We start from the raw sequence: 226,816 nt of genomic DNA, 5'->3' as shown, positions 1-226,816 counted from the left end.
GCGCGGCATCGCCACCGCGGATCTTCAGCGGGCCGCCAATGAAAGCGAACTCGTAGACCTTGTCGCGGGCCAGTTCGTCCAGCGCCACCAGCTCGATGATCGGCGCACCCTGCTGCGCCAGCAGGTAGGTGTGCAGCGGCACGTAGTCGTCGGACACTTCCGAGGGGAAGGTCTCGAAGCTCAGGTTGTCGGCGCCGACGATCATCGCGCCGCTGTCCTCAACCAGGAAGCGCGCCGCGTCCAGGCCCATGCCTGGCGGATTGGCCATGTAGGCCCTGGGCTGCTCGAACAGGCGCATGCGGCCGGTGCGGATCAGCACGATGTCACCCTGCTGCAGCTTCACCTGCTGGCGTGCCAGCGCATCCTTCAGGTCCTGGCGGGTGACGCGGTAGCTGTCCGGCAGCATGTCCACGCCCTTGGCGCCGGCCACGTCGATCAGTACGCCACGCGCGATCAGCGGTGGGAATTTCTCGATGCCGGTGACGTTCCAGCCACGGTCGCCGAGGTGCTTGTCGGCCTCGAAGCCGTTCCAGATCTTTCCGTGGATGCCGAAGTGGTTCAGCGCATCGATGTGGGTGCCGGTGTGGCTGTACATCGAGAACGCGGTGCCGGTGTAGCTGCGGGTGAGGTTCATGGTTTCACCCACGCCCATCGGGTCGTCCATCACCGTGCCGCGCGGGGTGTGGGTCATCCAGAACTGGTAGTGCGGGTCGCCGGCATCCTGCCAGCTGGGCATGCCGACGTAGTACTCGGTGGCCAGGTCATAGGCCTTGCCGCCGCTGACCCGCGACAGGATCGCCGCGCGCGAGGCCTCGGTGATCAGGTTGAGGCGGCCGATCTCGTCCTTCGGCCCCCAGGGGCTGGTGCCGACCTGCTGGCCGGAAGGAACGCGTTCATGCGCCGACACGGTGGTGGAAGCGGCGGTGCCGGCCAGCAGCAGGGCCAGCGCGGTGGCCAGGGTACGTGGGGTCATGGGGAATCTCCTTGCAGGGTGGGGGACGGTGCGGCTCAGGCCGCGACCAGGGGCGCCAGGGCCTGGCGCAGTTGCGGCAGCGGCAGGGTCTGCAGGCGCAGGCCGTTGCCGCCGATCACGGTGGGAATGGAGCGGATGCCGAGGGCAGCGGCTTCGGCACGATCGGCCTGCACGCGCTGGCGGACTGAGTCGCTGCGCATGTGGTCAGCGAAGGCGCCACGTGGATGGCCCAGCGATTCGGCGATATCCAGCAGGACTTCGGCATCGCCGATGTTGCGGTGCTGGTGCAGGTGCGCCCATTGCACCGCGTCGAACATCGCGCCATGGGCGTCATTGCCGCCGATCAGCCCTGCGGTCTGGCAGGCCAGTGCGCCGAGCCAGCCGGACGGATACTCGAAGTCCTGTGCGCGCATGCCTTCGATATCGATGCGCGCGGTGTCTTCATGCGTGGCGCAGTCGGTCCAGTGGCGCAGGATGATCGCCTTGGCGCGCTCCATCGAGCCGAACACCTCGACCATCTGCGCGCGCGAGTCCTGCAGCACGAAGCTGCGGTGGCGCACCTGGATGCCGAGTTCGGCGGAGACCTGCTGCAGGCGCGGGGCCAGTACGAAGCACCAGCCACAGACCACGTCGTGGAAGAAATCGACCACCGGCGCAGCGGTGGCGGGGGAAGGAACGGAAGACATCTGCCTGCCATCGGTGAGAGGGGAGGCGGCAGGTTAGGCAGCGCGACGTGGCCGAAACAGCACGCTGCGGGCAGCTCAGTTTTCGCTGGCGGTTACGAATCCAGGCCGGCGCAGCCGGGCAGCTCGGCGAGCAGGAAATCGATGAAGGCACGCACCTTGGGTTGCAGGTGGCGCGAGGTGGGGTAGACCGCATGCACGAAGCGCGGCGGATAGCGGTGGTCGGGCAGCACCTGCTGCAGTTCGCCACGGGCCAGTGCCGGCGCCGCCAGGAACGAGGGCAGGGCGCCGATGCCCATGCCGGCCATCAGCAGGTCGCGCAGCAGCAGGCTGTTGTTGACGGTGACACGCGCCGGCAGGGTGATCGTCACCTGCCCATCGGGGCCGAGCAGCGGCCAGCTGCCGGGCGAGTCGGACAGGCTGTAGGCCAGCACGCTGTGCGCCTGCAGATCGTCCACCGCCTGCGGTGCCGGATGCTGCCGCAGGTAGGACGGGGCCGCGCACAGCACCTGCTGCAGCGACGCCAGCCGGCGCGCCACCAGCCGCGAGTCATCCAGCTCGGCACGCAGCCGCAACGACACGTCGAAACCCTCACCGACCGCATCAAGCAGGCGGTCTTCCATCACCAGGTCCAGCGACAGCTGCGGATGCTGCTGCAGGAAGCGCGGCAGCAGTGGCGACAGCGTGCTCAGTGCGAACGATTGCGGTGCATTGACACGCAGGCGCCCGGCCACCTCGCCACGCTGTTCGGCGATGCCACGTTCCAATGCGTCCAGCTCGTCGAGCAGGCGGCAGCATTCGCGGTAATAGGCGTGGCCGGTCTCGGTCAGGCTCATGCGCCGCGTGGTCCGCTGCAGCAGCACCACGCCCAGATGCGCTTCCAGCGTACGCAGCTGCTTGCTGAGCCCGGCCGGCGACATGCCCAGGTCTTCGGCGGCGCGGGCCAGCCCGCCGCGTTCGACGATGCGGCGGAAGGCGCGCATCAGGTTGAAGGAATCCATGCCGGCCTCGGGCGCGATGAGGGCGCCATTGTAGATCCACGCCATGCGCGGATGCGGGAAACGCGGTGCCGACCACGATGGACATCCACCAGAGGCGGGCCGTGTTGCGCCGTTTGTTCAAGCCCGCAACCATCGCGCCACGCCAGCATGCAGGCCCCTCACGTTTCGGGTTGCCCATGAAGCACTGGATCCTCCGCCTGTATGCCCCGTTGTTCCTGCTGGGTTTCGTTGTCGCTGCCGTCGTCTGGATCGGCCACTGCCACGGTGACCCGCTATGGTTGCTGGCCTTGCTGGCGATCGCCATCGCGGTCTCGTTCGCCGCCGAGCGCGCGTGGCCCTACGACCCTGTGTTCAACCACGACCACGGCGACAGCCTGCGTGACGCCCTGCATGCACTGGTGAACGAAAGCCTGAACCTGCTGTCGATCGCGGCGGTGCCGCTGCTGGCGGCAATCATTCCATGGCAGGCCTGGCCGCTGCAGTGGCCATTCGCGCTGCAGGTGCTGCTGGCCATCGTCTGCGCCGACCTGGGTATCACTCTGGTGCACTACGCCAGCCATCGCATCGGCTGGCTGTGGCGGCTGCATGCGGTGCATCACAGCGTCACCCGCATGTATGGTTTCAACGGTCTGATGAAACACCCGCTGCACCAGGCGGCCGAAGCCGTCGGTGGCGTGCTGCCGCTGCTGGTGCTGGGCCTGCCGATGCCGGTGGCCGCGGTGCTGGCGTTCGCCATTGCCATCCAGCTGCTGCTGCAGCATTCCAACGTGGACATGCGCCCGGGTGTGCTGGGCCGGGTGATGGCCTGGGCGCCGCTGCACCGCTTCCACCACATGCGTTACGGCACCGCCGGCGACGTCAACTTCGGCCTGTTCCTGACTGTCTGGGATCACCTGCTGGGGACCGCCTTCGATGCGCCCGGCTATCGGCTGCAGCAACGCGACCTCGGCATCGGCAGCCAACCGGACTATCCGCGTGATTATCCCGGGCAGCTGCTGGCGCCGTTCCGCGAACTGCCGCATGGCGAGGTGCCGGCGCTGCCGGAAGGGTTGCGCAGGCGCGGATGATCGGCGGTGTCAGGCCGCATGCAGCTGCAGGCCGTGCAGCTGTGCGGCACCGATGCCGAACATGCGGCGCAGGCTGCGTGACAGATGGGCGAGGTCGGCGAATCCGGCCGCGTGTGCGCTGTCGGTCAGGCTGTGCCCGCGCAGATGATGCATCAGTGCGCTGCGCAGCCGTTGCCACAGCACCCAGCCGCGCAGGGTCACCGCCAGATCGGACTGGAAGCGCCGATGCAGTTGGCTGGTCGATAGATGCGCCGCCTCGGCGATATCGGCGGCCGGCACCGGGCCGGGCAGGTGCTGGGCGATACGGGACAGCGCCGCCTGTACGCGGCGGTCCAGCGGTTGCGGCCGGCTCAGCCGTGGCAACCAGTCGTGCAGCGCCAGCGCGTTGCCCGGCAGCGCGTGCAGGTGCTGTTGGATCTGGGTGGGATCGGCATGGGCCGGTTCAAGGAACACCGTGCAACCTGTGTGCGGCGCCGACAGGATTGCGTGCGGCTGGAATGACGGCAGCCACAGCCGCTGGCCCTGCTGCTGCACGCCATCGATCTCGACCTGCCAGGGCGCGCCGTCGCTCAGCAGCAGTTGATGGGCGTAGTGCGCGTGCGTATCGCTGTCACCGGCGTGGCCCTGCAGCACGGCTACGTGGGCATCCAGCAGCAGCGTGCCATTCCAGGGCAGGGCGGGGGAGGACATGGAGGGATTGTAGATCCACGCCATGCGTGGATGAATCTAGATCGAAATCGATTAATTCGACGATTGATCGAAGAGCATCCGCGCATGGCGTGGATCCACTGCAGATTGCGGCGAATTGTCGAAGGCGGGGTGGGTCCGGTTGCGGGGGCGTGAGCCGCATGGATGCGGCGACCGAGGCTACATGGACGTACTTGCGCCGTCCCCCGCAACCGGACCCACCCCGCCTACCTGCAGGAACCCAGCTTTTGCTGTTGCTCTGGCTGTTGACGTTGATGTTGCCTCGGCGGGTGCCGGGCGCAGCCCGGCCGTGCGTACCCTCACCGCCCGTGCGGGTCGGGCCGGTGATGTACGTACTCGACCACGGTGCCATCGGGATGCACCGCATTGAACGCCGCCCCGGTCGGGACCACCTGCAGCGGGAAGATGATCTCGGCGCCCGCGGCGACCAGCTTGTCGTGATAAGGCCGAACGTCATCGACCAGCAGCGTCCCCGTGGTCGAGGTGAACGGCGCCAGTGCTTCATCGCACCCTTCGATCAGCAGGAATGCACCGACCATCGCCAGGCGCAGGCCGGCATCGGGAAACGGAAAACCCGCATCGGCCACCACGCCCTGCAGCTGCTCGTAGAAGGCCACGCTGCGCTCCAGTTCGCCAGGCGCAACAAATACCCGGATCAGCACGCGTGGGCTGCGTTGGCTCGAGGTATCACAGCGGTCGCGCCAGAGATGATCGAAGTCGCGGTGAATGTTCATGGGCGGGGTTCAGGGCCGGTGACGCCCCATTATCGGCAGCCCCGCGCGGCCCGCTGATGACCGCCGGTGATGGCCTGATAACCGCTGGCCGGGTTGCCTCTGTGACTTAGGTCCTGTTGACAGGTATGAACGCCCTCGCACAATCTTCACATGATTGGGTCGCCCTGCGCGGCCCGGGCAGGCAGGTTGTCACGCCGGGAGGAGGGTCCCGCGCGCAGACCGGCCCGTCCTTCGGCCTGCGGGACGTTGCCTGGCAACCCCTGCGCGGCATGAACGCTGCACCCTTCGGCGGCACTTTCCCTGGACCGATTGCCTTGGCAACGGAATTACGCCTGCCGATGAAAACGTTTACAAAGCCGCTCGCCCTGTCCCTGGCCCTGTCTGCTGCACTGGCCGCCCCGGCCTGGGCCGACCCCGCCGCGTTCACCGTGCTGACCCTGGAACAGGCACCGGATGCTGCAGCGATGCCGGCCCTCGCTGCCCAGTTGAAGACCCTGCAGGTGGACGCGGTCAGCGTGCGCCAGGTGCAGCGCGGCATCGGTCAGATCGACCCGCTGCAGGTGCTGGCCGACGGCCTGGGCTACGAGTACCGCTTCATTGCTGCCGGCAAGGATGATGGCCAGACCCAGCGCGGCCAGGCCGTGCTGACCCGGCTGCCGATCGCCGCCGAATCCGGTCCGGACCAGCCCGGCCTGAATTACCTGCGCCTGGACGACGGCCGCCACACCGTGGCGGTCTACACCGATGCCGGCGCAGGTGCCGCGCAGCTGCCGGCGCTGGTCACCCGCTCGCGGTTGGGCGCACCGGCGGTGCTGCTTGGCGCGGTGGCCAGTGAATCGGCCAAGGCTGCAGGCTTCGATCCGGCGCGTGTGGCGCTGGAAGCGGATGCCAGCTATTTCAGCGACGGCTTCCAGGCCGCCAGCAGTGCACCGTTCAAGGTGGAAGGCAGCACCCTGCGTGCCACGCTGCTGACCCTGGCCTACGCCGCCGACAAGCACGGCGACACGCCGTGGATGGACACCACCCTCAACGCCGATGCGCGCGCTGCGCTGCTGCTGAAGGCGATGACCGAGGATGAGAAGTTCCAGATGCTGCACAGCTACTTCGGGCTGGGCAAGGATGGTGGCCCGCTGCCGGAAGGCGCGGTCGGCTCGGCCGGTTTCGTGCCGGGCGTGGCGCGCCTGGGCATTCCGTCGCAGCAGTCGGCCGATGCCGGCGTCGGCGTGACCAATCCGGGTGGCATCCGTCCGGGCGACTTCGCCACGGCGATGCCGTCGGGCCCGTCCACCGCATCGAGCTGGAACCCGCAGGTTGCCTTTGCCGGTGGCGCGACCATGGGCCGCGAGGCCTGGCAGCAGCGCTTCAACATCCTGCTGTCGGGCAGCGTCAACCTGCAGCGCGACCCGCGCAACGGACGCAATTTCGAATACGCCGGCGAAGACCCGCTGCTGGCCGGTTCGATGGTCGGCGCGCTGATCCAGGGCGTGCAGAGCCAGCACGTGATCTCCTCGATGAAGCACTTCGCGCTGAACGACATGGAGACCCGCCGCAACTTCCACGACGTGCGCATCGGCGAACAGGCCATGCACGAGTCCGACCTGCTGGCCTTCGAGATCGCGCTGGATGCCGGCCGCCCGGGCGTGGCGATGTGCTCCTACAACAAGATCAACGGTACCTACGGCTGCGAGAACGGCTACCTGATGAACCAGGTGCTGAAGCAGGAATGGAAGTTCCCCGGTTTCGTGATGTCCGATTGGGGCGGCGTGCACAGCGGTTCCAAGGCGGCGCTGGCCGGCCTGGACCAGCAGTCGGCCGGTGAAGTGTTCGATGCGGCGGTGTTCTTCGATGAACCGCTGCGCCTGGCCGTGCATGGCGGCGTGGTGCCGCAGGCGCGCCTGAACGACATGGTGGCGCGCATCCTGCGCACGATGTTCCTGCACGGCAACTTCGACAACCCGCCGCAGCACCAGAAGGTCGACGCCGAGGCCGGTTTCGCCGTCGCCCAGCGCACGGTGGAAGAAGGCAGCGTGCTGCTGCGCAATGAAGGCAACCTGCTGCCGTTGGCCGACAGCGTGAAGCGCATCGTCATCATCGGTGGCCATGCCGACAAGGGCGTGATCGGCGGTGGTGGTTCATCGATGGTGGGCGTGACCGCCAAGGGCACCAACGCAGTGCCGGGCGTGCTGCCGACCACTTGGCCGGGCCCGGTGATCTTCCACCCGTCCTCGCCGCTGGAATCGCTGCGTACGGCGCGTCCGGATGCAACCTTCGAGTATGTGGACGGCAGCAATGCCGCCGCTGCGGCCAAGGCAGCCGCGCAGGCCGACGTGGCCATCGTGTTCGCCACCCAGTGGGCGGCCGAATCGGTGGACCTGCCGGACATGCAGCTGCCGGACAACCAGGACGCCCTGATCTCGGCGGTGGCCAAGGCCAACCCGAAGACCGTGCTGGTACTGGAAACCAACGGCCCGGTGCGTACGCCGTGGCTGGCGCAGGTGCCGGCGATGCTGCAGGCCTGGTACCCGGGCATCCGCGGTGGCGAAGGCATTGCCGCGCTGCTGACCGGCCAGGTCAATCCGTCCGGCCGCCTGCCGGTGACCTGGGTGGTGGACGAATCGCAGCTGCCGCGCCCGCACATCGACGGCCTCGGCTTCAAGCCGGCCAAGCCGTTCGGTGATGTGTTCGATTTCGATATCGAAGGCGCCAACGTCGGCTACAAGTGGATGGCGGCCAAGGGCCTGACCCCGACCTTCGCGTTCGGCCATGGCCTGTCCTATACCTCCTTCGCCTATGAAAACCTGAAGGTGAGCGTGGAAGGCTCGCGCCTGGTCGCCAGCGTCGACATCCGCAACACCGGCAAGCGCGCCGGTGCCGACGTCGCCCAGCTGTACCTGAAGTTGCCGGCCGGCAGCACCACGCCGATCCGCCTGATCGGCTATGACAAGGTGAACCTGCAGCCGGGCGAACAGCGCCGCATCCGCATCGAAGCCGAGCCGAAGACCCTGGCCCACTACGATGCGCAGGCCCGCCAGTGGAAGATCGACGGCGGCACCTACCAGGTGCAACTGTCGCGCAACGCCGCCGAACCGCTGCAGACGGTGGATGTGCCGCTGGTGGAGCAGGTGCTGCGCTGATGCCTGAAGACACGGCCCGCACAGGGCCGTGTCTGAAAAAGGGGACGGAGGGGATCAAGTCGTTTATGCATAAACGACTTGATCCCCTCCGTCCCCTTTTTCATGTGGCGAACCGGTCGCGCAGGAAATCAATCAGCTGCCGCACCTTCGGTGAGGGCTGCGTGCTATGCGGGTAGACCGCGTACACGCTCTGCTGCGGGAAGCGGTGCTGGCGCAGCACCGGGCGCAGCCGGTCCTGGGCCAGGTCGTCCTCGATCAGCCAGCGTGGCAGCACGGTGACCCCGGCGCCGGCCAAGGCGAACGCGCGCAGGCTGCTGGCACCATCCACGCGCACCACCGCGTTGCCCGGGTTGGTGGCAAACAGGGCGTCGCTGCCATCCGGTGCCACCACCGGAACATCGGCCAGGCGCGGGTAGCCCAGGCGGGGCAGGGTTCCCAGCAGTACAGGATCATCGGCTGCCTCGGCAGAGGGCAGGCGCGCCAGCAGGGACGGAGCCGCCACCGCGCACAGTGGGTGGCGCTCCAGTTCATTGGCGTGCAGGCCCGAGTCCGGCAGGCGGCCGAGGCGGATCGCCAGGTCGAAGCGTTCGGGAATCAGGTCGGCCGGTGCCGGTGAGGTCGACAGGTGCAGCTGCAAGGCCGGATGCCGGGCACGGAACGCCTCCAGCGCCGTGATCAGGCGCAGCTGTGCGTACTCCGGTGTGGTCGTCAGGCGCAGCACGCCCTGCAGCTGGTGCTGGTCGCGGCGCGCGGCATCGATCGCTGCCTGTGCGGCATCCAGCGCCTGCACGCAGTGCTGCAGGAACTGCTCGCCGGCCTCGGTCAGGGCCAGGTGGCGGGTGCTGCGCAGCAGCAGGGTCACGCCCAGCTCCTGCTCCAGCCGCTTCAGGTTGAAGCTGACCACCGCACGACTCAGGCCGAGCCGATCGGCCGCTGCGGTCAGGCTGCCGGCCTCGACCACGGCACGGAAGATATCGAAGCGATCGAGGCTGACCATGGCGATTCATTGTCAAAGCAGGTTTGACAGTGTTGCAGCTGTCGTCGTGTTTTTCCAGCAAGGCCAGGGCGGCATGCTGGCGGTCTCTCTGCTGGAGCACCGCCGATGCCGTCCCCCCGCCTGCGCCATGAGGTGATCTTCCTGCTGGTGTTCGCCCTGGATCTGGTCAACATGTTCATCGCCACGGTGGCCTATCCGGCATTGGCAGCGGAACTGCACGCCGATATCAGCACCCTGGCCTGGGTCGGCACGGCCTACATGCTGGGCCTGAGCGTGGTGATTCCGTTGGCGCCCTGGCTGGCTGCGCGCTGCGGCGAGCGTCGCTTGCTGCTGGTGGCGTTGCTGTTGTTCGCGGTTGCCGCTGCGCTGGCAGGCGCCGCACCGGGGATCGGCTGGCTGCTCGGCTGGCGCCTGCTACAGGGGTTGGCTGGCGGCCTGCTGATTCCCGTGGCACAGGCTGCGGCGTACCGGCAATGCACGCCCGACCAGCGTGGCGCGCTGACCCGCCGCATCCTGCTGGTGGCCCTGCTGGTGCCGGCACTGGCGCCGGCGCTGGGCGGGCTGTTGGTGCAGTGGTTGTCCTGGCGCGGCGTGCTCTGGGCCAGCCTGCCGTTGGCGGTGATGGCAATCGGCCTGGTGCTGGCCTGGATGCCGGCCGATGGCGCGCGCAGTACGCCGCGCCTGCAGGCCTATGCGCTGTCTACCGCGATGCTGGCGCTGGGCGCGTTGCTGTTGGCGCTGACCTGGCTGGGCGAGTCTGGACATCGCGGTGCCGGTGCCGTGTTGCTGCTGGTCGCGCTGCTGCTGGCGGCGGCCCACCTGCGGCATGCACGTCGGCAGGTGCAGCCACTGCTGCGCTGGTCGCTCCTGTCCCACCGTGGGCTGAGGCTGGCAATGCTGGTGTATCTGGCCGTGCCGGGCGTATTCATCGGCAGTCAGTTGGTCAGTACCCTGCAGCTGCACCAGGCCGGTTACAGCGCTGCACGCATCGGCGCGTTGATGCTGCCGTGGGCGCTGGCCTCGGCCATTGCGATCACGGCCAGCAAGCGCCTGCTGGCCCGCTTCGGCCCGGCCACGGTACTGCGTACGGGCATGCTTCTGCAGGCCAGCGGCCTGCTGCTGATGGCGCTGCTGCCGCAGCCGCACGTCGCGTTGGCCGGACTGCTGTTCGCGCTGATGGGCGCCGGCGGCAGCCTGTGCAGCAGCACCGCGCAGACGCTGGCCTTCCATGGGGTCGAGGGCGAAGCATTGGGCGATGCCAGCGCACTCTGGAACCTCAACCGCCAGCTCAGCTTCTGCCTGGGCACCGCGGCCATCGCGCTGCTGTTGGCATTGGCCATGCAATGGCTGCCGGCCCACGCCACCCGCGTAGCGCTGGGGCTGGCCGCCGTACTGACCCTGCTGCCTCTGGCGCTGCTGCGTCGGCCGCAACAGCTTTCCTTTCCGCAACCCGAGAATGCCTGATGGATACCACCGCAGAACATGAAATCCACCACCTGCACGACAAACTGCAGGCCTGGTTCCGTGCCGACGTCAGCACCGACGCGCTGCAGGACCTGATGGCGCATTTCTGCGCGGACTTCAGCATGGTCGGCATCGCCGGGCGCCGGTTGGATCGGCAGGCTGTGCAGGTGCTGTTCGAGGGCGGCCATGGCGCGCGTCCGGGCCTGATGATTTCCATCGAGGCCGTGCAGGCGGTGGCGGCGCCGTTGCCGCTGGCGGTGCTGCGCTATCGCGAAGGGCATTCGGTGGGCGAAGGGACGGTTGCCTGGCGGGAATCGTTGGCCGTGCTGCGGCAGGAAGAGGGCCGTTGGCGCTGGCTGGCGCTGCATGAAGTAGCGGCAGCCTGATCGGTCGTGCCGGTCGCCGGCGAGCGCAGCGGCACCGCAGGCACATGTGCCATCAGTCCTGCCTGCACCCACCGCAGAATGCAAAGCCTGCACACACTTCACGGCTCGGGGCAGGAGTAGGCTTGAGGCTTTCCTGCCGGGAGGGGTTGTCCATGCGTGTGCGTGCCGTTGCTGTTGCCATCGCCCTTTGCCTGTCCAGCACCGTGCTGGCCGCCGATACCCCGCCGATGACCCCGGACATCAGCGGCAAACCCTTCGTTGCCCCCGATGTCGGTCGTGACTACGACAAGCGCGTGGTGATGGTGCCGATGCGTGATGGCACCAAGCTGTATACGGTGATCGTGGTGCCCAAGGGCGCCCGCAACGCCCCGATCCTGCTGACCCGCACCCCTTACGATGCCGCCGGCCGCGCCAGCCGCAGTGATTCACCGCGCATGCGCGACCTGCTGCCGCAGGGCGATGAGGTGTTCGTCGACGGCGGTTACATCCGCGTGTTCCAGGATATCCGTGGCAAGTACGGCTCCGAAGGCGATTACGTGATGACCCGGCCGCTGCGCGGGCCATTGAACAATACCAAGGTGGATCACTCTACCGACGCCTGGGACACCATCGACTGGCTGGTGAAGAACGTTCCGGAGAGCAATGGCAAGGTCGGCATGCTCGGTTCGTCGTACGAGGGCTTCACCGTGGTGATGGCGCTGACCGACCCGCACCCGGCGCTGAAGGTGGCTGCGCCGCAGAGCCCGATGGTTGATGGCTGGATGGGTGATGACTGGCTCAACTACGGTGCGTTCCGCCAGGTCAATTTCAACTATTTCGCGATGCAGACCGAGAAGCGCGGCAAGGGCACGCCGCTGCCCAGCCTCGGCTACGACGACTACAGCACCTTCCTGCGCATCGGTTCGGCCGGCGACTACGCGCGTTTCACCGGCGTGGACCAACTGACCTGGTGGAAGAAGCTGGTCGAGCACCCGGCCTATGATGGCTTCTGGCAGGGCCAGGCGCTGGATGCGGTGATGGCAAAGACACCGCTGAAGGTGCCGACCATGTGGCTGCAGGGCCTGTGGGACCAGGAAGACATGTGGGGGGCCAACCACGCCTACCAGGCGATGGAAGGGCGCGACAGCGGCAACAACCGCAACTACCTGGTGATGGGCCCGTGGCGGCACAGCCAGGTGAACTACAGCGGCAGCGAGCTGGGTGCGCTGAAGTTCGATGGCGATACCGCGCTGCAGTTCCGTCGCGATGTGCTCAAGCCGTTCTTCGACCAGTACCTGGTGGACGGTGCGCCGAAGGCGGACACGCCGCCGGTGCTGATCTACAACACCGGTGAAAACCACTGGGATCGCCTCAAGGGCTGGCCGCGCAGCTGCGACAAGGGCTGTGCCGCCAGCAGCAAGCCGCTGTACCTGCGTGCCGGCGGCAAGCTGGCGTTCCAGGCGCCGGCGGCGGGCGAGGGTGACTTCGAGGAATACGTGTCCGACCCGGCCAAGCCGGTGCCGTTCGTGCCGCGCCCGGTCCGCTTCGGCGACCGCGATATGTGGACCACCTGGCTGGTCAAGGACCAGCGTTTCGTTGATGGCCGCCCGGACGTGCTGACCTTCATCACCGAACCGCTGGCCGCGCCGCTGCGCATCGGCGGCGCACCGGTGGTGCATCTGCAGGCGTCGACCAGTGGCACCGACAGCGACTGGGTGGTGAAGCTGATCGACGTGTATCCGGACCAGGAAGCGTCGACGCCGGAGATGGGCGGTTACGAGCTGCCGGTGTCGCTGGCGATCTTCCGCGGCCGCTATCGCGAGAGCTTCAGCGATCCGAAGCCGCTGGCCGCCAACGAAGTGCTGCCGTACCGCTTCGACCTGCCCAATGCCAACCACACCTTCCAGAAGGGGCACCGGGTGATGGTGCAGGTGCAGTCCAGCCTGTTCCCGTTGTACGACCGCAACCCGCAGACCTACGTGCCGAATATCTACCTGGCCAAGCCGGGCGATTACCAGAAGGCCACGCAGCGGGTCTGGCACAGTGCGGCGCAGGCCAGCTACATCGATCTGCCGGTGTATTGAGTTTGATGAGGTACGCCGGGTGCGCGATACCCGGCGGCTGCGGTAGTGCCGGCCGCTGGCCGGCATCCGCGATGGTGCCAGAGCGTGTCGACCAAGGTCGACACCTACCAGAGCGGGAGCTGCTACCCCACCTTCGACGGGCCGGTGCGCCAGCGGCTGGGCACCAGGCCGAAGCGTTTGCGGAACGCCGCGGCGAAATTGCTGGGGTGGCGGTAGCCACTGGCGGCCGCGGCCTGCTCAACCGTCCATCCGTCTTCGCGCAGGCCCTGTTCGGCATGGCGCATGCGCTGCTCGTGCAGGTAGTCGAATACCGAGCTTCCATACTGCTGGGCAAAGTGGCGGCGCAATGAGCTGGGGCTCATGCAGGCCAGCCGGGCCAGCTCGACCAGGCTGTGTGCATGGCTGGGGTCGTCATGCAGGTAGCTGCGCACCCGTTCCAGGCGCTCACGCTGGCCGGCGCGCAGCGTGCGTACCTGGTCGGTCTGCAGATCCTCGGCCTGCAGGCCGAGGGCCAGCAGCTGCAGTGCCACGCCTTCGCGCCACAAGGCGTCGATGCCGTCCTGCCACGGGCTGTCGAACAACTGGCCCAGCACCGGCAGCATGGTGTGGGGAATGGCCCAGTGGCGGCATTCCAGGTGCGTGCCAAGCGCGTTTTCCAGCTGTGGCATCTGGAAGACATCCGCGTCGATGCCACCCGGCACGATCACGCTGACCCCACGCAGGCGCGTTTCGCCGGGGTGCGCACCGGTCATCTCGATCTGGTCGCGATGGTGGGCGGTCATCGCGGTGCCGGCACGCAAGGTGAAACTTCCGCGTCGCGGGATACGCACGTCGACCTGGCCCTGCAGCATCACGCGGATGGCGAGCCCGGGGCGCTGCTGCGCGGTAGCCACATAGGGAAACCGGTTATGCACGTCGGAGGCGATCAGGCTCATGCCACCGCGCATGAACTGTTCGTTGACTTCGCCGTGGCCGGCCCACTGGTCCTCGCGCAGGTGTTCCGGATCAGCGCGGTAATCGAAGCCATGGCGTTGGCCGAAGCGGCGGTAATCGGAAAAGGTGAAGTATCGGGACATCGCTCGGCACGTACAGGAGGGGGAGGCGCTGGCGGCCATGGGCCCCTGTGCTGCCGCGTAGCGGGCAGCCTGGAAGGCCGGAAAACGCCAGGTTGGAGGGAATGTGTCGAAGAAACTGGAAACGTTTCCCATTGTCGCTGCGAATCATTCGCAGGGGATTTGAATACGGTCAAACCGATTGGTCATTACGGCCAAGTTGAACGGGGCGTCGAACATACGCCAGCGTTTTGGCGCTATATCCGTACTTGATTCCCTACATGAACTTCGGTTGAGGTTTCATTGCTGGAACGATCCGCGGACAGGCTGTTGGTCTGCTCGTCACAGCGGCCGGCGTAGGGTGATGGATTGGCGGCCGCGCGCCGCATCGCTACCCCCACTGATGGAGAATGCAGATGATTGATTATCAGTTGACCGGCAAGACCGCGATCGTGACCGGCGGCGTGTCGGGCATCGGCCTGGCCGTGGCGCAGACGCTGGCCGCATCCGGTGCCCGTATTTCAGTCTGGGACCTGAAGCAGGATGCGGTGGATGCCACCGTGGCGCAGTTGCGCAGCACCGGTGCACAGGCCATTGGCATCGCGCTGGACGTCACCGACGACGTTGCGGTGGAGGCAGCCGTGCAGCGCACGATCAAGGAACTCGACGGCCTGCATGTGGCGGTCAACAACGCCGGTATCGGCGGGCCGGCGGCCAGCAGCGGTGACTATCCGATCGATGGCTGGCAGCGCGTGATCGACGTCAACCTCACCAGTGTGTTCCTGTGCCAGCGTGCGCAGATCCAGGCGATGCGGACGGCCGGCACCGGCGGCAGCATCATCAACATGGCCTCGATCCTGGGCCAGGTCGGCTATGCCGGTTCCACTGCGTACGTCGCGGCCAAGCACGGCGTGGTCGGGCTGACCCAGACCGCCGCCTGGGAGCATGCGGGCGATGGTATCCGTGTCAATGCAGTCGGCCCGGGTTTCATCAGCACGCCGCTGCTGGAGAAGATGGACCCGAAGGTGCGTGCCACGCTGGAAGGGCGGCACGCGCTGAAGCGGCTGGGTACGGCGGAGGAAGTGGCGGCACTGGTGGCCTGGCTGGCCAGTGACGATGCCTCGTTCGCGACCGGCGCGTACTACGCCATCGATGGTGGCTACCTCGCGCAGTGATGCGTTGAACGCAGGGTGCGGTGACGCCGGGCATGGCCCGGCGCTACCAGGTGAACGGACTGTGGCGTGGCCTTCACCTCTGTGCCACGGGTGCCACGCGACGCTCCGGGAAACTCCCGGAGCCTGCCCATGGAACTCACCCAGGATGTCTCGATCCTGCTGCGCGTGGCCGCAGCAATGCTGTTCGGCGGCGTGCTCGGCGTCGAGCGCGAGATGGGCAAGCACGCTGCCGGCCTGCGCACGCACATGCTGATTGCCGGCGCTGCTGCGCTGATTGTTGGACTCGGCGATTCAGTGGCGGAGCATTTCCAGCAGGAGCGTTACCGTGACCTGCTGCAGGTTGACCCGGTACGTCTTATCGAAGCGGTGGTGGCCTGCGTGGGATTCGTGGCCGCCGGCACCATCCTGCGTGGCTCACGCGAGGACCAGGTCAGCGGATTGACCACCGCAAGCTCGCTGATTATGGCGGCGGCCATCGGCATCGCCGTGGGCATCGGCAAATACGTGATTGCAATCGGGGTGAGCGTGCTGTGCGTGCTGGTGCTGGCGGTGATGCGGCGGTTGGAGAAGCGGATTTCGTAAGGAATCTCGAGTTGCCGGCCAGCGGCCGGCACTACCATAGGGATCTATTTGGTCGGACCAATATGGCGCCTAGCCCTATGGTCTAATAGGCGCTTCGCCGGAGTGGCGGTTAAATCCGCTCCACGTGGTTCGATGATTCCGCTTATTGGTAGGACCAATAAATATCGATCACGGCGACCCACCGCCCGCGGTGGAGCACATCCCGCCCCAGTCGAGAGCCTTCATGCAGCCCTGGCAACATCTGTACGACCCCGCCGGCAACCTGTGGTTGTCCAGCCTGATCGCGCTGCTGCCGATCGCGTTCTTCTTCGTCGCCCTGGCCGTGCTGCGCATGAAGGGCTGGCTGGCCGGCACGATCACCGTGGCCATCGCACTCGGCGTGGCCCTGCTGTTCTACCGCATGCCGTTGACCCAGGCGCTGGGCGCGGCCGGGTTCGGCTTCGTCTACGGGCTGTGGCCGATCGCCTGGATCATCATCGGCGCGGTGTTCCTCTACAAAGTCTCGGTCAAGACCGGGCAGTTCGACATCATCCGCGCCTCGATCCTGTCGGTGACCGAAGACCAGCGCCTGCAGATGCTGATGGTCGGCTTCGCCTTCGGTGCCTTCCTCGAAGGTGCGGCCGGCTTCGGCGCGCCGGTGGCGATTACCGCGGCGCTGCTGGTCGGGCTGGGCTTCAAGCCGCTGTATGCCGCCGGCCTGTGCCTGATCGTCAACACCGCGCCGGTGGCGTTCGGGGCGATGGGCATTCCGATCATCGTGGCCGGGCAGGTCACCGGCCTGGACGCGTTCGAGATCGGCCAGATGGCCGGCCGCCAGCTGCCGTTCCTGACCCTCATCGTGCTGTTCTGGATCATGGCGATCATGGATGGCTGGCGCGGCATCAAGGAAACCTGGCCGGCGGTGCTGGTGGCCGGTGGTTCGTTCGCCATCGCCCAGTACCTGACCTCCAATTTCATCGGCCCGGAACTGCCGGACATCACCGCGTCGCTGGCGTCGCTGGTCTGCCTGACTTTGTTCCTGCGCCGCTGGAAGCCGGTACGGATCTTCCGCTTCGACACCGAAACCAGCGCCGAGGCGGCTGCACAGGCACTGGAAGCGCCGCGCTACAGCGTCGGCCAGATCGCCAAGGCGTGGTCGCCGTTCCTGATCCTCACCGCGATGGTCACGCTGTGGAGCATCAAGCCGTTCAAGTCGCTGTTCGCGGCGGGCGGCCCGCTGGAAAGCTGGGTGCTGAAGCTCCCGGTGCCGGGCCTGGACCAGATGGTGCAGAAGATGCCACCGATCGTGGACGCGCCACTCAGCTACGAGGCGGTCTACAAGTTCGACTGGTTCTCGGCCACCGGTACGTCGATCATCCTCGCCGCAGTGATCGCCATCATCGCGCTGCGCATGCCGGCCCGGTCGGCGTTGCAGACCTTCGGTGAGACGGTGCGTGAGCTGCGCATGCCGATCTATTCGATCGGCATGGTGCTGGCCTTCGCCTTCATCGCCAACTACTCGGGCCTGTCGGCAACGCTGGCGCTGGCACTGGCGCACACCGGTGACGCGTTCCCGTTCTTCTCGCCGTTCCTGGGCTGGCTGGGCGTGTTCCTGACCGGCTCGGACACCTCGTCCAACGCGCTGTTCTCGGCGCTGCAGGCCACCACCGCGCAGCAGATCGGCGTAGCCGACGTGCTGCTGGTGGCGGCCAACACCACCGGTGGCGTTACCGGCAAGATGATCTCGCCGCAGTCGATTGCCATTGCCTGCGCCGCGGTCGGCCTGGCCGGCAAGGAATCGGACCTGTTCCGTTTCACGGTCAAGCACAGCCTGATCTTCACCACGATGGTCGGCCTGATCACCCTGGCGCAGGCCTACTGGCTGACCTGGATGATTCCCTGAGCCATGCACGGTCAGCCGACCACCCGCTGCGCGCTTCGGGCCACAATGGCGCCATGAGCACGCAACGCATTTCGGACAAGGTGGCCGCGCAGCTGCGCGGCCTGGTGCAGGAACAGCGGCTTCAGCCGGGTGACCGGTTGCCGGCCGAGCGCACCCTGGCGGTACAGCTGGGGGTCTCGCGCACCGCGCTGCGCGAGGCCATCGCGCAGCTGGCCAGCCAGGGCCTGCTGACCGCACGGGTGGGTGGCGGCACCTACGTGGCCGAACCCGCGGCGCGCGCGCGGCAGGCGCTGGATGAACCGCTGGCGCCGTACCTGCCGCTGTTCCAGGGCGACCCGGAGTACCGCTTCGACGTGCTGGAGATCCGCCACGCGCTGGAAGGTGCCACCGCCTGGCATGCGGCGCTGCGTGCCACCGACGAGGACCGCACGCGCATCGCCCAGGCCTTCCAGACCATGATGGACGCGCACGGCAAGGACGACCCCACCGGCGAAGCCGAGGCCGACGCCGCCTTCCACCTGTCCATCGCCGAGGCCTCGCACAACCTGGTGCTGCTGCAGGTGATGCGCGGCCTGTTCGAACTGCTGCAGACCAACATCTCGCAGAGCCGCGAGAAGCTCTATACCTCGGCGAGGACCTTCTCGCCGCTGTCCGACCAGCACCGCGAGATGATGGACGCGGTGCTGGCCGGCGACCCCGAACGCGCGCGCGCCGCCGCGCATGCCCACCTCGAGTTCGTGCACACCACGCTGCGCACCCTCGATGACAACGAAGCCCGGCGTGCGCGGGCCTCGCGTCTACCTTCCCCACACGGTTGACCCCATGATCATCTCCGCCTCCACCGATTACCGTGCCGCAGCGCAACGCCGGCTGCCGCCGTTCCTGTTCCACTACATCGATGGCGGCGCGTATGCCGAGCACACGCTGAAGCGCAACGTTTCCGACCTGTCCGACATCGCGCTGCGCCAGCGCATCCTGCGCAACATGTCCGACCTGAGCCTGGAAACCGAGCTGTTCGGCGAAAAACTGGCGATGCCGGTGGCGCTGGCACCGGTCGGCCTGACCGGCATGTATGCCCGGCGCGGTGAAGTACAGGCGGCGCGCGCGGCCGACAGCCGCGGCATCCCGTTCACCCTGTCCACCGTATCGGTGTGCCCGATCGAGGAAGTGGCCCCGGCGATCCAGCGGCCGATGTGGTTCCAGCTGTACGTGCTGCGCGATCGTGGCTTCATGCGCAATGCGCTGGAGCGGGCGCAGGCCGCGGGCGTGACCACCCTGGTGTTCACCGTGGACATGCCGGTGCCGGGCGCGCGCTACCGTGACGCGCACTCGGGCATGAGCGGCCCGAACGCCTCGCTGCGCCGCATCGGCCAGGCCATCACCCATCCGCACTGGGCGTGGGACGTGGGCCTGTTCGGCCGCCCGCATGACCTCGGCAACATCTCCACCTACCGTGGCAACCCGACCGGGCTGGAGGATTACATCGGCTGGCTGGGCAGCAACTTCGATCCGTCCATTTCGTGGAAGGACCTGGAGTGGATCCGCGAATTCTGGAAGGGCCCGATGGTGATCAAGGGCATCCTCGACCCGGATGACGCGCGCGATGCGGTCAAGTTCGGCGCCGATGGCATTGTGGTCTCCAACCACGGTGGCCGCCAGCTGGATGGCGTGCTGTCCACCGCGCGTGCATTGCCGGCGATTGCCGATGCGGTGCAGGGCGACCTGAAGATCCTCGCCGATTCCGGCATCCGCACCGGCCTGGACGTGGTGCGCATGCTGGCGCTGGGGGCCGATACCGTGCTGCTGGGCCGTGCCTTCGTCTATGCGCTGGCCGCACAGGGCGAGGCCGGCGTGGCCAACCTGCTGGACCTGATCGCCAAGGAGATGCGCGTGGCGATGACACTGACCGGCGCGCGCCGCATCGCCGACATCGGTCGCGATTCGCTGGTCAGCCTGCCATGAATGGCCACGATGCCGTGCTGGCGCAGTTGCGCGACGCAGTCGGCAGTCGCCACGTACTGACCGGCGACAAGGCCACCCGCCGTTTCCGCCGTGGCTACCGCTTCGGTGAGGGCCCGGTGCTGGCGGTGGTGCGCCCGGGCACGCTGCTGGAGCTGTGGCGTGTGCTGCAGGCGGCGGTGCAGGGCGGCGCGGCTATCATCCTGCAGGCAGCCAACACCGGCCTGACCGGTGGCTCGACCCCGGATGGGAACGACTATGGGCGTCCGATCGTGCTGGCCAGCACGCTGCGCCTGACCGGCATCCAGCTGTTGAACGAAGGTCGGCAGGTGCTGTGCCTGCCCGGCGCGACACTGGACCGGCTGGAACAGACGCTGGCGCCACTGGGCCGTGAACCGCATTCGGTGATCGGCTCGTCCTGCATCGGCGCCTCGGTGCTGGGCGGCATCTGCAACAACTCCGGCGGCGCGCTGGTGCGTCGCGGCCCGGCCTACACCGAGCTGGCACTGTATGCGCAGGTCGATGCGCAGGGCCAGCTGCAGCTGGTCAACCATCTGGGCATCGCGCTGGGCGATACGCCCGAGCAGATCCTGCAGCGCCTGCAGGCGGGTGATTACCGTGCTGCCGACGTGGGTGACGGTGACGGCCGTGCCGCCTCCGATCCGCGCTACGCCGAGGAAGTGCGCCGGGTCGATGCCGATACGCCGGCACGCTTCAACGCCGACCCCAGCCGCCACTTCGAGGCAGCGGGATCTGCCGGCAAGCTGGCAGTGTTCGCGGTGCGCCTGGACACCTTCGAGAAGGAGGCGGCCGAGGTCTTCTATATCGGCAGCAACCGTACCGACAGCCTCACCGCGATCCGGCGCCAGCTGCTGACCGGCTTCGAACGCCTGCCGATTGCCGGCGAATACATCCACCGCGATGCCTATGACATCGGCGAGCGCTACGGCAAGGACAGTTTCCTGCTGATCGATCGCCTCGGCACCGCGCGTGTGCCGGCCGCGTTCGCATTGAAGAGCCGGGTTGACGGCTGGTTCGAGCGGCTGGGCCTGCGCGGGGTGACCGACCGGGTGATGCAGGTGCTGACCGGCCTGCTGCCCTCGCACCTGCCCAAGCGCATGGGCGAGTTCCGCCAGCGCTACGAGCATCATCTGCTGCTGAAGGTCTCCGCGCAGGACGCAGCGGAAACCGAGGCCTGGCTGCGCGGCTTCTTCGCCGACCACGAGGGCGGTTACTTCCACTGCACGGCCGATGAGGGGCGCAAGGCCTTCCTGCATCGCTTCGCCGTGGCGGGTGCGGCGGTGCGCTACCGCGAGGTGCACCGCGACCAGGTGCAGGACATCGTGGCGCTGGACATCGCCCTGCGCCGTGATGACGCCGACTGGTTCGAGCAGTTGCCGGCCGATATCGACGGCCGCCTGCTGCACAAGCTGTACTACGGCCACTTCCTGTGCCACGTGTTCCACCAGGACTACATCGCACGCAAGGGCGAAGACCCGATGGCGATCGAGCATGCGATGTGGGCGCTGCTGGACCAGCGTGGCGCCGAGTATCCGGCCGAGCACAACGTCGGCCACCTGTACCCGGCCAAGCCTGCGTTGGCCGGGTTCTACAAGCAGCTGGACCCGAGCAACACGTTCAACCCCGGTATCGGCCAGACGTCGAAGGCGAAGGGGTGGGGCAGCTGCGATTGCAGTGGGCATTGACGGATACAACGCGGCTTTGCTGTAGAGCCGAGCCTATGCTCGGCTGCTCTTCCCGACAGACAGCAGTCGAGCATGGCTCGACTCTACAAAGGTGAAGTCGAGCGAGCTCGACTCTACCGGGGCAGCGGTTACCATCGAAAGCCCAACCGCAGGAGCCGCCCATGCCCACCCTCGTTGCCCGCACGACCCTGTGCGCTGCATTGCTGGCGACCCCTTTGCTGGTGCTGGCGGAGCCCTCGATCCTGCCGCAGCAGCGTGACGCCGCCGGCAACGTGATGGAGCCATTGGGGCAGGTGCTGGAACCGAGCGGGCAGGGCGAGGCACGCATGCAGTACTGCACCCTCGATCGTGCCTGGTGCGTGCGGGTGCAGCCGGTGGCCGAGGACGGTGACCGTCCAACCTCGCTTGAGGTCTCTGAGAAGGTGGCCGGCGAAAGCAAACCGCATGTCTACCACGTCAGCATCGACGTGCCGCAGGAAAGCGAGCTGTCGCTGTGGCCGTGGATCGTGCGGTTGGCGCCGGGCGTGGGCAGCGATGAAGCAGTCACCGATCCGCAGCAGCGCGCCCGCCAGAACGTGCTGGTGGGCGGTGTCGTCAAATTCAGCGCGATGTACTCGGGCGGTGGTGCCGACGCATCCACGCTGCAGCTGGCGCGCGTGCGACATCTGCAGGAAGACATTCAGGTGGACGACGACGTGCTGACCCTGCCATGGCTGGGCAACGCGATGATCCGCGCCTGTTTCAGCGAGCAGGACATGAAGCAGCGCGCAGGCGCCTGCCACGACGAGTACGGGTTCTCGGCAAGGCTGGCGCTGGATACGGCCGCAGAGGGCATGCCGGTGCTGCGCTACCAGACGGTTGCGACCCGGTTCCCGGCGGGTGTTTCGCGCTTCGAGGATTCGCTGGCCAAGGGCCCGCTGAAGAAGAAGGACCTGCGCACCGAACAGGACCCGGCGTGCAGCTATACGCGACTGTTCCGCTTCAGCGATGGGGTATTCCACCCCGACCAGGCGTTGCCGGACTGCGCCGGCTATACCGAGCCCTGAACTGTAGCGTCGAGCCATGCTCGACCCTACAGAACCTCTGCCGCGCTTATTCGCAGCGGGTGGCGGTGATGATGTTGTCCTTGTCCACGTACACGCGCAGGCGGTCGTGGCGGATGTCCTTGGTTGTGATGGTGTTGGGGCCGATCGGGTTGACCAGGCCGGCACCGCTCTCGCTGGACAGGCGGCGGATGTTGGGTTCATTGGCCGGCTGGCCGATCGCCCAGCCGAGCTGGCTGGCGTCGCAGTGGCCGGTGCCCTTGACCTGCGGGCCCGGGGTGCTGACACAGGCCGACAGCAGCAGGGCAGAGGCCGGCAGCAACAGGGACAGACGGAATGCAGACATGCGAGCGCTCCTGCGCAGGGGAAGATGGCGGGAACGATAGCACCCGGCGCGCGAAAGGCGTCAGCGTCCCGGTCATTGCCGGCACAGCATGGTCATTGCATAGTGGGAGGGATGACTGGCAGCACGCCAGCGGGCAGGCCGGGCCATTCCGGTGCAGGTGCTGGATACGGTATGACGGCAGGCAGTTTCCGCGACAAGCGCAGGGCGATGATGGTACTTGCAGTGTCGGTGCTGGGCGTGGCATTTGCCGCCACCGCGGCCGAGCCAGTGCCGGCCGCAGCCGCGGAAGCGCCGGTGTTCGGTGCCTGGCGCAACCTGCAGACCGAGGCCGGCTACGCGCCGGCCCAGCGCAATCTGGCCTTCGCGATGCTGCCGCAGGCCGCGACCCGTGGCGATCGATTCGCTGTTGTGGACCGTGAGGGCAAGCGCGCGGTGTGCTGCCTGCAGGTGGCCAGCCCGTCGCTGGGCGTGGCCGCGCTGCGCGAGCAGTACCACCTGCCGCAGGCCTGGGTGACCGACCTGAGCAATGGCCGCAGTCCGGCGCGTCCTTACCTGCCGCATGTCTATGCGATGCAGCGGGTAGACGAACTGGCCGACTATGGCTTCGCCGATGTTCCGGGGGCCTACAGCGACCTGGGAGGGCTGCTGATTCCCGAAGGTGCCGCCCTGGAGGCTGATGGCAGCGCCGTGCGCCTGGGCGATGACCGTTACCCCCTGCATTTCCAGCGCCAGCCGCATGCCGATGACGATGGCGCGCTGGACCGCTACACCCTGCAGGTGGGCGAGGGCGTGGCGCCGATCGTGGTTGAAGTGCCGTTCGGCACCTACTGATTGCAGCACTGTACTGGCTAGAATGCAGCGCGGCGCCGTCTGCCGTGCCTGTTCCGTGAGTCGCCGCCGTGTCCCTGCGCCCCCTGCTGCTGTCGCCCCTGCTGCTGTTGTCCGCCTGTGCGAGCGCGCCGCCTCCGCCGCCGGCCCATTCCGATGCGCTGTGGCGCCTGATCGAGCGTGACTGCCAGTCGGCGGAAGGCCCGCGTGGCAGCTGCCTGCGGGTGGAGACCGCGGCCGACCGCCGCGACGTGCTGGTCAAGGATGCGCACGGTGACTACCAGTTCCTGCTGATGCCGCTGGACAAGGTCAGTGGCATCGAGAGCCACGGCCTGTACCAGCGTGGGGCACCCAACTATTTTGCGGCCGCCTGGCAGGCGCGCGGTCGTACCGAACAGGCCCTGGGCCAGCCGTTGCCGCGCAGCGTGGCCAGCCTGGCGCTGAATTCCCCGCACGGCCGCTCGCAGCACCAGTTGCATATCCATGTCGACTGCCTGCGCGCGGATGTGCTGCAGGCCCTGGATGCACAGGCCGGTGCGCTCGGTCCGCGCTGGTCACCGTTGCCGGTGCCGCTGCGCGGGCATCAGTACCAGGCCTATCTGCTGCCCGGTGCGGAACTGACCGCCAATCCGCTCAACCTGCTGGCCTATGGCCTGAGCGGCGTGGGCGATGTGGGCCAGTGGAGCCTGGTGGTGGCCGGACGCGATGACGTGCAGGGCGGCCCCGGCTTCATCCTGCTGGCCACCCGCGTGGACGCCGCCAGCGGCAACGATGCCAGCGGCGAGGAGCTGCAGGACCATGCCTGCACGGTCTTGACCGGTGCCGGTACGGCACTGGAGCGGGTGCGCTAGCCGACCCGCTGCTGGCAGCTGCGCCAGGCCGGCGCGGTCAGCGCCAGCAGCTGGCGGTCATGCCATCCCTCCGCATCCAGATGGTGGTCGCGCAGGATGCCTTCGCGGGTGAAACCGTGCGCCTGCAGTGCTTTGGCGAACGGAGTGGTGCAGCCCGGCGGCAGCAGCACGTAGATGCGGTGCAGGCCGACATCGTCGAACAGGAAGGGACACAACGCCTGCAGGGCAGCCTGCGGGTGAACATGCTGGTGCTGCAGTGACCGCAGCTCGGCACAGCGCGAATGCAGGGACTGCAGGCGGATGTGCAACTGGTCCAGCAGGGCGCCTTGGGTATCGTCGAATACACCGAGCACCAGCTGGTCGTTGTCCTCCTGCAGGCGCGAGCGATGAATACTGGCGAGGAACCGCGCCTCCTCATCGACGCCGGGGGGATGCCGCTGGCCGCGTTGGCGGCGATCGTCGAAGGCGCGCCAGCGCGGCAGGTCGGTGCGCTGGAACGAGCGGAGGGTGACCGGCGCGGCCTGCAGTTGCAGCAGGTGGCGGCGCAGGACTGGTCGCAACGGGGTGAGGTGGGTGTCGTGGGTACGGATGATCATCCCGGCACGATGGAAGCGCCGGCCGCGCCAGGCCATGCAATTCATTGCAAAAGTGCGGCCATGCTCTGGACCCGTCTGATTCGGTTCAGGCATAAGCCCATCAGGGCTGGTCATTTCCGTTGAAACCACCCATTCAGGACACTTTCGTTACGGGATCGTTATGTGTCGCACAGGCCACGGCTCCCCGTACCACCCGCCCACTCCTCCAGGAAGCCCATGTCCGCCTCCCACAAGGCGTTGCGCCCGCGTCCGCTGGTGCTCGCGCTGTCGTCCCTGATGCTGGTCTCGCTGCCGGCCTTCGCGCAGGAAAGCGCACCCACCACACTGCAGGAAGTGAAGGTCACCGGCTCGCGCATTCCACGTGCCAGTGTCGAGGGACCCTCGCCGGTGACGGTGATCAGCCGTGAGCAGATCGACGCGCAGGGTTACCGCAACGCCTTCGACGCGCTGAGTGCACTGACCGAGAACACCGGCAACGTGCAGGGCGAGGACTTCGGCAATACGTTCACGCCGGCCGCCAACACCATCAACCTGCGTGGCCTGGGCCCGAACCGCACGCTGGTGCTGGTCAACGGCCGCCGCCAGGCCGACTACCCGCTGGCCTACGAAGGCTCGGTGAACGTGGTCAACCTGGCCAATATTCCCAGCGCCCTGATCGAGCGCATCGAAGTGCTGGCTGCCGGTGCGTCAGCGGTGTACGGCTCCGACGCCATTGCCGGTGTGGTCAACATCATCCTCAAGGACCGCTTCGAGGGCGTGGACGTGAACGTGCGCGCCGGTGGCACCCAGCAGGGCGGCGGTGACAACCAGCGCGTGCAGGTGGTCGGCGGCACGTCCGGCGAGCGCTGGGACGGCCTGTTTGGTTTCGAGTTCGATGTGCGCAAGGCGATCCACGCGCGCCAGCGCGACTTCATGGATTCGCTGGACGATGACCCGGCCGGCAAGGCACCGCAGGCAACGGCGATCGCCTATCGGCGCAACGCGGCCACCGGTCGCAACATCGATCCGGGCGTCACTGGCTGCGACGCAGCGTCGGGCATCTATGGCGGCAGCGTGTTCCGCGCCAACAACCCGCGCCTGGGCGCGTACTGCGGCAGCAACGAGGCGGCCGCCAGCTACTGGACCGTGCAGACCGAGAAGCGCAACCTCAATGGCTACGGCCTGCTGACCTTCCATCTGGACGAGCACACCGACCTGTTCGCCGACCTGGCGGTGGGCAGCGCACGCATCAGCAACAACACCCGCGCCCCGACCTGGACGTCGTCGCGCAACTACTTCTACAACCAGAACACCGGCAACCTGGAGAGCTGGTACCGCCGGTTCGCGCCGGAAGAGATCGGGGGCCTGCCGCGCAACGCCAACCGGTTCCTGGAGAACTCGTGGTCGTTCAACGTGGGCGCGCGCGGCCAGATCGGCGACAGCGGCTGGGACTATGAAGCGGTCTACAGCCGGTCGCGCTACGAGAACCGCACCCGCCGCCCGGTGCTGCTGGCCGGCATCAACGAGTACCTGCTCGGCCCGCAACGGGGCGTGCGCAACGGCGTGGAGGTCTATGCGCCGGATCCGTCGCGCCTGTTCCAGCCGCTGACGCCGAACGAATACGAGGGCCTGTCCGGCTACCAGGAAAGCCGCAACGCGGCGTGGCTGCAGACCTTCAGCGCCAGCGTCAACGGTCGCCTGTTCGCGCTGCCGGGCGGCGATGCTGCGCTGGCAGCGGTGGTCGAGGCCGGCAGCCAGGGCTACCGCAACCGCCCGGACCCGCGCCTGGGCACCGGCGAGTTCTGGAACACAAGCGCCGGTATCGGTGCCGGCGGTGATCGTGACCGCTATGCGTCCGGCGTGGAGCTGCAGTTGCCGTTGTTGAAATCGCTGACCACCACGCTGGCCGGCCGCTACGACCAGTACCGCGCAGGCGGCGAGCACATCGGCAAGGCGACGTGGAGCTTCGGCGTCGAGTTCCGCCCGATCGAGAGCCTGTTGATCCGTGGCTCGGCTGCGACCAGCTTCCGGGCGCCGGACATGAACTACGTGTTCGCCACCGAGACCCGCGGCTACAACCCGGGCATGACCGACTACTGGCGCTGCCGCACCGCAGGCCAGTCGTATGACAACTGCGACTACAACGGCCTGTCGATCGACTACAGCAACCGTGCCAACGCGCAGCTGCAGCCGGAAACCGCCAAGTCCTATGGTTTCGGCGTGGTCTGGTCGCCGCTGTCCGGACTGGATTTCACTGCCGACTACTACGACATCCGCATCGACAACGAGGTGACCAGCCTCGATACCAGCCGCATCCTGCGCGACGAGGCCGATTGCCGCCTGGGCCGCACGCTGGGCGGCGAGACGCGTGATATCGGCTCGCCGTTGTGCCAGGACGCGCTGTCGCGGGTGATCCGCAATCCGTCCAACGCCACGGTGCAGCCGGACCAGGTAACCCGCGTGCTGATCAACCCGATCAACGCGGCCTCCGAGTCGGTGCGCGGCCTGGACCTGAAGGGCAACTGGCGCTTCGATGCCGGCCGCTACGGGCGCTTCACCACGCGCCTGGCCTACACTGTGGTGCTGGAGCACACGTACCGGCAGTTCTCCGATGACCCGGAGCGTGACATCCGCAACTCGCTGGATGACTACCAGTGGCGCAGCAAGGCCAACGGCAGCATCACCTGGAACCAGGGTGACTGGACCACCACGCTGTATGGCAACCGCTTCGGTTCGCTGCCGAAGACCGATGGCAGTGGCCGCATCGCACCGTACATGACTTACAACGCCAGCGTGTTCCGCCAGTTCGGCGAGAACCTGTCGGTCGGCGTGATCGTCAACAACCTGCGTGACAGCCGCCCGCCGGCGGACAGGAACGGAGGCGGCTGGCCGTTCTATCCGGTCGGCAACTACGATCCCTATGGCCGCCAGTACTGGCTGCAGCTGGACTACCGGTTCCGCTGATCCGGTTGGCAAACAGAAGGCCCGGCAATGCCGGGCCTTCTGCTGTGTCGATATCCGCTGCGATGGCGCGCGCTGGTCGCCTAGGGCAGCGCCTGCTGCAGGTACGACTCGATGACGTAGCTGAAGGGCTGCTGCTGGCGGTCGCGCAGCAGGGCGCGCACTTCCAGGATCACGCCGTGGTCGCCTTCACCGCGCGGGGGCCAGAACGTCTGGTCGGCCAGGGTCTGGCGCTGGAAGCCGAGCGGGCCGACCACGCGGCCGAAGGGTTCGTCACTGCTGTCCAGCACCTGGTTCATGGCTGGGCTGAGATGGCCGGGCAGGTACCAGTTGTCGGCCTCGGAGAGCACGCGGCTGCCACACACCAGCTGCACGCGGCGATAGCGCAGGTCGGTACCGGGTTTCGCGCCCAGTGCCTGCAGCACGTCGGCCGGTGCCGTCTTGTCCTGGCCGTGCACGCGCACCGCGCGCACCCGTGCCTGTTCGGCCAGGCCATGCTCGGCGCACCAGTGTTCCAGGGTGGCGGTCGCGCTCTGTCCGGACAGCACGCGCTGGTGCAGGCGCTCGACCAGCGCCGCCGGGGCGATGCGCTGTTGGCCAGGCGGCGCCTGCAGCGGCGCGGTGGCGGCCGCATCAGTGGCGGACAGGCTGGCGATCGGGGCAGCAGCCAGCAGGGACGCGGCCTGCCAGCGGCGGAGGCGATCGTGGCGGTCGGACGGGCCCATGCGGCATCACAACGGAAACAGGCGCCCATGTTACCCGTTCAGGCGTGTGCACGGCATGGCTGCGACCGGTTGTCGCAGGGGGAATCATCGTTCTGATGAATGTGTGGCATCCAGATATTTCGTTGGCCGATGGCGGTGCCGACGCGCAGGATGGCGGCCATGACTTGGCTTTCCGGGAGTTTCCGATGACGCTTCAGTTCGTCCACGGTGCGGTGGACCGCGCCGGCGCACCGCTGCATTTCCATATCCGTGAGGGGCGCATCCACGGACTCAATGGCGCTGCCGTGCCGGCCGAAGGGGCGGAAAGCGTCGACTTGCAGGGCTATGCCGTCCTCCCGGGCCTGGTTGATGGCCACATTCATCTGGACAAGAGCTTTGTCGGCGACCGCTGGCATCCGCACCAGCCGGTGAACAGCCTGCGCGAGCGGCTGGCGGTGGAAAAGGCCGCCGTGGCGGCCGCCGCGCCGATGGCGGACCGCGCCGAGGCCTTGATCCGCCAATGCAGTGGCTTCGGCACCGTGGCGATGCGCTGTCACGTCGATATCGACGGCAGCACTGGCCTGCGCCACCTCGAGGCCGTACGCGAGGCGGTGCTGCGCTGCGCCGACATCATGCGCATCCAGCTGGTGGCGTTCCCGCAGGCCGGGGTGATGTCCTGCCCGGGCACCGCCGCCGTACTGGAGCAGGCGCTTTCCGCGGGCGTGGAAGTGCTCGGTGGCATCGACCCGACCACGCTCGATGGTGATGCCGAAGGCCAACTGGCGCTGCTGTTCGGTCTGGCAGAACGTTATGGCGTGCAGCTGGACATCCATCTGCACGAGCCCGGTGAGACCGGCCTGGCCCAGCTGCTGCGCATCGCCGCGCGGACGCGGGCCGCCGGGCTGCAGGGGCGCGTTGCGGTCAGCCATGCCTATGCGCTGGGTGAAGTGCCGCTGGCACGCGCGCTGCAGGTGGCCGAGGCGCTGGCGACGGCGGGCGTGGCGATCATGAGCAATGCCCCGGGCGACCATCCGTTCCCGCCGCTGCGCGCACTGCATGATGCCGGCGTGCGCGTGTTCGCCGGCAACGACAACATCCGCGACTGCTGGTGGCCGTACGGCAACGGCGACCTGCTGCAGCGGGCGATGCTGCTGGGCTACCGCTCGGGCTTCTACACCGATGCCGATCTGATGCTGGCGCTGGACATGGTCACCACCCATGCCGCGCAGGTGATCGGGCTGCCGCAATACGGTATTGCCGAAGGCCAGCCGGCGACGTTCGTCGCGGTGCGTGCCGACCACGGTCCGGCGGCCGTGGCTGCAGTGCCGGTGGAACGACGCGTGGTGATGGACGGCCGCTGGCTGTAGATCCACGCCGTGCGTGGATGACTGTGGCCGCGCGGTGGTTCCATCCACGCATGGCGTGGATCTACTCACGACGCCACGCCACGCCACGCCAGTTCCGATTGCGCCGAGCCATGCTCGGCGGCTTCTCAGGCGTAATCGTCGGCGCGGGTAGCGACGAACTCTTCCAGCCACGCCAGCAGATGGGCGATGTCGATGACCTCACCCTGTTCGACGCGCTTGAGCAGCAGTGTGCTGGCGCCGATCTGCAGGCTGCTGTCGGCGTAGCGCAGCACCGCGTCGATGCCCCAGGCATCGGTGACCTGCATCCAGGCCAGGCCGGGCACGCGTTGGGCCAGGGTATCGCCGAACGCCACGCCCAGTGCTTCCCAGCCGTCGCAGTCGTCACGATCAATCAGCTCAGCATCGACCACCCGCTGCAGCGTGGTGGCCGCCAGTGGCCATTGCACCGGCAGCGTCGGGAAGCCGGCGGCCACGCGCGCGGCGATCAGCGAGCGCTGGTGCTGCAGGTGCGTCTGCAGGGCGGCGGGCAGGGGGTCGAAGCGGGCGGGGGTTTCGTCGGACATCACAAAGCGCCGTGGAGCACGGAAACAGCGCGCACTATAGGGGGCGACACGTGATTTCCGTGCGACAGGCGTGATCAGATGTCGATGATCAATGCGCGGATTTCATCCGTATGTGGCGTGGATCTGCAGTGCAGTGCTCAATCCGGTTCGCGCTGTACCTGCCGCCACAGCTCGCTGGCCAGCGCACGCACCGCATCATCGGCATCGGCGCGATGCAGCAGGCCGATCTCGTAGTTGTCGATCACCGGCAGGTCGCGCTCACCATCGATGATGCGGTGATCGCGGGCAACCGCACGGCGCGGCAGCCGGCTGATGCCGATGCCGTCGGCGACCGCACCCTGGATGCCGCTGAGCGAGGAACTGGTGAAGGCAATGCGCCAACGCAGGCCCAGCGCCTCCACGGCGTGGATCATCTCGTCGCGGTACAGCCCGCGGGGTGGGAACGTGACCAGTGGCAACGGGTCCTGCAACAGGCAAGTGCTGCGCAGGCTGTCGATCCAGTGCATCGGCTCGCGGCGGCAGTGCACCGCCTGGCGGCTGTTGCGCCGCTGCTTGACCAGCACAAGATCCAGTTCGCCGTGGTCGAAGCCGTGCGCCAGGTCGCGGCTGAGGCCGCTGCTGATTTCCAGTTTCACCTGTGGGTGGCGGCGGCTGAAAGCGGCCAGCATGCGTGTGGTCTGCGCGTTGACGAAGTCCTCGGGGACACCGATGCGCACCGCGGTTTCCACGGTGGCGCCCGCCAGCGCCTGTGCCATTTCCTCGTTCAGGTCGAGCATGCGCCGCGCGTAACCGAGCAGGGTGTGGCCGGCGTCGGTGGGGTGCACATCGCGGTGCCCGCGCTCGAGCAGGCGATGCCCGGCCAGTTCTTCCAGCCGGCGCACCTTCTGGCTGACCGTGGACTGGGTCGAATGCAGGCGCGTGGCCGCCGTGGTGAAGCTGCCGCAGTCGGCCACCATCACCAGCGCCCGCAGCAGGTCCAGTTCGAACAGGGTTCTATTCGATTTGGCACTGTCTTGCATTTGAACATTTCACTTCTGGATACCGAGGCCGACTTCTACCATGCAGGACAGGGGCCGGCAATGCCCGGCTGTTGCTACCGTCGCCCGGCGTTCCGAGGCGACGGACAGGAGGAAACACCGTCATGCGCTTCCATTGTTCCCCCGCCTGGCCTGCGCAGTTCACGCGCGTGCTGTTGCTGTGCCTGCTGGCCATGGTGACCCCTGCCTGCACGGCCACGTCCAGGGCTGACGCGGATGCGCGCCTGCGGGACGCCGCCAGCCGGGGCGACGCCGATGCGGTGCGGCAGGCGATCGAAGATGGCGCCACGCTGGAGGCGCGCGATGGTCAGGGCCGCACCGCGTTGCTGCTGGCCACGCATGGCAACAAGGTGGATGCCGCGCGCGAGCTGATCGAAGCCGGTGCCGACGTCAATGCCAAGGACGCGCTGCAGGACAGCGCTTATCTGTACGCCGGCGCGCGTGGCCTGGACGAGATCCTGGCGCTGACCCTGGCGCACGGCGCCGATCTGCGCAGCACCAACCGCTATGGCGGCACCGCGCTGATTCCGGCCGCCGAACGCGGCCATGTCGCCACCGTACGTACGCTGCTGCGCGCGGGCGTGGCGGTCGATCATGTCAACCGCCTGCACTGGACCGCGCTGCTGGAAGCGATCCTGCTCGGCGATGGCGGCGCGCGCCACGTGCAGATCGTGCAGCTGCTGCTGGATGCCGGTGCCGACCCGGAGCTGGCCGATGGCGATGGCGTAACGCCGTTGGCCCATGCGCGCCAGCGCGGCTATACCGGAATTGAAACCCTGCTGCGCCAGCACGGCGCGGTGCGCTGAACCCCAACCCCTTCCACCCGCACGCGGGTCGTGCCTACCAGGATGCCGTCCATGTTCCGTTCCCGTCCGCTGTCCCTTGCCATCCTTCTTGCGGTGGCGCCGTTGTCGGCCTCCGCCGCCGAGCGCGCCGACCTGCTGATCCGCAATGCCACCGTGGTCGATGTCGAGCACGCCAGCACGCTGGCCGGGCAGAGCGTGGTGATCCGTGGCGAGGACATCGTCGCCGTCGGTCCGGATGCACAGCTGCGCAGCCAGTGGAGCGCGGCCCGCCAGATCGATGCCAAGGGCAAATACCTGATCCCGGGCCTGTGGGACATGCATGTGCACTTCGGTGGCGGCCCGGCGCTGATCGAAGAGAACAAGGCGCTGTTGCCGCTGTACATCGCGCACGGCATCACCACGGTGCGCGATTGCTCCGGTGATCTTCCCGAACAGGTGCTGCAGTGGCGTGGCGAGATCGCCAAGGGCACGCTGTTTGGCCCGCGCCTGCTCAGCTCGGGCGCGAAGATTGAAGGCATCAAGCCGGTCTGGAAGGGCACGATCGAAGTGGGCAGCGAGGCCGACGTCGACAAGGCGATCACCCGCCTGCAGCACGACAAGGTCGATTTCGTGAAGATCACCGACAGCACGTTGAAGCCGGAACTGTTCCTGTACTCGGCCAGTGCCGCACGCAAGGCCGGATTCAAGGCCTCGGGCCACATCCCGATGGCGCTGACCGTGGAGCAGGCGGTCGATGCCGGCCTGGCCTCGATCGAGCATCTGGACTACGCATTCAAGGCCGGCAGCAAGGACGAAGCGCAGATCGCCGCCGACTTCGGTGCCGGCCGCATCGACCGCGCCGAAGCCAACCGGCGCCTCGACGCCAGCTTCGACCGCGACACTGCGATGCACGCGTACCGCGATTTCGCAAAGCGCGGCGTATTCGTGACCCCGACCCTCAACGGCGGCCGCATCCTCGACTACCTCGACCAGGATGACCACGCCAACGATCCGTACCTGGCCTACATCGGCCCGGGCCTGCGCGCGACCTACCAGTGGCGCGTCGACCGTGCCGCCAAGGCAACGCCGGCGCAGATCGAAGCGCGCCACGCGCAGTACCACCAGGTGGCGGCGGTGCTGCCGATGCTGCAGGAAGCCGGCGTGACGATCATCGCCGGCACCGATGCGGGCTTCCTCAACTCGTTCAATTTCCCGGGCATTGCCCTGCACCAGGAGCTGCAGCTGTTCGTGAAGGAAGGCCTGAGCGCTCCGCAGGCGCTGTCCGCCGCGACCCGTTCCGGCCCGGCCTGGTTCGGCCAGATGAACCGTTATGGTGGTGTCGCGCAGGGCAAGGCCGCCGATCTGGTGCTGCTGACCGCCAACCCGCTGCAGGACATTGCCGCCACCGAAAAGATCGACAGCGTGATCCTGCGTGGCAACGTGTATGACCGCGCCGCGCTGGACAGGATGCTTGCAGATACCAAGGCCAAGGTCGCGGCGTGGAATGCAGAGGCTGCGAAGGCGCAATGATGGACAGGGTCAGAGCCCTTCCCGGTGGGAAGGGATCCGACCCTGGGGCCTCGAACGGAATCCACGCATGGCGTGGATCTACCGGAAACCTTCAAGGCATCGCTGTCAGCAGTAGATCCGCGCCATGCGTGGATGATGCGGCCGTCGGCCTAGCGCGGTGCCGGCCGCATTCCGTGCAGCTGCGGCAATGCGGCCTTCATCGCATCGATGAAGGCGCGCAGCCGCGGCGGCTGCTGGCGCGCGGCCGGAAACACCACGTGTACCGGCAGTGCCGGGGCCTGCCAGTCCGGCAACAGCTGTACCAGCCGGCCTTGTGCGAGGTCTTCGGCTACCAGCCAGGCCGAGACCACGGCGGCTCCCAACCCGGCGCGCGCAGCCTGCTGCACCACGAACAGGTTGTCGCTGAGCAGGCGCGGGCTGATCGAAAGGGTATGCGCGCGGCCCTGTGCGTCATGCAGCAGCAGGCGTTCGCGGTAGTAGGTGACCAGTGAGATCCATGGCAGTGCCTGCGCCTGTTCCGGTGTGCTGATCGCGGTGGCCTGCACCAGCGAGGGCGCCGCCACGACGATGCGCGGTACTTCGGCAAGCGGCAGCGCGACCATGCGCGGTTCGTCGACCGGGCCCACGCGCACCGCGCAGTCGATGCCTTCTGCGATGAAGTCCGGGCGCCGATCTTCCAGGATCCACTCCAGGCTCAGCTGCGGGTGCTGAGCGAGGAACGCGAGCATGGTCGGCAGCAGCTGCGCCTGGCCGAAGGCGTGCGGCACCATCACCCGCAGGCGTCCGCGCAGCGTTTCCGGTTCGCCGTGCAGTTCGGCCTGCAGTGACTCCCATTCGTCGACCACGCGTTGCGCATGGCGCTGGCAGCGGAGGCCATCCTCGGTCAGCTGCAGTCCATGGGTGGAGCGCTGCAGCAGACGCAGGCCGAGCTGTCGCTCCAGGGCCTGAAGGCGACGGCTGACTGTCGGCTGGGTAGTGCCCAGCTGCACGGCCGCGGCAGACAGGCTGCCGGCGTCGACGATGCGCAGGAAGGTGCGCAGCAGATCCAGGCGATCTGCGCCGTTGGCGAGGTCATTCATGCGTGCAACGTATGAAGGGTATGTGCGCGAGCCTACTACAGACGCCTGGCGAATACGGGCAGGATACGCCCACTTCCTGCACCGGACTCCCCCATGTCTACCCCCTCGTTGTCTGTCGCCGCCGCACCTGCGACCGCGCCCTCCACCCCGCTGGTGATGGCGATGGCAGCCGGCGCCGGCTTCTCGGTTGCCTCGCTGTACTACAGCCAGCCGATGCTGGGCCTGATCGCCCAGGACCTCGGCGCCGGCGAGCGCGCCGCCGGCCTCGTGCCGACCTTCACCCAGCTGGGGTATGCGGTTGGCATTCTGCTGCTGGCGCCGTTGGGCGACCGGTTCGACCGCCGCAACCTGATCCTGTTGAAGTCCGCGCTGCTGGCGTTGGCGTTGGGTGCTGCAGCGATGGCTGGGCACCTGCCGGGCCTGCTGATGGCCAGCCTGCTGGTCGGGCTGATGGCCACGCTGGCGCAGGACATCGTGCCGGCTGCAGCGGTGCTGGCGCCGGATGCGCAGCGCGGCCAGATCGTCGGCCGGGTGATGACCGGCCTGCTGCTCGGCATCCTGTTGTCACGGGTGGTCAGTGGCGTAGTGGCCGAGGCGTGGGGTTGGCGCACGCAGTTCGTGCTGGCCGCGGTATCAGTGGCGGCGATGGGAGCGGTGATGGCGCGTGCGCTGCCGCGCTTCGCACCGACAAGCACGCTGCGCTATCCGGCGTTGTTGGGTTCGTTGCTGGCGTTGTGGCGCGAGCAGCCGCAGCTGCGCCGTGCGGTGGCCAGCCAGTCGTTGCTGGCGGTGGGCTTCAGCGCGTTCTGGTCGACCCTGGCGCTGATGCTGCATGCACGGTTGGGGCTGGGTAGTGCCGCAGCGGGTGCATTCGGCATCGCCGGTGCCGCCGGCGCATTGGCCGCGCCGTTTGCGGGACGTTTCGCTGATCGCTTGGGCTGCCATGCAGTGGCACGGCTGGCGATCGCGGTGGCGTTGCTGGGCTTCGGCCTGCTGCTGGCCGAAACCTGGTTGCCGGCCGCCGCGCTGCTATCGCTGCTGGTGGTGAGTGCGCTGCTGTTCGACTTCGGCTTCCAGTCGGCGCTGGTGGCGCACCAGACGCTGGTCTACGGACTGGTGCCGCCGGCACGCAGCCGGCTCAATGCGTTGCTGTTCACGGGCATGTTCATCGGCATGGCCGCCGGTGGTGCGCTGGGCAGCCTGGCGCTGGCGCAGTGGGGGTGGCACGGTGTGGCCTGGCTGGCGGTGGTGTGTGCGGGCGGCAGCCTGCTGCTGCGTTTGAAGTAAGGGGGGGCGGCAGGGCTTGCAGCCCTGCACCTGCGGTAGTGCCGCCCGCTGGCCGGCGACAGCACAAACAGCGGGTTTCCTGTAGGTAGGCGGGGGGGGGGCCGGTTGCGGGGGACGCCGTGAATCCGTCCATGGAGGCTCGGTCGCGCCTTGCTCGTGTGCACTGTCCTGCGCACACGGCAAGACCGGGGTTGGGCGTCCTGCCCAACCCGCCCGAGGCATGCCTCGGGCCCATGGCGCTCACGCCCCCGCAACCGGACCCACCCCGCTTTCGACAGTTTGCTGCGGTGTGTTGGAACGGCACTGACCCCAGATGTATTTCGATACCTGACAGCTTTCATCCACGCATGGCGCGGATCTACCGTGTCGACCAAGGTCGACACCTACCAACAGGCATCGGAATCTGTCAGAGGTGGGGCGGTGTCGGAGTGCGGGGTGTCCGCGGCATGGATGCCGCGGCCAAGCCCCCAAGGATGGGTTTACGGCGTCCCCGCAGTCCGACACCGCCCCGCCATCCCACGGAATGCACGCTTCTGCTGTTGCTGTTGAGGTTGCCGGCCAGCGGCCGGCACTACCGCGGGTGCAGGGCTGCAAGCCCTGCCGAACAAGCCCCTAATCGTGACCGCTGTCGTCCAGGCTGATGATCCCGCGCCGTAGCGCCTGGGTGACTGCATGCGTGCGGTCACCCACCCCGAGCTTGTCCATCAGGCTCTTCATGTGCGCCTTCACCGTCTGCTCGGAAATCTGCATGCGCTCGCCGATGCGCTTGTTCGACAGCCCGCTGGCTACATGCCGCAGCACTTCGGTCTCGCGGGGCGACAACCGGTCCTCCACCACGTGTGCAGCGATGCTCGCAGCGACTGCCGGGGGTATCGGTGCGCGCCGGCCACCGGCCACCATGCGGATGGTATCGACCAGCTCATGGCGCAGCATGTCCTTCAGCAGGTAGGCGCTGGCGCCGGCCTGCAGCGCCCGCACCGCGCGTACGTCACCGCGGTAGGTGGTCAGCACGATGATGCGTGCACGCGGATCCATCGCGCGGATCCGCACGATGGCCTCGACGCCATCCAGGCGTGGCATCTGCAGGTCCATCAGCACGACGTCCGGTTGCAGCTGCTGGTAGCGCGCGATGGCTTCCTCGCCATCGGCGGCCTCGCCGAGCAGGCGGAGGTCGGAATGGGCGCCCAGCAGCGCCGCCAGGCCGTCGCGCAGCAGCGGATGGTCGTCGACCACCAGCACGCCGATCGGGGCAGGGGACTCAGTCATGGTGGGTTCTACTCCAGGGCCAGCGCCAACGTGATGGACGGCGGTGATACAGGCGCCGGGCAGGAACCGCCAGCGCGACTTCGGTGCCCAGGCCGGGCCGGGTCCACAGCTGCAGTTCGGCGCCGAGGCGCTGCGCACGCTCACGCATGCCCTGCAGGCCCCAATGGCCATGGCCGGCATTTTCGTCGTCGATGCCGACGCCATCGTCGCGCACGTGCAGCAGGAAACACCGCGTGCCGTAGGACAGCTCCACTTCGATGGCGTTGGCATGGGCATGACGCAACGCGTTGCGGATGGCTTCGCGTCCGATCAGGAACACTTCCTCGGCGGCATCGGCCTGCAGCGCTGGTGTTGCGCCTTCCACGGTCAGGCGCAGCGGATTGGTGCCGTGCCCGGCGTATTCGGCGTGAACATCGGCCAGCGCCGAAGCGAGGTCGCGGCCCGCGAAAGGACCGTCGCGCAGTGCGTTGACCCGCTCGCGACCCTCGGCCAGGTTGCGTTCGGCCAGCTGCATCGCCGATTCCAGCTGGCTGCGCACCATGTCCGGGGTCTGCGGCGACTGGCTGATCGCGTGCAGGCGCAGGATCAGGCCCTGGCTGCCCTGCAGCAGGGTGTCATGCAGGTCGCGGGCAATGCGTTCGCGTTCGCCATGGCGTTCCTGCAGGCGCGCGCGGAACAACGCCGCCAGCTGCCCGCTGCGGATGCGCACCGCCATCGCCAGCAGCGCGAGGATCGCGGCCGCGCACAGCAGCTTGAACCACACGGTCTGCATGAAGGTGGGCGCGATGCGGAAGCTGCGGCTGGCCGGCGCGGTGCTCCAGATGCCGTCCTCATTGGCGGCTTCCACCTCGAACCGGTAATTGCCCGGTGCGAGGTTGGTGTAATACGCGCGGGTGCTGCTGCCGGCATCCTGCCAGCCGTCGTCGACGCTGGACAGGCGATAGCGGTAGCGGTTGCGCTCCGGGCGCGCCAGCGACAGCGCCACGTAATCGATCTGCAATTGGCTGGTGCCGGCCGGAAGGCGCAGGCCATCGCGCAGTGGCTCGTGCTCACTGCCATACAGCACTTCGCCGATGCGCACGCTGGGCGCCATGGTGTTGACGTGCGAGCGGGTGGTGTCCAGCCAGGCCAGGCCCTGGTTGGTGGCCAGCCACAACAGGCCATCGTTGGCCAGTGCGGTGGTGGCGATCGGTCCGCTCTGCAGGGCGATGCCCGGCATGCCATCCACTGCATCGAACAGGCGCGGCGTCACCGGCTGCCCGCTGCGCAGGGCGCGCCGCAGCTGATCGCTCCCCAGCCGGACCAGGCCACGACTGCCATTGAGCCAGAGGTAGCCCTTTGCATCGGCGACCATGCCGGTGATGCCTTCCATGACGCCGGCCATGTCGGTGCTCACCTGGACGAACCGACCATTGCCCAGGCGCACGGCCAACCCGGCCTCGCCAGCAACCAGCAGCAGGTCCTGATGATCGAGTATCGCCGTGATCGGCCCGACCGACAGGCCGTGGTTGGCGTCGAAGGTTTCGATGCGCGTCGCCCCCATGCGGCGCAGCCGGCCATCTGCATAGCCGAGCAGCAGCTGGCCGTTGGCATCCAGTGCCAGCGACGAGCAGGCTTGTTCGGGCAGCCGGCGTTCGCGTTGCCACTGGTCGTGCTGGTAATGCAGCACCCACCGTTCGCCGGTGCAGACCCAAGCCTGCTCGTCGTCGGGGAACAGCAGGGCATGCAGTGGTTGCCCGGTGAAGGGCGCAGGCAGCGGAATCCGCGTGGTGCGGCCGGCCACGGTGCGTGCAAGGTTGACCCAGTCGAACTGCCAGATCGGGGTGGGTGCCTGGCGCGCGGCGGCCTGCAGCTGCGTGGCACTGCCATCGAGCAGGGTTCGCCTGAGGTCGTAAGGCTTGAGGTCTTCGCCATAGCCGTACACATGCCCATCGCTGGCCCGCACCAGTGAGCGGTAGGGATCACTGGGACCTGCCGCCAGCGTGTGCACGCTGCGCGCGCGGAAGCGGTTGAGGCCGAGATTGGTGCCGACCCAGAGATTGCCTTCGCGATCGACGATGATCGGCACGGCCGAGGTGGCGGTCAGCCCGTGTGGCGAATCGAAGCGCTCCATGCGCACGGCGCGGCCACCATCGAAGGTGACGCGGGCGACACCGCCATGTGGGCTCATCGTTGCCCACAGCGTGCCATCGGCAGTGAACTGCAGGCGCGCAGCCACCAGCTCCGGCAACCGCCGTGCCTCGCGCTCGCTGTCCGGCAGCAGGCCTTGCGCGTTGGCGAGCGGCGACGTACCGCGCACGCGGTCGGCCAGCCACACTTCACCCTGCGGACTTTCGGCCAGCGTCGCCATCTGCGAGACGGCGATGCCGGTGTCCTTGAAGGCTGCCTGGCCGGCCGCGCGCATCCAGACCTTCAGGTCGGCCAGTACCCAGAACCTTCCGCGGCTGTCGTGCAGCAGCCATTGCACGCGGTGTTCCGGCACCCCCATGCCAGTGGGCAGCGGCTGCCAGCGTTGGCCAGTGAACTCGCGTAGTCCACCATTGATCGCGGCCCACAGCCGGCCGTCACGGTCCTGGCTGAAGTGCGGGACCACGCCCACCGGCACGCCCTGGTCGCGGCCGTAGTTGTGCAGCTGGCCGCGCGCGAACTGGCTGATGCCGGCCTGGAAGTAGCCGATCCACAGTGCATCGTCGCGACCCAGCGCAAGGGTGACCATGTTGGTGGACGGGAAATGGCTGCCCGCGGGAGGTGCCTGGCGTTCAAAACGACGACCGTCGAAGCGGTACAGCCCCGAGCCGGTGGCCAGCCACAACAGGCCGTCCCGGTCCTGGGTGATGTCCCAGATATCGCCGGGCGCGCCCTGGCCGACGCGCCAGGCCGTGTGCTCGTAATCGGGCAACCCGCCGCTCACCGGTGGGCGCTGCACGGCAAGGGCGGGCAGGGCGGTCAACAGCAGCAGGCAGGTCAGCAGCGTCCGCAGGCGACGTTGCAACGGGAAGGGGCGGCCACGCATGGCGCGCATTCTGGCAGGTGTGGGGCAGCCCGGGGTGACCCGAACGGGGTAGGCGGCGGGCGCCGCCGTCGGCTATCACGCCGGCATGTCCTCTGGAGCCCGGCCATGCAGCGCCTGTTCGTGATGTTCCCCGACCGCGGTCCGGGCATCGGCCTGCTGTGGCTGCGGCTGTGCCTGGCCGCCGCATTGTGCACGCCGGGTACGCATGCAGGCTGGCTGTCGGCGCTGTGCCTGCTGGCGGTGGCGATGCTCGCGCTGGGCGTATTGACGCCGCTGGCGGTAGTGCCGGCAACACTGGGCCTGTATGCACAGGCACTGCCGTGGCCACTGGTGGTGTTGCCGCTGGCCTTGCTGGCGCTGGGCCCGGGTGCCTATTCACTGGATGCGCGGCTGTTCGGTCGTCGCCGGCTCGGCCATCGACCTCCCCCATTCGGGTAGGTGCCGGCCTCGACCGACGGGGGTAGGGCATCGCCCGGCGCACACGCACCATGGGCCACCCCTTCGCGGCGCCCCACATGGCCACTGTTTCCCCGCCGGCTTCGCCCGCTGCATCGCTGGCCCCGCACCAGGCGGCGGCATTGCAGCGCGCCCTGCGCTACGTCGACGAGCATCTGTCACAACCGTTGCGGGTGACCGAACTGGCGCAGGCCGCCTGTGTCAGCCGCTTCCACCTGGTGCGCCTGTTCCGCACCGGTACCGGCGCCAGCCCATTGCGTTATGTGCGTCGTCGTCGCATCGAGCGCGCGCGGCAACTGCTGCCCGGCGCGCAGCTGCCGATGGCGTGCCTGGCGCAGCAACTGGGCTTCTTCGACCAGAGCCATTTCGTCCGCAGCTTCCGCGCGGAGACCGGCTGCAGCCCCGGCCAGTACCTGGCCGGTGATGCCGCGCTGTTGCTTCCCCCTGATCATGTTTCCAACGGAGTCCAACCATGAGCCTTGCCACCGCCACGCCCGCCCCGGCCCTGCTGTCGCCCACCGACCATGCCCTGGTGCTGATCGACTTCCAGTCGCAGATGGCGTTCGCCACCCACACGATCGACATCTCCGCGCTGCGCAACAACGTGTCGCTGATCAGCAAGGGCGCCAAGGGCTTCAACGTGCCGGTACTGCTGACCACCGTTGCCGAAGCGTCGTTCTCCGGCCCGATGTTCCCGGAACTGCCGGAGATCTTCCCGGGCCAGACGGTGTTCGACCGCACCTCGATGAATACCTGGGAAGATCAGCCGGTGATCGATGAGATCAACCGCATCGGCAAGCGCCGCCTGGTTGTTGCCGGGCTGTGGACCAGCGTCTGCATCGTGGGTCCGGCGCTGTCGGCGCTGGCGCAGGGCTTCGAGGTCTACGTGATCACCGATGCCTGCGGCGATGTCAGCGAAGAAGCCCACGAGCGTGCGATCACCCGCATGGTGCAGGCCGGTGCGGTGCCGATGACCAGCGTGCAGTACCTGCTTGAGCTGCAGCGCGACTGGGCACGGGGTGAGACCTACGAGCTGACCACCGGCATCGCCCGCGACCACGCCGGTGGCTATGGCATCGGCATCCAGTACGCCAAGCGCATGTTCGGCGCGCAGGAAGGCGGGCACTGAGCATGCTGGCTGGCCATGGCCTCGACCTGGCCCTGCTGATGCTGCGCGTGGCGGCAGGAGGCTTCCTGCTGCCGCACGCGCTGGGCAAGCTGTTCGGCTGGTTTGGTGGACCGGGGCTGGGCGGCTTCGCCACCGAGCTGCGTGGCTTCGGCCTGCCAGCGGTGGCTCCGCTGCCGCTGCTGCTGGCCCTGCTGCAGGTGCTGTCCGGGCTGGCCGTGCTGCTGGGCTGGCAGACCCGTGTCGCCGCGCTTGCGGCGGCCGCCTTCATCGGCTTCACCGTACTGTTGGCCCTGCCCAGGGGCTGGTTCTGGATGCGCGGTGGCAGCGAGTACCCGTTGATGTGGACCACGGTACTGCTGGCCCTCGCGCTGACCGGGCCCGGCGCCTGGGCACTGGACGGCCAACGCCTTCCAGGAGACCTCGCATGAGTCACGATCCACTCGATCAGGGCCGCCGCAACGTGGTGCTGGCTGGCAGCGCCGCTGTTGCGCTGGGCCTGGCCGGCCGTGCCGGTGCCGCACTCGATTCCACTTCCAAGGAGCGTCGCATGAGCACGCTGGTCATCCGCAATGCCCGCATCACCACCCTCGACCCTCAGCAGCCGCATGCACAGGCGCTGGCCGTGCAGGACGGGCGCATCGTTGCCGTCGGCAGCGACGAGGAGATCATGCGCGGCTGGGGCAACGAAGCGACCCTGGTCGACGCGCAGGGCCGGCGCCTGCTGCCCGGGCTCAACGACAGCCATACCCATCTGATCCGCGGTGGCCTGAATTACAACCTGGAGCTGCGCTGGGACGGCCTGCGTTCGCTGGCCGACGCGATGGCGATGCTCAAGGCGCAGGTCGACCGTACCCCGGCACCGCAGTGGGTCCGTGTGGTCGGTGGCTTCACTGCCGCGCAGTTCAACGAGAAGCGCCTGCCGACGCTGCAGGAGCTCAACGACATCGCGCCGGACACGCCGGTGTTCCTGCTGCACCTGTATGACCGGGCGCTGCTCAACCGTGCCGCGTTGCGCGCCTGTGGCTACACCAAGGACACGCCGGATCCGCCGGGTGGGCAGATCGTGCGTGACTCGCTCGGCAACCCGACCGGGCTGCTGCTGGCCAAGCCCAATGCGCTGATCCTGTACGCGACGCTGGCCAAGGGGCCACGCCTGCCGATCGAGTACCAGGCCAACTCGACGCGCCATTTCATGCGCGAACTGAACCGGCTCGGCATCACGTCGGTGATCGATGCCGGCGGTGGTTTCCAGAACTATCCCGAGGACTACCAGGTCATCGAGCAGCTGCATCGCGATGACCAGCTGACGGTGCGCATCGCCTACAACCTGTTCACCCAGAACAAGGGCAAGGAAGTGGACGATTTCCGCGGCTGGAGCGAGATGCTGGAGCCGCGACAGGGCGATGACCTGCTGCGCCACAACGGTGCCGGCGAGATGCTGGTGTTCTCCGCGGCCGACTTCGAGCTGTTCAACGAGCCGCGCCCGGAACTGCCGCCGGAGCTGGAACCGGAACTGCACGACGTGGTGAAGCTGCTGGTCGAGAAGCGTTGGCCGTTCCGCATCCATGCAACGTACGACGAGAGCATCACCCGCATCCTCGATGTGTACGAACAGGTCAACCGCGAGGTGCCGTTCGATGGCCTGCACTGGTTCATCGACCACGCCGAGACCATCACCCCGCGCAACATCGAACGCATCCGCGCGCTGGGCGGCGGCATTGCCGTGCAGCATCGCATGGCCTACCAGGGCGAGGCCTTTGTCGAGCGCTACGGCGTGCAGGCGGCGCGGCATACGCCGCCGGTCAAGCGCATGCTGGCCGAAGGCGTGCCGGTCGGTGCCGGAACCGATGCCACCCGTGTGGCCAGCTACAACCCGTGGGTGGCGTTGTCCTGGCTGGTGACCGGACGCACCGTGGGCGGGCTGGCCCTGTATGGCGATGAGAACCTGCTCGAACGTGAGCAGGCGCTGCGCCTGTGGACCCAGGGCAGCGCCTGGTTCTCCGGCGACGAAGCGGTGAAGGGCACGCTGAAGGCCGGCCAGCTCGCCGACTTCATCCTGCTTTCGGCCGACTTCTTCCGCGTGGATGATGCGCAGATCGCCGACATCACCAGCGTGTTGACCGTGGTTGGCGGCCGCATCGTGCATGCCGACGCCGACTATGCAGGGCTTGCGCCACAGCTGCCGCCGGCGATGCCCAACTGGTCGCCGGTCAACAGGTTTGGTGGCTACCATGTCGGCGGTACCGCCACCGGGTTGGCCGCCGCGCATCACCACCATCACGGTGTGGCCTGCAGCACCCACGGCGCGCACGGCCATGCGGCCCGGCATGCTGCACCCGCCGACGACCTGACCGCGTTCTGGGGCGCGATGGGATGCTCGTGTTTCGCGTTCTGAGCCTGGCGCTGCTGGCCGTGCCCTCGCTGGCGCTGGCCTGCGACGGCGGTCACTGCAGTGACGCGGGCGACGGCGAACTGCAATGGGACGCGTCGCTGCGCGTGCGTGGCCTGTACTACGACCCGAGCCGGTTCGGCGTTGGCGGTGGCGAGGATGGCTATGGCCTGCTGCGCGCGCTGGCCTCGGCCACCTATGTGGAAGAGACCTGGCAGGCAAAGCTGCAGCTGGGCGTGCATGCTGAGAATGGCAAAGCCGGCGGCCCGGGCCGCACCGACCGCAGCGCGCTTGATGTGCAGCAGGCGTACTGGCGCTGGCAGCACGGTGGCCTTCATCTGCAGCTGGGCCGGCAGGAAGCCGGCTACGGCAGCTCACGGCTGCTGTCGGTGCGCGATGGACCGAACATCCGCCTGGCGTTCGACGGTGCACGTGCAGGCTGGAAAGGTCGCCTGGGCACGCTTGATCTGATGGCGCTGCGTCCGGTGGAGAACCGGCCGGGCGCCTTCGATGATCGCGGCGAACACGGCGCCCATCTGTGGGGTGCCTATGCCACCACGGCGCGTGGACAGGGCGCGGGACAGTGGGATCTGTACCTGCTGGACTACCGCCGCGACGGCGCGCGCTTCGCCGCAGGCAGCGGTGCCGAACGTCGGCAGACCCTGGGCACGCGCTGGTTCGGCCAGGCCGGTGCACTGGACTGGAACAGCGAGCTGGTGGCGCAGGGCGGTGAACTGCGGACGACCGCCGGCACGCTCGATATCCGCGCCTGGACGCTGGCTACCGATACGGGCTGGCGCTGGACGAACCTGCCGCTGCAGCCGCGGCTGGGGCTGAAGGCCGACATCGCCAGTGGCGATGGCAACCTGCATGACGGCCGCCTGGGAACCTTCAACGCCTTGTTCCCGAAGTCGGCCTATTTCAGCGAGGCCAGCCTGCTGGCCCCGGCCAACCTGATGGACGTCCAGCCGACCCTGACCCTGCGCCTGCACGACGCGGTGACGACGGAACTGGGCGTACAGATGGCCTGGAAGCATCGTCGCGCGGATGCGGTCTACACCACGCCCGCACCGCTGGTGGCGTTGCCGGGCAGCGCCGGCGGCGCGCGCCGCATCGGTACTCAGTACAAATCCGAAACCCGCTGGCAGGCCAGCGAACACTGGCAATGGCAGCTGCAGCTGGCCTGGGTCGATGCCGGGCCTGCACTGAGGCAGGCCGGTGGCCAGGACACGTTGTTCGCCTCGATCGTTGGAGCATGGCAATGGTGAACGCAACCGCGTCGCAACCCCCCGCACAGGCCGCAGGCGCCTGGTCCCCGCTGAAGGTCCAGATGTTCCGCTCGATCTGGCTGGCGATCCTGGCCAGCAACATCGGCACCTGGGTCAATGACGTGGCCGCTGCCTGGGTGATGGCCGAGCGTACCGGCTCACCGTTGATGGTGGCCCTGGTGCAGTCGGCCACCACCGTGCCGATCGTGCTGCTGGCACTGGCCGCCGGAACCCTGGCCGACATCGTCGATCGCCGCAGGTACCTGTTGGCCACCCAGGGCTGGATGCTGCTGGTCGCGGCGGTGATGGCGGCACTGACCGCGATGGACATGCTGACCCCCCAACTGCTGGTGCTGCTGACCTTCTGCATGGGCTGCGGGGCGGCGATGGCGATGCCAGCGCAGGCCGCGATCGTGTCCGAACTGGTGCCGCAGCCGATGCTGGCTTCGGCGGTGGCGCTGAACTCGATCGGCATCAACATCGCACGCTCGATCGGCCCGGCCATCGGCGGCGTGATCGTCGCCCAGCTGGGCGCGGTCTGGGCGTTCGGCTTCAACGCCATCACTTTCGCCGCGATGCTGTTCGTGGTGTGGGGCTGGAAGCGCGACCCGAAGCAGTCCAGCCTGCCGCCGGAAGGGTTCGGTGCTGGCCTGAAGGCGGGCCTGCGTTATGCGAGCCGCGCCGGGCGGTTGCAGGCAGTGTTGATCAAGTCGGTCGGCTTCTTCTTCTTTGCCGCAGCGATGAATGCACTGCTGCCGGTGGTGGTACGCGGGCAGATGCATGGCGGGGCGGGGCAGTACGGCATGCTGCTCGGCTGCATCGGCATCGGTGCGGTGGGTGGTGCGTTGCTGCTGCCGAAGCTGCGCGCACAGATGGATCGTGACCTGCTGGTGCTGCTGGCCACCCTGTCGCTGGCCCTGAGCCTGGTCGGCCTGGCGCTGACCCGCAGCTGGTACGTGCTGCCGCTGGTGATGCTGATCAATGGCTTTGCCTGGATCACCGTGCTGTCGTCGCTGCAGATCGCCGCGCAGACCGCGGTGCCGGCGTGGGTGCGTGCGCGTGCATTGGCGTTGTACATCATGGTGTTCTCTGCCGGCATGGCTGCCGGCGGGCTGAGCTGGGGCGCGCTGGCACAGCGCACCTCGCCGGAACTGGCCTTGCTGGTGGCCGCCGCGGGTGCGGTGATCGGTGGATTGCTGGTGTGGCGCGTGCGCATCGCTGGCACCGAAGACCTCAACCTGCGCCCGGCGGGGCACTGGCCGGCCCCCGAACTGTCGGTGCCGGTTTCCAACGATCGCGGCCCGGTGCTGGTGACCATCGAGTACCGCATCGATGACGCTGATCGCGCCGCCTTCCAGGCGCAGATGCGCGCACTGGGCACGATCCGTCGCCGCGATGGCGCCGTGGTCTGGGGCGTGGTCGAGGATGTGGCCACCCCGGGCATCCACCTGGAGTATTTCGTGACCCCGTCGTGGCTGGAGCACCTGCGCCAGCACGAACGCATCACCGCCGACGACAAGGCGATCCAGGAGATGCTGCGCGCGTTGCATCGGGGCGAGCGTGCACCGGTGGTGCGTCATTTCGTGGGTGGGCACGACCCGCTGCCGAAGACCGGCGTGCCACACCACCACAGCGATATCTGACCCAAAAAAGGGGACGGAGGGGATTAAGTCGTTTGTGCACAAACGACTTAATCCCCTCCGTCCCCTTTTTGTGCGGCGGCGCTGGGTGGCGCCGCCGCAGCACATCACCTGCGTGCGAATGCCAGCAGGTCGGCGTTGAACTGCTCGGCGTGGGTGACGGTCAGGCCGTGCGGGGCACCGGGGTATACCTTCAGTTCGGCATCCTTGATGATCTGCGAGGAGAGCTTGGCCGAGGCATCGAACGGAACGATCTGGTCGTCGTCGCCGTGCACGACCAGTGCCGGCACGTCGATCTTCTGCAGGTCTTCGGTGTAGTCCACTTCCGAGAATTCGTGCACGCAGTCGTACTGGCCCTTGACGCCACCGAGCATGCCCTGCAGCCAGAACGAATCACGCATGCCCTGGGTGACCGTGTTGCCATCGCGGTTGGCGCCGAAGAACGGGGTGGCCAGGTCCTTGAAGAACTGCGAACGGTCGCCACCGGTACCCTTGCGGATGCCGTCGAAGACCTCCAGCGGGGTACCGGCCGGGTTCGCAGCGGTCTTCAGCATCAGCGGCGGCACGGCGCCGACCAGCACCACCTTGGCCACGCGCGTGCTGCCGTGGCGGCCAATGTAGTGGGCCACTTCGCCGCCGCCGGTGGAATGGCCGACCAGGATCGCGTCCTTCAGGTCCAGCGCCTCGATCACCGCAGCCAGGTCGTCGGCGTAGGTGTCCATGTTGTTGCCGTCCCAGGTCTGGCTGGAACGGCCGTGGCTGCGGCGGTCGTGGGCGATCACGCGGAAGCCGTTCTGGCCCATGAACAGCATCTGCGGGTCCCAGGCATCGGAGGACAGCGGCCAGCCGTGGGCGAACACGATCGGCTGGCCGTTGCCCCAGTCCTTGTAGAAGATGCGGGCGCCGTCGGCGACGGTGACGAAGTTGCTCATTGCAGGTTCCTTGGCGGAAGGGAGGGAAGGCATCGGCAGGCTGCCGGTGCCTCCGGCAGTAGAGCGCAGGTGCCGGCGACGGACTTGCACCGCTGTGCTGGATTGCAAAGGATGTGACGCATACCGCTCTGGCGGGACCGGAGTCGCGGGCCGAGGATGTCCGCAGCCTGCCTGTGGAATGCCCGGATGCCCGCCACGCGATGGTCCCTGATGGTGTGCCTGCTGTTGCCGATAGCCGCGCCGGCGCAGACCAACGTCTACAAATGCGTGGATGGACCGCATCCGGTCTACCAGCAGACACCCTGCCAGGGTCGTGCGGCGTGGCGCTGGGAGGTCCCGGCGGAGCAGTCATTGTCCCGCGGTGCGGTGGTTCCCGCAGTCACGCAACCGAAGCCGTCACGTCGCCCGCGGCGTGCCACCCGGGCGCAGGGCGCGTTGATCACGATCAGCACGGATGCGGCGGCCTGCGAGCGTGCGCGCCGGCAGCGCGAGCGGGAGTTGCTCAAGCGCCGACGGCTGGATTTCGTGCAGCGCCGGCAGCTGGATGACGCGGTCTACGGCGCCTGCCAGTGAAGTGAGTTGCTGAAGTGCCGAAAACGACAACGGCGCCGTAGAGCGCCGTTGCGTGAAGTAGCGTAAGTGCAGGTTTCAGCGACCGTCGCTGGCGGCGGCCGGTGCGGGCACGCTGTCCGGCTTGGGCAGGCTCAACTCCGGGTTGCCCTGTTCGGCCTGCAGGATCTGGATGCGGCGCTGCAGGGCGTCCAGCTGGCTGTTGGTGCTCTGCACATCGGTGCTGAGGCTGACGGCCTGCTGCTGGGCCTGCTGCAGGGCGGCGCTGACCTGCGCCGACTGCGCCTGCTGCTGCTCCATTTCCTGCTGCAGGGTGCGCAGGCGTTCTTCGTTGTAGGCCACCAGGCGCTCGGTGTAGCGCTTGCCGGCTTCCAGGCGGGTGGTGTCGATGTAGACCTGGGCCAGCTGCTCGGACTGCTGCGCGAAGGTGCGGTAGACACGTTCGGCGTTGTCCACCGCATCGGTCTTGATCACCCGCCAGAAGTTCTTCTCCTGGAACAGGGCGACGTAGTAGGTCAGGGTGTTGGCATTGAACAGCAGGCTGGCGCCGTAGTTGCCGTTGTAGGTGGTGCGCAGCTCGGTCAGCTGGCGCGAATCCATCAACTGCTTGAGTTCGTCCACGGTATTGCGCACCACCGGCGCGCTGCGCGCCGGTTCGGCTGCAGGCTCACGGTCGCCACGTGCGGCCATCGCCGCCGGTGCCACCAGCATCATGGCCACGGCCAGCACTGCCGCGCTGCGCGCGTGCCGGGCGAAGACCGCGCCCCCTGAAGTTTCTCGCATGTCTAGACCATCCACGGATGAGTGTGGGTTGAGATGAAGGTGGTTCCCCGCCGGGAGTCTAGCATGCGCGCGGGCGCCGCCAAGGGCGCCCGTCACGGCTCGATTTCAATAGACCAGCTGTGCGGCGCTGCACTGGATCGACTGCACGTTGACGTCGGTCCGGCCCAGCTCCAGGCCCAGCACGCTGGCCAGCAGGTTGGTCAGCAGGGTGCCGACACTGTTGAGCACCGGCCGCAGTGCGGCCAGGATCGGCTTCAGCAGGGTGCACAGCAGGCCGCTGCAGCTGACGCTGCCGTCGGGGTTGGTGACGCCGCTGCCACCGGCACCATCGAGGAAACCCGCCGGCGCGGTCTGGATGTACGACGCCAGGTTGTTGCGCACGCAGCCGTTGTAGTCGATCAGGTTGCCGAGCAGGCTGTCGCAGCGGTTGATCAGCAGGCCGCCGACCAGCGAGCCGAGCAGGCCATCGAGCAGGCCCAGGCCCTGGCCGGTGACGGTGGTCTTGTAGCCGGTCCACACCGAGCCGTCTTCCCAGCAGGTGGTCAGGCCCAGCAGGCAAGGCTTGGGGACGCCATTCTTCACCGTCCAGTTGCCCAGCGGCGCGAGATTGCGTGCCGGGTCGCCATCGCGCAGCAGCGGGATGACCTGGTCGACGTTGTAGCGCCCGCCAGTGGGGAAGGCCGCCTGCAGGTAGCGGTCGGCCAGCGCCTTGGCCGTGTCGTTGGCGCTCATGCCCTGCTTGGGTGAGCTGAGCATGCCCGACAGCACCCGCAGCAGTTCGTTGACCAGGCTCGACACCGCGTCACCGATCGCTAGCGGGTTGATCCGGGTCGAGCCGGTCTCGCCTGCGGCCAGGGTCAGGTTCTGCGAGCTGGTCAGCGCGGGGAGGGTGATCTTGTCATTGATCAGCGGCTGGCCCAGCAGCTTCAACAGCTGTTCGTTCTGCAGCGTGGCGTCGCAGACATTGGCCTTGGAGAAGCGCTGTGCGGGGTCGACATTGCCGACGCAGGCACGCAGCACCGATGAATCGACCTGGATGGTGGCCTTGGGGGGACTGGCGCCGCACTGGATGCCGGTCAGCGTGCCCATGCCGTTGGCCACGTCGACGTGCAGCGGCAGGTGCAGGCGCGTGCCGAGCAGGTTCAGCAGCGGCCCCAGCGCGAACAGGTTGTTGCTGTCCACGTCCACCATCAACCGCACCTGCGCATTGTAGGCACGGGTGCCGACGCCGCCGATGGCGATCGACGGCGGTTCGACCACGCCGCCCTGGATGTTGATGCCCAGCAGATCCAGCCCCTTGATCGTCACGCCGTTGCCATCGTTGGCGATGGAGATGGCGGTGTTGATCAGGTTGAGCACGTTGATCTTCGATTCCAGCGCGCTGCCGACGGTGCCGTCGGGTGAGACAACTTCCGCGAACAGGCCACCGCCGCCGGCCTGGCTGCCGAGCACGATGTTGAGCTTGTTGATGTCCAGCTGGGTGGCGACCAGGTCGGACAGGGCGCGCAGCTGCACGCCCACCGTCGAGTCACGGCCGACGACGGTGGCGGTGGCATCGACCAGCTGCGCCAGCGAGATCTTGTTGACCGACAGCAGGCGGTTGAAATCGGCCACGCTGAGGTTGGCGCTCACCGGGATGTTGAGTGCCTTCAGCAGGCCGGATGGCGTGACGTTGGCCTGGGCAAGGCCGTCATAGGACAGCACCGTGGCATTGGTGACGTCCAGGCCGACCAGGCGCAGGGTCGACAGCAGTACGGAATTGCCATTGGTACGCAGCAGCTGCGAGCCCACCGCGAACACCGCCGTGGGCTCCGAGCGGCGGGCTACTGCCTGCACGCTGACGGTCGGCAGGCTGGTGTTCTGGCCGAAGAAGGGCAGCACGCTGCGCTCGGCGATCACCTGCACGGCATTGCGCGGGTTGCTGGCATCAACGCTGGTGACGAAACGGTTGCTGGTGCCGCGGCTGGCACTCCAGTTGCCGCAGCGGATCTGCAGGGTGCCTGCGAACCTGTTCTGGGCCAGCGCGTTTTGCCGGGCTGCGCTGTTGTCGCTGTTGTCCGCGCTGCACAGCTCCAGCCGCTGTGCGCCGGCCAGTGCGGCCAGGTCGGCTACCTTCTGCGCATCACGCTTGGCCCAGAACAGATAGCCGATCTCGATCAGGCCCAGCATGGCCAGCAGCGCCAGCATGACCAGCATCATCGTGACCGACATGCCGCCGCGTGGGCGACTGAAACTGAACTGGCGTGGGCGTTTCATGGCCGACCTCAGCGTCCGGAGGAAGAGGCGTCCTTGGACCGGGCAACATCGGTCTCAAAGAAGTCCGGGATCTCGTGTTCAAAGCTCTTCAGGTAACGCGCATAGCTCAGCGTGGCCTGGTCACCCAGGATCGGCAGGCGCTGGCCGGCCTGCTGCCCCGACGCCTGCATGCGGAACAGGTTGCGGGTGGCCTCGCCGCTCTGCAGGCGCGCACGCGGTGTTGCCGGTGGTGCAACGTCGGTTGCGGGGATTGCCGGCGGTGCCGCAGCCACCGCTGCGGATGCGGCGGGTGAGGACAGCTCCACGGTGGGAAGCGGCTCGGCCTGCATCGGCGCTGCGGCCGGTGCCGACGGCAAGGGGCCACCGAGCATCTGTCCGGTCAATGGCTGTTGCTGTGCCTGCACGGCACCGGCAGCAAGCAGGCAGGACAGCACGGGCAACAGGCGTCGGGTCAGGCGCATCGCGGTCATGGGGTGCTTCCGGTCGGGTGATCGGTGGTGCTGAAGCGTTCCAGCATCGACGGTGGCAGGCGCTGCGGATCGCGCTCGTCACGTGCTTCGCGGCGTGGTTCGGCTGCCAGCCGGGTGCTGCCCGATGCACGGGCGCCGCGTTCGCTGCTGGCCGTGAGCTCAGGCGCCGGGGCGTTGACGGTGGCCGCAGCCTGCCGCTGCTGCAGGCGCGTACGGATCTGCTGGGCCTGTTGCTGGATGCTGCGGCGCGTTTCCTCGTTGAGGTTGGCCTGTTCCGACAGGCGCTCTGCCGTGGCCTGATCGCCGCGCAGTACCGCCCACAGTGCGAGATTGGCCGTGGCCTTGGCGTTGCCTGGCGAAAGCTCCAGGGCCTTGGCCAGCGGCTCGCGCGCCTGGTCGAACTGGCCGGCGCGCAGCCGCGCATAGCCCAGGTCGCCAAGGTAGTCGGTGTTCAAGGGCTGCAACTGCGTGGCGCGCGCCAGCGCCTGTTCGCTGCCTGCATCGTCGTCGCGGCGTGCAGCGATCAGGCCCAGGCCATGCGCGGCAGCGGCGGCCTGCGGCCCGCTGGACAGCTCGCGATACAGCGTGGCCGCTGCGTCGGTCTGGCCGGTCTCGCGCAGTGCGTCGGCCTGCAGCAGGCGCAGGGCAGGGCGATCACCATAGCGTTGGCGGAAGGCCTCCACGTGGGCCAGCGAGGCATACCAGGCGCCCTGCTGCTGCATGCGTTCGATCAGTTCCAGGTAGGCGTTGCGGCTGTCCTGTGGATCGGGTTCCGGCGGCGCAAGGCTGGGCGCCCGCACGTACTTCGGCGTGGTCGAGGCGCAGCCACTGGCCAGGGCGGCGAGGGCGGCGGCAAGCAGCAGGCAGGAAGTGCGCAGGGCAGGCATCAGGGCGATCCCATCTTGGACATGGTGGTGGCCAGCGCGACCAGCGCTGGACCGGCAAGCACCAGCATCAGTGCCGGCAACAGGGTCAGCATCATCACCACGGTCATCTTCACCGAGAGCTTGCCGACCTTTTCCTTCAACGTGTTGCGGCGCTGTTCGCGCAGGCGGATGCTGAACTGGCGCAGCGGTTCCTGCACTGCGCCGCCGTGTGCATGCACCTGCAGGATCAGCTGCATCAGGCTGGTCAGGTCGTCATCCGCGTAGACCTCGCTCAACCGACGCAGTGACTGCGCGCGGGTGCGGCCGTGGGTGTAGGCCACGTTCGCTTCCTGCAGTTCGCCGCCCAGTACCGGCAGCGCATCGCGCAGCTTGTCGCCCAGCGTCTGCAGGCTCTGGTCCATGCTGAAGCCCACGCCCTGCAGCAGGCGCAGCAGGTCGATCAGCAGGGGCAGCTCGTTCTCGACCGCGCGGCGCCGGCGCTTGACCCACGACGACAGCACGAACTTGGGCAGCAGCAGCCCGGCTGCCAGCGCACCGATCACCACCATCACCTTGGCCAGCCCGTGCGCGCTGCTGAACGCCAGCGCCAGGGCCAGCACCAGCAGCGCAAGCAGCAGGCGCAGGCCCAGGTAGATGGCCGTGCCCCGGCGTGTATTCCAGCCGGCCAGGTCCAGCAGCAGCTTGTCCTCGTTGGCCAGCAGCGCGGCCTCCAGGCGGCCACCACTGAGCGAGCGGCCGAAGCGCTCCAGCCAGCCCAGCGAGTCGCGGCGGGTGGCCTCGCTGTCGCGGGTTTCGTCGCGCGGTTGCAGGGCGGTCTTCAGCGTGGCCGAGGTGCGGTGCTCGCGATGGCTGCGCACCCAGCCGGCAATGCCGAGCAGGGCGACACCGGCCGCCAACACCAGCAGTGAGAGAGCGAACCAGGCAGTGGCGCTCATCGGGCACCTCCGTGGCGGCGGCGGGCGGTCATAGCGACTTGGCCAGGCGGTACAGCAGGAACGCTCCGAGCAGTTCCAGGCCCAGTGCGATCAGCAGGATCCTGTGACCGAGCGGGTCATGCAGCACCGGCTGGAAGAACGCCGGGCTGGAGATCGCCATCAGCACCGCACTGGCCGGTGGCAGCAGCCCCAGTACCCAGGCCGACATGCGCGTTTCCGAAGTGGTGGCCGCCAGCTCCTGCTGGGCCTGCTCCAGGTCGCGCATGAAGTCGCCCATGCGCTGCAGGATCTGGTCGGCGCGGCCGCCGATGCGCACGCTCACCCCGATCACCACCGCCAGCACCTTCAGCACGTCCATGCGATATGGCTGCGCGGCCAGGCTCAACGCGCGATCCAGGTCCATGCCGCTGCGCGCATAGCGCACCGTGGTGTCGAGCAGGCCACGCAGTGGTGCGCTGGTCTGCATCGAAGACACCTGGAACGCGGCCTGCAGGCTGTTGCCCAGCGCGGTGAGGCGGACCAGGTTGTCGAGGAAGTCCGGCATCTGGTGCAGCAGCTGCGCACGCAGTTTCGTGATCCGGCGCATCACCCACAGCCAGCAGCCCAGCAGGTACAGCAGCAGGGTCAGCGGAAACATCCAGGCCGTGCCCAGCCGCATCGCCGCCACGACTGCAAGCACGAGGCCGGGCACCAGCAGCATCAGTGGCAGCTTCCAGCCCGGCTGCAGGCCGGCGCGCTGCAGCACGCCGTCCCAGGGCAGTACACGGCTCCCACTGCTGGCGGGGCGGGCGGAATCGTTGGCTGCGGCAACGGCGGGCCCGGCCGGTACCGCACTGGCGGCGCTGCCGCGCGCCAGCTGCTGCTCGGCATGCTGCAACGAGGCCTGGCGCTGCTCGCGGCTGCTGGCGGTGCCCCACAGCCAGACGGCCAGCGCCAGCAGCACCGAGATGATGCTCAACACGCCCAGCAGCAGGCCGGTGCCCATGCTCAGAAGTCCCCGTAGAGTGATTCGCGCAGCTGCTGGCGGAACGGCTCCAGCTTGTGCGAATGCGGATGGAAGCCCAGGCCGATCCAGCGGTCGGTCTCGCGGCCGCTGCCGTCGATCTGTACCTCGTGGCGGAACATCTCCTGGGTGGTGATCAGGTTGTCGCTGACCCCGGTGATTTCGGTGATCGAGACCAGCACCCGGCGCCCGCTGCCCAGCCGCGAGATCTGCACGATGAAATCGATGGCGCTGGCGATCTGCCGGCGCAGGCTGTCCTCGCTGCCCTGGAAGCCAGCAAAGCCGGCCAGCATCTCGATGCGGTACAGGCAGTCGCGCGGCGTGTTGGCGTGGATGGTGGCCATCGATCCGTCGTGGCCGGTGTTCATCGCCTGCAGCATTTCCAGCACTTCTGCGCCACGCACTTCGCCGACCACGATGCGGTCCGGGCGCATGCGCAGGCTGTTGCGCACCAGGTCGCGGATGCTGACCGCGCCCTGGCCCTCGGCGCCGCCGATCCGGCTCTCCAGGCGCACCACGTGCGGATGGTTCAGCGAAAGCTCGGCGGTGTCTTCCACGGTGATGACGCGCTCGTTGGCCGGCACGTAGCTGGCCAGGGCATTGAGCAGCGAGGTCTTGCCCGAGCTGGTGCCGCCGGAGACCAGGATGTTGCAGCGGCCCAGCACCATCGCCTTCAGCAGGGCCTGCATCGGCGCATCGAAGGTGCCCTTGGCGAGCAGCTCGTCGGGGGTGAACGGGTCCTTGCGGAACTTGCGGATGGACACCATCGGTCCGTCCACCGCCAGCGGCGAGATGATCGCGTTGAGGCGGCCGCCGTTGGGCAGGCGCGCGTCGACCATCGGGTTGGAATCATCCAGCCGGCGGCCGAGCGGCGCGAGGATGCGGCGCAGGATGCGCAGCAGGTGGGTGTCATCGGTGAAGCGCTGGGTGGCGCGCCTGAGCTGGCCGCCCTGCGAAACGTGCACGTCCTTGAAGCCGTTGATCAGGATGTCTTCGATGGAGGGGTCGTGGAGCAGGTCGTCGAGCGGGCCGAAACCGGTCAGCTCCTTGACCAGGCCCTCGGCGACCACCTGCATCTCTTCCTCGTTGATCGGGATGCGCCATTCCTGGATGAAGCCCACGGTCTGCACCTGCACCCAGCGGGCGATGGTGTCCGGGGCCCAGGAATCGATGTCGATGCGCTCGTCCTCGATGCTGTTGAGCAGGTGCTCATGCGCGGCCGACAGCACCTTCTGGTACTGCTCGGTCTGCGCGAACGGCAGGTGGCCCGGGGTAGTTTCGGGCAGCACCGGGCGGGCAACGGCATGCGGGAACGGGGTTACCTTGTCTTCCATTGCGATCCACCCAGGGCAAGGGAGAGTCTTTCCCGCAGGCCATGCGGCTGGACCGGGCAGGCGGCCGGATCCAGGCGTGACACGAGCGGGGCGAGGGCACGCAGATAGGGGTCGCGCGGCGCATCCTGCAGCAGCAGGTGGCCCTGGCTGGCGGCCAGGCGCACGCGCGGTCGTTCGGGCAGCGTCGCCAGCAGCGGTACTTCGAAGCGGCGCGCGATCTGTTCCGGGCTCATGCCGCTGCTGTCATCGTGGCGGTTGATCACCAGCTGCAGGCGCTTCTCGCGCTCGCGCTGGCCCGCCAGATGCTTCAGCGCCTGGTCCAGCGAGACCAGCGTGGCGATCGATGCATCGGTGACCAGCCAGATCTCGTCAGCCTGGTCCAGCAGCAGGGGCGGAAGCTGCCGCAGCGGGCAGCCGCCGGCGTCGCACAGCACGCTGGCAAACACGCCGCGCAGGCGTTGCAGCAGCGCGCCAGGATCGGAGGGCGGAACGGCATCGCCGCCACTGGCACGATCCAGCAGCACCAGTCCGGAGTCATGGCGCGCCATGGCCGTGCGGGCGAGGGTGGCATCGATGCGGCTGGCGTTGCGCAGCGCGTCTTCGTAATGGAATCGGCTGTCGAGATTGAGGTACAGCGCGAGGTCACCGGAGGGTTGCGCCAGCTCCATCAGCAGGCCGTCCTGCTGCAGGGCTTCGCCCTGGGCTAGGGCGCGCGCCTGCTGCGCCAGCACCGAAAGATGTGCGGCCAGGGTGCTGGTGCCGACGCCGGCGCGCACGCCCAGCAGCACGATCAGGCGTGCCTTGTGCGCGTGCTGGGCAACCGCTGCCGGGCGCGGAGACAGGGCGCGCCGCAGGGCCGCCTCGATGCCTGCGTCGTCACTGTCCAGGTCCAGTACATCGCGCAGGCCAGCGCGCAGTGCGATCACCACGCCTTCGACCTGGCCGGCGCTGGTGGCCCCCACTGCCACCAGGGGCAGGTCGGGTTGGGTCTGCTGCAGCTGCTGTGCCAGCACGCTTGAGGCAGCCGCATGCTCTGGCCGGAAGTCGAGCAGCACCAGGCTCTGCGGGCCGCGTTGCAGGTCCTGCGCGGAGGTGGGCGCGTTGCTGTCCTGCCAATGCAGGGCGGTGCTCGGCGGCAGCTTGGCGGCCAGCCGGGGCAGCAGTTCGCGATCCATGCCATACAGGACCACGTTCATCGGGGGTCCTTGCGGATGCAGCGGCTGGGCAGTGGCGTAGGGCATGGGCGTGGTATCGCAGGCATCAGGGAGTCAGCGCGAGAAACCGGGCACCGGGTCCTGGCTGACCGGACCCAGCAGCCAGGAACCCCACTCGGGGAGATGCGGCTTGGCTTCGCGCTCGCCGGGCAGCGGCAGTTCGGTGTTGCGCGCCAGGGGTTGCACCAGGCGCGGGGTGACGATGATCACCAGCTCCTTGTCCTGGCGCTTGTAATCGAAGTTGCGGAAGAACGAACCGATGATCGGCAGGTCGCCCAGCAGCGGAATCTTGCTGACGTTGGAGACGATGTTGGAGCTGACCAGGCCGCCGATGACGAAACTCTCGCCATCGCCCAGCTCGACCGTGGTGTCGGCGCGGCGGGTGGTGATCGAGGGGATCTGCACGTTGTTGAGCATGATGGAATTGCTGTAGTCCAGGTCGCTCGCTTCGGGCGCCACCTTCAGCGCGATGCGGTTCGCCGCCAGCACGGTCGGGGTCACGGTCAGGCCGATGCCGAACGGCTTGTAGGTGATGGTGGTGGTGCCAAGCCCCTGCGGTTCCAGGATCGGCAGCTCGCCGCCGGCCAGGAAACTGGCGCTTTGGCCGGACAGCGCCACCAGTGTCGGCTCGGCCAGCACGCGGGCCATGCCATTGCTCTGCAGCAGTTCGACGTCGGCGTTCCACAGGCCCTTGGTCGAGCCGAACACCAGCCGGAACGCAGAGGAGATCGGCGACACAGCCTCGTTGCTGCTGTTGCCTTCCTTCATGCCGGGCAGCAGGCCGGTGTTGCCCGGCAACCCGGTGCCGGGCCGCGCGAAGCCATAGGCGAAGCCGCCGTTGCGGTTCTGGAAGTTGATGCCGATCTGCTTCATCGCGGTCTTGTTGAACTCGACCACCTTGACCTCGACCTGGACCACCCCGCCGCTGCTGATGGTGGACGTATCGGCAAGCACACCGTCCTTGCCCAGTGCCATCGCCGCCGTGCGTTGTTCCTGCATGTGCGAGAGCACACTGTCGGTGCTTCCCTGCAACAGGCCCTGCTGGTCCTGCTGGGTGAACACCAGATCATTGCCGCCGGTGCTGGCAGCACCCTGTACGGCGCTCTGCACCCGTACCGTCACCCGTTGCGGCTCGGCCTGCTTGCGGTGCCACAGCAGCAGGGTGGTGGTGCCGGGCATCTTGCCCACCAGCAGCGCCTGGCGCTGGCCACGCAGCATCACGATGTCGGCCACGCCGGGGTCGGCGATGGCCACCCGCTCCAGGTCGGCCGGCAGGTTCCAGGGACGCTGCTCACGGGCCTGCAGCACCAGGTCATCGGCGGCCACGCTCGTTGCCGGTGCCAGCAGCACCAGCAGCAGGGCCAGCCAGCGCTGGCGGGGAGAGAGGCGTGGACGGCGGCGACGTTCGGTCATGGATGCGCTCGATGCGGGTCAAAGGGAGCCACGGGGGGCGGAACTGTCGCCACGGATGATCTCGATACCCGACGCGCGCGGGGCGCTGCGACGGGGCGCCGGCGCGCGCGTGGGTGCATCCGCGTTGCTGCGTTGCGGGGCGCTGCCGCGGCCGGCCAGCGCTTCGCCGTCGATACCGGCGAAGGCGTGGTTCTCCGGGCGCTGCAGTGCCAACTGCTGCTCGGCGTCGAGCCCGCGCAGCGGGTCGATCACACCGCGCGATTGCGGGAACAGCGCCAGGTCCGGCAGGCCGGTGTCGGCGGGATTGCGCAGCGCCAGGAACAGCTTGCCCTGCTGTGCACCCAGCAGCAGCCGGTTGGCGTCGGCCACGGGTACTGCCAGCACCGCGCTGCGCGCGGGTTGCGGGGCTTCATTGCTGCTGTGGCTGCCGCCACTGCCGGTGATGTCGGCCGCGCGCGGGTCGTTGCGGGTGTCGGCCTCGCTACTTGAGGTGGCCTCTGAGGCGACCGGCGCGATGTCCTGCTGGCCATAGCTCAGCACGCGCAGGCGCGACAGCAGCAGGCGCGTCTGCGCGGCTTCGGCGGGGCTGTTGATGCTGGGCTGGGCATTGCGCAGGTTGAGGAAGACGTCGACGAAGTCACCGGGAAGGATGCGGTTGCCGGCACCGACCAGTTCGTCCACGGGCACGGCCAGTGCGCGCTCGCCCGGCCGCAGCTGCAGCGAGAAGCCCTGTGCCAATGCGCTGCTGCTGATCGGGCTGCCTTCGGCGATGTCCTGCACCGGCACCTTGCCGACAACGGCTGCAATGCTGGTGGCGGCACCGGCGACGGGTGAGGTGCGCTGGGCCAGGCGCAGGCCGTTGGCGCTGATCGGCTCGCCCGCAGGCAGGCGTGCCACGGCTTCCACCACCGTGATGGCCTGCGCCTCGTTGTGCGCGATTGGCGCGACCGTGACCGGTGCGGCCGGTTTGCGCCCGATCATGAAAGCGATCAGCGCCAGCAGCACGGCCAGGCCGATCAGGGCGACGGCAGCGATGCGGGTCAACTTGAGCATGGAACCGTCTCCAATGTACCGATCATCAATTGCCGCTGCCGAGATCGAGCTGAGCGACCGCGACGCTGCGGATGGGAGCCTGCATCACCCATTTGTAGAGCGTGGCGGTGCCGGGCAGGAAGGGATAGCTGGCGTAGTCATAGCTGACCGTCACGGTCATGCACTGGGCCGTGGCCAGGCCGGCGCAGGGCGCCTGTGCCGACACCACGATGGCGTTGCTGCCCCCCGCGCTGCAGTCCACGTTCTGCTTGGAAAACTGCAGCAGCCATTGCATCGACGTGCGTGCGGCGACGCAGGCGGCAGTGCGCCGCTCGCCGGCCGTGCCGTAGCGCAGCGAGGCGCGCGCGCCTTCGGCCGAAGCGGTGGCCAGGGTCTGTTGCGCCGCCATGATCATCACCCCGGAGAAGGTGAACAGCAGCAGCGGCAATAGGCCGAGCATCAGCATCAGGGCGAACTCGATGCTGGCGACGCCGCGTTGCAGGCGTGGGCTGCGGATGTTCACGGTGCACCTCCGTAGATGCTGGCCAGCACCCAGCCGATGGCGGCGAGTGCCAGGTAGGCTGCATAGGGAATGCCACGTCGTCCCTGGCGGGCGGCCTGCATGTCGCGCAGGGCCGGATGCGCTTGCCACTGCGCGTTGGTGCGATTCACCTGCATCTGCAGGTGGCCGGGCAGCAACACGCCCAGGCGGCGGCCAGCCAGCACCAGCACGGCGTGCAGCCCGGCGGCGAGGCTGGCGACCAGCCAGACCGGCAGCAGCGCCTGCCAGCCCAGCATCAGCCCCAGCACGGCAAAGAACTTCACGTCACCGGCGCCCATCCAGCGCAGGGCATAGAACGGCAGCAGCGCCAACAGGCCAAGCGCCGCGCCGGCAACGTGGGGTAGCCACGGCTGGCGCGGCGCGCTGAACTGGCCGGCGACGATCACCACGGTGGCGATCACGCATGCGGCGATCAGCCAGGCGTTGGGCACCCGACGGGCATACAGATCACTGATCGCGATCCGCAGGCACATGCCGATGGCCAACAATCCCAGCAGTGTCATCGCACACTCCATCGTCCGTCACTGGACGGTCTTCGCCTGGTTCCATGCGCCCCGCCGTCGCGGCCCTGCCGGCCGCGCGCGGTCGCCGCTTAGGTCGTCGAGCCCGACGCCTTGGTGGCCAGTGCGGAGAGGTTCTTGAACAGCGTTTCGAAGAAGCCCTTGATCTGGTCGTTGCCGACCGCGATCAGGATGCCGGCGATGACGGCAGCCAGCAGCCCGTACTCGAGCGCGGTGACGCCGTCTTCTTCCTTCAGGAATTTGCGGATCGATGCGTTCATGACCAATGTCTCCCTCTACCTGTCTGCGGATGCAGTACACCTGCGTTGGGCGGTGGCCCGGCTCCGCCGGGATCGTCCGTGGGCCTCCGCGCGTCCTGGCGGAGGAGGCACGGCGGGATGGACCCGCTGTGCTCAAGCAGGGTGATCGTCTCCAGGCGGGACATTGGCCGCACGGTCGCGACCGCACGGCGCGGGGCCGGTGGTCGAGGCATCCAGTGATGCGTGCGTGGTCATGCTGTCCCCCTGGGTGCGGCCAGATCAGATGGCCGGATCACCGTGATATCGACTTTGCCTGAATGGCGGTTGGCTGCAACTGGAACCTATATGCAAATTCGGCAGAAACTCCGAAAACCTGAAAATTTAAGATTGCTTCTGTGACGAAAATCCGTTCGAAGGCAAAACGATTCATGGTCGTGTAGATAATGTGATTCGTTTTCCTGGTGCATGCGAAAACCGTGCCACTCGCTCCGACATTTTCTTCACCTGTGTATCTATTTTTATCATTTAAGTCCGCGGGTTTACCTTTGCGGATTATTGGGCATACTCGCATTCAAGCTATTGCATTTCCCTGGTCGGTCGCATCGAAGCGGTTGCGGGCGGCACGGTATCGGAAGTGGTTAATGGATCGATGCGCGCCCTGTCAGGCAGTGGGGGCCGCATCGCATGGCGGATCAACGGGGGACAACACTGTCATGGTCGATGGTGGGGTAGGAGACAGCGACGACAGCGGCCTGCGGTCGATAGACCTGGCCACGCTGAGCGGCGTGCTTCGTGTCTGTGATGTCGAACTGCTGCTGCTCGATGGCAATGGGCCACGTGCGGCATTCGCTTCGCGCGTGCACGAGGAAGCCCTGTTCTGCAGCATCAGTTGCGGTTTCCATTGCCGTGGCCGTTTCATGCTGCCACCGGACTGGGCGATGCTGGGATACCTGCACGCCACCGATGAGACGCTGAGCTGGTGCCATGGCGTACCGCTCACGCCGGGCATGGCGTTGACGATCATGCCGGAGGGCATCAGTGAGTTCACCCTGAGCCCGGGCACGCACATGACCCTGATGCTGGTGCCGGTGGCACGGGTGCAGCGCAAGCTGACCGAACTGAGCCTGCGCAGCACGCCTCCCGCTGGCCAGGCACTGTCGCTGTTCAACCTGGCCAGCGAAGCCGCGCCGCTGGCACGCCACTACCAGCAGCTGCATCTGCAGCTGGGGCAGGGTGCAGGCCTGCAGCCGGAAGAAACTGAAACCCTGTTGCACGAGCATGTGCAGGCCCTTCTGGGCGCCGGTGTGGCGGATCGCCCGGGCTGCAGCCGTGCACGGCGCACGCATTATCTGATCGCGCAGCGAGCAGAGAACTTCATGCGGCTCAACCTGCGCCGCAATATCTACATGAATGAGATCTGCGATGCCGCCGGCGTCAGCGAGCGCGGCCTGCGCTATGCGTTCGAAGACCTGTTTGGAACCTCGCCGAACCGCTATCTCTCCATGCTGCGCCTGTGCGCGGCCTGCCGCAGCCTGTCGATGGCCGATTCCAGCCGTCGCTCGGTGAAAGCCATCGCCCTCAGCTGCGGCCTGTGGGACCTTTCGCGCTTCGCCGACAATTACCGCAAGGTATTCGGCGAACTGCCGCGCGATACCCTGATGCGCGCGCCCGCGCAGATCGGCCAGCCGGCCTGAGCCAAGCCCCGCAAGGGTTTCCGCAGCGTTCATGCCGGAATTGCGTATCCGCTTGCCGATCATGTTGCCGCTTCTGCATAAACGGCTGCCGATTCCGGCCGTGGATTTGCCGGAATGCGCGATTGCCGTGCCGGATTGAAGTGCGCCGCCGCCGTTGCAACCGCTGAAATGTCAGTCACCTGCCTAACGGCAAGTCCACTGACATTCCAGTTGTTCGCCTACGGGGGAAATGCTCATGAACCGCATCTACCGGCGTGTATGGAACCGCCAGCTCAATGCTCTGGTTGTGGCCTCGGAACTGGCCACCGGCGACAGCGGCGGCAGCGCCGCACGCGATCCGCGCGCCTTCCTGCTGATGCCCACCGCCCTGGCCCTGGCACTGCTGTGCGCGCTGGCCAGCGGCCACGCAGGGGCATCGGAAAGCAATCAATCGTTGCGTGACCTGCAAGCGCTTGCGGCGAAGTATGCGCAACCGATGCCGGTCAAGGTCGACGCCGAAGTGGCCCTGGCTGCCGCTGCACGGCAGGCACAGAGCAGCCCTGCGATCAGTGCGGACGCTCGCCTGGGCCTGCAGTTGAACACCACGTCGCTGCCGGTGGTGCGTGACGTACTGCCGGCCACCGTGCAGGTGAAGCTGGCAGCGAACGCCGCGCCGAAGCAGGTGGCCGTGCCGGCGCTGGCGGCCGATGTCCGCGCCACTGTTGGCCTGGGCAACGCTGCGGGCAAGGCAGCACAGGTGGATGCGTCGCTGGCAGCGAATGTTGCGCCCGGCGGGCAGGCGCCGCTGGGTGTCGGCGCCGATGCACGCGCCAAGGCCAAGGTCGGCATCGCCGGCCGCCAGATCGCTTCGATCGATGCAGGTGCCAAGGCGTTGGCGGGCCTCAGTGGTTCGTCCCTGAAGACCTCTGTCGACGGCAACACCGACGCGCATCTGGCGGTGGCTGGCCATCACATCGAAGGTCAGGGCCAGGCCCGGGCGACAGCTGCGGTCACGTTGCCGGCCAAGGAGGAATTGCCGGGTGACACGCATGATCGCGCCATCAGTGCCGCGTTCGATGCCGGCGCCGCCGGCAAGGTGCGCGTGCAGGCGCCGGACGGCCAGGAAGTGATCGCCGATCGCAACCTGAAGCTGGCCGGACAGGCGACCGTCGCCGCGCAGCACAGCGCGCTGGGCGTTGGCAACCTGGTGGGTGGCGCGGTGGGGGCTGTCGGCGGGACGCTTCACGGTGCTGCGGATGCGGTCGGCAGCACGGTGGGTGGTGCGCTGAAGGGCACCGTCGGAACGGTGGGCGGTGCTGTCGGCGGCGCGCTGAACGGTACTGTCGGAACGGTTGGCGGCGCAGTGAGCGGTGCACTGAACGGCACCGTTGGCACAGTTGGCGGCGCAGTGGGTGGCACGCTCAACAACACGGTCGGCGCAGTCGGCGGTGCACTGAACGGCACCGTCGGAACGGTTGGCGGTGCGGTCGGCGGCACGCTGAACGGTACGGTTGGCCAGGTTGGCAGCGCAGTAGGTGGCGCGCTCAACAACACGGTCGGCGCAGTCGGCGGAGCACTGAACGGCACCGTCGGAACGGTTGGTGGTGCGGTGGGTGGCACGCTCAACAACACGGTCGGCGCAGTCGGCGGAGCACTGAACGGCACCGTTGGCACCGTTGGCGGCGCAGTGGGTGGCACGCTCAACAACACGGTCGGCGCAGTCGGTGGCGCACTGAACGGCACCGTCGGAACGGTTGGCGGTGCGGTCGGCGGCACGCTGAACGGTACGGTTGGCCAGGTTGGCAGCGCAGTAGGTGGCGCACTCAACAACACGGTCGGCGCAGTCGGTGGCGCACTGAACGGCACCGTTGGCACCGCTGGCAGCGCAGTAGGTGGCGCGCTCAACAACACGGTCGGCGCAGTCGGCGGAGCACTGAACGGCACCGTTGGCACCGTTGGCGGCGCAGTGGGTGGCACGCTCAACAACACGGTCGGCGCAGTCGGCGGTGCACTGAACGGCACGGTTGGCCAGGTCGGCAGCGCAGTGGGTGGCACGCTCAACAACACCGTCGGCACGGTCGGTGGTGCAGTGGGCGGCATTCTCAACGGCACCACCGGCAGCCCCACCAGCGGCCTGGGCGGTGTGCTGGGTAGCACGCTGGGCAATGTCGGCAGCGCGGTGGGCAACCTGCTCAACGGCAATCTCAATGGCACCATCGGCAATCTGGGCAGCGCCGTGGGTGGCCTGGTCGGTGGCACGCTCAGTGGTCTCGGCCTGACCAAGCCCTCTGCGATTCCGCCGACCAGCCCGAAGGCGCCGGCGGCGGCCGACCCGAATGCGGGCCTGATCATCGGTACCGGTGGCCTGGTCGGCAATGTCGGCCAGCTCATCGGGCCGACCACCACCAGCCTGTTCGGTGGCAACGGCTACCTGAGCAACGGCAACCTCAAGCTCAGCAACGCCAACGTGATGCAGACCTATTCGACGGTCAATGTGCTGGGCCTTCCGGTGGTCAACCTGTCGCCGGTCGGCAGCACCCTCAATGGACTGGGCGGCGCAGCCACGGGTGGCAGCTCGCACCTGACCCTGATCGGTGGCGTCACCTCCGACAGCTACATCTACAACATCAACAACGGCAATCCGGGTGGCCTGCTGGGCCTGCTGCTGCCGAAGGATTCCCCGGCCTGGGCGGCCAAATGCCTGGACATCGCGCTGGCCGACATTTCCTGCTGGGCCGTCAACGCGGCCCAGGACTACCAGGTGCTGATGGGCGATGGTGCCTTCGCCAACGGCTCCAAGGAAGTGGTGATCGGTGCCAACGCACGCCATGAACTGCCGAAGGTCGATGCCAACGTCGCCTTCCCCGGCGATGGCGTGAACGATCCGAGCAATCCCACCGGCGTGCCGACGGCCGACTATGCCGCGCGCATGGGTCATTCGGTCGTCGTCGGCGACAGCGCCGTCGGTACCGCCAACGGGCAGACCCTGCTGGGTGCCGAATCCACCTCCAACCAGGCCAACTCGGTCGCGCTGGGCTACCGCTCGGCTGCGCTGCGCGGCGCGCAGGCCAGCTACAGTGCCTATGGCCTCACTGCGCCGCAGGTCTCGGCCGGTGAAGTGTCGGTGGGCACCGCCGGCGGCGGCGAGCGCCAGATCACCAATGTGGCTGCGGGCAGCGTCAACACCGACGCGGTCAACGTGGCGCAGCTGAAGGGTGCGATCAGCCTGATCAACGGCGTGGCGGATGCCGCGGTGACCTACGATCTGGATGCCGGCGGCAATCCGAACTATCGCCGGGTCACGCTCGGCGCAGGCACCGGCACCACCACCATCGGCAACCTTGCCGCCGGTGCGGTCACCGCAGGCAGCCTGGAAGCGGTCAACGGCGGCCAGCTGGCGGCGACCAACAGCGCCATCGCCAGCTTCTTCGGTGGCCGCGCGGCCTTCGATCCCGCCAGCGGCATCTTCACCGCACCGCTGTTCGAGATCAGCACGATCTCCACCGGCGGCGCCATCGCCAAGGGCCTGTACACCAACGCCACCGATGCCTTCGCGGCGGTGGATGGCTCGCTGGTCAACCTCAACTCGCAGATCACCGATATCCGCAATGGCGGCACCAAGTACCTGCGGGTGAACTCGACCGGCACCGAGGCGGTGGCCAGTGGCACCGATTCGATCGCGGTCGGCACCAATGCGCGGGCGACGGCGGCCAACAGCATCGCGGTGGGTGCCGGCAGCCTGGCCGATCGTGCCAACTCCGTGTCGATCGGCGCCGCCGGTGCCGAGCGCCAGGTCACCAACATGGCGGCCGGTACCGCGGCGACCGATGCGGTCAACCTGGGCCAGCTGCAGGCCTCGGAGCAGGGCGCGCTGCGCTATGACCTCAACGCCGATGGCAGCGTCAACTACGCCAGCGCCACGCTGGGCCAGGCCGGTACCGCCACCACGCTGCGCAACCTCGGCCCGGGCCAGGTCAGTGCCACCAGCAGCGAGGCCATCAACGGTGCCCAGCTGTTCGCGGCCAACCAGGCCGTGGCCACCCACCTCGGCGGTGGCGCTGCGGTCAACGCCAGCGGCGTGCTGACCGCACCGACGTACTCGATCAACAACGTTGCCGCCAACGGCACCGTGACCAAGGGCAGCTACAACGACGTCGGCACCGCCTTCGACGCGGTCAGCAATTCGCTGGCCAACGTTGCCGACCAGACCGGCGAGATCGACAAGCTGGCCGTGAAGTACGACGTCGATGGCAGCGGCAATGTGATCAACAGTGTGACCCTCAAGGGGACCGGCACGGGCGCAGTGAAGGTGACCAACGTTGCCGCAGGCAGCATCCTGGCCGGCAGCAGCGATGCGATCACCGGCGACCAGCTGTTCAGCACGAACAGCACCATCGCCAACTACTTCGGTGGCACCACCGCCTACAACGGCACCACCAATGTGTGGACCGCGCCGAAGTTCAGTATCTCCAGCATCGCCACCGATGGCACCTTCACCAGCGGCGATTACAACAACGTCACCGCCGCCTTCACTGCCGTCGATGGCTCGCTGAAGGTCCTCAACCAGCGCATCACCAACGGTGGCGGTGGCAGTGCCTACCTGGCGGTGAACTCGACGGCAGCCGCAGCCACCGCGGCCGGTGCGGAAGCGGTGGCGGTCGGTCCGCAGGCCAGTGCAGCCGGTGCCAACAGCGTGGCGGTCGGTAACGGCGCCAGCAGCAGTGCCGGCAACAGCGTGGCGCTGGGTGCCGGTTCGGTGGCCACTGTCGGCGCGCAGAGCGGCTATACCGGCGCCTACGGCCAGACCGGTGCCAGCAACTCCGCTGGCGAGGTGTCGATCGGCAGCAGCGGCAGCGAGCGCAAGATCACCCATGTTGCCGATGGCTCGGACGACCACGATGCGACCAATGTCGGCCAGCTGAAGAATGGCGTGAACTACGCCATCGACCAGTCCAAGTCCTACACGGACCAGAAGATCCAGAACATCACCAACGTGGCCGGCAGCTTCCGTGCCAACAACACCAACAACCTGGCCGACCCGTCCGCCAGCGGCGCCAACTCGGCCGCCGGTGGTGCAGGCTCCACCGCCGCCGGTGCCAACTCGACCGCGCTGGGCAATGGTTCGCAGGCGCAGGCCGACAACTCGGTGGCGCTGGGTGCGGGTTCGGTGGCGAACCGGGCCAACACGGTTTCGGTGGGCGCCAGCGGTGCCGAACGCCAGGTGGTCAACGTGGCCGACGGCTCGCAGGCTACCGATGCGGTCAACGTGCGCCAGCTGCAGGCCTCTCAGCAGGGCACCATCCGCTACGACACCACGGTCAACGGTGCCACCAACTACAACAGTGTCACCCTGGGCAGCACCAGCAGCGGCCCGACCACGGTCCGCAACGTTGCCGCCGGCACCGCCGGTACCGACGCGGTCAATGTGGACCAGCTGAAGTCGGGCATGGCGCAGACCCTGGACTGGTCGAAGGCCTACACCGACGAGCGCATGGGCGGCTTCGAGCGCGACCTGCGCAAGACCGACAACCGTGCCTCGGCCGGTATCGCTTCGGCGATGGCCACCGCGGCGCTGCCGCAGCCCAGCGAGGCGGGCCGCAGCATGGCCTCGATCGCCGCTGGCAGCTACAACGGCGAATCGGGCGTGGCGCTCGGTATCTCCGGTGTCTCCGAAGGCGGCCGCTGGATCTACAAGTTCAGCGGTTCGACCAACAGCCGTGGCGAGGCCGGTGTGGCCGTCGGTGCCGGCATCCAGTGGTGATCGCCGCCGCCGGGCCGCACGCGCGGCCCGGCATCGCGGAAACGTCTACAGGGGGAATGACATGAAACAGCATCGCATCGCCCGCGCCGGCCAATGCGCCGCCACGCTGGGCCTGATCCTGGGGATGGGCCTGCTGGCCGCCTGCCGCAGCCATGCGCCGGCCGCCGACGCTCCTGCCGAAGCCACCGCCGTGCACTTCCCGGAGGCCTCGAAGGCCTCGCTGAAGGAGGGCATCTATCCCGACGTCGCCGACCTGCGCCGCTTCGCGCCGGGCATGACCAAGCGGCAGCTGTACACGCTGCTGGGCACGCCGCATTTCAATGAAGGCATGTGGGGCGTGCGTGAGTGGAATTACCTGTTCAATTTCCGCACCGCGCAAGGTGCGGAGTACTTCACCTGCCAGTTCCAGATCCGCTTTGACAGCAAGGGCATTGCCCAGGCGGGCTACTGGAAGCCGGAATCGTGCGCGGCCGTGCTGGAGCCGCCGCGGCCACCGGCCCCGCCGGCACCGGTACCGGCACCGCTGCCGGAACAGCCGCTGCGGCTGTCGGCCGATGCGTTGTTCGGATTCGACAGCGCGGTGCTCAGCGCCGAAGGCCAGCATGCGGTGCAGGGCATCCTGGCGCAGGTACGCGAAGCCGCGCAGGTGCAGTCGATCAGGGTAACCGGCTACACCGACCGTATCGGCAGCGCCAGTTACAACCAGACGTTGTCGCAGCGTCGCGCCGAGGCCGTGCGCAGCGCGCTGGTGCAGGGTGGCGTGCCTGCAGCCAGCATCAGTGCCGAAGGACGCGGCGCGGCCGAGCCGATCGTGCAGTGCGGGCAGCGCAACCGGCGCGAGCTGATTGCCTGCCTGGCGCCGAACCGGCGCGTGCAGATCGCCGGGATGGCACAGCCACGTTGACCTTCCTGCGCCGGGGCGATGCCCCGGCATCCCGAGTCCCCCCTGACCGCCGGCAGGCGTGGCAACGTCTCCCCCGTCGTCCACGCCTGCCTGCGGCTCAGGTTTTCAAACGGTGCACGCGATGAATGCCCAATTCCTGCCCCTCTCCATGAAGACGGAAGCCACTCTCAGCGTGTACGGCCAGCTCGGCAACCATGCCGTGGTGCGCATTCCCGGGCGACGCCTGCCGGGCCTGATCCTGCAGGCCGATACCGTGGCCGGGTTCCTGGCCCAGCTGCAGGAAGCCCAGGCCTGCCTGCGCAGCGGCCGCGCACAGCGCACCGACGCCGAGCTGGACATGCTGATCGACGTGCTGCAGCAGTGGTACGCACTGATCGAATCGCGCCTGGCCGACGCCGGCGAGGCGCTGTAGAAGAAAAAGGGGACGGAGGGGATTAAGTCGTTTCCGGCACACCCGGGGCGAGAACGACTTAATCCCCTCCGTCCCCTTTTCCTAGGCGCGGGCGCGGACCAACCAACAGGCGGCATCCACGCGTACACGGTCGCCTTCGATGAACGGTGCAAATGCAGCCAATGCCTTTTCGCGAAGCGTCGCGGCGCGATCTTCCGGCATTGCGCGCAGGGCCAGCCCCAACGGGCCCAGCTGGCCGACATAGGTCGGCAGGTCTTCGCGGGCGATCGAGCAGGGCAGGTCTACCGCAACCAGCTCCACATCCTTCCAACCGGCGGCCTGCAGCAGCCGCTGTACCTGCCCGCCATCGGCAAAGGCGAATTGTCCCGGCGCGCCGGGCACCCGGGGCGGCAGATCCAGTGCATCGCCAATGGCGCGCTCGGCCGTGGTCATGAATGGGTTTTCGTCGGCACTGCGCCAGGCGATGAAGCGCAGCCCCGCGCCCGGTGTCGAGGCACGATGCAGGTTGGCGAAGGCAGCCTGGCTGTCCTCGAAGAACATCACGCCCAGCCGCGACTGGATCCAGTCGAAGTGCGCGGACGGCAGCGGATGCCGCTGCGCGTCTGCCACGATGAAGTCCGCGTCCAGTCCCACCGCCTCGGCGCGCTGGCGGGCCAGCGCCAGCATCGGCGCGGAGATGTCGAGACCGGTAGTGTGGGCGGCCGGGCGTGCCGTGGCTGATGCCAGCAGGCTGGCGCCGGTGCCGCAGCCGATGTCGAGCAGTTGCGTGACGGTCTCCGGAAGTTCGGCGACCAGCAGGTCGGCCATCGGCTGGAACAGTCCATCGAGGATGGCCTGCTGGGCGACCCAGATCTGGCCGCCAGGGCCATTCCAGAGCGTATTCTGATCAACGGGGGATGTACTGGCCATGGCCTTGTCCTGCCGGGAAGTTGCCCATAGGTTGGTGCTTGAAGGCGACTTGAGGTCAAGCCCGTGCGTGAACTGGATATCGGCGAGGTGGTGAAGCGCAGTGGCGTGCCGGCCTCGACCCTGCGCTACTACGAGCAGCTGGGGTTGTTGCAGGCCCTGGGTCGTCGCGGCCTGCGCCGGCAGTACGACGAGCAGGTGCTGGAGCGGCTGGCGCTGATCGGCCTCGGCCAGGCGGCCGGGCTGTCGCTGCAGCAGATCGGGGCATCGCTGCCGCCGCAGCGCGGCTGCCTCACGCTGGATCGTGAGGCCCTGCTGGCGCAGGCTGATGTGCTGCAGCAACAGATCAGCCAGCTGCAGCGGATACGCCGTCACCTGCAACGCGCCGCGGCCTGCCCGGAAGCGCAGGATGCACGCCAGTGCGGTTCGTTCCGCAGGTTGTTGAGGGTCCAGCAGCGCATCGCGGGAGGGTGAGAGAAGAGCATCCACGCATGGCGTGGATCTACTGCACCACGCTATGCGTGGGTGAATCAATCGCGGGTGCTGACTTCCCAGGTGGCATGCAGCACGCCCGGCACGTGTTCCATCCGTGCCAGCACCACGTCCAGCTCGTCGGCACTGACCGCCGTACTGACCAGCACCGCGATCACATCGGTGGGCGCGTCGGCATGCTCGACCACCTGCACATCACCCACCGGGTACTGCGCAGCCTCCAGCGCATCGACCAGGCGCTCGCGCACCCGCGGCACGGCTTCGGCATCCACGCTCAGGCGCACCTCGTAGGTGGCTTCGGTCGCCGCCTCGTTGATCGGGATACGGTTGATCGCATTCACCAGCGGCCGCAGCAGGGTGTTGCCGGCGATGATCAAGACCGTCAGCAGCACGCCTTCGGCCAGCATGTCCGCACCGGTGCAGCTGCCGACCGCCGCCGAGCACCACAGGGTGGCGGCAGTATTCAGGCCGCGCACGTTCATGCCTTCCTTCATGATCACGCCGGCGCCGAGGAAGCCGACCCCGGAGACCACGTAGGAGATCACCCGCACCGCCTCGGCGCTGCCGGCGATACGCATGCCCAGGTCGACGAAGGCGGCTGCACCCACCGCCACCAGCACGTTGGTGCGCAGGCCGGCGGTGCGTTGCCGGTACTGGCGCTCGGCGCCGATCAGCGTGCCGAGCACGAAGGCGGCCAGCAGGCTGACCACGGTGTCGGCGAAGGGGCCGGCCTGGAAGGTTTCAATGAAGCGCATGGCGGGAGTCTACCCGGTCGAAGTGACAGTAGATCCACGCCATGCGTGGATTTCCAGCGTGCCAGAAACGACTTAATCCCCTCCGTCCCCTTTTCGCGGGTCAGTCGGTGTCCTCGACGCGCTCGCCCATCAGCTCGCGTTGGCGCTTGTCCAGTTCCTCGGCGTAGCGCTTGCGCACGAAGGCTTCGGAGACCACGCCCAGCACCTGGCCGTCGGCGCTGACCACGGCCAGTTCGTCGGCCTGGGTCTGGTCGAAGCGTTGCATCACGCTGACCACGTCTGCGGCCGGTGACAGTGACACGTCACGGTTCTCGGCCAGTTCGCCGATCGCGGTCTCTGGCTTCACGCCATCGCCATAGACGCGCGGGATCTGCACGATGCCGGTGTAGTGGCCTTCGCCATCGATCAGCACCACCCGGCTGCCCGAGCCCAGCGGGAAGCGCTGGCGGAACGCGGCAGCGTCGAGGTCGGCCGGTGCGGTCGCCACGCCCTTGCGCATCAGCCGGCCGGCGTTGAGGTTCTGCACCCAGCCGACGTCGCGTGCGCTCTTGATGGTCTCGCCACGCAGGTGCATGCGCCAGGTCGAGAACGAGTAGCCGAACCACTGCCGCACCAGCGTACTGGACACCAGCACCGCACTCATCACCACACTGGTCAGCAGGAAGTCGTGGGTGCCTTCCAGCACCAGCATGGCCATGGTCATCGGCGCGCCGACCACCGCCGCGGCCAGCGCCGCCATCCCGGCCAGCGCGGCTGAGGTGGCGTCGATCACCGGCACCCCGGTGGCCATGGCCAGCAGGCCGGCGAACAGGGCGCCGACCAGGGTTCCCATGAACAGCGAGGCGAAGAACAGGCCGCCGCGGAAGCCGAACCCGAGCGAGATGCCCGAGGCCAGGCACTTCAGGGTCAACAGGCCGCCGATCCAGATCAGCGGCAGGTGCGTGGTCAGGTCCAGGTGCAGCGCGCCATGGCCGGACGACAGCACCTGCGGGCTGGCCAGTGCCAGCGGAATCAGCAGCAGGCCGCCCACCACCGGCCGGCCCCACAACGGCAACGGGCTGCGCTTGACCGTGCCTTCGATCGAGGCGATCAGCCGCATCACCGCGATGCCGACCATCGCGCAGCAGCAGCCCAGCAGCCCGTAGATGGCGTAGTCGGCGGCGCGGACATCAATCGTCGAGGCAGCCGGCAGCAGGTAGGCCTCGATGCCGGCCTGGTCGGCCACGAACGCGCCAGCCAGCGCGGCTACTGCCACCGGGGCCAGCGCGGCCGGGGTGTAGGCGCCGATGACGATCTCGAAGGCGTAGAACGCACCAGCCAGCGGTGCACCGAAGGCGGCGGCGATGGCACCGGCGGCACCGGCGCCGACCAGGATGCGCACATCGTTGCGGCGCAGGCGCATCACCCGGCCCAGCTGCGAACCGCTGCCCGCGCCCATCTGCGTATAGGAAGCCTCCAGCCCGACCGAGGCGCCGCAGCCGTTGGACAGCAGGGTCTGGGTCAGCACGATCAGGTTGTCGCGCATCGACATGCGGCCGCCATGCAGGGCATTGGCTTCCACCGCATCGAGCAGGGGCCGCTTGAGCCGGGTCGCGGCCAGGCTGACCAGCCCGACCAGCAGGCCACCGAGCGGCAGCACCAGCAGCGCGGTCCAGGTCAGCGAGGGCAGGGAGCTCAGGCGCATGCCGTCGTCCAGCCCGTACAGGGTGCCCTGCAGCCAGCGTGCGATGCCGGACTGCAGCAGGGTCAGGTAGCCGGCGATCAGGCCGACCAGCAGGGCAAGCGCGATGAACCACAAGTCGCTGCCGCGCAGGCGCAGGCGCAGGCCCTGGAAGGCCAGATGCAGGCGCGATGGCGAAACAGGCAATGACATGGTGGCGGCATGATACGCCGCCACCGTGATCGCCGCCGTCACTGCATCGGGCGGTTACTGCGTCAGAAGCGGTAGCGGCCCTGCACGTAGAAGGTGCGCGGCGCGGCCACCACGCGGCCGGCATTGCCATCGACGTTGCGGGTGTACCAGCGCTTGTCCGCCAGGTTGTTGACGCCCAGCGCGATCTCGCTGTCGGCCAGCCCCGGCACCTGCCAGGCCACCTGCGCATTCCACAGGCGTACGCCCGGCACGCGGCCCACGCGTGCGTCGGCGGTCTCATCCCAGGTGTTGGCCGCATCGGAAAACTGGCCGCTCTGGTGGGTGCTGGAGACATTGAAGGTCCAGCCGGCCAGCGCGTAGCGGGCGCCGACGCTGTCGGTGTCGCGCGAGTAGAACGGCACGTCCAGGCCACGGTTGTCGCCGGACTGCTGGATCGCCTTGGTCCAGGTGTAGTTGGCGTACAGCTCCAACCCGGCCAGTGCGCTGTCTTCGCTGAAGTGGTACTCCAGCGCGCTTTCCACGCCCTTGTGGTCGGTGGCGCCGATGTTCTGGAAGGTCGGTGGGGTGATCCCCGGTACCTGCAGGATCTGGTTGTCGAAGCGCATCTTGAACACGGTCACTTCCGCGCGCAGTGCGCCGTCCTGCCAGCGCGCACCGAGCTCAGTGGTCCTGGCGATTTCCGGGTTCAGCGGGTTGCTGGCGGTCTGCGAATTCAGCTGGATGTTCTGCACCGGCCCGAACGAGGTGGTGTAGTTGCCGAACACGGTCAGCTGCGGGGTCAGCAGGTAGGCGATGTTGAGCGAGGGCAGCGCCTTGTCGTTGCGGCTGCTGAAGGTCGCCGCGCCACCCGCCTGGCGGCGGTCCATGTCGATCCATTCCATGCGCACGCCCGGGGTGATCCGCCACTGGCCGATCGCGATGCGGTCGTCGATGTAGAAGGCGTGCGCGTCGGTGGCGTTGTCGAAGCGGGTGGTGGCGCTGGCCGCGCCGGTGCGGCGGGTGACGGTGTAGCTGCGGTCGTTGCCGCGCTCGCGCAGGAAGCGGTAGCCGGCGGTGATGTCATGCACCGTACTGCCCCACTGCAGGCGCTGGGTGTAGCGCGGCTCGATGCCGAGCACGCGGTAATCGCGCGGCTGCACGGTCAGCTGGGTACCGGCCGTGTTGATCAGCGAGCTGGCACGGCTGCTCTCGTTGTAATAGGCCAGCACCTCGAACTCGCTGTTGTCCGACAGCGTGTTGGTGTAGCCCAGGTCGATGCCGGTGCGGTGGCCCTTCCAGAAATCGGTCGGGCGGGTGTTCTGGAACGGGTCGGCCTCGTACTGCGCGCGGGTCAGGCCGCCCGGGGTCAGCGAGCGCACATCGTAATAGGACAGCTTGGCACGCAGTTCCTGCTGTTCGTCGATGGCGTACGCGAACTTCGAGGCGAGATCGTTGAAGCGGTCATCGCTGCCCTGGCGCCAGCCGCGGCCGTCCTGGCCGGAGTACAGCAGGGCGGCGCCCAGCCCGTTGTCGCCGGTGCCGCCGAGGAAGGCGTTGTACTGGGTGCTGTCACCGCCGCCGTGATCGTAGGCGGTGTAGCGCACACCGGCCCCACCGTGCAGGCCGGTGCCGGTCGGAATGGCGCGAGTGCTGAAGTTGATGATGCCGCCCACGTTCTGCGGCCCGTAGCGCACCGCGCCGCCGCCGCGCACCACGTCGATCGATTCGATGTTGGACAGGCTGGTCGGCGCGAACGACAGCTGCGGCTGTCCATACGGCGCCACCGCCAGCGGTACGCCGTCCAGCAGCACGGTCGAGCGCGGCGAGTAGCGCCCGGTCAGGCCGCGCACGCCGATGTTCAGCGACACCGAGCTGCCGGCGGTACCGGAGTTGTCGGTGACCTGCACGCCGGGAATGCGGCGCATGGCATCGCCGATGCTGGCCGCCCCGCTGGCCTCGATGCGCTGACGGTCCACCACGGTGCGCGCGCCAGCGAAGTTCTTCACGCTGTCGTGGAGGCCGGTGCCCAGCCAGCTGCCGGAGACCTGGATGCTGTCCAGCGTGGTGGCGCCGTTCTGGGCGAAGGCGCTGGCGGCCGGAAGCAGGCACAGGGCGAGGGCGGCGGCCAGGGGCAGGCGGGCCGGTCGGAGGGCGTTGATGGGCATCGGTGCAGGTTGTGGAAGGTCGTAAATGAGAATTATTGCTGATTCCATTCGCCAATGGAATGCGTCTGCGGTTTCTGCCGGCGGGCCGGTGGTAAAGTGCGTGATTGCTTCCTGACTCGCTGAGATCCGCCATGTCCCAAGCCGCTTTCTACCCCGTCGGAACCCCTGGCCAGCCGTGGGGAACGGCGGAACGGGAGGCGTGGCGTGGCCGCCAGCAGCGCCTGCGTCGCTACGACGAGGAGGTGCTGCCGCGTATCGAAGCGCTGGCCCCGCGCTTCGACAAGGTGGCCTATGGCCAGCTCGATTACGCCGGCGAGACCTACACCCTGTTCGCCCTGCGCAGCCGCGACTGGAACCCGGCGCTGCCGGCTGCGCTGGTCACCGGTGGCGTGCACGGCTACGAGACCAGCGGCGTGATGGGCGCGCTGGAGTTCCTCGAAAAGCACGCCGCCGACTATGCCGGCAAGGCCAACCTGCTGGTGGCGCCGTGCGTGAATCCGTGGGGCTTCGAGCGCATCAACCGCTGGAACTTCGATGCGATCGACCCGAACCGCAATTTCCGCGCCGATGGCCCGGCCCGCGAGTCGACCGCCCTGATCGAGCTGATCGCACCGATCAAGGACCAGTTCGTGCTGCACATCGACCTGCACGAAACCACCGACAGCGACGAAAGCGAGTTCCGCCCGGCGCTGGCGGCGCGTGATGGCAAGCCGTTCGAGCCGGGCCTGATTCCCGATGGCTTCTATCTGGTGGACGACAGCGAGAACCCGCAGGCGGCCTTCCAGCAGGCAGTGATCGCCGCGGTGGAGAAGGTCACCCACATCGCCCCGGCCGACGATAAGGGCGAGATCATCGGTTCGCCGGTGGTGGCCCATGGCGTGATCGAGTACCCACTGGTGAAGCTGGGCCTGTGCGCCGGCATTACCGGCGCGAAGTACACCACCACCACCGAGGTCTACCCGGACAGCCCGCGCGCGACCCCGCAGCAGTGCAACGAGGCACAGGTGGCGGCGGTGTGCTCGGCGCTGGATTACGCGCTCGCCCATCGCTGACAGATAAAAAGGGGACGGAGGGGATTAAGTCGTTTGTGACCCAGTACTGCCGGGTCACAAACGACTTAATCCCCTCCGTCCCCTTTTTCAGCCCAGCGCGTCGGCCCACCACAGTGCGGCTGGGCCTGGCGGCGTGTCGCGGCGCCACAGCAGGTCGCTGTGGATGCGCCGTGGCCAGCCGGGCAGCACCAGTTCCAGCAGCCGCCCGCGGTCATAGCGCTGTACCAGCGCCCGCGGCAGTTCGGCCCAGCCGATGCCGTCCTCGGCCATCTCCATCACCATCAGGTAGTCGGTCGCCGTCCAGGCCAGGCCGGTGACCACGCGCGATTGATCGACTTCCGCGCTCAGGCGCACCTGCCGGTGCCGCGCCAGCTGTGCGGCGGCGCGACGGCCGGCGCTGGCCAGCGGATGCTCGCGCGCTACATACACCGACAGTTCGCTATGGTGGGCCAGCGGCCGTGCCACCAGCCCATCCGGATACTGCTCCTGCCGTGGCAGCAGGCCCAGCGCGGCGCGACCGTTGCTCACCAGTTCCAGCACGTCCTCGCCCTCGGCATCCAGCCATTCCAGTTCGATCTCCGGGAACGCCTCGGCGAAGCGCTGCAGGATCCGCTGCTCCGGGTCCAGCTGGTAGACATCGGAGAACGCCACGGTCAGGCGCGGCTCGACCGGCGCGGCCAGGCGCACGCTCAACTGCTGCAGGCGGCCGTCGGCGGCAAGGATCTCCTGCGCGTGGCCCAGCACCTGGCGGCCGGCCTCGGTCAGCTGCGGGTAGCGCCCGCTGCGGTCGAACAGGCTCACGCCCAGGTCAGCTTCCAGGTGGGCAATGGCGGTGCTGACCGTCGACTGGGTCTTGCGCAGGCGTCGCGCCGCCGCCGAGAACGAGCCCAGCGCGGCGGCTTCCACGAAGGCCTGCAGGGATTCAGGGGAGTAGGGCATTGATCCATCGCTCCTGTCGATGGAATCCATTTTGATACCACCGTAAAAGACGATGATACTGGCTTCCGTCGCCCCCGTCTGCGGGGCGTTCCGGACCCTCCACGCACGGCGTGGATCCATTGATGAGGCGGCGCGGTCCCCGCCCTGCAAGGAGTTTCACATGTCCCGTACTGTTTCCGCCCGTGGCGCGCTGGTCGCCTGGGCCTGCCTGACCGTGGCGATCGTCGCCGAAGTGGTCGGCACCTCGTTCATGGCCCATGCCGCCCGCGATGGCGGCTGGACCGGCTACCTGATCATGGCCGGCGCGCTGGCGCTGTCCTACTTCTTCCTGGCGCAGTCGGTGCGCCGTATCGCCGTTGGCGTGGCCTATGCAGTCTGGGAAGGCCTCGGCCTGACCCTGCTGACCGTGGTCGGCCTCACCGTCTTTGGTGAAAGCCTGTCGCTGCAGCAGCTGGCCGGCCTGGTGCTGGCGGTGGTCGGCATCGTCTGCGTCACCCTCGGGGAGGCGCACTGATGAATACCCTCGCTCTGTTTTTCGTGATCTGTTCTGCGCTGATCGACGTCGCCGCCAACATGATGGTGGCCAAGTCGGAAGGCTTCCGCCGCTGGCGCTGGGGCGTCGGCGCGATCGTCATGGTCTGGATCGCCTTCGCCCTGTTGGGCCAGGCGGTGCGCTACATGGACCTGGCCACCGCCTATGCGATGTGGGGTGCGATCGGCGTGATCGGTACCGCTACCTGCGGCCGCCTGTTGTTCGGCAACCGCCTGCGTCCGATTGGTTGGATCGGCATCGTGCTGGTCACTTTCGCAGTGCTGCTGCTGAGTACCGCGAAGTAACGCGTCGCTGTGCCAACCCAGGTTGGTATCTGCCAGAGCGTGAGCCGCCGCAGGCAAGCGCCCCGGGGATGATCTCCCCGGGGCGTTGTTGTTTCTGAAGCACTCAGAAGCGTGCGGTGAAGTTCAGCCGCGTGGTGCGACCCGGGCCCGGCATCAGGCTCATCGCCAGCGTGTCCATGTAGTAGGTGTTGCGCAGGTTGCTGACCACCAGCTCCACTTCGCTGCGCGGGGTGAACTGCCAGCGTGCGTAGAAGTCATAGATCGCGGTCGGCAGGTAGATGTTCTGCAGGCCGGTCGAACCGGTGGTGTTCCAGGGCTTGTCCAGTTCGTGGGTGGGGCCGCTGTTGTAGGTGCGGCGGATGCCGGTATCCAGCCGCTTGTCGAACAGGCGGAAGCCCAGCGTGCTGTGGATCGAGTACTTCGGCGGGTTCTGTGCGTTGACGAACGAGGTGCCGAAGCCGCCATCCACGCAATCCGGCGTGGTGTCCAGCTTGCTCCATTTCGCATACGGGTCTTCGCGCAGGCGCTTGGCGGTGGCCGCATCGCAGGTGCGCGCGCGCTGGTAGTAGCTGGCCGACAGGTCCAGGTAGGCGATGCCGGCGTCATAACCGGACTGCAGCTCGTAGCCGGACACCGTGTAGTTGTCGACGTTGTCGACGTAGAACCCCCAGTTGCTGGAATCGAAGCGGCGGGTGATCGCGTTGTGGATATCGTTCTTGAACCAGGCGACCTTGAACGCCAGGCGATCACCGTCGCGCCACAGGTCCTGCTTGAGCAGGCTGAAGCCGATGTCCCAGGAACGGTTCTTCTCCGGCTTCAGGTCAGCCACCGGCGCCGAGGTGCTGTTGCCCAGCGTCGACTCGAACAGGCTGGGCATCTTCCAGCCCTGCGCGTACTTCACGTAGAAGAACATGTCCGCGTCGAGGTTGAAGCGTGCTTCGGCATAGGGCGCGAAGCCGTGGCCGGAGCGCCGGATCGCCGGCTTGTAGCCCCAGGCGGTGGGAATCTGCTTGGTATAGAAGCCGTTGGCACCGCGCGGATCAGGAATGAAGCCGTCGAAGTCATAGGCCTGGCCCAGCGTGCTGTCGCCATAGGGCGTGGCGCGCAGCGAGTCATAGGTGTAGTTGCCCTGTGCATCGGGGTACCACTCCTTGTACCAGCCCGGTAGCAGCTGGCCGCCCTTGCTCAGGCGCGCGAAGGTGTAGCGCAGATCGCGCGATTCGCTGACGAAGGCCACGCGGTTGCGGTCGCGGGTACGGTAGTCGATGAAGCGGCCGCCGGCGGTCAGCGACAGCCAGTCCCACGGCTGCCACTGCAGCGACGCCACCACGCTGGCCTCGCGGCGCGTGCCCGAGCGCAGGTAGCGGTTGTTGTTGTAGTCCACCGGCAGCACCGGCGAGTTCGGTGCGGTGTCCTCGTGCTGGAAGGAGGCGCCATAGCGCAGCGTCCAGTCACCCAGGCCGTTGCTGAAGCGCGTGGTGTTGCTGCTGTCCACGCCCCAGCGCTGGGTCTTCACGTCCGACTGCAGGCCGGGGCCGTAGGTCTCGCCCAGCGTGTCGGGCATCTGGTCGGAGGCCATTTCCTTGAACAGCGGCGTGTTGGCGATGTTGCTGTTGAACATGCGGCTGGTGGCGGTGGTGAACCACAGGGTGCTGCTCAGATCCAGCCATGGATGTGCCTCGGGCCGGTAGCGGTGGCGCAGCGAGGTGGCATTGACCCGCATTTTCCCCGGCTCGAACTGGAACATGGTGTTGGCCTTGTCCACGTAGGTCACCCATTCGTTGGACTCGCCCACGCGACCGATCGCCGACGGCATGATCTCGCCGAAGCTCGAATTGAAGTAGCGGTGGCTCAGCTCCAGGTGCTGGTCGGGGTTGGGTGTCCAGGTGAATTTCAGCAACGCCGATTCGTTGTCGGTGTGCGTGTTGAGCACTTCATCACCCGGGTGGTACATGTCCGAGACCGCCTGGCTGGACATGCCCGTGCCGCCGCTGGACAGGTGCTGGTCGTCGTAGCGATGTGCACCGTTGCTGCCGGCGAAGTAGTTGCCCTGGCGCCGCCGCGCATAGGCCGCGACCAGCTGCCAGTCTTCGCCGCGCTGGGCGAAGGCCACGCTGCCGTTCCAGTCGCGCGGGTCACGCAGGCTGTTGCGGTTCTCGCTGCCGCGCGCCACCTGCTTGAATACGCGCGTGCGGTCGATGCTGTTGTCGGCCACGCCGCCGCGCACGCGCAGGCCCCAGGCCTGGCCGTCGTCGAGGATGTCATCGACGTTCAGCGTTTCCATGTAGACCACGCCGCCGATCGCGCTGGCGGCATTGGCGGCCAGGCTCGGTCCCTTCTCGATGCTGACCGCGCTGATCAGATCGGGGTCGAGATAGCTGCGCTGCTGCACGCCGGCATAGCCGCGGTACACGTCGATGGCCTGCTGGCCACCGTCGATGATCACCGGCACCCGGTTCTGGCCCTGCAGGCCGCGGATGTTGACGTCGAGTGCGCCGCCATTGCGCACGTCTGCGGTGTGCACGCCGACCGCACCGGCCAGCACATCGCCGATCGACTGGCCGCGGAAGCGTTCCAGCTGCTGGCGGTCCAGGTGCACGCGCGAGCCGCTGTCACGGTAGACCGCATCGGCATCGGCCAGCCCCCACGGCGAAGCGCCTTCGCTGGCCTGGCCGGCCACGCGCAGCGTGCCGATCTGGCGCACGCCGGCGTCGGTGGCCGTGGCGGCCTGCAGCACCACGCCATTGGCATCACGCTGGAAGGTCAGGCCGGTACCGGCCAGCAGCTGCGCCAATGCGGCGTCCGTGCCGAGCGTGGCGTGCACGCCGTTGCTGTGGCGGCCGCGGGTGAGGCGCGCGTCGGCGGCGATGGACAGGCCCGATTGCTGGCCGAACGCGGTCAGGGCCTGGTCGAGCGGGCCAGCTGGAATCTGCCAGCGAACGGCGGCAGCGGTGTCCTGTGCATGGACCGTGGCAGGCAGCAGGCAGGGGGTCGCCAGGGCCATGCACAAGGCGATGGCCAGGGGACGAGGGGAGGGGCAGGGCAGTTTCATGGGGGCGGCAACATCCGCAATGGGTTCCCTTGTAGTGCCCGGTGAGCGCGCAGAAAGGGAACCGCGCTTTCAAAGCGGACGCACGACGGTCCACCACGGCCAGCGCTGCTCGATGCGGATCGGCAGGGCGCGGGCCAGCAGTTGCAGAGCCTGCAGGCTGTCCAGGCGCGGCAGTACAGCGGTGACATTCAATGCGGCGAGCGCCGGATCACAGCCCAGATAGCCCTGGTGGTGGCGGGCCAGTTCGTCGATGACGCGGATCAAGGGTGTGTACTGCACCTGCAGCCGGCCGTCCTGCCAGTCGCCACGCAGTGGATCCGCATCGACCGTCGACAGTCCACCCATCGGGCCGATTCGTGCCGCCGCGCCTGTGGGTACGTCCAGTGCCGCGCCGAACAGCGGTAGGCAGCGCACCATGCCCTCGAACACATCCAGGCGGCTGCCCGGCACCTCGCGACCGACCGCGAAGCGGGTACCGATCGGCTGCAGGCGTGCGCCCGGCACATGCACGGTCAACGGCTGGCCGGCGAACGCAGGGTGGTAGCCGGTCTGCAGCAGCAGTTCGCCGCGCAGCAGATGCAGGGCGCGGCGGCCGTTTCCGATGTCGATGGTGACTTCGCTGTCCGCGTTGAGCCACAGCTGGCTGCCATCCATCAGCGTCCACTGCCCGGTATGCCCGGCAGCGGTGCGCTGTGTCTGCAGGCCGCGTTGTTCGCGCAGCCCGTGCAGGCCGAGCAGGGAGACCGCACCGATGCCGAGGGCGCCGCCGAGACTGCGAAGCGCGCGACGGCGGCGACTGCCGGCAGCATCGAGCGCCGTGGCAGCAGCCGGTGCCGACAGGGGAGCAAAGGACTGCCAGACCGACTCGACCCGGCGCCACGCGTCGGCATGACCAGCATCGGCATGCAGCCATGCGTGCCATCGCTGCTGGTCGCTGTCACTCCAGCCCTGTTGGCGCAGCGCGAACCACTCTGCCGCCTGCTCCAGCGCCGGGCTGGCCAGTGCGGCATTCATGCCGTGGCATCGCCGGACAGGCGCAGGCAATGCAGCATCGCCTGCGCCATGTACTTCTTGACCATGCGCTCGGACACGCCCAGTTGTTGGCCGATCTCCGCATAGCCCAGGCCAGACAGTCGTGCCAGCAGGAACGCACGGCGTGGGCGTTCGGCCAGGCCGGACAGCATGTCGGCGATGGCGTGCAGCAGCTGCAGTGCCTGCGTGCGTTCTTCCGCGGATGGATGCACTGGCTCCGGTTGCGCGGCCAGTGCGGCCAGGTAGGCACGCTCCAGGTCCGCACGCTGCCAGTGGTTGACCAGCAGGGCGTGCGCGATGGTGCTGAGATAGGCGCGTGGCAGGCGCAGTTCGGACGGATCGACGCGACGGCTGAGCAGGCGCAGGAAGGTGTCCTGGGTCAGGTCGGCAGCGCAGTCGGCGTTGTGCGTGCGGCGGCGCAGCCAGCCCAGCAGCCAACCATGGTGTTCGCGGTAGAACCCCGCCAGTGCAGTGCTGGAGGCGGCGGGCACGGCCATCGGCATCGGTCATTAATGAGAATGATTCCCATTATAGAGTGATCGAGCGGCGCACGACAAACCCTGCGCACGCAGCAGCAGGCCGGAGGCGTGCATTTGCGATGCCCGCCGGGCTCGCCGACACTGCGGTTTTCCACAAGGAGTGCCCGCATGTTCAGCCACATCACCGTTGGAACGAACGACATGGACGTCGCGCATCGCTTCTACGATGCCCTGTTCACCGCATTGGGCGCCCGTCCGGGTGTCTTCGATGACAAGGGCCGGCTGGTGTACTTCAAGGATGGCCGCATGTTCATCGTCACCGCACCGATCGATGGGCAGCAGGCGTGCCATGCCAACGGCGGCACCATCGGTTTCACCCTCGACAGCGCGGAGGCCGTGCGTGGCTGGCAGGATGCGGGCGTGGCCCATGGCGGCACCGCCATCGAAGACCCGGCCGGCATCCGCAACATGGCCGGCCGCCAGCTGTTCCTGGCCTACCTGCGCGACCCGGATGGCAACAAGCTGTGCGCGGTGCACGTAATGTCGTGATTGGCCAGTACGCGCGTGGCCGCGATGCACGCGGTCCGCGCGCGGCTGCGCTCGCAGGCAGGCTTCGGCGCGCGCGTGATAACACGGATTGATGGGCCGGGCCTGTGACCACGGGCCGCAACTTCATGCTCTGTCCACTGCGGTTCAGCCAGAATCGGTCGGCTAACCCTTTGATCTACCGGAGAACGCCGCCCCATGGAAGTACTGGAGCCGCAACAATCCCCGGTGCGCACCCTTCGACCTGTGTTCGCCTTCGCGGCGATCGTTGTCGTGGCGTTCGCGCTGTTCGTCAGCCTGTTCCCGCTCGGTGCGGGCCGCCTTCTGGTCAAGGCGCAGGACTGGGCCGCACTCAACGTCGGCTGGTACTACCTGCTGGCGATGACCCTGTACCTGGTGTTCGTGGTCGGCGTGGCGCTGTCCAAGTACGGTGGCATCAAGCTCGGTGCCGACCATGACGAGCCGGAGTTCAGCTATCTCTCCTGGGCCGGCATGCTGTTCGCCGCCGGCATCAGCATCACCCTGTTCTTCTTCTGCGTCTCCGAACCGCTGACCCATTACCTGCAGCCGCCGCAGGGCGACCCTGCTGCGGGCGAGGCCGGTGCGCGCCAGGCCATGCAGCTGCTGTTCCTGCACTGGGGCCTGCATGGCTGGGGCGTGTTCGCACTCGCTGCGATGGCAATGGCCTACTTCGCCTATCGCCACAACCTGCCGCTGGCGCTGCGTTCGGCGCTGTACCCGCTGATCGGCAAGCGCATCAATGGCCCGATCGGCTACACCGTGGACGCGCTGGGCATTGTCGCCACCGTGTTCGGCATCGGCGCCGACATGGGCTTCGGCGTGCTGCACCTCAACGCCGGCCTGTCGCACCTGTTCAACATCCCGCACTCCAACCTGGTGCAGATCATCCTGGTGGTCAGCATGATGGGTGCGGCGGTGGCCGTGGCCGTCTCCGGGGTGGAGAAGGGCGTGCGCTGGATGGCCAACATCAACATGCTGCTGGCGATCGCGCTGGTGCTGTTCATGCTGTGCGCCGGCCCCACCCAGTACCTGCTCAGCACGCTGATGCAGAACCTGGGCGACTACCTCGGCAGCGTGGTTGGCAAGAGTTTCGACGTGTACGCCTATGGCGGCCGACCGGAATGGCTGGGCGGCTGGACGGTGTTCTACTGGGCCTGGTGGATCGGCTGGGCGCCGTTCGTCGGCCTGTTCATCGCGCGCATCTCGCGTGGCCGCACCATCCGCGAGTTCGTGTTCGGCGTGCTGCTGATCCCGCTCGGCTTCACCCTGGCCTGGCTGTCGATCTTCGGCAACAGCGCGCTGGACCAGGTACTGCATCACGGCCAGCAGCAGCTGGCACAGCTGGCGGTGGATGACCCACCGACCGTGTTGTATGCACTGCTCGATGGCTACCCCTGGAGCCGCACGGTGATTGCGGTGACGGTGCTGGTCAGTTTCATCTTCTTCGTGACGTCGGCGGATTCGGGGGCGGTGGTGTTGTCCACGCTGTCCTCGCACGGCGGTGCGCCGGAGGATGATGGTCCGCGCTGGCTGCGCGTGTTCTGGGGCACGGTGATCGCCGTGCTGACCGCCGGGCTGCTGCTGGCCGGCAGCATCGATGCGCTGAAATCGGCGGTGGTGCTGGCGTCGCTGCCGTTCTCGGCGGTGTTGTTGCTGATGATGTGGGGCCTGACCCGCGCCTTCAGTGACGAATCGCACCGCAAGCGCGCGCTGCAGTACCGGCCCTCGCCGCTGATCGGTGACGACCGCCACCACCAGGGCTGGCGCCAGCGCCTGAGCCAGGCCATGCACTTCCCGGTGCGCGACCAGGTCTACCGCTTCATGGACGACACGGTGAAGCCGGCGATGGAAGCGGTGGCCGAGCAGCTGCGCGGGCAGGGTTGGGACGTGGCGACGCGCTTCGAGGCCGGCGACATGGAGCTGACGGTGAACCACGGCGAGCAGCAGGACTTCCTGTACCGGGTGATCCTGAGTGGCTACCTGACGCCGTCGTTCGCCGCGCAGCAGCTGCGCAACCAGCGCTACTACCGCGCTGAAGTGCACCTGTTCGAAGGCAGCCAGGACTACGACCTGGTCGGCTACAGCCGCAAGCAGATCATCAACGACATCATCAGCCAGTACGAACGGCACCTGCAGTTCCTGCACCTGAGCCGCTGATGCACGACCGCCGGGCTTGCCCCGGCGGTCGGTGGTAGTGCCGGCCGCTGGCCGGCAGCACAAATGGGGCGGCGCATCACCGCCGCCCCGGCACCGCGTCAGAACCGGTAGCGCGCCCCCAGCGAGACGAACTGCCCGCGCAGGTTGTACTGGCTGATGTCGAAGCCATTGGAGCCACCGGCCGGGTCGAACGGCGGATCCTTGTCCGTCAGGTTCAGCACCGACAGCGACAACGTGGTGTTCGCGATGCCTTCGTAGGCCACGTACAGGTCCAGCTGGTGATACGGCTTGATGCGGTCGCGCAGGCCCGGGTTGCTGGTCGCTGTCGCCACGCGCTGGTCGTAGCCGCTCACGTACTGCAGGCTCAGCGTGCTGCTCCAGTCGCCCACCGCCCAGTTCAGCGAGGTGGTGCCGCGGGTACGCGGCAGCGCGCCGTGGCGGTTGTTGCCGGCCCCTTCGTACGGTGCCTGGCCGGCCACCAGCGGCTGCTTGAAGCTGAGCAGGTGGGTCCAGCTGCCGGCCACGGTGAAGCTGCCCCAGCCCTCGGTGCGGAAGGTGTGGTTGGCGTCCAGGTCCAGGCCCGAGGTGGTCAGTTCGCCCTGGTTGGCGTACTGGTTGGTGATGAACGTGATGCGCCCCTGTGCATCACGTTGCACACGACCGGGGAACAGCGTCGGGTTGTCGACGATGAACTGCGCACTGTCCGGCTTGACCAGATTGTCCTGCTCGATGCGGTACCAGTCCAGGCCGATGCTGGTGTCGCCATCCGGCGACCACACCGCGCCCACGTTGAAGTTGCGCGAACGCTCGGCCTTCAGGTCCGGGTTGCCGGTGCGGATGTTGGTCACGCCACGGCTGCCACCGGGCTGCAGCGGATCCAGCGGATCGATCACCGAGCCGTAGCTGACGGTCTGGCCCGGCGCGATCTCCGGCAGCGAGGGGGCGCGGAAACCACGCGAGAACGAGCCGCGCAGCAGCAGGCTGTCCAGCGGCTGCCAGCGCAGGGCCACTTTCGGCGAGAACGCTTTGCCGAAATCATCGTAGTGGTCGCCGCGACCGGCCAGCTGCAGCTCCAGCGTGCGGTGCAGCGGCACGCTCAGTTCGGCGTAGGCGGCACTGACCTGGCGCTCGCCGTTCACCACGTTGATGGCCGGGCGCAGTTCGGTGCCCGACAGTACCTGCGCACTGGTACGCGCATCCAGTGATTCCTTGCGGAACTCGGCACCCCAGGCGAAGCCGACCGTGCCGGCCGGCAGTTCCCACAGCGACGTCGATGCTTTGACGTTCAATGAGTGCAGCTTGTACCAGCCCGGTCGCTTGGTCTGCAGGCGCAGGGCATCCAGCGCCCCGGGCGTGCTGGACGGGTTGAGGAAGTTGTAGCTGCCATCGCGCAGGATCTGCTCGAACGCGTAGCGGTTGACGAAGTTGTCCACGTATTCGCGCTGCGCGCTCTGCGAGGTCAGCGCCGCCACTTCCCAATCCCAGCGCTCGCCGCTGCCACGCACGCCGGCCAGGGCGCGGTAGAACACCTGGGTGTTGTCCTTCAGGCGCGGGCCGAGATCGAAGAAGGTGTACTCGAACGGCAGCGGCGTGCTGCCCGGGTTGTTCGGGTGGCCGACCGGCAGCACCGCCGGTACGTCGATCAGGGTGCCGGTGGCCGGGTTGTACGCGCGCAGGCCGGGTCCGACGGTCAGCGGCGCGCTGAAGATCTGGTCGGCCTTGTTGTGGCTGTACAGCACGTCGGCGAAGGCCTCGATGCTGTCGTTGAAGCGGTAGGTCGCACTCAACGACGCCTGCAGGCGCTCGGCGCCGGGCTGCAGGGTCTTGAACGGTTGCGCGTTGAAGGCGCAGGCCTGGCCGGGCAGGGTGCTGCCGAAATCGCTGTAGGGGCGCAGCTGGCTGCCCTCGGGGCAACTGGCGAACGGCTGCGGTGCACGCGGGTTGGACAGCCAGTTGCCGCCGGCGGTGGACCAGCCGGCCAGGCGGCCGCCCGGCTTGTCGCGGAAGTCGCCGCTGCGGGTATAGGCGCGGTCATCGCCATCGAGGCGGTCGCGCTTGAGCAGGTCCAGCCCGAACAGCACGTTCCAGCCCTGCTGTTCCAGGTCGCCGAAGCCGGCCAGCAGGTTGGCCTTGCGCTCATCGAGGCCGCCCTGGGTGGCGGTACCGAAGCCGCCGCCCACTTCCACGCCCTGGAAGTTCTTGCGCAGGATGATGTTGATGACGCCGGCGATGGCATCGGAACCGTACACCGCTGAGGCACCATCCTTCAGCACTTCGATGCGTTCGACTGCGCTGATCGGCAGCGCGTTGAGGTCGACGAAGGTGTCCTGGGTATTGAGTGCGAAGCCGAAGTTGGAGACTCGATAGCCGTTGACCAGTACCAGCGTGTTCTTCGGCGACAGGCCACGCAGGCCGATCGAGGCCGAGCCGGCGGCGAAGCTGCCGGTGTACTGCTCGTCGAAACTGTTGCCGGCATTGGCCGACAGGTTGCGCAGCACGTCGGTGAGGGTGGAGCGGCCGGTCTGTTCGATCTGTTCGCGGCTGACGATCTGCACCGGGTTCGGCCCGGCGGTATCGCTGCGCTTGATGTTGGAGCCGGTCACCAGCACGGTGCCCAGGGTGGTGCTGTCCTTGCCTGTGTCGGCGGTTTCAGCGGCGCCGGCAGCGCCGGCGGTGAGGCCCAGCGCGATGGCGCCGGCAAGCAGGTTCAGGGTGGTGCGGTACATGGAAGCGACAACGCCGAACGGGGGAGGAGCCGTCAGTACCGCACGCAGCCGCGTGCACCTTCCAATGACGAAAGCGCATTCAGTTATACATCACAGGTTCTTAACGAAATGACTGCTTCCCGCTCTCGGTGGGTGCGGACCGTTGGTCCGCACGCTCCTGGCGGGTCAGAGCCCTTTCCATTCTGGAAAGGGATCCGACCCGGGGCCCATCACGGGCGCAGCAGCACCTTGCCGTTGCGGCCCGAACCCGCGCCTGCCTTCACTGCCTGGGCGATGTCGTCCAGTGCGAAGACCTGCTCCACCGGCAGCGTCAGCTCACCACTGGCCGCACGCTTGAGCAGCTCGCCGACCAGCCGGCGCTTGTCCTCCACCGCCATCGCCTGGCTGACCTTGCTGCCCCAGAAGCCCTTCACCGTGGCTTCCTTGTAGATCAGGCCGCCGGCGGGAATGCGCATCGGTTCGCCGCTCATCACCCCGAACGACACCAGGGTGCCGTGGTGGCCGAGCAGGTCGACCAGATCGCCGCTGGCGTCGCCGCCAATGGAATCCACCGCGGCCGCCGCCTGTGCTTCGCCGGTGGCGGCGCGCACGCGATCCTTCCAGCCGTCCACCGATGTATCGAACACGTGATCGATGCCCAGCGCCTGCAACTGCGCGACCGCGTCGGCGTTGCGCACCAGGTTGGCCACGTGCACGCCGCGCGCCCGCGCCAGCATCGCCAGCGACTTGCCCACCGCGCCGTTGGCGGTGTTCTGCACGATCCACTGGCCCGCTTCGACGTCCAGGAATTCCAGCAGCATCAGCGCGCTCAGCGGCATCGCGATCAGCTGTGCGGCCATCTCGTCAGGGATCGCGTCCGGCATCGGAATCACCATGCGTGCCGGTGCAATGAACGCTTCGGCCCAGGTGCCATGCACCGAGGCGGCGGCAACGCGCTGGCCGATCTGCAGGCCGTCGACGCCTTCGCCAAGCGCATCGACCACGCCCAGCGCTTCACTGCCACCGATGGCCGGCAGCGTCGGCTTGTAGCCGTAGAGGCCGCGCACGGTCAGCAGGTCGTGATTGTGGATGGACGCCAGCACGGTGCGGATGCGCACCTCGCCGGGGCCGGGCTGGGGCAGGGCGGCGTCAGCAATCGAAAGGACGTCGGCCGGGTCGCCGAAGGAAGGGTACTGGGCAGCGCGCATGGTCGATGTTCCGGGGAAAGTGGATGTTGTATCGAACTGGGGACGCTGGGGGTGTCGACAAGGCGTCGCCACTGCAACACGGCATCCTGCGACGGATCGTCGCGTCATGTCGTGATTACCGCATCTTGTGTTGACGGCTCGAAACATCCCCACTATGTTGTGGCTGTCACTCCCGGTCAGCCGCCGCCGCCGGACATGCAGCAAACGTCCCGCGGCCCGCCCCTGAAGGCTTGCCGTGTCGACGCGGCCGCCATCGTGCGGACACAGGTCGCCCCCACGGCCCGGATACCGGCCGCAGGCGCAGGCGCATGCCGACGACCTGGTGTTCCCGCGCTTTGGCATCCCACCCCGATCGCCCCGTGCGCCGGTATCGCGTGCAGGGCTGCCACGGCATCGACGCCACCGCGCGTGCGAGCCTGGAGACGCAGGACCATGACCGACAACACCTACCGCGCGGCCGATCTGGCCGGCGCCGGCGACGCTTTGCGCGCTGGTGGCGAGCGCGTGCCGACCTGGATCACCAAGGAGGCCGGCAACCGCCGCCTGCCGTTCGATGCCGAGCGCCTGCAGCGCAGCATCGATGCGGTGCATGCCGAGTTCCCGCAGCTGGATGTGAGCGACTACCGCCGCGTGGTGCAGGCGATGGTCGAGCGCAAGCCGAGCATCAGCGCCGACGACCTGGTCGATCTGCTGATCCGCGAGGCCGAATCGCGCGTGGACCTGGTCGCGCCGGAGTGGGAGCAGTTCGCCGCGCGCATCTACCTGCGCCGTCTGTACAAGCGTGCCAGCCGCAACCGCTTCTACGACGTCAGCCTGAAGTACGGCTCCTACGTGGGCCTGCAGGAAAGCCTCGCCGACCGTGGCATCTACAGCAACGACATCCTGCGCTGCTATTCGAAGGAAGAGCTGCAGCAGGCCGGCGAGATGATCGACCCGGACCGCGACCGCCTGTTCGCCTACAACGGCCTGTACCTGCTGGCCACGCGCTACCTGGCCAGCGACCGCAGCCGCGAGGTCTATGAGCTGCCGCAGGAGCGCTGGCTGACCATCGCGCTGTACCTGATGCAGGAGGAAAAACCGCGCGAGCGGCGCATGCAGCTGGTCGGCGAGGCGTACTGGGCGCTGTCCAACCTGTACATGACCGTGGCCACGCCGACGCTGGCCAATGCCGGCAAGGTCGGCGGCCAGCTGTCCAGCTGCTTCATCGACACGGTGGACGACAGCCTGCAGGGCATCTATGACTCCAATACCGACATCGCGCGCGTGTCCAAGCACGGCGGCGGCGTTGGTGCCTATCTGGGCTACGTGCGCAGCAGCGGCGCGCCGATCCGTGGCGTGCCCAATTCCTCCGGCGGCGTGGTGCCGTGGATCAAGCAGCTCAACAACACGGCGGTGTCGGTCGACCAGCTCGGCCAGCGCAAGGGCGCGGTGGCGGTGTACCTGGACATCTGGCACCGCGACATCGAAGCCTTCATGGACCTGCGCCTCAACAACGGTGACCAGCGCCTGCGCGCGCACGATGTGTTCACCTCGGTCTGCGTGCCGGACCTGTTCATGGAAGCGGTCGAGCGCCGTGCCGACTGGTACCTGTTCGACCCGCACGAGGTGAAGCAGGCCAAGGGCTGGTACCTGCAGGACTTCTACGACGAGAAGCGCGGTGCGGGCAGCTTCCGCGACCGCTATGCCGAGCTGGTGGCCGATGAGCGCATCAGTCGCCGCACGGTGAAGGCCATCGATCTGTTCAAGCGGATCATGCTCAGCCAGCTGGAGACCGGCAACCCATTCCTGTTCTACCGCGACGAGGTCAACCGCCGGAACCCGAACAAGCACGCGGGCATGATCTATTCCAGCAACCTGTGCACCGAGATCCTGCAGAACATGAGCCCGACGCGGATGATCCAGGAGATCGTCAGCGGCGACCAGATCGTCACCACGCGCCGCGCCGGCGACTTCGTGGTCTGCAACCTGTCCTCGATCAACCTCGGCCGGGCGATCAGTGCGCCGGATGACCTGCTGGCCACCGATGTGCTGGAGCGCCTGATCCCGATCCAGGTGCGCATGCTCGACAACGTGATCGACCTCAACGCACTGCCGGTGCCGCAGGCCACGATCACCAACCGCAAGTACCGCGCCATCGGCCTGGGCACCTTCGGCTGGCACCACCTGCTGGCGCAGCAGGCGATCCAGTGGGACTCGCCGGATGCCGAACAGCTGGCCGACCGCCTGTACGAGCGCATCAACTTCCTGACCATCCAGGCCAGCGCGCAGCTGGCGAAGGAGAAGGGCAGCTACCCGATGTTCGCCGGCAGCGATTGGCACAACGGACGCTACTTCCGCGACCGCGACTACACCGGCGCCGCGTGGGACAGCCTGGCCCGCGAGGTCGCCACGCACGGCCTGCGCAACGGCTGGCTGCTGGCGGTGGCGCCGAACATGAGCACCGCGCAGATTGCTGGTTCCACCGCCTCGATCGATCCGATCTACAGCGCGTTCTACTACGAGGAAAAGAAGGACTTCCGGCGGCCGGTGGCCGCACCGGGGCTGTCGCTGGAAACCTGGCCGTACTACGAGAAGGGCGCCTACAAGGTCGACCAGTTCGCCAGCGTGCGCCAGAATGCGCGCCGCCAGCGCCATGTCGATCAGTCGATCAGCTTCAACCTGTACGTGCCCAGCACGATCCGCGCCAGCACGCTGCTGGATCTGCACCTGAGCGCCTGGCGCGAAGGCCTGAAGACCACCTACTACGTGCGTTCCAACGATATCGACATCAGCGAATGCGAGTGGTGCTCCAGCTGATCACCGGCGACCCACGGTAATGCCGGCCGCTGGCCGGCAACCCCGCGATCTACGGTAGTGCCGGCCGCTGGCCGGCAACACGATAGAAAGAGAACGAAGGCAGAAACCCATGGCAACCCCCCTCGACCGCATCAAGATCCTCGAACCGCGCCATCCCAATCGCAGCACCGGCATCATCAACGGCCAGACCAGCGGCATCCTCAACTGGAACGACATTCCTTACCCGTCCTTCTATCGGGCCTACAAGGAGCTGTCGACCAACTTCTGGATTCCCGACGAGGTCGACATGAAGCTGGACGCCCGCCAGTACGGCGAGCTCAACGCGCGCGAGAAGAACGCCTACGACTCGATCATCGGCCTGCTGGCCACGCTGGATTCACCGCAGACGCGCTTCATCTACAACGTGGCCGAGTACATCACCGACCCGGCCGCGCATGCCAATGCCGCGATCATCGGCCAGCAGGAAGTGATCCACAACGAGAGCTACAGCTACGTGCTGGCCTCGATCACCGACCTGCCGAACCAGAACCGCGTGTTTGAACTGGCGCGCACCCATCCGACCATCATCAAGCGCAACGCACCGATCATGGGCGCGTATGACGACTTCATGCGCGAGAAGACCGCTGAGACCCTGCTGAAGTCGCTGATCCAGTCCTCGATCCTGGAGGGCATCAACTTCTATTCCGGTTTTGCGTACTTCTACAACATGGTGCGGCAGAACCGCATGACCGGCACCGGCAAGATCATCAGTTTCATCAACCGCGACGAGCTGGCCCATACCAAGTTCATCAGCGAGCTGATCCGCGCCATCATCGGCGAGAACCCGGAGCTGCAGACCAACGAGCTGACCGCCTATGTGCACCAGGCGTTCGAGCACGCCATCGAACTGGAGACCCAGTGGTCGTCGGAAGTGCTGGACGGCATCGACGGCATCGATGTGGAGGAAATGACGCGCTATGTGAAGTACCGGGCCAACAAGATGGCCGGCATGCTCGGTATCGAGCGCCTGTACAGCGACACCACCGACAACGTGATGCCGTGGATCAAGGCCTACGCCGACAACTTCACCGAGACCAAGACCGACTTCTTCGAGATGCGCAATGCAAGTTACAAGAAGACCAACGTCGACAACGGCTTCGACGACCTCTGAGCCCGGCGCGGCGCTGAGCATCCTGCTGGTGGTGGCCTCGCTGAGCGGCAACACCCGCGAGCTTGGCCGGCAGATTGCCGAGCGTTGCCGTGCTGCGGGTCATGCCGTGCACTGGCAGGAGGCCGACGATCTGCGCCAGGCGCCACCCCTGGCGGCCGACGAGGCCGACCTGGTGCTGCTGGGCTGCTGGACCGACAACGCCGGCCGCACGCCGGCGGAGATGAAGGCGTGGGTGGCTGGCATCGCCGAGCGCGGCGAACGGCCACGGCAGCTGGCGGTGTTCGGCACCGGCGAAACGCAGTGGGGGCAGGAGTACTACTGCGGCGCCGTGCACCGGCTGATCCGCTACTTCCGCAGCGACTACCCGCCGCTGGAGATCGAACAGATGCCGCATGGCGAGCGCCATGCCGCGGCCATCGAGGCCTGGACCGACGCGATCCTGGCCCATTACTGGAGCAACACCGATGCAGATCATCGACGCCACCACGCCTGAGCAGTTCCAGCAGCTGCTGGCCGAACATCCGCGGGTGCTGGTGGACTTCCACAAGGACCAGTGCCCGGGATGCCGGATGCTGGAAATGTCGCTGCACCGCGTGGCCAACAGCGTGGCGGGGCAGGGCACCACCTTGCTGCGCGTGCAGCTGGAAGTACTGGGTGAGGCGTTCTTCAGGGAACTGGGGCTGCGGCAGACGCCGACGCTCTCGCTGTTCCGTGACGGCGACGAACGCACCCGCCTGGCCGGGTTCCAGTCGCCGCAGCAGATCGAGGCCGCGATCGCGTTGCATCTGTAGCGTGGAGATGCCGGGGTCGGATCCCTTGCCAGCGGCAAGGGCTCTGACCCCCACGCCGCGTAAAGTCATCCATGCATGGCGTGGATCTACTGGGGCAGGACCGACCCCGGCAATTGGCATCACCCGCCGCTGAAGGTATCCACCAGCAGCTTTACGTTCAACACCACGATCACCAGCGCGATCACCCAGGCGATCGCGCCCAGCCAGCGCGGTGCCACCAGCGCCCCCATCGTCACCTTGTCGGTGACGATCCGCACCAGCGGGATGATCGCGAACGGCAGCTGCATGGACAGCACCACCTGGCTCAGCACCAGCAGCTTCACCGCGCCCTGGTCGCCGAACAGCATGATCACCACCACCACCGGAATGATCGCCAGTGCACGCGTGATCAGTCGTCGCAGCCACGGTGGCAGGCGCAGGTGCAGGAAGCCTTCCATCACGATCTGGCCGGCCAACGTGGCCGTCACCGTCGAGTTCAGGCCGGAGGCCAGCAGCGCGATCGCAAACAGCGTCGCTGCCGCGCCGACGCCCAGCATCGGTGCCAGCAGCTGGTGCGCCTGCTCGATGTCTTCCACGTCGAATCGGCCATTGGCATGGAACACCGCCGCCGCCAGGATCAGGATGCTGGCGTTGATGAACAATGCGAGGGTCAGCGCAATGGTGCTGTCGGTCACCGCCCAGCGCAGCGCGCTGCGGCGGCCTTCATCGGTACGCGGATAGGCGCGGGTCTGCACGATGGACGAATGCAGGTACAGGTTGTGCGGCATCACCGTGGCGCCGATGATGCCGATCGCGATGTACAGCGCATGCGGATCGGTCACCACCTGTGCGCGCGGTATGAAGCCGCCCAGCACCGCCATCACCGGCGGCGCCGCCATCGCGATCTGCACCACGAAGCACGCGAAGATCACCATCAGCAGCGCGATCACGAAGGCTTCCAGTGCACGGAAACCTCGGTTCATCAGCAGCAGCACCAGCAGCGTGTCCAGCGCAGTGATCACCGCGCCCCACAGCAGCGGCAGGTCGAACAGCAGCTTCAAGGCGATCGCAGTGCCGATCACCTCGGCCAGGTCGCAGGCGATGATCGCGGCCTCGCACAGCGCCCACAGCGCCAGGTTCACCGGCTTCGGGTAACGCGCGCGGCAGGCCTGCGCCAGGTCCATGCCGGTGGCGATGCCGAGCCGCGCCGACAGCGCCTGCAGGATCACCGCCATCAGGTTGGAAATGAGGATGACCGACAGCAGCAGGTAGCCGAAGCGCGAACCGCCGGCGAGGTCGGTGGCCCAGTTGCCCGGGTCCATGTAGCCGACCGAGATCATGTAGCCCGGGCCGAGGAAGGCCAGCAGGCGGAACCACCAGTGTCCCTTGTCGGGCACCGCGACCGAGCCGTTGAGCGCACCGAGGCTGGCCGGAGTGGAGGCCGAAGGGTCGCGGGGCGCCAGGGTGTTCATGGGTCCGAATATAGCTCCTGCTATAGTCATTAGCAATGTGAAACAATCGTCTTTATCGCGTTACTGGTCCAGAATTCAGGTTCAACACCGGAGTACACCGGAAGGACAGGCGCAGGCGTGGGCAAGACCGACGATTCGACATCGCTGAAAAGCACCCCCTTGATCGAGGCCGAGCGCCAGGTCGAGAGCTTCCGGCAGGTACGCGAGGCGCACCGGATGGAGCTGGTGGAGGACTATGTCGAGCTGATCTCGGACCTGCTGGCCGACGGCGGCGAGGCCCGCCAGGTCGACATCGCCACCCGCCTGGGCGTGGCCCAGCCCACCGTGGCGAAGATGCTGCGGCGGCTGGCCCGTGATGGCTGGGTGGTGCAGCGGCCGTACCGAGGCGTGTTCCTGACCTCGGAAGGCGAGGCGCTGGCGCATGCCAGCCGCCAGCGTCATCAGACCGTGGAGCGTTTCCTGCTGGCGCTGGGCGTGGACCCGGATACCGCACGGCGTGATGCCGAGGGTATAGAACACCATGTAAGCGAGCAGACGCTGGCGCTGTTCGAAGCGTTCGTGCGCAAGGCGGAGGGCGGGGCGCCGTAACGGTTGCGTCGGGCCATGCCCGGCGGCATTTCGCGCGATCCTACAATCCAGGCGGGCAGCGTGCGTGCTGCTGCGCGCACGCGCGTTTCGTCCATTCCTTCAACACCGGCTGCAGGCCATCGTAGCGGCGCCCGTGCCAGCCATTGGCAAGTACATTTCCGTCGGCATCAATCAGCACCAGGTTCGGTGGTGCCATCCCGGCCAAGGCCTGCAGTGCCGGCATGCGCGCGGCGCGGCGCGGGTCCAGCACCGGCCACGGCATGTCCTGTGCGTGCATGTAACGGCGCAGTGCGGCCTCGCTTTCATCCAGGCTGACGTACACCACCTCGGTATCGGCGCCGGCCTCGCGCAACGCATCACGCACGCTGCGGAGGGTGGGCACGAAGGCATGGCAGGGCGCGCACCAGTCGGCGCCGAAGTACAGTGCAACCAGTTTCGGTGGCGGCGACCACTGCATCGGCCGCAGCGAGCGCTGTTCCGGCCGCATCAGCGAGGCCGAGACCTGCGCATGCAGGTCCGCAGCCATCGCCGGTGCGGCCAGCAGCACGGCACAGGCCAGCAATAACGCTCGATGCAGCTCAGAACGCATAGCGCAGGTTGACGTACCACGAGCGCGCGAAACGCGGCCCGTAGACATAGTCGCTGTCGCGCAGCGCGCCCACTTCCAGATCCTTCTGTCGCTGGTCGAAGACGTTCTTGACGCCTGCGGCCACCGACACTTCCTGCTGCGCCTGCGCGCCGATGTGACGGTGCCAGCGCGCACCGAGGTCGGTGACCAGGAATGGCCGCGTGCGGTGCAACTCGCCCAGCCGGTTGTTCAGCACCGACATCGGGCCCGTGTGGCGCAGCGCGACGAAGGTCTCCCACGGTTCGGCGGGCATCCAGCTGAGCTGGGCCAGGCCGGTCCAGCGTGGGGTCTTCAGGTAGTCGCGGCTTTCGATCACGGTGTCGCCACCGTCGCCGGTGTCGTCGAAGATGCGCTGCGGTTCGCGGAAGCGCGAGCGATACCACGAGGCACCGGCGGTCAGGCGCCACTGCGGCGAAGGTTGCCAGCCGAGGTTGGTTTCCGCGCCCAGCACATTGGAGCCGGAGGCGTTGTAGCGCAGTTGGCTCAGTTGCCCGTCATCGCCGCGCTGGATCTCGCCCAGTGCGAAGGTGTCGCGGATACGGGCGTAAGAGGCGGTGGCATCCCAGCTCCAGACCGGATTGGCCGGGTCCGAACGCCAGTCGAAGCCGAACAGAGTGGTCAACGCGCGCTCTTCCTTCAGGCCGTCGATGTTGCGCACACGCACCTGTTCGCCACCCAGGGTATCGACATGCACGTCCTCGACGAAGATCTCCGGCGCACGGAAGCCAGTGGCAACGCCTGCCCGCCACTTCAGGTTCGGCGTGGCCTGCCAGGCCAGCGCGATGCGCGGCGAGAACACCGCGTTGTCCAGCTCCGAGCTTTTGTCCACGCGTGCGCCCAGCACCAGGTCGACGTTGTCGCGCAGGCTCCATTCGTCCTGGATGAAGGCGCCCAGATTGTGGAAAGTGGCATCCTCCAGCACCGCCAGGCGCTGCCCGTCACCGGTGCGGTTGTCGTCGCGCAGCGCTTCGTGCTTGTACTGCACGCCGAAGGCCAGCGCGTGCGCGCCAAGCCGCCAGTTCAACTGGCTGTCGATGTAGTGCAGCGGGTTGTGGGTGCGGCCGTACTGGCGCCATGAACGCGAGGCCGCGCTGCCGGCCACGTTGGGGTCCAGCTGCGACGGGTCATAGCCGGGCGCGGACGGATCGGTGACCACATCACCCAGACCGCCATAGAAGCTGTCACGGTCGATGTCGGCGAAGGCGTAGGCCAGGCGGAAGTCGACGTCGGCATTGATCTCCTGGTCCCACGACACGCTGCCGCGCCGGTACTTCGTATCCAGCGATTCGGCGATGTTGGCCAGGTACTCGGGCTGGTCCAGGCGGTTGCCGCCGCGGCGGGTTTCATCGGTCACCTGCAGGTCCAGGCGCAGCCGCGTGCCCGGCGTGGGCGCATACCAGGCCTGCAGCCCGCCGACCTTGAGGTTCTTGCGGGTGATCTCGGTGTAGCCGTCACCGTTGTAGTCGATGCCGCTGTTCCAGTTGCGCTGGGCGATCACTGACAGGCCAGCGTCTGCGTCCTTGGCCACCAGGTCCAGCCGTACGTCGGCGTTCTTCTGCGGTGTGCCCTTCAGGACATCCACGCCGGCCTGCACATGGCCACCGCTGCGCGCCGGCAGCGGCGGGATCAGGTTGATCACACCGGCAACCGCGCCTGGGCCGTACAGCGCCGACCCGCCGCCCTTGACCACTTCGATGCGGTCGACGAACCCGGCCGGGATCTGTTCCAGGCCGTACACGCTGCCCAGCGTGGACAGCAGCGGGATGCCATCGAACAGCAACTGGTTGTAGGCACCGGGCAGGCCCAGCAGCTGCACTTCACTGGTGTTGCAGTTCTGGCAGTTGCTCTCCACGCGCAGGCCGTTGATCAGCTCGGCGGCACGCGAGAAGTCGGTGGCCGCGCGCAGCGCGATGTCTTCCTTGCGCAGCACTTCGGTGCGGATCGGCACGTCCGACAGCAGGCGTTCGCTGCGGGTGGCGGTGCTGACTTTTACCTGCACCCGATCCAGTTCGGTCGGTTTCGGGGTGGCTGCGACTGTGGGCAGTGGCAGGGTGAGGGCAATGGCGGCAGCCAGTGGCAGGCGGCGAAGGAGGGAAACGGGCATGAGGCGTCGTCCTTGGGGAGGGAGGGCGGCGAGGGCGACCTGGCTGGCGCATATGAAAGCAGTGGCTTATCAATATAGCAAGAGCTATATAACGAAGCCGCAGCAATTCGGTGAGGAGCGCCCATCCAGGTGGATCATGCGTTTGTTATAACATTACATAGAAGAGCCGCAACCCTGCCGGTGGTCATGCACGGAGGATGGCGTTGCCGTGTGGTGCAGGGAGGTGGGGTCAGAGCCCTTTCCTTTGGAAAGGGATCCGGGCAATCGTCAGCCGCGGCGGAACGCGGCGGGGGTACGCGCGCCGACGATGATCATGCGGATCATCGTGGAGATCTGCTCGACCAGCTCCGGATCCTTTTCCGGCGGCAGGTCCATGGCGGTGGCGCCCATCGCGAACACCAGCCGGGTGATGGCCTTGGCCACCAGTTCCGGCGCATGCAGGACCGCGCCGTCCAATGCAGCCAGGCGCACCAGGTCGTGCTGCAGCTCTTCCTCGAAGTAGTGCAGCTCGCGTTCGACCGCGTGCTTGAAGTCGTCCGAGCCGACCGCGCCCTCGCGCAGCAGCACGTGCAGCAGCTTGTCGTCGGCGCGCAGCTGCTCCATGAAGGTTTCCACCGAGACCCGCACCACGCTGCTGGCGGTGGAGGTGGCACGCTGGCGGGCCTCGCCGATGATGGTGCGCAGCGAGCGGCCAGCCGCATCGATCAGCGCCACGGCCAGTTCGTCCATGTCGCGGAACTGCCGGTAGAAGCTGTTCGGCGCGATGCCGGCCTCACGTGCCACTTCGCGCAGGCTGAGCGTGGACAGGCTGCGGTGCGGCCCGATCAGTTTCAGGGCGGCGGCCAGCAGATCCTCGCGGCTCACCGTACGGCGGGCCGGGCTGTTGGCATCTTCGGGCGTCGACAGGGCGGTGGCAGCGGCCATGGGGGTTCCGGTGGGGCGAGGCTGAATCATACCCAATCCGGTTCAATATACACATGTATACACAGGTGTATGTGCGCCCGTATAGTTCGCCCATGAGCGCTGTCGTCCGTCCGTCCCTGTTCTCTCCTTACCGCTGGGTCTCGCCGTCGCTGTTCGATTTCTGGGCGGGCCAGCTCAATCCCCTGTGGACCCTGCGCGAGCCTGTGGCCCGCCTGGTCCGCCGCGAGCCGGCCGGCGAGGGCGCGGCAACCCTGGTCCTGCGCACCAACCGGCACTGGGCCGGCATGCGCGCCGGCCAGCACGTCACCCTGGGCGTGGAGATTGAAGGACGCCTGTGGCAGCGCAGCTACAGCCCCACCGCACTTGGCCCGCGCGAGCTGGCGATCACCGTCAAGGCGGTCGACGGCGGCCGGGTCAGCCAGCACCTGGTCAACCATGCGCAGCCGGGCGAGCTGTTCCGCCTCGATGCCGCCTTCGGTGAATTCCATATGCCGGCCGCGGCGCCGGTGCTGCTGCTGGCGGCCGGCAGTGGCATCACGCCGATGCGCAGCCTGTTGCGCGAAGCCTGCCAACGCCCGCTGGCCGCCCCGGTGGATCTGTTCTACTGGGAGCGCAGCGCTGCCCACCTGCAGTTCCGTGATGAGCTGCAGGCATTGGCCGCCAGCCAGCCGAACCTGCGTGTGCACCTGCTGACCACCCGCGAAGGCGATGTACCCGCCGCACGCATCGATGCCCACGACCTGCAGGTGGCCGGCGATGACACCCCGCTGGCGCAGCGCCATGTACTGGCCTGTGGCCCGGATGGATTCGTTGCCGCCGCGCGCGAACGCCTGGCGCACCAGGTCGCCGGTTTCCAGGCAGAAGCGTTCACTCCGCCGGCACCGCTGCGTGACGCCAGCAGTGAAGGGGAGGTGGTGCTGACGCTGGCGCGCAGTGGCCGCCAGCTGAGCGTGCCGCGTGGCAGCTCGTTGCTGGAAAGCCTGGAAGCCCATGGCATCAAGCCCAAGCATGGCTGCCGCATGGGCATCTGCAACACCTGCAGCTGTGACCGCGTCAGTGGCGCCACCCGCCACCTGCGTACCGGCGACCTGCAGTCCGAATCGGCACAGCCGGTGCGGATCTGCGTGAGCGCACCGACCACCGACCTGACCCTGGATCTCTGAGGACGCCTGCCATGACCCGCGCTACCGACCGTGCCCTGAGTACTGCCGAGATGCATGCCTTCGGTGAGGAACTCGACGCGATCCGCGACCGTGTGATCGGCAGCCTCGGCGCCTCCGATACCCGCTACATCCGCCGCGTGGCCGCTGCCGTGCGCTGGTTCGGCGTGGGGGGCCGTGGCCTGCTGTTCCTGGCGGCGTTCTCGCCGCTGTTCTGGATGCCGCTGCTGTGGCCGGCCGCGATCACCGGCACGCTGCTGCTGGCGCTGTCGAAGATCCTGGAGAACATGGAGCTGGGCCACAACGTCATGCATGGCCAGTTCGACTGGACCGGCGACCCCAAGCTCAACGGCAATACCTACGAGTGGGACATCGTTGCCACCGCCGACAACTGGCGCAAGACCCACAATTTCCGCCACCACACCTACACCAACGTGCGTGGCATGGACGATGACATCGGCTACGGCCTGCTGCGGATCTTCCCGGAGCAGCGCTGGAAGCCGTTCTACCTGCTGCAGCCGATCATCGCGCCGATCTTCGCACTGCTGTTCCAGTGGGGCGTGGCCGCGCAGGACCTGCGCCTGGGCCGCTGGCTGAAGGGCCGCATGAGTGCCCGTGCGATGTGGCTGCAGACCCGCCCGGTGGCGCGCAAGATGCTGCGCCAGGTGCTGAAGGACTACGTGTTCTTCCCGCTGCTGGCCGGCCCGTTCTTCCTCACCGTGATGCTGGGGAACCTGGTTGCCAACGGCCTGCGCAACATCTGGACCTACGTGATCATCTTCTGCGGCCACTTCACCGCCGAATCGGAAACCTTCCCGAAGGAATGCCTGCGCAATGAATCGCGCGGCCACTGGTACCTGCGCCAGCTGCGCGGTTCGTCCAACATCAGCGGCGGCTTCCTGATCAACGTGCTGTCGGGCAACCTCAGCCACCAGATCGAGCACCACTTCTATCCAGACCTGCCGGCCAACCGCTATGCGGCCATCGCCAAGGAAGTGAAGGACATCTGCCGCCGCTACGGCCAGCACTACAACAACGGCTCGCTGCCGCGCCAGTTCGGCCAGGTGGTCTGGCGCATCCTGCGCCACGCATTCCCGAGCAAGCCGCGCCGCCTGCCGATGTCGGACATCATGTCCGCACCGGCATCGGCCAACGCGGGCTGATCGACTCAGCCCGCTTTCGCCAGGTCCGCCTGCTCGCGGTCCAGGCGTCGCAGGAACACCTGCATTTCCTTGCGTGCCTGCTGGTCGCCCTTGCTGCCGGCCACGCTCAGCCCGCGCTGCCATGCTTCGCGCGCGGCCTGCGGCTGGCCACTGGCCAGCCAGGCCTTGCCGAGCAGCTTCCACGCCGCTGAATACTGCGGATCAAGCACCACGCAACGGCCAAGATGGGTCGCCGCACGCACCGGGTTGCCGGCATCCAGCCAGCCTTTGCCCAGGCCGAAGCGCAGCAGCGCGCCGTCCTTGCCGGCGGCGAGCATGCATTCCAGAGCCTCGATGTTCATCCGCGCACCTCCACCAGCAGTTCGGCCGGTCCGGGCTGGAAACGGCCGCGATGGAACAGCAGCGGCGCACCGCCGTTCTCGTGTACCTCGATGATGCGACCGGCCAGCAGCAGGTGATCACCCACCGGCCACTGCGCGTGGCGGGTACAGGTGAGATGGGCCACCGCACCGGCGATGCGCGGTGGTGCGTCTTCGTCGTCGTCCAGCAGTGGCAGATCGTCGAAGCGGTTGCGTACCTGCGGATCGGCGAAGCGCCGTGCCAGTGCTTCCTGGTCGGCCGCCAGCACGCTGATCGCAAAGCGGGTGGCGCGCTGGAAGGTGGACAGGCTCTGCGCGTGCAGCGCCAGGTTCCACAACACCAGCGGCGGCTGCAGCGACACCGGCACGAACGAGTTGATGGTCAGGCCGACCGGTTTTCCCTGCGCATCGCGTGCGCAGACGATGGCGACGCCGGTCGGGAAATGGCCGAGCAGCCGCCGCAATGCACGCGGCGGCATCTCGACCGACGGCACCGGGGCCGGAGCGGGGAAGACCCCCGCCCACGGCCCGGCGTACGGCAGTGTCTCGCCGCTCATGAGGCCCGGGCCTGGCGGTAGCGCCGGCCGACCTCGGCCCAGTTGATGATGTTGAAGAAGGCGCCGATGTAGTCCGGGCGACGGTTCTGGTAGTGCAGGTAGTAGGCGTGCTCCCAGACGTCCAGTGCGAGGATCGGGGTATTGCCGGACAGGCCGACGGCTGCACCCATCAGCGGGCTGTCCTGGTTGGCACTGCTTTCCACCTGCAGGCCGCCATCACGATCGCTGGTCAGCCAGGCCCAGCCACTGCCGAAACGGGTCTGCGCAGCCTTGGTGAAGGCGTCCTTGAAGGCATCGAAACCGCCGAGGTCACGATCAATGGCCGCGGCCAGCTCGTCATCGGGCGCGCCGCCGTTGGTGCTGAGCACGGTCCAGAACAGGCTGTGGTTGGCGTGGCCGCCGCCGTTGTTGCGGACCGCGCCGCGCTGCGCCTCGGGCACGGCATCGAGGTTGGCGATCAGCGCCTCGACCGGTTGTTCGGCGATGCCGGCCTGCTCGATGGCGGCATTGAGGTTGTTGACGTAGGTCTGGTGGTGCTTGCTGTGATGGATTTCCATCGTGCGCGCATCGAAATGCGGCTCGAGGGCGTCATAGGCGTAGGGGAGCGGGGGGAGCGAGTACGACATCGAAGCAATCTCCGTGGGGAAGGCCAGGGGGTTGGCCGTGCGGAGATCGTTATCGCACCTCAACATTGGTTTAGGTCAATAGATCAAGAGGTCAAGACGGAGGCATGGTAGTGCCGGCCGCTGGCCGGCATTCAGCGACGGTCGGGTTGCCGGCCAGCGGCCGGCACTACCAGAACCCGCTTTCCGAACCCTCACCGGCGCGCTGATGCGCTGCCCGCGCTCGCAGGAAACTGTCAGGAGGGGGCGGGGGCCGCTGGACAGGACCGTTGGCGCCAAGGATGGCGCCATCGAGCACCATGGAGGGGCTTTTTCGTGTCCTGGCCAGCGGCCCCCGCCCCCTCCCACACGGATCAACAAAAGCGCCGGCCGGCGAACCAGCCGCCAGCGCTTTCATCAACTCAGCTCAACCAGTCCTTACAGGCGCCATCCACCTGGTCACCGCACGCCTGCTGCATCCGCTGCTGCAGCCGTGCCAGCGTCTCCGCACCCTGGTGCTTGCTGCTCCACGCCTTCAACTGCCCGGCCAGGCGCTCGAAGCGCTGGCGGGTGCGCTGGTGATAGCCCGAAGGCTGTGCTTCCAGTTCGGCGATCAGCGAGGCGGTAGCCTGCTCGATGCGCGGCGCATCGTCCGGCGCCAGCCTGAGCAGGCCCTCCACGTACAGCACGCCCCACTGCACGCGCGTCGCGGGGCCCTGCGCACCATCGTAGGCGCGCTTCAGCCACTCCAGCGCCCCGGCGGTGTCGCCACGCTGCTCGGCCAGTTCGGCCAGCTCGGGCATGTAGTAGTACGGCTGCTCGCTGCGCTTCAGTTCGGCCAGTAGCAGGGCCTCGGCACCGGCGTCGTCACCGACCTCGCGCAATGCGTACACCGCGCTGCTGATCGTGGCCTGGCGTGCATGCGCATCGGTGGCGGCGGCATCGGCCGCGGCCACGCGCTGCTTGACCCGCTCCACGAGTGCTGCGGGCAACGCGCCCTTCGGTTGCTGCTGGCGGGCCAGCGAAACGTCGGTCAGCGCGCGCGACAACGCATCGTCGGCGCGGTCGCCGCGTTCGGCATCTGCCCGCTCCAGTGCAACCAGCAGCTGCTGCCCCAGCGTGTTGGACGTGGCCGGGCCCGCGCTGGCCCGCTTTACGAGCTTGGCGCCGGCATAGCCCAGCAGCTCGCGGTTGCGACGCACCTCTGCAGGTTGCGCCAGCACGGCCTGCAGCAGCTCGCGCACTTCGGTGGGCGAGGCATCGGGCTTTTCGGCTGTAGCCAGGGCCAGCAGCGCGAAACGGCGCTGCAGGGCGGCGTCGGGTGCGGCCTTGGACAGCTGGCGCAGCACGTCCTGGCTGTTTCGCTCGCCGGCCAGGCGGTTGGCGTCGACCTCCCAGCCGTAGTCGCCAAGCACCTGCCAGTCTTCGGCGGCCAGTCGGTCCGGCGTTGCCAACGCGGTGGCCAGGGTGGCAGCAACAGCACTGCGGCGGCCTGCGGCCACGGTCAGGGCCCGGGTCAGTTCGGCGGCGTCATTGCCACCGGCGACGCGGGTGATTTCGTTGCGTTGCGGGTCCAGCACGATCAGCGTCGGGTAGCCGCGTACGCCGAAGCGCTCGCCCCAGGCCTGCGCACCTTCCTCGTCGCCATCCAGGTAGACCGGCACGAACTTGCTGGTCAGCGCGATGAACGCCGGGTCCTTGAACAGGCCGGCCTTGAGCTGGTTGCACGGCGGGCACCAGACCGCGCCCCAGTACAGCAGCACCGGCTTGCCGCTGTCGGCGGCCTCGGCGAAGGCATCGTCGACGTCACCCTGGCGCCAGGCGATGGAGCTGGCCGGCGCGGGCGCCTCGGCGGAACTGGCGGTGGAAACCGGGGCCGGAGTGCAGGCGCTCAGCGCCGAAGCCAGCAGCAACACGGAAAGCGCGACGCGCATCGGCAGCATCTCGAAGGGCGGGGTGACAGGCCATTGTAGGAACGGCCGGCGCAGGTGCTGATTCAGTTTGCTTATATCGGACACGTTGCAGGGAATGTGGGCCGGAGGTCAATGCGGACCAGGGGCTGCCCCTGCCGAAGGCGGCGCCGCCCGCACCATCTGCTGGTACACCAACCCGTTGAACTCGCCGACTTCGCCATCCAGCACGAAGCCATAGCGCAGGTAGGTCGGCACCGCATTGAGCGAGGCACGCACGGTCAGCATCGGTTCGCGCACCTGCGGCAGCACCGCCTCGAACAACGCATGGCCGATGCCCTGGCCCTGGCAGGCGGGATCGACGAACAGCATCGCCAGGTGCCGGCCCTCCTTCAGCTCGACCACGCCGACCACGCGCGCATCCTGCTCGGCCACCAGGATGTGGTTGTCACCCTGCAGGCGCGCAGCGAACGCATCGGCTGCAGCGACACTGCCGAAGGTGGCGATGCCGGCCGCGCCGAGCGACGGTGCCACTGCCTCGTTGAACGCGGCCAGGCACACCGCACTGATCGCAGGCAGGTCATCGACATGAGCGGGGCGGATCTTCGGCATGCAGCGTTCTTCCTGTGGTGTGTGGCGTGTCATCGTCGCCGGGTACCTGCACGCTAAGCTGGTGGCATGAGTGAATTCAATCCCGCCTACGCATCGTTGTTTCCGCAACAGGGACTGAGCCTGGGCCTGATGACGCCCGTTGCGGCGCACGGGCTGGCCGATCCGCGCGAGGCGCGGCGCATCGCACGGCTGGCCGACGATCTTGGCTTCGCCGCGTTGTGGACGCGCGACGTGCCGCTGATGGTCCCACAGGGACCAGACGCGACAGCGAGTGCACTGGACGATCCGTTCCTGTGGCTGGGCATGCTGGCGGCCGCGACCGGGCGCATCGTGGTCGGCAGCGCAGCGATCGTGCTGCCGTTGCGCCAGCCGTTGCAGGTGGCGAAGTCGGCACTGAGCCTGGACCGGATCAGTGATGGGCGCTTCGTGCTGGGCCTGGGTTCGGGTGACCGCCCAGAGGAGTTCGCCGCGTTCGGCGAGGACCTGGAGGGCAGGGCGGCGACCTTCCGTGAGCGTTGGTCGTTGCTGCGCGCGGCGCTGTCCCCCGATACGAACGAACGGGCGACCGTGCTGGAGGCGACCGGCGGCTTCGATGTGCTGCCCGCGCCGGCCACGCGCATCCCGATGCTGGTGGTGGGCACGGCACGGCAGAGCCTGCAGTGGATCGCGCGCGAAGCCGAGGGCTGGGCCACCTATCACCGCGAGGAAGCTGCGCAGGAGGGACGGATCGGCCTGTGGCAGCAGGCGCTGGTGCAGCGCGGTGGGCCAGGCAAGCCGTTCGTGCAGTCGATGCTGCTGGACCTGCAGGCCGATCCGCAGGCGCCGGCCGAGCCGCTGCCGCTGGGCCTGAAGGTGGGCCGCGATGGCCTGCGTGACTACCTGCTGCGCGTACATGCGCAGGGCGTGGCACATGTGATGTTCAATCTGGTCGACAACGGGCGGCCGATGGATGAAGTGCTGCGCGAGATCGGCGAGCAGGTTCTGCCGCATATGCTCCGGTAGGTGTCCACCTTGGTGGACACGCTCTTGCCGTTGCGCTCGCTGAACTGCTGATGCTCTCCTTCAGCTGCCGAGGCATAGGCAGTCGAGCATGGCTCGACTCTACAGGGATCGCGCATCTGCGTATCATTCGCATTTGATACCCGATGCCGGAGCCCCGCGTGACCCAACGTTCCCCCATGCACCCGACCGGACGCCTGTTCGCGGCGGTCGCTTTCATCGAGGCCGTGACCTGGGCCGGCCTGCTCATCGGCATGTGGATGAAGTACGGCCCGATGGCCAACGTGGCACTGGTCAAGCTGTTCGGGCCGCTGCACGGCGTGGCCTTCCTGGTCTACGTGGCGGTCACCCTGTTCGCGGCGATGCGCCTGCGCTGGCCGTGGTGGGCCAGTGCCCTGGCGCTGCTGGCGGCGATCCCCCCGCTGGTGACGCTGCCGCTGGAATGGTGGTTCAAGCGTCGTGGCCTGCTGGGCCTGCGCGCCGTGCGCTGAAGTCGCTGTTGCGTGCCCGTTCAAGAGAATGGGTATCAAATGCAAATACGAGCCGTTATCATTTGAGGCTGGCGTCCGGTCCTGAACAGGGCTGGTGCCAGGCAGGGCGCAGGTGCGCCCGGCGATCCCTCCCTGTTACGGCTGGTGTTCCATGCATGCACGTCCCGTCGTTCCCGGCTTGCCGGCGCTGGTGTTGGCCGCCCTGATCGGCACCATGGCGATGATGTCCTTCGTCGCCGTGATCGGCCCGGTGGTCCGCCTGCTCGGTCTGTCCGAGTGGCACGCCGGACTGTCGGTGACCGCTGCCGGCGTGCTGTGGATGCTGGCGGCCCGTCCGTGGGGCCAGCTCAGCGACCGCATCGGCCGCAAGCGCGTGCTGATGCTGGCGATGAGCGCGTACACCGTGGTCTACATCGCGCTGGCGGTGTTCATCGACGTCGCCCTGCAGACGGTGCCGCCGGTACTGGTATCGGTGCTGGTGCTGGTCGGTGCGCGTGGCCTGATCGGCCTGTTCTACGCGGCGGTGCCGCCTACCGCTGCCGCGCTGATTGCCGACAAGGCGCCGACCGGGCAGCGCGCCCGCTTCCTCGCCCGCCTGGGCAGTGCCAACGCGCTGGGCATGGTGCTGGGTCCGGCCGCTGCCGGCTGGCTGGCCTATACCAATCTTTCGCTGGCGCTGTACGTGGCCGCGTTGCTGCCGTTGCTGGCACTGGCATTGCTGGCCTGGCGGCTGCCAGCGACGCCGCCGGTGCTGGGTGCTTCCGCGCAGCGCCGCGCGCCGATGAGCCGTCTCGACCCGCGCCTGCGCCTGCCGCAGCTCGCGGCGTTCATCGCGATGGTCTCGGTGACCATCGCGCAGGTCACGGTCGGCTTCTTCGCAATCGATCGCCTGGGCCTGGATGCCGCTGCGGGTGCACGCATGGCAGGCATCGCGCTGACTGCGGTCGGTGTCGGCCTGATCCTGGCGCAGGCGCTGGTGATGAAGCTGGAGGTACACCCGCGCCGTTGGATCATTCTTGGCGCCCTCATTTCCGGCATCGGCTTTGCTTCGGTGGCGGGCGTGCAGCAGGCCTGGCAACTGCCTGCGGCCTACGCGCTGGCTGCATTCGGCATGGGCTTCGTATTCCCCTCGTTCCAGGCGTTGGCCGCCGACGCGGTGGAGGCACACGAGCAGGGCGCTGCCGCCGGTACTGTCGCTGCCGCGCAGGGACTGGGCATGGTGGCCGGGCCGATGCTCGGCACGCTGTTGTATCGCGGCGGGCCGAGCCTGCCATACCTGCTGGTCGGTGCACTGCTGCTGTTGCTGTGCGTGCTGGCCGCAGCGCATCGGATGAAGGAGACCCCATGAACGATTCCCTGATGCAGGGCGCGTGGCCGGAGGCTGCGCCGGCGCCGCTGGAAAACACTGACGACGCGTCGCTGTTCCTGCTGCAGCATGCCGGCCAGCACGTGCACGCACGTGGTTGCCGGGCCGCGCTGCCGAATGGCGCGCTGGCAACCCTGGCTGAGCGGGTTGCGGCGTTCTTTGCCCAGCAGCGTGGCGGCCCGGGGCTGCTGGTCGGTGCAGTGCCGTTCGAGCCGCGTGCCGACGATGCGCTGTACCAGCCCGAGCGCCTGTTGCCGGCCCTGCCGCTGCAGCCGCAGGCGGCACCGGCGCTGCAGGGCGTGCTGCAGGCGGAGCCCGCAGCGCAGGACTATGCCGCTGCGGTTGCCGCGGCAGTGAAGGCGCTGCGCGCGCCCGACCAGGACCTGCACAAGGTGGTGCTGGCGCGCAGCCTGTTGGCACGCACCCGCGAGGCGTTGTCTCCGGAGGTGCTGCTGGCGCGGTTGGGCGCGGATCCCTCGGTGGCGACCTATGCGGTGCCGCTGCCGGTCGAACTGGGGCAGACACCGGCCTGGCTGGTCGGTGCAACGCCGGAGTTGCTGCTGCGCAAGCGCGGTGCGGAGCTGCTGTCGCATCCGCTGGCCGGGTCCGCGCGGCGCAGCGCCGATGCCGTCGAGGACGAGCGTGCCGCGCAGGCATTGCTGGCTTCAACCAAGGACCATGACGAGCACCGCCATGTGGTCGAGGCCATCGTCGAGGGCCTGGCACCGTATTGCAGCCACATCGATGCGCAGCCGCGCCCGGCACTGCATGCCACCGCCAGCATGTGGCATCTGGGCACCCGCATCCATGCCACCCTGAAGGATCCGCAGACATCGGCGGCCGAGCTGTTGGCGCAGCTGCATCCCACCCCGGCGGTCTGCGGTACGCCGCGGTTGGCGGCGCTGCAGCGCATTCGCGAGCTGGAGCCGGTGCCGCGTGGCTTCTATGCCGGCGCGGTCGGCTGGCTGGATGCGCAAGGGGATGGCGACTGGTACGTGGCGATCCGCTGCGCACGCCTGCAGGGTACGCAGCTGCGCCTGTACGCCGGCGCCGGCATCGTCGCTGAGTCGCAGCCCGAGGCCGAGGTGGCCGAGACCGCAGCGAAGTTCGCTGCCCTGTTGAACGCGCTGGGTGTCCATGAATCCGCGCCCGCCATCGAGCCTGCTGCATGAACACGCCTACCGTTTCTTCCCGCCTGCCACTGCAGCAGGTGTGGCCTGATGACCTGATGGCGCGCTATCGCGAGGCGGGTCATTGGCGTGGCGAGACCTTCCCGGCATTCCTGCGCGAGCGTGCGGAACGCTACGCGGATGACATCGCGGTGGTCGCTGGTGACGTCCGCCTGAGCTACGCGCAGCTGTGGCACGAAGCCGGTCGCATCGGTGCCGGCCTTCTGGCGCTCGGCCTGCAGCCCGGTGAGCGGGTGCTGGTACAGCTGGGCAACACCGCCGGGTTCATCGCCACCGTATGCGGGCTGTTCCGCGCCGGCCTGGTGCCGGTCTACGCGCTGCCTGCGCACCGCATCACCGAGCTGGTGCACTTCGCCAACAAGGCGGAGGCCAGTGCCTACATCACGACCGACCTGCACGATGGCTTTGATCATCGCGGGCTGGCGCGGGCGCTGCAGGCCGAAGTGCCGGTCGTGCGCCATGTGGTGATCGACGGCGATGCGGCGGAGTTCACCGCGCTGGAGGCGCTGCAGAGAGACCGCAGCCAGCTGCCGGCCGACCCGGACCCGCAGTCGGTGGCGTTCCTGCAGATTTCCGGAGGCAGCACCGGGCTGTCCAAGCTGATTCCGCGCACCCACGACGACTACATCTATTCGTTCCGTGCCAGCAATGACCTCTGCGGCATCGACCGCGACAGCGTCTACCTGGTCGCGCTGCCGGCCGCGCACAATTTTCCGATGAGTTCGCCCGGCTTCTTCGGCGCGCTGTATGCCGGTGCGCGCGTGGTGCTCAGCCCTGGCCCGGGTCCGGATGCGGCGTTCCCGCTGATCGCCCGCGAAAAAGTGACCTGCTGTGGCCTGGTGCCGCCGCTGGCGCTGCTGTGGGCGCAGGCGGCCGCCACCAGCAAGCATGACCTGTCCAGCCTGCAGGTACTGCAGGTAGGCGGCGCCAAACTGGTGCCGGAAGCCGCACGGCGCGTGATCGACGGCCTGGGCTGCACCTTGCAGCAGGTGTTCGGCATGGCCGAGGGACTGGTCAACTACACGCGCCTGGATGATCCGGAGGAACTGATCGTGGCCTGCCAGGGCCGGCCGATCAGTCCGGATGACGAAGTGCGGGTGGTCGACGACCATGATCAGCCGGTGGCCGAAGGCGAAGTGGGCCATCTGCTGACCCGTGGCCCTTACACCATTCGTGGCTACCATAACGATGCGGTGGCCAATGCGCGTTCGTTCACCGACGACGGCTTTTACCGCACCGGCGACCGCGTACAGCAGCTGCCCGGTGGCTACCTGGTGGTGCAGGGCCGCGCGGGCGACCACATCAACCGGGCCGGTGAGAAGATTTCCGCCGAGGAGATCGAAGACCATCTGTTGGCCCACCCGGGCGTGTTCGACGCCGCCGTGGTCTCCATTCCCGACGAGTATCTCGGTGAGCGCAGCTGCGCGTTCGTGATCCAGCACGGTGAGCCGATCAAGGCGCCGGCACTGAAAGCCTGGATGCGTACGCGCGGCCTGGCCGCCTTCAAAGTGCCGGACCAGGTCGTGTTCGTCGACAGTTTCGATACCACCGCGGTCGGCAAGATCAGCCGCCGCGAACTGCGCGCGCAGCTGCGCGCGCGTCATCTGCAACAGACAGGAGGAACGCGCTGATGGCGCTGCCCCGTATTACCGATTACCCCTTGCCGACCGCCGCCGAACTGCCGCAGGCCCGTGGCCCGTGGCGCCCGCAGCGCGATCGAATTGCGTTGCTGGTGCACGACATGCAGCGCTACTTCCTGGCCGCATTCGATGCCGGCAGCACGCCGCTGCGGCCGGCCGTGGACAATATCGTGCGCCTGCTGGCGCATTGCCGCGCACACGGCATTCCGGTGTTCTACACCGCCCAGCATGGCGACCAGGATCGCCGTGACCGTGGCCTGCAGGCCGACCTGTGGGGGCCGGGCATGCGCCGCAGCGCCGACCATGAACCGATCATCGAGGCGCTGGCACCGCAGCCGGGTGAGCACGTGCTGGTGAAGCACCGCTACAGCGCGTTCCAGCGCAGCAACCTGGAGACGCTGATGCGGGTACGTGGGCGCGACCAGCTGCTGGTGACCGGCGTGTACGCCCATATCGGCTGCACCGCGACCGTGGTGGAGGCGTTCCAGCGTGATATCGAGGCCTTCATCGCCGCCGATGCGGTGGCGGACTTCTCGCGTGCCGACCACGATCAGGCGCTGCATTGGATTGCGCGCACCAGCGGGGTGCCGATGACCACCGATCAGCTGCTGGAGGTGCTGTGATGGTTGCCACGGCTGATGTGCTGGATCTGGAGCGGATGCGTGCCGATGTGGCGCGGGTGCTGGAGTGCACCCCGGCCGAGATCGGTGACGACGACAACCTGATCGACCTGGATCTGGACTCGATGCGCATGCTCGGCCTGGTCCTGGCCTGGGGCAACACTGGGTTGCCGCTGGAGTTCTCGCAGCTGGCCGAGCACACCACGCTGCGCCAGTGGTGGGGTGTGGTGCAGACGCTGCAGGCCGCGCAGAACGCATGAACGCCGCCGCGCTGGCCACGCCGGTGGCACTGACCGAGGCCCAGGCCGGACTGTGGTTCGCACAGCGGCTGGCACCGGACAATCCGTCGTTCAATACCGCACATGCGGTGTGGATCGACGGTCCGCTGGATGTGGCCGCGTTCGTCGCCGCGGCGGACCAGGCTGCGGATGAGGCCCAGGCCTTGGCACTGCGCTTTGCCGAGGGGGCCGACGGCCAGCCGCTGCAGTGGCATGACCCGGCGCATGTGCCGCGGCTTTCGGTGCGTGATGTTTCTGCCGAGGCGGATCCCGCCGCTGCGGCCCGCAGCCTGATGCAGGCCGACCGCCTCAGCGCGGTCGATCCGACCCGCGACCGGATCAGCCAGCAGGTGTTGTTCGATCTGGGCGGACAGCGCTGGGTCTGGTACCTGCGCGTGCATCATCTGGCGGCCGACGGGTATGGCATGGCGCTCTTCGCTGATCGGGTGTGCGCGTTGCATGCCGGCCGCATGAGTGAGCCATTGCCAGGACTGTCCGGTGTGCTCGCGGATGATGCCGCCTACCGTGCCGATCCGCGCCGTACGCAGGCCGGCCACTGGTGGCGCGAGTACATGCAGGGCGCACCGGCAGGCGTAGGCCTGGCGGGTACCGTGGCGGCCAGCGACGATGCGCTGCGCTGGGTGCAGCCGCTGGATGCGGGGTTCCGGGAGCAGCTGCTGCAGGCCTCGGTGCGCTGGTTGCAGCCGTGGCCGGATGTACTGGCCGCGCTCGCCGCCGAGTATCTGCGACGGATGAGCGCTGCCGATGAAGTGGTGCTGGGCGTGCCTTACATGGGGCGGCTCGGCAATGCGTCGGCGCGGGTGCCGGCGATGGTGATGAATGTGTTGCCGCTGCGCGTGGCGGCTGGCGAGGGCAGCGTCGAGGCCTTTACCCGTGGGCTGGGCCGGCAGCTCAGCCAGGGTCGCAAGCACGGCCGCTACCGCGGAGAGCAGCTGCGTCGTGATCTCGGTCTGGTCGGCACGCAGCAGCGGCTGCATGGTCCGCTGGTGAATGTGCAGCCGTTCTACAAGCCGCTGGCCCTGCCCGGCGTGCAAGCGGCGCTGCAGGTGCTGTGCACCGGGCCGGTGGATGACCTGACGCTGGGTTTCCGTGGCGATGGCCAGGCGCTGCTGGATCTGGAGATCGAGGCCAATCCCGCGCTGTACAGTCGCGAGGATGTCGAGGCGCACGCGGCGCGGCTGTTGCATTTCGTGTCGGCGGCGCTGCAGGCTGACGATATCGCAGCCGTGCCCCTGGCGACGCCCGAGGAGGCGCAGCAGGTGCTGCAGGAATTCAATGCCACCGCGCACGCGCTGCCGGAGACGACCCTGGTCGAGCTGCTGCAACAGGGCATGGACCGCGATCCACACGCACCCGCGCTGGTGTTCGGAGACGCTGCGTTGGATTACGCAACGCTGGAAGCGCGTAGCTTCGCACTCGCCGCGCAGCTGCGCGCGATGGGTGTCGGCCCGGGCAGTGTGGTGGCAGTGGCATTGCCGCGCTCGCTGGAACTGGTGATCGGGCTGGTGGCGGTGCTGCGCGCGGGCGCCGCCTACCTGCCGCTGGATCTGGCGCATCCTGACGAACGCCTTGCCCGCATCCTGGCCTCGGCGCAACCGGCCTGCGTGCTGGCAGCGGCGGACGTGCAGCCGCGACTGGCCGGGGTGCCGGTGCTTGCCCCTGAGCAATGGACCGCGTTGAGTTTCGCAGCGCCGTGGGCCGATCCGGCGCCCAGCGATGCAGCCTACGTGATCTATACCTCCGGCTCGACCGGCGAGCCGAAGGGCGTGGTCATCGAGCACCGTGCCATCGTCAATCGCCTGCTGTGGATGCGCGAGCACTACGGTATGCGCGCAGATGACCGCGTGCTGCAGAAGACCCCGGCGACCTTCGATGTCTCGGTCTGGGAATTCTTCCTGCCCCTGTTGTGCGGGTCTACGCTGGTGGTCGCCGCGCCGGATGCGCATCGCGATCCGACCGAGCTGGCGCGGCTGATCCGCGATCATGGCATCACCACGGCGCACTTCGTGCCCTCGATGCTCGACGCCTTCCTCGCCGCGCCGGCTTCCGAAGGCCTCCAGCTGCGCCGCGTATTCACCAGTGGCGAGGCGCTGGACGCATCGCTGCGCGACCGCTTCCATGCGCGCGTGGACGCCGAACTGCACAACCTGTACGGCCCGACCGAAGCCGCGGTGGACGTCAGCTACTGGCCGGCCTCGGCCCAGGACCATTCGCGGCCAGTGCCGATCGGGTTCCCGGTGTGGAATACCCGCTTGTATGTGCTGGACGCGCGGATGCAGCCGGTGCCGGTCGGTGTGGCCGGCGACCTGTACCTGGGCGGCGTGCAGCTGGCACGTGGCTACCTCGGCCGCGATGATCTGACCGCCGAGCGCTTCCTGGCCGATCCTTTCCTGCCGGGCGAGCGGATCTACCGCACCGGCGACGTGGCGCGCCGGCGCCCCGATGGTGCGGTCGAATACCTCGGCCGCAGCGACCACCAGGTGAAACTGCGCGGCCTGCGCATCGAGCTCGGCGAGATCGAGGCTGCACTGCGCGAGCTGCCGGGAATGGAGCGCGTGGAAGTGCTGCTGCGCCAGGACATGCCGGGCGATGCGCGGCTGGTGGCCTATGTGCCAGCGGCGCTTGCCGATGCCGTGATGCTGCGCAGCCACCTGGCCACCCGCGTGCCGGACTACATGGTGCCCTCGGCGTTCGTCGGTGTGGATCACTGGCCGGTGACCGTCAACGGTAAACTCGACCGCAATGCCTTGCCGAAGCCGCCGCAGAACGAGGTTGCCGGGCTGGCGCCGCGCACGCCGCTGGAGCAGGAACTGGCCGTGCTGTTCGCCCAGGCGCTGGGCCGCGATGCGCCCGTGGCGGTGGATACGGACTTCTTCAGCCTCGGCGGCGACTCGCTGTCCGCGGTGCACCTGCTGCTCGCGATCGAGCAGCGCTGGCGCTGCGACCTTGGCCTGGGCGCTTTGTTCGCGCAGCCGACCGTGGCCGCGTTGGCGACGCGCATTGCCGAGCCGCCGGCGCTGGCCGACCACGCGTTGGGGCCGGTGATCTCGTTGGCTGCGACTGATGCTGACGGGCCCACTCCGTTGTTCGTGCTGCACCCGGCCGGTGGCATCGCCTGGAACTACCGCAGCCTGGCGCGCGCCCTGCAGCCGGTACGCCCGGTGTACGGCCTGCAGTCGCCCGCGCTGGATCCGAAGCAGCCGTTTCCGTCCAGCATCGAAGCCATGGCCAATGACTACGTGCAGCGGGTGGTTGCGCTGCAGCCGAAGGGACCGGTGCATCTGCTGGGCTGGTCGGTGGGCGGCATCCTCGCCCAGGCGATGGCCGTGCGCCTGCATGAAATCGGGCGTGAAGTCGGCGAACTGGTGCTGCTGGACGCCTATCCCAGCGAATGCTGGCGGGCCGAACCTGAGCCCGATGCCATCGCCGCATTGCGCGCACTGCTGGCGATTGCCGGCCATGACCCGGATGCGCATCCGGAGCTGGACAGCCGCGAACACATTCTTGGTTTTCTGCGCCGTGGCGGCAGTGCGCTCGGCAGCCTGCCGGACGTGGTGCTCGATGGCGTGGTGCGCGCGGTGACTGGCACCAACCGGCTGATCCGCGAACACATCCACCGTCCGTTCGACGGCACGCTGGTGCATGTCCGTGCTGGCCGGGACCATCAGGCGCGGGCACAGTTGCAGTCGGCGCTGTGGCGCGAGCACGCACGCAAGGTGCAGGCGCTGGAACTGCCGTTCCTGCATGCCGAGCTGACCGGCCGCGATGCGGTGGCGCAGCTGGCACCGTGGCTGTCGGCGCGCCTGCGCCACTGGGATGAGCAACAGGAGATCGCAACATGCAGTTGACCGGCTTTGAAGGTCGCGTGGCACTGGTGACCGGCGCCGCCGGCGGCATCGGCGAGGCACTGGTACGGCTGTTGGCCGAGGCCGGCTGCACGGTGGTGGCGACCGACCGCGAGGCGCCCGCGGTAGTGGATGCACGTGTGCAGGCGTTTGCGCTCGATGTGACCGACAGCGTAGCGGTGGACGCACTGGTGGATTGTGTAGAAGCCAGCATTGGGCCGATCGGTCTCGCCGCAAGCGTGGCCGGGGTCCTGCACGTGGGCGAGGTGACCGGGACTACCGATGCCGATTGGCGCCGAGTGTTCGCAGTCAATGCCGATGGCGTGTTCCATGTCGGGCGTGCGCTGGCGCGGGTGATGTCACCGCGAGGCCAGGGCGCGATCGTCACCGTCAGTTCGAATGCGGCCGGGGTACCGCGGCACGGCATGGCCGCCTATGCCGCGTCCAAGGCCGCCGCCACGATGTTCACCCGCTGCCTCGGGCTGGAGCTGGCGCCGCTGGGCATCCGCTGCAACATCGTCGCCCCGGGTTCAACGCTGACCCCGATGCAGACCGGCATGTGGCAGGACGAGCATGGCGCAGAGCGGGTGATCGCCGGCAACCTGGAGACGTACAAGGCCGGCATCCCGCTGCGCAAGCTGGCCACCCCGGAAGACATCGCCCATTCGGTGATGTTCCTGCTCTCCGAGCAGGCTGGGCACGTGGCGATGAGTGACCTGTACGTGGACGGCGGCGCCACCCTGCGCGGCTGAGTCCTGTCGATACCGGCCGGCAACCCATGGCCCCGGTAGTGCCGGCCGCTGGCCGGCAATCCAATTTCCCTGGTAGTGCCGGCCGCTGGCCGGCAATCCAATTTCCCTGGTAGTGCCGGCCGCTGGCCGGCAATCCAATTTCCCTGGTAGTGCCGGCCGCTGGCCGGCAACCTCATTCAACTTCAGACAACTCCGAACACCCCTCGAGGCATGGCCTGACGTTCAACGCGCAACGATCGCTCCACCATGGGGCATGAGCAGCCATCGCCTCCGCCTGGGCCGGCGTTCCATTGTCGGTCAGGTCTACGTTCTGACAACGACTACACATCTGCGCCGCCGGCTCTTTGAAAGCGAAGCTGCAGTGGCATGTGTAATCGACCAGTTTCATTACATCGAGCGGCGGGGGCTGGTGCAGTCACTCGCATGGGTCGTCATGCCGGATCATGTTCACTGGATGTTCGAGCTGCGTGCAGCTCATCTTCCAGACATTGCACGTCGAATGAAGTCGTCGAGCGCACTTGCGCTGAATCGCCTGGCTGGCAGTCGAAGTACGGTATGGCAGCCTGGCTACTTCGATCATGCAGTGAGGGCTGAGGAGTCGCTGGCGCGGCAGGCCCTGTACATCCTGGGGAATCCAGTCCGCGCTGGTCTTGCCGGGCAGATTGGCGAGTACCCACATGCGTGGTCGGTCTGGGCGTGATGCCGGCCAGCGGCCGGCACTACCCGTTGCGTTGAGGGCTGAGGAGTCGCTGGCGCGGCAGGCCCTGTACATCCTGGGGAATCCAGTCCGCGCTGGTCTTGCCGGGCAGATTGGCGAGTACCCACATGCGTGGTCAGTCTGGGCGTGATGCCGGCCAGCGGCCGACACTACCCGTTGCGTTGAGGGCTGAGGAGTCGCTGGCGCGGCAAGCCCTGTACATCCTGGGGAATCCGGTGCGCGCTGGTCTTGCCGGGCAGATTGGCGAGTACCCGCATGCGTGGTCGGTCTGGGCGTGATGCCGGCCAGCGGCCGGCACTACCCGTTGCGTTGAGGGTTGAGGAGTCGCTGGCGCGGCAAGCCCTGTACATCCTCGGGAATCCGGTGCGCGCTGGTCTTGCTGGGCAGATTGGTGAGTACCCACATGCGTGGTCGGTCTGGGCGTGATGCCGGCCAGCGGCCGGCACTACCCGTTGCGTTGAGGGCTGAGGAGTCGCTGGCGCGGCAGGCTCTGTACATCCTGGGGAATCCGGTGCGCGCTGGTCTTGCTGGGCAGATTGGCGAGTACCCGCATGCGTGGTCGGTCTGGGCGTGATGCCGGCCAGCGGCCGGCACTACCAGGCTTTCGAGCGAGACGGTTGCGGCAATGCCCGTTGCAGTCAAGGAAGGGTCAGTCGGTAGACCAGCACGCGGTTGTCGTTGTCGTACGGGCTGTCGCAGGGCTGGCCCTGCATGCGGCAGTGGCGGGCGATGAAGTCGTTGTCGTTGCCGATCAGCAACAGCACGTCGTTCGGATGCTGCGGGTCCAGCGCTGGCAGCACGTCCATGGCTTCCCACTTTTCCGAGAGCAGTCCGGCATGCGAGCCGCGCTTGGTGTCCAGATCCAGCCCGGCACGGGCCAACTGCGGGCGGTCCAGCAGGTTCAGCAGTTCGTCGCTGCGTGCGGGCACGATACCGTCCTTCAAGACGGTGTCCGCCGGGTCGGCCAGCACCGAGGCGGTACCGGACTCATAGTTGCTTCCCGCCAGGTTGCTGGCATCGGCCAGATCCACCAGCAGCACCGACTTGTAGACGATCGGGTCTTCGCCATCCTTGCCCAGACCGTTGCCGTCGCGGGCCAGCAGCAGGAAGCGGTGGGCATCCACTGCGCGCAGTTCGCTCTGCGCGGCGGTGCGGTCCAGCTTTCCCTTGCCGTCGTGCGCGTAGGCGGGCAGGGCCATCACGTAATGGCCGATCGGCTGCTGTGGCGTCGGCGAGGCCGTCACGTCGTAGACCAGCACGCGGGTGTTGATGCGTCCGGCCGCATTGCCCTGCGCGCTGTCCTGCAGCGTCGCGCTTTGCAGGGCGACAAACAGGCGGCTGCCGTCGGGCGACAGGCTCATGCCTTCCACGCCCTGGTTGTTGCGGCGGCCGGTCTGCGGTGGCGCCAGTGAACCAAACGCCGGCGTGCCCTCGCGCTGCGGCCGGATCGCGGGCGGCGCCACGATCACACCCTGCAGCTGACCCTGCGCATCGAAGTAGTAGACGTTGGCGGTGTACTCGTCGCCGATATAGAAATGGCCATCAGCGGTGAACTGCAGCGACTCTGCATCCAGCGAGACCTTGCCCGCGCCTGCGCCGCTGGCCGGCGAGGGCAGCACCACCCCGCGCTGGGTGATCGTGTGCTCACCCGGGTCGGCACCGGTGAACGGCTGCCCGTTGAAGTCCTTCAGCACCACACCCTTGTCCGGCACCATCGTCAGCGTACCGAGCGCACCGGGCTTTCCACGGGTAACGTCGATGCGCAGCTGCATGCGCTCCACGCGTCCAGCGTAGTCGTAGAACAGGCCGGCCTCGGGATCGTTGCGGCCGCGGTCGGGCAGGGTCCAGAGCACGCCTTCGTAGCCCTTGGTGGTGCGCTTCCAGGTGCCGGGCTGCACCGCCAGCGACGAGAACGAGCCCAGCGTGTCGCCGAGGAAGTCCACCGTGCACGCCGGCAGCCGCCCGGCGGCGACCAGGCCTTTGTCCATATAGGTGCGACCGCCCAACTGCAGGGTGCGCGGCGGTGCGCCCGTCGCCTCATGCGGAGCGGAGTATCCGCTGGCAGAGAGGGTGGCCAGCAGCAGGGCGGTCGTGAGCATCAGTGGACTCCGGTCGGTCAATCAGAAGCGAAGGTCGATCGTACCGAACACCTGGCGCGGTGCCGAGGCATGGAACACATACAGCTTGCCGGCCGGGTCACTGGGTGCGAACACGCTCGAATCCAGGTTGCTGGCGTAGCGCTTGTTGGTCAGGTTGGTCACGTTGAACGACAGGCGCATGCCCTTGGCGAAGCCGACCTGGCCCAAGTCATAGCCACCGGCCAGGTCGAATACGGTGAAGCCGCCGAAGCCCTGGTCGTTGGTGTAGGTGTAGAAGCGCTCGCCGGTGTACTTGCCACGCAGGCTGGCGAACCAGCCGTTGTCGCGCCAGGTGATCTCGGTGGCCAGCAGCTGCTTGGGCGTATCGGTCTGGATCTTGCCCTTGATCTGCTGCTCGACACCGGCCTGCACGTAGTTGGAGGCGTAGGTCGAACGGTTCAGCGAGGCCGAGGTGTACCAGCTGAAGTGCTCGTTCGGGGTCCACAGTACGGTCAGCTCGGCACCGCGGCTGTCGACGCCGCCGACGTTGTAGAAGCGGTTGCCGCAGGTCGGGCCGACCGGCTGCCGCGAATCGCAGGGGTTGTACTGCAGCAGGCGGTTGTCGAAGCGCACGCTGTAGGCCGCAATCGACGCCTGCAGGGTATCGGCGACGAAGCGGTAGCCGGCCTCCAGCGAGCGCGATTCCTCCGGCTTCAGATCGCCCTGTGCGTTCCAGGTGGCCTGGCTGACCGCCTGTGGGCCCAGCTTGAAGCCGCCCTGGAACATGGCGATGTTCTCGGCATAGCTGGCGAAGAGTTCGTGGTGCTCGGCCAGGCGGAAGTTGGCGCCGATGCTGGGCAGGAAATTCTTGCTGGCCTTCAACGAACCGGTGGCGAACTGGTTGTTGGACGTCGGCGAGATTGGCGTTTTCGCGTCGCCCGGCAGTGCCTGTGCATCGGAGGTGGCGTGCGGGCTCTTGGCGCCGAACTCCAGGGTCAGGCGATCATCAAGCAGGCGCCAGGTGTCCTTCAGGAAGAACTGGTGGGTCTTCCAGCGCGTGCGCTGGGCGAACACGCCGACATCGGAGGGCAGGGTGTTCATGCCGCTCAGGTCACGCGGGCCGTCCACGGCGGTCTGGTAGCGCTCGGCGCTGCTGGTATTGCGCTCGTACCAGACGCCGCCTTCGATGCGGTGCGCGCCCAGCTCCCAGTCGAACGACAGCGTGCCGCCATCGCGGTCGATGGTGTAGATGGTGTTGCGGAAGATGATCGGAATCTCCTGCGCGGTGCCCTTGTTGGACCACGCGCCGCTGTTCCAGTTGTGGCCTTCGCCACGGTCATCGTGGTGGTAGGCCAGCGCCCGCAGGCTGAAGCCATCGGCCAGGAAGAAGTCGCCGGCCAGGTAGTACAGGTTGTCATCGCGCAGGATCTGGCCGGCGGTGAAGGCACCGTCGGCATCCTTGTCCGGGCCGCTGTTGTCGCACTTCTTCGCATTGAAGCTGGCGGTGTTGCAGTAGGCCTTGGCCACCGCCTTGTTCCAGTCCGGTGCGTAGCCGCCCCAGTCCCAACCGAGGCCACGCGACATCTCGTCCTTGGACAGATAGAAGTAGTCCGCCTGGGTGGTGCGCGAGGTATCGACGAAACCGGTGATCTGGCCGCGGCCAAAGTTCCACACGCCCTTGGCGTTGAACTGCTTGGTGGTGGATCTGTTGTAGGCGGTCTGGTCGTTCCACAGATCGGAGACGGCATTCATGCCGGCAACGTAGCCGGAGAAGCCGTTGTACTCGCCGCTGTCCACGCGCACGAAGGTGCGGCGGTTGGCATCGCTGCCGAAGGTCTGCACCACGCGGCCGCCGAGTTCCTGCGCCGGGCGGTCGGAGGTATAGGAAATGGTGCCGCCGAGGTTGCTGGTGGACGGCGTGCCGAGGCTGCCGATGCCCACCGCTAGTTCGGCGCCGGCCATGTTCTCGCTGATCAGCGCACGGTTGATGGTCAGGCCGTTGTAGTTGTTGTACGCGCCATCGCCCAGCGGCACGCCGTCGAGCGTGTAACCGAGGCGGGTGGAGTTGAAGCCGCGCAGGCTGAGGGTCATCGACTGCTCGTTGGTGCCCAGCGCATCGGCCGACTGCGCGTTGACGCCCGGCAGCAGGTTGAGCGTCTTCTGCAGGCTGGTGCCCGGCGGCAGGATGTCGAGGTTCTCGCGGGTGATGCGCTGCACCTGGCGCGCTTCACCGCTGCCGATCACAGAGACCGCATCGAGGTTGGTGGCGGAGGGGGTGCTGGAGGTCGGGGCAGCATCCTGCGCCCAGGCCGCGGGAGCGAGCGCGATCGACAGCGCAGCGGCCAACAAAGTCTTCGTCATGTTACGGACACTCAGGCAGGCACGAGCCACCGCACGGGCGCGGAGCTCATGGCGTTCAAAAGGGGAGACAACCGATGCGACCGGTGGCGCTGCAGGCGCCGTGGGTCAACGTGAAAATGGTGCGCTAGACAGATGACTGTCTGGTGACATGTTCAGTTGTTGTGAGGCGCCTACCAGGACGGGTAGTGCCGGCCGCTGGCCGGCAGCCCGATGAACCTGCGGCTATCAATCAATTGCCGGCCAGCGGCCGGCACTACCAATCGGTGTTCAGCGCGGCTTGCGCGTGCGCTTCGGCTTCGCGGTATCACTGCCGCTGGCGGCGCCATCCTGCAGCGCCTGCAACCAGGACAGGGTGTCCACGTAGTCGATGAAGTGGCGCAGGTAACCGGGGCTGGTGGCCTGCATGGTGTCCAACATGCGCTGCACCAGCACCGCCGAGTTCAACGGGCCGCCGTCGGCCGGGGCTTCGGTGCGCAGCGAACGGCGTACCTGCAGCTCGCTGCGCAGCTCCGACCATTCGCGCTGCACCTGCTGCAGCATCGGTACGTGCGGGTAATGCGGCAGCGAGCGCGACCCCGCATCGAGGTCGCGCACCAGTGCGCGCAGGCCCTCCAGTGCGGGCGGCTTACTTGGCATCCGGGGCCTTGGGCTTGGGAATCGGCGCGATTTCCACGCGCCGGTTGCGCGCGCGGCCGTCTTCGCTGGCATTGGAGCTGACCGGCTGCTCGCTGCCGAACGCGGCGGCGAACACCGCGTCGGCCGGTACGCCATCGGCGATCAGGGTGCGGGTCACGGTCAGCGATCGCTGTGCGGACAGCTCCCAGTTGTCGGCGAAACGCCGGTTGCCTTCGCGCACCGGCGCGTCATCGGTGAAGCCGCTGACCATCAGGATCTCTTCGCGGCTACCCAGGTAGGCGGCCAGCGGTGCGGCCAGGCTGCGCAGCAGCTCCTGGCCTTCCGGCTGCAGCTGGTCGGAGTTCAGCGCGAACAACACGCTGCCACTGATGCCGATGCGGCCATCGACCAGGGTCACGCGACCGGCCGCCAACGGGCCGGCCAGCGCCTGTTCCAGGGTCTGCAGGCGCTTGGCTTCGGCCTGGCGCTGCTTCACTTCCTGGTCCAGCCGCTGCGACAGCTCCAGCTGCACGGCGACCACACCGACCAGTATCAGCACGAACGCACCCAGCAGCACCGACATCAGGTCGCCAAAGGCCGCCCAGATCGGGGCGTGCGAACCGCCATCGACCTCCAGCTCGTCGCTCATGCGCTGCCGGCCTTGCCGCGGCGCGTGGCCAGCTGCTGCAGTTCTTCCATCACCTGCTTCTGCGACAGCAGGCTGAGGTCGACCACCTCGCGCGCCTGCGCCACGTAGTAGGCCAGCTGCTCGTCGCTGCGGGCCAGCGAGGCATCCAGTGCGCCACCGATCTGTTCCAGGCGGCCGGACAGCTCGGTGGAGGCGCTGCCGAACTGCGCGACCGCCTCACCGAAGGCGCCGGCCAGCTGGCCAACGTCGCCCGCGCTGCCGCTGAGCGCTGCGGCAATGCCATCCAGCTTGCCCGTCTCGGCGGCGATATGGTCGGTGAAGCGGTTGCCGACGCGTTCCAGCAGCTCGGCCGAACCGCCGACCAGCGCGTCCACCGCGGTGCGCTGCTCGTGCGAAGCATGGTTGATCGCATCCAGCAGGGTCTGCACGGTGGCCAGCAGGCGGCCGCGCTCTTCCAGCATCGCGTTGTCGCGCACCAGGCTCTCGGAGAGCGTGCTGCGCAGCTCGTTGATGACGTCGGCGGCGGCCTTCGGCGCAGCGGCGGCGGTCTGCAGCAGGGTGGACACTTCCGCCAGCGTGGCGCTGGCCTGGGCGCGACCGTTCTCGCCGATCTGCTGCGCGGTTGCCGCCAGCGTGTCGCAGACCTGCTGCTGCTGGGTGGCCAGGCGTTCGCCGTTGGCCTGCAGGCGCTCGGCCAGATCGGTGGAAACATGCTGCAGGGCATCGCTCCAGCGCTGCAGGCGCTGTTCGTCGCCGGCCTGCAGCTGGGCCTGCAGCGCGGCGTGGGCCTGCTGCAGTTCGGCACTGACCGCATCCCAGCGCGCCTGGCGCTGCTGCTCGCGGCTGTCCAGGCTGGCCTGCAGTTCGGCGTGCGCGGTGGCGGTGGCGGCCTGCGCGGCCTGCCACTGCTGCGAACGCTGCAGTTCGTGGTCCTGCAGCAGCGCCTGGCTGGCGCTGTGGTGCTGTTCCAGTGCCTGCAGCAGCGCCTGCGCACGCGCGTCCAGATGCTCGCTGGCGTCCAGCAACGCCTGCTGCTGGCGTTCGACCAGCGCGGTATTCAATGCCTGCTGCTGTTCGGCGGCGGCGCGCCAGGCCTCGGCATTGCCGCTGGCATCGGCCTGCAGGCGCTCGCCGATGCGCACGACCAGTGCTTCGGCCTGCGTGCCCTGGCCATCGCTGAAGGCCTGCAGGTGCTGACGCAGATCACTCACCAGCGCCTGTTGTGCCTGGGTCTGCTCGTTCACCACCTTGGCCCAGCTGGCTTCGGTGGCGACGCGGCTGCGCTCGAAACCGTCGCTCAGGCCAGTCAGCTGCTGCTGCACCGCCTGCTCGACACGGGCATGCAGCGCCTCACCATGGTGGGCCAGGCCGGCCAGCGTGGTTTCGGCCATCGGCTGCAGCGCGCCACCGATGGCGGCGGCGCTGGCCTCGGCGCCTTCGCGCAGCGACTGCTGCAGCGAGACCGCCAGGCGTTCCTGCAGCGCCTGGCTCTGGGTCAGGAACTCGGCCTGGCCGGCCAGCAGACGCTCATTGGCGGCCGCACTGTGCTGTTCGAAGGTGCTGGTCATCGCCTGCAGGCGGTCGACCAGCGCCGGCAGCGCGGCGGACTGTGCCTGCAACAGTCGCAGCGATTCAGCGCGCTGCCAGGCCTGCGAGTAGGGGTGCAGGTCGCCGGCAATGGCACGGTCCAGCTGCTGCACGGCCTGCAGGCGGTCACGGCGCAGCAGCGCCGCCAGCAGGCCGAGCATGGCCGAACTGGCAACACCGGCGATCGAGGTGCCGAACGCCACCGCCAGGCCCTGTACTGGCGACGCCAGCGAACCGCGGATGGCGGCCATGTCGGTTGCGCTCTGCAGGGCCAGGCCGGTGCCGCGCAGGGTGTCCATCATGCCCAGCAGGGTACCGAGCATGCCCAGCAGTACCAGCAGGCCAACCAGGTACGGGGTCAGCACCGGCGCGGGCAGGGCGGTGCGTTCGCCTTCCACGCGCAGGCGCACGGCGTTGCGCAGGCCCACCGGCACGCGCTCCAGCCAGGGGGCGAGGCTTTCCTTCGCGCTGGACAGGTCACTCAGCGCGCTGCGCAGGCCGTTGCTGGCCTGGCGGTAACGGTACAGCTCCACGCCGCCAGCGATGTAGCAGGCCGCGATGATCGCCGCCACCGCTGCACCCAGCGGATGCACCGAAACGTAGCCAATGCCGATCCAGCACACGGCCAGCAGGCCGACAAGGAAAACAACGACATGGAAAGCAGTTCTGGACATGGTGTTCCGGTCAGTGGGAGCGCAGGGCGTCTTGCAGCCCTTCGATCGGTTGGAAGCGCAGCTGCAGCTCGGCAAGCAGCAGGGTGCGCATGTCATGGCGGAAGGCCGCGCGCCAGCCGGGCTGGCCGTGCACGCGTTCAAAACGGGCGCCGAGCACCGCCGGCGCTGTGGCCAGCAGGCTGTGCTCGCGCGGGGTGAGGGTCTGTTCCATCACCGCATCGACCTCGGCCAGCCGTGCCAGCTCGGGTGAAACCTGCACCAGCTGGTCGCGCAGGCGGCCGCGCAGGCGCCCGGTGGCGGTCTGGATGGCCTGCTGCAGCACCCGGTAGCGCTGGCGCAACGAGGCGAAATTGGGTGCGGCGGCGGCTTCGGCCAGGTCCAGCAGGCGCTCGGCCTCGGCGTCCTCGCGGATCGAGACCAGCAGGCTGGCATGGGCCTGGGCGCAGTCGTCCAGCACATCCCCGGCCGCTTCGGCGGCCTCACCCGGCTCGGGCAGGCGCCCGCCGAGCGCCCCGGACAGGGCCACGGCACGGCTCCAGTCCACCCACTGGCCGAGGCGATCGGTCAGGGCGGGACTGCTGGCCGGCATCGCGCCGTCGCTGAGACGGGCGAGCAGGCGGAGGAATTCCGGTCCACCCAGGACCGGCTGCGCTGCGTTCGCCATCAAGGGGTGAGGGGCCAAAAACCGTTGATTTTACAACCAGATGACCCGGCCTGGATGAAGGCGGGGCCGGGGGAGGGTACCCGCAGGCGCGACAGGGCTTAGAATGTCCGGCTGCACCCATCCGTTCGACCCTTGGAGTACCCCATGACTGTTGCGCAGTTCTACCCGATCGGCACCCCCGGACAGCCCTGGGGCGACGCGGAACGCGCACAGTGGCGGGCCCGCCAGCAGCGCCAGCGCAGCTACCACGACGACGTGGTGGCCGCGCTTGAACGCCTGGACGACAGCTTCGACGTGATCCAGTACGGCCAGCTCGACTACGCGCCGGACCATTACCCGCTGTTCGCCGTGGTCAACCACGACTGGAACCCGGCGCTGCCGACCGCGCTGATCACCGGCGGCGTGCATGGCTACGAGACCAGCGGCGTGCATGGCGCCCTGCAGTTCCTGGAACAGCAAGCCGAGCGTTACCTGGGCCGGTTGAACCTGATCGTGGCGCCGTGCGTCAGCCCGTGGGGCTACGAGCGCATCCAGCGCTGGAACCCGGATGCCATCGACCCGAACCGCAGCTTCCGAGACGGCGGCCAGATCGAGGAAGCCGCCGCGCTGATGCGCTGGGTGGCCGAGCGCAAGCCGAACCTGCTGGTGCACCTGGACCTGCACGAGACCACCGACAGCGACCTGCACGAGTTCGATCCGGCCCGCTGCGCCCGCGACGGCAAGCCGTTCGAGCGCGACACCATTCCGGATGGCTTCTACGTGATCGGCAACAGCGAAGATCCGCAGGCCGAATTCCAGAAGGCACTGATCACCGCCGTGGCCCCGGTCACCCATATCGCCCCGGCCGACGCCGAGGGCAATCTGGTCGGCCTGCCGTTGCAGTCGCCGGGCGTGGTCTGGGGCGAGTCGCGCTCGATCGGCGCCTGCGCCGGCTTCACCGACGCGCGCTTTGCCACCACCACCGAGGTCTACCCGGACAGCCCGCGCACCAACCCGCAGGAATGCAACGACGCCCAGGTGGCGGCGGTGTGTGCGGGTCTGGATTTCGCCCTGGCCACGCAGTAATACCTCCGTCCAGGGGCGCGCCGGGTCATGCCCGGCGGCTCGGGCGTGCGCTAGCCCAGCAGGATCACCCCCCACACTGTGCCGACCATCAGCAGTGCGGTGGTCTGTGCGGCGCTGCCCATGTCCTTGGCGTTCTTGGACAGTGGGTGGTGGTCAAGCGAGATGCGGTCGACCACCGCTTCGATGGCCGAGTTGAGCAGTTCCACCAGCAGGCTGATGAAGCAGACTGCCAGCACCACGGCGCGTTCGACCCGACTGATGTCCAGCAGGAACGCGGTGGCGATCAACAGTGCATGCAGCAGCAACAGCTGCCGGAAGGCCGCTTCGCCACGGAAGGTGGCGATGAAGCCATCGCGCGAATGGATCAGCGTATGGAAGATGCGGCGAATCCCGGTCTTGCCGTGCGGGTACTTGCCGCTGTCCCTGGGGTGAGGTGGCTGCATGCCGGTCCTGCCATGAATTGACCTCACGACAGGATGGGCAGGCGGGCGTCGGGAAAGCGTCGGACGCCCGTTGGATTTTCCTTCAGCCGGCCTGGCGCTGCGCCTGGATGGCCTGGTCGAGGGCATCCAGCTCATCCGTCGGCGAGGCCAGCCATGCCGGGTACGCCTCGGTCTCGACGAAGGCGGAGGATCGCAGCACGTCATCGAACGCCGGATTGTCCTTCTCCGCATGGCGCAGCAGGCCGGACATCAGCCCGCAGATGCGGACGGCCGCCTGGAAGGCGCCCTGCAGCGATCCGGCCGGCTCGGTGACCGTATTGAGGAAGGCCGCATAGGCCGGCCCATCGAAGACGAAGTCCTCGCGCTGCTGGAAGGCGTCGCCGCTGAGGTTGGCTTCGCCGGAGACGTGCCGCGAAAACCCCCAGGACCAGATGTCGAGGAAACGGAGGTCATCCAGCATCCGGCGCGCACCGTCATCCAGTGGTACGGCACCGGACAGGGCGTGTTCCAGCGTGGCCGCTGCGAACGGTTCGGTGCCTTCGTGGGCCAGGAAATCGCTCAGGCAGCGCAGGGCGCCGGGATGGTCTGGATCCAGCTGCAACGCCCGGTAGATCACGCGGGCGCCTTCCACGTGGCGGCCCTGGGCGATGAAGATGTTGAGCGCGTGGTGGGCGAGCTGGTCGGCGTTGAGGTCGGCAATCCGGGTCATCGGGGTCTGGCTGGCATGGACGGACGGTGGGCACCAGTCTGACAGATCACTCATTCGGCCGGGCTGCGTGAATCGCGGATCGAATAGATCACCGAGAAGATCTTCCAGCCCTGTTCGGTGCGGATCAGCTGCCACATCTCCTTGCCCCAGTTGGTCTTCACTCCATCGTCGTGGAAGCTGTAGTCAAACGACACCGAGGCTACATCGCCATCCGTCTCGATCTTCGTGTTGGAGAATGTCTCCTCCTTCGGTTTCGGCGAGGCCACCGCCCCGTCGATCAGTGCGATGAAGTTGTTGGCGGGAATCCGCCGCGCCTTGATCGCATCGGGCTTGGCCTTGCGGATGTCCTGCAGGCGCACATCCTCGGAGACGTACTGCCAGCCGATGTCTTCCGGTTTGTCCGAGAAGAACAGGCCCATGTAGGTCGGCTTGTCCTTGTTGATCAGCGAGGTGCGGAAGGACTCGACCACCTGTTCGATCGCCTTGACGTCGGCGGGTGCGTTCTGCGCGGCGTATGCCGGCAGGCACGCCGGGAGCAAAAGGGCGAGGGCGGCGAAGCGTGCACGTGCGTTGGGCATCATGGGGTCCTGGGGAGGAGTGAGGTGGCGCTAACGCATCACCGCGCGTAAGTTCGCCAGAAAAGCACGTGGTCTTCGGTCCTGTTGATGGCGACGAAGACTGATTTTCCGGATTCGGGCGCGCAGTGAAAGACGCGGTACGACGCGCTGAGCGTCGCGTTGCCAGGCCACCAGTATCGATCGAACGCAACAGGATCGCTGTTGTTGAATGTGGTTGCCTGGCAATCCGCAGGCAGCTGCAGTGGTATCGCAGGGGGCTTGGTAAAGGCCAGCGCGCTGGTGTTTGAGTCGAGGTCGTGCACCTCGCGCAGGTCGGTTGCCTCGTGGGGCACCCAGCTGGGAATCCATCCCTTGTTCACCATGTCGGCGTCGATGGCCTGCTGCTGGGTGTCGAACGAACTGTCCATCACCAGTCCGCAGGCGCACAGCACGCTACAGAATGTCACGACGATCGCGCGCCTGGCTATTCCGGCGGGGCTAGTCATCGTCGTCCTCTTCTCCGGAAAGCAGCCTACCCAGTTCTTCCGGTGGCAAGCGCTTGAGCCGCTCTTCCAGTTTCCGATCGTACGGCCGGTCGTTGGGTTCGGTATGGCGCTGCGCCTTGCGCGTGTACTGCTGCATGAACAGGCCGATATCCTGCGCAATCCTGTCCTTCCGGCTCTTGCCTGCCATCGACGGGCGTCCCTGTGTTCATCCTGAATCATCGGTCGGCGCACGCTAGCACGGATGCAGGGCGCTGCAACAGGCCCGCTTGCCGAGGTTTGACGTTGAAGAAGGTCTGCGCGGATGATGCGCGGGCGCGCGGCGCAGGAGGGGATCCGTCAATGAAGACACTGATGTGGGGGCTTGCCGGCCTGTTCGTGGCGTACATTGCCGGTTGCTCGGCAATCTCGGCGTGGCATTCCCATGCGCTTGCCTCGGTTCCGGTCGGGGCGGGCAGGGCACAGGTCGTTCGGGCGCTGGGGCAGCCTGACGTGGTGGAGCACGCCGGTGCTCCCTTCAGCCGCTATGCCAGCAGGGGATGCTGTGGTCGCTGTGCGCAGCGATGGTGGTATGAGAACCGGCTGGGCCTGGATACCGAAGCCTGGTCGGTGGAGCTGGATGCTTCCGATCGCGTGCTCGCAACGTCGCGCTGGACATCGCCCTAGAAGACCGCGACGAGCGCATGCGCATCCATCGACCTTTCATCTTCATCGCAAGCCTGGCCCTGATGGCGTTGTGCGGGCTGATGGGCGTACTGGTGCTCATCTATGGCTTCAACGAACAGGGCCTTCGCTGCGGCAGGCTGTGCTCACTGGAGATATCGATCCGCCTGCTCTTTGGTGATCGGGGATTCGAAATACTGGTGGCGACGGGGCTCTTTGCTGCGGCGCTTATGAGCGGGAGTATCGCACTGCGGCCCGGCATGAATGCCGGGCCGCCTCGCAAGCAGGTGCGGCGCCGTGAGCGCAAGCACCGCCGATCGGGTCGGCCCCGGTCGTAAGGTGTCTGCACCGGGGTAATTCGCCGCGTGTGGAGACGCTGGAAGTCGCTTCAGCGATGCAGCGCGTCGATGATCAAACCGGTGGCGATCTCCACCAACAGGTACTCGTTATCGGACTGGCGCACCCAACGCCGGTCGCGGCCCGGCTCGCGCAGGTGATAGCGCGCGTAGTCGTCCACCCAGTAGCGGCGGTCCACTTCCGCCCATGGCAGGCGCTCGCCGCGACGCCAGGCCTTCTTCTGCCAGCCCGGCGGCGGTGCATCACGGTTGTGCGGGCCACCGGCGTGCGGCGGTGGCCCGTTGCCGCGCGCATGGTGCGGCGGATCGGCGAAGGCGGGTGCCGCGGCCAGTGCGGCAGCCGTGGTCAACGCAATGGCGAACAAGCGTGCAGTGTTCATCGCAACCTCCGGGCTTTGCCGCTGCATGCGGCGTGGTGCCGTGGAGTATGGATCAAGGAACGTGAACGGACTTCTGAACTGTCACCTTCGTAGCAGGGCGCTTTCCACTGCGCTGCAACTGACGGCTCGGGCGCGACGCCGCCGCCTCCGGCATGGCCGCCTCAAACACGCTCGCGCGCCTCATACCAGTCGCGTGAGCGGTTCACGATCTTCACCACCGAAAGCATCACGGGCACTTCAATCAGCACCCCCACCACCGTAGCCAGCGCCGCACCGGAGTGGACACCAAACAGGCCCACGGCCGTCGCCACCGCCAGTTCGAAGAAGTTGCTGGCGCCGATCAGTGCCGACGGCCCGGCCACGCAGTGCGCCACACCCAGGCGCCGGTTGAGCAGGTAGGCCAGGCCGGAGGTGAAATAGACCTGGATCAGGATCGGGACCGCGATCAGCGCGATCACCAGCGGCTGCTGCATGATCTGCTGGCCCTGGAACCCGAACAGCAGCACCAGCGTCAGCAGCAGTGCCGACAGTGACAGTGGCCCCAGCCGGCGCAGCGCCGCCTGCAGCCCGGGCTGGCCATGGCGCGACAGGATCCAGTGGCGCAGCAACGCGGCCACCAGCACCGGAACCATGATGTACAGGCCGACCGACAGCAGCAACGTATCCCACGGTACGGTGATGGCCGACAGCCCCAGCAGCAGCGCCACCACCGGCGCATAGGCCACCACCATGATCGCGTCGTTCAGTGCCACCTGGCTCAGTGTGAAGTTGGCATCGCCGCGGCACAGGTTGCTCCACACGAACACCATGGCTGTGCAAGGCGCGGCGGCTAGCAGGATCAGGCCGGCGATATAGCTGTCGATCTGGCCGGCGGGCAGCCAGTCCGCAAAGACGTGGCGCAGGAAGAGCCAGCCCAGCAGCGCCATCGAGAACGGCTTCACCGCCCAGTTGATGAACAGCGTCACCCCGATGCCTTTCCAGTGCTGCCCCAGCTGGCGCATCGCACTGAAATCCACCCGCAGCAGCATCGGGATGATCATCAGCCAGATCAGCACCGCCACCGGCAGGTTGACCCTGGCCACTTCAGCCGCCGCCAGGGAGGCGAAGGCACCGGGCAGGAAGTGCCCGAGCAGCGTGCCGGTGATGATGCACAGCGCGACCCAGAGCGTCAGGTGGCGCTCGAACAGGCCCATGGGTGCCGCTGTGCTCATGGCGTGCGCGCTGCCGGCAGCAGGTGGCCGATCTGGTCCAGCGCCTGCTGGAGCATTCCGCGGTCTTCCCACGCGTGCCCGGGCAGCGCCAGCAGGGCCTGCACGCGCGCCTTCACGATGGCATGCGCATGGGCGAAGGCGGCAGCCTTGTCGGCATCGCTGCCCTCTGCCTCGGCCGGGTCCGGCAGGCCCCAATGGCTGCGGATGAAATCACCGAACACCACGGGGCAGGCTTCCGCTGCCGCCGCATCGCAGACGGTGATCACAAGATCCATGGGGGCGGAATCAGCGAACTCATCCCAGGATTTGCTGCGCAGTCCCGCGACCGGGATGCCTTCTGCGCGCAGCTGTGCAAGCGCGAACGGATTGACCTGGCCGGTCGGGTGGCTGCCGGCACTGTAGGCCGTGAAGCGGTCGCCGCCCCATGCGCGCAGGGTGGCTTCGGCCAGCACGCTGCGGGCGCTGTTGCCGGTGCAGAGAAACAGGATGGAGCGGGACATGAAGGCGTTTCCGTATCAGCAGCTGCAGGGATTGCCCGACGGCGCGCACTGTTCGCTGGGCGAACCGGCGCAGCAGTTGTGCGTGAGGTACTCGATCAGGCTGGTCATTGCGCTGAAATTCGCGCGGTAGCAGACGTGGCGGCCCTGGCTCTCGCTCTCGACCAGGCCGGCTTGTACCAGCTCCTTCAGGTGGAAGCTGAGGGTGGCGGGAGGGACCTGGAGGGCTGCGGCGATGTCGCCCGCCATGCGACCGGCCGGGCCGGCTTCGACCAATAGGCGGAAGGCTGCCAGGCGGGTGGCGTGCCCGAGTGCGGTGAGCGCAGCGATTGCATTTGGTGTTTCCATATTTCTAGAATAGTCGAATGAATAAGCCGATCACAAGTCCTTCGCTGCCCCATCTGAGGGAGGCTTCGCTTCCCCAGCCAGATCACCAGCGGTTGGCGGCCGAACGCCAGGGGCCGCCACGTATCCTGCTGCTGTATGGCTCACTGCGTCCGCAATCGTTCAGCCGCAAGCTGGCACTGGAGGCCGAACGCCTGCTGCAGCATCTGGGCTGCGAAACGCGCGTGTTCGATCCACATTCCTTGCCGCTGCTGGACAGCGTGGACAAGGAGCACCCGGAAGTGCAGCGGCTGCGCGAGTGGTCGCACTGGTCGGAAGGGCAGGTGTGGGTCAGCCCGGAGCGGCACGGCACGGTGACCGGCGTGTTCAAGAACCAGATCGACTGGCTGCCACTGGAAGACGGCAGCGTGCGGCCGACCCAGGGCCGGACGCTGGCGGTGATGCAGGTCTGCGGCGGCTCGCAGTCGTTCAACACGGTCAATACGCTGCGGGTGCTGGGCCGCTGGATGCGCATGCTGACCATTCCCAACCAGTCGTCGGTGGCCAAAGCCTGGCAGGAGTTCGACGAAGACGGGCGGATGAAGCCTTCGCCCTACTACGATCGTGTGGTGGATGTGGTCGAAGAACTGGTGAAGTTCACGCTGCTCACCCGCGGCCGCGCCGACTACCTCGTGGACCGTTACAGCGAGCGCAAGGGCGATGCGTTGGCGGTGGAGCTGGCGCGGGCGGCGGGAGCGACCGGCGTCTAAGGCGGGTGCCGAATCGCGTGCGGTTCCTGCTCAGCTAGTCGGCGCGGGCTGCAGGGCTTCCAGCACCCGGCAATCGGCCACGCGCCCGCCGGGGCAGTTGCCGATCATCCGCTGCAGTTCACCCTGCAGCGCCTGCAGGTCGGCAATCCTGCGCGCGATGTCGGCAATGTGTGCCTTCACCACGTCATCCACCGAACTGCACTGGTGCTCGCGTTGCTCGCCGAAGGCGATCAGTTCGCGGATCTGCTCGATGGCGAACCCCAGCTCGCGCGCACGGCGCACGAATGCCAGCCGCCGTTGGTCCTGTGCGTCGTAGCAGCGGTAGTTGCCCTGCGAACGCAGCGGCGGCTGCAGCAGCCCGATCTTTTCGTAATAGCGGATGGTTTCTGCCTTGGTGCCGGTCTGGCGGGCCAACTGGCCGATGGTGAGTGGGGCTGTCATGGGCTTGACCTTGTAGGGGCTACAAGGTTGATAAAGGCAGCTCCCTTTCATTTCAAGCCCGGGCACGCCCGGCGGAGCGCCCCATGGACCAGTGCTGCGGCCACAAACGCCAGGAGCTGGCATCGATAGCGCTGCACAGCGCCCAGCGGCGGGTACTGGTGGCGGTGCTGGCAATCAACCTGGCGATGTTCTTCATCGAGTTCGGCGCGGGCCTTGCCGCGCGATCCAGCGCCCTGCAGGCCGACGCGGTCGACATGCTGGGGGATGCCATCGTCTATGGCCTGAGCCTGTGGGCGGTAAACCGGGGCGCGCGCTGGGAGGCGGGCGCGGCGCTGGCCAAGGGCCTGCTGATCCTGGCCTTCTTCGTGTTCATCGTGTTCGAAGTGGCCGGCAAGCTGGTCAATGGGGTGCCACCGTCCAGCACGCTGATGCTGGTGTTCGGTGGCATTGCCCTGGTGGCGAACCTCACCTGCCTGGCGCTGCTATGGCGGTTCCGCAGGTTGAACATCAACATGAAGAGCACGTTCGAGTGCTCGCGCAATGACGTGGCCGCGAACCTGGGGGTGCTGGTGGCCGCAGGTGGCGTGGCCATGACCGGGCGCGGCTGGCCGGACATCGTCGTCGGCGCAGTGATCGCCCTGTTGTTCCTGAGGTCGGCAGTGAGCGTGATGGCTGAAGCGTGGCCGGCATGGCGGGCAGCACGCCGCCAGTGACTCAGTTGCGATGGGGCCTGCTTGGGCAGATTGCCACCCGTTGGCTGCGCTGATCGATCAGCACCACCGCTTCCTGCAGCGCATGGGCACCCACCACCGCTTCGGGATAGTGGTCGGACACCCGTACGTGCAGCCCCTGCAGCGCCAGGCCGCCGATCAACACGGGAACATCCAGCTGTGCATGTCCGCCATCGACCTCGCCGTGACTGAGGGTCAGTTGATCCCCGGTGGTCACTGCGGCACCGGCTGCCCGCCGGAAGAGTGCCGTGGGCAGCACCATCGCGACGTTGGCGCCGGTGTCCAGCTGCGCCTCTGTGGTCACTGTTCCAATCGTCACCTGGATGCGGAAGGCGCGTGAGTAGGCGAGCGTGTCCGGTTGCGCGGGCAGGAGGTCGATGTCGCGGCGGAACTGCAGGCGCCGTTGCGGGTAGTCGATGATCAGCACGCCATCAGCGAAGAATCCGCGTGCAAGGATGCCGTCGAACGCTGCGTCTTTGGATTGGCGTGCGTTGTAGTCGCGGGTGAGCGCGGTCACGTCGCTGTGGCGCAGTCCGCCGAGCGCGAGGGCGTTGATGCGCACCGTATCGGCCCAGGCTGTCTGTACGCCGTCGGAGTGGCGGGTGCTGGCGTCCGCCGGCAGCGCCAGTTGACGGACCAGGCGGGCGTCCGCGCGGGCCATGCCGCTGGCGCCGGTATCGATGGCGAAGCGGTAGGGGCCGCTGCCGTTGACCTGCACCTGCACATGGATGCGCCCGTCGATGACATCGAAGGGAACATCGACAAGGCGCTGGCCCGCGTGGGTGGCCAGGGTGCAGGCGCTCTCCGCCACGGGTGAGGCCAGGGTGGCCACGGGAAGCGTCAGCAGAGTGAGGATGGCGATGGCAGTGCTGCACCAACGGCGAGTGCCCAGTACGGTACGGCGATGCGGGGGAATGCGCCTCATGATCCTGTTCCATGGGTGTCCAGGATCTTCTGATGCGTGAGGGATGCAGGCGGTTGCAGGAGTTTCCTGCTCCGCAGGCTGCTCCGAAAGCTGTCGCGGTAATCGGCTGGATCTGGAATCCGCGCGGGTGGAAATGTGACGGATGTCGCGGGCCTTGACTTGAATATGTCACCGTCTTCAACGATAAAGGCGGCATGTGGCACTGCCGCATTCCGGAGCAGGGACGATCCGAAGCATGACGTGATGGGGCTCTACCCCCGCGTTCTCGTTCCCGCCGGCGCTGTGTTCGTCCAGGAAGGAGAACAGGGATGTTGGAACGACTGAAGAGCTTCTCGCGTGCCGCGCTGACCATTGTTGCCGTCGGCTGCATCGCCCCTGCTGTGGCACAGGCGCAGGAAAGCAAGATTACCTGGCGTATTTCGCAGCCCGGCGGCGATGCGACGCAATACAAGACCCAGCAGGCTGCGGTAGCCGCCATCAAGAACCTGCCGGCGCCCAGCCCGTTCCCGCCGGAGTTCCAGTTCGGCTGGCAATCTGTCGACAAGATCAAGTCGAAAGTCGTGGACTTGAACGGAAACACGTCGATCACCTACTGGATGGGGAAGACGCAGCCCTCCGACCCGGACTGGTCCTACATCGGGCGTGACATATTCCCGACGGAAGAAGCGATGGTGGCCGATTTTCTTGCGGACCAACAAGCCAGCAATCCCGTGTGCCCCGGGGCGGCGGTCACTCCGTCTGGCGATTGGTTTGCGGCTTCGCCCGATCAGGAAGGTGTCATCGAGTCACGCTACTACGATCTGACTTCAATGGCTGGCAACAATACGGCTGAATCGCCCTGCACCCCGTATACCGGGACGGTTGCGGTCGCGCGTACCCGGCGCTTGAACTGCCCGGTTCCGCTCACGCAGTGGTCCAACAAGCACAGCGCCTGCGTCAGCGAAGAGTTCGTTGCGACCATCACCTCGAAGTCGCAAAAGTGCGACAAGGACGGCGGCAACGGTAACTGCCCCATGTCCCGCAACGACACAGCTGCGAACATGAGTCCGATTCCCGACAAGGACCCGGCCTCCAACGGCGGTACCTGCGACGGCAATGTCGGCAACCCATGTGATGTTAAAACGGGCGAGAAGTACGAGATCGCGCAGGACTTCGATCTGGGCTGGATCGCGCTGACGCGCTTCTATCACTCCGGCATCTCCACCTCATCCGGTGGCTTCGGTTATGGCTGGACCCATTCGCTGGGCGCCCACCTGGCATTGGATGGCGTTGACAGTGTGGGCATCATTGAAAGCACCGGCTTCCAGCGTGCATTCAAGAAGATCGGCCAAGCCTATGAGGCGGACGACGACAGTGGTGACCGTCTGGTCCAGAACGGCAACTGGACACTGTACTCGGCGGATTCCATCTCTACCTTCGGCGCGGACGGGCGTCTTGCCTCCAAGCGCTTCGCGGATGGCACGTCGCTGACCTACATCTATGACGACAGCGACCGCCTTGCAGCCGTCACCCACAGCAGTGGCCGCACGCTCGAGTTCGTTTACCAGTCCAACGACTATGAGGCGCTGATCAGTTCGGTGCTGGTCGAAGGCATTGCGCTCGCCACCTACACCTACACGCCGCAGAACCAGGTCGCCACGGTGACCTATGCAGGTGGCGGTGTGCGCACGTATCACTACGAGAACCAGGCTTTCCCCCAGCACCTGACGGGTATCACCGCCGAGGACGGTCGTCGCTACAGCACCTTTACCTACGATTCCATCGGCCGTGTGATCTCCAGTCAGCATGCCGGCGGTGCCGATGGTGTGACACTGGCCTACAGCCCCAACGGCGGTGCAGTGGTGACCGACGCGCTTGGGCGGCAGACCGACTACACCCTGACACCCGGGGGCGACACCGCTCCGTCGCGCAAGGTGACCGGCCTGAGTGATTCGCAGGGAACCGTCAGCCGGACCTACTACGACCAGAGTGTCGACTTTCGTCGGCGCCTGGATACCTACACCGATCGCCGCGGTATCCAGACCAAGCACACCTATGCGCAGGGCACCGATGCGGTGAGCGGCCATGCCGTCAGCATCCATACCGTGACCGAAGCGGTCGGCCTGCCCGAACAGCGGGTGGTGACCACCGCGCGCGACGTCGAAACCAATGCGGTACTGACCACCCGGATCGGCAATCGTGAAACCCGCACTTCCTTCAATGCCCGCCGCCAGCCGACGGCCAACATGGTGACCGACACCGCATCCGGCCAGACGCGCATCACCAGTTACACGTACTGCGAAGCCGCTGATGTGGCGGCGGGCAGCTGCCCGGTGGAAGGGCTGCTGAAGAGTGTGGATGGCCCGCGCACGGATGTGGCCGATGCTGTTACCTATGCCTATTACTCGGCGGATGATGTAGGGTGCGCGACCGGAGGTGCCTGCACCTATCGCAAGGGCGACCTGCGCAGTGTGACCAATGCGTTGGGCCAGACGGTTGAGACCTTGGCCTACGACGCGTTCGGGCGGCCGTTGTCGGTCAAGGATGCCAACGGCGTGGTGACCGATTACACCTACCATGCCCGCGGCTGGCCGACCTCGATCACCGTACGCGGTGCCAGCACGGCCGAGAATCGGGTCACCCAGCTGAGCTATTGGCCGACGGGCCAGGTGCAGAAGATCACCGAGCCGGATGGCAGCAGCGTTTCCTACGTCTACGATGCTGCCCTGCGCTTGACCGACATCGAGGACAACGCAGGCAACACGATTCACTACACACTGGACAACGCCGGCAATCGTCTCAAGGAAGACACGCTGGATACCGGCGGCACGCTGCGCCGTACCCTGGCTCGGACGTTCAACACGCTCGGCCAGCTGACCGCGCTGAAGGACGCAGGCAATCACGCTACCGGCTTTGCCTACGATGCCAACGGTAACCCGCAGACGGTGACCGACGCCCTGCAGCGCGTGACCAGCCAGCAGTACGACCCCCTGAATCGCCTGGCGCAGACCCTGCAGGACGTGGGTGGCGTGGCGGCGGAAATCCGCAGCCAGTACAACGCGCTGGACCAGGTCACCCAGGTCACCGACCCGAAGGGCCTGCACACTACCTACGCCTACAACGGTTTCGGTGATCTGACCGGGCAGGTCAGCCCGGACAGTGGCGCCAGCAGCTTCACCGTGGACGCCGCCGGAAACCGCAAGACGGCCACCGATGCGCGTGGCGTCACCGCTACCTATCACTACGATGCACTCAATCGCCTGATCGGCATCGCCTACCCGGACCCCAATCTGGACGTGGGCTACAGCTATGACGTGGCACCGGCTGCCTGTGCCGCCGACGAGCGCTTTGCCAAGGGGCGCCTGGGCCAGGTGCTGCACGCCAATGGCAGCACCCAGTACTGCCATGATCGCTTCGGCCAGGTCACCCGCAAGGTGCAGACCGTCAACGGCGTTGCCAGCACGCTGCGCTACGCCTACAGCAAGTCGGGTCGCCTGACGGCGTTGACCTACCCCGACGGCAGCGTGGCCGACTACGTGCGCGATCCCCAGGGTCGCATCAGCCAGATCGGCCTGACCCGCCCCGGCCAGGCGCGCCAGATCGTGGTGAACAACGTGACCTATGCGGCCTTCGGCCCGGCGACCGGCTGGACCTATGGCAACGGCCGCCAGCTGCAGCGTCCGCTGGACCTGGACTATCGCCCGCAAGCGGTGCACGACCCGGCCGCGGGCGGCCTGTCGCTGGGCTACGGCTACGACCCGGTCGGTTCGATCACCGAGCTGAAGAACGGCACAGGCTCGACGGTGCTGGCCAATTACACCTACGACGCGCTGGGTCGCCTGACCCAGACCCAGGACGGCGCGACCGGCACGCCGATTGAAACCTATGCGTATGACGCCACCGGTAATCGGACCGCGCTGACCACGGCGGCAGGCACCGCCAGCTACACCTATCCCGCAACCAGCCATCGCCTGACTGCGGTGGACGGCGAAGCGCGCACCCATGACGCAGCGGGCAATACCACCAGCATCGGCAGCAAGACGTTCACCTACAACGATGCCAACCGCATGAACGCGGTGAAGCAAGGCAACGCCGTACTGGAAAGCTACGCCTACAACCATCGCGGCGAGCGCGTACTGCGTACCCCGACCGGTGGCGCAACGCAGATCACCTTGTACGACGAAGCAGGGCAGTGGCTGGGCAACTACTCGGCCACGGGGCAGGCGCAGCAGCAGGCCATCTGGCTGGACAACTACCCGGTGGCGCTGATCAATGTGCCGGCTACCGGCGTGCCGGAACTTGCCTACGTGCAGCCGGATCATCTGGGCACACCGCGCGTGGTGATCGATCCGGTACGGAATGTCTCGATCTGGGAGTGGAGCAACAAGAGCGAGGTGTTCGGCAACCAGATTGCGAGTGCCGACCCGGATGGGGATGGTGTGGCGTTCGAGCTGGCGCTGCGCTTCCCGGGCCAGCAGGCGACGAGTGCGAGCGGGTTGTTCTACAACTACCAGCGGGAGTATGACCCTGCGGCGGGGCGGTACTCACAGAGCGATCCATTAGGGATTGCGGGAGGCTTGGCGACGTACGCATACGCTTGGGCGAACCCTGTGATCGACTTCGATAATTTAGGTTTGGCCCCTGCGTCTGGTGCGATGGCAGACTGCTTGGAAATGATATTCGGCCGATCCGTCTCCGGCGTTGATGTCAGGAACAAAGCGGTTGTCAACAATGAATTCATTACGACCCGCAAGAATTCCATTAGACTTCCGCCGAATGTGTCAGTGGACGATTTCTTTGAGGATCGGAAGTTGGTTCTGCATGAGTATTATCATGTGATTCGCCAATGGAACACGGGTGAGCTGTCTCGGAGGGCATATGTTGCAGAGTTTATGAGGAATGGCTCCGCGCAAGGAAATAAGTTCGAAGACGCCGCAACAGCATTTGCAGGTGCGAACGTGAGTGAATTCAATAAGTGCATCGCAAGCAAACAGGAGTGCCAGAAGTGAAGTGTACCGTGGTGGCCATTGCGGGCCTTGCTTTGCTCTCTAGTTGTGCAACGTTCGGTGGGGACATGATTGTGCGTGTCTCGGGACGAGTGCCGGTAGGTCAGAGTGATGATCGCAGTCACGGTTGCGAGCTGAGTATGCTTGGGGAGGCCGAAGACGTGGTTTCGTCGAAGCCCGTTGGGGGTATGTTCTCGGTGCCGATGATGGTTGTAGCCGGGCCAGAACCCAGGAATTACCACTTTGCCGTTCAGTGCAGGGACGGTCGAAGGTTCGAATCCGGCGTAGTTCAGATCAGTAGTAGGCGCTCATATTCCAAGGATATAGAACTGGGGGAGCTTCAGGAGCGGTGACGACAGCCACTTTGCTTGGATGCACGACGCGGGTCACTGCTGCCGACGGCCGACACCAGAAGCCAAATGCTTGTTCATGGGGACAAGCGCGTAGCTTGGTCGGCGGCAGCCGAGCTGGGCAAATGCCTCGAAGCTACGGCGCGTGTAAATCCCCTCGCAGCGGCTGACAACTACTCGGCCACGGGCCAGGCGCAGCAGCAGGCCATCTGGCTGGACAACTATCCGGTAGCGCTGATCAATGTGCCGGCTACCGGCGTGCCTGAACTGACCTACGTGCAGCCGGATCATCTGGGCACACCGCGCGTGGTGATCGATCCGGTACGGAATGTCTCGATATGGGAGTGGAACAACAAGAGCGAAGTGTTCGGTAATCAGATTCCGAGTGCCGACCCGGATGGCGATGGTTTGGTGTTCGAGCTGGCGCTGCGTTTCCCGGGGCAGCAGGCGACGGATACGAGTGGGTTGTTCTACAACTACCAGCGCGAGTACGACCCATCCGTGGGGCGGTACTCGCAGAGTGATCCGATTGGGCTGATGGGCGGTGTGAGCACGTACGCGTATGCGCGTGGGTACCCAGTAGCCGCGCTTGATCCGCTGGGACTTGATACGCTGGTCATCGACTCCGGAGCGGTTGATGGCAATCCTTTTGGCCACATAGCCATAGCTACATCAAGCGGAGGCGTGTTCAGCTACGGTACTGTCCATCCCTACGGAGGGAGTACCTACGAATACTTGAAGTCCCAAGTGAAAGATAGATTTGTTCAGATTGTTAGACTTCGTACTACGCCCCAGCAAGAGGCTGCGATCGCAGCAGAGATGAGGAGGCATAATCCGGGCAACTATTCTGTTATTTCCAATAACTGCGCAACAGCAGTGGACAGTTCTTTGGAGGCTGCCGGAGTGGCTATATCGAGCGGCCATATCCATCCGGGATTTGTCTATGCACACGCGCTGGCTAGTCCATTGCGAATCGGCACTTCCCTCATTCTTCGGGGTGGCGAGATCCCCCCAGAACTTCAGAACTTCGACGGAAAGACTGGGCCGTGAAATTCATTTATATATTAATATTTGCGATTCTCGCTGGCGTCGCGATCTGGTTCTTCAAGGGGCTTTCCAGAGGGGAGCTTGCAGATAAGCCTGTCTATGCGTCTCTGCAAGCAGCGGAGCTGGAATTCAGAGGTAAGCCAGGACCGGATCTGATTTATGACGAAACTGGGGGGAATCTGCTGGCCGGATTCTCAGTGGGGGCACAAGAAAGAGTGTGGGTTGCGCTAAACTCCAAGAAGCATAACGGAGATCTTCTGACGGTTCCCGAGCATGGGGAGGCTAAAATCCCCTGCGGCCTTGTCGATCAGCTTGCATCGTCCAATATCGGCGATTCTGACGTGAAGACTGCTTTGGCAGTTTCATGCATAAAGTGATGTGGTCCGACGCTTCTGCCAAGGGGCGCCTCGGGCAAGTGCCGCAATCCAAAGGTAGCACCCAGGACTGCCCTGACCGCTTCGACCGGTCACCCGCAGTGTTTCCGTATTGAGACCAGCTCAACCGGAAGCGTCATTCTCATCTAGGCCAGGACATGGCGGATCGAGCATCTGCCGATGGCGGATGCAGTGCCCTGAAGGACATCCCGTGCCCAGATTCCTCACCCCCGACGAGGTTTCTCTCATCCACAGGCTGCTGCCCGAGACGACCGAGCTGTCCGAACGGTTGTTGAAGGATCTGGCGCTCGCCCAGGTGGAGGACGTGGAGGTCGTCGGATTCGGGGGCGTGGTGTTCCTGTCCAGCACGACCCAGCTCTTCGGCAGTGACATTGCCACGGCCATGCTTGCCGATGCTGACGGCGTGCCGGTGAGAGTCACCCTGTGCCTGGATAATCACGATCAGCTCTTCGAACTGGAGCTGTGGAAGGTGGACTTCTCGCCGATCATCGGCGTCGATCTGAGAAGCGCTTTCAGCGAGCACTGAAGCCTGCTGAAAGCGGTCCTCGCTGAAGGCCGTGGCGCATGGCATTCACCCTTCGGGCTGCAGCCGCCCCACCGCCTGCGCGCACAACGACTGGCAGGCCATCACCAACCCCTCCATCACCCGGTCGCCCACGTATTGCTCGGGTTCGCCGTTCTGGCGGGTGCGCTCCGCCGCCAGCAGCATTTCCAGCACCACCCGCAATCCACTCAACGCGCAATCGGCATCGGCGAGGGCCAGGCAGCGACCGGGCAGCTGATGCCGCTCCGGCCAAGGTTGGCCATCGGCCGCCGCACCGGAGCCGATGCGGTTGAGATTGGCAATGAAGGTGTTCCTGTCCACTGCGGGTGCAGCCTGTAGCGAACCGTCGTCGTGGGCGGTGCTGCGGTACGCGTGCAGGTGGGGGACGTCCGATTCGTTCATGGCAAGGCTCCGTGCAGGGCAATCGGTAGCCGCCACCCGAAAGGTGGCGGGCGGTACGTGGTTCGAATCCGGGTTGGCTTCAAGCCGGCAGGCGCGAACGCCCCCAACGCACCGCCCGCCATAGCCGGCAGACGGATTGCCAGCCGGCGCCACGCTAAGGTGACGCCGGCTGGCAAGCGCACTTACTCAAAGCCAACACGGGATTCGAAGCCCGGCCACCCTTTTCCGGTGGCACGCCATCTGAGCCCCTGGCGCTGTGCAATGCCAATCAGAAGAGTTGCAAACATCGCTCGATTGGAGACGCTTTCGGCATTCTCCCACGCTGTTAAGCACTGCCAGCGCTGGCTGGCGTGGTGATCCGCCCGCACCGTGCAATCTGCGACAGATGTCGAGGTTGGGAAGTGGGAGGGAGCAGGTGGGGAGGGGCGATGGCGACAGGCTCCGCGCGAGCCTGAGTCGAGCCTGGCGGGGCCCCACCGGCGCCAAAGCGTGACGTGCGACTCGGGTTGACGTTCCCAGCCACCAAGCGCAGGCTGGTCCGGCACGTTTCCTGACCAGAAGGAGACTTATGACCGCCACCGCTTCCCTGCACCCGACGCCCGATACCCCGGGGCGTTCACGGCTCTGGAGTGTGTTCTGGCTGCAGGGCGTCATTCCCAGCAACATTCTGTGGGCGGTAGCCCTCTGGGCCCTGGCCAACCAGCGCACCCCGCTGCTGCTGGGGGTCTTTGCCGTGCTGCTGCTCTATACCGGCTGGATCATCCCGGCGGTCTGGCGGGCGGCGCCCACCGCGCGCACCCCCAACCTGGGCGTAGCGGCGCGTGGGCTGACCGTCGCCTGGGGGCTGAACACCGTGCTGGTGATCTTCTTCCTGACCCTGCAGCTGGTGGCTCAATAGAACTGAACAGGCTCGCCGCCCCGGTCGAAGGCGGCGAAGCGGCCGATCTGACCGTCATGGATGGCGTTGACCATCAGCTGCAGCGGGCGGGCGGCTTCGTCGCTGTTGGGTGCGAAACCGGCGCGGCCGTCCAGCGCCGCCACGAAGACCAGGTCCCAGTCGATGCCGGTGGTAGTCGATTCGGTGGCCAGCGCCTGGAAGCTGGCCACCTCGGCCGGCAGCTTGTCCACGCACAGCACCGGCGACAGGGTGCCGCCCTCGCGGCGGTCATGCCGGTCGCGCTGGTCGGCGGTGGGCGATTCGGGCAGCTCGGCGCGCACGAATACGAACAGCAAGCGTTGCGGTTCAGCCTGCTGGCCTGCGGCGTGCAGCAGCTGCTGGAAATCGTTCATCATCATGAGGGTTGTCACACGCCCGCTGCACGGAAAGCCGCATGCTGCCATAACGCCTGCCGCGTGGGGCCGAAGACGATTGATTTAAGTCATGCCCATGGAACTGACGGCCGCGTACTCTGGCAATCGTTCCAGCAGACGAGGGTTTCCGGGCCGTTCCGGGCACAGGCAAGACGGTGGAGCAACAAGGTGGACCAGCCATGAGCCAACTCACCGACGGTTTCGGACGCAGCTTTCCGTACCTGCGCCTGTCGTTGACCGAAGCCTGCAACTTCCGTTGCAGCTACTGCCTGCCCGACGGTTACCAGGCCGATGGCCGCCCGCGCTTCCTGCAGGTGGATGAAATCGCGCGCCTGGTGCGTGCGTTTGCCGCGCTGGGCATGAGCAAGATCCGCCTGACCGGTGGCGAGCCCAGCCTGCGCAAGGACCTGGACGAGATCATCGCCACCGTGGCGGCGGTGCCGGGCATCCGCAAGGTGGCCATCACCACCAATGGCACGCTGCTGCCGCGGCGCCTGCCGGGCTGGCACCGCGCCGGCCTGACCGCGCTGAACGTGAGCATGGACAGCCTGCAGCGCGAACGCTTCAGGACCATCACCGGGCATGACCGCCTGCCGGAGATCGAACAGGGCCTGGCGCTGGCACAGGCGTTGGGCCTGCCCGCGATCAAGCTCAACGCGGTACTGCTGCGTGGCCTGAACGACAACGAGCTGCCGCAGTGGATGGACTACCTGCGCGACCGCCCCTTCAGCGTGCGCTTCATCGAACTGATGCGCACCGGCGACAACGAAGCCTATTTCCAGCGCCACCACCTGCGCGCCGACCTGGTGATCGAGCAGCTGCTGGCGGCCGGCTGGCACGAGCGTCCGCGCGCGGCCGATGCCGGCCCGGCGCGTGAGTTCGGGCATCCGGACCATCGCGGCAGCATCGGCATCATCGCCCCGTATTCGCGTGACTTCTGCAAGGGCTGCAACCGCCTGCGGGTGACCGCCAAGGGCGACCTGCGGCTGTGCCTGTTCGGCGAGTTCGGCGTGCCGCTGCGCCCGCTGCTGCAGCGCGACGATGACCACGACGCGTTGCTGGCACGCATCACCACACAGCTTGGCCTGAAAGCGGCCGGGCATGGACTGCACCAGGGCCAGACCGGGCTGACCCCGCACCTGGCCTCCATCGGAGGATGAGCAACACGATGAGTGGGGAATTGAATGCGGCCTTCCATATGGCCGATGTCCGCGACAAGCGCATCACCCGCCGCCGTGCGGTGGCGGTGGGCGAGCTGCATGCCGGTCCGGTGGCCTATCCGCTGATCGTCGAGCGCCGCCTGCCCAAGGGCGATGCGCTGGTGATGGCCGAGATTGCCGGCCTGCAGGGCGCCAAGATGGCCTCGATGCTGATGCCGCTGTGCCACCCGTTGCCGCTGGAGCTGGTGCAAGTGTTCTGCGCGCCGGTACCGGAGCGGCAGGCGATCCGCGTGTGGTGCGAGTGCGCCAGCGAGGCGCGCACCGGCGTGGAGATGGAGGCGCTGGCTGGCGTCAACGCGGCGCTGCTGACCCTGTACGACCTGAGCAAGCCGGTGGAACCGGCGCTGCGCATCGAAGGCATCCGCCTGCTGTTCAAGGAAGGCGGCAAGCGCGGTGTGTGGCTGCACCCCGACGGCATGGACGATGCCGAGCGCGCGCGCTTCAAGCCGCGTGCGCCGAAGGGCCTGGAGGGCGCGGCCTGCGCGGTGATCACGCTGAGTGATCGCGCCAGCGAGGGTACCTATGAGGATGTGTCCGGCCCGACCCTGGTGACCGGCCTGAAAAAGCTGGGCGGTGAGGTCGTGGCCGCCGAGGTGTTGCCTGATGGCATCGAGCCATTGGCGGGCCGCCTGCAGGCCTTGGCTGTCGAAGGCGTGCGCCTGTGCCTGTGCACCGGCGGTACCGGGCTGGGCCCACGTGACCTGACCCCGGAGGCGCTGCGTTCCTTGAACGCGCGGCCGGTGCATGGCCTGGCGCAGATGGTGCGGGCACTGAGCGCACAGCACACACCGATGGCCTGGCTGAGCCGCGCCGAGGTGGTGCAGCTGGGCAACATGCTGGTGTTCGCGCTGCCGGGCAGCCCGAAGGCGGCGGCGCAGTGCCTGGATATCCTGGCGCCGGTACTGGGCCACGCCCTGGCGATGGTCGAGGGTGGTGGCCACTGATGATTGCTTACAGCGAAGCCCTGCAGCACCTGCTGGATGCGGCCACGCCGCTGCCGGCCGAGCGCCTGCCGCTGCATGAGGCCGGCGGCCGCACTCTGGCCAGTGACATCATCAGTGGGCAGTCGCTGCCGCCGTTCGACAATTCTGCGATGGACGGTTTCGCGCTGCGCGCCAACGGCGCGACGTTCGAAGCCGGTACCGAATTTACCGTGCAGGGCTGGCAGGCCGCCGGCGATGCCGGCGCCGAAGGCGGCGAGGGTGCCTGGGAAATCATGACCGGTGCGCGCATGCCGGTTGGGCTGGATACGGTGGTGCCGGTCGAGAACGTGGACGTCCTCGCCAGCGAGGATGGACGCCCGACCCGCATCGCCTTGAAGGGCACGGTGAAGCCGGGCCAGAACGTGCGCCTGCGCGGCCAGGATGTGAGCGAAGGCGAACGTGTGCTGCAGGCCGGGCAGGTGCTGGACATCAATGCGCGCACCCTGCTGCATGCCATCGGCGTGGGCCAGGTGGCGGTGGTGGCACGGCCGAAGGCGGCGGTGATCGCCACCGGCAAGGAGCTGGTGACCGAGGCGGCGCAGACACTGGAATCCGGCCAGATCCGTGACAGCAACCGGCCGTATCTGGTGGGCCGCCTGCAGGCCGCCGGTGCCGAAGTGGTCTGGCAGGGCACGGTGGGTGATGACGTGGCCGCGTTCAATGCGGTGCTGGATGAAGCGCTGGCTGCCGGCGCGCAGCTGCTGATCAGCACGGGCGCGGTGTCGGCCGGCCGCTACGATTTCGTTCCCGACGCACTGCGTGGCCGTGGTGCGCGCATCGTGTTCCACAAGGTTGCGATCCGCCCGGGCAAGCCGTTGCTGTTCGCGGTGCTGCCCAATGGCGCGCTGTATTTCGGCCTGCCGGGCAACCCGGTGTCGGCCGCCGTGGGCCAGCGCTTCTTCGTGGAGCCGGTGCTGCGGCGCCTGCTGGGGCTGGCACCGGAAACCGTGTTGCAGCTGCCGCTGCAGGCCGACGTGCGCAAGCCGCCGGGCCTGCGCTTCCACGCGCGTGCGCGGGTGGAAGTTGACGGTCAGGGGCGCCTGAGTGCGCGCGTGCTGTCCGGGCAGGAGTCGTTCCGTTTGATGTCCATGCTGCAGGCCAACGCCTGGGTGGTGCTGGAGGCCGAGGGTGACCTGGCCACCGCTGGCACCTACGTGCGCGTGCAGGGCTGGGGTCACCATGACCCGGTGCAGCTGGCGAGCCAGGAGTCATGATGAAACAGGTGAATCTGCAGTTGTTTGGTGCGTTTTCCGATCTGGATGCCAGCCGCGAAATCGCGGTGGAGGTGGCCGGTAGCACCGTGGCCGACTTGCGCCAGGCACTGCGCGAGCTGCTGCCGACGCGTTGGCCCGGCTTCCGCGCCGGCCTGCTGGACTACTCGGCATTTGCCGACCAGCAACGCGTGCTGCGTGACCACGAAGCGCTGCCCGACGATGGCCGGGTGGCGATCCTGCCTCCGGTGAGCGGGGGCTGAGCGATGAGCGAGAAGATCATCGCCAAGGTGGTGGACCGCGCGCAGGCGGCGATCGATCCGGCCGAGGGCATCGCTGCGGTGTCCGATCCGGGGTTCGGTGGCATCGACGTGTTCATCGGCAAGGTGCGCGACGTCAACATCGGCCGGCCGGTGACCGGGATCACCTACGACCTGTTCGAGCCGTTGGTGTTGAACGAGTTCAAGCGCTTGGCCGCCGAGGTTGAGGCTACGTTTGGACCGAAGCTGAAGCTGTATGTGGCCCACGCCAAGGGCCGCCTGGGTATCGGCGATGTGGCGGTGGTGGTGGCGGCGGGCAGCCCGCACCGTGACGAGGCGTTCCGTGCCTGCAGGCAGTTGATCGAGGTGGTGAAGCACCAGTGCCCGATCTGGAAGCAGGAGCATTACGAGGACGGCGACAGCGCGTGGAGCGAGGGCTGCAGCCTGTGCCACGCGGACAGCGAGCCCGCACATGCCCATGACCATGCGCACGACCACCACCATTGAGTCCGCTGCAGCCACGCATGGCGTGGCTCTACTGCGGGGTGCCCGGGCGATGCCATGCGTGGATGCTTCTGCGGTGGATCTGGCCGGTGCAGCCACGCATGGCGTGGCTCTACCACCGAATGTCTGGATGGCTGCGGGGTTCAGTAGATCCACGCCATGCGTGGATGTGGCCTTCCCGATGAATCCGGCCGACGCAGCCACGCATGGCGTGGCTCTACTGCGATGAGCATCCACGGCATCGTGCTGGCCGGCGGCCTGTCCAGCCGGATGGGCCGCGACAAGGCGCTGCTGCCGTGGGAGGGGCGCACGCTGCTGGAACACATGCGTGGCCTGCTGCTGCAGGCCGGCGCCGAACGGGTGTGGGTCAGCGGCGACTATCCGGCCTTCGGCGGCATCCCCGATCAAGTGGCGCGCTGCGGTCCCCTGGGTGGACTGCACAGCGTGATGCAGCAGATGCCCGATGGCCCGGCCTGGGTGGTAGCGGTGGATACGCCGTTGCTGGCGCCGCGGCTGCTGCAACGGCTGGCCGCCGAGGGGCGGGGCGCATGCACGATCTTTGACGGGCATCCCTTTCCCATGCTGTTGAATGTGGACAATGCCACTCGTAGCGTGCTGGCCGCGATGCTGGATGATGCGGACGGACGCCGCTCGGTACAGGCCTTCCAGCGCCGCCTGCAGATGCACGCGCTGCTGCTGGAAAGCGTTGACGAAGCCTGCCTGGTCAACTGCAATACCCCCGAACAATGGGAGGATGTTGCGTCATGAAAGTGCAGTTGCGGGACCAATCAGTACGGCTTCGCCTGGATGAGGCCGAACTGGCGCGCCTGCTGGCCGGTGAATCGGTCGAGAACATGACCCGCTTTGGCGGCATCGAGGGCTGGGGCATGGCGGTGTCGCTGCATGGCGGCGAGCAGCCCGTGCTGCTGGACGGTGGCACCTTCTGCCGCCTGGTACTGCCGCGCCTGGCCGTCGAGGCCTTGGCGGCGCGGCTGCCGTGCCGGGAGGGCCTGCCATTCGACATTGCCCTGGAAGATGGCAGCCAGCTTCAGCTGCAGTTCGATGTGGACGTGCGCGACAGCGTGCGCCAGCGCGGGGTGACCCGCCGCACCACCGCTTCACCGGTTTGACATTTGTCAGGGGCACGGCGGAAACCGGTCCCTGATTGATCCAGATCAACCCCGTCGTTGTTGCTGCGCGGCCTAATGGCTGCATGACGACGGGTCACAACTTGAAACGCAGTACCTACGTCATTCCACAGCCTTGGAGCCATGTATGACCGTCGGTAGCGATCCTGTTGTCCGCAGCACTGCCCGTCCGGGTCGCGTCATCAGCGACTGGACGCCGGAAGATCCCGGCTACTGGGAGCGCACCGGCAAGCGGGTTGCCACCCGCAACCTGGTCATCTCGATCCCCTCGCTGCTGCTGGCCTTCTCGGTCTGGGTGCTGTTCTCGGCGGTGTCGATCAGCCTGCCGAAGATCGGCTTCAATTTCAGCACCGACCAGCTGTTCTGGCTGGTGGCGCTGCCCAGCCTGTCCGGCGCCACGCTGCGCATCTTCTATTCCTTCGTGATCCCGATTTTCGGCGGCCGCCGCTGGACCGCGCTGTCCACGGCCTCGCTGCTGGCGCCGACGCTCTGGCTCGGCTTCGCGGTGCAGGATCCGGCCACGCCGTACGGGGTGTTCGTGGCCATCGCGATCCTGTGTGGCTTCGGTGGCGCGAACTTCTCGTCGTCGATGTCCAACATCTCCTTCTTCTACCCCAAGCAGAAGCAGGGCCTGGCGCTGGGCCTGAATGCCGGCCTGGGCAATGTGGGCGTGTCGGTGGCGCAGGCGGTGATCCCGCTGGTCATCACCGTGGGCGTGTTCGGTGCGCTGGGTGGTGCACCGCAGCCCACGGTGGAGGGTGGGGCACCGCTGTTCCTGCAGAACGCCGGCTTCATCTGGGTGCCAGCGATTGCGCTGTGCGCCATCGCGGCCTGGTTCGGCATGAACGACCTGACCAGCGCCCGCTCGTCGTTCTCCGAGCAGGCGGTGATCTTCCGCCGCAAGCACAACTGGCTGATGTGCTGGTTGTATATCGGCACCTTCGGTTCCTACATCGGCTTCTCGGCCGGCTTCCCGATGCTGGTGAAGAGCCAGTTCCCGGAGGTGAACCCGCTGGCCTACGCCTTCATCGGCCCGCTGCTGGGCGCACTGATGCGCTCGGTGGGCGGCAGCATGGCCGACCGCTGGGGCGGTGCACGCCTGACCTTCTGGGTGTTCGCGCTGATGATCGCGGCCGTGTTCGGCGTGCTGCACTTCCTGCCCAGCCATGGCCAGGGCGGCAACTTCCATGGCTTCCTGCTCAGCTTCATGGCGCTGTTCGTGCTCAGTGGCATCGGCAACGGCACCACGTTCCGCATGATCCCGGTGATCTTCCGCACCCTGCATGAGCGCTGGTCGGCCAACGACAACGCCGAAGGCAAGGCCACCGCCGCGCACCAGGCCAGCATCGAGTCGGCCGCGGTGGTTGGTTTCTCCGGTGCGATCGGTGCCTATGGCGGCTTCTTCATTCCCAAGAGCTATGGCTCGTCCATCACCTTGACCGGCAGCCCCGACATGGCGCTGTACGGATTCGTTGTTTTCTACGTCACCTGCCTGGCCGTGACCTGGTGGTGGTACTACCGGCGCGGTGCTGAGACACCCTGCTGACGACATGAAAACGCACCGCAGCCAGATGACACACACAGCCACGATGCCGATGTCCGCAAAGGGAGACCCCCGATGAGTTATTTCCTCGATCGCTTGCAGTTCTTCAAGCGTGACCCCCAGACCTTTGCCGATGGCCACGGATTCGCCAAGAGCGAAGGCCGTGACTGGGAAAACAGCTACCGCGCCCGCTGGCAGTACGACAAGATCGTGCGTTCCACCCACGGCGTGAACTGCACCGGCTCCTGCAGCTGGAAGATCTACGTCAAGAACGGCCTGGTCACCTGGGAAACCCAGCAGACCGACTACCCGCGCACGCGCCCGGACCTGCCCAACCATGAACCGCGTGGCTGCCCGCGTGGCGCCAGCTATTCCTGGTACCTGTACAGCGCCAACCGGCTGAAATACCCGCTGATCCGCGGCACGCTGCTGCGCCTGTGGCGCGAAGCGTGCAAGAGCAAGGCGCCGGTCGATGCCTGGGCCAGCATCGTGGAGGACAAGGAGAAGGCGCGTTCGTACAAGACCCGCCGCGGCATGGGCGGGTTCGTGCGCCTGCAGTGGGAAGAGGCCAACGAGATCATCGCCGCCTCCAACCTGTACACGGTGAAGCAGTACGGCCCGGACCGCGTGGTCGGCTTCTCGCCGATCCCGGCGATGTCGATGGTGTCCTATGCCGCCGGTGCGCGCTACCTGTCGCTGCTGGGCGGCGCCTGCCTGTCGTTCTACGACTGGTACTGCGATCTGCCGCCGGCCTCGCCACAGATCTGGGGCGAGCAGACCGACGTGCCCGAATCGGCCGACTGGTACAACAGCCGCTACATCATCGCCTGGGGCTCGAACGTGCCGCAGACGCGCACGCCCGATGCGCACTTCTTCACCGAGGCGCGCTACAACGGCACCAAGACGGTGGCGATCTGCCCGGACTATTCCGAGCTGGCCAAGCTGACCGATCATTGGCTGCACCCGAAGCAGGGCACCGATGCGGCGCTGGCCTTCGCCTTCGGCCATGTGATCCTGCGCGAGTTCCACGTTGATTCGCCCTCGCAGTATTTCCAGGACTACTGCCGCCAGTACTCGGACATGCCGATGCTGGTGCGCCTGGAGCGCCGCGACGACGGCCGCCTGGTGCCGGGCCGTTTCCTGCGTGCCAGTGAACTGGGCGGGCTGGGTGAAGCCAACAACCCGGACTGGAAGACCCTGGCCTATGACGAGACCAGCGGCCAGATCGTGGTGCCGAACGGCTCGATCGGCTTCCGCTGGGGCGAGAAGGGCAAGTGGAACATCGAGGAGAAGGAAAGCAAGGGCGCCGATACACGCCTGCGCCTGAGCCTGGCCGATGGCCATGAGGGCATCGAAGCGGTGAGCTTTCCGTACTTCGGTGGCATCGAGACCGATGGCTGGACCGCGGCGCCGGCCGATGACGTGCTTGAGCGCAACATCCCGGTGCGTCGCCTGGCCCTGGCCGAGGGTGGCGAGACCCTGGTGGCCACGGTCTACGACCTGCTGCTGGCCCAGTACGGCGTGGACCGTGGCTTTGGCGGCGGCAACGTGGCATCGAGCTTCGACGACATGGTGCCGGGTACGCCGGCCTGGCAGGAACGCATCACCGGCGTGTCGCGCGCCGAGGTGATCGAGATCGCCCGCGAGTTCGCACGTACCGCCGACAAGACCCATGGCCGTTCGATGATCATCGTCGGCGCGGGCATGAACCACTGGTTCCACAACGACATGAACTACCGCGGCCTGATCAACATGCTGATCATGTGCGGTTGCGTGGGCCAGACCGGTGGTGGTTGGGCGCATTATGTGGGGCAGGAAAAGCTGCGGCCGCAGACCGGCTGGCAGCCGCTGGCGTTCGGCCTGGACTGGAGCCGCCCGCCGCGGCACATGAACGGTACGTCGTTCTTCTACTTCAACACCGGGCAGTGGCGCTACGAGAAGCTGCAGGTGGATGAGCTGCTGTCGCCGCTGGCCGATGCCAGCAAGTACAGCGGCAGCCTGGCCGACCTGAACCTGCGCGCGGTGCGCATGGGCTGGTTGCCGTGTGCGCCGCAGCTGGACCGCAACCCGTTGCAGCTGGTGCGGGAGGCGGACGCAGCGGGCGTTGCCCCGGCCGACTACGCGCTGGGCAAGTTCAAGGACGGCTCGCTGGACTTCGCCTTCGCTGATCCGGATGCACAGCAGAACCATCCGCGGATGATGTTCATCTGGCGCTCGAACCTGTTGGGTTCGTCGGGCAAGGGCCACGAGTACATGCTGCGGCACCTGCTCGGCACGCGCCATGGGCTGCAGGGCAAGGATCTGGGCGAGATGGGGGCGATCAAGCCGGAGGAGGTGACGTGGCGTGACGAGGCACCGGAGGGCAAGCTGGACCTGCTGGTCACGCTCGACTTCCGCATGTGCACCACCGCGCTGTACTCGGACATCGTGCTGCCCACGGCCACCTGGTACGAGAAGGACGACCTCAACACCTCGGACATGCACCCGTTCATCCACCCGCTGTCGAAGGCGGTGGATCCGGCCTGGGAATCGCGCAGCGACTGGGAGATCTTCAAGGAGGTCGCCCGCACCGTGAGCGAGATGGCGCCGGGCGTGCTGGGCGTCGAGAAGGATCTGGTGCTGGTGCCGACCCTGCACGACACCCCGAACGAACTGGGCATGCCGTTCGGCGTGGCCGACTGGAAGAAGGGCGAATGCGAGGCCATCCCGGGCCAGACCATGCCGTCGATGACGGTGGTGGAGCGTGACTACCCGAACCTGTACCGCAAGTTCACCTCGCTGGGCCCGCTGCTGGACAAGCTGGGCAACGGCGGCAAGGGCATGAGCTGGGACACGAAGCACGAGGTCGAATTCCTCGGCAAGCTCAACCACACCGTGCACGACGCGGGCGTGAGCCAGGGTCGCCCGGCCATTTCGACCGCGATCGACGCGGCCGAGGTGATCCTGCACCTGGCGCCGGAAACCAATGGCCACGTGGCAGTGAAGGCCTGGGAATCGCTGGGGACCTTCACCGGCCGCGAGCATACCCACCTGGCGGTGGGCAAGGAGCACGAGGCGATCCGCTTCCGTGACATCCAGGCACAGCCGCGCAAGATCATCTCTTCGCCGATCTGGTCGGGCCTGGAGGACGACAACGTCAGCTACAACGCCGGCTATACCAACGTGCACGAGCTGATTCCGTGGCGCACGGTGACCGGTCGCCAGCAGTTCTACCAGGACCACGAGTGGATGATCGACTTCGGCGAGGCCTTCATGGGCTACCGGCCGCCGGTCAACACGCGCACGGTGGAGCCGCTGCTGAACCAGCGCCCGAACGGCAACAAGGAGATCGTGCTGAACTGGATCACGCCACACCAGAAGTGGGGCATCCACAGCACCTACAGCGACAACCTGATCATGCAGACGCTGTCGCGCGGTGGCCCGATCGTGTGGATCAGCGAGGACGACGCGCGCAGCGCCGGCATCGTCGACAACGACTGGATCGAGCTGTTCAACGTCAACGGTGCGATTGCCGCGCGTGCGGTGGTCAGCCAGCGCGTGATGCCGGGCATGGCGATGATGTACCACGCCCAGGAACGCATCATCAACGTGCCGGGCTCGGAGATTTCCGGGACCCGCGGCGGCATCCACAACTCGGTGACCCGCATCGTGCTCAAGCCCACCCACATGATCGGCGGCTACGCGCAGCTGGCGTACGGCTTCAACTACTACGGCACCTGCGGAACCAACCGCGACGAGTTCGTGATCGTGCGCAAGATGGACAAGATCGATTGGCTGGACGATGAGCAGCCCGCTGGTGCTTCGGCATCGGCCAGCAAGGAGGTGGTGTGATGAAGGTCCGTGCACAGATCGCGATGGTGCTGAACCTGGACAAGTGCATCGGCTGCCACACCTGCTCGATCACCTGCAAGAACGTCTGGACCTCGCGCGAGGGCGTCGAGTACGCCTGGTTCAACAACGTGGAAACCAAGCCGGGCATCGGATACCCCAAGGAATGGGAAAACCAGGACAAGTGGAACGGCGGCTGGGTGCGCACCCGCGCCGGCAAGCTGGTGCCGCGTGCCGGTGGCCGCTGGCGCATGCTGGCCAAGATCTTCGCCAACCCGGACCTGCCGCAGATCGACGACTACTACGAGCCGTTCGATTTCGACTACCAGAACCTGCACACCGCCAAGGACAGCCAGCACCAGCCCACCGCGCGGCCGCGCTCGCTGATCAGTGGCGAGCGCATGCAGAAGATCGAGTGGGGCCCGAACTGGGAGGAGATCCTGGGTTCGGAGTTCAGCAAGCGCTCGCGCGACTACAACTTCGACCAGGTGCAGAAGGAGATCTACGGCGCCTTCGAGAAGACCTTCATGATGTACCTGCCGCGCCTGTGCGAGCACTGCCTGAACCCGGCGTGCGTGTCGGCGTGCCCGTCGGGCGCGATCTACAAGCGCGAGGAAGACGGCATCGTGCTGATCGACCAGGACAAGTGCCGCGGTTGGCGCATGTGCGTGTCGGCGTGCCCGTACAAGAAGATCTACTACAACTGGAAGAGCGGCAAGTCGGAGAAGTGCATCTTCTGCTACCCGCGCATCGAGATGGGCGAGCCGACCGTGTGCTCGGAGACCTGCGTGGGCCGCATCCGCTACCTGGGCGTGATGCTGTACGACGCCGACCGCATCGCCGAGGCGGCTTCGGTGGCCGCCGAGAAGGACCTGTACCAGGCCCACCTGGACATCTTCCTGGATCCGAACGATCCGGCGGTGATCGCCGCCGCGCGCAAGGAGGGCATCCCGGACAGCTGGCTCGATGCGGCCAAACAGTCGCCGGTGTACAAGCTGGCGATCGACTGGAAGCTGGCGCTGCCACTGCACCCGGAGTACCGCACGCTGCCGATGGTCTGGTACGTGCCGCCGCTGTCGCCGATCCAGTCCGCCGCCGAGCGTGGCCGCGTGGGTATGAGCGGCGAACTGCCGGACGTGGTCTCGCTGCGCATCCCGATGCGCTACCTGGCCAACCTGCTGACGGCGGGTGACGAGGCGCCGGTAGTGCGTGCGCTGGAACGGCTGATGGCGATGCGTGCCTGGCGCCGGGCCAAGAATGTGGACGGCGTGGAAGACACCGCCGTGCTGGAACAGACCGGACTGAGCATCGCCCAGGTGGAAGAGATGTACCGCTACCTGGCCATCGCCAACTACGAGGACCGTTTCGTGATTCCGACCGGCCACCGCGAGTACGCCAACGATGCCTTCGGCGAGCGCGGCGGCTGCGGCTTCACCTTCGGCAACGGCTGCAATGGTGACAGCCCGGCCGATCTGTTCGGCCAGCGCAAGAGCACCACCTTCGTGGTGGACAAGGGCCCGAACCACCGCCGCAAGGAGGTGGTGTGATGAGCGTGCTCAAGCTGGTCGGGGTGCTGCTGGATTACCCACGTGAAGAACTGTGGCAGCACGGCGAGGAACTGCTCGCCGCCTGCGACGACCCGGCGCTGAGCGCCGCCCGCCGCCAGCAGCTGCGCAGCTTCGTGCAGCAGCTGTTGGATACCGATGCGCTGGACGCACAGGCCGCATGGCTGGCCAGTTTCGACCGCGGCCGCTCGATGAGCCTGCTGCTGTTCGAACACATCCATGGCGAGTCGCGCGACCGCGGCCAGGCCATGGTCGATCTGGTCGAGACCTACCGCCGCAACGGCTTCGAACTGGATGCGCGCGAGTTGCCGGACTACCTGCCGCTGCTGCTGGAGTTCCTGGCCCATCGCCCCGGCAGCGAGGCCCGCGAGTGGCTGCATCACATCGGCCACATCGCCGGGATGCTGGCGGCACGTGCCGCCGAGCGCGAGCTGCCGCACCGGGTGCTGTTCGAGATCCTGGTCGAAGCCGGTGACGGCAAGGCCGATCTGCAGGCGCTGCGCCAGCGTGCCAGCGAAGAAGTCCGCGACGATACCGCCGAGGCCATGGACCGCTTGTGGGAGGAGGAGGCGGTGCGCTTCGGCGCCGAAGCCCCTGCCGAAGACTGCAAGCCGCCCGTGCGTTCGCCGGCCCGTCCTTCGCATCGAGAGGTCCAGCCATGAGTTACTCCCTGCATCAATTCGCCTTCCAGTACTACCCGTACATCGCCGTGGCGGTGCTGCTGATCGGCAGCTGGGCGCGCTATGACAAGGCCATGTACACCTGGCGCACCGGCTCCAGCCAGATGCTGTCGGACAAGGGCATGCGGATCGGCAGCAACTGCTTCCACATCGGCATCCTGGCCATCCTCGGTGGCCACCTGGTCGGCCTGCTGACCCCGCACGCGGTGTACGAGCACTTCATCACCTCGTCGCAGAAGCAGATGCTGGCAATGGTGGTCGGCGGTGTGTTCGGCGCACTGTGCTTCATCGGCATCAGCATCCTGCTGGTACGCCGCTTGTTCAATGCGCGGGTACGGGCCACCGGCAGCTTCGGTGACACGCTGGTGCTGGTGCTGCTGTTCGCCCAGCTGTGCCTGGGCCTGTACAGCATCCGCATCTCGTCCGGCCACCTGGACGGTGGGGTGATGGTGCAGCTGGCCGAATGGGCGCAGCACATCGTGACCTTCCGTGCCGGTGCCGCCGACTACATCGAGGGCGTCAGCTGGGTCTACAAGATGCACATCTTCCTGGGCCTGACCCTGTTCCTGATCGCGCCGTTCACCCGCCTGGTGCACGTGTGGAGCATTCCGATCAGCTATCTGTGGCGGCCCTACCAGGTGGTGCGCCGCCGCCAGGCCACGCTGCGCTACGGTCCGCGGGAGTAAACCATGGGCAGCCTGCCGAAATTCCTGCCGATCACCGTGATCGACTCCGCCGCACCGGTGCCTGCCGAGGCGCATTCGCATCACCACGACGCGGCAGAGCAGGGGCCGCGCTCGCTCGGGCAGCCGGCGCCGTGCCGGCTGTTCGTGGACGAGACCGCGATCAGCGAGGCCGACATCGCCCGCGAGATGCAGCACCATCGGGCGATGCGCCCGGAACAGTCACGCGCCGAAGCGGCGCGTGCACTGGTGGTGCGCGAGCTGCTGCGGCTGGAAGCGCAGCGGCTGGGCCTGCAGGCACCGGAGGGCAACCGCGTAAGCGACGAGGAAGTGCTGATCCAGCAGCTGCTGGAAGACGCGATCGAAGACCGCGTGCCGACCGACGAGGACTGCCGCCGCTACTTCGAGCAGAATCCGGAGCGATTCCGCTCGCCCGATCGCGTGCGCCTGCGCCATATCCTGCTGGCCGCGCCGGCCGACGACGTGGCCGGGCGCTTCGCCGCGCGCACCGAAGGCGAGCGGCTGGTCGGACTGCTGAAGGAGTCGCCGCACCTGTTCGCCGATTTCGCCCTGCGCCATTCGCGCTGCCCGTCCAGCAGCGAAGGCGGTGACCTGGGCTGGCTGCAGCGTGGGCAGACCACGCCGGAGTTCGACCGACAGGTGTTCCGCCTGCGCGAAGGCCTGGCCGGTTTCCCGGTGGAATCGCGCTGGGGCTACCACGTGGTCTGCGTCGATGCCCGCGAGGAAGGCCTGCCGCAGCCGTTCGAGACGGTGCTGCCGCAGCTGCGTGACTACCTGGAGCTGCAGGTACGGCAGCGCGAGGTGCAGGCCTACCTGCTGCAGCTGCAGGAGCGCTACCCGGTGCGCGGGCTGGATGAGATCGAAGCCGAAGCGGATATCGGCTGACCCCCTTTGAACGAGGAGAATTCATGAACCAGGCCCTTGCCCCCGCCAGTGCCGGGCAGCAGCAACGTGCGCTGTGGCTGAGCACGTTCGCCTTCACCGTGTGCTTCGCGGTGTGGATGATCTTTTCGATCATCGGCATCCAGATCAGTCAACAGCTTGGCTTGAATGACACCCAGTTCGGCCTGTTGATCGCCACCCCGGTGCTGACCGGTTCGGTCAGCCGGGTCTTCCTCGGCATCTGGTCGGACCAGTTCGGTGGCCGCAAGGTGATGGTGCTGGTGATGCTGTGTGGCGCAGTGGCCACCTGGATGCTCACCTATGCACAGACCTACACCCAGTTCCTGATCGCCGCGCTGTGCGTGGGCATCGCCGGCGGCAACTTCTCGGTGGGCGTGGCCTACGTCTCGAAGTGGTTCCCGGCCAGCAAGCAGGGCACCGCACTGGGGATCTTCGGTGCTGGAAACATCGGCTCGGCGGTGACCAAGCTTCTGGCGCCGCTGGTGATGGTGGCGGCCGGCTGGACCATGGTCGCCAAGGTCTGGGCCGTCGCGCTGGCCGTCACTGCGGTGCTGTTCTTCCTCTTCAGCAAGGAAGACCCGTCGCTGGAGCAGCGCCGTCGCGAAGGCGTGAAGCCGGTGCCGTTCGCCGAGCAGATGGCGCCACTGAAGAACCTGCAGGTGTGGCGGTTCTCGCTGTACTACTTCTTCGTGTTCGGTGGCTTCGTGGCGCTGGCGCTTTGGCTGCCGCACTACCTGGTGGGCGCCTATGGCATGGACGTGGGCCACGCCGGCATGCTGGCGGCGTGCTATTCGATCCCGGCCAGCCTGTTCCGTGTGGTCGGTGGCTGGATGTCGGACCGGATGGGGGCGCGGCGGGTGATGTACTGGACCTTCGGCGTGTCGGCCATCTGCACCTTCCTGCTGGCCTACCCGGATACCGAGTACGTGGTGAAGGGCATCCATGGCCCGATCCATTTCCATCTGGCCATCGGCGTGGTGATGTTCACCGTGCTGGTGTTCGTGCTGGGCTTCTTCATGTCGCTGGGCAAGGCGGCGGTCTACAAGCACATTCCGGTGTACTACCCGCAGCACGTGGGTGCGGTGGGCGGTGTGGTCGGCATGATCGGCGGCCTGGGGGGCTTCATCCTGCCGATCGTGTTCGGGGCATTGAACGATGCCGTGGGCATCTGGAGCAGCTGTTTCATGCTGCTGTTCGTGCTGGTGGCTGCTGCACTGGCGTGGATGCACTTTGCGATCCGTCGCATGGAGCGCCGTCACTTCCCGCAGATCGACCGCGAGACCGACCTGCCAGAAGCCATCGATGCGGCCGCCGCCGAGCGGGTGCGCGGCAGGTGAACGGGGTTGCCGGCCAGCGGCCGGCACTACCGGGTAGCGGGGGAAAGGTAGTGCCGGCCGCTGGTCGGCATGAACCTGCCGATGCGCCACGCTTGATTTCAATCAGGGCCACGCGAAGAGGAACGCCCGAAGATGTGTGCCATGAGCTTCCACGTCGATGAGAGTGAGGACACTGCGCTGCAGGCGGCATTGCTGCGGCAACCCCGGCATGTGCTGTTTCCGGCGGCTGACCAGTTCAGCACTGGGTTTGGTGAAAGCGGCTGGCGCGCCGCCGTGCGTGCCAGCAACGAGCATCTGATCCCGCGTGGCTTGACGCTCGGCTTCCAGGCCGGTCGTGGCGGGCGCGATGTGCCGCCGCAGGCGTATCTGGACACGTTGCTGCTGGCCCTGCAGCTGCAGGCCGATGCCCTGGCCGAGGACCGCGAAGTGGTGGCGATGGTGTTGCAGCTGGGCTTGGCCGAGACCTTGCCGCCGCCCCAGCTGGGCCAGCTGCTGGACGCCGTGCCGCAGCACCTGCGCACGGTAGCGCGCCCGCAGGTGGAAGTGCGGCTGGACGCCGGGAGCGCGCTGTCACCGGCGCAGCTGCGCGCGGTGGGGTGCACCCGCCTGAACGTGATCGACCGTGCGGATGCGCCGGGGCCGACCCTGCTGGCACAGGCGCGGCAGGTTGGCTTCACCGCGCGCTACTACCAGCTGCGCGTGCCCGCCAGTGAGGACATCGGCTTCATCGAGCGTCTGCATGAGGTGCTGGCCGAAGCGCCCGAGCGCATCCTGTTGCCGGCGCCGTGTGCGCTGCCGCAGCATCCGTCCGCCGCAAACTGGCTGCAGGCCTGGCGCCTGCTGCGCGCGGCCGGTTACGAACCGATCGGTGGTGATCACTACCAGCGCGGCGACCTGCCCAACCCGCATGGCCCGGGCGACGGCCAGCGCCATTGCGACCTGGCGGGTGTGCCACGGCGTGACCGCAGTGATTTTATCGGGCTTGGCCTGTCCGCCTGCAGCCAGATCGGCGAAGTGTTCTACCGGCTGGAGGACGAGCTGGGCGAATGGCGGGCGCGGTTGCAGTCCGGTCACATGGGCGTGGCCGCGGGCCTGATCCTGTCCGAGGACGAGCGGATGGCGGCCGAGGTGGCACAGAGCATCGCCTGCGACCATGCGCTCGATGCGGCTGCATTCGAGTGGCGTAATGATGAACCGTTCGAGGACTGCTTCGCCGAGCAGCTGCCGGCGTTGTCGCCGTTGCTGGCGCGCGGCTGGGCGCAGTGGGATGCACGCGTGCTGCGGCTGGCCGAAGAAGGACGGCTGCTGTGGCGTATGATGGCCGCATGCTTCCGGCCGGCGGCCGCCATCGCTTGAGTCCTGCCTCGATGTCTTCGAATCCGCCTTCCCAGGGCCGTCTCGGCCGGGCCACGCCGAACCCCGCTGCCGCCGATGATGGCGACGCGCTGCACTTCTGCAGTACCTGTGCGTTTTCCGATGCCTGCATGTCGCAGGGCTATGACAAGACCGCGCTGGGCGACCTGCATGTGCTGGTCGACCACGTCGGTCCGTTCCATGCGGGTGACTACATCTTCCGCGCCGGCGAATCGTTCGATTCGATAGCCGCGGTACGCGCCGGCATGGTCAAGACCTTCGTTGATGACAGCCAGGGCAACGAGCAGGTGCTGGGCTTCAGCCTGCCGGGCGAAGTGATCGGCCTGAATGCGATCCACGGTTCGCGCTTCCCCTGCAATGCGGTGGCGCTGGACACCGTGCACCTGTGCCGCATCTCGTTCCCCAAGTTGAGCCTGCTGGCCACGCGCATGCCGGGGCTGCAGGCCAAGCTGTTCAGCCTGCTCAGTGCGGAGATCGGCAAGGTCGCCACGCTGGCTGCCAACCACCGTACCGAAGAGCGCATGGCGGCGTTCCTGCTGGACATGTCCGAGCGTTACGCGCGGCGCGGCTTTTCCGCCACGCGCTTCAACCTGACGATGGCGCGTACCGAGATCGCCAATTACCTGCGGATGGCGCCGGAAACCGCCAGCCGCGTGCTGCGCCGCCTGAGCGATGATGGGATCATCACGGTGAAGCAGCGCGAGATCCTGCTGCTGCAGCCCGAGCGCCTGGCGGCGCTGGCGGTGGCCGACGAATCCGATCCGAACTGAACCTGGCCGGGAGCCGACGATGATGCGAGCTGGACTGTTGTTGCTGGGACTGCTGGCCACGGTGCCAGCCTGGGCGGCCGAGCTGACGGTGTCGGCGGCATCGAGCCTGACCGAGAGCTTCCGCGAGCTGGGCACCGCCTATGAGAAGGCGCACCCGGGGACCAAGGTCGATTTCAACTTCGCCGCGTCCGGCGTGCTGCTGCAGCAGATCAGCCGCGGCGCGCCGGTGGATGTGTTCGCGTCGGCCGATGAAACCACGATGGACCAGGCCCAGCAGCAGGACCTGCTGGTGGCCGGTACCCGCGAGGTGTTCGCGGTGAACGCGCTGTGGGTGGTGGTGCCGCCGCAGGCCAAGGCCGCGCCGCGTACCTTGAAGGACCTGGCCGGTGCCGGCGTACAGCGCATCGCACTGGGCAATCCGGACAGCGTGCCGGTCGGCCGCTACGCCAAGGGCGCGCTGGAGGCGGCGGGCCTGTGGCCGTCGGTGCAAGGCAAGACCATCACCACGCAGAACGTGCGCCAGTCGCTGGATTACGTGGCGCGCGGTGAGGTGGATGCCGGCTTCGTCTACGCCACCGATGCGCAGGCGATGCCCGACCGGGTACGCCGTGCCTTCGCGGTGCCGGTGGCGGGGCGCATCGCCTATCCGCTGGCGGTGACCAAGGCCAGCGCGCAGCCGGCGGAGGCCAAGCGGTTTGCCGCCTTCGTACGTTCGGCGCAGGGCCAGGCGATCCTGGCCAGGCACGGGTTCGGCAAGCCCTGAGGCATGGATCTCGACTGGAGCGCACTGGGGTTGTCGCTGAAGGTGGCCGGTTGGGCCACCGCGATCAATCTGGTGCTGGGCGTGGCACTGGGCGCGCTGCTGGCGCGGCGGCGATTTCCCGGCCGTGAGCTGCTGGATTCGCTGCTGACCCTGCCGATGGTGCTGCCACCGACGGTGCTGGGGTATTACCTGCTGGTGCTGATCGGCCGCAACGGACCGATCGGTGCGTGGCTGCAGTCGTGGTTCGGCGTCAACCTGGTGTTCACCTGGCAGGCGGCGGTGATCGCTGCGGCGGTGGCTTCGCTGCCGCTGGTGTTCAAGCCGGCGCGCGCGGCGTTCGAGGAAGTGGACGGGCAGCTGGAGCAGGCTGCACGCACGCTCGGGGTATCCGAAGCAGCGGTGTTCTTCCGCATCACGCTGCCCCTTGCCTGGCGTGGCATCCTCGCCGGGCTGCTGCTGGCGTTTGCACGTGCGATGGGCGAGTTCGGCGCGACGCTGATGGTGGCAGGCAGCATTCCCGGCCGCACGCAGACGCTGTCGATCGCCATCTACGAGGCGGTGCAGGCCGGCCAGGACGGCAAGGCCAATGCGCTGGTGATCCTGACCTCGGTGGTGTGCATCGTGATCCTGCTGCTGGCCGCGCGGCTGGTGGGCGGGCATCGCCGGGAGCTGCGCGATGTGGCTTGATCTGCAGGTGCAGCGTCGGCTGCAGGCGGCCGGCCAGGATTTCGTGCTGGACGTGTCGCTGCAGTGCACGCAGCGGCAGGTGGTGCTGTTCGGACCCTCCGGTGCGGGCAAGAGCCTGACCCTGAAGGCAGTGGCCGGGCTGCTGCGGCCGGGCCAGGGCCATGTGCGCCTGCAGGGTCAGACCCTGTTCGATGCGGCCACCGGTGTGGATCTGCCGCCGCAACGCCGCCGGCTGGGCTACGTGTTCCAGGATTACGCTTTGTTCCCGCACCTGAGCGTGCGCCAGAACGTGGCGTTCGGTCTGCAGAAGGGGTGGTTGAATCCGCGGGTCGGCCAGCGCTTCGATGTGGTGGAGCAGTGGTTGCATGCATTCCGCATCGACGCGGTGGGTGATCTGTTGCCTTCCCAGGTGTCCGGTGGCCAGCGTCAGCGCACTGCATTGGCGCGCGCCCTGGTGACGCAGCCGCAGGCGCTGCTGCTGGATGAGCCGTTCTCCGCGCTGGACCATGACCTCCGCCAGCACCTGCGCCAGGAGCTGGAGACCGTGCTGGACAAGACTGGTATCCCGTTGCTGTTGATCAGCCACGATCCGCAGGATGTGGCCATGTTCGGCCAGCAGGTGGCGCGCATGGTGGACGGTCGCATCGTCGGCGGTTGATCCGTGATGGACGCACGGGCGATGGTTGGTTACATCTGATGGTAGTGCCGGCCGCCGGCCGGCAACCGTGGAATCCGGAGCAGCCGGCCAGGGGCCGGCCCTACCGGTTCAGAGGTTCCACGACGCTCAGGCGATGAATGGTTGCATCTGATGGTAGTGCCGGCCGCTGGCCGGCAACCGTGGAATCCAGAGCAGCCGGCCAGCGGCCGGCTCTACCGATCCAGGGTTCGTACGGTCCAGTGGTGATGGATCAATACAACTCGCAGTGCGTGCGGCCTTCGCCACGCAGCGCGTCCCAATGGCCCTCGCCGAGGATGGCATCGATGGCCCCGCGCACCGCGCCTTCCAGATGGCTCTTGTTGCCGCACAGGTACAGATGCCCGCCGCGGGCCAGTACGTCGCGCACTTCATCGCCGCGCTGCTGCAGCACATGCTGCACATAGACCTTTTTGGAGCCATCGCGCGAGAACGCGGTATGCAGGCCGGCCAGCACGCCACGCGCGTGCCAGTCCTGCAGCTGCTCGCGATACAGGTAGTCGTGCTGGCTGTGCTTCTCGCCGAACACCAGGTGCACTTCGCGTTCGCAGGCACTGGCCTGCAGCTCCTGCATCAGGCCCATCAACGGTGCGATGCCGGTGCCGGTGCCGACCAGCAGCAGCGGTGCCTCGCCGGTATCGGGCAGATGGAAGCCAGGGTTGGAGCGGCAGTACACACGGGCATGGTCAGCGCCATGCAGCAGGCTGCCGGTGGCAGTGCCGAAGCGCTCGCGCCCGCGGAAGGTGTAGCGCACTTCGCGCACGCACAGGCTCAGCTGGTCGTTGCAGGGGTGCGAGGCAATCGAATAGGCGCGCGGCAGGCGCGGTGACAGCAGTTCGCGCAGGCGGGCCAGCGGCACGCTGTCCGGCGTGGCGTGGTCCTGTAGCACGTCCAGCAGGTCCAGCCCGTGCAGGTAGGCCTCGAGCTCGCGCTTCTGGCTGACCTTCAGCAGGCCCTTCAGCACCTCGCTGCCACCGAGCCTGGCCAGTTCGCGCAGCACGCCCTTGCTCAGCAGGCGCAGCTCGCGGTCGTGCAGGGCGGCCACGGTGGCGGTGTCGCCGTACCAGGTAGCCAATGCCTGCAGCAGGGCGGAATCGTTCTCGGGTACCACGTGCAAGGTGTCACCCGCGCGGTAGGCCATGCCACTGCCGGCAATATCCAGTTGCAGGTGCCAGGCGGCGGGGTCGCTGCTGTTCAGGCGGCGACGTTCGAGAATGGGGGCGGCAAAGGCATTGTCTTCGCCATAGGCGGTGACCTGCAGGTGCAGGTCCTGGCCAGCGTTGAGGTCGCCATCCAGCACCTGGCCCAGCACCGGCTGCCATTGCTGGAAGAACTGCTCGTAGCCCAGGTCGGCGTCCACCCGATGCAGCAACGGCTGCGCCTGGCGCTCGCTCAGCGCCGCGTCCAGCGCCTTGGTGAAGCCACAGAAGCTGGGGTAGCCGGTGTCACCGAGGCCGAATACTGCATAGCGCAGGCCGCTCAGCGTTGAGGTCTGGCGCAGCGTTTCGAAGAACTGCTCGCCGTTGGCCGGCGGTTCGCCATCGCCGAACGAGCTGGAGATCGCCAGCAGCACGTCGCCGTGGCCGAGGCTGGCCACGTCGATGTCGTTGAACGGGAGCACCTGCGGCGCGTGCGGCTGCAGGTCCGCGCCCAGGCGCTGGGCCAGGGCGCGGGCATTGCCCGACTCGGACGCGAAACCCACCAGCAGGCGGCTGAAGGGCGTACTGGTCGGGAGGGCGTTCACGCGGCCTCGTAGAAATCGTCGAACTTTTCCTTGCTGAATTCGACCAGGTCGTAGTTCTGCATCAGATCGTTCACCACGCGGCGGATGCTGATGTACGAGGTGATGTTGCCGTCGGCGTCGAACAGCGGCTGCACGGTGGTGTCGACCACGTAGAGCACGCCGCCCTTGCCGAGGTTGGGCACGATGCCGGTCCAGGTCTTGCCGGCCTTGATGGTGTCCCACATGTCCTTGTAGACCGCCTTGGGCACGTCCGGGTGGCGCACGATGCTGTGCGGCTGGCCGATCAGCTCCTCGCGGGCGAAGCCGGTGAGCGTGCAGAACAGGTCGTTGGCGTAGGTGATGTTGCCCTGCAGGTCGGTGGTGGAGATCACCATGACGTTCTGCATGGCGTTCAGCAGCTGGGCGTTGTCGGGGGTGTAGCTCATCGCAGGGTCCTTGTGGATGCCGGTAACGCCGGCGTGTTCGGGTCCTGCATAGAAATACGCCCGCACGGCGGCGGGCGGTTTGACATTGATCAAGTAGGTGGCGCGATGACCTGCGACCGGGTGTCGCAGGGAGCGTTCACTGCTGCAGGGGAAATCCGATCGTCTCGTGGCAATGCTGCACGAGGTGGCGACCTCCTTCATTGATGTGCAAGGTGTCTGCGTCACCGAAGAACCGTAGCAGTGCTGCCCCGGTCGTACTGCCGGCATGCGCAGAGCGCCTGGCGGCGGATGGCAGGAACGGATCAGCTCGCGGATCGTGTCCGTCCGGGAGGTTCGCGCGCGCAAGGGTGCCCTCGATCAGTAACTGCGCACATGCACCTGCCAGATAGGCGTCTGGTTCCCGCTGCCCGCTACGCCGCGGCTGCCCTGACAATGCGGTGGCGATATGCTGGAATTCATGCGCGGTGGTGGCGATCACCCGCCTGCGCAGCGAATCAGCGTCCGGGCTGGAGGGAAACCAGAAGCTGACCACCTGGCCCGGCCGCTCTGGTCCTGGCAGTTGTCGCCAGATACCGCCGCCGTCACTCACGATCGTGAGCTGATAGCGCACAGGCGTCCGTTCCTGCCCATTGGCCTGGAGCGGCAGTCCAGCGGATCGTGCAGCCGCCTCGCAGAGCCGTGACGCCTGCATGGCCGAAAGCGCTCCATCCGCCCAGAAAACCCGGGTTGCAATGGATGATCGCCCGCACTCGATGGATCGGTTGGGATACTCCGAGCTTTCCGGGCCGGGTAGCACTGACACTGTGCTGATCTTCAGATGCGAGGAAGGGCCTCGCAGCAGGGTGGCATACCCTCCATCGGTGCTGACCAGGTTCCGGGCAGGCAGCTGGAGGGATTGGCACGCACTTGTGGCCACAAGGATTGCCGCCAGCCCAGCGTAGTGCCCGACGATGGAGCCCGGTTGGGTACGCCTGGACTGGCGGCGCTGCATCAGGGGGTCAGCCCGCATTGATACGGCGATGGATACTTCGTACAGACTTGAAATTCCGACACTGAAGCCGCCCGGGTGGCTCCGCCGTATCGAGAGGCCGCCGCGATGGTGTTTGGTCCAGGGGCTGCACCTACATCGAATGCTGCGAGGTCGTATCTCAACTCGGTCGCTGGACCGGACGCAGATGCGGCCCAGGCGTTCGCACCATCCGGATCGACAAGCCGGAGGACGGTTCCTGTTCGATGCCATTGGAACTGCTTGGCGGCGATGGTGGCTCCTTGCCGGCCATCAAACAACAGCAGGGTTACAGATCCATTGGCTGGGAAGGCTATGGATGAACCCGAGACGTCGATCTCGAACTGCGCGGCATCTGGTACTTCTGATGTCGACGCCAGCAGAACTCGCTCGAACCAAGGTAGGCCATCGCGTTCGCCTCCGCCGATCTTGCCTCCAATCCTGCCTTCTATCCGGCACTTCTTGGTTTCTTCGCACGATGCGCTCAACTGCCACTCCATCGGCCCGCAGCCAGCAGAGACGAGGGTGATACCGATTGCTACCACGACAACTCGCAGATTGCTCATTGGTAATCTCCACGTTGGACGTCGATTGACCGATCAGCTCAACCTGCTGATTCGGCGGTCGATCCGTACCGGCTCAGGCTCGATCAGGCAATCGGAATTGTTTCAAGGACCTCCGGTAGCTGGCTCCGGGCCTCATTCGACGCGCCAGACACATGCGCAGGTCGCGCCAATGGCGACACTTGCGCCTCCAGTCACACCGCGTGGGGAACTCGCGGGCGCATCAGCCCATCAGATAGCGCAGCACACCCGCCGAGACCACGCCGATCAGCACCGTCGGCAGCATCGACAGCCGCGTGGCGGCCAGCAGGGTGATCGCCAGCGCGGCGAGGTCGGCGGGCTTGTCGGCGACGAAGTCGGGCGCGATCACCGAGATCAGCACGCAGCCCGGCGCGGCTTCCATCACCGTTACCGCGCGCTTGCTCAGCCTGCGGTTGCGCAGGGCGAGGAAGCCGACGATGCGGGTCAGGTAGGTGGCGGCGGCCATCAGCACGATGGTCAGCACCGAGGTCCAGTGGATCAGGCCGTTGAAGATCATGCTGCGTCCTCCGCCAGCAGCCAGGCCGCGGCCAGGCCCGCCAGTGCGCCGCTGGCCACGTACCACGCACCCGGGATCAGCAGGTAAGTGGCCGCGGCCACCACCAGGCTGACCAGCCACGGCCGCGCCGCCTTCATGCCTTGCCACATGCCGCGTAGCAGCACCAGGAACACGGCTGGGAAGGCCATGTCGAAGCCATAGGCGTGGATGTCGCCCAGCATCGGGCCGACGATCGCGCCCAATGCGGTGCAGGCCACCCAGACCGTGTACAGGCCTGCCGACACGCCCAGGTAATAGGCCAGGCTGAAGCCGAGCGCACGGCGGCGCGCATCGGCCACGCCCATCGCCCAGCTCTCGTCGCACATGAAGAACAGCGCCGGCAGCACGCGGCGGCGCGGCAGGTGCTGCAGCAGCGGGGCCAGGCTGGCGCCCATCAGCAGGTGGCGGCTGTTGACCAGCGCGGTGATCGCCACGATCAGCGCGATGTGCGGCGGCGAGGTCCACAGTTCGACGGCGGCGAACTCCGAGCCGCCGGCGAAGTTGAGGCCGGTCATCAGCGGCACTTCCAGGGCGCTGAGGCCCTTCTGGGCCGCCTGCGCGCCGAGCACCAGGGCGAAGGGGATGAAGCCGATCATCACCGGCACGGCGGCGCGCAGGCCACGCAGGAATTCGGCACGCGGGGCGGTATCGCAGGTGTCGGGCAGGGGGAGGGTGGTACGGGCGTCCATCGAACGGCACAACAAGGTGGGGGTGGCCCATGCTAGCGGCCTGATCGCGAAATCGGGTTGCGTTGATGCCATTCGATTCGGGAATATTGAGATTCCATGCGGCCAATGTCGCCAACGGTGAAATCCCATGCAGTATCAGCTCGACAACCTTGATCGCCGCATCCTCGACGCCCTGCAGCGTGACGGACGGCTGCAGAACCTGGAGCTGGCCCGGCTGGTGGGCCTCTCGCCCTCGGCCTGCCTGCGACGGGTGCGGCTGCTGGAGGAAGGCGGCTACATCGACCGCTACGTCGCCCTGCTGAATGAGGCCAAGGTGGGCCGTGGCTTCACGGTGTTCGTGCGGGTGTGGCTGCGCGGGCAGGACGAGGACACCACCAACCACTTCATCAACAGCATCAAGTCTTTCCCGGAAGTGCTTGAATGCCATCTGATGGCCGGCGACTGCGATTTCCTGCTGCGGGTGGCGGTGGCGGACCTTGATGCCTACCGGCAGTTCCAGATGCAGCACCTGAACCGGATTGCCGGGGTGCAGAACACCAAGACCGAGATCCCGATGCAGCGGATCAAGCAGACCACCCAGCTGCCGCTTTGAGGATGGGGGTTTCCGGCCGGGTTGCACCCGGCACCCGCGGTAGTGCCGGCCGCTGGCCGGCAACCTCAGGAGCAACAGCCGAAGCAACAGCGTGCATTCCGTGGGATGGCGGGGTGGGTCCGGTAGCAGGGGACGCCGTAAACCCGTCCATGGGGGCTTGGCCGCGGCATCCATGCCGCGGACACCCCTGCAACCGGACCCACCCCGCCTTCGACAGATTTCCGCGATCTGTCGGAACGGCATGAACTGCTCTTGGTGGGTGTCGACCTTGGTCGACACGTTCTGGCCGGCACGGGGTCGGATCCCGTTGCTGCGCAACGGGCTCTGACCCCCGTGCGTAGATAGCGTGGTCTGTTCGATTCATTGATGCCCGATGCGTGACTGGCTTCATGGAGCCAGTCACGCCGCCGGCCGTAGGCGGCGGTCATCGCAATGACATGTGTCCCCGGTACGGTTTGAGCCCGCTTGCTGGTCGCGCGCGGGCCGGGGTTCCGGTCGTGCCGCGCGTCCACTGCAGCTGCTGTCGCTGCCGAGGGTCATGTGTTCTACGTCAGGGGGCTGAATGGACACCATGCGGTCAGAACTTGGAAGGTGGCCATCGCCGCATGGCTGCTGCTGTCCTTTGCCGCTGTGGCGCAGGACGGTGTTCATGCCTACGACATCCCCGCGCAGCCGCTGGAACAGGCGGTCGAGCGTTTCAGTGTCATCAGCGGGTGGTCGGTGATGTACCCGGGCGACCTTGCCGCAGGCCGCAACAGCCATGCGCTGCGCGCCAGCCTGGCGCCGCTGCCTGCGCTGCAGATGCTGCTGCAGGACACCGGTATCGAGGCCGAGGTGATCGGCGAGCAGCGCGTGGTGCTGCGCCGGGGCGGGCAGTCGGCGGCCGAGGCGGATGTTGGCACCGGCCTTCCCGAGGCCGAGCGTCGGCGCCGCTATGGCGGCCTGCAGCAGCGCCTGCGCGCGGCGTTCTGTGACGACCCCGAGATCGTGCCCGGCCACTATGCCGCAACGCTGCGCTTCCGCGTCGACGGCGAAGGCCAGGTGCAGCAGCCCGAACTGCTGTCCGGCAGTGGCAGTGCCCGCCGCGATGCACGCCTGCTGCAGGCGCTGCAGGGCCTGGTGCTGGCGCCGGATGCCGCTGCGCTGCCGCAGCCGGTGACCCTGCAGATCCGTCCTTCCGGCACCGACCACGACTGTGGCCGGCGCGCGCCCCTTCCATGACTTCAAGGATTCGAACATGAGCAACGGTACGGCTGGGGCAGTTGACCTGATGGACCACCTTCTGGGTGCCTACGACGAGCTGAAACGCCGGCTGGTGCGCAAGCTGGGCTCGGAAGAGCTGGCCGGCGACGCGTTGCAGGACACCTGGATGCGCCTGAGTGCGCGCCGTGACCGCCTGGATGCGGTGCAGAACCCCGCGGCCTACCTGCTGCGCATGGCGATGAATACCGTGATCGACCGCCAGCGTGCCGACCACCGTCTGCTGAGCCTGGAAGAGGTGGAGACGCTGATGGACATGGCCGACCCGGCACCGGGCCCGGCGCAGGCGGCCGAACTCGACTTCGCGCTGGAAGACATGGTCGGTCTGCTGCAGCGCATGCCCGAGCGTCGTCGCCGCATCCTGCTGGCGATCCGCGTCGACGGCCTGCAGCAGCGCGACGTCGCCGATCACCTCGGCGTGTCGTTGCGGCTTGTACAGCGTGAGTTGAAGGCGGCCCAGGACTATCTGGCCGAGCGCAGCGGGCAGGGGCGCCAGGTGCGGTTCTGAGCGGCGGCATCCGTCTACACTTTGACGCCGAGCAGAACCCCGCAGCGTGCGGGTCCGGCATGAGCCCCCATGGATCCTGACGATCGCCCGCAACGCCCGCTGGATGCCGTCGAGCGTCAGGCCCACGCGTGGGTGGTGCGGCTGACCTCGGGCGAGGCCACTGCGGCCGACGGGCGCAGGTTCCGCGCGTGGTGCGAGGCCGATCCGCGTCATCGCGAAGCATTCGGCCGGGCGCGCCAGCAATGGGAACAGGTGCGACTGGCCGGTGAGCAGCTGCCTGCCGCAGCACGGCAACCGGTCGCGCCGACACCGGCCCAGCGCTGGAGCCGGCGTGCCTTCCTGGGCGCCGCGATTGCCGCACCGGCCAGCCTGGTGGTGGTGGCGGCGATCCGCCCGCCGCTGGGATTGTGGCCCTCGGTGACGGCGATGACGGCCGATTTCCACACCAGTACCGGTCAGCGCCTGCAGATCGCACCTTCGCCACAGCTGAAGATCGAGCTGGATACGCAGAGCAGCCTGCGCCGCCGTGCGGATGCGCAGGGCGAAGGCTTCGAACTGGTGCAGGGCCAGGCCGCGATCGAAACCCAGGCCGGGCTGCGCCTGGCCCTGTTCGCAGGGCCGGGTTGCGTGATTGCCGATGAAGGTGCGGTGCGCCTGGACGTGCGTAACACCCACGGCCAGGTGCGGGTGACCTGCCTGCAGGGCAGCGCCCGCATCGAGCATCCGCAGGGCCGCCTGCAGCTGCAGGCGGGCCAGCAGACCCAGTACGACGAGCGCCTCAGTGGCGTGGTGGCCGAAGCCGTGGCCTCGGAAGTGAGTGCCTGGACCGAAGGCATGCTGGTATTCCGCCGCGCTCCATTGCGCGAGGTGGTGGATGAAATCAACCGCTACCGCCGCGGCAAGGTGCTGCTCGGCGAATCGGCGTTGGCGCGCGCCCCGGTCAGCGGCCGCTTCCGCATCGATGACCCAGACGCGGCGCTGGAGCAGCTGCGACTGACGATGTCGCTGGATCTGCGTCGCTTTCCGGGTGGCATTGCCGTCCTTGGTTAGGTGAAGACGCTGGCCGTGCGCGCCGCGCAGGGCTGTTGCAAGCAAGGAGACGCCAAGGATGCGCAACGAGAGCATCGGTGTGCTGGATCTGCGCCGCAATCTGTCGGCGTTGCTGGAAACCACGCAGCGACGGCCTTTGATGGTGCACCGCTACGGCTCGCCATGGGTGTGTGTGGTGTCCGACGCGCAGTGGCAGCAACAGGCTGTGCTGCTGGACTTCGATCCGCAGTCGCACCCGCTGGCGATGCTGTTGCGCCTGCAGCAGCAGGTGTTGCCGCTGGCTGAAACCGGTGCGTTGCCGCCTGCGGTCCTTGCACGCGCACTGCTGCTGATGGACATGCATGGCATCGAGGATCTCGCGCAGCTGCACGAGCAGGTGCTGCACCATCGGCTGTGGCACTGGTTCGTGGCGGGCACCCGCGGGGTGATGGACGGCTGGCAGCTGCCGGCGGTGCGCATTGCGATGGCGTCATGGTGCGATGACGTGGACATGACGGATGCACTGGTCGCGTTCGCCGCGCGCAGCGACGTGGCGGTACTGGCCCGCCGCTGCGGCGGTGACGCACCGCGACTGCAGCGCGAAGCCTTCAGGCGCATGACGCTGCGATGACGTTGTCGATGAAGCACCACGCAGCGCACAGAGTTGCATTCGCGCTGTCGCTTCACCTGCCTTGCTGACGTCTTCTCCAGAGTACGACGCACCACGCGTCGCGGAGCACGGGCGACGCAGATGGCAGACAGTCGCAGGATCAGCATGCTGGAGCTGGATCGCCACCTGAGCCAGTCACTGGAGCAGGCGCGGCACACGCCCTTGAACGTGCAACGTTACGGGCACTCGTGGGTCTGGGTGCTGTCCAGTGATGCCTGGGCCGATGCGGCGCGCTGGGCGGCACTGGACAGCAGCGCGCATCCGTTGGCGGCGCTGCGGCGCGCCCTCGATCTGCAGCTGCGGCCCTGGCCCGAAGCGGCCATGAACGCGCTGCCGCTTGATGCAGGCGATGTGCGGCTGCTGCAACGTGCGGCCCTGCTGGTGGTCGTGCGTGATCTCAACAGTGCGCAGCGTGTGTACGACGATCTGCGCTATCACCAGGCCTACCGGACGTTCATCGGCCTCGACCATGGCACCGCGTGGTCGCCGATGCAGTGCGTGCGTCTGCTGCAGGCGTGCGCGCATCCGCTTGTGCGCGGCTGCATCGACGAAACGCTGGCCAGTGTGCCATCACATCTGTTCGAGGCGGCACGCGTCCCGGCTGCCCCTGCGCCCGCGCAGGCACAGGCGCAGCGAATTGGCGGCGGATGTTTATCGTACTGACACATGCACCGCTGACCATGGCGCAGCGGTCTCTTCCAGGATGACGAGGGCGGAACAATGGCAAGGCAGGTGGGTGGTCGCAGGGCTCGGCAGCAGGGCTTCAGCCTGATCGAGATCATGGTGGTTGTGGTGATCATCGGCATTCTCGCGGCCTTGATCGTGCCGCGGTTGATGGACCGTCCCGACCAGGCGCGCGTGGTGGCGGCCCGCCAGGACATCGCGGCGCTGATGCAGGCGCTGAAGTTGTTCAAGCTGGACAATGGTCGCTATCCCAGCGCAGAGCAGGGCCTGCAGGCGCTGGTGAAGCCGCCGCAGGGCAGCGGTGCGATGCCGGTGACGCCGTATCTGGATCGCCTGCCGAATGACCCATGGGGCCATCCGTACCAGTACCAGGTTCCCGGAACCCATGGCGACATCGATGTGTTCTCGCTGGGTGCGGACAGCAAGCCCGGTGGCGACGCCGGGAACGCGGATATCGGCTCCTGGCAGCTGTGAGGCGTGCTGATGACAGCCCGGACGCGTTCGGTCCCGTGCGCCCGCCAGCGTGGCATGGCGGTGATTGTCGCCCTGCTGGTGGTGGCACTGGTGGCGGTGATTGCCACTGCACTGCTGACGCGGCAGTCGGCGCAGCTGCGCGCGCTGCATAGTGACCAGCTGCGCGCGCAGGTGCGCATGGCGGTCGATGCCACCCTGGAGCGCGCGGCGCAGCAGCTGCGTGACGATGTAAAGGAGCAGCTGACCACGGTGCGCAGCGGACGCTGGACGCGTCCGCTGACGCTGCAGGCGCCGTTGCCGGTGCAGCTGCAGCTGGTGGATGCGCAGTCGATGTTCAACCTGCGCAACCTGCTGGCGCATGGCCGGCCGGACCCCGAGGCGCGACGCGCGTTCATCGCGTTGTGTGCTGCACAAGGGCTGGGCCAGGGCGCCTGCGCATCCGCGGCGGACCACATCCAGGCGCGCCTGCGCGACGGTGACATCCTGGCGCAGGCCCCACTGCCGCGCGAATCACTGATCGCGCAGGCACTGGCCGGTGCCGATCCGGTGGCACTGCAGGCGCTGGCGCGGCGCACCGTGGTGCTGCCGGCGCAGACCCTGGTCAACGCCAACACCAGCGACCTGAGCGTTCTGCAGGCGGTGACGCCTGCGGTCGAGCCGGCACGGCTGCAGGCGCTGCTCGGTGAGCGCGACGGCGGCCATTGGCTGCTCAACCGCGGCGACATCGCCAATCGACTTCAATTGAGCAACGAACAGATGGCCGTGCTTCCCTTGGGCATCCATAGCGAGTGGTTCCTTGCGGTCGGCCGGGTGCAGGCCGATGGCAGTGCGGTCGAGTTCCGTGCGTTGCTCTGGCGCGAATACCGCGACGATGGAGCGCGCGTGCAGCGCGTGTGGACGAGGATCGGCGCATGAACGTGCAGCTTCGGGTGCGCCTGCCGGCGCTGGAGTGCCTGCGTGCCGACAGCACGGTGGACTGGGTGCAGCTGCACAAGGGCGAGGTAGTGGCACACGGCCGCGACACGCTGACGGCACTGGGTCTGCGTCATCCGAAGGCGACGGTGCGCGCCTGCCTCGATCCGCACGACCTGATCCTGCTGGAACTTCAGCTGCCGCCGTTGTCCGGGCGGCGCCTGCAGTCGGCGCTGCAGGGCGAGGTGGAGGCGATGCTGCTGGATGACCTGCAGGAGGTGGCGCTGGCCCACGGTGCGCAGGCGGCTGACGGCACGGTTCCGGTGGCCTGGCTCGGCCAGCAGGCGGTCCTGCAGGCGCAGCAGCTGCTGGCCTCGTGCGCACTGCAGCTGCAGGCGTTGTATCCGACGCCGCTGCTGCTGCCGTGGCAGGACGGACAGGCCACGCTGCAGGTCAGCGGCGAGCACCTGCTGGTGCGCAGCGGGCGCGATCGTGGGTTCGTCCAATGGTATGGCGGACGCGACGCATGTGCCGTGATGCAGGCCCTGGCGGTGCGCCTGCAGCAGGCCGGCGTGCAGGCCGTGCAATGGATCGACAGCGTGCCGCCGGCGTGGCCGGACAGCCTGCCGGCCACCGCCGTTACGCATGAACGGCAGGCGGGTGGCCCTCTGCCGGGGTGGTCATTGCCGCTGCCCGGTGCGGGTCGGAAAGCGCCACGCCTGGCGATCGGCCTCGCGTTGGCGGCAGTGCTGCTGGCCGCACTCGGCCTGCAGCTGCAGGTCTCGCGCTGGCGGATCGAGGGCGAGGCGCTGCAACAGGACATGGCGCGGCAGTTCAACGCACGCTTCCCGGAGATCACCGATGTGGTGGATCCGGTGCTGCAGGCACGGCGTGCTCTGGCGGTGCCACCGCCGGCGCCGCCGTTGCCGCCGTTGCAACGGCAGGTCGCCAGCACGCTGCAGGCCGTTCCGGAGCTGGCGGGGCAGGTGCGCAGCCTGCATTACCAGCCCGGCCAGCTGGACATGGAGCTGGATGCCGATGCCCAGGCGTTGGCCGATGATCCACAACGCCTGGAGCACTGGCAGCAGGCGGTGCAGGTGCAGGGCCTGCAGCTGGCGCGCGACGCCGGTGGGCGCCTGCGGGTGAGCGGAGCGGGACAGTGACCGCCCGTACCCTGCGGCTGGGCGAGGGAGTGGCGGGCCTGCAGCAGCGCTGGCAGCGCCTGCCACCGCGCGACCGGCTGATGCTGTGGGTGATGGTGGTGGCGCTGCTGGCAGCGGGCCTGTGGTCGTTGTGGCTGGAGCCCCTGCTGAAGCAGCGCACGCACTGGCAGGCCGAACTGCCACGGCTGCAGGCGCAGTCCCGCGCACTGGCGCCGCTGCTTCGCGCCCGTGAGCGCCAGCAGCAGGCGCAGGGCCAGCACCCGACGCTGGCCAGCCTGCGGGACGGAATCAGATCCGCCGGCCTTGCCGACGGCCTGCATATCGAATCGCGCGACGGGCGCTGGCACCTGCAGGTGCAGGCGGTGCCCGCCGACGCGCTATGGAACTGGCTGCTGCCGCTGCTGGCCGACCCGGCCATCGAGCTGCAGCAGCTGCAACTGACACGCACAGGGGATGCGAACATGCCGGCGGCACGGATTTCCGGAAACATCGTGATGGTGGCCACTGCGGGTGCCCATCCATGAGAGCGATGCGCAGCCTTGCCTGCAGTACTGCATTGGCCCTGATCGTGGGCATGGCCCACGTGCCTGCGCCGGTGGCGGCGCAGGACGCCCGCGATGAGCCGGTGCAGCTGAACCTGGTGGATACCGATATCGGTGGCGTGCTGCGCATGGCAGCACGGTTCACCGGCCGCCAGTTCCTGGTCGACCCACGGGTGACCGGCAAGATGACGGTGGTCTCCGATGGCCCGGTCAGCCGTACCCAGGCCTATCAGCTGCTGCTGGGCGCGCTGCGCATGCGCGGCTTCGCCGTGGTCGAGAACGGCGGCGTCAGCCGGGTGGTGCCGCAGGCCGACGCCAAGCTGCTCGGTGGCCGCGTGGGCAGCGGTGGTGCAGGGGGCGAGATCGCCACGCGCACCTTCGCGCTGCGCTACGAGAACGCGGCCGCGCTGGTGGCGGTGCTGCGGCCGATGATCAGCCCGGACAATCCGATCACTGCCAACCCGGGCAACAACACCCTGGTGATCACCGACTATGCCGACAACCTGGAGCGCATCGCACACGTGATCGCCAGCGTCGACACGCCGGCCGGCATGGACACCGATGTGGTGAAGCTGCAGCAGGGCATTGCCGTTGACGTGGCGGCGATGGTCGCGCCGCTGCTGGATGCGCAGGGCGCCGAACCGAGCCAGAAAGTGGTGGTGATGGCCGACCCGCGCAGCAACAGCGTGCTGCTGCGTTCCAGCAGTCCCGGCCGCACCCGTCTGGCGCGGCAGCTGGTGGAGAAGCTGGACCGCGCGCAGGACGAGTCCGGCAACCTGCATGTGGTCTACCTGCGCAATGCCCAGGCCAATCAGCTCGCCGGTGTGCTGCGCGGCGTGGTGGCCGGGCAGAGCGATGCACCGGCAATGGGCAGCAACGAAGGCATCACGCCACTGCCCGGCGATGCAAACCGTTCCACACCCGCCCAACCGTCGCAGCCACAGCAGGCCAAGACCGGTGGCAATGCGCTGGAATCGCAGCGGCTGGACCCGAACCGCCGCGACCCGATCGACGCCGGCAGCACCGGCTTCAGCCAGAACGGTATTTCGGTGCAGGCGGACGTGGCCACCAACACGCTGCTGATCTCGGCGCCGGAACCGGTGTACCGCAACCTGCGGCGGGTGATCGACCAGCTGGACCAGCGCCGTGCACAGGTGCTGGTGGAAAGCCTGATCGTGGAGGTCAACCAGACCGACGCGGCCGAACTGGGCGTGCAGTGGATGCTGGGCAATGGCCGCACCTTCGGCGGCACCCACTTCGGCGGCACCACCGGCGGCAGCGGGCTGAACACCACCGCACGCACCACACTGGACGTGCTGCCCAAGGACGGCCTGAAGATCGGCGTCATCGACGGCACCATCAACCTGCCCGGTGTCGGCCAGATCCTCAACATGAAGGCGCTGGCCAACGCGCTGCAGAGCAAGGGCGGCGCCAACATCCTGTCCACGCCGAACCTGATGACGCTGGACAACGAAGCGGCCAGCATCATGGTCGGTCAGACCGTGCCGTTCGTCAGCGGCCGCTACGTGACCGACGGTGGTGGTGGCAGCAACAACCCGTTCCAGACCATCGTGCGCGAGGACGTGGGCCTGAAGCTGCGGGTACGCCCGCAGATTTCCGAGGGCGGCACGGTGAAGCTGGACATCTACCAGGAAGTCAGCAGCATCGACGCGCAGAGCGCGAACAGCACGGCCGGCATCATCACCAACAAGCGGGCCCTGGATACCAGCGTGCTGCTGGACGACGGCCAGATCATGGTGCTGGGCGGCCTGCTGGAAGACAGCGTCAGCCATGGCCGTGATGCGGTGCCGGGGCTGGGAAAGGTCCCGGTGCTGGGTGCCTTGTTCCGCAGCGACACGCGCAAGCGCGCCAAGACCAACCTGATGGTGTTCCTGCGCCCGCACGTGGTGCGTGACCCGGCCGCCGGCCAGCGCCTGACCCGCGACCGCTACGACTACATGCGCAACGCGCAGGCCGGCGCGCAACCGGTGCAGAGCTGGGCATTGCCGGCGCTGTCGGCACCGCAGCTGCCGCCGCAGGACCTGTCTGTACTCGGCCAGGGCAATGCGCGCGATGGCCAGGGCCAGCCGCTGCAGAACAGCAGCCTGGCGGCGCTGTACCCGTCCGGTGACGGCGATGCGCAGCTGGTGCAGTTCGCACAGGGGCTGGACCCGGCCCGTGCCAGCCAGGGCGTGGCACAGGTGCGGGCACTGGGTCTGCAGGCCTATGCCGAAGCGACGCCCGGCGAGAGCGGGCAACGCCTGCGGGTGCGATTGCCACGCGATCCGGCGACGCTGGACCCGGCGCTGCAGCAGTTGCGCGGACTCGGCTACACGCCGGAACTGGTGATCGGGCCGTGAGCGCCGCCGCGCCACTGCCGTACGCCTGGGTGCGCAGCCATGGCGTGATGCTGTCCGAAGTTGGCGGCGAGCCGGTGCTGCTGGGCACCGCCGACACCGCGGCGTGGGCCGTGGCCGAACTGCGCCGACGGCATGGCCCGCTGCCGTTCCAGGCGCTGGATGCCGCGACGTGGCAGCAGCGGCTGGGTGAGCAGTATCGTGACGGCGGCGATGCCGCTGCCGTGGTCGGTGCCGCCGAAAGCGAAGTCGATCTGGACCGGCTGATGCAGGACATGCCGGAAGTCACCGACCTGCTGGATGCGCAGGACGATGCGCCGGTGATCCGCATGATCAACGCGCTGCTGGCACAGGCCGCGCGTGATGGCGCCAGCGACCTGCACATCGAACCCTTCGAGACCCACTCGGTGGTGCGTTACCGGGTGGACGGCACCCTGCGCGACATGGTGCAGCCGCGGCGCGCACTGCACGCGGCACTGGTGTCGCGCATCAAGATCATGGCCCACCTGGACATCGCCGAGAAGCGGCTGCCGCAGGACGGGCGCATCGCGATCCGCGTGGGTGGGCGTCCCTTGGACATCCGTGTCTCCACGGTGCCGACCGGGCATGGCGAGCGTGCTGTGCTGCGCCTGCTGGAAAAGGATGCCGGCCGGCTGCAGCTGCAGCGCCTGGGCATGGCCGATGACACCCTGGCCACGTTCACCGGATTGATCCGGCAGCCGCATGGCATCGTGCTGGTCACCGGGCCGACCGGCAGTGGCAAGACAACGTCGCTGTATGCGGCGCTGGGCCAGCTCGACAGCAGCACCAGCAACATTCTCACCGTGGAGGACCCGGTGGAGTATGACTTCGCCGGCATCGGCCAGATCCAGGTCAACGCGCGTATCGGCATGAGCTTCGGCACGGCGCTGCGCGCGATCCTGCGCCAGGACCCGGACACCATCATGATCGGTGAGATCCGCGACCTGGAGACCGCACAGATTGCGGTGCAGTCGTCGCTGACCGGCCATGGCGTGCTGGCGTCCCTGCACACCAACGACGCGATCTCGGCGGTGACCCGCCTGGCCGATATGGGCGTGGAGCCGTTCCTGCTGGCCTCGTCGCTTCGCGGCGTGCTGGCGCAGCGGCTGGTGCGGCGGCTGTGCACGCAATGCCGGCGTGCCGAGGTGGATGGCGACGGCCGTACCGTGTGGCGCGCGGTGGGCTGCGCGGCCTGTGCCAACAGCGGCTACCGGGGGCGTACCGGCATCCACGAGCTGTTCGTGGTGGACGATCGCGTGCGCGCGCTGATCCATGAAGGGCAGGGTGAACCTGCGCTGCGCGAGGCGGCGCGGCGTGCCGGCATGCGGACCTTGCGGCAGGATGGCCAGCGCTGGGTCGACAGCGGGGTGACCACGCTGGAAGAGATCCTGCGCGTCACCGGCGACGATTGAGGCCTGCATGGCACTGTTCGACTACCAGGCCGCCAACGCGCAGGGCCGCATCGAGAAGGGCCAGCTGGACGCCGACAGCCCGCGCGGCGCGCGCCAGGTGCTGCGCGGTCGTGGGCTGACGCCCGTGCAGGTCAGCGCGGCGCGCAGTGCGGGCAGTGGCTGGGGCACGCGCCGGCTGTCCGCCAGCGAGCTGGCCTGGGCCACGCGCCAGCTGGCCAGCCTGCTGGCCGCGAGCCTGCCGTTGGAAGGTGCATTGAGTGCGGTGATTGAACAGGCCGAGCGCCCGCATGTGGCCCAGGCACTCACCGCCGTACGCGCCGACGTGCGTGCCGGCCAGCGCCTGACCGTGGCATTGGCTGCACGGCCACGTGATTTTCCGCCGATCTACCGGGCGCTGGTGGGCGCCGGTGAGGACTCCGGCGACCTGGCGCGGGTGATGGAGCGCCTTGCCGACTACATCGAAGAGCGCAATGCGCTGCAGGCCAAGGTGCTGACCGCCTTCATCTACCCGGCGGCGATCAGCCTGGTGTCAGTGGCGATCGTGATCTTCCTGCTCAGCTACGTGGTGCCGCAGGTGGTGACCGCGTTCGTGCAGGCGCGGCAGACGCTACCGATGCTGACCCAGGTGATGCTGGCCGCCAGCGCGTTCGTGCGCAGCTGGGGCGTGTGGGTGGGGTTGGCCATCGCTGCGATGGTGGTGGCATGGCGATTGGCGTTGCGCCAGCCCGAACTGCGCCTGCGCTGGGATGCGATGCTGCTGCGGCTGCCGATGGTCGGACGCTTCGTGCTGGGCGTGAACAGTGCGCGCTTCGCCTCGACACTGGCGATCCTGCTGGATGCGGGTGTGCCGCTGCTGCGTGCATTGGAAGCAGCGCGACAGACCCTGGGAAACACGCTGCTGGCGCGCTGTGCCGATGATGTGGCTGCACGCGTACGCGAAGGCGCGGCACTGGGTGCTGCGTTGAAGGTGCAGAAAGTGTATCCGCCGATCCTGGTGCACCTGGTGGCCAGCGGCGAGAAGACCGGTTCGCTGGCGCCACTGCTGGACCGCGCCGCACAGACGATCTCGCGCGAGATCGAGCGCCGCGCGATGGCACTGACTGCACTGCTGGAACCGACCATGATCCTGGTGATGGGCGGCGTGGTGTTGACGATCGTGCTGGCGGTGCTGATGCCGATCATGGAAATGAACCAGCTGGTGCAGTAGATCCACGCCATGCGTGGATGGATCGCGCGACGCGCGCCACATGCGGTGCATCCACGCATGGCGTGGATCTACCGACATCTGGATTCCGCCACACAATCCTCCATGCCTTCGAGATCGAGCGTCGCGCGATGGCGCTCACTGCGCTGCTGGGACCGACCATGATCCTGGTGATGGGTGGCATGGTGCTGATGATCGTGCTGGCCGTGCTGATGCCGATCATGGAAATGAACCAGCTGGTGCAGTAGATCCACGCCATGCGTGGATGGATCGCGCGACAAGCGTCATATGCGGTGCATCCACGCAGGGCGTGGATCTACTGACATCTGGATTCCGCCACACAATCCTCCATGCCTTCGAGATCGAGCGTCGCGCGATGGCACTGACCGCACTGCTGGAACCGACCATGATCCTGGTGATGGGTGGCGTGGTGCTGACGATCGTGCTGGCCGTGCTGATGCCGATCATGGAAATGAACCAGCTGGTGCAGTAGATCCACGCCATGCGTGGATGGATCGCGCGACGCGCGTCACATGCGGTGCATCCACGCAGGGCGTGGATCCGATGACATCGATTCTCCACACAATCCTCCACACCTTTTTTCGATCTTCCACAGGTTTCTTAAGCGGCCTGTCATCGGCGCGGACCAGCATGGACACGTCGCCGCAGAGTGGGCTGGGAGGCCCTCGGCGGCAGCAGGCGTGTAGTGACCGTTCCTCCCTTGGTGTTTCCCTTCGCAGTAAACCCTTCAGGAGAAGATCATGAACAAGTACAAGACCCTGGCCGCGCTGGTTGCCACCGCGCTGCTCGCCACCGCCGGTGCTGCTTCGGCGCAGCAGTCCCTCGTCAATGGCGGCGGCGCCTCGCTGCCGGCTGATCTGTACAAGGGCCAGGCCGACAGCATCCTGCCGTCGAACTTCAGCTACGCCGTGACCGGTTCGGGCACCGGCAAGAAGGCGTTCCTGGAAAACAAGATCGCGCTGTTCATCCCGACCGGCACCGGCAACGTCCACTTTGCTGGCAGCGACTCGGTGCTGAGCCAGACCGAAATCGACACCTACAACGCCACCTACAACTCCGCGACCTCGACCACCAAGTTCGGTCCGCTGCTGCAGATGCCGTCCGTCGCCACCTCGGTCACCATTCCGTTCAACAAGGCCGGCTCGGCCGTTGACCTGACCGTGACCCAGGCCTGCGGCATCTTCTCGGGCAAGATCACTGACTGGGCCGACACCGGCACCGGCCGCACCGGCCCGATCCAGGTCATCTATCGTGGCGAGAGCAGCGGCACCAGCGAGCTGCTGACCCGCTTCCTGACCAGCGCCTGCCAGCCGGGCGACGTTGCCGGCACCAACCTGAAGCTGACCAACGGTGCGCCGGCCTTCTCGGTGCAGTCGACCTTCGCCAACCTGTTCACCACCGTGCCGTCGAACTTCGTCGCCGCGCCGGCCACCGGTGGCACCGCGCTGTACAACGCGGTGTACGCTGCTGACGGCCGCATCGGCTATGTCGGCCCGGACGTGATCCCGAACCTGCAGGACGCGACCAAGGTTGCCAAGCTGAAGGGCTACTCGCCGGATGAAGTGAGCGTTGCTGCCACCCTGAACACCATCGCTCCGCCGTCCACGGCTGCCGACATCGCCAACCCGGCCAAGTGGGTGCCGGTGTTCACCAACCCGTCGGCGGGCTATCCGATCGCTGGCTACACCAATCTGGTGTTCGGCCAGTGCTACCGCGTCGCCCTGGCTCGCAATGCGATCCGCGACTTCCTGCAGAACCACTACAACGTGGGCGCTACCGGCAACAACGATGCTGCGGTGCGTGCGCACGGCTTCATCCCGCTGACCCAGGACTGGCGTGAAGCGGTTGCCGCCAACCTGGTTTCCTCCTCGGCCACCACCGGCCTGAGCAACGCCAACACCTGCACCACCGGCGTCGGCCGTTGATCCAGGGGTACTGTTGAAAAGGGCGCCGGCCGCAAGGCCGGCGCCTTCTTGCGTGTCAGTCCCTGGCTGGACCGGCAGACATGATGCGGCGGTCAGCGCGCATCGGTTCGTTCCACCCGGTATCACCTGGGTCGACGCGATCCGCACCCGGTTCGCCGTGGCGGGCGTGCCGACGGGCTTGAACAGCCGAGTACCTGATGAACAGGCGCCGGCGCGATTGCCGGCGCCTTCTTCCATTGTGGCGAGCGCTTTCTTGATGTCGGCTTCACGCCTCCAGCCTCGTCTAACAGGGGCAGGGCACCGATCGCCCCATCCATCAGACAGTGATGCGGCTGCGGCCGCCCAATCAGGTTGACGAGGTTCAGATGTCGCACGCGCTCACGACCGTTTCCCGTCCGTCCATGCTGCGCCGCAGTCACCCGATGGCGTGGGCCGTCGCGGTCGCGCTGGGTACGGTGATCGCCCCCGCCAGCCAGGCCCAGCAGGCGTTCAGCCCGGGCTGGTTCGCTGATCGCGGTGCGGCCCAGGGCGCGGCGGCGCAGAGCGGGCGCATGCCCAACGGGGTGCCGATCCAGTTCCAGTTGCCAGCGCAGCAGCAGGACGCCGCACGCCAGAAGCTGCAACAGTCCATCGACAACCTCGGAACCGCCGCGCAAGCCATCGCGCTGCAGCAGCGGCTACAGGAACAGGCCCGGCAGGCGCGTCGGGAGGCCGGCTTCATCGTGGCCGACGGGCTGGGCAAGGACGGCCTGAAAGTCGATGAGAACCCGCTGACCCGCGGCTGGTTGAATGCGCGCGAGGCGATCCAGTCCCAGGGCAGCGATGGCCGGGTCCAGGTGAGCGTGGAGCAGACGGCGGACAAGGCAATCCTGAACTGGGAAACCTTCAACATCGGTGGCAACACCACGCTGAGCTTCCAGCAGAATCCGGATTGGGCGGTGTTGAACAGGGTCAACGACCCCAATGCCCGGCCCAGCCAGATCCTCGGCCAGCTGAAGGCCAATGGCACGGTGTTCGTGGCCAACCGTAATGGTGTGGTGTTCGGCAACAACAGCCAGGTCAACGTCCGTAACCTTGTCGCCGCTGCCGCACGCATCAGCGATGGGCAGTTCCGCGACAACGGCCTGTTCAGTGCCGACGGCACCACCGCCGCGCTGACCGAAGCCTTCGGCAAGGTGATGGTGGAGCAGGGCGCACGCATCGCCACCCACGAGCCATCAAGCGCCACCCGCGGCGGCGGCTATGTGCTGCTGGCCGGCAGCAGCGTGGAGAATGCCGGGCAGATCGAGACGCGCAAGGGCCAGGCACAGTTGGCGGCGGGCGACAGTTTCGTGATCCGTCGCGGTGTCGGCACCGCGCAGAACACCGCGTCGACCACGGCCGGCAATGAGATCGCACCACGCTTCGTGCAGGGCAGCAGCGCTGGCGACGTGCGCAACAGCGGCCTGATCCAGGCGCGCGAGGGCGACATCACCCTGGCCGGGCGCAGGGTCGAGCAGGCCGGCGTTGCCGTCGCCACCACCACGCTGGGCCAGCGCGGCACCATCCATCTGCTCAACGCGATCAGTGACCGCCAGGGCCAGGTGACGCTGAACTCGGGCGCGACCACCGCAGTGCTGATCGAGGACGATGGCAAGAGCGTGGTGCTGGACAGCCAGCGTGACGCGTTGATCAAGTCCTCGGCGGAGCAGGATGTGCTGCGCGCGGCAAGCAGTGCTGGCACGTTCGACAACCTGTCGCGGCTGCAGGACCGTCGTGACCAGTCGCGCGTGGAGATCGTCTCCGGTGGCGACATCAATTTCAAGGATGGCTCGTTGACCCTGGCGACCGGTGGCCAGGTGGTCAGCGACGCGGCGCGTCGCAGCTACGTGGGCAACGCGGCGCAGGTCGATGTCTCCGGCGCGGTGGGTGTGCGCGTGGCGATGGAAAGCAACAATGTGCAGGTGAAGGTGCAGGGCAACGAACTGCGCGATTCGCCGGACAACCGCGACAATGGCGCGCTGATCAGCAGCGAGGTCTGGATCGATCGTCGCGAACTGCAGCACGTCGCGGCCGGTACCGGCGGCTATGCTGCTGACCGCTGGTACGCCGGTGGCGGCCTGCTGGAAGTGGGCGGCTACCTGGACAACCAGGGCCACTCGATCGGCGAATGGGCGGCCCAGGGCGGCACCGTGCAGCTGGGCGGCAGCGAAGTGGTGACCCATGGTGGGTCGAAGATCAACCTGGCCGGTGGCAGCCTGGATGTGCAGTCCGGCGTGATCAAGCAGAGCTGGCTGCGCGGCACCGATGGGCAGCTGTACCGCCTGGACGACGCGCCGGCGGAGATGCAGTACGCCGGCCTGTACAAGGGATTCGAGGTCGATCACCAGCGCTGGGGCGTCAATGAGGCCTTCCGCAATCCGCTGGTGGCGCCGGGCGAACGGGTCGACAACGGCTATACCGTCGGGCGTGATGCCGGCCGGCTGGTGGTCTCCGCGCCGACTGTGGTGCTGCAGGGTGACATCAACACCCAGGCGTTCCAGGGCGCACAACAGGCCAAGGCACCGGACCAGGGCAAGGATGGCTACGCGCAGGCACAGACGGCAGTGGCACGCAATGCACAGCTGTGGCTGGGGCGCTATGACAACGCGGGGCGCACTGCGGTCTTTGATACCCAGGTGCGCGTCGTTCAAGGTGCGGTGCCCGTCGCTGACTGGACACTGCAGGCACCGATCCCGGTTCAGCAGCGCAACACCCTGTGGCTGGACGCGGGCCGCCTGAGCGAACAGCAATGGTGGCGCCTGGACCTGGCCACCGCCGGCAGCATCGCCATCGATGGGAAGCTGCGCCTGCAGGATGGCGGGCAGCTGGTGCTGACCGCCAGCGACGTTCGCCTGGGCGGTGATATCGGCATTGCCGGTGGTCAGCTGCGGGCCGGCAATCTGCTGGCCGTGGCTGGCAACCCTGTCACTCCGCTGCTTCAGGCTGGGCGTGGACGGGTGGAGATCGTCGACGGTGCACGCATCGACCTTGCCGGCCGTTGGAGCAATCTGCTGCTGGACCCCAGCGCGGCGCAGGGCCAGGCGTGGAGCGATGGCGGTCGCCTGCAGCTGGAGAACAGCCATGACGTGGTGGTCGGGCGTGGCAGCGAACTGAGTGTTGACGCCGGCGGCCGTGTCGACAGTGCTGGAAAGGCGCGCATCGGCAAGGGCGGCAGCGTCAGCCTGCAGGCCAACACTCTGGACAACGCTGGAGGGGAAGTTGGCCGGCTGACGTTGGCCGAGGACGCACGCATCAGCGCGCTGGGCCAAGGCAGTGGCAGCCTGTCGCTGACGGATGGCGGGCACATCCGCATTGGTGGTGACGACCAGGCGCCCGGCGTGCTGACGCTGCGCAGCGCGCTGTTCGGCAGCGGTTTCAGCCAGTACGACATCAATGCACAGCAGGGTCTGGAAGTGGCCGATGGTGCGCAGATCGAGGTGGTCATGCCGGGCCTGCGCCTGGCCAGCGACGCGCTGAAGGCCGTTACCCGCGAGGGCGCGGTGCAGGCATGGTTGGCCCCGCTTTACAGTGCCGATCCGGTGAGTGGCCGCATCAGCCAGCGTTCCGGTGCGGGTCTCCTGCTGCGCTCGCAGTTCGGTAACCGTGGCGGTGATCTGCGCATCGGCAAGGGTGCAAGCGTGCAGGTTGATCCGGCACAGTCCATTGAACTGCGGGGTGCAGGCAACATCGCCGTGGAGGGGCGCCTGCACGCGGCCGGCGGCCGGATCCGGCTGGATGACGTGCGCACGGCCATCGATCTGTTCGACGGACAGCCCAACAGCCGCACCTATCGCATCGCGGAGGGGGCGGAACTGGATGTCAGTGGCGATGCCTTCAGCGTGAAGGATTCAGCACAGCGGCTGCGCGGGCTGGTGCGCAAGGGCGGCAGCATCGAGATTGGGGGTGCCCTGGACTGGGAAGGTGCCGGCGACGTCAGCGATCGTCCGGTGGATGCGTTCATCGTGGTTGAGCGGGGCGCGCGGTTGCGTGCCGACGGCAGTTCAACGGCGTTGCATATCGACGGCCAAGGCACGCAGCAGGTGGACAGCGATGGTGGCGAGATCGTGCTGCGCTCGGCCAATGCGCTTTACCTGCAGGGCAACCTGCAAGCCGCGGCCGGTGGTGCAGGTGCGCGCGGCGGCACCCTGGGCATCGCCTTCGGCGGCGGTGTCTACGCACCCAACGCAAGCGCTCTGGTGCGGGCACCCAGATTCCTCGCCCTCAGCCAGAAACGGGAGGAGAAGCCCATCCCGGCGACGCCCGCATACGGCGATGCGAGGTTGTCGGTGGAGCAGATCCGCGACGGTGGGTTCGACAACCTGTCGCTGTTCACTGCGGTGCGCAGCGAAGGCGACATCGACCTGCGGATGGGCCAGAGCCTGCGCCTGGCAGGCTCCGTCGGCATCATGCCGGGTGCGGCAGCGGCCCGAACCATCACCCTGCAGGCGCCCTATCTGAAGCTGTCCAGCCCGAGTTGGGCCGTGATACCCGGCGAAACCACCGTGGGCAGCGCCGACGTGCCACTGGCATCGGCACGGCAGCACCGACTGCAGGCCGACGCGCAGCTGATCGATGTGCGCGACACCGTGCGGCTGGATGGGTTTGACGACGTGGCCCTGCACAGCAGCGGTGATGTGCGGCTCCTGAAGGGCAACCCCCGTGCGGGTGCGATCGATGCCGAGCTGCTTGCAGCGCGGCGCATGGAGGTCACCGCGGCACAGATCTATCCGGTGGCCGGTGCGTCCGGTCGCCTCGGCGCCGGCTTGGATCCGGTCGCCGTCTCGTCCGATCCACGCTGGAAGGATGCGGCCGGCGTGCTGCGCATCAATGGCCTGGGGGGCGCTGCACCGATCACGCCTCCGTCGGCGCTGGGCAGCCTGATGCTCACCGCAGCGACCGTCGAGCAGGCGGGCGTGGTGCGCGCACCGATGGGCAGCATTGTGCTGGGTGGTACCGACAGCAACAGCGTCCTGGCCTCCCGTATCTCGTTGCTGCCGGGGAGCGTGACCTCGACCAGCGGCGCCGGCCTGAGCCTGCCCTACGGTGGCACGGTGGATGGCATCCAATGGCGCCTGGAGGGTGCAACCGTTGCGCCGAGGAATGTAGGCGGTGGCGCGTTGCCGGTCGGCATCCGCCTGGTCAGCAGCGAGACCGCGGTGGCACCGGGTGCGGTGCTGGACATGTCCGGAGGAGGGGAGCTGACCGGTGCGGCCTTTGTCAGTGGCCGTGGCGGTTCGGTGGACATCCTGCGGAATGCATTGGCCGATGCGAATCCGCGCTATGGCTTCAGCCAGTCGGGCAATGAGGTCTACGCCATCCTGCCGGGCTTTGCAGGCAGCGCTGCCCCGCTGGGCCTGTCCGATGGCTCGGCCGATCCGGCGGTGGGCCAGCAGGTCGTGGTGCCCACGGGTGTACCGGGTCTGGCAGCGGGTACCTATACGCTGCTGCCCGCCAGCTTTGCGTTGCAGCCAGGCGCGTTCCGGGTCGAGCTGGGCGCCAGTGGCGCGACCGGCACCACAACCGCGCTGGCCACCGGGACCGGCTCATGGCGGGTCGCCGGCCATCGCACCAATGCACTGGGCGGTGCGGTGTCACCGTTGCTGACGGACCTGTTGCTGACCCCGGCTGCGGCCGTGCGACGGCACTCCGGATACAACGAAACCAGTTACAACGCCTTCGTGGCCGCCAGCGCGCAGCGACTGGGCCTGCCGCGCGGGTGGCAGACGGTCGATGCGGGCATGCTGCGGCTTGAGCTCGGCGCAGGTGCCGGCCGTCAGGGAACCTCTGCGCTGCGCTTCGAGGGTGAGGCACGCTTCCAGCCCGCCGCCGGCAGTGGCGGCATGGGGGGCAGCGTGGAGGTTGCACGCATCAGCCAGGTCGGCGCGCTGGAGATCATCGCAGCGGGCGGCAAAGCTGCTGCAGACCGGCAGGGTGCGACCATCGAAGCCGACGCGCTCAATGCGCTGCAGCCTTCGCGACTGGTCATCAACGCGCGGGTACGTTCGGTTGCGCCGTCCACCATTGATGTCATGGGCGTTGGCCAGGACGTGGTGGTGCGCAGCGGCGCCGTACTGCGCGCGCCGGAAGTCCTGATTGGTGCGGTTGACGGTGGGCGCGGCATCGTGATCGAGGCCGGGGCGGGAATCGATACGATCGGCCTTGGCGCCGCCGGCCTGCCTTCAAGCCTGGGCTATGTCTACCAGGTGGGTGGCGGGCTGTTGGCCGTCTCCAATGACCACCCCGAAGTACTGGCACCGGCGACTGGAACGACCGGAACCCGCGTCGACATCGACATTGGCGCCTGTGATCCGGGGGTCACCTGCGCCGGCCAGGCCCGGCTGGTGTCGGAGGGAAGCATCAATGTTGCATCGAGTGGGCAGCTGCAGCTGCGCGAGGGCGCCGTGTACGGCACACGCGAGCTGGCGCTGGGCATGGGCAACATCAACCTGGGTACGGCCGAGGCCATCGCCCGCGCGGCAGGGGCATCGGCGCTGCCACCGGGCCTGATGCTCAACCAGCAGGTCCTGCGTGATCTGCTGCGTGGCAATACAGCCGTCGGCGCGCCTGCGCTGGAGACCCTGCGCCTGAATGCGGCTGAGGCGATCAACGTATTCGGCAGTGTGGATCTGGATACACGGGATGCGGCCACGGGCAAGCCGAACCTGCGCAGCCTGGTGCTGGGCGCACCGGCAATCCACGGTTATGGCGACAGCAATGATCGCGCGCGCATCTTTGCTGCGGAACTGACCTGGTCCGGGCAGCAGGGCGCTTCGTCGGTGCTGGGTGATGCGAAGGCACAGCCGGTCGGGCCCGCGATCGCCAACCGGTTGGGCAGCGGGCAACTGGAGATCATCACCGATACGCTGCGATTGGCGCCGTCGCCGCGCTCGCGTCCTTCGTCGGAAGCCCTGGCCGGGCGCCAGGTGCTGGGCTTTGCCGGAGTGAGCCTGCAGGCCTCGCGCCAGCTGGTGTTTGCCGGTAGCGGCGATCTGGCGGTCTACCAGCGCCAAGGCGACTACGAGGCGGGCAAGGGCTGGGCCTTCAGCGGTGGCAACCTGGACATCCAGGCGCCGCTGGTCACCGGTGAGGCCGGTGCCAAGCTGTCGATGAAGACCGGAGGCACACTGGCCGCGCACAGCACCGCTGCCGGTGGCAGCGCCGACGCACTGGGCGCCGAGCTCGACCTGCGCGCCGGCAACATCGTGCTGGATACGCGGTTCGCGCTTGCTTCCGGCCGGTTGTCGGCCAGCGCCGACCATTCATTGCGCCTGGGCAGCAGCGCCGACCTGGACCTTTCAGGGCGCAAGGTCAGCCTGTTTGACGTCGACAACTACAGTTGGGGCGGCGATGCGGTGCTGACCGCAGGCGACGGCAGCGTGCAGACCGACGTGGCATCGCGCATCGATCTGTCTGCCCGCAACAATCGTGCCGGCCGCCTGACCGTGACCGCACTCGGTGCCGGCGACGGGCGCGTCGACCTGGCTGGCCGGATACTTGGCCAGGCCTCGGGCCGCCAGGACATGGGCGGCAGCGTGGTGCCCTACGACAGCGGCGAACTGGTGGTCCGTGCGCAGCAACTGCAGGATTTCAGCGGTCTGAACCAACGCCTGACCCGCGACGGCGTGACCGGCGCACGCAGCTTCCAGCTCAAGCAGGGCGACCTTCTGATCGGCGACGAGGTGAAGGCACGCAAGGTCGATATCAGTGTCGATGGTGGCGCACTGCGGGTTGGCGGGCGAATCGACGCCAGTGGTGAGCAGGTGGGCAGCATCCGCCTGGCGGCGCGTGACGGCCTGCAGGTGGATGGCACGCTGGATGCGCATGGCACCGCGCTGCGTGTGGACAGCTACGGCGGCATCATCGACAGCCCCAACCGTGCCATTGTCGAGCTGGAAAGCCGCACGGGGACGCTGGCACTCGGCCCTGCTGCCAGGATCGACCTGCGCAGCGGCACCGGCGTCGCGGTGGGCACGGTGCCGGGACAGAACGATGGACGGGCGCGCGGTACGCTCGCGCTGAACGTGCCGCGCAGTGGCGGATCGGATGCAGCGATCCGCAGCGATGCAGGGTTGCAGGTGGCGGGCGCACGCGACGTGTTCGTCACCGCGGTACGTCGTTACGAGGATGCACCGCTGGCGACCACGCCGGATGTTAACGGGCATCGCTCACAGATGGTCACGCAGACCTGGCTGGATACCGTGGTGGATCCGGCCAGTACGGCCTGGATGAACGCGGCGCTGGCCAACACTGATCTGTCGGCGCGCCTGGCTGCCCTGGGTAGCGTGCGCCTGCGTCCGGGCGTGGACGTCATTGGCGTGGCGTCGGCCGCCAATCCCGAGGGCGACCTGACCGTCAGTGGTGATCTTGACCTGTCCGGCTACCGCTATGGGCCGCAATCCAACCGCCTGGATCCAGCACGCCGCGGATTCGGTGAAGCTGGTGCGCTGCGCCTGCGTGCGGCGGGCGACCTGAATGTCTACGGCAGCATCAACGACGGCTTTGCGCCGCCGCCGACCAGCCCGGATGATGCGGGCTGGCAACTGGTCGAGGGCGCGGTGTTCGGCCTGGGTGTCACCCCGTTCGGTGCTGACCTGGTGGTTCCCGGCGATGGCGTCGTGCTGGACATCGGCACCCGGTTCCCGGCCAGCGCGGTGCTGAACTACGCCATCCAGGTGCAGGCAGTGAAGTTGCCGGCGGGCACGACGTTGCCGGTCGACATGACGCTGACCGGGCCCCTGGTGTTGCCCGCAGGTACTGTGCTGCCGGCGGCGGTCACGCTCGTTGATGGCCAGGTGCATCCGGCAGGCACCGTGCTGGCGCAAGCGCTGTCGGTGCCGGCCGGAGCAAAGCTGTCTGCGGGCTTCCAGCTTCGCGGGGAAGCCAACGTTGCCGCGCACACCTGGCCGGCCGGCGTGCCGTTGCCGATCGAGCTGCGCCTGGCCGCGCGCACGCCGTTGGCGCGCGGCGCACTCATTCCCTCGATGGCCACGGTCAAACTGCCAGGGGGCACGCCGATCAAACTGCGGCCGACCGGCAGCGATGGACGCCAGGGGCGCAACTGGGCGTTGGCGCAGATGCTGCCCGAAGGCACCAGCTCCTGGGACGTGTCGCTCGTCGCCGGCGCCGACACGGACGCCGCAGACCCGCGTGCGCGCCGCTTCGGTGCAAGCGGTGACCTGACCCTGTCCGACACGCACTATGGTGCGATCCGCGATGCCAGCAAGCAGATGAAGTTCATCCGCGACCGGCTGTTGACCGCGGACGGCGCGCAACGCCTGGGGGTTGACGGCTCCTGGGTGGGCCGGACGATCAAGGACCTGGCCGCGCACCTGGGGCGTGACGAGGATGCACTGTGCAGCGTGGCTGCAAGCTGCATCACCTCGCCGTACATCTTCACCGAACTGGGCGCGGAGGAACTGGCGGGCGATCCGTCCCTCGCGGGAACCAGCGTCAGGGAGTTCGGCGAGATGATCGGCATGACCGAGGAAGCCATCTGCGGGCAGCTCAGCGATGGCTACTGTCTGATGCCGGGCGAGACGCGCGAAGTCACTACGATGGGCCCGCCACGGCATGGCACGCCGATGTGGAGTGTGTTGCGTACCGGCACCGGCGATCTGCAGCTGCTGGCGGCGCGGGATGTGCAGATGCGTTCGGTCTTCGGTGTGTACACGGCAGGCACGCCTGCATCGTTGGGCAACGGACATGACGAGCGCTTCCAGTCCGAGCGCAGTCCCCTGAACGGGCGCAGCGCGCTGCTGGGCCTGCAGCAGGCCACCGGTGACTATGATGCGGCGCTGGCCGCCTACCGCGCGTGGTATCCCGACCACGGTGGCAATCTGAGCGTGATTGCCGGCCGCGACGTGACCGGGGCAACCTGGGCGACCCAGTCGTCCGCAGGTACCGATCGTGACAAGGCGGACAGCGCCAGCAGTGCCGTCGGTGGGTGGTTGTGGCGGCAGGGCACCGGCAATGTGGCCGGCGTGGAACCGGTGGCGAGCAGCTGGTGGGTCAACTTCGGTACCTATGCGATCACGGGAACGACGGCGACGTCGACGCCACGCATGGTTGGATTCACCGGAATCGGCACGCTGGGTGGTGGCAATGTGGATATCGAAGCGGGACGCAACGCGGGCGTCACGGCGGCCAAGGGTGATGCACAGGGAGTGCTCGGCGGTGGACGCTATTCGACGGCGATCAATGCGGCAGTAGCTTCGACCGGTCGTGTCGACGATGGCCGCCTGGTGCAGACCGGTGGCGGCGATCTGCGCCTGCGCAGTGCCGGTGCACTGAATCCGCTGCTGGCTGCCACTTCCTACTCGCAGGCCCAGAACCAGCAGAATCTCGAGCTCAACGGCACGCTGGTGAATCTGCGTGGCCATCTCAGCGTCGAGGCAGCCCGGATCGGCGGCAGCGCCGTGGGGCCGAACGACTACCAGGCCATCGCCAACGGCCTGCGCACGATGGACCCCTATCGTTCGACCACCAGTGCAGCCATGGGTGGGCCGGTGCTGGTGCTGGGAGATTCGGTCGCGGATCTGAGGGCACGCGGCGACGTGGTGCTCTCGGGCGCCGCCGACGCCGGCCGGGTGAGGTTGTTCAATGGGAACGTGGTGACCGCAGATGACGGCACGCGACTGCTGGGTGTTGGCGGATTCTCGCTCTGGACACCGTCGACGGCCATCAACCTGTTCTCTGCCGGCGGCGATGTGGTGCCGATCGCGCAGCGGACCATTGAACCCATAGGCGATGGCAATGCGGAACGGACCGTCAGCGGCGCCACCTATTGGATCTATCCTTCGCGACTGCAGGTAGTGGCTGCGAGCGGCGACATCAAGTTGTCGCGCGCCGATGCGTCGAGCGTGCTGCTGACGGCACCGGGTGCCAACGGCAACCTGCAGATGCTTGCCGGCCGCTCGATCCTGGCCACCAGCGATGCGCCGGCGATCAGCAGTTCCGGTGCTGACACCCGTCTGCCATCGCCGTTTGATCCGGCGTTCAGCGCCTTCACCGCCGGCGGTACGCTGCGGCTGACCAATCTGTCGCAGGATGGCACGGTGGTGCCGTACCAGGCAGGAAGCGCGGACGCCAGCCCGCTGTTCGCCTTTGGTCCGAACCGGCCGATGCTGAGTACGCCGCGATCCGGTGGGACGCAGCCGAACCGCTTCTACGCCGGCAGTGGCGACATCATCGGCCTGCGTACCGGCGGCGAATGGGCGTTGGGCACCAGCCCGGAGATGATGCGCACGGTTGCCACCTGGTACGACGTGGCCGCGCCGGTCCAGCTGCGCGCGGGTACGGACATCCTCGGCAGTGCAGTGATGGCGCTGAACAATGGCAGCACGGACATGACGGTTGTACAGGCGGGTCGCGACATCGTGCACACCAACGTGACCGTGTTCGGCCCAGGGAATGTCGATGTCAGCGCAGGCCGCCAGCTCCGCCAGGAAGACAGTGGCAGCATCGTGAGCCGTGGCGGCCTGATCCAGGGCGACACCCGGCCGGGTGCCAGCATTGCAGTGACCGCCGGCAACCAGTCCATCGCGTTCGACGCCGTGCGCGCCCGCTACCTGGATCCGGCCAACCTCGCCGATCCGGCGCAGTCGCTGGCATCGCAGCCCGGCAAGGCGGTGAAGATCTACGACAAGGAGCTGAAGCAGTGGCTGCAGCAGCGCTTCGGCCTGGCCGTCGATGGCGCCGAGGCCCTGGCTGCGTTCGACCGCTTGCCGCAGGAACAGCAGCGCATCTTCCTGCGCCAGGTCTACTATGCAGAACTGCGCGAGGGTGGCCGCGAGTACAACGATCGGACCGGGCCGCGCGTTGGTTCCTATCTGCGTGGACGCGAGGTCATTGCCACGCTGATGCCGGACAAGGATGCAACGGGAGCGACGATCCAGCGCACCGGCGATATCGTGATGTACGGTGGCTCCGGCGTGCGCACCGAGGCGGGTGGCAACATCGAGCTGATGGCGCCGGGAGGGCAGATCGTGCTGGGCGTTGCCGGTGAAGTGCCGCCGGCCAGCTCTGGCCTCATCACGCAGGGCCAGGGCGACATCCGACTGTTCAGCCAGGACAGCGTGCTGTTGGGCCTGTCGCGTGTCATGACGGCCTTCGGTGGTGACATCCTGGCCTGGACGGAGCAGGGCGACATCAATGCCGGTCGCGGTTCTCGCACCACGCTGCTGTATACGCCGCCGCGACGGATCTACGACAACTGGGGCAATGTGCTGCTGTCGCCGCAGGCACCGGCCACCGGCGCCGGCTTTGCGACGCTGAATCCAATTCCCGAAGTACCGCCGGGCGACGTCGACCTGATCGCGCCGCTGGGCACCATCGACGCGGGCGAGGCCGGTATCCGCGTCTCCGGCAACATCAACCTGGCCGCGCTGCAGGTGCTCAACGCGGCCAACATCCAGGTACAGGGCGAGAGCAAGGGCCTGCCGGTGCTGGCATCGGTGAATGTCAATGCGCTGGCCTCGGCCAGTGCGGCAGCCAACAGCGCCAGCCAGGCGGCACAGGATGTGATGCGCAAGAGCCAGGACGAGGCACGGCGCAACCAGCCGTCGGTGATCAGTGTGCAGATCCTGGGCTTCGGCAGCGGCACAAGCAGCATCAACCCACCGGCGCGTGGCACCACCGCCAACAGCGGTTACGACGCCAACAGTGCTTTCCAGTTCCCGCAGGCCAGCCGCGACGACGGCACGCAGCGCCGGTAGGCATCGCACGATCCCGGTAGGTGCCGACCTTGGTCGGCACACAATGCTGCCGAACGTGGCCGGTAGTAGATCCACGCCATGCGTGGATGCAGCTGAACTGCAGGAACCGACAGCATCGGGCCAGCCGCCAGGGAACGGTGGCGGCCCCAGCCAGGACGGCACGGAGGGCAGGGAGCGGCCATCAGCGGTGAGGATCACCAACACGGCGCCGCCGGGCGCAGGAGTGCGCCCGGCGGCAGGAGGGCAGGGGATCCACGCCATGCCTGGAGCAGGCCCTGCGGTAGATCCACGCCATGCGTGGATGGCTGGGCCAGCCTCAGTGCCGACCAACGGTCGGCACCCACCAGAGCAGGCTCCGCAGTAGAAGCAGCTCGGCAGTAGATCCACGCCATGCGTGGATGCGCTGCAGGAAAGCGCCCTAAAGCTCCAGCACCCGCCGGTAGCTCAGCGGCCCACGCCCATCGCGCAGGCCAAACCGCAGCTCCAGCCCGGTGGCCGGCAGCACCTCGCCCTCGCTCGGCAGCGTCGCCCAACCGGCTCCGGGCTGCCAGGCGCGCACTTCGAACCGCTGCACATCCCTGGCCACCGCAATGCCCTTCGACGGCTCCGGTGCGGGCAGGGGATAGCGGTCCGTGGCCGCGCCACTGGCCCGCCACAGCGTGTTGCCCTGCCGCCACCAGCGCACCCGCTGCCAGCGCAGCCCATCACTGTCTACGCTGCGGGTGATTTCCAGCGCAAAGCTGCCATCCGGATGCCGTTCGCTCACCAGCGAAGGGGGCAGCAGTCGCTGCGGACGATCTGCCGGGCGCACCGCGCCGTTCATCAGCGCGTCGTCGGCACGCATTTCGATATCGCGCTGGAACTGCTGCAGTACGCGCAGCGCCGTCGTGGTCTCGGCATCGGCCCGGCGCAGGCGCTGGTCGCTGCTGGCCACGCTGTCCAGCGCACGCCAGCAGATCAGTGCAAGCACGCCCATGATGGTGATCGCGATCATCACCTCGATAAGGGTGAAGCCGCGCGCGACCCGCTTCATTGCGTGGCGGTCCACGGCAGCTGCATCCGGGCCAGCGACTGCCGCGGTGCATCTTCGGCCACCACGCTCAGTTCCAGTTGCAGCTGGCTGTCGCTGCCGGTGCCGAGATGTTGCAGCACCAGGAACGTGCTGCGCCCCTGCACGCAGCGCAGTCGCGCATCCCGCGGCGGCTGCCCGGCCAGGCGCAGTTCCTGCCAGCGGTCCTGCGCGCACAACAGCGCCAGGCGACGGTCGCGCAGGCGCGACTGATCGTCGGTGGCCACCGCCACCGAGCGCATGACCGCAGCCAGCGCAATCGAAACGATCGCCAGTGCGATCAGCACCTCGATCAGGGTGAATCCGCGCATGTTCCGCTTCACTGCACGACCTGCAACTGTCCGCTGCCATCATCACGAAGACGCAGCTGGCGGCCCTGCAACGACAACGTCAGTTCCCATGCCACGCCGATCCACTCCGGGCTCAGTTCAATCGGCGTGGCCGGCTGCACCACGATGCCCGCCGGTTGCCAGGGCTGGGGGCGCAGCAGGTCGTCGCGCTGCACATCGACCCAACGGGCACCATCGCGGCGGCTGAACCGGTAGCCGGCGGCGTCGGCCTGCCAGCGCAGGGGGCGGCCATCGATGCGGGCCTCGTCGCGCGCCACCTGCAGGCGCTGCGCCAGTCGCTCGCCTTCCTGCCGCAGCTGGCGCGCGGGGTCGAGCAGGCTGCCCAGGCCCAGGCCGATGCCCGCCGTGCAGATGCCGATGATCACCAGCACCACCATCAGTTCCAGCAGGGTGAAACCACGCGGGATGCGTCGCATCGACATCGCCTCCTGTCCCTTGCCGATACGTGCCAGCGTAGGCCCGCATGATGAAACAAAAGCGTCAGCCGCACCTGCTAGCGTAGGCGGACACGAACGTGGCGATGATGCGGAACATGGACGGCAGGCGCTGGGATCGGAATCGGATGTTGACCCTGCTGGCGGCAACGCTGCTGCTGGCCGTGGTGGCCTATTGGAGCGTCACCCTGTCTGCGGTGGCGCCTGCGGCGGCCGCCAGCGAAGCGCATGCCGAGGCGCCGGCACGGCCGCTGTTCGATGCGGTGGCCAGCCTGCCGCTGGTGCGGCTGCTGTCGCCTGGTGCGGTGCAGACCGAGGTGGTCGTGCTGGGCGTGATGGCCGGCGACCACGCGCCGCTGGCGCTGCTTTCGGTGGATGGTCGTCCTGCCGAAGCCTACGCGCCGGGCCAGCGGTTGGGGCCCTGTACGGTGCTGGCCAGCATCAGCGCCAACGCGGTGGAACTGAACCAGGCGGGGCAATCGCGCAGCCTGCCGGTGCCCGCGCTGCCGCCGGTACCGAGCGATGGCATCGTGCCGGCCGTTCCGCAGGGTGGCGCTCCGTAGCGCCGAGCCCACGCCCGGCTGCGTCTGGAAGAACAGTCGAGCATGGCTCGACTCTACAGAAACCTGCTGAGCGCGGGCCAGGCTCTACAGCTGCGCCGGTTCAGCGCGCCGGTCGCTGCGGCACCACCGACTGCCCGAAGGCATCACCCATGCGCTGTCGCGTGCCCTCCAGGTTGTACTGCATCAGCTGGTTGCCGGGCTGCCGCATCAGGCGTTCGGCTTCAGGCAGCGCCGGTGACTTCGCCGATTTCGGCACCGGGGCCAGTTTGCGTTGCAGGCACTCCCAGGCGGGGATGCGCTCGCCGTTGACCTGTACTTCGATGCACGGCGCGGCATCGTCCTGCTTCTTCGCCTCGTCGGCCCAGGCCGATGGCAACGCCAGCAACAAGCCAAGGGCGAGGGCAGGGCGAACGCCCGCCTTCAACGGCTCACTCATCTCGAATCTCCTGCGACAACCGACGCTCTGCAATGAAGACGTGTGGCGAGGGCAGTCTCCGCCCGCGAATGTTCCGGCGCTGTCAAAAGATGACAGTGCTGTCACAAAACTGTTGGCGGTTTTGACGCGACGTGCACGTCCTGTTGGTAGACCCACGCGCCGCTCCCTGGCCACTCCCTTCGATACGACGCGATGCCTTCGATGACTCCTGTTCCGTGCCGAGCCGTCCGCCTTCCGCTGCGCCTGCATCCGCTGGTGCTGGCCCTGGCCGCGATGCCGCTGCCATTGTTCGCGCAGGAGGCGGCGCCTGCGCCCAGCGTGAACATCAATGAATACATCGTGCGCGGCAACACCGTGCTCGATCCGCGCCAGATCGAACGCGCGGTGGAGCCGTTCCTCGGCCCGGGCAAGACCCTGGCCGATGTCGAGAAGGCGCGCGATGCGGTCCATGCGCTCTACCAGCAGGCCGGCTACCAGTCGGTCTACGTCGAGCTTCCCGAGCAGCAGGTCAGTGGTGGCGTGGTGCTGCTGAAGGTGCAGCAGACGCCGATCGGCCAGCTGCGCGTGGTCGGCACCCGCCACGAGTCGCCCGAACGCATCCGCGAACGCGTGCCGGCGCTCGCCGAGGGCAGGGTGCCTGATTTCGACCAGGCGCAGAAGGAACTGACCGCGCTCAATGAAGGCGGACGTCGCCAGGTGATGCCCCTGGTGCGCGAAGGCCAGGTGCCGGGCACGATGGACGTGGACCTGCAGGTCGAGGAGAAGTCGCCGTGGCGCGCCAGTGCGGCGCTCAACAACGACCACAGCGCCGACACCGAGAAGCTGCGCCTGAGTGCATCGCTGGCCTACGACAACCTGTGGAAGCGTGGGCACAGCGCCAACATCGGCGTGTACCTGGCGCCGGAAGACACGAAGCAGGCCAAGGTGTTCTCGGCCTGGTACACGATGCCGTTCGAAGGCACGCCGTGGAGTCTGGAAGCGTCCGGCTACAAGTCCGACAGCCGCGTGCTGAACGCGGGTGGGCAGGTGGGTACCGGCACCGGTACCAACGTGATCGGCAACGGTCACTCGATCGGCCTCAAGCTCAACTATCGCCTTGCCGGCAGCAGCCAGTGGTGGCGCCAGCTCAGCCTTGGTGTGGATTTCAAGGACACCGAGGAAGACACCCAGATGGGCAAGGACAGCCTGAAGACACCGTTGAAGTACGCGCCGATCACGCTGGCCTTCGTGGGCGTGCGCCAGGGCGAACAGGATCAGCTGAGCATCAATACCCAGCTGGTGGCCGGCACCCGCCGCCTGTTCGGCTACGGCAGCGACGCCACCGCCTTCGGCCAGAAGCGCTATTGGGCCGACCCGAGCTTCGTGGCCTTCAAGGCCGACGTGGCCAACACCCATACCTTCGGCAACGACTGGCAGTGGTACGCGCGTGGCTCGCTGCAGGTGACCGACGCGCCGCTGGTGTCGGCCGAGCAGTTCGCCGCCGGTGGCATGTACACCGTGCGCGGCTATCTGTCGGCCGAGGCGATCGGCGACTACGGCGGCCTGGCCAGCCTGGAATGGCGCACCCCGGCGTGGTCGCTGTGGAGCGGCACTGATCTGCGCGTCTACAGCTTTGCAGACGCCGCCTACCTGCGCCTGCGCCAGCCACTGCCCGAACAGCGTGACAAGTACAACCTGGCCTCGGTCGGCCTGGGCGCGCAGCTGCGCCTGGGCGAGCACCTGCAGCTGCGCCTGGACTACGCCTGGCCCTATGACGATGGCCCGGTCACGCGCAAGGACGACCCGCGCCTGCATTTCAACATCAGCACCAGTTACTGACCCTTCCCTTGAACATGCGTTCTCCGGAGACCCTTCGCATGGACCGTTTGCTTTCCCGAGTGTTGCTGCTGCTGGCCGCGCTGGTTGCGTTGCCTGCTGCTGCGGCCGATGCCAATTGGTGGCAGGCCGAATGGAAGTACCGCAAGCCGATCACTGTCGACGCCGGCCCCCAGGGCGCGGGCCTGGCCGGTGACCCGGGCCGCACGCCGCTGCTGCTGCGCCTGCATACCGGCAACTTCGGGTTCGACGGTACCCAGGACGCGGGCAATGACCTGCGTTTCGTGTCGGGCGATGGCCGCACCGTGCTGGCCCATCAGATCGAACAGTTCGATCCCAAGCTGGGCCTGGCCCTGGTCTGGGTGGACGTGCCGGCAGTCAGCGCCGCCGCGCCGCAGACGATCTGGATGTACTACGGCAATGAGAAGGCACCGGCCAGCGGCAACGGCCAGCAGGTGTTCGATCCGGATTACACGCTGGTCTACCACTTTGCCGAGGCCAATGCGCCGGCGCGCGACACTACCGCTTACGGCAACAACGCCGGTGCCGTCGTGCCGCCGTCCGAGGGCGCGGTGATCGGTCGTGGCGTGCAGCTGGGTGCGGGCCCGCTGCCACTGCCCGCCAGCGCGTCGCTGGCGCAGGAAGCGGGTGCGCCGCTCACCGTTTCGGCCTGGATCAAGCCGGGCGGCAACACTGCCGCGCAGGCGATCTACGCCCGTCGTGATGGCACGTCCGAGCTGGTGCTGGGTATCGAAAACCGGGTTCCGTTCGTGCAGCTCAACGGCCAGCGCAGTACGCCTGCGCAGCCGATTCCGGAAGGGCAGTGGGCGCACGTCGCGCTGACGGCGGAGAAGGGCGCGTTGCAGTTGTACCTCAACGGCCGTGTGGTGGCCCGGCTGAGTGGCGAGCTGCCGGCGCTGAGCACGGCGCCGGTGGTCGGCGCCGATGCCCCGGGTGCGGCGCAGCCGCTGGCCAACTTCGAAGGTGCGCTGGATGAGCTGCGCGTCTCGCGGGTGGCACGCCCGGCGGCGCTGCTGCTGGCGGATGCCACCGCGCAGGGCGCCGATTCGCGCCTGATCAGCTACGGTGCCGACGAGCAGTCGGCTGGCCAGAGCCACTTCGCCTTCATCCTCAAGGCGATGCCGTTCGATGCCTGGGTGGTGGTCGCCATTCTCGGCCTGATGATGCTGCTGTCGTGGGCGATCATGATCGCCAAGAGCCGCCACTTCGGCCGCACCAGCAAGGCCAATGCGGTATTCACCGAGAGCTTCGGCAAGCTGTCCGGCGTGCCGCTGCGCACCCTGTCGGACATGGATCGCCAGGGCAAGGCACCGACCGCTATGCACGATGGGTCGTTGTGGCGCATCTACCAGGTGGCCATCGATGAAATGCAGCAGCGCCACCAGCGCGACGGCAACAGTGGCTACCTGAGTGGCGCCACCATCGCCGCGATCCGCGCCTCGATGGATGCGGTGATGGTGCGCGAGCAGGAAGCGATGGCGCGGCGCATGAACTGGCTGTCGACCACCATCGAAGGTGCGCCGTATGTGGGCCTGTTCGGCACCGTGATCGGCATCATGCTGGTGTTCGTGGTGGCGGCGATGGCCGGCGCGGTGGACATCAACTCGGTGGCGCCAGGCATGGCCGCGGCGCTGCTGTGTACGGCTGCCGGCCTCGGCGTCGCGATCCCGGCACTGTTCGGCTACAACTACCTGGGTGCGCGTGCCGAAGCGATCGGTGCGGACATGGCGGTGTTCATCGACGAGTTCGCCGCGCGCCTGGCCGAAGAGCAGGACGGGCGCGGCCCGGCCGCGGTCCAGGGCTGAGGGGCGCGCCATGGGCCAGAAGGCGAAGTTCGGCATCAAGAAGCGCGAGAAGGGTATCAACGTGACGCCCTTCGTCGACGTGCTGCTGGTGGTGCTGGTGATCTTCATCCTGACCAGCAACGCCTCCATTCCCGGCATCGAGGTCAACCTGCCGAAGGCCAGCAACAGTGTCGCGCTGGAGAAGCCGAAGACCAAGGCGATCACCATCGACCCCAGTGGCCAGGTGTTCCTGGATGCCTACCCGGTGACGATGGCCGAGCTGGAAGACCGGCTGCGTACCGAACGCGCGACCACGCCGGATTTCCCGGTCATCGTGCGCGGTGACGCGCAGGTGCAGTACGCCCGCGTGGTCGAGGTGCTGGACCTGCTGCGGCGCCTGGAGCTGGCGCAGGTGGGCCTGGTCACCGGCAAGGCGCAGGGCTGAGGCATGACGGCCCATCAACCCCCTCGACCGGAGCCCGGCATGCGCGGTCGCGCGTTGCTGGTGACCGTCGCGCTGGTGCTGGTCGCGTTGCTGGTGCTCGGCGTCGCACTGTGGTGGCTGCTGTTCAAGGACACCGCCAGCACCCGCCGGCCGGTGGTGCAGCCGCCGATGCTGGCGCTGCCACCCCCTCCGCCGCCGCCCCCGCCGCCCCCGGAAAAACCACCGGAGCCGGAGACGCCGCCGGAAGAGACGATGCCCGAACCGGAGCCGCTGGATCAGCCGACGCCGGCCGAAGAGCCGACGCCGACACCGGATAACAGCGATCCGGTGACGATGAATGCCGATGCGCAGGCCGGCGGAGACAACTTCGGCATCCAGTCCGGCAGTGGCGGCGGTTCATCCGGCGTCGGCCGTGGTGGTGCTGGCAACGCCACCTACGGTCGCTACCTGGGCTACCTGATGCAGCAGGCGATCTCGCGCGACGACAAGGTCAAGCGCCTGGCATTCCAGCTGCAGGTGAACGTATGGCTGGCCAGCGATGGCCGTCTGGAGAAGGTCGAGCTGGTACGCGGCAGTGGCAACGAGGAGGCCGACGCGGCCGTGCTCGATGCCCTGCGTCGCATCGGCAAGGTCGACCAGGCACCGCCGCCGTCGCTTGATTTCCCCGCCCGCGTCCTGATCCAGGGCCGCCGGCCCGGGGCCTGATTCCCGACCTCCGTGATTTCCCTTCTTTCGATGAGAACCGTGATGAACGACCACGTCCGCGCACGAACCGACTCCCGCCGCCCGCGGCCGGCCCGACGGGCGCTGCTGTGCTGCGCCGTGCTGCTCAGCCTGGCCGCCCCGGCCGGCGCGATGGCCGCCGAAACCACCATGGTCAAGCTGATCAAGGGCCTGATCGCCAGCGGCGCACTGAAACCCGAAGACGGGCAGGCGCTGCTGGTACAAGCCGAGGCCGAAGCAGCGGCCGCACAGCGCACTGCAGCCACGGGCAGCGCCGCCGCCAGCGGTGGCGTGGCCCTGGAGGCTGGTGACGTGCGCGTGCCGTACGTGCCGCAGAGCGTGCGCGACGGTATCCGTGACGAAGTGCGCCAGGACGTGATGGCGCAGGCCAAGTCCGAAGGCTGGGCGGCACCGAACGAAGTGGCCGAATGGACCAAGCGCATCAAGGTCACCGGTGACATGCGCGTGCGCAGCGAGTCGCGCTTCTTCTCCGAACGCAACAGCGACATCGTGAGCAACTGGTCGTCGATCAATTCCGGCAACGGTTTCGACACCAACACCAACACCAACCTGCAGCTGCCGCCGCTGCTGAACACCCGCCAGGACCGCCGCAACCTGTGGCGCATCCGCGCCCGCCTCGGCATCGAGGCGATGATCGGGCAGCACACCACGGCCGGCGTGCGCCTGGCCAGCGGCAGCAGCAATGGCCCGGTGTCGACCACCGAGCAGCTGGGTGGCGGCCTGAGCAAGAAGGACGTGTGGCTGGACCAGGCCTGGCTGGCCTACAGCCCGGCAGACTGGGTGACGGTGCGTGGCGGCCGCTTCGGCAATCCGTTCTGGACCAGCGACACGCTGTTCTCCAACGACCTCAACTTCGATGGCCTGGCCGCCAACCTCAATTATGACTTCGACGGTGGCGACCTCGACCTGTTCGGTAACCTCGCGGTGGTGCCGCTGGAATACACCTCCGACAGTTCGCCCAGCCAGAGCCGGGTCAAGACCCCGAACGAGAACAAGTGGCTGTCCGGTGCGCAGGTGGGCGTGAACTGGCGCTTCAACGACGACAACGCGCTGCGCGCTGCGCTGGGTTACTACGACTTCAAGAACATCAGCGGCCGCCTGTCCTCGCCGTGCGCACTGTATGCGGGTGCGGTGGGCTGCGACACCGACTGGTCGCGCCCGGCGTTCATGCAGAAGGGCAACACGCTGATGCTGATCCGCGACATCGCGCGCAATCCGCTGGACCCGGCCAACACGCCCACCCCACAGTATGTCGGCCTGGCCTCGGCGTTCCGCCTGGCCACGCTGAACCTGCGCTGGGATACGCAGCTGGCCCAGGGCGTCGGCCTGCGCCTGGATGGCGACTACATCCGCAACCTGGCCTACGACAAGCAGGCCATGTTCAATCGTGCCAACAACGGCATCGTCAACAACTACGGCGCCGGTGGCACCGCCAGCATCGATACCTTCCGCAGCGGCGACACCGCGTGGATGGTGCAGGCCACCTTCGGTGCCACCGAGCTGAAGGAGAAGGGCCAGTGGCAGGCGCTGCTGGGCTACAAGCACATCGAGGCCGACGCGCTGCCCGATGCCTACAACGACCCGAACTTCCACCTCGGCGGCACCAACGCCCGCGGCTACTACGTCGGCGGTGCCTATGCGCTGGATGCGCGCAGCTGGATCAGTGGCAAGTGGATGGCGGCCAAGGAAGTGTCCGGTGCACCGCTGTCGATCGACGTGTTCCAGCTGGAGTTCAATACCGGGTTCTGAGTGGCCGGCGTGATGCGGATCACGTAGTACGTGGCGGGGGCGCAGCGATGCGCCCGTCTAAGGAAAGGAGACCACGCGTTGTTCAAAAGGAGGAGTGGATGAGCCGTCGCAAGCTGTTCGAGAGTCCCGAACCGTCCAGCCAGATGCTGGGTGTTGGACCGGCCTATGTTTCAGTGGAGGGCCTGCGCCAGCACCTGGCCGAGTTCCTGCTGTATGCGGGCCGGCCGGTGGTGATCATGCGCGGGCGCAGCGAAGTGGGCTATTTCCTGCCGGCGCGCTGCTGGCGCCAGCGTGACGATGATCCGCTGGCGGCGGCTGCCGCCGACCAGCTGCTGGATGCGGCCGGGTTCCAGGCCGAGGACATCCAGCAGGTGGAGCAGGAATTCAACGCGATGCGCCAGCGCACCGTGCTGCATTCACGGCGCTGAGCCTTCGGTAGAGCCGGGCTCATGCCCGGCTTCCAGCCCAGGAGCTGAACATGGGCGTGGCTCTACAGTAGATCCACGCCACGCGTGGATGGGGTTACGCTGCTACCCCGCGCTCACTGGTGATGCGTGCACCTTCGCGCATCACCAGCGTCACCGGGGTCTTTTCCACCACCTCCAGCAACCGCTGCCACTGCGCATCGCTCAGCTCGGCGCTGGCATGCAGCACGCGGTGCACGTGGAAGCGTCCATCCTCATCACGTTCCGAGCGCAGCTCGGCATGGAACTCGCCCAGTTCCCAGCCCTTGCGCTGTGCATACATGCGCAGGGTGATGGCGGTGCAGGCCGCCAGCGAGGCCAGGTACAGATCGAACGGGGCGAAGCCCTTGCCCTGGCCGCCCAACGATGCCGGCTCGTCCGCATCCACATCAAAGCCGCCATTGCTGATGTGGTGCAGGTAGTTGTCGCCGGTTGAAACAATGCGTGCGTAGGCCATCAGGGTCTCCTGCAATCTGTAGAGTCGAGCCATGCTCGACCAACCCAACTGTAGAGTCGAGCCATGCTCGACTGCTTCAAAAGACGGCGCGGGCTACCTGCCTGCGCCGCCACGAATTCACTCGGTACGATCGTACGAGAACTGGATGCCCGCCGTACCCCCGGTTTCAATGAAGAGGTTCATGAACGCGGGGATCGTTTCCGAACGCGCCCAGTCGCGCTGCAGCTCGCAGAACAGCTGCGGCACGCTGATCAGCTGGCCACCGGCCTGTTCGATGCGGCGCAGTGCCGCGTCATGCGCCGCCAGCGAGGTACCGCCCACGGCGTCGACCACCACATACACCTCATAGCCTTCCTTCAACGCATCCAGGGCCGGGAAGGTCAGGCACGCCTCGGTCCACAGCGCGGTCATGATCAGCTTGCGGCGGCCGGTGGCTTCCACCGCCCTGCGGAACTCGACGTCCTCCCAGGAGTTGATGGTGGTGCGGTCGTAGGTGGGGTAGTCGCCCAGCACCTTGCGCAGCTGTGGAATCGGCGGCTTGTTCAGGCCGGTCTTGACGTTCACCGTCGAATGCACGATCGGCAGACCGTAAGCCACAGCGGCCCTGGCGGTGCCGACGATGTTGTTGACCAGCAGCTGGCGGTCCATCGAGGCGATGGAGTTCACCTGCACCGGCTGGTAGTCGATGATGATGAAGGTGGAATTCTGCGGCGTCAGCAGATGATCGCTGGCCGGGTCTCGGATCGGTTCACTGGACATGATGGGTCTCCGGTTGAAAGGAGTGCCGACAGCGGGCTGGCACCCGGGGGCAGCTCAGCTGCGCTGCGAATCCAGCTGCTCCTGGTTCTTCTGCACGTCCTGCGCCTTCAGGTAGCTTTCGATCAGCAACTGGTAGTTCGGGAAGATCTTCGTGTAGACCTCGGCCCACTGCTGGGCATCGTCGCGGTTCCAGGTGCGCTGGATCTCCGAGGCCACCGCAGCGGTGTCCATCGGTACCACGCCGGCCTGCACCACGCGGGCCAGGGTGATCTCTTCGGCCATCTTCGAATAGGTGCCCGAGGCATCGATCACCGCGAACACCTGGTAGCCATCGGCGACGGCGGCGATCGACGGGAAGGCCATGCACACGCTGGTGATGGTGCCGGCAATGATCAGCTGCCTGCGGCCGCTGGCCTTCACCGCAGCAACGAATTCCGGGTTGTCCCAGGCGTTGATCTCACCCTTGCGCGCCACGTACTGGGCATGCGGGGCTGCGTCGTGGATCTCCGGGATCAGCGGCCCGTTCGGGCCCTGCGGGACAGAGGCGGTGGTGATCACTGGCATCTTTGCCAGCGTGGCCATCCTGGCAAGCGCGGTGGCGTGGGCGCGCACGCTGGTGAACGGCAGGTCACCGATGGTCTGGAACAGGCCGCTCTGGTGGTCGATCAGCAGCATCGCGGTGTTGTCCGGATCGATCACCGGGCGGGTACCGTTGAAGTTGGCGGGGGTACTCATGGTCAGTCTCCTGGGGAAGTGGGCGATGGCCCGGTGGCTGCGGCGGGTCGAAGCCCGCCGCATTGAGGTGTTCAGTACGCGATCCGGCCGAAGCGGCCGCTGTTGAAGTCGTTGACCGCCTGCGCGATCTCGGCCTGGCTGTTCATCACGAAGGGGCCATAGCCCACCACCGGCTCGTCGATCGGCTCACCGCTGAGCAGCAGCACGGTGGCGTCGCTGTCGGCGTCGACGAACACGTCCTCGCCGCTGCGGTCGAAGGTGACCAGCTGCGCCTCGCCGACCGGCTGGCCGCCGTTGATCCGGACCGTGCCCTTCAGTACTACCAGCGCCAGCGTGCGGCCATCGGCCACCGGCAGTTCGGCGTGGTGGCCCTGCTGCAGGCGGATGTCCCAGACATCCATCGGCGTGTGGGTACGCGCCGGGCCGGCGTGGCCGTCGAAGCGGCCGGCGATGACCCGCACGCGTCCGGCGCCGTCGGCCAGATCCACCGAGGGAATGTCTGCATCGAGCAGGGTCTGGTAGCCCGGTGCACCCATCTTGTCCCGGGCCGGCAGATTGACCCACAGCTGCACCATGTCCAGCGTGCCACCGCGCCTGCTGAATTCCGGCGTATGGAACTCCTCGTGGAGGATCCCGGAGGCCGCGGTCATCCACTGCACGTCACCCGGGCCGATGGTGCCGCCGGCCCCGGTCGAATCGCGGTGGGCGACCTCGCCCTCATAGACGATGGTGACCGTCTCGAAACCGCGGTGCGGATGCTGGCCGACGCCACGCGGCGTATCGCTGGGCGCGAAGGTGTAGGGGCCGGCGTAGTCCAGCAGCAGGAACGGGCTCAGGTGCTGGCCGTGGGTGTTGTAGGAAAACATCGAGCGGGCGGGGAATCCGTCGCCCACCCAGTGCGGGCGGGGGGCGCTGTAGGTGCCGGTGACACGCTTCATGGCGATCTCCTGGCCGGGGCTGCCGGCCGCTGTTCTTCGTTGCGGGAGACGATATCGCCGCGACAATAGGGTCGGTAGACGCCAATATTTGCCGTCATAGTCCTATCTGGTGAACAATGGGTGCGCGCCTTGCGCCACAGGAGATCGCCCCGTGTTCATCGCTGATATCCGCCGTTGCGACCTCAACGACCTGTTCTATTTCGCCATGGTGGTCGAGCACGGTGGCTTCTCGCAGGCCGGCCGGGCGCTGGCCATGCCGAAGTCGAAACTGAGCCGGCGCATCGCGCTGCTGGAGGAACGCCTGGGCGTACGCCTGATCCAGCGTTCGACCCGGCGCTTCTCGGTCACCGAGGTCGGCCAGGACTACTACCGCCATTGCAAGGCGATGCTGGTCGAGGCTGAAGCAGCCGAAGAAGCCATCGCGATGTCACGCGCCGAGCCGCGCGGCACGATCCGCCTGGCGTGCCCGATCGCGATCCTGCACGCGCGCATCGGCCCGATGCTGGCCGACTTCCTGGCCCTGTACCCGCAGGTGACGGTGCAGCTGGACGCCACCAACCGCCGCGTGGACGTGGTGGGCGAGGGTGTGGACGTAGCGATAAGGGTGCGGCCGCCGCCACTGGAGGACAGCGACCTGGTGGTGCGCGTGCTGGCGCGCCGGGTGTGGTGCACCAGTGCCAGCCCGGCGCTGCTGCAGCGGCTGGGCACGCCGCAGGTGCCGGCCGACCTGGCGATGATGCCGACCGTCGACCTGGCCTCGCCCAGCCAGCAGCACGTCTGGGAGTACACCGGGCCGGGCGACGTGCAGGCCAGCGTGCATCACCGCCCGCGGCTGGTCAGCGATGACATGATCGCGCTGCGCGCAGCGGCGGTGGCCGGGGTCGGGCTGTTGATGCTGCCGCGGATGATGATCACCGACGAGCTGGACAGGGGAGCGCTGGTGCCGGTGCTGCCGGAGTGGGTGCCGAAGCACGGCATCGTGCACGCGGTGTTCCCGTCGCGGCGTGGGCTACTGCCGGCGGTTCGCGCATTGATCGATTACCTTGCCGAGCGTTTCGAGGCGTTGGATGAACCGTAGGCTCCGCATCCACGCATGGCGTGGATCTACTGGATCCGCAGCCGCCTGGTAGATCCACGCCATGCGTGGATGATCCTGGTGCCGCGTGACGGGACTTTGCTTGCCGCCTGCGGCCGCGCAGCCCACAATCCACGTCCGGACCGTCGCCATCACGCCCATCATTCCCCGGTCCGGCCTTGGCACCTATGTCTCCCAATGCCCTGGCGCTGGTCGAGCTGCTGATCCGCGAGCGCCGTGCGTTGTCTCGCTTCATCGCGCGCTACCTCGACCCGGCCAGTACCGAGGACACCCTGCAGAACCTGTACCTGAAGGCCAGCAGCGTGCCCGGTGATCCACCGATCCTGGAGCCGCGCGGCTATCTGTACCGGATGGCCTATCACCATGCGCTCAACCGCAGCCAGGCCGACGCCCGCGAGCGGCGCGCGATGGCCGAGTACGCCACCGACATGGCCGGGGCGGGCCACGACGGCGAGGCTCAGGCGCTGGACCAGGCGCAACTGCGCGAGATCACCCAGACCATCCTCGCGCTGCCGGCGCAGGTGCGCGAGTGCTTCGTGCTCAACCGCTACCTGGGCCTGAGCGAACGCGAGATTGCCGCGCGCCTGGGAATCTCCAAGAGCCTGGTCGGCAAGCATGTGCTGCGCGCGGCGCTGTTGATCCAGCAGCATCAACAGGGAACGCGCCGATGACCGGCGTTTGCCGTGGGCAGATCGCGCCCGCCGTTGTCACAACAGGAAAGCGCACCCGTTCGCGGTGCGGCAGGCCACAACCATGACCACGTCCGAACCCTCGCCGCGTCAGGCCAGGCAGGCGTTGCGCTGGGTGATCCGGTGCAGTGCAGGCCCGCTGCCGGAACGCCAGCAACGAACCCTGCAGCGCTGGCTGCAGGCCGATCCGCGCCACGCGCTGGCCTGGCGCCAGCAGCAGGCGTTCTGGCAGGGGCTGGATGCCGCCGGGCCCGACGTGCTGGCGGCGCTGCCCGGGTTGACGGCTGATCGCCAAGGGCTGCGTCCGATCACGCCGCGCCGCCGCCTGCCGTGGCTGCTGGCCAGTGCTGCCGCGGTGGTGCTGATGGTTGCCGCTGCGCCGCACGCGCTGCTGCTTGCTCGTAGTGACCTGCGCAGCAGCGATGCGCCGCGCCTGGTGCAGCTGGACGACGGCAGCACCGCCATACTCGATGCCGGCACCGCACTGGCGATCGAGTTCGATGGCCGGCAGCGCCACCTGCGCCTGCTGCGCGGCCAGGCCTGGTTCCAGGTAGCGCATGAGGCTCGCCCGTTCCAGGTCGAGGCGGCGGGCGGCGTGGTCTGTGACATCGGCACCGCCTTCAGCGTGTCGATGCTGGATACCACGGTCACCACCCAGGTCAGTGAGGGTGTAGTGGATGTGCGCCCGGGCGATGGCAGCGTGCAGCGCCTGCATGCCGGACAGGCACGCGTGTTCCGTGACGGGCGCTGGCTGCAGCCGGTGCAACTGGAAGATCCGGAGAGCATGGCGCCATGGCGGCGTGGCGAGGTGGTGATCGATGATCAGCCGGCCGCGCAGGCCATCGCCGATCTGGCGCGCTACCGTCGTGCGCCGGTCTGGGTACTGGGCGGGCAGGGTGCACGCGTACGGGTCAGTGGCCTGTTCCATCTGCAGCAACCGGAGACCGCCATCGATGCGGTGGCCGCGCAGGCGGGACTGCGCGTGCAGCGCCTGCCTGGCGGCGCGATGGTGCTGTGGTGAGGTGCAGCCGGTTGATGGCAGAAAGCGCCGCATGAAAAAAACATGAAAAAACCGTGGGCACTCGCCGTGCCCCGTTGTCTATAGAGGTATAGCCAGAGCGAAACACCGTTTTTCCTCAAGCCAGACACACCACCGGCACCGGATGTGCCGATGGTCCCGCCCCGCTTGAGGAGTTCCTGTCCATGCCGTCCACGGCATCCGCCTGTCATCGCCGCGCCACTGTCCTGGCCCTGGCCATCTCCACCGCATTGCTGCCGCTGGCCTGTGTGCCGGCCGTGCAGGCGCAGACGGCGATCGTCGCGCCACTGCGCCAGTACACCATTCCGGAACAGCCCCTCGCTGATGCTGTGCGTGCCTTTGGCCGCCAGGCCGATGTGCAGGTGGTGTTCCGCAGTGATCTGGTGGAAGGCCGTCGCTCCAGCGCGGTGAGTGGCGAGTACAGCCAGATGCAGGCCCTGCAGCAGCTGCTGCGCGGCAGCGGCGTGCGTGCGCAGCGCGGCATGGACGGCACCTGGAGCCTGCGTGCCGCAGCGGAGTCGGGTGAAGGGGAAGGGGTGCGGGTGACCGAAACACTGGACGTGGCCGGTCGCCTGCAGTCGGAAGGGGGCGAGGCCCGCGATCGGCGCGGCTACGATGATGTGTTCGCGCTGGACCTGACCACGGCGTATTCGGGGCGCGACCGGGTGGAGCGCTACCGCGGCTCCAACCCGGCCGACGTGGTCAAGGATCTGGTCGGCGTGTTCAGTGGCGATGCGCGCAACAGCGGCGCGCTGGACATCAACATCCGCGGCATCCAGGGGCCGGGGCGGGTGCCGGTCAGCATCGACGGTGGCGAGCAGGCGCTCACGGTCTGGCGCGGCTACAACGGCGTCAGCAACCGCAACTACATCGATCCCAACCTGATTGGTGGCATCCAGGTCATCAAGGGGCCAGGGCTGGTGCGCGATGTGCACAGCGGGATCGGTGGCGCGCTGGTGATCAAGACCATCGACGTCGATGACATCGTGGAAGCGGGTGAGCGCTTCGGCGGGGAGCTGAAGATTGAAGGCAGCAGCAATGCGGTGGCGCCGCGCCTGCCTCGCCTGCACACCGGCGAAGATTACCGCACGGTGCCGGGGTTCCCGCAGGGCTCGCCGAACTCGCCCTACGACGACCGCACCCTGGTGGTGCCGGTGAAGTCACGCAGTGGCAACAACCCCTTCGATGGCGAAGACCAGGCCTGGCGCCTGGCGCTGGGCGTGCGTGGCGACAACGTCGACCTGATGGCCGCCTATGCCTGGCGCAAGCGCGGCAACTACTTCTCCGGCAGCAAGGGCAGCGGCTACTACGACCAGGACCGGCGCGAGCAGTTCGAGTACCAGGGCATCGACTACATCACCACGCTGGCGCGCTACTTCAAGCCGGGCGATGAAGTGCCCAATACGTCCAGCGAACAGGAATCGTGGCTGGTCAAGGGCAGCTGGCAGATCAACGACGACCAGCAGTTGAAGGCCACCTGGCGGCGCACGCTGTCGCACTATGGCGAGATCATGCCGTCGCGCATCCTGTCTGCGCCGGACTATGGGCGCATCCAGTGGCCTCTCAGTCGGGTTGCGTCCGATGCGTGGAACCTGGAGTACCGCTTCCAGCCGGCCGGCAGCCGTTGGCTTGATCTGTACGCCAACCTGTGGCGCACCGAGACGGACAGCGATACCTACACCGCCGGTGGGTTTCCCAATTTCGCACCGGGTAATCCGGCGTGGAATCCCGGGGTCAGCCCGATCCTGCGCAACACCGCACTGGCCAATGCGCGTAATGACCGTACCGGGCTGACCCTGAGCAACCGCTTCGCGCTGCATTCCACGCTGGACCTGACCGTGGGCGGCAACTGGCAGTACGAGAAGCTGGGTTCTCGCGACCCGTACTTCGGCACCACCGATGGCTGGCGCATGTTTCCGCGTGCTGGCCGGCGCCAGGAGGGCGAAGGCTATCTCAACCTCGAATGGCGTCCGGTCGATTTCGTGACCCTCAACGCCGGCGTGCGCTACAGTCGTTACTGGGCGTTCGACGACTTCCTGCAGGCCCACCCGGAGCTGCTGACCAAGGGCGTGGGCAGCAAGGAGGCCACCTACCGGACCAATGAGCTGCCCGAGCGGCCGGCCAGCCTGCAGGCGGAGATCGATGCACTGGAGGCCGAACGCGAGTTCTGGGAGAGCATCGGCATGGGTTCGGTGATTGACGATGCACTGCATGGTCTGCTGGCGTACTACGAGACGCCGCAGGCGGTGGAACATCGGCTTCCGTGGTTGCCCGATGCCAACGGCAACTATGCCCGTGCGACCAACCCCTGTCTCAACGGCGAGGTGGCGGGCATACCCGGCGTGCTGCCGATCTACCCCGGCAGCGACCTGGTCTGCACTATCGGCAACACCATGCAGTCGCGGCCGGTGGACGGGCGCAATGACCGCCGCCGCGATCACGCGTGGTTGCCCACTTTCTCGGCCACGGTGAACCTGTCCAAGGCCGCGCGCGTCTACCTGCGCTACAGCGAAGCAGTGCGCTTCCCCAGCATGTTCGAAAGCACCATCGCTTTCTCCAGCAGCCTCAATCCGCTGTACACGCTCAAGCCTGAGCATGCCTACAACTACGAGCTGGGCTACATACACAACCTGTCGGGCCTGTTCGGCAACACCGCCGATGCCGACGTCAAGCTGGCCTATTACGTGCACAAGACCCGCAACGTAATCGAGCGCGACGCCTACTTCCTGTTCGACAACATCGACAAGCAGACCATCCGCGGCATCGAGCTGCAGGCACGCTTCGACAACCGGCGCTTCTTCACCGACCTGGGTATTTCGCGCACGCTGGAAAACGAGGTGTGCGACGAAAGCACGGCCGTGCTGCTGGATGCCAACCGTGGCCTGGTGCCGAACTGCGTGCAGGACGGTTTCGTCAGTGGCTACCTGCTGACCCAGGCGATTCCGAAGTTGTCGGTGAACCTGTCGCTCGGTACGCGCCTGTTCGATGAACGGTTGGAACTGGGCAGCCGCATCGTGCACTACCAGCGCCACGAAAACCCCGATCTACAGGCCTACCGCGACCGGTTGCTGGTCGGTGGCAGCAGCCTGCTGTGGCAGAACGTGCCGTTCACCTGGGGCAACATCACCACCGTCGATGCATACGCGCGCTGGCGCTTCAACGAGCACGCCAGCGTCGAGCTGGTGGGCAGCAACCTCGGCAACCGCTACTACGTCGACCCGGCCACGCGCTCCACGCTGCCGGCGCCGGGCCGCACCCTCAAGCTCGGCATCACCGCGCGCTTCTGACCTCCCGCTTTCAAGCGTTGTACCCGTAGTTCCCACAACCCAAGGAGCAATACCATGAAGATGATCTCCCGTTCGGTTCTCGCCGTTGCTGCCACCTTTGCCCTGGCCGGCGCCGCGCATGCCGCTGACATCGTCGGTGCTGCCAGCCCGGTGACCGACGCCGAGCTGTACGTCGCCGTCGGCGAATCGCAGGTCAACGGTGGCCCGCACCAGGCAGGCAAGGCCGGTATCGGCGTCGGCACCGTCTCCAACGCCAAGCCGGTCGATTTCCAGGGCCTGAGCCTGTATTCGGGCACCACCACCGTCAATGGCACCGCCGTGCGCACGCTGGCCATGCCGATCACCGGCGCACCGGGCAGCCATGCCGGCATGGGCCACTTCAACTTCGTCAAGGTTGGCAGTGGTGACGTGTGGTTCGGCGAGTGGTCCAAGGATGGCGCCGCCGGTGGCTTCAACAACCGCCAGGTCTACTTCGTCGGTGACCGTGCCGGTACCACGCTGCCGGCTGGCGTAGCCACCTACAGCGTCGCGGGCCTGAACAAGTTCAACGGCAGCAACCTGCTGTCCGGCACCTTCCGTGCGGACTTCGGCAGCGGCAAGCTGCTCGGCGGCCTGACCGGTGGCGGCCTGGCGATCAACGTCAACGCCAACATCAACAGCGCCAACGCCTCGTTCGCCGGTACCGCCACCGCCAACGGCAACGTTGCCGGTGCCACCCAGGGCCAGTTCTTCGGCGCCAACGCCGCCACCCTGGCCGGTATCGCCACGTTCGCCGGCAACAGCCAGTACGACACCGCCTTCGGCGGCAGCAAGAACTGATCGCCACGCCCCTGACGGGGCAGGGCAGGGACAAGCCGCGATCCGCCAGTCCCTGCTTCGGCCCGCTGCACGCACCACCACGGATCGACCATGCGCCATTCCATCTTCCTTGTCGTACTGCTGTTGGCTGCCGCTGATGTGCGCGCCCAGCAGGACGATCTTCGACGCGTACTTGAACAGGGCACGGAACTGCGCCACCAGCAGCAGGACCAGCAGCGCCTGCAGCAGGCCGAATCGGAGCGGCCGACCATCACCATCGACGGCCAGACCCTGCGCGTGGAGCGCACCGTCGACGATCTTGGCCAGGCGCTGTACCTGTCACTGCAGCATCAGCAATGGCAGGCCGCCGCTGCGTTCCTCGCGGAGTACATCGAACTGCCGGGGCATGACCCCCTGCTGCGCCACTATGCACAGGGGGCGCTGGCACGGGTGGCCGGCGACCATCGTCGCGCGGCGACGGAGTACGAAGCGCTGCTGGCGGCGCAGCCGGATTTCCTGCCGGCTCGCCTTGAGCTGGCGCGTGTCTATGCCGAGGACCAGCGCGATCGCGATGCGGTCGCGTTGTTCACCGCCATCGCTGCGGGCATCAATGCCGATGATCCGGCCACGGCCGGCGTCCGCGCACGCGTGGACGGCTACCTGGCTGCCCTGCAGGCGCGCCAGCGCTGGAAAGGCGCGCTGTCGGCCGGCCCGGCATGGAGTGACAACATCAACCGCAGCTCGGCCAGCCGCACCTGCCTGTTCGGCGTGGGCGACGCCTGCATCATCGAACGGAAACTGCCCGACGCCCAGCGCGCGGCGGGCCTCGACTACGACGCCAGCCTGGAACGGCGCTGGGTGCTCGGCGGGCATCATGGTCTGTACGTTCGCGGTCTCGCCTTCGGTCAGGCATGGCGCGGGCACAGTGCCTACAACGAGCTCAATGCCAACGTGCAGGCGGGTTACAGCTGGCGCAGCGCACGGCAGACCGTGATGCTGGCCCCCAGCTATGACTACCAGGGCCTGGGAAACCATGCGCTACAGGGCGGTAGTGGCGTGCACGGGGAATGGCAGTACGCCCTGGATGCACGCAGCCTGCTCAAGCTGGAGGCCGACTGGAAGCGCCAGCGGTATCGACAGCAGGGCCTGGCCAGCAACTACGACGGCGAGCTGGCATCGCTGTATGCCACCTGGTTCCGCGCGCTCAATCCGCGCTGGACGGTCTTCGCCGGGCTGGATGTCACCGACAGCAGCGCAGCCGACCCGGCCAACGGCTACCGCCAGCGCGGCCTGCGGGTGGGCGCGGCACGGCAGTGGAGTGGCACTACGGCCACCGTATTCGTGTCGCTGCGCCATCGCGACTACGACGCCTGGAGTCCGCTGCTCGAGGCGCGCAGGCAGGACGACGAACAGAACCTGATCGCCATCGTACGCAGCGAACGCCTGGCCGTGGCCGGGCTGGTGCCCAGCCTGAGCCTGCGCTACGCCCGCGTCGACAGCAACGTCGGCTGGCTGTACAGCCACGACCGCAGCCTGCTCAGCCTGAAATGGGAACGTGCGTTCTGAACGCGCCGCTGCAATGCCGGAGTGAATGCGCCGTGGCGGCGATCTTCATCGATCATCACGCGCCCTTGTAGCCCGCTTCGCGCATCCTGCAGGCGTTGCGGCAGAGGTGGGCCGCGTGTATCGAGGAGCGCCGGTCGTGCTGGAAGCGGGCAATAAACCAGAGGGCCTGAAAGGGCTGAGGGTGCTGGTGGCGGAGGACGAATTCGCCATCGCGATGTTCCTGGTGGACTACCTGGAGCTGAAGGGCGCGCAGGTGGTGGGGCCGGCCGGAGACCTGCAGGCGCTGGGGCGGCTGCTGGATGACAACCCCATTGATGTGGCCCTGCTGGACATCAACCTGGGTGGCGAACAGGTGTACCCGCTGGCCGATCGCCTGGCCGAGGCGGGCACCCCGTTCATGCTGACCTCCGGCTACGACGACAATCTGCCCAGCCGCTTCGCCAGCGCCCCCCGCTGCACCAAGCCCTATCACATCGAGGCCCTGGTCCAGCAGCTGGCGGGGCTGGTGGCGACGCCGCAGGCCCCTGCGGGCATCGCCTGATTGCGCGGCATGTCGCGCCGCATCGAAGGGCTCCATGCTGCCGAGCGCCCGGGCAGGCCGCTCTCGCGGCAGGCGCACACGCGGCATGACGGCATGGCCGCCCGTATTGCCCGCCACGACTGGTCATCCACGTCATTGGGTGCGATCGAACGATGGCAGCCACATCTGCGCGCCACCGTTGACCTCATGCTGGCGCATGGCTTCCCGATGATCGTGCTGTGGGGCGAGCAGCTGGTGCAGCTCTACAACGATGGTTATGCCGAGATCCTGGCCGACAAGCATCCTGGCGGGCTGGGCCAGCCGACCCGCGAGTGCTGGCCCGAGGTCTGGCACATCAACGGCCCGATCTACCGGCGTGTGTGGCAGGGCGAGACCATCACCTATGAGGACAAGCTCTATCCGCTGGCGCGGCGGGGGCGGTTGGAGGATGTCTGGTTCACCATCACCTACAGCCCCATCCGTGGAGAGGAAGGATGCATCAACGGCGTGCTGGTGACCATGTTCGAAACGACATCCGCGCATGTCGCACAGGCGGCTCGCGAGCGCGAAGAGCAGAAGCGCCGTGAGAGCGACCGCCGGTTGGCGCTGGCCTTCAAGGTGCTGCCGGTGGGTGTCTGCATTGTCGACGCAGACGGCAAGCTGCAACTGTCCAACGACCAGATGCGCGCCTACCTGCCCAGTGGCAAGGTCCCCTCGACCGATGCAGAGAACCAGCATCGCTGGCGCGGCTGGCATGCGGACGGTTCGACCATCGGCCCTGAGGACTTCGCCATCGCCCGGGCGTTGCGGGGCGAGACGGTGGTTCCCGGCCTCGAGTTCCAGTTCACCCATGATGACGGTCGAGCACGATGGACACGGGTCGCGGCCGCACCGCTGCGCGATGCCGAGGGCGAGGTGAGTGGCGTGTTCGCGATCGCCGTGGACATCGACGACCTCAAGCGCGCCACCGAGCGCCAGTCGGTGCTGCTGGCCGAGCTGCAGCATCGGGTCCGCAACATCATGTCCACCATCCATGCCATTGCCTGGCGCACCCGCGTATCGGTCGGCAGCGTGGACGAGTATGCCGAGCGCCTGTGTGCGCGGTTGATGTCACTGGCGCGCACGCAGAGCCTGCTGACCCGCGGCGCCAATGTAGGAGTCTGCCTGCGCGGCATGCTCGACGAGGAGATTGCGGCACAGACGCCGGCGGCGACCGCCTATCACCTGCAGGGTGAGGATGTGCTGTTGCCACCGAAGGCGGCCGAAGTGCTGTCGTTGGCCATCCATGAGCTGGCCACCAACGCGCTCCGGCATGGCGCGCTCACCCACGAGGATGGTCGGATCGACGTCTGCTGGCACCTGCAGGTGCAGGACGGGCAGCCGTGGCTGGGCCTGCACTGGTGCGAGCGCCATGCCGAGGTGGAGGGCTGGGAGATGCCGCGCCAGCGTGGCCTGGGCCGGGTCCTGATCGAGCAGCGGGTGCCCTATGAGCTGGCCGGCAGTGGCGAGCTGCGCTTTGCCCCGCAGGGGCTGGACGCCTGGATCCGCTTCCCGCTGCGCGAGCGCGACAGCCTGCTGCAGACCGACGCCCCGGACACCGGCCCCCTGGGGTGAAAGGGGATTTATCCCCAATTTGGCCAATTTGGGTATAGTGGTGCTCATCCACCCTGCCTGGAGCCGTGCCATGACCCTGCCGCTGGATCTGCCTGGCCTCGAAAAGGCCCCGGCCTCGTCGGTGAAGACCCGGGGCTGGCCGAGCCTGATGCGCACCGTGCGCGAGAAGCAGGCACTGGTCATCACCAACCACAATCACCCGGAAGCGGTGATCGTGGACATCCGCACCTACCAGGAACTGCTGGCCAAGGCCGCCGGCAGTGATGCCGGTGAGCGCAACGAGGAACTGCAGCGCCTGCGCAGCGAGTTCGACCAGACCCTGGCCGGGCTGCAGCGTGGGGAAGGGCTGGGCAAGGTGCTGGGCCAGCCGATCCGGCGCGGCCGCAAGGTCACCCTCGGCCGTCCGCTCTGATCGATGGGACGCATCCTGGCGTTGGCCGGTGTCAATGGCGCCGGCAAGAGTTCGCTGCTGGGCACCTGGCTGGACGCCGAAGGGCTGAGCTGGTTCAACCCGGACTCGTTCACCCGCCGCCTGGTCGACGCCGGCTGGCCGCTGCCGGAGGCCAACGCCGAGGCGTGGCAGGAAGGCACCCGTCGCCTGCGCCAGGCCATGGCCGATGGCACCGACTTCGCCTTCGAGACCACACTCGGTGGCAACACCATCCCGCGCCTGCTGCGTGAGGCCTGCGAACGGCATCAGGTGGCGATCTGGTTCTGTGGGCTGGCCGATGTCGAGCTGCACGTCGCCCGTGTTGCCGCACGCGTGGCGGCCGGTGGCCACGATATCCCGGTGGAGAAGATCCACGCGCGTTTCGATTCCGCGCGCGCGAACCTGCTGGAGCTGCTGCCGCACCTGGCCGAGCTGCATGTCTACGACAACAGCGCGCCGGCCGACGCGCAGGGCGGCGTGGTGCCGCTGCCGGTATTGGCCATGGCTGCAGGCGAACTGCAGTACCCGATTGCGGTAGCCGACCTGCTGCACACGCCGGGCTGGGCCAAGCCCATCGTGATGCGCGCGATGGAATTGAACACACCCCAGTAGATCCACGCCATGCGTGGATGCCTTCCGCACATCGCGCGACACTGCGCCGTGCACGACTGGGCGCCACCGGAGCTGCGGTTAGACTGGCCGCACGCTCAAGGAGGACGACATGCACGGACCTGCGATGTTCCGCTTCACTTCGATCTGCCTGCCGCTTGCTGCGCTGGCGCTGTCCAGTTTGACGGCGGTGGCTGCGCCGGCCGCGTCCAAGCGGGTGGTGGCGCCACCCAGCCTTGTACAGGCCTACCGGGCCGCCGAAGCCAGTCTGCGGCGTATTCCCGGTGACGATATCGAATCGGACTTCCGCCCGGTGTGGACGGGTGTTGCCGATCTCGATGGTGATGGTCGCTCCGAAGTTGTGTACTTCTACACGTCGACCTACACCGGTGGCAGCTTCGCGCAAAGCAATGTGGTGGCGGTGATGACGGCGCTGACGGCGAACGATCCACGCGGCCAGGAGAACCCGAAGAGCCTGTCGCGGGTGGATGCCGAGGATTTCGCGGCCATCCGGGAATCAGGTTATGGCGATGATGCCGGCATCCAGATTCCGGGCGCGGTGCAGTCGATCCGAATCGATGGCAACCGGATCATCGTTGCTTTCACCGTTACCGCGGGCGCAACGGTCTGCGAAATTCCCCATGATTTCCGCCACGTCTGTCCGCCGGACGGAAACTACACCTGGACGCTGCGTTGGACGCCGGGGACGCTGGCCCGCATCAGGAAGTAGCGCCAGGCAGCGCCGGGCGTATCTACCCGGCGCCACCTGGCCAGCAGATCCACGTCATGCGTGGATCGCGTTCTGTGCCCAGCCTCAGGCCGGCTTCACCTGCTCGGGCTCCGCAACGTCCGGCAGCGGCGGCAGGGTCGGGTCCACCGTCACCGGTACATCGCTCTTCAACAGCGCGGCCGCTTCCTTGTCGCTGCCGACGGCCGGCGGTGAACCGCGCAGCGGCAGGCCGGCGGTCTCCTTCACGAACAGCATGGTCACCAGGCCGATCACCGCTGCGCCCATCAGGTAATACGCCGGCACCAGCGGGTCGCCGGTACGCTCCACCAGCCACGCGGTCACCAGCGGCGTGGTGCCGCCGAACAGCGACACCGACACATTGAAGGCGATCGACAGCGCGCTGTAGCGCACCGGGGTGTAGAACAGCGCCGGCAGCGTGGACGGCATCGAGCTGGTGAAGCACACCAGCGCCAGCCCCAGCAGCATCAGGCCGAGGAAGATCAGCCAGTCGTTGCCGCTGCCGATCAGCAGCAGGCACGGCACCGCCAGCACCAGCAGCGCGATGCAGGCACCGATGATCATCGGGCGGCGGCCCAGCCTGTCACTGAACAATCCACCCACGATGTTCAACGGCATCATCACCAGCATCACGATGATGATCAGCAGCAGGCCCTTGCTCTCGGCATAGTTCATTGTGACGCTGAGGTAGCTGGGCATGTAGGTCAGCAGCATGTAGTCGGTCACGTTGAACACCAGCACCAGGCCCATGCACACCAGCAGCTGGCGGCCATGCACCTGGAACAGCGCGCCCAGCCCGGGCCGGTCGTGCTCGCGCTTCTCGGCTTCCTCGGCGAAGGCGCGGAACGCCGGGGTTTCCTCCAGCTTCATGCGCATGTACAGGCCGAGCAGACCCAGCGGGCCGGCCACCAGGAACGGAATGCGCCAGCCCCAGTCCAGCATCTGCTCGCTGCTCAACAGCATGTGCAGTGCGGTGACGGTACCGGCGCCGGCGATATAGCCGCCCAGCGTGCCGAACTCCAGCCAGCTGCCCATCAGGCCGCGGTTGCGGTCGGTGGAGTACTCGGCGATGAAGGTGGCCGCGCCGCCGTACTCGCCACCGGTGGAGAAGCCCTGCACCACGCGCGCCAGCAGCAACAGCACCGGCGCCCAGATGCCGATGCGTTCGTAGGCGGGAATCAGGCCGATCGAGAAGGTGCCCAGCGCCATCAGGATCATGGTGAACGCCAGCACTTTCTGGCGGCCGTAGCGATCACCCAGCGGGCCGAACACCAGGCCGCCCAGGGGGCGCACCAGGAACGCCACGGTGAAGGTCGCGAAGGCCGCGATCACCTGTGCGGTGGGATTGCTGGACGGGAAGAACACCTGGCCGATGGTGACGGCCAGATAGCCGTAGACACCGAAGTCGAACCACTCCATGGCATTGCCGAGTGCGGCGGCGCCGACGGCGCGCTTGAGCATGGGCTTGTCGACGACGGTGATCTCATCGACCTTCAGGTGGCGGCGGCGTTTGAACCAGCCGAAATGGGCATGGGAATCGGGCGTGTCCTGCATGGGGCTCCCTTGTAGGTATGGAATAGGGGAATGGGCGGTGCGGTGTGTCCCGGAAATCGGAAACGGCGATGCAGGCGCAGGTGGCGCAGGGGCATCGGAAGGCGGCGTGGGGGCCGGGGAAGGTGTGCAGGCGCAACGCCACGCGCACGGCGAAGCACCGCCGCAAGGGCGGAAACGCGGCAACGGGATCACAGCGGCCGCGCAGTCAGCGGCCGAGGGTCACAGCAGCGTAGGGAATGCAGGCAGCGGGCCTGCGGGCGTCATCCGCCGGGATCCAGCGCGAGGCGATGGAAATGCAGGGCGGGAGCATTCGTGGCAAGCGAAGCGCCGGTCGGCAGTGCTTCCCACGTAACAGGTGCGCCCGTCACGTAGTGGGTCGTGTCGATCATCCGTTCATCATAACGGCATCGGCGTGAGCATGCAGCGAAGCAGACGGAACTGCACGCTGTGTTCCATCGCGCCTGTTCATGCGCGCACGCAACGCAATGACATGCGTTGAACGAACTCTGGTCGCGCCGCTCACGCAACGCTGTCTACGGTGGGGGTGAACGCAATCGAGAAGGAGCATTGCATGACCCGTCGCATTCCCGAAGGTACGCTGATCATCGTCGCCGACGGTGGTTCGGCCCGCGTGTTCACCAACGTCGGCAGCGAACATCAGCTGGCCCTGAAGCAGGAAGGCG

199 protein-coding genes and 3 pseudogenes (2 of these 202 cut by a window edge) are annotated in these 226,816 nt (G+C 67.4%); 119 read left to right on the top strand and 83 right to left on the bottom strand.

All coding sequences use genetic code 11. The features are described 5' to 3' along the window. The 3 genes from ACZK1G_RS13620 to ACZK1G_RS13610 all read right to left on the bottom strand — a co-directional run. A protein-coding gene (locus tag ACZK1G_RS13620) for a cyclase family protein (protein WP_008266828.1) crosses the window boundary here: on the bottom strand, positions 1-973 show its 5' portion. Its footprint begins 35 nt before the window's first position; the window shows 973 of its 1,008 coding nt (coding positions 1-973); the start codon lies at positions 971-973; its stop codon lies off the left edge, out of view. A 35-nt stretch (positions 974-1,008) separates the two neighbouring features. Beyond that, positions 1,009-1,659, bottom strand: a complete 651-nt coding sequence (locus tag ACZK1G_RS13615; RefSeq protein ID WP_049443336.1) for a DsbA family oxidoreductase — start codon at positions 1,657-1,659, stop codon at positions 1,009-1,011. A gap of 92 nt (positions 1,660-1,751) precedes the next feature. Next, entirely contained in the window at positions 1,752-2,702 is a 951-nt protein-coding gene (locus ACZK1G_RS13610; RefSeq protein WP_197621960.1) for a LysR family transcriptional regulator, read from the bottom strand. Positions 2,703-2,833: 131 nt separating this feature from the next. On the opposite strand from ACZK1G_RS13610, the gene ACZK1G_RS13605 reads away from it, so the two are divergent. Further along, entirely contained in the window at positions 2,834-3,724 is an 891-nt protein-coding gene (locus ACZK1G_RS13605) for a sterol desaturase family protein (RefSeq protein ID WP_049443337.1), read from the top strand. 9 nt (positions 3,725-3,733) lie between these two features. Here ACZK1G_RS13605 and ACZK1G_RS13600 read toward each other — a convergent pair whose 3' ends face one another. Together ACZK1G_RS13600 and ACZK1G_RS13595 are read right to left on the bottom strand one after the other, a co-directional pair. Beyond that, on the bottom strand, positions 3,734-4,438 hold the full coding sequence (locus ACZK1G_RS13600; protein ID WP_197621961.1) for a helix-turn-helix domain-containing protein: 705 nt from the start codon (positions 4,436-4,438) through the stop codon (positions 3,734-3,736). A gap of 293 nt (positions 4,439-4,731) precedes the next feature. Continuing rightward, a complete protein-coding gene (locus tag ACZK1G_RS13595) occupies positions 4,732-5,166 on the bottom strand; it encodes a VOC family protein (RefSeq protein ID WP_014037567.1) in 435 nt (144 codons plus the stop codon). 338 nt (positions 5,167-5,504) lie between these two features. On the opposite strand from ACZK1G_RS13595, the gene ACZK1G_RS13590 reads away from it, so the two are divergent. Next, entirely contained in the window at positions 5,505-8,300 is a 2,796-nt protein-coding gene (locus tag ACZK1G_RS13590; protein ID WP_101765680.1) for a beta-glucosidase, read from the top strand. Between the two features lie 100 nt (positions 8,301-8,400). On the opposite strand, the gene ACZK1G_RS13585 is transcribed toward ACZK1G_RS13590, so the two are convergent. Beyond that, a complete protein-coding gene (locus ACZK1G_RS13585; RefSeq protein ID WP_049443339.1) occupies positions 8,401-9,297 on the bottom strand; it encodes a LysR family transcriptional regulator in 897 nt (298 codons plus the stop codon). A gap of 105 nt (positions 9,298-9,402) precedes the next feature. On the opposite strand from ACZK1G_RS13585, the gene ACZK1G_RS13580 reads away from it, so the two are divergent. The 3 genes from ACZK1G_RS13580 (at position 9,403) to ACZK1G_RS13570 (ending at position 13,210) form a co-directional block, all read left to right on the top strand. Beyond that, positions 9,403-10,761: an MFS transporter gene (locus ACZK1G_RS13580; protein ID WP_101765679.1), complete on the top strand. Its 1,359-nt coding sequence runs from the start codon at positions 9,403-9,405 to the stop codon at positions 10,759-10,761. Continuing rightward, positions 10,761-11,147 (top strand): DUF4440 domain-containing protein, encoded by a 387-nt coding sequence (locus tag ACZK1G_RS13575; RefSeq protein WP_049443341.1) that lies wholly within the window; start codon positions 10,761-10,763, stop codon positions 11,145-11,147. The genes ACZK1G_RS13580 and ACZK1G_RS13575 overlap by 1 nt, the downstream gene beginning before the upstream one ends. Before the next feature lie 152 nt (positions 11,148-11,299). Beyond that, entirely contained in the window at positions 11,300-13,210 is a 1,911-nt protein-coding gene (locus ACZK1G_RS13570) for a CocE/NonD family hydrolase (protein WP_101765678.1), read from the top strand. Between the two features lie 122 nt (positions 13,211-13,332). Here ACZK1G_RS13570 and ACZK1G_RS13565 read toward each other — a convergent pair whose 3' ends face one another. Beyond that, positions 13,333-14,286, bottom strand: a complete 954-nt coding sequence (locus ACZK1G_RS13565; RefSeq protein WP_197622173.1) for a helix-turn-helix transcriptional regulator — start codon at positions 14,284-14,286, stop codon at positions 13,333-13,335. A 392-nt stretch (positions 14,287-14,678) separates the two neighbouring features. On the opposite strand from ACZK1G_RS13565, the gene ACZK1G_RS13560 reads away from it, so the two are divergent. From ACZK1G_RS13560 to ACZK1G_RS13530, 7 genes are all read left to right on the top strand, one after another. Then, positions 14,679-15,437, top strand: a complete 759-nt coding sequence (locus ACZK1G_RS13560; protein ID WP_101766417.1) for an SDR family NAD(P)-dependent oxidoreductase — start codon at positions 14,679-14,681, stop codon at positions 15,435-15,437. A gap of 129 nt (positions 15,438-15,566) precedes the next feature. Beyond that, positions 15,567-16,019, top strand: coding sequence for an MgtC/SapB family protein (locus tag ACZK1G_RS13555; protein WP_005410036.1), 453 nt, complete (start codon positions 15,567-15,569; stop codon positions 16,017-16,019). Between the two features lie 223 nt (positions 16,020-16,242). Next, positions 16,243-17,901, top strand: a complete 1,659-nt coding sequence (lldP, locus tag ACZK1G_RS13550) for an L-lactate permease (RefSeq protein WP_101765676.1) — start codon at positions 16,243-16,245, stop codon at positions 17,899-17,901. A 53-nt stretch (positions 17,902-17,954) separates the two neighbouring features. Continuing rightward, a complete protein-coding gene (gene lldR, locus ACZK1G_RS13545; protein WP_012480578.1) occupies positions 17,955-18,719 on the top strand; it encodes a transcriptional regulator LldR in 765 nt (254 codons plus the stop codon). 4 nt (positions 18,720-18,723) lie between these two features. After that, positions 18,724-19,863, top strand: coding sequence for an FMN-dependent L-lactate dehydrogenase LldD (gene lldD, locus ACZK1G_RS13540; protein WP_010485059.1), 1,140 nt, complete (start codon positions 18,724-18,726; stop codon positions 19,861-19,863). Next, positions 19,860-21,566, top strand: coding sequence for a D-lactate dehydrogenase (dld, locus tag ACZK1G_RS13535; protein WP_101765675.1), 1,707 nt, complete (start codon positions 19,860-19,862; stop codon positions 21,564-21,566). Before lldD ends, dld begins: the two co-directional genes overlap by 4 nt. Before the next feature lie 161 nt (positions 21,567-21,727). Continuing rightward, positions 21,728-22,612 carry a hypothetical protein gene (locus ACZK1G_RS13530; RefSeq protein ID WP_049443346.1) on the top strand — a complete coding sequence of 295 codons (885 nt, stop codon included), beginning with the start codon at positions 21,728-21,730 and terminating at the stop codon, positions 22,610-22,612. A 46-nt stretch (positions 22,613-22,658) separates the two neighbouring features. Here the strand turns inward: ACZK1G_RS13530 and ACZK1G_RS13525 are convergent, their stop codons facing one another. Next, complete coding sequence (locus ACZK1G_RS13525) at positions 22,659-22,955, bottom strand: hypothetical protein (protein WP_014037553.1); 297 nt, start codon at positions 22,953-22,955, stop codon at positions 22,659-22,661. A gap of 171 nt (positions 22,956-23,126) precedes the next feature. Here ACZK1G_RS13525 and ACZK1G_RS13520 point away from each other — a divergent pair, with 171 nt between their 5' ends. Together ACZK1G_RS13520 and ACZK1G_RS13515 are read left to right on the top strand one after the other, a co-directional pair. Continuing rightward, on the top strand, positions 23,127-23,786 hold the full coding sequence (locus ACZK1G_RS13520) for a hypothetical protein (RefSeq protein WP_049443347.1): 660 nt from the start codon (positions 23,127-23,129) through the stop codon (positions 23,784-23,786). 68 nt (positions 23,787-23,854) lie between these two features. Continuing rightward, a complete protein-coding gene (locus ACZK1G_RS13515) occupies positions 23,855-24,634 on the top strand; it encodes a CDP-diacylglycerol diphosphatase (RefSeq protein WP_101765674.1) in 780 nt (259 codons plus the stop codon). On the opposite strand, the gene ACZK1G_RS13510 is transcribed toward ACZK1G_RS13515, so the two are convergent. Continuing rightward, positions 24,631-25,230, bottom strand: a complete 600-nt coding sequence (locus ACZK1G_RS13510) for a GNAT family N-acetyltransferase (protein WP_049443375.1) — start codon at positions 25,228-25,230, stop codon at positions 24,631-24,633. The two genes, ACZK1G_RS13515 and ACZK1G_RS13510, sit on opposite strands and share 4 nt — an antisense overlap. 216 nt (positions 25,231-25,446) lie before the next feature. Here ACZK1G_RS13510 and ACZK1G_RS13505 point away from each other — a divergent pair, with 216 nt between their 5' ends. Continuing rightward, a complete protein-coding gene (locus ACZK1G_RS13505) occupies positions 25,447-28,173 on the top strand; it encodes a TonB-dependent receptor plug domain-containing protein (protein ID WP_049443349.1) in 2,727 nt (908 codons plus the stop codon). 80 nt (positions 28,174-28,253) lie between these two features. Here the strand turns inward: ACZK1G_RS13505 and ACZK1G_RS13500 are convergent, their stop codons facing one another. Beyond that, a complete protein-coding gene (locus ACZK1G_RS13500) occupies positions 28,254-28,895 on the bottom strand; it encodes a hypothetical protein (protein WP_101765673.1) in 642 nt (213 codons plus the stop codon). A 185-nt stretch (positions 28,896-29,080) separates the two neighbouring features. Between ACZK1G_RS13500 and ACZK1G_RS13495 the strand changes: the two genes are divergently transcribed. Next, complete coding sequence (locus ACZK1G_RS13495; RefSeq protein ID WP_101766416.1) at positions 29,081-30,241, top strand: amidohydrolase family protein; 1,161 nt, start codon at positions 29,081-29,083, stop codon at positions 30,239-30,241. Positions 30,242-30,366: 125 nt separating this feature from the next. Here ACZK1G_RS13495 and ACZK1G_RS13490 read toward each other — a convergent pair whose 3' ends face one another. Then, positions 30,367-30,804, bottom strand: coding sequence for a DUF3806 domain-containing protein (locus tag ACZK1G_RS13490; protein ID WP_014037546.1), 438 nt, complete (start codon positions 30,802-30,804; stop codon positions 30,367-30,369). A 137-nt stretch (positions 30,805-30,941) separates the two neighbouring features. After that, positions 30,942-31,823 (bottom strand): LysR substrate-binding domain-containing protein, encoded by an 882-nt coding sequence (locus ACZK1G_RS13485; protein ID WP_478447582.1) that lies wholly within the window; start codon positions 31,821-31,823, stop codon positions 30,942-30,944. A gap of 122 nt (positions 31,824-31,945) precedes the next feature. Between ACZK1G_RS13485 and ACZK1G_RS13480 the strand changes: the two genes are divergently transcribed. Both ACZK1G_RS13480 and ACZK1G_RS13475 read left to right on the top strand, forming a co-directional pair. After that, positions 31,946-32,647: an ankyrin repeat domain-containing protein gene (locus ACZK1G_RS13480; RefSeq protein WP_049443350.1), complete on the top strand. Its 702-nt coding sequence runs from the start codon at positions 31,946-31,948 to the stop codon at positions 32,645-32,647. A 51-nt stretch (positions 32,648-32,698) separates the two neighbouring features. Then, positions 32,699-34,156 (top strand): amidohydrolase family protein, encoded by a 1,458-nt coding sequence (locus ACZK1G_RS13475; RefSeq protein WP_101765671.1) that lies wholly within the window; start codon positions 32,699-32,701, stop codon positions 34,154-34,156. A gap of 149 nt (positions 34,157-34,305) precedes the next feature. On the opposite strand, the gene ACZK1G_RS13470 is transcribed toward ACZK1G_RS13475, so the two are convergent. After that, a complete protein-coding gene (locus tag ACZK1G_RS13470; protein WP_101765670.1) occupies positions 34,306-35,235 on the bottom strand; it encodes a LysR family transcriptional regulator in 930 nt (309 codons plus the stop codon). A 93-nt stretch (positions 35,236-35,328) separates the two neighbouring features. On the opposite strand from ACZK1G_RS13470, the gene ACZK1G_RS13465 reads away from it, so the two are divergent. Further along, complete coding sequence (locus tag ACZK1G_RS13465; protein ID WP_101765669.1) at positions 35,329-36,522, top strand: MFS transporter; 1,194 nt, start codon at positions 35,329-35,331, stop codon at positions 36,520-36,522. Between the two features lie 612 nt (positions 36,523-37,134). Here the strand turns inward: ACZK1G_RS13465 and ACZK1G_RS13460 are convergent. Both ACZK1G_RS13460 and ACZK1G_RS13455 read right to left on the bottom strand, forming a co-directional pair. Next, positions 37,135-37,788: a response regulator gene (locus ACZK1G_RS13460; RefSeq protein WP_049443353.1), complete on the bottom strand. Its 654-nt coding sequence runs from the start codon at positions 37,786-37,788 to the stop codon at positions 37,135-37,137. Then, the gene (locus tag ACZK1G_RS13455) at positions 37,781-40,810 is read right to left on the bottom strand and encodes a sensor histidine kinase (RefSeq protein ID WP_101765668.1); all 3,030 of its coding nucleotides are present in this window, start codon (positions 40,808-40,810) and stop codon (positions 37,781-37,783) included. Before ACZK1G_RS13455 ends, ACZK1G_RS13460 begins: the two co-directional genes overlap by 8 nt. 96 nt (positions 40,811-40,906) lie before the next feature. Here ACZK1G_RS13455 and ACZK1G_RS13450 point away from each other — a divergent pair, with 96 nt between their 5' ends. The 7 genes from ACZK1G_RS13450 to ACZK1G_RS13420 all read left to right on the top strand — a co-directional run bounded on the left by ACZK1G_RS13450 (position 40,907) and on the right by ACZK1G_RS13420 (position 47,686). After that, positions 40,907-41,239: a hypothetical protein gene (locus ACZK1G_RS13450; RefSeq protein WP_049443355.1), complete on the top strand. Its 333-nt coding sequence runs from the start codon at positions 40,907-40,909 to the stop codon at positions 41,237-41,239. Between the two features lie 77 nt (positions 41,240-41,316). Further along, entirely contained in the window at positions 41,317-41,733 is a 417-nt protein-coding gene (locus ACZK1G_RS13445) for a helix-turn-helix domain-containing protein (RefSeq protein WP_233490782.1), read from the top strand. Then, a complete protein-coding gene (locus ACZK1G_RS13440) occupies positions 41,730-42,386 on the top strand; it encodes a hydrolase (RefSeq protein WP_049422794.1) in 657 nt (218 codons plus the stop codon). The genes ACZK1G_RS13445 and ACZK1G_RS13440 overlap by 4 nt, the downstream gene beginning before the upstream one ends. A 2-nt stretch (positions 42,387-42,388) precedes the next feature. Beyond that, complete coding sequence (locus tag ACZK1G_RS13435) at positions 42,389-42,814, top strand: DoxX family protein (protein WP_101765666.1); 426 nt, start codon at positions 42,389-42,391, stop codon at positions 42,812-42,814. A 119-nt stretch (positions 42,815-42,933) separates the two neighbouring features. Then, positions 42,934-44,781 (top strand): amidohydrolase, encoded by a 1,848-nt coding sequence (locus tag ACZK1G_RS13430; protein WP_197622223.1) that lies wholly within the window; start codon positions 42,934-42,936, stop codon positions 44,779-44,781. Further along, positions 44,760-46,043 carry an alginate export family protein gene (locus ACZK1G_RS13425; RefSeq protein ID WP_101765664.1) on the top strand — a complete coding sequence of 428 codons (1,284 nt, stop codon included), beginning with the start codon at positions 44,760-44,762 and terminating at the stop codon, positions 46,041-46,043. The genes ACZK1G_RS13430 and ACZK1G_RS13425 overlap by 22 nt, the downstream gene beginning before the upstream one ends. Next, positions 46,037-47,686 carry an MFS transporter gene (locus ACZK1G_RS13420; RefSeq protein WP_101765663.1) on the top strand — a complete coding sequence of 550 codons (1,650 nt, stop codon included), beginning with the start codon at positions 46,037-46,039 and terminating at the stop codon, positions 47,684-47,686. The genes ACZK1G_RS13425 and ACZK1G_RS13420 overlap by 7 nt, the downstream gene beginning before the upstream one ends. Positions 47,687-47,790: 104 nt before the next feature. Here the strand turns inward: ACZK1G_RS13420 and ACZK1G_RS13415 are convergent, their stop codons facing one another. Beyond that, complete coding sequence (locus tag ACZK1G_RS13415; protein ID WP_101765662.1) at positions 47,791-48,615, bottom strand: alpha/beta fold hydrolase; 825 nt, start codon at positions 48,613-48,615, stop codon at positions 47,791-47,793. Positions 48,616-48,801: 186 nt separating this feature from the next. Here ACZK1G_RS13415 and ACZK1G_RS13410 point away from each other — a divergent pair, with 186 nt between their 5' ends. Next, the gene (locus ACZK1G_RS13410) at positions 48,802-49,188 is read left to right on the top strand and encodes a hypothetical protein (RefSeq protein ID WP_101765661.1); all 387 of its coding nucleotides are present in this window, start codon (positions 48,802-48,804) and stop codon (positions 49,186-49,188) included. A 75-nt stretch (positions 49,189-49,263) separates the two neighbouring features. Here ACZK1G_RS13410 and ACZK1G_RS13405 read toward each other — a convergent pair whose 3' ends face one another. The 13 genes from ACZK1G_RS13405 to ACZK1G_RS13345 form a co-directional block, all read right to left on the bottom strand. Continuing rightward, on the bottom strand, positions 49,264-49,968 hold the full coding sequence (locus tag ACZK1G_RS13405; protein ID WP_049443363.1) for a DUF2968 domain-containing protein: 705 nt from the start codon (positions 49,966-49,968) through the stop codon (positions 49,264-49,266). Positions 49,969-50,073: 105 nt separating this feature from the next. Then, on the bottom strand, positions 50,074-52,224 hold the full coding sequence (locus tag ACZK1G_RS13400; RefSeq protein ID WP_101765660.1) for a TadG family pilus assembly protein: 2,151 nt from the start codon (positions 52,222-52,224) through the stop codon (positions 50,074-50,076). Between the two features lie 8 nt (positions 52,225-52,232). Then, on the bottom strand, positions 52,233-52,694 hold the full coding sequence (locus ACZK1G_RS13395; protein ID WP_101765659.1) for a DUF3613 domain-containing protein: 462 nt from the start codon (positions 52,692-52,694) through the stop codon (positions 52,233-52,235). After that, positions 52,691-53,581, bottom strand: coding sequence for a tetratricopeptide repeat protein (locus ACZK1G_RS13390; protein WP_101765658.1), 891 nt, complete (start codon positions 53,579-53,581; stop codon positions 52,691-52,693). The genes ACZK1G_RS13395 and ACZK1G_RS13390 overlap by 4 nt, the downstream gene beginning before the upstream one ends. Next, a complete protein-coding gene (locus tag ACZK1G_RS13385; protein WP_101765657.1) occupies positions 53,581-54,516 on the bottom strand; it encodes a type II secretion system F family protein in 936 nt (311 codons plus the stop codon). The genes ACZK1G_RS13390 and ACZK1G_RS13385 overlap by 1 nt, the downstream gene beginning before the upstream one ends. 28 nt (positions 54,517-54,544) lie before the next feature. Then, positions 54,545-55,501 carry a type II secretion system F family protein gene (locus ACZK1G_RS13380; protein ID WP_101765656.1) on the bottom strand — a complete coding sequence of 319 codons (957 nt, stop codon included), beginning with the start codon at positions 55,499-55,501 and terminating at the stop codon, positions 54,545-54,547. Between the two features lie 2 nt (positions 55,502-55,503). Next, positions 55,504-56,853, bottom strand: coding sequence for a TadA family conjugal transfer-associated ATPase (locus ACZK1G_RS13375; protein WP_101765655.1), 1,350 nt, complete (start codon positions 56,851-56,853; stop codon positions 55,504-55,506). After that, positions 56,838-58,094, bottom strand: coding sequence for a CpaE/TadZ family protein (locus ACZK1G_RS13370; RefSeq protein WP_101765654.1), 1,257 nt, complete (start codon positions 58,092-58,094; stop codon positions 56,838-56,840). Before ACZK1G_RS13370 ends, ACZK1G_RS13375 begins: the two co-directional genes overlap by 16 nt. Positions 58,095-58,121: 27 nt before the next feature. Beyond that, positions 58,122-59,480 carry a type II and III secretion system protein family protein gene (locus ACZK1G_RS13365; protein WP_101765653.1) on the bottom strand — a complete coding sequence of 453 codons (1,359 nt, stop codon included), beginning with the start codon at positions 59,478-59,480 and terminating at the stop codon, positions 58,122-58,124. Between the two features lie 18 nt (positions 59,481-59,498). Further along, entirely contained in the window at positions 59,499-60,533 is a 1,035-nt protein-coding gene (gene cpaB / locus ACZK1G_RS13360) for a Flp pilus assembly protein CpaB (protein ID WP_101765652.1), read from the bottom strand. Positions 60,534-60,558: 25 nt separating this feature from the next. Next, complete coding sequence (locus tag ACZK1G_RS13355; RefSeq protein WP_075677890.1) at positions 60,559-61,035, bottom strand: TadE/TadG family type IV pilus assembly protein; 477 nt, start codon at positions 61,033-61,035, stop codon at positions 60,559-60,561. Next, on the bottom strand, positions 61,032-61,577 hold the full coding sequence (locus ACZK1G_RS13350) for an A24 family peptidase (protein WP_101765651.1): 546 nt from the start codon (positions 61,575-61,577) through the stop codon (positions 61,032-61,034). Before ACZK1G_RS13350 ends, ACZK1G_RS13355 begins: the two co-directional genes overlap by 4 nt. Before the next feature lie 89 nt (positions 61,578-61,666). Next, positions 61,667-61,855 carry a Flp family type IVb pilin gene (locus ACZK1G_RS13345; protein WP_014037517.1) on the bottom strand — a complete coding sequence of 63 codons (189 nt, stop codon included), beginning with the start codon at positions 61,853-61,855 and terminating at the stop codon, positions 61,667-61,669. Between the two features lie 692 nt (positions 61,856-62,547). Here ACZK1G_RS13345 and ACZK1G_RS13340 point away from each other — a divergent pair. The 4 genes from ACZK1G_RS13340 to ACZK1G_RS13325 all read left to right on the top strand — a co-directional run bounded on the left by ACZK1G_RS13340 (position 62,548) and on the right by ACZK1G_RS13325 (position 70,584). Continuing rightward, the gene (locus ACZK1G_RS13340; protein WP_101765650.1) at positions 62,548-63,528 is read left to right on the top strand and encodes an AraC family transcriptional regulator; all 981 of its coding nucleotides are present in this window, start codon (positions 62,548-62,550) and stop codon (positions 63,526-63,528) included. A gap of 235 nt (positions 63,529-63,763) precedes the next feature. Beyond that, a complete protein-coding gene (locus ACZK1G_RS13335) occupies positions 63,764-69,268 on the top strand; it encodes an ESPR-type extended signal peptide-containing protein (RefSeq protein WP_201016759.1) in 5,505 nt (1,834 codons plus the stop codon). Positions 69,269-69,329: 61 nt separating this feature from the next. Beyond that, entirely contained in the window at positions 69,330-70,172 is an 843-nt protein-coding gene (locus ACZK1G_RS13330) for an OmpA family protein (RefSeq protein ID WP_101765648.1), read from the top strand. A 121-nt stretch (positions 70,173-70,293) separates the two neighbouring features. Beyond that, positions 70,294-70,584 carry a DUF6959 family protein gene (locus ACZK1G_RS13325; protein WP_014037513.1) on the top strand — a complete coding sequence of 97 codons (291 nt, stop codon included), beginning with the start codon at positions 70,294-70,296 and terminating at the stop codon, positions 70,582-70,584. Positions 70,585-70,665: 81 nt separating this feature from the next. Here ACZK1G_RS13325 and ACZK1G_RS13320 read toward each other — a convergent pair whose 3' ends face one another. Then, the gene (locus ACZK1G_RS13320; RefSeq protein ID WP_101765647.1) at positions 70,666-71,493 is read right to left on the bottom strand and encodes a class I SAM-dependent methyltransferase; all 828 of its coding nucleotides are present in this window, start codon (positions 71,491-71,493) and stop codon (positions 70,666-70,668) included. A 63-nt stretch (positions 71,494-71,556) separates the two neighbouring features. Here ACZK1G_RS13320 and ACZK1G_RS13315 point away from each other — a divergent pair, with 63 nt between their 5' ends. Next, positions 71,557-71,964, top strand: coding sequence for a MerR family transcriptional regulator (locus ACZK1G_RS13315; RefSeq protein ID WP_101765646.1), 408 nt, complete (start codon positions 71,557-71,559; stop codon positions 71,962-71,964). A 56-nt stretch (positions 71,965-72,020) separates the two neighbouring features. Here the strand turns inward: ACZK1G_RS13315 and ACZK1G_RS13310 are convergent, their stop codons facing one another. The 3 genes from ACZK1G_RS13310 to ACZK1G_RS13300 all read right to left on the bottom strand — a co-directional run bounded on the left by ACZK1G_RS13310 (position 72,021) and on the right by ACZK1G_RS13300 (position 76,754). Continuing rightward, a complete protein-coding gene (locus tag ACZK1G_RS13310; protein ID WP_005409984.1) occupies positions 72,021-72,737 on the bottom strand; it encodes an MgtC/SapB family protein in 717 nt (238 codons plus the stop codon). Positions 72,738-72,837: 100 nt separating this feature from the next. Further along, positions 72,838-74,610 carry a chloride channel protein gene (locus ACZK1G_RS13305; RefSeq protein WP_233490780.1) on the bottom strand — a complete coding sequence of 591 codons (1,773 nt, stop codon included), beginning with the start codon at positions 74,608-74,610 and terminating at the stop codon, positions 72,838-72,840. Positions 74,611-74,672: 62 nt separating this feature from the next. Continuing rightward, entirely contained in the window at positions 74,673-76,754 is a 2,082-nt protein-coding gene (locus tag ACZK1G_RS13300) for a TonB-dependent receptor family protein (RefSeq protein WP_101765644.1), read from the bottom strand. Between the two features lie 131 nt (positions 76,755-76,885). Between ACZK1G_RS13300 and ACZK1G_RS13295 the strand changes: the two genes are divergently transcribed. Beyond that, the gene (locus ACZK1G_RS13295; RefSeq protein WP_101765643.1) at positions 76,886-77,806 is read left to right on the top strand and encodes a M14 family metallopeptidase; all 921 of its coding nucleotides are present in this window, start codon (positions 76,886-76,888) and stop codon (positions 77,804-77,806) included. Positions 77,807-77,893: 87 nt separating this feature from the next. Here the strand turns inward: ACZK1G_RS13295 and ACZK1G_RS13290 are convergent, their stop codons facing one another. Continuing rightward, on the bottom strand, positions 77,894-78,745 hold the full coding sequence (locus ACZK1G_RS13290; RefSeq protein WP_101765642.1) for a LysR family transcriptional regulator: 852 nt from the start codon (positions 78,743-78,745) through the stop codon (positions 77,894-77,896). 160 nt (positions 78,746-78,905) lie between these two features. Here ACZK1G_RS13290 and ACZK1G_RS13285 point away from each other — a divergent pair, with 160 nt between their 5' ends. Together ACZK1G_RS13285 and ACZK1G_RS13280 are read left to right on the top strand one after the other, a co-directional pair. Next, positions 78,906-79,259 carry an SMR family transporter gene (locus ACZK1G_RS13285; RefSeq protein ID WP_101765641.1) on the top strand — a complete coding sequence of 118 codons (354 nt, stop codon included), beginning with the start codon at positions 78,906-78,908 and terminating at the stop codon, positions 79,257-79,259. Beyond that, on the top strand, positions 79,259-79,582 hold the full coding sequence (locus ACZK1G_RS13280; protein WP_101765640.1) for a DMT family transporter: 324 nt from the start codon (positions 79,259-79,261) through the stop codon (positions 79,580-79,582). The genes ACZK1G_RS13285 and ACZK1G_RS13280 overlap by 1 nt, the downstream gene beginning before the upstream one ends. 103 nt (positions 79,583-79,685) lie before the next feature. Here ACZK1G_RS13280 and ACZK1G_RS13275 read toward each other — a convergent pair whose 3' ends face one another. The 3 genes from ACZK1G_RS13275 to ACZK1G_RS13265 all read right to left on the bottom strand — a co-directional run bounded on the left by ACZK1G_RS13275 (position 79,686) and on the right by ACZK1G_RS13265 (position 84,163). Beyond that, positions 79,686-82,634, bottom strand: a complete 2,949-nt coding sequence (locus ACZK1G_RS13275; RefSeq protein ID WP_101765639.1) for a TonB-dependent receptor — start codon at positions 82,632-82,634, stop codon at positions 79,686-79,688. Between the two features lie 69 nt (positions 82,635-82,703). Beyond that, positions 82,704-83,648, bottom strand: coding sequence for a FecR family protein (locus ACZK1G_RS13270; protein ID WP_101765638.1), 945 nt, complete (start codon positions 83,646-83,648; stop codon positions 82,704-82,706). After that, complete coding sequence (locus ACZK1G_RS13265; RefSeq protein WP_101765637.1) at positions 83,645-84,163, bottom strand: sigma-70 family RNA polymerase sigma factor; 519 nt, start codon at positions 84,161-84,163, stop codon at positions 83,645-83,647. The genes ACZK1G_RS13270 and ACZK1G_RS13265 overlap by 4 nt, the downstream gene beginning before the upstream one ends. 150 nt (positions 84,164-84,313) lie before the next feature. Between ACZK1G_RS13265 and ACZK1G_RS13260 the strand changes: the two genes are divergently transcribed. Together ACZK1G_RS13260 and betT are read left to right on the top strand one after the other, a co-directional pair. After that, complete coding sequence (locus tag ACZK1G_RS13260) at positions 84,314-84,694, top strand: VOC family protein (RefSeq protein ID WP_101765636.1); 381 nt, start codon at positions 84,314-84,316, stop codon at positions 84,692-84,694. Positions 84,695-84,889: 195 nt separating this feature from the next. Next, complete coding sequence (betT, locus tag ACZK1G_RS13255; RefSeq protein ID WP_014037501.1) at positions 84,890-86,869, top strand: choline BCCT transporter BetT; 1,980 nt, start codon at positions 84,890-84,892, stop codon at positions 86,867-86,869. Positions 86,870-86,967: 98 nt separating this feature from the next. Here betT and ACZK1G_RS13250 read toward each other — a convergent pair whose 3' ends face one another. Together ACZK1G_RS13250 and ACZK1G_RS13245 are read right to left on the bottom strand one after the other, a co-directional pair. Then, positions 86,968-89,595, bottom strand: coding sequence for a TonB-dependent receptor (locus ACZK1G_RS13250; RefSeq protein WP_101765635.1), 2,628 nt, complete (start codon positions 89,593-89,595; stop codon positions 86,968-86,970). A gap of 209 nt (positions 89,596-89,804) precedes the next feature. Continuing rightward, the gene (locus ACZK1G_RS13245) at positions 89,805-90,782 is read right to left on the bottom strand and encodes a zinc-binding dehydrogenase (protein ID WP_101765634.1); all 978 of its coding nucleotides are present in this window, start codon (positions 90,780-90,782) and stop codon (positions 89,805-89,807) included. A gap of 195 nt (positions 90,783-90,977) precedes the next feature. On the opposite strand from ACZK1G_RS13245, the gene ACZK1G_RS13240 reads away from it, so the two are divergent. The 4 genes from ACZK1G_RS13240 to ACZK1G_RS13225 all read left to right on the top strand — a co-directional run bounded on the left by ACZK1G_RS13240 (position 90,978) and on the right by ACZK1G_RS13225 (position 95,519). Continuing rightward, positions 90,978-93,578, top strand: coding sequence for a ribonucleoside-diphosphate reductase subunit alpha (locus tag ACZK1G_RS13240; RefSeq protein WP_424143765.1), 2,601 nt, complete (start codon positions 90,978-90,980; stop codon positions 93,576-93,578). Between the two features lie 109 nt (positions 93,579-93,687). After that, the gene (locus ACZK1G_RS13235; RefSeq protein ID WP_101765632.1) at positions 93,688-94,728 is read left to right on the top strand and encodes a ribonucleotide-diphosphate reductase subunit beta; all 1,041 of its coding nucleotides are present in this window, start codon (positions 93,688-93,690) and stop codon (positions 94,726-94,728) included. 25 nt (positions 94,729-94,753) lie between these two features. Then, positions 94,754-95,221 carry a flavodoxin gene (locus ACZK1G_RS13230; RefSeq protein ID WP_101766415.1) on the top strand — a complete coding sequence of 156 codons (468 nt, stop codon included), beginning with the start codon at positions 94,754-94,756 and terminating at the stop codon, positions 95,219-95,221. Continuing rightward, positions 95,193-95,519: a thioredoxin family protein gene (locus tag ACZK1G_RS13225; RefSeq protein ID WP_005409967.1), complete on the top strand. Its 327-nt coding sequence runs from the start codon at positions 95,193-95,195 to the stop codon at positions 95,517-95,519. Before ACZK1G_RS13230 ends, ACZK1G_RS13225 begins: the two co-directional genes overlap by 29 nt. Positions 95,520-95,638: 119 nt before the next feature. Here ACZK1G_RS13225 and ACZK1G_RS13220 read toward each other — a convergent pair whose 3' ends face one another. Continuing rightward, positions 95,639-96,970, bottom strand: coding sequence for an Nramp family divalent metal transporter (locus ACZK1G_RS13220; RefSeq protein WP_101765631.1), 1,332 nt, complete (start codon positions 96,968-96,970; stop codon positions 95,639-95,641). Between the two features lie 117 nt (positions 96,971-97,087). Between ACZK1G_RS13220 and mntR the strand changes: the two genes are divergently transcribed. Continuing rightward, positions 97,088-97,558 (top strand): manganese-binding transcriptional regulator MntR, encoded by a 471-nt coding sequence (mntR, locus tag ACZK1G_RS13215; RefSeq protein ID WP_101765630.1) that lies wholly within the window; start codon positions 97,088-97,090, stop codon positions 97,556-97,558. A 40-nt stretch (positions 97,559-97,598) separates the two neighbouring features. Here mntR and ACZK1G_RS13210 read toward each other — a convergent pair whose 3' ends face one another. The 3 genes from ACZK1G_RS13210 to fabR all read right to left on the bottom strand — a co-directional run bounded on the left by ACZK1G_RS13210 (position 97,599) and on the right by fabR (position 101,214). Further along, on the bottom strand, positions 97,599-98,147 hold the full coding sequence (locus ACZK1G_RS13210; RefSeq protein ID WP_101765629.1) for a thioredoxin-like domain-containing protein: 549 nt from the start codon (positions 98,145-98,147) through the stop codon (positions 97,599-97,601). After that, on the bottom strand, positions 98,137-100,290 hold the full coding sequence (locus ACZK1G_RS13205; RefSeq protein ID WP_101765628.1) for a TonB-dependent receptor plug domain-containing protein: 2,154 nt from the start codon (positions 100,288-100,290) through the stop codon (positions 98,137-98,139). Before ACZK1G_RS13205 ends, ACZK1G_RS13210 begins: the two co-directional genes overlap by 11 nt. A gap of 267 nt (positions 100,291-100,557) precedes the next feature. Beyond that, positions 100,558-101,214, bottom strand: a complete 657-nt coding sequence (gene fabR / locus ACZK1G_RS13200) for an HTH-type transcriptional repressor FabR (protein ID WP_100472925.1) — start codon at positions 101,212-101,214, stop codon at positions 100,558-100,560. Between the two features lie 92 nt (positions 101,215-101,306). Between fabR and ACZK1G_RS13195 the strand changes: the two genes are divergently transcribed. Continuing rightward, a complete protein-coding gene (locus ACZK1G_RS13195) occupies positions 101,307-102,377 on the top strand; it encodes a ferredoxin reductase (RefSeq protein ID WP_197622225.1) in 1,071 nt (356 codons plus the stop codon). Between the two features lie 11 nt (positions 102,378-102,388). Continuing rightward, on the top strand, positions 102,389-103,537 hold the full coding sequence (locus tag ACZK1G_RS13190; RefSeq protein WP_075677930.1) for a fatty acid desaturase family protein: 1,149 nt from the start codon (positions 102,389-102,391) through the stop codon (positions 103,535-103,537). A gap of 5 nt (positions 103,538-103,542) precedes the next feature. Here ACZK1G_RS13190 and ACZK1G_RS13185 read toward each other — a convergent pair whose 3' ends face one another. The 5 genes from ACZK1G_RS13185 to ACZK1G_RS13165 form a co-directional block, all read right to left on the bottom strand. Next, positions 103,543-103,878, bottom strand: a complete 336-nt coding sequence (locus ACZK1G_RS13185; protein WP_005409958.1) for a tetratricopeptide repeat protein — start codon at positions 103,876-103,878, stop codon at positions 103,543-103,545. Then, positions 103,875-104,453, bottom strand: a complete 579-nt coding sequence (locus ACZK1G_RS13180; RefSeq protein WP_101765626.1) for a flavin reductase family protein — start codon at positions 104,451-104,453, stop codon at positions 103,875-103,877. Before ACZK1G_RS13180 ends, ACZK1G_RS13185 begins: the two co-directional genes overlap by 4 nt. After that, complete coding sequence (locus tag ACZK1G_RS13175) at positions 104,450-105,079, bottom strand: superoxide dismutase (protein ID WP_101765625.1); 630 nt, start codon at positions 105,077-105,079, stop codon at positions 104,450-104,452. The genes ACZK1G_RS13180 and ACZK1G_RS13175 overlap by 4 nt, the downstream gene beginning before the upstream one ends. A 398-nt stretch (positions 105,080-105,477) precedes the next feature. Next, positions 105,478-106,998 carry a thioredoxin family protein gene (locus ACZK1G_RS13170; protein ID WP_101765624.1) on the bottom strand — a complete coding sequence of 507 codons (1,521 nt, stop codon included), beginning with the start codon at positions 106,996-106,998 and terminating at the stop codon, positions 105,478-105,480. A 99-nt stretch (positions 106,999-107,097) separates the two neighbouring features. Continuing rightward, entirely contained in the window at positions 107,098-107,577 is a 480-nt protein-coding gene (locus ACZK1G_RS13165) for a GNAT family N-acetyltransferase (protein ID WP_101765623.1), read from the bottom strand. Between the two features lie 66 nt (positions 107,578-107,643). Between ACZK1G_RS13165 and ACZK1G_RS13160 the strand changes: the two genes are divergently transcribed. The 11 genes and pseudogenes from ACZK1G_RS13160 to ACZK1G_RS13110 form a co-directional block, all read left to right on the top strand. Next, positions 107,644-108,579: a TIGR03571 family LLM class oxidoreductase gene (locus tag ACZK1G_RS13160; RefSeq protein ID WP_101765622.1), complete on the top strand. Its 936-nt coding sequence runs from the start codon at positions 107,644-107,646 to the stop codon at positions 108,577-108,579. 176 nt (positions 108,580-108,755) lie between these two features. After that, on the top strand, positions 108,756-109,067 hold the full coding sequence (locus ACZK1G_RS13155) for a DUF3817 domain-containing protein (protein ID WP_049444610.1): 312 nt from the start codon (positions 108,756-108,758) through the stop codon (positions 109,065-109,067). Positions 109,068-109,218: 151 nt separating this feature from the next. Beyond that, positions 109,219-110,415, top strand: coding sequence for an MFS transporter (locus tag ACZK1G_RS13150; RefSeq protein WP_049444613.1), 1,197 nt, complete (start codon positions 109,219-109,221; stop codon positions 110,413-110,415). Then, entirely contained in the window at positions 110,412-111,605 is a 1,194-nt protein-coding gene (locus tag ACZK1G_RS13145) for an isochorismate synthase (protein WP_049444614.1), read from the top strand. Before ACZK1G_RS13150 ends, ACZK1G_RS13145 begins: the two co-directional genes overlap by 4 nt. Continuing rightward, positions 111,602-113,254 carry a (2,3-dihydroxybenzoyl)adenylate synthase gene (locus ACZK1G_RS13140; protein WP_101765621.1) on the top strand — a complete coding sequence of 551 codons (1,653 nt, stop codon included), beginning with the start codon at positions 111,602-111,604 and terminating at the stop codon, positions 113,252-113,254. Before ACZK1G_RS13145 ends, ACZK1G_RS13140 begins: the two co-directional genes overlap by 4 nt. Then, positions 113,254-113,886, top strand: coding sequence for an isochorismatase family protein (locus ACZK1G_RS13135; RefSeq protein ID WP_049444619.1), 633 nt, complete (start codon positions 113,254-113,256; stop codon positions 113,884-113,886). Before ACZK1G_RS13140 ends, ACZK1G_RS13135 begins: the two co-directional genes overlap by 1 nt. Next, positions 113,886-114,143, top strand: a complete 258-nt coding sequence (locus tag ACZK1G_RS13130; protein WP_101765620.1) for a phosphopantetheine-binding protein — start codon at positions 113,886-113,888, stop codon at positions 114,141-114,143. The genes ACZK1G_RS13135 and ACZK1G_RS13130 overlap by 1 nt, the downstream gene beginning before the upstream one ends. Continuing rightward, positions 114,140-118,030, top strand: coding sequence for an enterobactin synthase subunit F (locus ACZK1G_RS13125; RefSeq protein WP_101765619.1), 3,891 nt, complete (start codon positions 114,140-114,142; stop codon positions 118,028-118,030). The genes ACZK1G_RS13130 and ACZK1G_RS13125 overlap by 4 nt, the downstream gene beginning before the upstream one ends. Next, positions 118,021-118,779: a 2,3-dihydro-2,3-dihydroxybenzoate dehydrogenase gene (locus ACZK1G_RS13120; protein WP_101765618.1), complete on the top strand. Its 759-nt coding sequence runs from the start codon at positions 118,021-118,023 to the stop codon at positions 118,777-118,779. Before ACZK1G_RS13125 ends, ACZK1G_RS13120 begins: the two co-directional genes overlap by 10 nt. A 253-nt stretch (positions 118,780-119,032) precedes the next feature. Next, a complete protein-coding gene (locus ACZK1G_RS13115) occupies positions 119,033-119,479 on the top strand; it encodes an REP-associated tyrosine transposase (RefSeq protein ID WP_101765617.1) in 447 nt (148 codons plus the stop codon). Between the two features lie 28 nt (positions 119,480-119,507). Further along, positions 119,508-119,627 (top strand): annotated as a pseudogene (locus tag ACZK1G_RS13110) (REP-associated tyrosine transposase); the annotation flags it as partial. 508 nt (positions 119,628-120,135) lie between these two features. Here the strand turns inward: ACZK1G_RS13110 and ACZK1G_RS13105 are convergent. The 6 genes from ACZK1G_RS13105 to ACZK1G_RS13080 all read right to left on the bottom strand — a co-directional run bounded on the left by ACZK1G_RS13105 (position 120,136) and on the right by ACZK1G_RS13080 (position 128,125). After that, positions 120,136-121,596 (bottom strand): esterase-like activity of phytase family protein, encoded by a 1,461-nt coding sequence (locus tag ACZK1G_RS13105; protein WP_197621972.1) that lies wholly within the window; start codon positions 121,594-121,596, stop codon positions 120,136-120,138. Between the two features lie 21 nt (positions 121,597-121,617). Further along, positions 121,618-123,936, bottom strand: a complete 2,319-nt coding sequence (locus ACZK1G_RS13100) for a TonB-dependent receptor (protein ID WP_101765615.1) — start codon at positions 123,934-123,936, stop codon at positions 121,618-121,620. Between the two features lie 267 nt (positions 123,937-124,203). Further along, entirely contained in the window at positions 124,204-124,644 is a 441-nt protein-coding gene (locus tag ACZK1G_RS13095) for a DUF2894 domain-containing protein (protein ID WP_233490778.1), read from the bottom strand. Then, on the bottom strand, positions 124,562-125,200 hold the full coding sequence (locus tag ACZK1G_RS13090; RefSeq protein ID WP_006449800.1) for an OmpA family protein: 639 nt from the start codon (positions 125,198-125,200) through the stop codon (positions 124,562-124,564). Before ACZK1G_RS13090 ends, ACZK1G_RS13095 begins: the two co-directional genes overlap by 83 nt. Then, positions 125,197-127,461 (bottom strand): DUF802 domain-containing protein, encoded by a 2,265-nt coding sequence (locus tag ACZK1G_RS13085; RefSeq protein WP_119006384.1) that lies wholly within the window; start codon positions 127,459-127,461, stop codon positions 125,197-125,199. Before ACZK1G_RS13085 ends, ACZK1G_RS13090 begins: the two co-directional genes overlap by 4 nt. Positions 127,462-127,471: 10 nt before the next feature. Next, positions 127,472-128,125 carry a DUF3348 family protein gene (locus tag ACZK1G_RS13080; protein ID WP_197621971.1) on the bottom strand — a complete coding sequence of 218 codons (654 nt, stop codon included), beginning with the start codon at positions 128,123-128,125 and terminating at the stop codon, positions 127,472-127,474. A 144-nt stretch (positions 128,126-128,269) separates the two neighbouring features. Between ACZK1G_RS13080 and ACZK1G_RS13075 the strand changes: the two genes are divergently transcribed. Beyond that, positions 128,270-129,190 carry a M14 family metallopeptidase gene (locus ACZK1G_RS13075; protein ID WP_006371858.1) on the top strand — a complete coding sequence of 307 codons (921 nt, stop codon included), beginning with the start codon at positions 128,270-128,272 and terminating at the stop codon, positions 129,188-129,190. A 50-nt stretch (positions 129,191-129,240) separates the two neighbouring features. Here ACZK1G_RS13075 and ACZK1G_RS13070 read toward each other — a convergent pair whose 3' ends face one another. The 5 genes from ACZK1G_RS13070 to ACZK1G_RS13050 all read right to left on the bottom strand — a co-directional run bounded on the left by ACZK1G_RS13070 (position 129,241) and on the right by ACZK1G_RS13050 (position 131,592). Beyond that, a complete protein-coding gene (locus ACZK1G_RS13070; RefSeq protein ID WP_012511296.1) occupies positions 129,241-129,633 on the bottom strand; it encodes a diacylglycerol kinase in 393 nt (130 codons plus the stop codon). Between the two features lie 82 nt (positions 129,634-129,715). Next, positions 129,716-130,396: a hypothetical protein gene (locus tag ACZK1G_RS13065; protein ID WP_236251603.1), complete on the bottom strand. Its 681-nt coding sequence runs from the start codon at positions 130,394-130,396 to the stop codon at positions 129,716-129,718. Further along, a complete protein-coding gene (locus tag ACZK1G_RS13060) occupies positions 130,393-130,923 on the bottom strand; it encodes a nuclear transport factor 2 family protein (RefSeq protein WP_101765611.1) in 531 nt (176 codons plus the stop codon). Before ACZK1G_RS13060 ends, ACZK1G_RS13065 begins: the two co-directional genes overlap by 4 nt. Positions 130,924-130,958: 35 nt before the next feature. Beyond that, positions 130,959-131,327: a YbbD-related protein gene (locus ACZK1G_RS13055; RefSeq protein ID WP_233490776.1), complete on the bottom strand. Its 369-nt coding sequence runs from the start codon at positions 131,325-131,327 to the stop codon at positions 130,959-130,961. A gap of 70 nt (positions 131,328-131,397) precedes the next feature. After that, entirely contained in the window at positions 131,398-131,592 is a 195-nt protein-coding gene (locus ACZK1G_RS13050; RefSeq protein ID WP_101765609.1) for a hypothetical protein, read from the bottom strand. A gap of 152 nt (positions 131,593-131,744) precedes the next feature. Between ACZK1G_RS13050 and ACZK1G_RS13045 the strand changes: the two genes are divergently transcribed. Together ACZK1G_RS13045 and ACZK1G_RS13040 are read left to right on the top strand one after the other, a co-directional pair. Further along, entirely contained in the window at positions 131,745-132,068 is a 324-nt protein-coding gene (locus tag ACZK1G_RS13045) for a hypothetical protein (protein WP_101765608.1), read from the top strand. Between the two features lie 17 nt (positions 132,069-132,085). Continuing rightward, a complete protein-coding gene (locus ACZK1G_RS13040) occupies positions 132,086-132,403 on the top strand; it encodes a hypothetical protein (protein WP_101765607.1) in 318 nt (105 codons plus the stop codon). A gap of 50 nt (positions 132,404-132,453) precedes the next feature. On the opposite strand, the gene ACZK1G_RS13035 is transcribed toward ACZK1G_RS13040, so the two are convergent. The 4 genes from ACZK1G_RS13035 to ACZK1G_RS13020 form a co-directional block, all read right to left on the bottom strand. Continuing rightward, positions 132,454-132,801: an RcnB family protein gene (locus tag ACZK1G_RS13035; protein WP_032129966.1), complete on the bottom strand. Its 348-nt coding sequence runs from the start codon at positions 132,799-132,801 to the stop codon at positions 132,454-132,456. Positions 132,802-132,962: 161 nt separating this feature from the next. Then, entirely contained in the window at positions 132,963-133,994 is a 1,032-nt protein-coding gene (arsB, locus tag ACZK1G_RS13030) for an ACR3 family arsenite efflux transporter (protein WP_101765606.1), read from the bottom strand. A gap of 14 nt (positions 133,995-134,008) precedes the next feature. Continuing rightward, on the bottom strand, positions 134,009-134,512 hold the full coding sequence (locus ACZK1G_RS13025) for an arsenate reductase ArsC (RefSeq protein ID WP_101765605.1): 504 nt from the start codon (positions 134,510-134,512) through the stop codon (positions 134,009-134,011). Positions 134,513-134,527: 15 nt separating this feature from the next. After that, positions 134,528-134,857, bottom strand: a complete 330-nt coding sequence (locus tag ACZK1G_RS13020) for an ArsR/SmtB family transcription factor (RefSeq protein ID WP_101765604.1) — start codon at positions 134,855-134,857, stop codon at positions 134,528-134,530. Positions 134,858-134,874: 17 nt separating this feature from the next. Between ACZK1G_RS13020 and arsH the strand changes: the two genes are divergently transcribed. Beyond that, positions 134,875-135,603 carry an arsenical resistance protein ArsH gene (gene arsH / locus ACZK1G_RS13015; RefSeq protein WP_101765603.1) on the top strand — a complete coding sequence of 243 codons (729 nt, stop codon included), beginning with the start codon at positions 134,875-134,877 and terminating at the stop codon, positions 135,601-135,603. Positions 135,604-135,633: 30 nt separating this feature from the next. Here the strand turns inward: arsH and ACZK1G_RS13010 are convergent, their stop codons facing one another. Next, entirely contained in the window at positions 135,634-136,044 is a 411-nt protein-coding gene (locus ACZK1G_RS13010) for a MerR family transcriptional regulator (protein ID WP_101765602.1), read from the bottom strand. 83 nt (positions 136,045-136,127) lie between these two features. Between ACZK1G_RS13010 and ACZK1G_RS13005 the strand changes: the two genes are divergently transcribed. Then, positions 136,128-136,757 (top strand): cation efflux transmembrane domain-containing protein, encoded by a 630-nt coding sequence (locus ACZK1G_RS13005; RefSeq protein ID WP_101765601.1) that lies wholly within the window; start codon positions 136,128-136,130, stop codon positions 136,755-136,757. A 1-nt stretch (position 136,758) separates the two neighbouring features. Here ACZK1G_RS13005 and ACZK1G_RS13000 read toward each other — a convergent pair whose 3' ends face one another. After that, entirely contained in the window at positions 136,759-137,700 is a 942-nt protein-coding gene (locus tag ACZK1G_RS13000; RefSeq protein WP_101765600.1) for an aspartyl protease family protein, read from the bottom strand. A 308-nt stretch (positions 137,701-138,008) separates the two neighbouring features. On the opposite strand from ACZK1G_RS13000, the gene ACZK1G_RS12995 reads away from it, so the two are divergent. From ACZK1G_RS12995 to ACZK1G_RS12980, 4 genes and pseudogenes are all read left to right on the top strand, one after another. Further along, positions 138,009-142,688: an RHS repeat-associated core domain-containing protein gene (locus tag ACZK1G_RS12995; RefSeq protein WP_233490775.1), complete on the top strand. Its 4,680-nt coding sequence runs from the start codon at positions 138,009-138,011 to the stop codon at positions 142,686-142,688. A gap of 518 nt (positions 142,689-143,206) precedes the next feature. Next, positions 143,207-143,641 (top strand): annotated as a pseudogene (locus tag ACZK1G_RS12990) (RHS repeat-associated core domain-containing protein); the annotation flags it as partial. A gap of 440 nt (positions 143,642-144,081) precedes the next feature. Further along, complete coding sequence (locus ACZK1G_RS12985; RefSeq protein ID WP_158298001.1) at positions 144,082-144,459, top strand: hypothetical protein; 378 nt, start codon at positions 144,082-144,084, stop codon at positions 144,457-144,459. A 208-nt stretch (positions 144,460-144,667) separates the two neighbouring features. Beyond that, positions 144,668-145,003, top strand: a complete 336-nt coding sequence (locus ACZK1G_RS12980) for a DUF6984 family protein (RefSeq protein ID WP_101765599.1) — start codon at positions 144,668-144,670, stop codon at positions 145,001-145,003. A gap of 45 nt (positions 145,004-145,048) precedes the next feature. Here ACZK1G_RS12980 and ACZK1G_RS12975 read toward each other — a convergent pair whose 3' ends face one another. Beyond that, positions 145,049-145,423 (bottom strand): hypothetical protein, encoded by a 375-nt coding sequence (locus ACZK1G_RS12975; RefSeq protein WP_101765598.1) that lies wholly within the window; start codon positions 145,421-145,423, stop codon positions 145,049-145,051. A 568-nt stretch (positions 145,424-145,991) separates the two neighbouring features. Between ACZK1G_RS12975 and ACZK1G_RS12970 the strand changes: the two genes are divergently transcribed. Beyond that, complete coding sequence (locus ACZK1G_RS12970; protein ID WP_101765597.1) at positions 145,992-146,321, top strand: hypothetical protein; 330 nt, start codon at positions 145,992-145,994, stop codon at positions 146,319-146,321. On the opposite strand, the gene ACZK1G_RS12965 is transcribed toward ACZK1G_RS12970, so the two are convergent. Next, a complete protein-coding gene (locus ACZK1G_RS12965) occupies positions 146,315-146,719 on the bottom strand; it encodes a ribonucleotide reductase subunit alpha (protein ID WP_101765596.1) in 405 nt (134 codons plus the stop codon). The two genes, ACZK1G_RS12970 and ACZK1G_RS12965, sit on opposite strands and share 7 nt — an antisense overlap. Before the next feature lie 194 nt (positions 146,720-146,913). Between ACZK1G_RS12965 and moaA the strand changes: the two genes are divergently transcribed. From moaA to ACZK1G_RS12870, 19 genes are all read left to right on the top strand, one after another. Further along, positions 146,914-147,894 (top strand): GTP 3',8-cyclase MoaA, encoded by a 981-nt coding sequence (gene moaA / locus ACZK1G_RS12960; RefSeq protein WP_049444670.1) that lies wholly within the window; start codon positions 146,914-146,916, stop codon positions 147,892-147,894. Positions 147,895-147,902: 8 nt separating this feature from the next. After that, positions 147,903-148,898, top strand: a complete 996-nt coding sequence (moaCB, locus tag ACZK1G_RS12955; RefSeq protein WP_101765595.1) for a bifunctional molybdenum cofactor biosynthesis protein MoaC/MoaB — start codon at positions 147,903-147,905, stop codon at positions 148,896-148,898. Continuing rightward, positions 148,898-150,151: a molybdopterin molybdotransferase MoeA gene (locus ACZK1G_RS12950; protein WP_101765594.1), complete on the top strand. Its 1,254-nt coding sequence runs from the start codon at positions 148,898-148,900 to the stop codon at positions 150,149-150,151. The genes moaCB and ACZK1G_RS12950 overlap by 1 nt, the downstream gene beginning before the upstream one ends. After that, positions 150,151-150,411, top strand: a complete 261-nt coding sequence (locus ACZK1G_RS12945) for a MoaD/ThiS family protein (RefSeq protein ID WP_049444672.1) — start codon at positions 150,151-150,153, stop codon at positions 150,409-150,411. Before ACZK1G_RS12950 ends, ACZK1G_RS12945 begins: the two co-directional genes overlap by 1 nt. A gap of 3 nt (positions 150,412-150,414) precedes the next feature. Further along, on the top strand, positions 150,415-150,915 hold the full coding sequence (locus ACZK1G_RS12940; RefSeq protein ID WP_101765593.1) for a molybdenum cofactor biosynthesis protein MoaE: 501 nt from the start codon (positions 150,415-150,417) through the stop codon (positions 150,913-150,915). 222 nt (positions 150,916-151,137) lie between these two features. Further along, entirely contained in the window at positions 151,138-151,680 is a 543-nt protein-coding gene (gene mobA, locus ACZK1G_RS12935) for a molybdenum cofactor guanylyltransferase (RefSeq protein WP_101765592.1), read from the top strand. Beyond that, positions 151,677-152,042 carry a hypothetical protein gene (locus ACZK1G_RS12930; protein ID WP_101765591.1) on the top strand — a complete coding sequence of 122 codons (366 nt, stop codon included), beginning with the start codon at positions 151,677-151,679 and terminating at the stop codon, positions 152,040-152,042. The genes mobA and ACZK1G_RS12930 overlap by 4 nt, the downstream gene beginning before the upstream one ends. Positions 152,043-152,187: 145 nt before the next feature. Further along, positions 152,188-153,606 carry a NarK family nitrate/nitrite MFS transporter gene (locus tag ACZK1G_RS12925; RefSeq protein WP_101765590.1) on the top strand — a complete coding sequence of 473 codons (1,419 nt, stop codon included), beginning with the start codon at positions 152,188-152,190 and terminating at the stop codon, positions 153,604-153,606. A gap of 72 nt (positions 153,607-153,678) precedes the next feature. After that, on the top strand, positions 153,679-157,434 hold the full coding sequence (locus tag ACZK1G_RS12920; RefSeq protein ID WP_197621969.1) for a nitrate reductase subunit alpha: 3,756 nt from the start codon (positions 153,679-153,681) through the stop codon (positions 157,432-157,434). Then, positions 157,434-158,978, top strand: coding sequence for a nitrate reductase subunit beta (gene narH, locus ACZK1G_RS12915; protein ID WP_049444676.1), 1,545 nt, complete (start codon positions 157,434-157,436; stop codon positions 158,976-158,978). The genes ACZK1G_RS12920 and narH overlap by 1 nt, the downstream gene beginning before the upstream one ends. Next, the gene (narJ, locus tag ACZK1G_RS12910) at positions 158,978-159,658 is read left to right on the top strand and encodes a nitrate reductase molybdenum cofactor assembly chaperone (protein ID WP_049444677.1); all 681 of its coding nucleotides are present in this window, start codon (positions 158,978-158,980) and stop codon (positions 159,656-159,658) included. The genes narH and narJ overlap by 1 nt, the downstream gene beginning before the upstream one ends. Further along, positions 159,655-160,362 carry a respiratory nitrate reductase subunit gamma gene (narI, locus tag ACZK1G_RS12905; protein ID WP_010485313.1) on the top strand — a complete coding sequence of 236 codons (708 nt, stop codon included), beginning with the start codon at positions 159,655-159,657 and terminating at the stop codon, positions 160,360-160,362. Before narJ ends, narI begins: the two co-directional genes overlap by 4 nt. 3 nt (positions 160,363-160,365) lie before the next feature. Further along, a complete protein-coding gene (locus tag ACZK1G_RS12900; RefSeq protein ID WP_049444679.1) occupies positions 160,366-161,265 on the top strand; it encodes a peptidylprolyl isomerase in 900 nt (299 codons plus the stop codon). Between the two features lie 23 nt (positions 161,266-161,288). After that, positions 161,289-162,620 (top strand): MFS transporter, encoded by a 1,332-nt coding sequence (locus tag ACZK1G_RS12895; protein WP_014037437.1) that lies wholly within the window; start codon positions 161,289-161,291, stop codon positions 162,618-162,620. Positions 162,621-162,761: 141 nt separating this feature from the next. After that, positions 162,762-163,976, top strand: a complete 1,215-nt coding sequence (locus ACZK1G_RS12890; protein WP_049444747.1) for an oxygen-independent coproporphyrinogen III oxidase — start codon at positions 162,762-162,764, stop codon at positions 163,974-163,976. A gap of 11 nt (positions 163,977-163,987) precedes the next feature. Next, entirely contained in the window at positions 163,988-164,764 is a 777-nt protein-coding gene (locus tag ACZK1G_RS12885) for a helix-turn-helix domain-containing protein (RefSeq protein WP_049444749.1), read from the top strand. Positions 164,765-164,783: 19 nt separating this feature from the next. Beyond that, positions 164,784-165,527, top strand: a complete 744-nt coding sequence (gene modA / locus ACZK1G_RS12880) for a molybdate ABC transporter substrate-binding protein (protein WP_049444681.1) — start codon at positions 164,784-164,786, stop codon at positions 165,525-165,527. Positions 165,528-165,530: 3 nt separating this feature from the next. Beyond that, positions 165,531-166,214: a molybdate ABC transporter permease subunit gene (gene modB / locus ACZK1G_RS12875; protein WP_049444683.1), complete on the top strand. Its 684-nt coding sequence runs from the start codon at positions 165,531-165,533 to the stop codon at positions 166,212-166,214. Continuing rightward, complete coding sequence (locus tag ACZK1G_RS12870; RefSeq protein WP_101765588.1) at positions 166,204-166,872, top strand: sulfate/molybdate ABC transporter ATP-binding protein; 669 nt, start codon at positions 166,204-166,206, stop codon at positions 166,870-166,872. Before modB ends, ACZK1G_RS12870 begins: the two co-directional genes overlap by 11 nt. A gap of 250 nt (positions 166,873-167,122) precedes the next feature. Here the strand turns inward: ACZK1G_RS12870 and ACZK1G_RS12865 are convergent, their stop codons facing one another. From ACZK1G_RS12865 to ACZK1G_RS12840, 6 genes are all read right to left on the bottom strand, one after another. Next, positions 167,123-168,652: a flavodoxin domain-containing protein gene (locus ACZK1G_RS12865; protein WP_101765587.1), complete on the bottom strand. Its 1,530-nt coding sequence runs from the start codon at positions 168,650-168,652 to the stop codon at positions 167,123-167,125. Then, on the bottom strand, positions 168,649-169,077 hold the full coding sequence (locus tag ACZK1G_RS12860) for a PAS domain-containing protein (RefSeq protein ID WP_005409905.1): 429 nt from the start codon (positions 169,075-169,077) through the stop codon (positions 168,649-168,651). Before ACZK1G_RS12860 ends, ACZK1G_RS12865 begins: the two co-directional genes overlap by 4 nt. Before the next feature lie 136 nt (positions 169,078-169,213). Next, positions 169,214-169,687, bottom strand: a complete 474-nt coding sequence (locus tag ACZK1G_RS12855) for a hypothetical protein (protein ID WP_101765586.1) — start codon at positions 169,685-169,687, stop codon at positions 169,214-169,216. Between the two features lie 380 nt (positions 169,688-170,067). Further along, positions 170,068-170,649, bottom strand: coding sequence for a hypothetical protein (locus ACZK1G_RS12850; RefSeq protein ID WP_147416385.1), 582 nt, complete (start codon positions 170,647-170,649; stop codon positions 170,068-170,070). A gap of 220 nt (positions 170,650-170,869) precedes the next feature. Further along, positions 170,870-171,184 carry an AzlD family protein gene (locus tag ACZK1G_RS12845; protein WP_101765585.1) on the bottom strand — a complete coding sequence of 105 codons (315 nt, stop codon included), beginning with the start codon at positions 171,182-171,184 and terminating at the stop codon, positions 170,870-170,872. Further along, positions 171,181-171,912 carry an AzlC family ABC transporter permease gene (locus ACZK1G_RS12840; protein WP_065177662.1) on the bottom strand — a complete coding sequence of 244 codons (732 nt, stop codon included), beginning with the start codon at positions 171,910-171,912 and terminating at the stop codon, positions 171,181-171,183. The genes ACZK1G_RS12845 and ACZK1G_RS12840 overlap by 4 nt, the downstream gene beginning before the upstream one ends. Positions 171,913-172,039: 127 nt before the next feature. Here ACZK1G_RS12840 and ACZK1G_RS12835 point away from each other — a divergent pair, with 127 nt between their 5' ends. The 16 genes and pseudogenes from ACZK1G_RS12835 to ACZK1G_RS12760 all read left to right on the top strand — a co-directional run bounded on the left by ACZK1G_RS12835 (position 172,040) and on the right by ACZK1G_RS12760 (position 199,420). Beyond that, positions 172,040-172,504: an Lrp/AsnC family transcriptional regulator gene (locus ACZK1G_RS12835; protein WP_005413654.1), complete on the top strand. Its 465-nt coding sequence runs from the start codon at positions 172,040-172,042 to the stop codon at positions 172,502-172,504. Positions 172,505-173,044: 540 nt separating this feature from the next. Further along, complete coding sequence (locus ACZK1G_RS12830) at positions 173,045-173,725, top strand: TonB C-terminal domain-containing protein (RefSeq protein WP_478447559.1); 681 nt, start codon at positions 173,045-173,047, stop codon at positions 173,723-173,725. A 16-nt stretch (positions 173,726-173,741) separates the two neighbouring features. Then, positions 173,742-174,272, top strand: a complete 531-nt coding sequence (locus ACZK1G_RS12825; protein ID WP_032961748.1) for an RNA polymerase sigma factor — start codon at positions 173,742-173,744, stop codon at positions 174,270-174,272. Positions 174,273-174,341: 69 nt separating this feature from the next. Continuing rightward, on the top strand, positions 174,342-175,322 hold the full coding sequence (locus ACZK1G_RS12820; protein WP_101765584.1) for a FecR family protein: 981 nt from the start codon (positions 174,342-174,344) through the stop codon (positions 175,320-175,322). Between the two features lie 58 nt (positions 175,323-175,380). Next, positions 175,381-175,932, top strand: coding sequence for a hypothetical protein (locus ACZK1G_RS12815; RefSeq protein WP_101765583.1), 552 nt, complete (start codon positions 175,381-175,383; stop codon positions 175,930-175,932). Positions 175,933-176,076: 144 nt separating this feature from the next. Then, positions 176,077-176,634, top strand: a complete 558-nt coding sequence (locus ACZK1G_RS12810; protein WP_233490772.1) for a hypothetical protein — start codon at positions 176,077-176,079, stop codon at positions 176,632-176,634. Between the two features lie 57 nt (positions 176,635-176,691). Then, on the top strand, positions 176,692-177,129 hold the full coding sequence (gene gspG / locus ACZK1G_RS12805; RefSeq protein ID WP_014647371.1) for a type II secretion system major pseudopilin GspG: 438 nt from the start codon (positions 176,692-176,694) through the stop codon (positions 177,127-177,129). A 9-nt stretch (positions 177,130-177,138) separates the two neighbouring features. Further along, a complete protein-coding gene (gspK, locus tag ACZK1G_RS12800; protein WP_101766414.1) occupies positions 177,139-178,044 on the top strand; it encodes a type II secretion system minor pseudopilin GspK in 906 nt (301 codons plus the stop codon). Next, positions 178,041-179,204: a type II secretion system protein GspL gene (gspL, locus tag ACZK1G_RS12795; RefSeq protein WP_101765581.1), complete on the top strand. Its 1,164-nt coding sequence runs from the start codon at positions 178,041-178,043 to the stop codon at positions 179,202-179,204. The genes gspK and gspL overlap by 4 nt, the downstream gene beginning before the upstream one ends. Continuing rightward, positions 179,201-179,728, top strand: coding sequence for a type II secretion system protein GspM (gene gspM, locus ACZK1G_RS12790; RefSeq protein ID WP_101765580.1), 528 nt, complete (start codon positions 179,201-179,203; stop codon positions 179,726-179,728). Before gspL ends, gspM begins: the two co-directional genes overlap by 4 nt. After that, positions 179,725-182,106, top strand: a complete 2,382-nt coding sequence (gene gspD, locus ACZK1G_RS12785) for a type II secretion system secretin GspD (protein ID WP_101765579.1) — start codon at positions 179,725-179,727, stop codon at positions 182,104-182,106. The genes gspM and gspD overlap by 4 nt, the downstream gene beginning before the upstream one ends. After that, positions 182,103-183,536 (top strand): type II secretion system ATPase GspE, encoded by a 1,434-nt coding sequence (gspE, locus tag ACZK1G_RS12780; RefSeq protein ID WP_071227951.1) that lies wholly within the window; start codon positions 182,103-182,105, stop codon positions 183,534-183,536. The genes gspD and gspE overlap by 4 nt, the downstream gene beginning before the upstream one ends. A 7-nt stretch (positions 183,537-183,543) precedes the next feature. Continuing rightward, positions 183,544-184,743 carry a type II secretion system inner membrane protein GspF gene (gene gspF, locus ACZK1G_RS12775; RefSeq protein WP_049444712.1) on the top strand — a complete coding sequence of 400 codons (1,200 nt, stop codon included), beginning with the start codon at positions 183,544-183,546 and terminating at the stop codon, positions 184,741-184,743. Positions 184,744-185,098: 355 nt separating this feature from the next. Then, a pseudogene (locus ACZK1G_RS12770) lies at positions 185,099-185,233 on the top strand (type II secretion system inner membrane protein GspF); the annotation flags it as partial. A gap of 268 nt (positions 185,234-185,501) precedes the next feature. Next, positions 185,502-186,686, top strand: coding sequence for a PstS family phosphate ABC transporter substrate-binding protein (locus ACZK1G_RS12765; protein WP_101765577.1), 1,185 nt, complete (start codon positions 185,502-185,504; stop codon positions 186,684-186,686). Positions 186,687-187,051: 365 nt separating this feature from the next. Beyond that, positions 187,052-199,420 carry a filamentous haemagglutinin family protein gene (locus tag ACZK1G_RS12760; RefSeq protein WP_101766413.1) on the top strand — a complete coding sequence of 4,123 codons (12,369 nt, stop codon included), beginning with the start codon at positions 187,052-187,054 and terminating at the stop codon, positions 199,418-199,420. A 418-nt stretch (positions 199,421-199,838) separates the two neighbouring features. Here the strand turns inward: ACZK1G_RS12760 and ACZK1G_RS12755 are convergent, their stop codons facing one another. From ACZK1G_RS12755 to gspH, 3 genes are read right to left on the bottom strand one after another with little or no spacing between them, the layout of a single operon-like run. Continuing rightward, complete coding sequence (locus ACZK1G_RS12755) at positions 199,839-200,453, bottom strand: prepilin-type N-terminal cleavage/methylation domain-containing protein (protein ID WP_049444741.1); 615 nt, start codon at positions 200,451-200,453, stop codon at positions 199,839-199,841. Continuing rightward, positions 200,450-200,800 (bottom strand): type II secretion system minor pseudopilin GspI, encoded by a 351-nt coding sequence (gspI, locus tag ACZK1G_RS12750; RefSeq protein WP_233490770.1) that lies wholly within the window; start codon positions 200,798-200,800, stop codon positions 200,450-200,452. The genes ACZK1G_RS12755 and gspI overlap by 4 nt, the downstream gene beginning before the upstream one ends. A gap of 8 nt (positions 200,801-200,808) precedes the next feature. Then, positions 200,809-201,255, bottom strand: a complete 447-nt coding sequence (gene gspH / locus ACZK1G_RS12745) for a type II secretion system minor pseudopilin GspH (RefSeq protein ID WP_101766412.1) — start codon at positions 201,253-201,255, stop codon at positions 200,809-200,811. A 104-nt stretch (positions 201,256-201,359) separates the two neighbouring features. Between gspH and ACZK1G_RS12740 the strand changes: the two genes are divergently transcribed. After that, positions 201,360-201,836 (top strand): general secretion pathway protein, encoded by a 477-nt coding sequence (locus ACZK1G_RS12740; protein WP_182474383.1) that lies wholly within the window; start codon positions 201,360-201,362, stop codon positions 201,834-201,836. A gap of 100 nt (positions 201,837-201,936) precedes the next feature. On the opposite strand, the gene ACZK1G_RS12735 is transcribed toward ACZK1G_RS12740, so the two are convergent. After that, on the bottom strand, positions 201,937-202,272 hold the full coding sequence (locus tag ACZK1G_RS12735) for a hypothetical protein (protein WP_101765576.1): 336 nt from the start codon (positions 202,270-202,272) through the stop codon (positions 201,937-201,939). Between the two features lie 201 nt (positions 202,273-202,473). Between ACZK1G_RS12735 and ACZK1G_RS12730 the strand changes: the two genes are divergently transcribed. The 6 genes from ACZK1G_RS12730 to ACZK1G_RS12705 all read left to right on the top strand — a co-directional run bounded on the left by ACZK1G_RS12730 (position 202,474) and on the right by ACZK1G_RS12705 (position 209,258). Continuing rightward, on the top strand, positions 202,474-204,090 hold the full coding sequence (locus ACZK1G_RS12730) for a ShlB/FhaC/HecB family hemolysin secretion/activation protein (RefSeq protein ID WP_101765575.1): 1,617 nt from the start codon (positions 202,474-202,476) through the stop codon (positions 204,088-204,090). Positions 204,091-204,128: 38 nt separating this feature from the next. Next, positions 204,129-205,913 (top strand): DUF2341 domain-containing protein, encoded by a 1,785-nt coding sequence (locus tag ACZK1G_RS12725; RefSeq protein WP_101765574.1) that lies wholly within the window; start codon positions 204,129-204,131, stop codon positions 205,911-205,913. A gap of 10 nt (positions 205,914-205,923) precedes the next feature. Further along, positions 205,924-206,337, top strand: coding sequence for an ExbD/TolR family protein (locus ACZK1G_RS12720; RefSeq protein ID WP_005409874.1), 414 nt, complete (start codon positions 205,924-205,926; stop codon positions 206,335-206,337). Between the two features lie 39 nt (positions 206,338-206,376). Then, positions 206,377-207,042, top strand: coding sequence for a cell envelope integrity protein TolA (tolA, locus tag ACZK1G_RS12715; RefSeq protein ID WP_049444731.1), 666 nt, complete (start codon positions 206,377-206,379; stop codon positions 207,040-207,042). Positions 207,043-207,084: 42 nt separating this feature from the next. Then, a complete protein-coding gene (locus ACZK1G_RS12710; RefSeq protein ID WP_049444729.1) occupies positions 207,085-208,830 on the top strand; it encodes a putative porin in 1,746 nt (581 codons plus the stop codon). A 98-nt stretch (positions 208,831-208,928) separates the two neighbouring features. Beyond that, entirely contained in the window at positions 208,929-209,258 is a 330-nt protein-coding gene (locus ACZK1G_RS12705; RefSeq protein ID WP_005409871.1) for a hypothetical protein, read from the top strand. Positions 209,259-209,352: 94 nt separating this feature from the next. On the opposite strand, the gene ACZK1G_RS12700 is transcribed toward ACZK1G_RS12705, so the two are convergent. The 4 genes from ACZK1G_RS12700 to ACZK1G_RS12685 form a co-directional block, all read right to left on the bottom strand. After that, positions 209,353-209,751, bottom strand: a complete 399-nt coding sequence (locus tag ACZK1G_RS12700) for an OsmC family protein (RefSeq protein WP_049444727.1) — start codon at positions 209,749-209,751, stop codon at positions 209,353-209,355. A gap of 117 nt (positions 209,752-209,868) precedes the next feature. Beyond that, positions 209,869-210,510 (bottom strand): hydrolase, encoded by a 642-nt coding sequence (locus ACZK1G_RS12695; RefSeq protein ID WP_101765573.1) that lies wholly within the window; start codon positions 210,508-210,510, stop codon positions 209,869-209,871. A 54-nt stretch (positions 210,511-210,564) separates the two neighbouring features. Beyond that, the gene (locus tag ACZK1G_RS12690) at positions 210,565-211,245 is read right to left on the bottom strand and encodes a hydrolase (RefSeq protein WP_101765572.1); all 681 of its coding nucleotides are present in this window, start codon (positions 211,243-211,245) and stop codon (positions 210,565-210,567) included. Positions 211,246-211,316: 71 nt separating this feature from the next. Continuing rightward, positions 211,317-212,183 (bottom strand): pirin family protein, encoded by an 867-nt coding sequence (locus ACZK1G_RS12685; RefSeq protein WP_049444720.1) that lies wholly within the window; start codon positions 212,181-212,183, stop codon positions 211,317-211,319. A gap of 151 nt (positions 212,184-212,334) precedes the next feature. Here ACZK1G_RS12685 and ACZK1G_RS12680 point away from each other — a divergent pair, with 151 nt between their 5' ends. The 11 genes from ACZK1G_RS12680 to ACZK1G_RS12630 all read left to right on the top strand — a co-directional run bounded on the left by ACZK1G_RS12680 (position 212,335) and on the right by ACZK1G_RS12630 (position 224,561). After that, positions 212,335-213,261: a LysR family transcriptional regulator gene (locus tag ACZK1G_RS12680; protein ID WP_049444718.1), complete on the top strand. Its 927-nt coding sequence runs from the start codon at positions 212,335-212,337 to the stop codon at positions 213,259-213,261. Positions 213,262-213,446: 185 nt separating this feature from the next. Continuing rightward, a complete protein-coding gene (locus ACZK1G_RS12675) occupies positions 213,447-213,950 on the top strand; it encodes an RNA polymerase sigma factor (RefSeq protein WP_119006356.1) in 504 nt (167 codons plus the stop codon). Between the two features lie 82 nt (positions 213,951-214,032). Continuing rightward, on the top strand, positions 214,033-214,989 hold the full coding sequence (locus ACZK1G_RS12670) for a FecR family protein (protein ID WP_101765570.1): 957 nt from the start codon (positions 214,033-214,035) through the stop codon (positions 214,987-214,989). Between the two features lie 182 nt (positions 214,990-215,171). Further along, positions 215,172-218,294 carry a TonB-dependent receptor gene (locus tag ACZK1G_RS12665; RefSeq protein ID WP_197621910.1) on the top strand — a complete coding sequence of 1,041 codons (3,123 nt, stop codon included), beginning with the start codon at positions 215,172-215,174 and terminating at the stop codon, positions 218,292-218,294. Between the two features lie 54 nt (positions 218,295-218,348). Continuing rightward, positions 218,349-219,113, top strand: a complete 765-nt coding sequence (locus ACZK1G_RS12660) for a Slam-dependent surface lipoprotein (RefSeq protein WP_014037385.1) — start codon at positions 218,349-218,351, stop codon at positions 219,111-219,113. Between the two features lie 90 nt (positions 219,114-219,203). Further along, positions 219,204-220,658 carry a porin family protein gene (locus ACZK1G_RS12655; protein ID WP_049447333.1) on the top strand — a complete coding sequence of 485 codons (1,455 nt, stop codon included), beginning with the start codon at positions 219,204-219,206 and terminating at the stop codon, positions 220,656-220,658. Positions 220,659-220,794: 136 nt separating this feature from the next. Then, positions 220,795-221,199 (top strand): response regulator, encoded by a 405-nt coding sequence (locus ACZK1G_RS12650; RefSeq protein ID WP_049447331.1) that lies wholly within the window; start codon positions 220,795-220,797, stop codon positions 221,197-221,199. Between the two features lie 9 nt (positions 221,200-221,208). Next, on the top strand, positions 221,209-222,792 hold the full coding sequence (locus ACZK1G_RS12645) for a sensor histidine kinase (protein ID WP_049447344.1): 1,584 nt from the start codon (positions 221,209-221,211) through the stop codon (positions 222,790-222,792). A 70-nt stretch (positions 222,793-222,862) separates the two neighbouring features. Continuing rightward, on the top strand, positions 222,863-223,204 hold the full coding sequence (locus tag ACZK1G_RS12640) for a type II toxin-antitoxin system prevent-host-death family antitoxin (protein WP_049447329.1): 342 nt from the start codon (positions 222,863-222,865) through the stop codon (positions 223,202-223,204). Between the two features lie 3 nt (positions 223,205-223,207). Then, positions 223,208-223,834, top strand: coding sequence for an ATPase (locus tag ACZK1G_RS12635; RefSeq protein ID WP_049447326.1), 627 nt, complete (start codon positions 223,208-223,210; stop codon positions 223,832-223,834). Between the two features lie 109 nt (positions 223,835-223,943). After that, positions 223,944-224,561: a hypothetical protein gene (locus ACZK1G_RS12630; RefSeq protein WP_049447324.1), complete on the top strand. Its 618-nt coding sequence runs from the start codon at positions 223,944-223,946 to the stop codon at positions 224,559-224,561. Between the two features lie 84 nt (positions 224,562-224,645). Here the strand turns inward: ACZK1G_RS12630 and proP are convergent, their stop codons facing one another. Next, the gene (gene proP, locus ACZK1G_RS12625; protein WP_049447321.1) at positions 224,646-226,133 is read right to left on the bottom strand and encodes a glycine betaine/L-proline transporter ProP; all 1,488 of its coding nucleotides are present in this window, start codon (positions 226,131-226,133) and stop codon (positions 224,646-224,648) included. Positions 226,134-226,393: 260 nt separating this feature from the next. Next, a complete protein-coding gene (locus ACZK1G_RS12620; RefSeq protein WP_256202341.1) occupies positions 226,394-226,522 on the bottom strand; it encodes a hypothetical protein in 129 nt (42 codons plus the stop codon). Between the two features lie 182 nt (positions 226,523-226,704). On the opposite strand from ACZK1G_RS12620, the gene ACZK1G_RS12615 reads away from it, so the two are divergent. Next, on the top strand, positions 226,705-226,816 hold the beginning of the coding sequence (locus ACZK1G_RS12615; RefSeq protein ID WP_014037377.1) for a host attachment family protein. The gene runs 305 nt beyond the window's last position; the window shows 112 of its 417 coding nt (coding positions 1-112); the start codon lies at positions 226,705-226,707; its stop codon lies beyond the right edge, outside the window.

The sequence above is a fragment of the Stenotrophomonas sp. 109824_Sma genome, from assembly GCF_056480025.1.
Note: the sequence above shows the minus strand (reverse complement) of the source record. Positions and strands in the feature narration are given on the sequence as shown.

What these genes read in the sequence shown, in the direction of transcription:
- ACZK1G_RS13615 (WP_049443336.1), bottom strand. Translation starts at nt 1,659, where the DNA reads ATGTCTTCCGTTCCTTCCCCCGCCACCGCTGCGCCGGTGGTCGATTTC.
- ACZK1G_RS13610 (WP_197621960.1), bottom strand. Translation starts at nt 2,702, where the DNA reads ATGGCGTGGATCTACAATGGCGCCCTCATCGCGCCCGAGGCCGGCATG.
- ACZK1G_RS13605 (WP_049443337.1), top strand. Translation starts at nt 2,834, where the DNA reads ATGAAGCACTGGATCCTCCGCCTGTATGCCCCGTTGTTCCTGCTGGGT.
- ACZK1G_RS13600 (WP_197621961.1), bottom strand. Translation starts at nt 4,438, where the DNA reads ATGGCGTGGATCTACAATCCCTCCATGTCCTCCCCCGCCCTGCCCTGG.
- ACZK1G_RS13595 (WP_014037567.1), bottom strand. Translation starts at nt 5,166, where the DNA reads ATGAACATTCACCGCGACTTCGATCATCTCTGGCGCGACCGCTGTGAT.
- ACZK1G_RS13590 (WP_101765680.1), top strand. Translation starts at nt 5,505, where the DNA reads ATGAAAACGTTTACAAAGCCGCTCGCCCTGTCCCTGGCCCTGTCTGCT.
- ACZK1G_RS13585 (WP_049443339.1), bottom strand. Translation starts at nt 9,297, where the DNA reads ATGGTCAGCCTCGATCGCTTCGATATCTTCCGTGCCGTGGTCGAGGCC.
- ACZK1G_RS13580 (WP_101765679.1), top strand. Translation starts at nt 9,403, where the DNA reads ATGCCGTCCCCCCGCCTGCGCCATGAGGTGATCTTCCTGCTGGTGTTC.
- ACZK1G_RS13575 (WP_049443341.1), top strand. Translation starts at nt 10,761, where the DNA reads ATGGATACCACCGCAGAACATGAAATCCACCACCTGCACGACAAACTG.
- ACZK1G_RS13570 (WP_101765678.1), top strand. Translation starts at nt 11,300, where the DNA reads ATGCGTGTGCGTGCCGTTGCTGTTGCCATCGCCCTTTGCCTGTCCAGC.
- ACZK1G_RS13565 (WP_197622173.1), bottom strand. Translation starts at nt 14,286, where the DNA reads ATGTCCCGATACTTCACCTTTTCCGATTACCGCCGCTTCGGCCAACGC.
- ACZK1G_RS13560 (WP_101766417.1), top strand. Translation starts at nt 14,679, where the DNA reads ATGATTGATTATCAGTTGACCGGCAAGACCGCGATCGTGACCGGCGGC.
- ACZK1G_RS13555 (WP_005410036.1), top strand. Translation starts at nt 15,567, where the DNA reads ATGGAACTCACCCAGGATGTCTCGATCCTGCTGCGCGTGGCCGCAGCA.
- lldP (WP_101765676.1), top strand. Translation starts at nt 16,243, where the DNA reads ATGCAGCCCTGGCAACATCTGTACGACCCCGCCGGCAACCTGTGGTTG.
- lldR (WP_012480578.1), top strand. Translation starts at nt 17,955, where the DNA reads ATGAGCACGCAACGCATTTCGGACAAGGTGGCCGCGCAGCTGCGCGGC.
- lldD (WP_010485059.1), top strand. Translation starts at nt 18,724, where the DNA reads ATGATCATCTCCGCCTCCACCGATTACCGTGCCGCAGCGCAACGCCGG.
- dld (WP_101765675.1), top strand. Translation starts at nt 19,860, where the DNA reads ATGAATGGCCACGATGCCGTGCTGGCGCAGTTGCGCGACGCAGTCGGC.
- ACZK1G_RS13530 (WP_049443346.1), top strand. Translation starts at nt 21,728, where the DNA reads ATGCCCACCCTCGTTGCCCGCACGACCCTGTGCGCTGCATTGCTGGCG.
- ACZK1G_RS13525 (WP_014037553.1), bottom strand. Translation starts at nt 22,955, where the DNA reads ATGTCTGCATTCCGTCTGTCCCTGTTGCTGCCGGCCTCTGCCCTGCTG.
- ACZK1G_RS13520 (WP_049443347.1), top strand. Translation starts at nt 23,127, where the DNA reads ATGACGGCAGGCAGTTTCCGCGACAAGCGCAGGGCGATGATGGTACTT.
- ACZK1G_RS13510 (WP_049443375.1), bottom strand. Translation starts at nt 25,230, where the DNA reads ATGATCATCCGTACCCACGACACCCACCTCACCCCGTTGCGACCAGTC.
- ACZK1G_RS13505 (WP_049443349.1), top strand. Translation starts at nt 25,447, where the DNA reads ATGTCCGCCTCCCACAAGGCGTTGCGCCCGCGTCCGCTGGTGCTCGCG.
- ACZK1G_RS13500 (WP_101765673.1), bottom strand. Translation starts at nt 28,895, where the DNA reads ATGGGCCCGTCCGACCGCCACGATCGCCTCCGCCGCTGGCAGGCCGCG.
- ACZK1G_RS13495 (WP_101766416.1), top strand. Translation starts at nt 29,081, where the DNA reads ATGACGCTTCAGTTCGTCCACGGTGCGGTGGACCGCGCCGGCGCACCG.
- ACZK1G_RS13490 (WP_014037546.1), bottom strand. Translation starts at nt 30,804, where the DNA reads ATGTCCGACGAAACCCCCGCCCGCTTCGACCCCCTGCCCGCCGCCCTG.
- ACZK1G_RS13485 (WP_478447582.1), bottom strand. Translation starts at nt 31,823, where the DNA reads ATGCAAGACAGTGCCAAATCGAATAGAACCCTGTTCGAACTGGACCTG.
- ACZK1G_RS13480 (WP_049443350.1), top strand. Translation starts at nt 31,946, where the DNA reads ATGCGCTTCCATTGTTCCCCCGCCTGGCCTGCGCAGTTCACGCGCGTG.
- ACZK1G_RS13475 (WP_101765671.1), top strand. Translation starts at nt 32,699, where the DNA reads ATGTTCCGTTCCCGTCCGCTGTCCCTTGCCATCCTTCTTGCGGTGGCG.
- ACZK1G_RS13470 (WP_101765670.1), bottom strand. Translation starts at nt 35,235, where the DNA reads ATGAATGACCTCGCCAACGGCGCAGATCGCCTGGATCTGCTGCGCACC.
- ACZK1G_RS13465 (WP_101765669.1), top strand. Translation starts at nt 35,329, where the DNA reads ATGTCTACCCCCTCGTTGTCTGTCGCCGCCGCACCTGCGACCGCGCCC.
- ACZK1G_RS13460 (WP_049443353.1), bottom strand. Translation starts at nt 37,788, where the DNA reads ATGACTGAGTCCCCTGCCCCGATCGGCGTGCTGGTGGTCGACGACCAT.
- ACZK1G_RS13455 (WP_101765668.1), bottom strand. Translation starts at nt 40,810, where the DNA reads ATGCGCGCCATGCGTGGCCGCCCCTTCCCGTTGCAACGTCGCCTGCGG.
- ACZK1G_RS13450 (WP_049443355.1), top strand. Translation starts at nt 40,907, where the DNA reads ATGCAGCGCCTGTTCGTGATGTTCCCCGACCGCGGTCCGGGCATCGGC.
- ACZK1G_RS13445 (WP_233490782.1), top strand. Translation starts at nt 41,317, where the DNA reads ATGGCCACTGTTTCCCCGCCGGCTTCGCCCGCTGCATCGCTGGCCCCG.
- ACZK1G_RS13440 (WP_049422794.1), top strand. Translation starts at nt 41,730, where the DNA reads ATGAGCCTTGCCACCGCCACGCCCGCCCCGGCCCTGCTGTCGCCCACC.
- ACZK1G_RS13435 (WP_101765666.1), top strand. Translation starts at nt 42,389, where the DNA reads ATGCTGGCTGGCCATGGCCTCGACCTGGCCCTGCTGATGCTGCGCGTG.
- ACZK1G_RS13430 (WP_197622223.1), top strand. Translation starts at nt 42,934, where the DNA reads ATGAGCACGCTGGTCATCCGCAATGCCCGCATCACCACCCTCGACCCT.
- ACZK1G_RS13425 (WP_101765664.1), top strand. Translation starts at nt 44,760, where the DNA reads ATGCTCGTGTTTCGCGTTCTGAGCCTGGCGCTGCTGGCCGTGCCCTCG.
- ACZK1G_RS13420 (WP_101765663.1), top strand. Translation starts at nt 46,037, where the DNA reads ATGGTGAACGCAACCGCGTCGCAACCCCCCGCACAGGCCGCAGGCGCC.
- ACZK1G_RS13415 (WP_101765662.1), bottom strand. Translation starts at nt 48,615, where the DNA reads ATGAGCAACTTCGTCACCGTCGCCGACGGCGCCCGCATCTTCTACAAG.
- ACZK1G_RS13410 (WP_101765661.1), top strand. Translation starts at nt 48,802, where the DNA reads ATGCCCGCCACGCGATGGTCCCTGATGGTGTGCCTGCTGTTGCCGATA.
- ACZK1G_RS13405 (WP_049443363.1), bottom strand. Translation starts at nt 49,968, where the DNA reads ATGCGAGAAACTTCAGGGGGCGCGGTCTTCGCCCGGCACGCGCGCAGC.
- ACZK1G_RS13400 (WP_101765660.1), bottom strand. Translation starts at nt 52,224, where the DNA reads ATGAAACGCCCACGCCAGTTCAGTTTCAGTCGCCCACGCGGCGGCATG.
- ACZK1G_RS13395 (WP_101765659.1), bottom strand. Translation starts at nt 52,694, where the DNA reads ATGACCGCGATGCGCCTGACCCGACGCCTGTTGCCCGTGCTGTCCTGC.
- ACZK1G_RS13390 (WP_101765658.1), bottom strand. Translation starts at nt 53,581, where the DNA reads ATGCCTGCCCTGCGCACTTCCTGCCTGCTGCTTGCCGCCGCCCTCGCC.
- ACZK1G_RS13385 (WP_101765657.1), bottom strand. Translation starts at nt 54,516, where the DNA reads ATGAGCGCCACTGCCTGGTTCGCTCTCTCACTGCTGGTGTTGGCGGCC.
- ACZK1G_RS13380 (WP_101765656.1), bottom strand. Translation starts at nt 55,501, where the DNA reads ATGGGCACCGGCCTGCTGCTGGGCGTGTTGAGCATCATCTCGGTGCTG.
- ACZK1G_RS13375 (WP_101765655.1), bottom strand. Translation starts at nt 56,853, where the DNA reads ATGGAAGACAAGGTAACCCCGTTCCCGCATGCCGTTGCCCGCCCGGTG.
- ACZK1G_RS13370 (WP_101765654.1), bottom strand. Translation starts at nt 58,094, where the DNA reads ATGCCCTACGCCACTGCCCAGCCGCTGCATCCGCAAGGACCCCCGATG.
- ACZK1G_RS13365 (WP_101765653.1), bottom strand. Translation starts at nt 59,480, where the DNA reads ATGACCGAACGTCGCCGCCGTCCACGCCTCTCTCCCCGCCAGCGCTGG.
- cpaB (WP_101765652.1), bottom strand. Translation starts at nt 60,533, where the DNA reads ATGCTCAAGTTGACCCGCATCGCTGCCGTCGCCCTGATCGGCCTGGCC.
- ACZK1G_RS13350 (WP_101765651.1), bottom strand. Translation starts at nt 61,577, where the DNA reads ATGACACTGCTGGGATTGTTGGCCATCGGCATGTGCCTGCGGATCGCG.
- ACZK1G_RS13345 (WP_014037517.1), bottom strand. Translation starts at nt 61,855, where the DNA reads ATGAACGCATCGATCCGCAAATTCCTGAAGGAAGAAGACGGCGTCACC.
- ACZK1G_RS13340 (WP_101765650.1), top strand. Translation starts at nt 62,548, where the DNA reads ATGGTCGATGGTGGGGTAGGAGACAGCGACGACAGCGGCCTGCGGTCG.
- ACZK1G_RS13335 (WP_201016759.1), top strand. Translation starts at nt 63,764, where the DNA reads ATGAACCGCATCTACCGGCGTGTATGGAACCGCCAGCTCAATGCTCTG.
- ACZK1G_RS13330 (WP_101765648.1), top strand. Translation starts at nt 69,330, where the DNA reads ATGAAACAGCATCGCATCGCCCGCGCCGGCCAATGCGCCGCCACGCTG.
- ACZK1G_RS13325 (WP_014037513.1), top strand. Translation starts at nt 70,294, where the DNA reads ATGAATGCCCAATTCCTGCCCCTCTCCATGAAGACGGAAGCCACTCTC.
- ACZK1G_RS13320 (WP_101765647.1), bottom strand. Translation starts at nt 71,493, where the DNA reads ATGGCCAGTACATCCCCCGTTGATCAGAATACGCTCTGGAATGGCCCT.
- ACZK1G_RS13310 (WP_005409984.1), bottom strand. Translation starts at nt 72,737, where the DNA reads ATGCGCTTCATTGAAACCTTCCAGGCCGGCCCCTTCGCCGACACCGTG.
- ACZK1G_RS13305 (WP_233490780.1), bottom strand. Translation starts at nt 74,610, where the DNA reads ATGTCATTGCCTGTTTCGCCATCGCGCCTGCATCTGGCCTTCCAGGGC.
- ACZK1G_RS13300 (WP_101765644.1), bottom strand. Translation starts at nt 76,754, where the DNA reads ATGCCCATCAACGCCCTCCGACCGGCCCGCCTGCCCCTGGCCGCCGCC.
- ACZK1G_RS13295 (WP_101765643.1), top strand. Translation starts at nt 76,886, where the DNA reads ATGTCCCAAGCCGCTTTCTACCCCGTCGGAACCCCTGGCCAGCCGTGG.
- ACZK1G_RS13290 (WP_101765642.1), bottom strand. Translation starts at nt 78,745, where the DNA reads ATGCCCTACTCCCCTGAATCCCTGCAGGCCTTCGTGGAAGCCGCCGCG.
- ACZK1G_RS13285 (WP_101765641.1), top strand. Translation starts at nt 78,906, where the DNA reads ATGTCCCGTACTGTTTCCGCCCGTGGCGCGCTGGTCGCCTGGGCCTGC.
- ACZK1G_RS13280 (WP_101765640.1), top strand. Translation starts at nt 79,259, where the DNA reads ATGAATACCCTCGCTCTGTTTTTCGTGATCTGTTCTGCGCTGATCGAC.
- ACZK1G_RS13275 (WP_101765639.1), bottom strand. Translation starts at nt 82,634, where the DNA reads ATGAAACTGCCCTGCCCCTCCCCTCGTCCCCTGGCCATCGCCTTGTGC.
- ACZK1G_RS13270 (WP_101765638.1), bottom strand. Translation starts at nt 83,648, where the DNA reads ATGAATGCCGCACTGGCCAGCCCGGCGCTGGAGCAGGCGGCAGAGTGG.
- ACZK1G_RS13265 (WP_101765637.1), bottom strand. Translation starts at nt 84,163, where the DNA reads ATGGCCGTGCCCGCCGCCTCCAGCACTGCACTGGCGGGGTTCTACCGC.
- ACZK1G_RS13260 (WP_101765636.1), top strand. Translation starts at nt 84,314, where the DNA reads ATGTTCAGCCACATCACCGTTGGAACGAACGACATGGACGTCGCGCAT.
- betT (WP_014037501.1), top strand. Translation starts at nt 84,890, where the DNA reads ATGGAAGTACTGGAGCCGCAACAATCCCCGGTGCGCACCCTTCGACCT.
- ACZK1G_RS13250 (WP_101765635.1), bottom strand. Translation starts at nt 89,595, where the DNA reads ATGTACCGCACCACCCTGAACCTGCTTGCCGGCGCCATCGCGCTGGGC.
- ACZK1G_RS13245 (WP_101765634.1), bottom strand. Translation starts at nt 90,782, where the DNA reads ATGCGCGCTGCCCAGTACCCTTCCTTCGGCGACCCGGCCGACGTCCTT.
- ACZK1G_RS13240 (WP_424143765.1), top strand. Translation starts at nt 90,978, where the DNA reads ATGCAGCAAACGTCCCGCGGCCCGCCCCTGAAGGCTTGCCGTGTCGAC.
- ACZK1G_RS13235 (WP_101765632.1), top strand. Translation starts at nt 93,688, where the DNA reads ATGGCAACCCCCCTCGACCGCATCAAGATCCTCGAACCGCGCCATCCC.
- ACZK1G_RS13225 (WP_005409967.1), top strand. Translation starts at nt 95,193, where the DNA reads ATGCAGATCATCGACGCCACCACGCCTGAGCAGTTCCAGCAGCTGCTG.
- ACZK1G_RS13220 (WP_101765631.1), bottom strand. Translation starts at nt 96,970, where the DNA reads ATGAACACCCTGGCGCCCCGCGACCCTTCGGCCTCCACTCCGGCCAGC.
- ACZK1G_RS13210 (WP_101765629.1), bottom strand. Translation starts at nt 98,147, where the DNA reads ATGCGTTCTGAGCTGCATCGAGCGTTATTGCTGGCCTGTGCCGTGCTG.
- ACZK1G_RS13205 (WP_101765628.1), bottom strand. Translation starts at nt 100,290, where the DNA reads ATGCCCGTTTCCCTCCTTCGCCGCCTGCCACTGGCTGCCGCCATTGCC.
- fabR (WP_100472925.1), bottom strand. Translation starts at nt 101,214, where the DNA reads ATGGCCGCTGCCACCGCCCTGTCGACGCCCGAAGATGCCAACAGCCCG.
- ACZK1G_RS13195 (WP_197622225.1), top strand. Translation starts at nt 101,307, where the DNA reads ATGAGCGCTGTCGTCCGTCCGTCCCTGTTCTCTCCTTACCGCTGGGTC.
- ACZK1G_RS13190 (WP_075677930.1), top strand. Translation starts at nt 102,389, where the DNA reads ATGACCCGCGCTACCGACCGTGCCCTGAGTACTGCCGAGATGCATGCC.
- ACZK1G_RS13185 (WP_005409958.1), bottom strand. Translation starts at nt 103,878, where the DNA reads ATGAACATCGAGGCTCTGGAATGCATGCTCGCCGCCGGCAAGGACGGC.
- ACZK1G_RS13180 (WP_101765626.1), bottom strand. Translation starts at nt 104,453, where the DNA reads ATGAGCGGCGAGACACTGCCGTACGCCGGGCCGTGGGCGGGGGTCTTC.
- ACZK1G_RS13175 (WP_101765625.1), bottom strand. Translation starts at nt 105,079, where the DNA reads ATGTCGTACTCGCTCCCCCCGCTCCCCTACGCCTATGACGCCCTCGAG.
- ACZK1G_RS13170 (WP_101765624.1), bottom strand. Translation starts at nt 106,998, where the DNA reads ATGCTGCCGATGCGCGTCGCGCTTTCCGTGTTGCTGCTGGCTTCGGCG.
- ACZK1G_RS13165 (WP_101765623.1), bottom strand. Translation starts at nt 107,577, where the DNA reads ATGCCGAAGATCCGCCCCGCTCATGTCGATGACCTGCCTGCGATCAGT.
- ACZK1G_RS13160 (WP_101765622.1), top strand. Translation starts at nt 107,644, where the DNA reads ATGAGTGAATTCAATCCCGCCTACGCATCGTTGTTTCCGCAACAGGGA.
- ACZK1G_RS13155 (WP_049444610.1), top strand. Translation starts at nt 108,756, where the DNA reads ATGCACCCGACCGGACGCCTGTTCGCGGCGGTCGCTTTCATCGAGGCC.
- ACZK1G_RS13150 (WP_049444613.1), top strand. Translation starts at nt 109,219, where the DNA reads ATGCATGCACGTCCCGTCGTTCCCGGCTTGCCGGCGCTGGTGTTGGCC.
- ACZK1G_RS13145 (WP_049444614.1), top strand. Translation starts at nt 110,412, where the DNA reads ATGAACGATTCCCTGATGCAGGGCGCGTGGCCGGAGGCTGCGCCGGCG.
- ACZK1G_RS13140 (WP_101765621.1), top strand. Translation starts at nt 111,602, where the DNA reads ATGAACACGCCTACCGTTTCTTCCCGCCTGCCACTGCAGCAGGTGTGG.
- ACZK1G_RS13135 (WP_049444619.1), top strand. Translation starts at nt 113,254, where the DNA reads ATGGCGCTGCCCCGTATTACCGATTACCCCTTGCCGACCGCCGCCGAA.
- ACZK1G_RS13130 (WP_101765620.1), top strand. Translation starts at nt 113,886, where the DNA reads ATGGTTGCCACGGCTGATGTGCTGGATCTGGAGCGGATGCGTGCCGAT.
- ACZK1G_RS13125 (WP_101765619.1), top strand. Translation starts at nt 114,140, where the DNA reads ATGAACGCCGCCGCGCTGGCCACGCCGGTGGCACTGACCGAGGCCCAG.
- ACZK1G_RS13120 (WP_101765618.1), top strand. Translation starts at nt 118,021, where the DNA reads ATGCAGTTGACCGGCTTTGAAGGTCGCGTGGCACTGGTGACCGGCGCC.
- ACZK1G_RS13115 (WP_101765617.1), top strand. Translation starts at nt 119,033, where the DNA reads ATGAGCAGCCATCGCCTCCGCCTGGGCCGGCGTTCCATTGTCGGTCAG.
- ACZK1G_RS13105 (WP_197621972.1), bottom strand. Translation starts at nt 121,596, where the DNA reads ATGCTCACGACCGCCCTGCTGCTGGCCACCCTCTCTGCCAGCGGATAC.
- ACZK1G_RS13100 (WP_101765615.1), bottom strand. Translation starts at nt 123,936, where the DNA reads ATGACGAAGACTTTGTTGGCCGCTGCGCTGTCGATCGCGCTCGCTCCC.
- ACZK1G_RS13095 (WP_233490778.1), bottom strand. Translation starts at nt 124,644, where the DNA reads ATGCCAGCGAAGACGGCCGCGCGCGCAACCGGCGCGTGGAAATCGCGC.
- ACZK1G_RS13090 (WP_006449800.1), bottom strand. Translation starts at nt 125,200, where the DNA reads ATGAGCGACGAGCTGGAGGTCGATGGCGGTTCGCACGCCCCGATCTGG.
- ACZK1G_RS13085 (WP_119006384.1), bottom strand. Translation starts at nt 127,461, where the DNA reads ATGTCCAGAACTGCTTTCCATGTCGTTGTTTTCCTTGTCGGCCTGCTG.
- ACZK1G_RS13080 (WP_197621971.1), bottom strand. Translation starts at nt 128,125, where the DNA reads ATGGCGAACGCAGCGCAGCCGGTCCTGGGTGGACCGGAATTCCTCCGC.
- ACZK1G_RS13075 (WP_006371858.1), top strand. Translation starts at nt 128,270, where the DNA reads ATGACTGTTGCGCAGTTCTACCCGATCGGCACCCCCGGACAGCCCTGG.
- ACZK1G_RS13070 (WP_012511296.1), bottom strand. Translation starts at nt 129,633, where the DNA reads ATGCAGCCACCTCACCCCAGGGACAGCGGCAAGTACCCGCACGGCAAG.
- ACZK1G_RS13065 (WP_236251603.1), bottom strand. Translation starts at nt 130,396, where the DNA reads ATGAGTGATCTGTCAGACTGGTGCCCACCGTCCGTCCATGCCAGCCAG.
- ACZK1G_RS13060 (WP_101765611.1), bottom strand. Translation starts at nt 130,923, where the DNA reads ATGATGCCCAACGCACGTGCACGCTTCGCCGCCCTCGCCCTTTTGCTC.
- ACZK1G_RS13055 (WP_233490776.1), bottom strand. Translation starts at nt 131,327, where the DNA reads ATGGACAGTTCGTTCGACACCCAGCAGCAGGCCATCGACGCCGACATG.
- ACZK1G_RS13050 (WP_101765609.1), bottom strand. Translation starts at nt 131,592, where the DNA reads ATGGCAGGCAAGAGCCGGAAGGACAGGATTGCGCAGGATATCGGCCTG.
- ACZK1G_RS13045 (WP_101765608.1), top strand. Translation starts at nt 131,745, where the DNA reads ATGAAGACACTGATGTGGGGGCTTGCCGGCCTGTTCGTGGCGTACATT.
- ACZK1G_RS13040 (WP_101765607.1), top strand. Translation starts at nt 132,086, where the DNA reads ATGCGCATCCATCGACCTTTCATCTTCATCGCAAGCCTGGCCCTGATG.
- ACZK1G_RS13035 (WP_032129966.1), bottom strand. Translation starts at nt 132,801, where the DNA reads ATGAACACTGCACGCTTGTTCGCCATTGCGTTGACCACGGCTGCCGCA.
- arsB (WP_101765606.1), bottom strand. Translation starts at nt 133,994, where the DNA reads ATGGGCCTGTTCGAGCGCCACCTGACGCTCTGGGTCGCGCTGTGCATC.
- ACZK1G_RS13025 (WP_101765605.1), bottom strand. Translation starts at nt 134,512, where the DNA reads ATGTCCCGCTCCATCCTGTTTCTCTGCACCGGCAACAGCGCCCGCAGC.
- ACZK1G_RS13020 (WP_101765604.1), bottom strand. Translation starts at nt 134,857, where the DNA reads ATGGAAACACCAAATGCAATCGCTGCGCTCACCGCACTCGGGCACGCC.
- arsH (WP_101765603.1), top strand. Translation starts at nt 134,875, where the DNA reads ATGAATAAGCCGATCACAAGTCCTTCGCTGCCCCATCTGAGGGAGGCT.
- ACZK1G_RS13010 (WP_101765602.1), bottom strand. Translation starts at nt 136,044, where the DNA reads ATGACAGCCCCACTCACCATCGGCCAGTTGGCCCGCCAGACCGGCACC.
- ACZK1G_RS13005 (WP_101765601.1), top strand. Translation starts at nt 136,128, where the DNA reads ATGGACCAGTGCTGCGGCCACAAACGCCAGGAGCTGGCATCGATAGCG.
- ACZK1G_RS13000 (WP_101765600.1), bottom strand. Translation starts at nt 137,700, where the DNA reads ATGAGGCGCATTCCCCCGCATCGCCGTACCGTACTGGGCACTCGCCGT.
- ACZK1G_RS12995 (WP_233490775.1), top strand. Translation starts at nt 138,009, where the DNA reads ATGTTGGAACGACTGAAGAGCTTCTCGCGTGCCGCGCTGACCATTGTT.
- ACZK1G_RS12975 (WP_101765598.1), bottom strand. Translation starts at nt 145,423, where the DNA reads ATGAACGAATCGGACGTCCCCCACCTGCACGCGTACCGCAGCACCGCC.
- ACZK1G_RS12970 (WP_101765597.1), top strand. Translation starts at nt 145,992, where the DNA reads ATGACCGCCACCGCTTCCCTGCACCCGACGCCCGATACCCCGGGGCGT.
- ACZK1G_RS12965 (WP_101765596.1), bottom strand. Translation starts at nt 146,719, where the DNA reads ATGATGATGAACGATTTCCAGCAGCTGCTGCACGCCGCAGGCCAGCAG.
- moaA (WP_049444670.1), top strand. Translation starts at nt 146,914, where the DNA reads ATGAGCCAACTCACCGACGGTTTCGGACGCAGCTTTCCGTACCTGCGC.
- moaCB (WP_101765595.1), top strand. Translation starts at nt 147,903, where the DNA reads ATGAGTGGGGAATTGAATGCGGCCTTCCATATGGCCGATGTCCGCGAC.
- ACZK1G_RS12950 (WP_101765594.1), top strand. Translation starts at nt 148,898, where the DNA reads ATGATTGCTTACAGCGAAGCCCTGCAGCACCTGCTGGATGCGGCCACG.
- ACZK1G_RS12945 (WP_049444672.1), top strand. Translation starts at nt 150,151, where the DNA reads ATGAAACAGGTGAATCTGCAGTTGTTTGGTGCGTTTTCCGATCTGGAT.
- ACZK1G_RS12940 (WP_101765593.1), top strand. Translation starts at nt 150,415, where the DNA reads ATGAGCGAGAAGATCATCGCCAAGGTGGTGGACCGCGCGCAGGCGGCG.
- mobA (WP_101765592.1), top strand. Translation starts at nt 151,138, where the DNA reads ATGAGCATCCACGGCATCGTGCTGGCCGGCGGCCTGTCCAGCCGGATG.
- ACZK1G_RS12930 (WP_101765591.1), top strand. Translation starts at nt 151,677, where the DNA reads ATGAAAGTGCAGTTGCGGGACCAATCAGTACGGCTTCGCCTGGATGAG.
- ACZK1G_RS12925 (WP_101765590.1), top strand. Translation starts at nt 152,188, where the DNA reads ATGACCGTCGGTAGCGATCCTGTTGTCCGCAGCACTGCCCGTCCGGGT.
- ACZK1G_RS12920 (WP_197621969.1), top strand. Translation starts at nt 153,679, where the DNA reads ATGAGTTATTTCCTCGATCGCTTGCAGTTCTTCAAGCGTGACCCCCAG.
- narH (WP_049444676.1), top strand. Translation starts at nt 157,434, where the DNA reads ATGAAGGTCCGTGCACAGATCGCGATGGTGCTGAACCTGGACAAGTGC.
- narJ (WP_049444677.1), top strand. Translation starts at nt 158,978, where the DNA reads ATGAGCGTGCTCAAGCTGGTCGGGGTGCTGCTGGATTACCCACGTGAA.
- narI (WP_010485313.1), top strand. Translation starts at nt 159,655, where the DNA reads ATGAGTTACTCCCTGCATCAATTCGCCTTCCAGTACTACCCGTACATC.
- ACZK1G_RS12900 (WP_049444679.1), top strand. Translation starts at nt 160,366, where the DNA reads ATGGGCAGCCTGCCGAAATTCCTGCCGATCACCGTGATCGACTCCGCC.
- ACZK1G_RS12895 (WP_014037437.1), top strand. Translation starts at nt 161,289, where the DNA reads ATGAACCAGGCCCTTGCCCCCGCCAGTGCCGGGCAGCAGCAACGTGCG.
- ACZK1G_RS12890 (WP_049444747.1), top strand. Translation starts at nt 162,762, where the DNA reads ATGAGCTTCCACGTCGATGAGAGTGAGGACACTGCGCTGCAGGCGGCA.
- ACZK1G_RS12885 (WP_049444749.1), top strand. Translation starts at nt 163,988, where the DNA reads ATGTCTTCGAATCCGCCTTCCCAGGGCCGTCTCGGCCGGGCCACGCCG.
- modA (WP_049444681.1), top strand. Translation starts at nt 164,784, where the DNA reads ATGATGCGAGCTGGACTGTTGTTGCTGGGACTGCTGGCCACGGTGCCA.
- modB (WP_049444683.1), top strand. Translation starts at nt 165,531, where the DNA reads ATGGATCTCGACTGGAGCGCACTGGGGTTGTCGCTGAAGGTGGCCGGT.
- ACZK1G_RS12870 (WP_101765588.1), top strand. Translation starts at nt 166,204, where the DNA reads ATGTGGCTTGATCTGCAGGTGCAGCGTCGGCTGCAGGCGGCCGGCCAG.
- ACZK1G_RS12860 (WP_005409905.1), bottom strand. Translation starts at nt 169,077, where the DNA reads ATGAGCTACACCCCCGACAACGCCCAGCTGCTGAACGCCATGCAGAAC.
- ACZK1G_RS12850 (WP_147416385.1), bottom strand. Translation starts at nt 170,649, where the DNA reads ATGAGCAATCTGCGAGTTGTCGTGGTAGCAATCGGTATCACCCTCGTC.
- ACZK1G_RS12845 (WP_101765585.1), bottom strand. Translation starts at nt 171,184, where the DNA reads ATGATCTTCAACGGCCTGATCCACTGGACCTCGGTGCTGACCATCGTG.
- ACZK1G_RS12840 (WP_065177662.1), bottom strand. Translation starts at nt 171,912, where the DNA reads ATGGACGCCCGTACCACCCTCCCCCTGCCCGACACCTGCGATACCGCC.
- ACZK1G_RS12835 (WP_005413654.1), top strand. Translation starts at nt 172,040, where the DNA reads ATGCAGTATCAGCTCGACAACCTTGATCGCCGCATCCTCGACGCCCTG.
- ACZK1G_RS12825 (WP_032961748.1), top strand. Translation starts at nt 173,742, where the DNA reads ATGAGCAACGGTACGGCTGGGGCAGTTGACCTGATGGACCACCTTCTG.
- ACZK1G_RS12820 (WP_101765584.1), top strand. Translation starts at nt 174,342, where the DNA reads ATGGATCCTGACGATCGCCCGCAACGCCCGCTGGATGCCGTCGAGCGT.
- ACZK1G_RS12815 (WP_101765583.1), top strand. Translation starts at nt 175,381, where the DNA reads ATGCGCAACGAGAGCATCGGTGTGCTGGATCTGCGCCGCAATCTGTCG.
- ACZK1G_RS12810 (WP_233490772.1), top strand. Translation starts at nt 176,077, where the DNA reads ATGCTGGAGCTGGATCGCCACCTGAGCCAGTCACTGGAGCAGGCGCGG.
- gspG (WP_014647371.1), top strand. Translation starts at nt 176,692, where the DNA reads ATGGCAAGGCAGGTGGGTGGTCGCAGGGCTCGGCAGCAGGGCTTCAGC.
- gspK (WP_101766414.1), top strand. Translation starts at nt 177,139, where the DNA reads ATGACAGCCCGGACGCGTTCGGTCCCGTGCGCCCGCCAGCGTGGCATG.
- gspL (WP_101765581.1), top strand. Translation starts at nt 178,041, where the DNA reads ATGAACGTGCAGCTTCGGGTGCGCCTGCCGGCGCTGGAGTGCCTGCGT.
- gspD (WP_101765579.1), top strand. Translation starts at nt 179,725, where the DNA reads ATGAGAGCGATGCGCAGCCTTGCCTGCAGTACTGCATTGGCCCTGATC.
- gspF (WP_049444712.1), top strand. Translation starts at nt 183,544, where the DNA reads ATGGCACTGTTCGACTACCAGGCCGCCAACGCGCAGGGCCGCATCGAG.
- ACZK1G_RS12765 (WP_101765577.1), top strand. Translation starts at nt 185,502, where the DNA reads ATGAACAAGTACAAGACCCTGGCCGCGCTGGTTGCCACCGCGCTGCTC.
- ACZK1G_RS12760 (WP_101766413.1), top strand. Translation starts at nt 187,052, where the DNA reads ATGTCGCACGCGCTCACGACCGTTTCCCGTCCGTCCATGCTGCGCCGC.
- ACZK1G_RS12755 (WP_049444741.1), bottom strand. Translation starts at nt 200,453, where the DNA reads ATGAAGCGGGTCGCGCGCGGCTTCACCCTTATCGAGGTGATGATCGCG.
- gspI (WP_233490770.1), bottom strand. Translation starts at nt 200,800, where the DNA reads ATGCGCGGATTCACCCTGATCGAGGTGCTGATCGCACTGGCGATCGTT.
- gspH (WP_101766412.1), bottom strand. Translation starts at nt 201,255, where the DNA reads ATGCGACGCATCCCGCGTGGTTTCACCCTGCTGGAACTGATGGTGGTG.
- ACZK1G_RS12740 (WP_182474383.1), top strand. Translation starts at nt 201,360, where the DNA reads ATGATGCGGAACATGGACGGCAGGCGCTGGGATCGGAATCGGATGTTG.
- ACZK1G_RS12735 (WP_101765576.1), bottom strand. Translation starts at nt 202,272, where the DNA reads ATGAGTGAGCCGTTGAAGGCGGGCGTTCGCCCTGCCCTCGCCCTTGGC.
- ACZK1G_RS12730 (WP_101765575.1), top strand. Translation starts at nt 202,474, where the DNA reads ATGACTCCTGTTCCGTGCCGAGCCGTCCGCCTTCCGCTGCGCCTGCAT.
- ACZK1G_RS12725 (WP_101765574.1), top strand. Translation starts at nt 204,129, where the DNA reads ATGGACCGTTTGCTTTCCCGAGTGTTGCTGCTGCTGGCCGCGCTGGTT.
- ACZK1G_RS12720 (WP_005409874.1), top strand. Translation starts at nt 205,924, where the DNA reads ATGGGCCAGAAGGCGAAGTTCGGCATCAAGAAGCGCGAGAAGGGTATC.
- tolA (WP_049444731.1), top strand. Translation starts at nt 206,377, where the DNA reads ATGCGCGGTCGCGCGTTGCTGGTGACCGTCGCGCTGGTGCTGGTCGCG.
- ACZK1G_RS12710 (WP_049444729.1), top strand. Translation starts at nt 207,085, where the DNA reads ATGAACGACCACGTCCGCGCACGAACCGACTCCCGCCGCCCGCGGCCG.
- ACZK1G_RS12705 (WP_005409871.1), top strand. Translation starts at nt 208,929, where the DNA reads ATGAGCCGTCGCAAGCTGTTCGAGAGTCCCGAACCGTCCAGCCAGATG.
- ACZK1G_RS12700 (WP_049444727.1), bottom strand. Translation starts at nt 209,751, where the DNA reads ATGGCCTACGCACGCATTGTTTCAACCGGCGACAACTACCTGCACCAC.
- ACZK1G_RS12695 (WP_101765573.1), bottom strand. Translation starts at nt 210,510, where the DNA reads ATGTCCAGTGAACCGATCCGAGACCCGGCCAGCGATCATCTGCTGACG.
- ACZK1G_RS12690 (WP_101765572.1), bottom strand. Translation starts at nt 211,245, where the DNA reads ATGAGTACCCCCGCCAACTTCAACGGTACCCGCCCGGTGATCGATCCG.
- ACZK1G_RS12685 (WP_049444720.1), bottom strand. Translation starts at nt 212,183, where the DNA reads ATGAAGCGTGTCACCGGCACCTACAGCGCCCCCCGCCCGCACTGGGTG.
- ACZK1G_RS12675 (WP_119006356.1), top strand. Translation starts at nt 213,447, where the DNA reads ATGTCTCCCAATGCCCTGGCGCTGGTCGAGCTGCTGATCCGCGAGCGC.
- ACZK1G_RS12670 (WP_101765570.1), top strand. Translation starts at nt 214,033, where the DNA reads ATGACCACGTCCGAACCCTCGCCGCGTCAGGCCAGGCAGGCGTTGCGC.
- ACZK1G_RS12665 (WP_197621910.1), top strand. Translation starts at nt 215,172, where the DNA reads ATGCCGTCCACGGCATCCGCCTGTCATCGCCGCGCCACTGTCCTGGCC.
- ACZK1G_RS12660 (WP_014037385.1), top strand. Translation starts at nt 218,349, where the DNA reads ATGAAGATGATCTCCCGTTCGGTTCTCGCCGTTGCTGCCACCTTTGCC.
- ACZK1G_RS12655 (WP_049447333.1), top strand. Translation starts at nt 219,204, where the DNA reads ATGCGCCATTCCATCTTCCTTGTCGTACTGCTGTTGGCTGCCGCTGAT.
- ACZK1G_RS12645 (WP_049447344.1), top strand. Translation starts at nt 221,209, where the DNA reads ATGTCGCGCCGCATCGAAGGGCTCCATGCTGCCGAGCGCCCGGGCAGG.
- ACZK1G_RS12640 (WP_049447329.1), top strand. Translation starts at nt 222,863, where the DNA reads ATGACCCTGCCGCTGGATCTGCCTGGCCTCGAAAAGGCCCCGGCCTCG.
- ACZK1G_RS12635 (WP_049447326.1), top strand. Translation starts at nt 223,208, where the DNA reads ATGGGACGCATCCTGGCGTTGGCCGGTGTCAATGGCGCCGGCAAGAGT.
- ACZK1G_RS12630 (WP_049447324.1), top strand. Translation starts at nt 223,944, where the DNA reads ATGCACGGACCTGCGATGTTCCGCTTCACTTCGATCTGCCTGCCGCTT.
- proP (WP_049447321.1), bottom strand. Translation starts at nt 226,133, where the DNA reads ATGCAGGACACGCCCGATTCCCATGCCCATTTCGGCTGGTTCAAACGC.
- ACZK1G_RS12620 (WP_256202341.1), bottom strand. Translation starts at nt 226,522, where the DNA reads ATGATCGACACGACCCACTACGTGACGGGCGCACCTGTTACGTGGGAA.